The sequence below is a fragment of the Oceanicola sp. D3 genome, assembly GCF_006351965.1.
Lineage (GTDB): Bacteria > Pseudomonadota > Alphaproteobacteria > Rhodobacterales > Rhodobacteraceae > Vannielia.
In genome coordinates this window covers 3,338,314-3,556,134 of record NZ_CP040932.1, presented here as the reverse complement: position 1 = coordinate 3,556,134, position 217,821 = coordinate 3,338,314, and the positions used below count along the sequence as shown (strand labels likewise).

Here is a 217,821-nt window from a genome sequence, read left to right as displayed (position 1 = left end):
CAAACGGCTTGCCGCGCGGCGAGGCATAGAGCACCGGCCATTCGGCCCGGTCGGGCGGGGTGCCCAATGCGGCCTCCTCCAGCGCCTCGCCCACCACATCGGCGCGCAGCACCATGCCCGCGCCGCCGCCTGCGGGCGTGTCATCGACATTGCGGTGGCGGCCCTTGCCGTAGTCGCGCAGCCGCAGGGTTTCGAGCGCCCATTTGCCCTCTTCCAGCGCCCGCCCGGTGAGTGACTGGCCAAGCACGCCGGGGAAGGCCTCGGGGAAGAGGGTTATGACCTTTGCGGTCCATGAAGTGGCAAGGCGCGGGCCGGGGCCCATCAGGTCTCGCGGGGTGCGCGAGGCCGAAATGGAGAGGCGCCCGTGCGACTTTGCGCCATGGCTCTTGGGGCTGTCACTCATTCGACGATCCTGCCTGTGGTCGGGCGTTCGGCGTGAGGGCCGAGCGCAGTGGCGAAGCGCATCGAGGCGGCAATGTCGGGGGTGAGGCTAGTCATCGGCCCGGCTCGCCTCTTCAACGCGGCGCGTGGTGTCATCCACCAGCGCATCAAGCTCGCGGCTGAGCCGGGGCGGGAAGGCGAGGCGGGCCAGCGCGGTGGCCCCGAGGCCAAGCGCGAGCCACGGCCAGACGGGAAGCATGGCGGCAAAGCCGGTGAGCGGGCGCAGGCCCCAACCGAAGGCCAGCAGCACCAGCGCCAGCGCGGCGACCACGGCCAGCGAGGCGGCGGCGAGCAGCGGCTGCGGCGGGATGCGCTCCATGGCGAAGTTGAACACGGCAAAGATCGCCCCGAAGCCCGCCACGGCCCACCAGCCCGCGCCATAAAGCCCCGCCGCCACAGGCGCGATGTAGAGCACGGCGATGGCAAGCCAGAAGAGCCGCAAGCGCATCGGTCAGCTCTCCTCGGGCGGGTCGGCGACGATGCGGCCTGCTGCCAGATCAACGGTTGGCACGGCCTCGCGGGTGAAGGGGATGAGAAAGCTGTCACTGCTGCCAACGCGGCGAATTTCCAGCAGGTCGCCCGCGCCATGATCATGCACCGCCTGCACCTGGCCCAGCTTCTCGCCACCAGCATCGGTGACGGTGAGGCCGATCAGGTCGGAATGGTAAAACTCGTCATCGGGCAGGGCCGGCAACACGGTGCGGGGCACGTAAAGCCGCGTGCCCTTCAGCGCGTCGGCCTGCTCCTTGGTGGTGATGCCGGTCAGCCGCGCGCCGAGGGCCCCCTTGAGCGGGCGGGTGAGGGTGACCGTAAAGCTGCGGGCCCCGTCTTCGGTGGCAAGGGGGCCGTATTCGGCAATGTCGGTGGGCTCGGCGCAAAAGCTCTTCAGCCGCACCTCTCCCTGCACCCCGAAGGCCCCGCCGATCGCGCCGACGCAGATCATCTCTTCACTCATTTGCCATCTCCCACACAGATGTGGCCGCCATAGGTGCCGCCCGCCGCGTCGCAGGCATCGACGGCCAGTTGCCAATGGGCCGCATAGCCAAAGGCGAAGGCGGCGGCGGGGATGAGGAGTTTGCGCAAAAGCCAGAACATGGGGCGGTTGTTAGTGGATTTGCCGGGGGCGGGGCAATGGGGAAGCGGCGCGACAAGGGTCGGCAGGCAGCTCATCGGGCCGATGACCCTCTTCGCAGGTGCCGGCGCTAGCGGCCAAGCAGCGCCTCCTTGGCCTGTTTCAGCGCCTCCTTGTCGAGGTCGGAGCGGTTGAGCTCCAGCAGGGCCTCCAACACCTCCGGGTCGCGGCGCTGGTTCATGTGGCGCGGGGGCTTCAGCTTGGCGCGGCGGGCCTCTGGCAGGCCGATGAGATCCAGCAGCGGGGTGGCCGGGCCAAATTCTGCCTCGGCAAGCTCTTCCAGCCGCGCGGTTTTGACCGGGCTTTGCACCGCCGCGCGGGTGGCCTCGATCACCGGGGCAAAATCGGCAGCCATTGGGTTGGCCGCGCTGAAGGTCTCAAAATCCAGCTCCATCCGCGAGCTCTTCACGTGCTCGGCCCATGCGCTTTGCAGCCAAGGTCCGGCGTCGCGCAGGGAGAAGAAAAAGCAGAGCTCTGTCTGTGGCCCGAACCGCTCGATGATGCATTGCTCCAGAACCTCGGCAATCTCCGGCACCGCGGCGTAGCTGGGCAGCCCGGTGCGGCCCGCCATATGGCCCGATAGCTCTTCGGACGAGAGAAGCAGATCGCGTTTGCGGCCAAGGTCGAGCCCGGCGAGGTAGTCAGAAAAGCGCCGCCGCAGCTTTTCCAGCGAGAACGGGTCTCGCCATGTGGAAAATCCGCGGGTGGCAAAAAGAACGGGCTCCAGCTGTTGCCGGAGCCCGAGGGCCATGACTGGCCAGAGATGTTTGGCATTGGCGCGCAGAAACGCTTGGGCAGAGGTCGTCCCGGTCTTGTGAAAGCCCATGTGGACGAGTGCCCGCACCGGGCGATCCCGCGCGTCAGCCACGCCGGGTTACTCGGCGGTTTCTTCGGCAGCAGCCTCCTCGGCGGGCTCTTCAGCCGGGGCGTTGGCGGCTTCGGCGGCGGCAGCAGCCTTGGCGGCCTTCTCCTCGGCGCGCTCTTCGGCCTTCTTGCCCGGCTTGGCCTTGTTGGGGTTGTTGCGCTCGGTCTTCTCGCGCACGCCGGCGGCTTCGAGCATCCGTGCGATCCGGTCGGTGGGCTGGGCGCCCTGATCGAGCCAGTACTGCACGCGCTCCATGTTCATTTTCACGCGGTCTTCGCTGTCTTTGGGGAGCAGCGGGTTGTAGGTGCCGAGCTTCTCCTTGAAGCGGCCGTCGCGGGGCATCCGGCTGTCGGCAGCGACGATGGAGTAGAACGGGCGCTTCTTGGAGCCGCCGCGTGCAAGACGAATTTTCATGGCCATTGTGAGTTTCTCCTTTGGAATGGCGGGGTGCGTGGTGGGCAGATTGCCCACCCTACAGTTGATGAGGGCGGGGGCGCCCTACGATTGGTGTGCCTCGTGGTGGTGGATGACTTCCTGAATGATGAAGTTCAGGAATTTCTTGGCGAATTCCGGGTCGAGGTCGGCCCGTTTCGCAAGGTCTTCGAGCCGCGCGATCTGCACCGCTTCGCGGGCGGGATCGGACGGGGGAAGGTCGTGTTCGGCCTTCAGCACGCCCACGGCCTGGGTGTGCTTGAAGCGCTCGCCGAGGGTGTAGACAAGGATGGCATCGAGCCGGTCGATGCTTTCGCGGTGGCCCTTGAGCAGTTGAGCGGCGCGGGTGGCGTCGTCCTGAGTGGTGGTCGCGTCAGTCAACGGTGCCTCCCTTTGGTTTGAAGATCGGGTCGATATGGTGCTCGATTTCCAGCGCGATCCCGTCGCCCAACTGGGTGGTGCGCAGGGTTTCGAGGCTGGGGTGACGATAGACGGCGGCCTCATCGTTGCCGATGCTCGGGGCCTCCTTGTCCTTGGTGCAGCCCAGCCGCTCGGCCAGCTTGATCGAGCTGAGGTCATAGGGGTCGAGGTAGCTCACCGCGCCCTCCCAGCCCTGATCGTGGTAGAAATAGCGCCGCGCCCGGTCGGTTGCCTCCAGCGCAAAGCCCTTGCCGGCCTTCTCGGGCCAGATGATCCAGGCAATCTCGCGCTCGGGCCAGCCTGCAGGGGCCCAGCCGCCGGCCATGCCAACGGTTTCGCCCGTCTCCTTGAGGTGGATCATCCACATGCCGAAGCCCCGGATCTGCCAGTGGCCGATCTCGGCGGCATAGAGCATCCAGCTTTCATAGGGGTTAAGCGGCCCGCCCATGAAGCGACTGCGGTAGGAGGCGAAGGTGGCCTTGAAGTTCGGGTAATCCTCGGGCGCGGGAGGCTCAAGGCGCAGGCGCTTGGTCTCCAGCGTGGGAATCGTCACCGGGCGCGGGCCGGGCACGGTCAGCGGGTTTTCCAGCGGGTTGCCGGTGAAGATTTCGGGGGGCTGGCTCATGCGGCTGCCTCCCGCTTCGGGTGACGCCAGATCACGCAGGGCGCATCGAAGAACTCCACCTCACGCTCGGGCGCGGCGCCCAGCCGTTCGGCCAAGGCGGCGGAGCGGGTGTTGCCCTGCCGGATGTAAGAGATCGGGCCGTCGATGCCGAAGTGCTCGGCGCCATAGGCGAGTGCCGCCTGCGTCGCCTCAAAGGCCAGCCCCCGGCCCTCGAAACCATCGTGCAGCCACCAGCCGATTTCGGGCTCGTGCCAGCCGTCGTTGAACAGGAAGCCGGTGCGCCCGGCGGCCTCGCCGGTGGCGCGGTCCTCGATCATCCACTGGCCGTAGCCGCGCAGCGCCCAATGGCCGATGGAGGCCAACAGTACGCCCCAGGCCGCGCGGCGCGGGTAGGGGCCGCCGACCCATTTGGAGCGCTCAGATTCGCCAAAGGCGACAGCAGCGGGAAAGTCGCGCTCTTCCGGCGCGCGCAGGATGCAGCGCTCGGTTTCGATCACCGGGATGTTCAGGGCGGACATGCGGCTCATGCGTAGGCCTCCATGCCGCCCTCGGCGGTGTCTGCGGGGCCGGGGTGGCGCCAGATGTGCACGGTGCCGTGGCGTTCGTGCACAAAGTCGCCGTCAGGCCGCGCACCCATCCGCTCGGCCACGCGGGCGGAGGCTGCGTTGCCCGGCTTCACAAGGCTGATCGCCGTTTGCCAGCCCAGCACGTCGTAGGCGTAGGCGCGGGCGGCGAGCGCGGCCTCGGTGGCATAGCCCTTGCCCTCGTGGCCTTCAAACAGATCCCAGCCGATCTCCGGCTCGGGCCAGCCCTCGGGGGCGAAGAGGCCGACGAGGCCTGCCGTCTTGTCGCCCCCCTTGACGTCAACGATCCAGCGCCCGAAGCCTGCCAGCGTCCAATGGCCGATTTCCATCGCCAGCATCCGCCAGCTGCCCTCGCGGTTCAGCGGGCCGCCGACAAACTTCGACCGCTCCGAGGCATAGAACGCCGCGAAAGGCTCGAAGTCGCCCATCTCGGGCGCGCGCAGCACGAGGCGCTCGGTTTCCAGCGTCGGGATCATTGGTCCGGCCTCTTGTGGCGCCAGATGAACAGATCGGGGTTGGGCGAGGGGATGCGGTCGGCGTTCATCCGCTGCGCCAGCGCGTTGGAGCGGCTGTTGAAGCTGTCGACGTAGCTGACCATCGAGGGCAGACCGAGCAGGCAAAAGCCGATTTCGCGCGCCGCTTCGGCGGCTTCGCGGGCCAGCCCCTTGCCTTCGTAGGCTTCGGTGAAAAACCAGCCAAGCTCCGGCTCCTCGTCGCCCGGCTCAAAGCCGATCTGGACGAAACCGGCGCAGGCGCCCTCGTGCATCACCGCCCAAAGCCCGTGGCCGCGCAGCAGCCAGCAGCCGACCATGGCGGCATATTCGCGGAACGCGCTCTCACGGTCCTGCGCACCGCCCATGCCCGCGCCGCGCACCGGGTCGCAGGCGATCTCGGCGAAGACATCGAAGTCTGCCAGCGTGGCCGGGCGCAGGCGGGTGCGGGCGGTGTCGGCCACCGGCAGCAGGGCAGAGACCTGCGCGGCCAGCTTTGCGGCGGCCCCGGGAATGGGGCGTTCATGCGGGGCGCGGTTCATATCGGGCATCTCAGGCGTGCTCCGGGCGGGGGTGGCGATACACCACCGTGTCTTCGGGCGTTTCGCCATCGGGGCGCGCGGCCTGCCCGTCTTCCGCCGCGCCGAGACGGCGGGCGAGCGCGATGGAGCGGTCATTCTCCGGGTCGATGTAGCTGACGACGGTTGCCGCGGGCAGGTTGGCCCAGGCCCAGGCCAGCAGGGCCTGCGCCGCTTCGAAGGCGTAGCCCTTGCCTTCAAACTCGGGCCAGACGCACCAGCCAAGCTCCGGCTCGGGGAACTGCTCGGGCTTGGTGAGGCCGATCTGGCCGATGAAGGCGTTGCTCTCGCGCAGCTCAATCGCAAGGCTGCCGTGCCCCAGCAGCGTCCAGCTTCCCACCTCGGAAGAGAGCCAATACCACATTTCCTTGCGGCAAATCGGGCCGCCCATGTAGCGCGCCCAATCGGTCGCAAACAGCGCGGCCATCGGCTCGAAATCCTCGATCCGGTGGGGGCGCAGGCGCAGCCGCTCGGTGGTTATGGTGGGGGCGGAGGGCATGGTTACTTCTTCTTGCCAAACCCGCTGAGGCCGGGGGGCAGGGCCCCGCCGCCAAGGCCGGGCAGGCCGCCGCCGGGCATGCCGCCGAGGCCCTTGGGCATCGCACCGCCCATCTGCTTTTGCGCCGCCGCAAGATCGGCCTCGCTCGGGCCGCCCTTGCCGAACATGCCCTTCATGGCCTGTTTCAGCATGCCGCCCTTGCCCATCTTCTTCATCATGTCGGCCATCTGCCGGTGCATCTTCAGCAGCTTGTTCAGCTCGCTGACTTCCTGCCCGGCGCCCTTGGCGATCCGCTTCTTGCGCGAGGCCTGAAGCAGCGCCGGGTTGGCCCGCTCGCGCTTGGTCATCGACTGGATCAGCGCGATCTGGCGGCGGAAGATGGTGTCGTCAAACCCGCTCTCTTCCACCTGCTTGGCCATTTTGCCCATGCCGGGCATCATCTTCATCATGCCTTCCATGCCGCCCATCTTGAGCATCTGCTCGAGCTGCATCTTCAGGTCGTTCATGTTGAACTGACCCTTCTGGAAGCGCTTCATCATCCGCTCGGCCTGCTCGGCCTCGATGGTCTCCTGCGCCTTCTCGACGAGGGCCACGATGTCGCCCATGCCGAGGATGCGGCCGGCGATCTGCTCGGGGCGGAACTCTTCCAGCGCCTCCATCTTCTCGCCAAGGCCGACGAACTTGATCGGCTTGCCGGTGACAGCCCGCATCGACAGCGCCGCACCGCCGCGGCCGTCGCCGTCCATCCGGGTGAGGACCACGCCGGATATGCCGATCTTGCCGTCGAACTCCTCGGCCACCTCAACGGCGACCTGACCGGTGAGACCATCGACCACCAGAAGCGTCTCGCGCGGGGAGACGGCGTTGCGCACGTCCTCAACCTCGCCCATCAGCTTTTCGTCGATCTGAAGGCGACCGGCGGTGTCGAGCATATACACGTCATAGCCGCCCATCGTCGCCTGCTGCTGGGCGCGCTTGGCGATCTGCACGGCACTCTGGCCCTCGACGATCGGCAGGGTATCCACGCCGATCTGGCGGCCCAGAACCTCAAGCTGTTGCATGGCGGCGGGGCGGTAGATGTCGAGCGAGGCCATCAGCACCCGCTTGTTCTGCTTTTCCTTCAGCCGCTTGGCGATCTTGGCGGTGGTGGTGGTTTTACCGCCGCCCTGCAAGCCGACCATCAGGATTGGGGCAGGGGCGTTATCCACCTTCAGCTCACCCGGTTCGCCCTCGCCTTCGAGCACATGGACCAGCTCGTCATGGACGATCTTCACCACCTGCTGGCCGGGGGTGACCGATTTGGTCACGGCCTGCCCGGTGGCCTTGTCCTGCACCGCCTTCACGAAGTCCCGGGCCACGGGCAGCGAAACGTCCGCCTCCAGAAGCGCCACACGCACCTCGCGCAGCGCGGTCTTCACGTCATCCTCAGAAAGCGCGCCCTGCTTGGTCAGCCGGTCGAAGACGCCAGAGAGACGTTCGGACAGATTTTCAAACATGCTCTCGGCCCTCCTTAGGCCTTTTCGGGATGTGCCTTCCCCAGATGGGGCGGGCGGCTCATATCGCAAGCCCGAATGCAGTTGCGCCCCCGTGGGCGAAACTCGCTGACGGGGGGCGATCCTGAACCGGGGCAGGACCGGAAGTTGTGCCACTTCCGAAGGTTTGCAGGGCGTTTAAGGCGGCCCGCCCTGTGAGTCAAGCAGAGGCGGCTCTGGGGCGTCCTCGCCAAGAAGCCAGTGCAGCACCGCGCGGGCGGGCTCTTTGGCGGTGTCTTCATTGGTGAAGGTGCTGAACAGCGGCACCGGCTCGGCCTCGGTCAGCAGCACCGGGCGGTAGGCCACGTCAAGGACGCGGCGGCGCTTGCCGGTCTGCGGATCGTCCTGCCGCATGTGACGCTCGGCGCGCTCTACCGCGACCCCGGTAATCTGTGAAAGCCGGATGGTGTCATGGCGAGCGCGCAGCACGGCCCGGTGGCGAAAGGTGATGCTGTCGGCCCGCCGGTCAAAGGTGATTTCGGTGGTATGGGTGGCGACCGCGAGGATATAGGCCCAGGCGAGCGCGAAGAGCACCATCAGCGCCCCGCCAACCGACAGGACGATGGGCATCCCGCTGGAGGGCGCGGTTGCGATCACGATGAAGCCGACGAGGAACACCACCACGACGATGGCAAAGATCACCACCGGCCCCCGGCCCGCGCCCTGTTGCAGCACCAGCCTGTCCGGCGTGTCCGAGAGCACCTTCATGGCTATACCCCCAACCAGCAATTCACCGTGCCCGCCAGCCGCTCGGCGCGGCGGCGTCCGCTTGCGGTGGTCAGCGTCACCGGCTGGCCTTGGCTCAGCACCCGCACCCGCCAACGCGTGCCGCCCCGCCCGGTGCGCCGCGCCACTTTTTCGGCCACCGCGCGGGAGAGGCCGGGCACCTCATGGCGCTTCAGCACGCGCTCCCAGCGGCCCCGGCGGATGTGCAGCAGGGTGCCATCGGCGCGGTTGATCACATAGTCCACCGGGCTCAGTAGCATCAGCACTGCCAGCGCCAACAGCGCGAGCCCGACCGGCAGGGCAAACCAGCCGCCATTCTCGCCGCGCTCTTCCATGATGTCGGCCAGCCCGAAGCCGCCGAGAAGCAGGGCGAGCGTCAGCAATAACAGCCCGATCCACAGCGAGGAGGAGCGCAGCACGAGCCTGTCTGCCGTCCGCTCCGTGACCTTCACGGGGTGCTGGTTGGGGAGGTGGGGAGCCACTGCTCCAGTTTGGTCTTCAGTTTGCGGGCCGGGCCGGGGGCGCCGAAGCCGCAAACCGTGACCGGGCCGTCAGCGGTGATGAGCAAGGTGCGGTAGATGGTGAACTCGGGGCCATCCGGCGAGCTGGAGGGCAGGGTGATGTGATCGCATGTCACCCGTTCGACCTGCCCGAAGCTGGCCGAGCGGCACACACGCCCCAAGGCGTTGCGCTCCTCGATGCGCCCCGCGCGGCGGTCGATCACCGTGACCGGGCCGGGGCGCAGGCCCCAGAGCAGCGGCAGCGCGGCAAGAATGCCGGACACACCAAGCAGCGGCGTCAGCGTGGGGGTGCGCAGGAGCAGGCCGGCCACCACCAGCCCGGCCCCGGCCAGTGCCAGCCACACCGCCCAAGGCTGGGGCGGCGGATGGCTGCGCAGCGTGAGCCGGGGGCCCGTGCCGTTTGCCGTGATGCTTTCGCTGTGGTCCTCTCCCATATTCCGTATTGAGGCCCGCCGTTGGCCCGGCGTCAAGCCGGGGCGGTGCCTTCGCTGGGTGAGCGGTGCAGAAAGTTTTGCCAAATGCGACGGAATTGGCCGCAGGCTCCGTATCGCTCATGGCTATCCTAAAGGGCGCGATGCAGCAGCTTGGCAGGAATTGGCTTGAGCGGTTGTGAAAAGAGCAGAGGCTTCTTGCGGTAGCAGCGGAACGTGGTAAACTATACTGAACGGTTCAGAATAGCTATCGCCCTTGCATGGGCGCACAGAAAACAGGAAGGTTGTGGCTCATGTTGGATGGTGAACATATTTCTGCCGGAGGGCGACGGATGAACAGCCTGGATGCCTGGGATGAGGTGCGCACAGCTTACCACGTGGCCCGTGTTGGCACGGTGTCCGGCGCGGCCGACGCGCTGGGCGTGCACCACGCGACGGTGATACGCCACATCGACGCGCTGGAGCAGCGGCTGGGCACCAAACTGTTCCAGCGGCACGCGCGTGGCTACACCGCCACCGAAGCCGGGCTGGACCTGTTGCAGGTCGCCAAGGCCACCGATGACCAGTTTTCGCAGCTTGCGGGCCGGATCAAGGGCCGGGGCGAAGAGGTGACAGGCGAACTTATCGTCACCTCCATCCCCGCGCTTTCGCCCTCGCTGACGGCCACGCTGGCCCGCTACAGCCGCGCCAATCCGCAGGTGGTGATGCGCTTCATGACAGACGAGCGGCTGTTTCGGCTGGAGTATGGCGAGGCGCATGTGGCCATTCGCGCAGGCAAACGGCCCGATCAGCCCGACAACGTGGTGCAAAAATTCTTCGATATGTCGCACGCGCTCTATGCAACCCGCGAATATGTAGAAGAGATGGGCCAGTTGGACGAGGCCGACATGACCCGCCATCGCTTTGTCTCAGAGGATGACCGCGAAAGCCGCGCACCCTTCTATCGCTGGCTGCACGAGATGGTGCCCGACCGTTGCATCAGCTACCGCGCCTCGGCGCAGCGCTCGGTGGTCGACGCGATCCGCGCCGGGGCTGGCATCGGGTTTCTGCCCTCCGCCGTGGGCGACCGCTCGCCGGACCTCGTGCAGATGATGGCCCCGCGTGAAGCGTGGACGGCCACCGTTTGGCTGGTGACCCATGTGGACCTGCACCGCACCGCCAAGGTGCAGTCGATCCTGACGCATTTGAAAGACGATTTCGATCCGGGCAGCTTCTGACAGAGGCTGCTCATCGGCCCGTGCGGCCCTCTTCGCAGCTGCGATGACGGGGCCGCGGGGCCGCGAAGAGCTGCCCCGGCGGGCTATTCCTCGCCGCCGAGCCCCAGCTCCGCGCCAAGAAACCGCTCGAAGGCATCAAGGTTTACCGGCTCGAACTGGCCAAACCCCTGCATCCACACGCTCGAGCCCTTCAGCGCATCGGGCTCCAGCTTGCACCACTTAACCCGCCCGCGTTTTTCCTGACTGATCAGGCCCGCGCCAGCGAGGATGGTGAGGTGCTTGGAGATCGCCGCTAGGCTCATCTCGAAGGGCTCAGCCACATCCGTGACGGCCATGTCGTCCTCAAGCAGCATCGTCAGGATCGCCCGCCGGGTCGGGTCGGCGAGGGCGGCGAAGACGGTGTCGAGCGAGGGGCGCGGGCGCGGGGTCATGGCGCAGCGGTAGGGCGGAGCCCGGCTATCGTCAACCGTTTGGTTGAATATACGAAACCGCTCCCAAACCGCTGGGCCGCTCAAAAATACCCCTGCGACAGGCTGGCACTCTCAAATAAAATCAATACCTTAACCCGAAATCCAGCCAATTGACTCTGCCGCCCCTGCTCCCTAGTTTCCGCGCAACTGTCGATGGGGGCACAGCATGGCCGGCTCGGACGACGAGCAGAAGCTGCGGGAGCTTGACGAAAAGCTTCTGGCACACAGGGCCAAATACGCGCCGCCCCCGCCGAAAGACGATCACTACCACGCCGCCTCGCAGGGCTGGCGCATGGTGATCGAGCTGGTCGCCGGTCTGGGGATCGGCTTTGGCATCGGGTACGGGCTCGACGTTCTGTTCGGAACGCTGCCTGTTTTCCTGCTGCTGTTCACATTGCTGGGCTTTGCCGCCGGTGTTCGCGTGATGATGCGCACGGCAGCAGAGTTTCAAAACGCTCCGCCAAGCGGGGCAGAGGACGAGAAGAGGGACTGACATGGCGACAGAAGCCCACGGCGCAGAGGACGGCCTCGCGTTCCACCCGATGGACCAGTTCATGGTCAAGCCGCTCTTCGGAGACGGCCCGGTGGCGTGGTATACCCCGACGAACGTGACGTTCTGGATGGCCCTCACCGTTCTTGCCGTGATCCTGCTGCTCGTCATCGGCACCCGCCGCCGTGCGGTGATCCCGTCGCGCAGCCAGTCGGTCGCCGAAATGGCCTATGGCCTCGTGCACAAGATGATCGAGGATGTCTGCGGCAAGGACGGGCTCAAGTACTTCCCCTACATCATGACGCTGTTCATGTTCATCCTGCTGGCGAACGTGCTGGGCCTGCTGCCCGGTGCCTTCACCACCACCTCGCACCTTGCGGTTACCGTGGTTCTGGCGCTCTTCGTCTTCATTTCGGTCACCGTGATCGGCTTCGTGAAGAACGGCGCGCATTTCCTCGAGCTGTTCTGGGTCTCCTCGGCCCCGTTGGCGCTGCGCCCGATCCTCGCGCTGATCGAGGTCATCAGCTACTTCGTGCGCCCGGTCAGCCACTCCATCCGTCTGATGGGCAACATGATGGCCGGTCACGCCGTGATCAAAGTTTTCGCAGCCTTCGCGCCGCTGGTCCTGTTTTCTGCCGTCGGCATCGCGGTTACGCCGCTGTCGATCCTGGCGATCACCGCGATCTACGCGCTCGAGCTGCTCGTGGCCTTCATCCAGGCCTATGTCTTCACCATCCTGACCTGCGTGTACCTGAAAGACGCGCTGCACCCGGCCCACTAAGGCCGGCGGTCAGACAACCAAGTTTCTAGCCAATTCCAACGTAAGGAGAATTCGACATGGAAGGCGATATCGTTCAAATGGGTGCTTTCATCGGTGCAGGCCTGGCCTCTGTGGGCATGGGCGGCGCTGCTATCGGTGTGGGCAATGTTGTGGGCAACTTCCTCAGCGGCGCTCTGCGCAACCCCTCCGCCGCTGGCGGCCAGACGGCCACCATGTTCATCGGCATCGCATTTGCGGAAGCCCTGGGGATCTTCTCGTTCCTCGTCGCGCTTCTGCTGATGTTCGCCGTCTGAGGCAAAACTTCTGATCCTTACGGCCGGGGGGCAGCGATCCGCGTCCCCCGGTGTCCCTTTAAGGTTTCCGGAGAGAGCCCATGGCAACTGAAAACTCTGTAGCCGAGCACGTCAGCCCCGCCGATCTTGAGGCGGCTGGCCGCTGTGTCGGGCCCGATGGCGGTGCCATCGGCATGCCGCAGCTGTGCTTCGACTGGTTCCCCAACCAGATCTTCTGGCTCCTCGTCACGCTTGTCGCGATCTACTTCGTGTTGAGCCGCATCGCCCTGCCGCGCATCGCCGCGGTTCTGGCCGAGCGCTCCGGCACGATCACCAATGACATCGCGGCGGCCGAAGAATTCAAGATGAAGGCCGGTGAGGCCGAGAAAGCCTATGAGAAGGCGCTGGCCGATGCCCGCGCCGAGGCACAGGCGATTGCTGCCGAGGCCAAGGCCGACGTCCAGAAAGACGTGGACGCTGCCATTGCCAAGGCCGATGCCGAGATTGCGGCCCGGACTGCCGAAGCGGAGAAGGCGATTGCCGAAATCCGTGAAAGCGCGCTGGCCAATGTCGAGGAAGTGGCCAAGGATACGGCTGGCGAAATCGTCTCGGCCCTCGGTGGCAAGGCTGACGCATCTGCCGTCAACGCCGCGGTGGAAGCCCGGCTGAAAGGAGCCTCGTGATGATGATCCGCTACTGGCTCACCACCGCTGCCATCACCTTCGCGGCCTCGCCCGCGCTGGCCGCGTCTGGCCCGTTCTTCTCGCTGCGCAACTCCAACTTCGTTGTGCTCATCGCCTTCCTGCTGTTCATCGGCGTGCTCCTGTTCTTCAAGGTGCCCTCGATGATCGCCGGGCTGCTCGACAAGCGCGCCGACACGATCCGCGCCGAGCTCGATGAAGCCCGCGCCCTGCGCGAAGAGGCCCAGACCGTTCTGGCCGGCTTCGAGCGCAAGCAGGCCGAGGTGGCCGAACAGGCCGAGCGCATCGTTGCCCATGCCAAGGAAGAGGCCAAGCTGGCCGCCGAGCAGGCCAAGGTCGATCTGGAGAAATCCATCGCCCGCCGTCTGGCCGGGGCCGACGAGCAGATCGCCTCTGCCGAAGCCGCCGCCGTGCGCTCCGTGCGTGACCGCGCCGTGCAGGTGGCCGTGGCCGCCGCTGGCGATGTGATCGCCAAGCAGATGGGCGCCGCCGAGGCGAACAAGCTGATCGACAGCGCCATCGAAGAGGCCGGTGCCAAGCTGCACTGACCCTCCGGAAAACCCATTGCAGCGGCCGTCCTTCGGGGCGGCCGTTTGCTTTTTTGCGGAACCTTACAGGGCTGTGCGCGGGTTGAGGTGGGAGAGGACACCGCAGGAGAGCCGCATGACCTACACCCGCTTCGCCGCCATGATCGCCACCTCCACGGTGGTGATGTTTGGCCTGATGTACCTCAACACCTATGCGCTCGGGCACGTCTTCTTTTCCGAAACGCGGCTCTACATGGCGCTGCTCATGGGCGCGGTCATGGCGGTGATCATGATGGGGTTCATGTGGGCAATGTATGAGGGCCGGATGGTGAAGCTGGGCATCTTCGCCGGTGCGGCGGTGGCTATCGCACTCTCGCTCTGGCTTGTCCGCAGCCAGGCCACGGTGGGCGGGCTCAGCTACATGCGCGCGATGATCCCGCACCATTCGATTGCGGTGATGACCTCGGGGCGCGCCGACATCGAGGATGCACGGGTGCGCAAGCTGGCCGATGGAATCATCGCCGCGCAGCGCCGCGAGATTGCAGAGATGCGCTGGCTCGTCGCCGAGCTGGAAGCGGGCCGTGTGGTGGAAAGCGCTTACGCAGACCCGCCCCCCGTGGCCGGCAGCGCGGAGGACGCACTAAACACCCTGCGCCTCTCCACGCTTTACCCCGCACCCCTCACCGCCGCCGAGGCTGCCCGACTTGTGGATGGCCCGACCGGCGGCTGCAACTTTCGCCAGACCAAGGCCGATGCGCCGATTCTCTGGACAAATGCCAAAGGAGATACCGCCGCTATGCTTCTCAATGGCACCTACCTCAGCCTGTCAGGCGGCGAGGGGCGTTTTGCGGATGGCAGGATTGCGGCCGAGGTCACGCCGCTTGATGACGAAGCGGCAGGGCTGCGCTCCGACGCGGCGCTTGTGTTTTCCATCGCCCAAGGTCCGACGCGCGGTTACCGCGGCTTCTGGTCCTGCGCCCAATGATCGGGCAACGACAGTCACGTTTCCTTAGGCCGGGGCAATTTAGGTTGCAGGCGCGCACCGGGGGCATAGGTTAAGGCCATGACCGACATGACTGAAATGAGTGAGATGAGCGACGCTCAAATCCTGCCTCATGCCTCCCGCCCCTATAGCCGGGTGGAGCTGGCGGTGGACGCATGGGTGCATATCGCGGCGCTGGCGCTGGCGATTGGGGCCGTGCCGGTGCTCATTACCCTCACGGCGGTGTGGCGCGGCGATGCGATGGGCATTCTCGGCGTGTCGATCTACGGGGCAACCCTGATCGCAATGCTCACCTGCTCGCTGCTCTACAACCACCTGCCGCGCCCGGAATGGCGGCGCACCCTGCTGCGCTTTGACCAGTCGGCGATCTATCTCAAGATCGCGGGCACCTACACGCCCTTCGCGCTGCTGGCCGGGGCGGGGCAGGGGCTGTTGGTTTTTGTCTGGTCACTGGCGGTTGTGGGCACCGTGGCCAATTTCGCCCTGCCTCGCCGCCCTACCGCGGTGGGCGTGGCGCTGTGCCTCGGCATGGGCTGGGCGGTGCTGATCGGCGGGCAGGATCTGCTGGCCGTCACCTCCACCCCCGTCATCGTGCTGATGGCGGTGGGCGGCGGGCTCTACTCGGCGGGCACGCTGTTTTTGATGTTGGGGCGGATGCGCTTTCATAACGCGATCTGGCACCTCTTCGTCGCCATCGCCTCCATCGTCTTCTTCGTCGCGGTCTTCATGCACGCCGCGCAATCGGCCGTGTGACTGGTGCTCAATCGCGCGCCCCTGCGGGTGCATTCCCCTTGTTGATTGGCACTGCTTTGCCCGCGTGGCACCTTAGCCCGCAGGTTGAGGCCGTGAGAGTGAGCGGGGGATGAGGGTTTTCTGGCGCGTGGCGCGGCATGCGCTGATCTGGCCGCTCGTGGCGGCGTGTCTCTACCTCACCGCAGCGGCCCTCGGTGCGCTTGTGCCGGGGCCCGTGGCCAAGGTCGCGCCGGGCGAGGGGCCGCCGGTGGAGGTCGGGCTGATCGCCGGGCCGATCCACTATGATTTCATCCTGCCCGCCACGCCCGAAACCCGCGCCGCCCTCGGCTTCGCGGCAGAGGGGGGCGTGCCCGTCGAGGCGCACGGCGTGCAGCATGTGCTGGTCGGCTGGGGCTCTGCCGGGTTTTACACCACGGCGGGCAGCTACGGCGACATTGCCGCCTCCACCGTGCTGCGGGCGGCCACGGGCGATGCCTCGGTTTTGCGCGTCGAGGTCTACGGGGCGCTGCCCGAAGGGTTCGACTATCCGCGCCTCCGCCTCACCGCAGGCCAATACACCGCGCTCCTCGCCCTCATCGCCAACACCCGCAGCGGCCCGGCGGTGCGCGGCGCGGGCTTCAGCGACACCGACGCCTTCTTCGAAGCAAACGGAGGCTTCCACCTCTTCCGCACCTGCAACACATGGATCACCGAGGCCCTGCGCGCCGCCGGCCACCCCGCAGGCATCTGGACGCCCACGCCCTATGCCGTGACTCTCTCGCTCTGGTGGCACGCCCCGTAGGGTGGGCAATCTGCCCACCACGCCGCCACCGCGATGCGCTCGCTCCTGTCAGCAACCGGCTGGCCCCCGCCGCCGCCCCGTGGCATGTAATCCGCAACGCATTCGGGAGGCCCACACCATGGCATTCGGCAAAGGCTGCCACCTTCACCTGATCGACGGCTCGGCCTTCATCTTCCGCGCCTATCACGCGCTGCCGCCGCTCACCCGCAAATCCGACGGGCTGCCCATCGGTGCGGTCGCGGGCTTCTGCAACATGCTGCACAAGTATATCGAGGCCAACACCGGGCCCGATGCCCCCACCCATGCTGCCGTGATCTTCGACTATTCCGGCAAGAGCTTTCGCAACGAGATCTACGACAAGTACAAGGCCAACCGCCCGCCCGCGCCGGAAGACCTTGTGCCGCAGTTCCCGCTCACCCGCGAGGCCACCCGCGCCTTCAACGTCGCCTGCGAAGAGATCGAGGGCTACGAGGCCGATGACATCATCGCCACCCTCTCCTGTCAGGCCCGCGAGGCAGGCGGGCGCGTGACGATCATCAGCTCCGACAAAGACCTGATGCAGCTGGTCGGCGGCGGGGTGGAAATGCTCGACGCGATGAAAAACAAACGCATCGACGTGGACGGGGTGATCGAGAAGTTCGGCGTGAAGCCCGAGCGCGTGGTCGACGTGCAAGCGCTGGCCGGCGATTCCACCGACAACGTGCCCGGTGCGCCCGGCATCGGCATCAAAACCGCCGCGCTGCTCATCAACGAGTATGGCGACCTCGACACGCTGCTGGAGCGTGCCGGCGAGATCAAGCAGCCCAAGCGCCGCGAGAGCCTGCAAGACAACGCCGAGCTCATCCGCATCTCTCAGCGCCTCGTCCAGCTCGACTGCAACACCCCGCTGGATTTCACCCTCGATGACCTTGAGGTGAAAGACCCGGACCCGGAAGCGCTGCTCGCCTTCCTCGCAGAGATGGAGTTTCGCACGCTGGCCAAGCGCGTGGCCGAGCAGTTTGGCACAGAGGCCCCGGTGATCGGCGACACGCCCGGCACCTCCGGCGGCTCTGACGGCGCCGAAGCCTCCGACATGCCGGACCCGACGGCGAGCGAGATCCCCTTTGATCACGCCAAATACGAGCATGTCTCCACCCGCGAGCAGCTTGACGACTGGCTCATGCGCGTGGCCAGCGCGGGCCATGTGGCGGTGGATACCGAAACCACCGGCCTCAACGAGATGACAGCCGATCTGGTGGGCATATCGCTCTCCGTCCCCCCCGGCGAGGCCTGCTATATTCCGCTGGCCCACGTGAAGGGCAGCGGCGATGACCTTTTCGCCGATGAAACCCCCGCCGAGGGCCAATTGCCGCTGAACGAGGCGCTCGATGCCCTCAAGCCGATGCTGGAAGATCCGGCGATCCTGAAGATCGGCCAGAACATCAAGTATGACGCCAAGATCTTCACCCGCTACGGCGTGAAGGTGGCCCCCTTCGATGACACCATGCTGCTCAGCTACGCCATGCACGGCGGCTTGCACGGCCACGGGATGGATGCGCTCTCCGAGCGCTACCTCGGCCACAACCCTATCCCGATCAAGGAGCTGATCGGCACTGGCAAATCCGCGATCACCTTCGACAAGGTGCCACTGGAAGAGGCGGTGAAATACGCCGCCGAGGATGCCGACATCACCCTGCGCCTCTGGCAGGTCTTCAAGCCTCGCCTGCACCGCGCCAAGGTGACGACGGTGTATGAAACGCTGGAACGTCCGCTGGTGCCGGTGCTGGCCGAAATGGAAATGCACGGCGTAAAGGTGGACCGCGACACGCTCTCCCGCATGTCCAACGCCTTCGCCCAGAAGATGGCCGGGCTGGAGGCCGAGATTCACGAACTCGCCGGAGAAAGCTTCAACGTCGGCTCCCCCGCCCAGCTTGGCGATATCCTCTTCGAGAAGATGGGGCTGGAAGGCGGCAAAAAGGGCAAGACCGGCAAATACAGCACCCCGGCGGATGTGCTGGAAGACCTGGCGACTGAGCATGACCTGCCCGCGCGGGTGCTCGACTGGCGGCAACTCTCCAAGCTCAAAAGCACCTACACAGACGCGCTGCAAACCCACATCAATGCCGAGACGGGCCGGGTACACACCAGCTACGCCATCACCGGCGCCAACACCGGGCGGCTGGCCTCGACCGACCCGAACCTGCAAAACATCCCCGTGCGCAGTGAAGAGGGCCGCCGCATCCGCGAGGCCTTCGTGGCCGAGAAGGGCAACAAGCTGGTCAGCCTCGATTATTCCCAGATCGAGCTGCGCATCCTAGCCCATATCGCCAACATCGAAGAGCTGAAGCAGGCCTTCCGCGAGGGGCAGGACATTCACGCGCTCACCGCGTCCGAAATGTTCAACGTCCCGCTCGATGAGATGACGCCCGACATCCGCCGCCAGGCCAAGGCGATCAACTTCGGCGTCATTTACGGGATCTCCGGCTTCGGCCTTGCCCGCAACCTGCGCATCCCCCGCGCCGAGGCGCAGGCCTTCATCGACCGCTACTTCGAGCGCTTCCCCGGCATCCGCGCCTATATGGACAGCACGATTGCCTTCGCCAAGGAGCACGGCCACGTGCAAACCCTCTTTGGTCGCAAGATCCACACGCCGGAGATCAACGCCAAGGGCCCCGGCGCGGGCTTTGCCAAACGCGCGGCGATCAACGCGCCCATTCAGGGCACCGCCGCCGATGTGATCCGCCGCGCGATGGTGCGGATGCCCGAGGCAATTGAGGGGCTGCCCGCCAAGATGCTGCTGCAAGTCCACGACGAACTCATCTTCGAAGTCGAAGAGGCGGCCATCGACGACACCATCGCCGTGGTGAAAAAGGTCATGGAAGGCGCCGCCGCCCCGGCGGTGCACCTCGACGTGCCGCTGGAGGTGGATGCCGGGCAGGGCGACAGCTGGGCCGAAGCGCATTGAGCCGGACGAATGGTGGGCAGATTGCCCACCCTACGAGCGCCGGGTAGGGTGGGCAATCTGCCCACCACGCTGAAAGCCAATGCTCCTCGCGCTCAACAAACCGATGAACCTGCTCTCGCAATTCACCGACGAGGGCAAATGGCAGGGGCTTTCCGGCCTCGGGCTGCCCAAGGGCGTCTACCCCGCAGGCCGCCTCGACCGTGACAGCGAAGGGCTGCTCCTGCTCACCGATGACGGCAAGCTACAGGCCCGCATCTCCTCGCCCAAATTCAAGATGGCCAAGACCTATTGGGTGCTGGTCGAAGGCACGCCCAACGCCGCCGCCCTCGAAGCCCTCAAGATGGGCGTCACCCTCAAGGATGGCCCCACCAAACGCGCCGAGGTGGCGGTGATCGCGCCGCCCGAAGGCCTATGGGAGCGCGACCCACCCGTGCGCATTCGCAAGGCCCCCGACACATGGCTTGCACTCACCATCCGCGAAGGCCGCAACCGTCAGGTGCGCCGGATGACAGCCGCCGTGGGCCACCCGACCCTCCGTCTCATCCGCGCCCAGATCGGCCCCTGGGCGCTTGACGGCCTCGCCCCCGGCGCATGGCGCAAACTGGATGACACCCCACCCGAACCACGCCGCAAGACCCTGCGCCTCAAGCGCTAACAGGCCCCCTCGCGCCGCTCGTCAAACCCGCCGCGGTGCCGTTCCATCCGGTAAAAATCCTGCAAGCTCTTGCCCGGCTCGATGCGGAAGCGCTCGCCCGTCTCCATGCCCTTCACCCGGTCCACCCGAAACATCCGAAAATCATCGCGCAGCTCGCACCAGCCGATCAGCGTCCACGTCCTGCCCCAGAAAATCAGGCTCAAGGGCCGCACCACCCGCGCCGTCTGTGCCCCCTCGGCATCGCCGTAATCCAGCACCAGCCTGTCACGCGCATCCACCGCCCGCTCAATCGCGTCCAGCCGCCGCCGCGTGTCGTCATCCATCAGGTAGGGCATTGAAAACGCGTGTATCTGCAAGCCCGCCGCCTTGTCGCGCTCGGCCTCGGGCAGCACCGCGGAGATCTTAACCAGCGCCTCCTCGGCGGCCTCGGCCATCTCCAGCCCGCCCCAGGCCCGGATCAGACGCGCCCCCGCCACCAGCGCAACAATCTCACTGCGGTTGAACATCAGCGGCGGCAGGTCAAACCCGGCGCGCATCAGATAGCCCACGCCCGCCTCGCCCTCGATCGGCACGCCCGAGCCGACGAGATCGGCGATGTCGCGGTAAATCGTGCGCTCGCTCACCTCCAGCCGCTCGGCCAACATCCGCGCCGTCACCAGCCGCCCCCCTCGGAGCAGCTGGACGATCTGAAACAGGCGATCTGCGCGGCGCATCACTCAATCCTTGGTCTCGAACAACCCGATGGAATTTCCATCCGGATCAACCGTATAGGCAAACCGCCCGAAAGGAATGGGTATAATCCCCGGCAGCACCCGCCCCCCGGCCTCCAACACACGCTCCAGCGCCGTCTCAAGCGCGGGAACGGCCAGATGCACGGTCACGCCGTTGCCATCGCCCGCTGGTTTGCCGGGGTAAAGATGCCCCGCCGTGCCATCCATCGGCGATTTCACCGGCAGCATGGCAATCGGGTTCGCCCCGCTCTCATCCTTGGCGAGCGGATTGCCCAGCACCTTGCCGTAATACTCAATGGCAGCATCCAGATCGCGCACCGGGATCTCGCACCAAACAAGCGCATCCTTCGGCAGGGCCTTCACATCGGCGGGGTTGGTCATTGTCTCGGTCATCACGGGCATCCTCAGACAGGTTTCGATGCCCCATCATCGCACCCCCCTCCTGACACCTACCTGTCAGGAGCCACCAGCCGCTCGCAAGTTTCGCGCAACCTGCTCATTTTCTTGCTGAAAATATCTCAAGACCAAAAGCAATGCGCCGCAAGGCGCTCAATTGAACACGCGTTCAGGGCAGTTCGGCGGCGGGGATGATGCGAAAGAACTTACCGCCCGACCAAAGCCCAAACCACGCGTCCTCCACGCAGCCAACCTCCACCAGCCGGTAAAAGCTCTTGCGGTCGATCAGCGCCTCCAGCCCGGCGCGCACATGCACATAGGGCGATGGCTCGCCGGTGTCAGGGTCGCGCTCCACCCGAATCGGGTCCTCCGGCCCGGCTTCGGTGAAATCGCCCACGTTGGTCTCAAACCGCAGCACCTGCGCCTTGCCCTCGCCATGGGGGGTGAAATCCACCGCGACAAATGGTGCGTCATCCACGGTGATCCCGACCTTCTCCACCGGGGTCACGAGAAAGTAATCCGCGCCTTCCTTCTTCAGGATGGTCGAGAACAGCCGCACCAGCTCGGGCCGGCCAATCGGCGTTCCGAGGTAAAACCACGTGCCATCGCGGGCAATCCGCATGTCGAGATCGCCGCAAAACTCGGGGTTCCACAGGTGAACCGGCGGCAGCTTGCCGGTTTTGGCGGCGCTGCGGGCCGCGGTTTCGATGCTTTGGGCGTCTGGTTTCACAATATCTTGTCTGGCCTTCGATTTCGCCATTGGTCTCACATGCGATAGATGGCTTACTAGGCCATAACCTAGCCGACCAAGGAGAAATGTCATGTCCGACGACGCGGGCCTCGTGCCAGAAATCGAGGCGCTGGCCGAAAAGCTGGGCCAGGCGCGGGCCTCCATCTCCCGCCGGTTCATCGGCCAGGAGAAGGTGGTAGACCTCGTGTTGTCGGCGCTTGTCTGCGGCGGCCACGGCCTGCTGATCGGCCTGCCCGGCCTCGGCAAAACCCGGCTGGTCGATACGCTTTCCACCGTGATGGGGCTGAACGGCAGCCGCATCCAGTTCACCCCCGATCTGATGCCCGCCGATATTCTCGGCTCCGAGGTGCTGGAAACCGCCGAGGACGGCTCCCGCGCCTTCCGCTTCATCGAGGGCCCGATTTTCTGCCAGCTGCTGATGGCCGATGAGATCAACCGTGCTAGCCCGCGCACCCAATCCGCCCTGCTGCAAGCGATGCAGGAAAAGGAGGTCACTGTCGGCGGCCAGCACCGGGTGCTGGAAAAGCCCTTCCACGTGCTCGCCACGCAAAACCCGATCGAGCAGGAGGGCACCTATCCGCTGCCCGAGGCCCAGCTTGACCGGTTCCTCGTGCAGATCGACGTCGAATACCCCGACCGCGACACCGAGCGTGACATCATCCTTGCCACCACTGGCGCCGAAGAGGCAGCGAGCCACCAGATATTCTCTGCCGAAGAGTTGATCGCGGCGCAGGGCCTGCTGCGGCGCATGCCGGTGGGCGACTCCGTGGTCGAGCTGATCCTCGACCTTGTCCGCGCCTGCCGCCCCGAAGACCCGACCGCGCCCGAACAGGTGCAGCGCTCGGTCAGCTGGGGCCCCGGCCCGCGTGCGGCACAGGCGCTGATGATGACGGTGCGCGCCCGCGCCCTGCTGGAAGGCCGCCTCGTGCCCTCCGCCGAGGATGTGCTGGCGATGGCCGCGCCGGTGCTGACGCACCGCATGGCGCTCTCCTTCGCCGCCCGTGCGCGGGGCGAAGAGCTTTCTGCCGTGATCCGCGCCGTTGCCCAAAGCGTCACCCGCGTGGAGGCCGCCGCTTGAGCGACGCCGGTCCAGTTGCTCTTCACGCCGGCGTCGGGCGCGGGCTGCGCTCGAAGGCCGAGGGGCTCGCTGCCGCGCTGCCCCCACTTCTGGCAGATGCCGAGCATCTGGCCCAAACCGTGCTGCTGGGTGCCCACGGCCGCCGCCGCTCGGGCATGGGCGATGAGTTCTGGCAATACCGCCCGCTGGCGGTGGGCGACGAAGCCCGTAGCATCGACTGGCGCCGCTCCGCCAAGTCCGATCAGCACTTCGTCCGCGAAAAGGAGTGGCAGGCCGCGCAATCGGTCATGCTCTGGTGCGACGAGGCGATGTCGATGCGCTTTTCCGGCGAGCCGGGCAAACGCCCCTCAAAGGCAGGCCGCGCCCGGCTGCTGTCGTTGGCCATCGCCGTGCTGCTGGTGCGCGGCGGCGAGCGCGTGGGCCTCGCCCGCCTCGACCAGCCCGCCCGCTCCGGCCCGCTGCAATTGATCCGCATCGCCGATGCCCTTGGCGGCGCGATGGAGGCTGAAGAAAAGGCGCTGCCCGGCCCCGACTATGGCGCACCGCGCGGCGACACCCTGCCGCTGCACTCCCGCGCCGTCTTCCTCTCTGATTTCATGGGCGAGATCGACGCCGCCGAAGCCGCCCTGTCTCGCGCCGCCGACCGGGGCGTGCGCGGCGCGATGCTGATGATCCTCGATCCGGTGGAAGAAGAGTTTCCCTTCGACGGGCGCACCATCTTTGAAAGCATGGGCGGCTCCCTTGCGCATGAAACCCGCAAGGCCGGTGATTTGCGCGCCCGCTATCTCGACCGTCTCGCCGCCCGCAAGGACCGGCTGGAGGCACTCGCCCGCACGACCGGCTGGCAGTTTTCCACCCATCACACCGATACGCCCGCGCAATCTGCGCTGCTCTGGCTCTACGGTGCACTGGAGCATGGCCGCTGATGTTTGCCATCGGTCCCATAGGCTTTACCGCGCCGCTCCTGCTCTGGGCGCTGATCGTGCTGCCGCTGCTCTGGCTGCTGCTCCGCGCCGTGCCGCCCGCGCCGATCCGCCGCCGCTTTCCCGGCGTGGCGCTGCTGCTGGGGCTGGAGGACGAGGATAGCCAGACCGACCGCACGCCGTGGTGGCTGCTGCTGCTGCGGATGCTTGCGGTCGCCGCAATTATCATCGGCTTTGCTGGCCCGGTGCTGAACCCCGAAGAGCGCCGCGAGGGCACCGGCCCGCTGCTGATCGCGCTCGATGGCGGCTGGGCCGATGCCCGCGACTGGCCGGGGCGCATGGCCCGGATCGAGGGGCTGCTGGCCGATGCCGCGGCGACTGACCGGCCGGTGGCCGTGGTCTCGCTCACCGCGCTGCCTGCTCCGGGCGAGCTGCCGATGCTCGCCGCCGCCGCATGGGGCCCGCGCCTTGCCGGGCTGGAGCCGATGGCATGGACGCCCGAAAGCGGCGATGCGGTGGCGTGGGTGGAAAGCCTCGGCGAGGGGTTTGAGACCTATTGGCTCTCCGATGGCCTCGCCCACGAGGGCCGGGCCGATGTTCTCGCTGCCTTTGAAGACAAGGGCCCGGTGACGGTGTTTGAAAGCCCGCGCCGCCCCCTCGGCCTGCGCCCGGCCCGGTTTGAGGATGGGCAAGTGCGGCTGACCGTGTTGCGCCCGGACGAGACCGCCGCGCAAACCGCCACGGTGCTGGCCTATGGCCGCGATCCTTCGGGCACCGAGCGGGTGCTGGCCCGCGCCGAGGCGGCGTTTGAGGCGGAGGCCACCGAGGCCGAGGTGGCCCTCGTGCTGCCCGCCGAGCTGCGCAACCGGATCACCCGCTTTGAGCTTCAGGCCGCACGCGGGGCAGGGGCCGTGAGCCTCACCGATGACGGGCTGCGCCGCCGCGAGGTCGCCCTCATTGCGGGCCGCGAAGACCGCGAAGGGCTGGAGCTGCTCTCGCCACTGCACTACCTGCAACGTGCGCTGGAGCCGACGGCTGACCTCGTGGAAGGCACGCTGCCCGATATCCTCCTCGCCAACCCCGATGCCATCGTCTTTGCCGATGTCGCCGATCTGCCGCAGGCCGAAAAGGACGATCTGCTGGAGTGGGTCGAAGAGGGCGGCATGCTGCTACGCTTCGCCGGGCCGCAGCTTGCGGCCTCCGATCTCAGCCGCCGCGATGAAGACCCGCTGATGCCGGTGCGGCTGCGGGAAGGCGGGCGCTCGGTAGGCGGCGCGATGAGCTGGGGCGAGCCCAAGGCCCTGCGCCCCTTCCCCGAAAATTCGCCCTTCTATGGCCTCGGCCTGCCGGATGACGTCACGGTGACGGCGCAGGTCATGGCCCAGCCCGACCCGGACCTCGCCGACCGGGTGATTGCCGCGCTGGCCGATGGCACGCCACTGGTAACACGCAAGCGGATCGGTCAGGGCTCTGTGGTGCTGTTTCATGTGACGGCCAATGCCGAATGGTCCTCGCTGCCGCTCTCCGGCCTCTTCGTCCAGATGCTCGAACGGCTGGCGATCTCCACCCGGCCCGCAACCCCGGAGGCCAGCGAGCTGGAGGGCACCGTATGGACCCCGGAACGGGTGCTCGATGGCTTTGGCATGGTTCAGGATGCAGGCACGCTGGCGGGCGTTGACGGCGCAGACCTTGGCGCGGCGCTGGCCGGTGACGCGCCAATCGGCCCCGCGCTGCGCCCCGGGCTCTATGCGGGGGAAGACCGGTTGATCGCGCTCAACGTGCTGGGTGACACCGCCACGCTGGAGCCCGTCACATGGCCCGCCCGCATCCCCGTCGAGGGGCTGGCGGTGAGCCGGGAGACGGCGCTGAAAGGCTTCGTGCTCACGGCCGCCCTGGTGGCGCTGGCGCTCGATATCATCGCCTCGCTCTGGCTCGGCGGCCGCCTCTTCGCCCCCCGCGCCAAGGGCATTGCGCGGCGCTCTTCGGCGGCGGGCGCGCTGCTTATCGCTGCGCTCGTCGCAGCCACGCCCGATGGCGCGCAGGCCCAGACCGACGAGGCCGCCGAAATCTTTGCGCTGGACGCCACAACCGAGGTCGTGCTGGCCCATGTCATCACCGGCGATCCCCGGCTCGACGAGGTGGCCCACGCCGGGCTCACTGGCCTCTCTGACACGCTCTTCCGCCGCACCTCCATCGAACCCGCCGAACCCATAGCGGTGAACCTCGAAACCGATGAGCTGGCCTTCTTCCCCTTCCTCTACTGGCCGGTCAGCCCCAACCAGCCGATCCCCTCCGCCGAGGCCTATGCCAAGCTCAACCGCTACCTGCGCACCGGCGGGATGATCCTGTTTGACACCCGCGATGCCGATATCGGCGGCTTCGGCGCGGCCACGCCCGAGGGCCGCAAGCTGCAAGAGCTGGCCGCCCCGCTCGATGTGCCGCCGCTGGAGCCGATCCCGCAGGACCATGTGCTGACCCGCACCTTCTACCTGCTGCAGGATTTTCCCGGCCGCTGGGCCAGCCGCGATGTCTGGGTCGAGGCCGCCCCGCCCGATGCCGAGGTGGTGGAGGGCATGCCCTTCCGCAATCTCAATGACGGGGTGACGCCGGTGGTGATCGGCGGCAACGATTGGGCCGCGGCCTGGGCGGTGGAAAACAACGGCGCGGCGATGTTCCCCGTGGGGCGCGGCTACGCGGGCGAGCAGCAACGTGAAATCGCCTATCGCTTCGGGGTGAACCTGATCATGCATGTGCTCACCGGCAACTACAAATCCGACCAGGTCCACGTGCCGGCCCTGCTCGACAGGCTGGGCCAATGATGAACGCCGACAGCATCATCTTCGATCCGCACCTGCCATGGATCGCGCTCTATGCCGCAATCGCGCTGGCCGTGCTGTTCATCGCGCTCGCCATCTGGCGCGGGCTGGCGGGCTGGTGGCTGCGGGCGCTCGCCGCTGCGGCCCTTCTGGTGGCATTGGCCAACCCCTCGCTACAACAGGAAGAGCGCAACCCGCTTTCGGATATCGTGCTGGTAGTGGTGGATGAAAGCTCGTCGCAGGGCCTCTCGGACCGCGCCGAGCAGACCCAGGCCGCCCTGGGCCGGGTGCTGGCGCAGATCGCCGCGATGCCCAACACCGAGGCCCGCGTGGCCGTGGTGGGCGATGGCGAGGGCGACGAAGGCACGCGCGCCATGGCCGCCCTCTCAGAGGCGCTGGCCGAAGAGCCGCGCGCGCGGGTGGCCGGGGCCATCCTCATCTCTGACGGGCGGGTGCACGACATGGAGCGCACGCCCGATCTGCCCGCGCCCCTGCACCTGCTGATGACCGGTCACAGCACCGACTGGGATCGCCGCCTCGTGGTGCAGAACGCCCCCGCTTTCGGCATCCTCGGCGAGGAAATCACCCTGACCCTGATGATCGAAGACCAGGGCGATCTGCCTTCGGGGGCGGGGCGCGGCGCCACCGTGCCGCTCTCCATCGCCGTGGATGGCGAGGAGCCGCGCACCTACGATGTGCCGGTGGGCGAGGAGCTGACGCTGCCCGTGACGCTCTCCCACGGTGGCAAGAACGTGATCCAGTTCATCACCCCGACGGCAGAGGGCGAGCTGACCGACCGCAACAACGCCGCCGTGGTGCAGATCAACGGCGTGCGTGATCGCCTGCGGGTGCTCTTGGTCAGCGGCGAGCCGCACCCCGGCGAGCGGACATGGCGCAACCTGCTGAAATCCGACAGCTCGGTCGACCTCGTGCATTTCACCATCCTCCGCCCGCCCGAGAAGCAGGACGGCGTGCCAGTGAGTGAGCTGTCGCTCATCGCCTTCCCCACCCGCGAGCTCTTCATCGAGAAGATCGACGAATTCGACCTGATCATCTTCGACCGCTACAAGCGACGCGGTATCCTGCCCACGCTATACCTCGACAACATCCGCGATTACGTCGAGCGGGGCGGCGCTGTGCTGGTGGCGGCGGGGCCGGATTTTGCCAGCGCCGACAGCATCTACCGCTCGCCGCTGGGCGACATCATGCCTGCCTCGCCCTCGGCCCGCGTGCTGGAAGAGGGCTACCTGCCCGAGGTGACCGAGCTGGGCGAGAAGCACCCGGTGACCGAGGGCCTCGAAGCGCTCTACCCCTCCGAGGAAGAGGGCGTGCCGGGCTGGGGCCGCTGGTTCCGCCTTGTCGATCTTATCCCAGCGCCCGGCGAGAACGGTGGACAGGTGGTGATGTCGGGGCTGGAAGAGCGCCCGTTGCTGGTGCTCCAACGCCACGGCGAGGGCCGGGTGGCGCTGATGGCCTCCGATCACGCATGGCTCTGGTCGCGCGGTTTCGAGGGCGGCGGCCCGCAGCTGGAGCTTCTGCGGCGGCTGGCGCATTGGATGATGAAAGAGCCGGATCTCGAAGAAGAGAGCCTGACAGCCGAAGCCGTAGGCCAGGAGATGACAATCACCCGCCGCACGCTCGGGGATGCGCCCTCCGAGGTGGAGGTGACGGCCCCCGATGGCACGGTGCATGTGGTGCCGCTTACAGAGGTGTCGCCCGGGCTCTATCAGGGCGTGTTCGAAGGCCCCGACCTTGGCCTCTACCGGCTCGCCGAGGGCGACAAGACAGCCGTGGTCGCGCTTGGCCCGTCAGCGCCCAAGGAATTTGAAGAGACAATCGCAACCGGCGCTGTTGTGGAACCGGCGGTCGACGCTCGGCGTGGTGGGGTAATGCCGTTGGAAGAGGGCACCCCGGCGATCCGCGAAGTGCGCGAAGGCCGGGTGGCCTCGGGCCGGGGCTGGATCGGGATAAACCCGCGCGGGGCCTATGTTACGGCAGATGTCACGGTGATTCCGCTGGTGAACCCGCTGCTGTTCCTCGTGCTGGCGGCGCTGCTGACACTTGGCGCATGGCTGGTGGAAGGGCGGCGCGGCGCGAAAGCGGCCTGAGGCTACAGCCCGCGCCCACTGGGTGGCGCCCACTGTGGTGTGGGGGCCAACCCACCACCCGCCTAACGCAGATCCACCTGATACCGCGCCCCATCCCAGCCTTCGGGGAGGGTGCTCGTTTCGATCCACACGCGAGTCACCCCTTGCGGAATCCTCACGCCACCGAGGCCGCGAGTGAAGGGCTGCTCATCCACATGCGGATGCGCCAACACGCGGGTGCCAAGCACCTTTCCGGTTTCATTCGTCACGCGCCAGCCGTTGGCATAATCTTCCCAGCCCGTATCGCCGTGGCTGAGCGTCACTTCAAAGCGCCAGGCCCTGCCCGATGGCGTGGCCGTGACCGCCTCAACAACGGCAGGGTCGGCATGGGCGGGAAGGGCGAAGAGGGTAAGAGCAATCCAGCGCATGTGGCGCAGCATGGCATAGATGACGCTGCAGCGCACTCACATGGCTGTTAGCGACCGGGCCAGTCAGTTGTCGGGCTGCATCAGCACTTCGCGCGACTGGCTCCAGAACTCCCGGCGCCAGATCACCACCGAAGTCACCACCGCGCCCAGCCCAAGCCCCCACGGCCCCACCAGCCAGCCAAGGGCCCCCAGCGCAAAGTAGATCGACCGCATCCCGCGATTGAAGCTCTTGGCGGCGGCGATGTTGATCTCGGCAGCCTTGGCGGCACGCGGGTAGGTGGAGGGATCATCCTGATCATTCGGAATCGCCCCCATCACCACCGAGGTGTAGCCAAACAGCCGGTGCGCCCAGACGAACTTGAGGAAGGCATTGGCGAGGAAAAACAGGATCAGCGTGATCTTAACCTCGAAGGCCAGCGTAGAGGTGGTGCCAAGCGAGAGGTCTTCGGCAAGGCCGGTCAGTTGCTCGGGATTGCCGATCACCGCCAGCCCGCCACCGATTGAGATCATGCAGGCGGAGGCAAAAAACGTGGTGCCCTGCCGCAGGCTGCCCAGAATGGTGGCGTCAAAGATGCGTGGCTGCCGGGTGATATGCTCGCGCAGCCAGTTGCGGCGGTACTCCTGCATCAAAACCGAAACCGAGGGCTTGCCCGCAGGCGGGTGCTCCACCACCCAGCCCAGCCCGGCCCAAAGCGTCAGAATGAGCGCGACGGCAACGCCATCGGTGCTGGTGAAAGGGGCAAGAAGCGGCATCAGATCCATGGCCGGACCCTATGTCGCGCCAGCGCCGGTTGCCAGATGGCAAAATTGGTTATATTTTCTGACCAATTCAGCAAGGGAGGGAGCCGCGCCCATGGAAATGCCCCAGCCAGATCCGCAAATCCTCGCCCGTAAGGCCCGGATCGTCGCCCGCCTGCGCGCGGCCCTGCCCGGCGGCGTGATCGACGCGGAGGAGGAGGTGCGGGCCTATGAGTGCGACGCGCTCACCGCCTACAAGTGCCCGCCGCTTGCCGTGGTGCTGCCCTCCACCACCGAAGAGGTCTCCGCTGCGCTGAAGGTGTGCCACGAGGAAGGCGTGCCCGTGGTGCCGCGCGGCGCGGGCACTTCGCTGGCGGGTGGGGCGCTGCCCACGGCGGATTGCGTCATCCTCGGCGTCGCCCGCATGGCCGAGGTGCTCGAAAGCAACTACCCCGACCGCTACGTGCATGTGCAAACCGGGCGCACCAACCTGAGCGTCACAGGCGCGGTGGAGGCCGATGGCTTCTTCTATGCCCCCGACCCGTCGAGCCAACTCGCCTGCGCCATCGCGGGCAACATCGCCATGAACTCCGGCGGCGCGCATTGCCTCAAGTACGGCGTGACCACCAACAACCTGCTCGGCGTGACGATGGTGCTGGCCGATGGCACGATCACCAAGGTCGGTGGCCCGTGGATGGACGCGAACGGCCTCGACCTGCTCGGCCTCATCTGCGGCTCCGAAGGCCAGCTTGGCGTGGTCACTGAAGCCTGGCTGCGGATCCTGCCCAAGCCCGAGGGCGCGCGGCCCGTGCTGATCGGTTTCGACAGCTCCGAAGTGGCGGGCCAATGCGTGACCAACATCATCAAGGCGGGCGTGCTGCCCGTGGCCATCGAGTTTATGGACCGCCCCTGCATCCGCGCCACCGAGGCCTTCGCCGGGGCGGGCTACCCTGATTGCGAGGCGCTCCTGATCGTGGAGGTCGAAGGCTCGGAGGCCGAGATTGACGCGCAGCTGGCACTGATCTGCGGCATCGCTGAAGAGCTGAACCCGGTGGAATTGCGCCAAAGCGCAAGCGCCGACGAAAGCGCCCGCATCTGGCTGGGGCGCAAATCGGCCTTCGGCGCGATGGGCCAGATCAACGACTACATGTGCCTTGATGGCACCATCCCGGTCAGCGAACTGCCGCGCGTGCTGCGCCGCATTGGGGAGATGAGCGAGGAGTTCGGGCTGGAGGTCGCCAACGTCTTCCACGCCGGGGATGGCAACATGCACCCGCTGATCCTGTTCAACGCCAACGAGGAGGGGCAGCTGGAGCTCTGCGAGCAATTCGGTGCCGAGATCCTCAAGCTCTGCGTCGAGGTCGGCGGTTGCCTGACAGGCGAGCATGGCGTGGGCATCGAGAAGCGCGACCTGATGGAGGTGCAATATCGCCCCGATGATCTGGCCGCGCAGATGGACGTAAAAGACGTGTTCGATGCGGGCTGGATCCTGAACCCGGCCAAGGTGTTTCCGCTGACGGTCTCTGCGGGGCGGCGGCGCGCGCCGGAACAGGCGGCGTGAGCGCTGCTGGGTCGGGATTGGATATTTAGAGCAAGAAAATGAACAGGTTGAGCATCATGGAGCCGGCAAGCGAGGCGGAACTGGCAGAGGCGCTTGCAGGCGCGGGATCGCCAGTCTCGGTGCGCGGTGGCGGCACGCGCGGGATCGTGGCCGAGGGCGCGGCGCTGCGCTACGCGGGGCGCGGCATTTCGCTCTACGAGCCGGGCGCGCTGACGCTGGTGGCGCAGGCAGGCACGCCGGTGGCAGAGATCGAGGCGGCGCTGGCGGCGGAAGGGCAGCGGCTGGCCTTCGAGGTGCCCGACATGCGCGGGCTGCTCGGCACCGAGGGAGAGAGCACCATTGGCGGCGTCGTGGCGGCCAATGCCAGCGGCCCCCGGCGGGTTTCTGTGGGCGCGGCGCGGGATTTCCTGCTTGGGGTGCGTTTTGTCGATGGCGCGGGCCGCGTGGTGCAGAACGGCGGGCGGGTGATGAAGAATGTTACCGGCTACGATCTGGTGAAGCTGATGGCCGGAAGCCACGGCACGCTTGGGGTGTTGACGGAGGTGTCGCTGAAGGTGCTGCCGAAGCCCGAGGTGGCGGGCGTGCTTTCCATCGACGGGCTTTCGGTGGGCGATGCGGTGGCGGCGATGAGCGCCGCGCTGGGCACGCCATGGGAGGTGACGGCGGCCTGCCATACCGACCTCTCAGCCAATGACCGGCCCTCGACGCAGCTGCGGATCGAGGGAATGCAGGCGTCGGTCACCTACCGGCTCGACCGGCTGAAGGCGCATCTCGCCCCCTTCGGTGAGGTCGAGACCACCCTGAGCGACACCCATGACTGGCCCTGGTTCCGCGATGTGGAGCGCTTCGCGGGCGGGGAAGAGGATGTCTGGCGGCTGCATTGCAAGCCCTCCGACGCGCCCGGCCTCGCGGCGCGGCTGCCCGAGGGCGCGAAGGTGATGCTCGACTGGGGCGGCGGGCTCATCTGGGCCGCTGTCGCGCCGGGCACCGACCTGCGCGCTACGCTCGGCCCCTTTGACGGCCACGCGACGCGGGTGCGGGGGCAGGGGGGCAGCATCGCCCGCTTCCACCCCGAGCCGCCCGCGCTTGCCGCGCTCACCGCCGGGCTGCGGGCCAAGTTTGACCCGCGCGGCATTCTGAACAGGGGCCTGATGGCATGAAGACCGAATTCACCGAAGCCCAACTGGCTGATCCGGGCACCGCACGCGCCAATGAGATCCTGCGCGCCTGCGTCCACTGTGGCTTTTGCACCGCCACATGCCCGACCTATCAGGTGCTGGGCGATGAACTCGACAGCCCCCGTGGCCGGATCTACCTGATCAAGGACATGCTCGAAAACGAGCGCGTGCCCGACGAGAAAACCGTCAAGCACATCGACCGCTGCCTCTCCTGCCTCGCCTGCATGACGACATGCCCCTCCGGCGTGCATTACATGCACCTCGTCGACCACGCCCGCGCCTATATCGAAGAGCGCTACAAACGGCCTCTGGGTGACCGCGCCCTGCGCTGGATCCTCGCCCGCATCCTGCCCTACCCGGGGCGGTTCCGGCTGGCGCTGTTGGGAGCCAAGATCGGGCGGCCGTTTCGCGGGCTGATCCCCTCGGCTCGGTTGCGTGCGATGCTGGAGATGGCCCCCGCCGTCATCCCCCCGGTCAGCCGCAACGACGACCCGCAAAGCTTCGCCCCCACGGCCCCGCGCCGCAAGCGGGTGGCGCTGATGACCGGCTGTGCCCAGAAGGCGCTGAACACCGACATCAACGATGCCACCATCCGGTTGCTCACCCGGCTTGGTTGCGAGGTGGTGGTGGCCGAGGGCGCCGGTTGCTGCGGGGCGCTGACGCATCACATGGGCCGCGAGGCCGAAGCCCACGGAACGGCGGGTAAAAACATCCGGGCATGGGCGGCGGAGATGGAGGGGCAGGGGCTCGATGCCATCGTTATCAACACCTCCGGCTGCGGCACCACGGTCAAGGACTATGGCCACATGTTCGCGCAAACCGAGCTTGCCGATCAGGCCGCCCGGGTGGCCGGGATCGCCAAGGATATCTCCGAGGTGCTGGCCGACCTGATGCCCGAGGCCCCGGTGGAGGCGCGCAACCTCGCCAAATCCGAGATCGCCGGCACCGATGCCAAGGCGCAATCCGGCGAGGGCAGCGGCCCGATCCGCGTGGCCTATCACGCCGCCTGCTCGCTCCAGCACGGCCAGAAGATCAAGGACCACCCCAAGGCGCTGCTGAAGGCGGCGGGCTTCGAGGTGGTCGAACCGGCCGACAGCCACCTCTGCTGCGGTTCGGCGGGCACCTACAACCTGATGCAGCCGGAGATTTCGGGCCAGCTCAAGGCCCGCAAGGTGCGCACGCTGGAGGCCAAGGCCCCCGACATCATCGCCGCAGGCAACATCGGCTGCATGATGCAGATCGGCTCGGGCACCGCCACGCCCATCGTGCACACCGTCGAACTGCTGGATTGGGCCACCGGCGGGCCGAAGCCTCCGGCGCTTTGCCCCGATGTCAATTGACGAGGCTTTCCTGCAACGATCACGCGGCCAGCGCCAGAGCCGCCACAATATCGCCCAACCCCACCGCTAAGCAGGCCCCCGAACCAGACCGGGACCGCCATGCGCAACGCTTTCCTCTCTGCCCTCACCGGGCTCCTCGCCCTTGCCAGCCTCCCTGCCTCTGCGCAGGAAACCGGCCTGACGAGCCTTGCCACCAGTGACCAGGGGCGCGGCTGGGAAGCCGTCGGGCGGCTGGAAATGGGGCGCAAGAGCTTTTGCACCGGCGCGCTCATCGCGCCTGATCTGGTGCTGACGGCGGCGCATTGCCTTTACGAGATGGATACCGGCGCGCGGGTGGATGTGTCTGGCGTGGAGTTTCGCGCAGGCTGGCGCAACGGGCGGGCAGAGGCCTATCGCGGTGTGCGCCGGGCGGTGACCCATCCGGATTATGTGTATGAAGGGCGCGACCAGCTGGACCGGGTCGCGCTGGACGTTGCGCTGCTGCAGCTCGACAGGCCAATCCGCAACATCCGCGTCACCCCGTTTGACACCGCCGATGCGCCGGGCGCGGGCGATAGCGTCAGCGTTATCTCCTATGCGCAAGACCGGGCCGAAGCGCCCGCCTATGAAAGCGGCTGCGAGGTGATGGAACGGCGCGGCGGTGTGCTGATGTTCACCTGCTCGGTCGATTTCGGCTCTTCGGGCGCGCCAATCTTCACCATCGGCGCACGCGGGCCGCAGGTGGCCTCGGTGGTCTCGGCCAAGGCCACGATGCAGGGCCGCCCGGTGGCGCTGGGCACCGAGCTGGAGCCCGTGCTGAGCGTGCTGATGGAGCAGCTCTCCTCGGGCGGCGGCGCGTTGAACCCGGGCGGCACGGTGCGCTTTCTGGGCGGCGGAAACAGCGGCGAGCGGCGCGAGATTGGCGCCCGCTTCGTGAAGCCGTGATGCTGCGCCGCGCCCTCTTCGCCGCGCTGGCGCTGGCCCTCGCCACGCCTGCCTTCGCCGATAGCGCCCTGCGCCGCCTGTCGCTGCGCTCCGAGGGGCTGGGCTGGGAGGCCGTGGGCCGGCTCGACCTTGGCCGTGGCTCCTTCTGCTCTGGCGCGCTCATCGCCACCGATCTCGTGCTGACAGCGGCCCATTGCCTCTTCGACCGTGAAGGCAACCGGCTCGACCCGCGCCGCATCACTTTCCGCGCGGGCTACCGCGACGGGCAAGACGTGGCCGCCCGCCAGGGCGCGCGCGCCGTGGTGATGGCGGGCTACGCGCCGGTGAGTGATGATGTGATCGGCCAGCTGCGCACCGACGTTGCGCTGCTCCAACTCGATCGCCCAATTGCCGCCGCCAATGCCGCGCCCTATGCGCTCTCCGGCAACGTGCGCACCGGTGGCACCGTTTCGGTTGCCTCCTACGGGCAGGGCCGCGAAGAGGCGCTTTCGCTGCAACGCTCCTGCGGCGTGCTGGGCGAGCGGATCGGCGCGCTGGCCTTCTCCTGCGATGTCACCTTCGGCTCTTCCGGTGCGCCAGTGTTCGAGATGTCCTCGGGCCGTCCCGCGATTGTGTCGATCATTTCCAAGGGCGCGCGCGAAGATGGCAAGGTGCTGTCTCTCGGCATGCGCGTTGAGCCCGCCGTGCGCCAGCTGCGGGCCGATCTGCGGGCCGGGCGCGGCGTGTTCCCTCAAGCCGGGGGCGCACAGGCCAAACGGCTGCGCGTGGGGGCCTCCTCCAGTACCGGCGCGCGCTTCATCCGCCCCGGCAATGGCCCCAAGTTCGTAAAGCCCTGAGCCTGAAGCAACCGCAACGTACCGCGCCAGCACGCCGCCCGGCCTGCCCTGCACCTCGGCGACAAGCCGGATTGCAGGTTTCTCCGAATGCACGTTAGGGTGGTGTCCGGCGGTGTCGACAGCCCGCTGGTGTAAGTGGTGAACCAAGTTCGGGGTGGATGCTGGCGTGGCAGTGTACGTGACAGGGGTGCACGGAACGGAGGACGGCCCCGGAGACCGGGCGATTCTTGAAACCTCCGAAACCGAGATCGACCCGGATACCTCAGACCTGTTGGCGAGCCTTCGCGGGCCCGCCGAAGATGGCCTCAACACATTTCTGGTGCTCGACCCGGTGCGCCGCAAAGCGGTGACGGGCGTGTTTGACCTCGACGGCGCAGACGTGCCGCTGCAATCCCTCTTCGAGGGCCGGGCGGCGGAGGAGGCCGCTGAAACGGCGCCCTATCTCGCCGATCTAACCGTTGCCCCGGACGAGCCGCCCTCACGTTTTACCACTGGCTTCCTCAAGGCGCATTGGGGGCGGGACACGGGGCTTCTGATCCGGTCTCGCGGCAGCTTTGCAGAAGTGCGCCGTCATCTGCGACGCTTCACCAAGCTGCGCCGCGAGGCCGACGGCCGCTGGTTTTTCTTTCGGTTCTGGGATCCGCTCGTGGCCGGGCGATACTTCCGGACCATCTCCGAAAGCGAGCGCCGCGCCGAACAGTGGTTTGGCCGGGGGCTGATCGACAGTTTCATTGTTGAGGAGGAGGCTGGAAAGACGGCAACCTGCTTCCGCCCGGCGCAGCTGCCCGAACATGCGAACAGGCCGCTTGGGCCTGTGGTGTTGAAAGAGTGGGAGCTGCGCCCCTTCAGAACAAACGCCTTCGACCGTGACGTGGAGCGCATGGCGCGCAACCTCAAGGGCGACTTTGGCCCGGAGTTGAAGCACTACCCCGAAGGGGCCGTTGCGCGGCTGATCCGCCCGGTGCTGGAGCGCTTCACCGCCCTGGGCTTCCGGCGCAAGGAGCACCTGCATGTGATCGCGGCCTGGAGCCTGTTCTATGGCCCCGGCTTCATCGAGATGGACCGCGAAGGCGAACTGGCGCGGATTTGCGCTGCCGACGCGCCCGAGCGTGAGCGGTTTGCCGCGATGAAAGCCCGGATGGAGGGGTTTGGCGCCCCGGAGGAGGTGCAATGAGCCTGACGCCCAAGGATGTAACCGCGCGCTCCGAACACACCGGCCTTGCCAACGCAGGAGAGATCGGCTCGGAGTGCAAGATCTGCGCGTTGGCGGCGGGGGTGAAGTTTGCCTACGACGACCCGTGGAAAACCCCGATCACCGACCTGGAGGTGCGCCTGGCCGACATGTCGGGCGGGGTGCTGGTGGATGCGATGAAAACCGAGGCGCCCGCAAACCGGGGCGCGGCCGATGCGGCCCCCGGCACCGGCGCGTTGCGGCCAGACCTGGGCGGCGTGACCCATGGCGAAGTGCCCGCCAGCGCCGGGTTTCTGACCGCAACCACCAACCCGAGCCAGGATATCCCCACGGTGGCCGAGGAGGCATGGCAGCTTGAGCAGGATATCGTCCGCGAGCTGGAGGCCTTCGAAACCTCGATGAAGGCCACCTTCCGGCCCTATGTGGAGGAATGGGAGCGCGACGGGGTCATCGGGGCGGCGGTCGATTTCAACAAGGGCGTGCTGCGTGGCATCGGCAACTGGTGGGACGGGGAGAAGGATTTTTGGGGCACCGCATGGGGCGCGCTCAAATCCTCCGCCGCCGCCATTGGCGATTACATCGGGGAGGCGAATGACGAGGGGCTGCCATGGTGGCTGCCGGGCGCAGTACCCTTGAACGTGGGCGCGAAGATCGCCCGCGATACCGGCAGTGCCATCGTGGGCCTGTTCCAGAGCGACGGGGTGATGGACTACCTTGAGGAGCTGGGCGAGCTGATGCGCGCCTTCCTTGCGGGGGATATCGACCGGATCGCGACGAGCCTCGGGAAGCTGACGGGGCTGGAGGCCCTCGGCGGGGTGATCGGCGAGTTTGGCGCGATGATCCGCGAGGCCACCACCGACGGCATCGACTGGATCCGCGACATGATCGAGGTGCTGCGCCGCACGCCGGTGCTGAACCTCATGGTCAACACCGCGATGCGCTGCCTGCTGCTGATGACGCCCAATTTCTGGGCCGGGGTCATCGGCGAGGGGCTGGGGTTCATCGTCCCCGAGCTGCTGATCTGGCTGATCACCACGATCATCGCCGCCCTGAGCGCCGGAGCCGGCGCCGCCGCCCTCGCCTCCCGCTGCGCCAGCATCGCCTCCAAGATCCGCACCGCGATCTCCGGCGGGCAGCATGTGGCGAAGATCCTGGCCTTCCTGGACGGGATCCAGCCGATCTTCTCGAAGGTCGGTGCGCTTGCGAAGAAGCTGCGGCAGAGTATTGATGAGGTCGGCACGCGGATCATCCACGAAGGCCACGTGGTTGTTCGCAAGGCGCGGTACTGGGAACAAAGGTTGGACGAGTTGGCGTCTCAAGGGCACGGGCCGCAACGGCATGAGGGGGATGTGACGGATGTACAATTGTTACTCCGCAGCATGCTTGGCCATGATCCGATGACCGGTACCGTTGTGGACTATGACAAGTTCCTCAGGAAATACGGTGTCCCCTATAATCCGGCAGAGCATGGGCGGCCGCCTACTCTTTCGGGCGAAATGATCGACGTCCCCGGAAAGGGAACGCTCAAGGTCGAGATGAGCAAAAAGATCCTACACGCTACTGGAGATCACGCGACGAAGATCAACACGAAAGCCGATTACGTCAGGGCCTATGATGAGGTATTGAAACATCCTGATTTCAAGGCATTCTTGAAGAGTGCCGAAGCAGACGAACCGATTAGAGTTCCCGCCAAAGATATTTTTGGCTCAAACTTCCAGGCGCGCTTCAAAGGATATGACCTCAATGGAGACCCAACCGTGTTTGGGCCGGACACCCAGATTGTTGCGGTTTTTGAGAAAGGTCAAAATGGGACAGTAAAGCTTATCACACTATATCCTGACCCCTAAGGAGGACAGACCATGACCCTCTCACGTCACTTAAATAAATTACTGATGTACTTTAACGCCAATGTCTCAATATCCGATAGGCTGCCTAGGTTTGTGGAAAGCTTAAGCGAATTGGACAGGCAAGCACTCCAGCAAGAGTTCAAGACTGCACTTGAAAAGGACCTCCTTACAGAACGAGATTTTTACAAGGCGACATCATGCAGTCCGGCAAGCAAAGACTCCGCCCGCGCGTTTTTCGAAAGCGTCTATCGCTACGCCTTTGAAGGGGGCGAAGAAACGGATCTCTCGGACTATTGGCTCAAAATTGGTTATCGTAAAAACTGGGAATAAGGTCGCCCGCTGCGCCAGCATCGCCTGAAAATTCCGCGCCGCGATCACCGGCGGTCAGCATGTGGCGAAGATCCTGGCCTTCCTGGACGGGATCAAGCCGATCTTCGCGAAGATCGGTGCCCTTGCGAAGAAGCTGCGGCAGAGTATTGATGAAAAAGCCGAGCGGATCATGACCAAGAGCCACCGCGTCGAGCGATCAGCGCGGTATTGGCGAAAAAGGCTGGACGAGTTGGCGCAGGATGTTCCGGGCGCTCACGGCCCCCAGAGGCATGAAGGTGATGTTACCGATCAAGCCCTCCTTGACAGAATCTTGCACGGCATTGATCCAATGTCCGGGACGACGATTGATGCGGTAACGGGCAAAAAGCACCGCAAACCCAGAAAGGCGACGAAGATAAACACGCCCACCGACTACGTCAGGCTGTACGATCACATCGCCGGAGAACTGAGAGATGAACTTTTGGACAAAGCAAGGTTGGCGCGGTACGGCGGCGAAAAAATTTTCAAAATGGAATTTCCAATCAATGACGTATTCAAGGGTAATGTAAACCAAAGGATGCGAGGCTACGCTAAGGTCAGCAGAAGAAAACCTCAAGGCGTCGTGCCGCTGGATTTCGAAGGCGGCGCAATATTAGCGTTCTTTAGGTTTCGAGATGATGGAACGTTCGGTTTATACTCGATGTTTCCCGAGCCGAGGACTTAGATAATGATCAAAAAAAATTCAGTCCACGCATATAACCTGCGGTCGGCATTGAGCACATACCTTTGTGATCAAGAGTGGGACGCCGAGGAGTTGAGGTCTTTGTGCCGCGACCGCAAAGAGCTGGACGCTGCGATATTGGCGCAGTTGGAGTACGAGATGTTCACACCACGGGACGTCAATAAAATGACGGGCCTGGGCCAAGCGAGCCCGGGGAGTCTTGCTGCGTTCTTCAGTGCATTAAGGGCCTATCTGTTCTCCGGTGCCGCGGAGCCTGATCCCGACGACTATTTCGACTGAAGCCGGTGGGCAGTGGTCGTTGATCGCGTATCGCAATCATCCTTGCGCAAGGCACGGCCTGTAGATGGGTATCTTGCCTCTGACCCATGTGAGGCGATCAGACACGAAGCCCGCATCCCCCGTTGAAGAATCTGGATCGTAACGCCAACAGAAAGTTGTCTCATCTCCTTTGACCAACTTGATGTGGCGACTACAGCCGCCGCCTGTGGAATGACGAGGTGGGCACACGGATTATCCACGAAAGCCACGTGGTGGTGCGCAAGGCGCGGTACTGGGAAAAAAGGTTGGACGAGTTGGCGGCTCAAGGGCACGGGCCGCAACGGCATGAGGGGGATGTGACAGATGTACAATTGTTCTTCCGAAGCCTGCTTGGCCATGACCCGATGACCGGCACCGTTGTGGACTATGACAAGTTCCTCAGGAAATACGGTGTCCCCTATAATCCGGCAGAGCATGGGCGGCCGCCTACTCTTTCAGGCGAAATGATCGACGTCCCAGGAAAGGGAAAGCTCCGGGTCGAAATGAGCAATAAGATCCTACACGTCAGGGGCAAACACGCGACGAAGATCAACACAAAAGCCGATTACGTCAGGGCTTATGATGAAGTGGTAAAGCATCCAGATTACAAAGCATTCTTGAAAAATGGCGAAAAGAAAGACGAAATTAAAGTTCCCGCCAGAGAGATCTTTGGCACCAGCTTTCGGACACGCTTTAAAGGATATGATCTCAATGGAAATGCAACAATCTTTGGCCCAGACACCATGATTGCTGCAGTCTTCGAAAAGGATGCAAACGGGATGCCGAAACTCGTCACACTTTATCCCAACCCTTAAGGAAAACAGGACATGGCCCTCTCACGCCACTTTAGAACTTCACTAGCTCACTTCAATGCCAATGTGGATAGGCCCGATGAGCTACCTGAATATCTAGAAAGCCTAACAGAATTAAACAGACAAGAACTCAAGAATGAGTTCAAAAACGCGCTTGATAAAGACCTCCTCACAGAGAGAGAATTTTACGACGCGACAGCCTGCGATCCGGCCAGCAAAGACTCCGCCCGCGCGTTTTTCGAAAGCGTCTATCGCTACGCCTTTGAGGGTGGCGAGGAAACGGACCTTACGGACTATTGGAAGACACCGCCAAACTGGAGAAGCTACGATTAAAGTCGTCCGCTGCGCCAGCATCGCCTGAAAGATCCGCGCCGCGATTTCGGGCGGGCAGCATGTGGCGAAGATCCTGGCGTTTCTGGACGGGATCAAGCCGATCTTCTCGAAGGTCGGTGCCCTTGCGAAGAAGCTGCGGCAGAGTATTGATGAAACGGTCGAAGGGATCCTGACCACGAGCCACCGCGTCGAACGCTCCGCGCGGTATTGGCGGAAGAGGCTGGGGGAGTTAGCTCGGGATGTTCCGGGCGCTCATGGCCCCCAGAGGCATGAAGGAGCCGTTACCGATCAAGCCCTCCGGGACAGAGTTACGGACGGCATTGATCCGATGTCTGGAACGACGACTGATGCGGTCACGGGGAAGAAGCACGCAAAAGTCCGTGTGGCTACGAAGTTTAACACGGAAGCTGACTATGTGCGCGCCTACGATCATATCTTCACAGAGCGCTCCACTCAGCTCCACGACAGTGCGGCACGAGCGCGATATGGAGGAGAAAAATCCTTCGAGGTAGACTTCCCAATTTCGGACATCTTTGCTGATGGGGTAAATAGCCGGTTGAAAGGGTATAGAAGAATTGGACCAAGGTCATCCAAGAAGATTGAACTGGTAGATTTTGAGGGCGGGTATATAAGAGCGATTTTCAAGTTTCGAGAAGATGGTACGTTTGGCCTTTACACGATGTATGCAAATCCAAGGAAGCAGAAATGAACAAGATCGAACGCGCCAGCGCAAAAGCGTACATAAGAAAAATTTTCAACATATATATTGACGAGCAGAACTATGAACCGAGCACCTTGAAGCAGGATTTCGAGAATCAGGGCGCGTATCTTAAGCGCTGCCTGCAAGAGCAGATCGACAAGCCGTTGTTTACGGCTGAGGAGTTCACTAACACCTATGGACATGGAGATTTGACTGAGGACAGCCTCAAAGGGTTTATCCAGGCGTTGCTGGACTATGTTTTCAACAGCGGAGATTTCCCGGATCCTGATGATTTTTTCTACTAGCCAAAAGGCTGAATTCTCAGACATCTTCGAATTCTCGGCGTGTCGCAAGGAGCGCATAATATGTTTTTATCGAGCGAATTTAAAACTCCACTGATGTACTTCGATGCCAATCTGACGAAATTGGATGAGCTACCCGAGTATGTGGAGAACTTAAGCGAATTGGACAGGCAGGCACACCAGCAAGAGTTCAAGTCCGCTCTTGATAAAGACGTCCTTACGGAGCGAGATTTTTACAACGCAACGAAATGCGATCCGGCAAGCAAAGACTCCGCCCGAGCGTTCTTTGAGAGCGTCTATCGCTATGCCTTTGAAGGAGGCGAGGAAACGGACCTTACAGACTATTGGAAGACACCGCCGTATTGGCACATTCTGACTTGAACCGCCAAGAAACGGCGCGGGCAGCCCGAAGCAAAGGCAGTGCGCTGCGATAATCTGGCGCGCCTTCCTCGCGGGTGACATCGACTGGATCGCGACGAGCCTCGGGAAGCTGACGGGGCTGGAGGCCCTCGGCGGGGTGATCGGCGAGGGGCTGGGGTTCATCGTTCCCGAGCTGCTGATCTGGCTGATCACCACGATCATCGCCGCCCTGAGCGCCGGAGCCGGCGCCGCCGCCCTCGCCGCCCGCTGCGCCAGTATCGCCTCCAAGATCCGCGCCGCGATCTCCGGCGGGCAGCATGTGGCGAAGATCCTGGCGTTTCTGGACGGCATCAAGCCGATCTTCTCGAAGATCGGTGCGTTGGTGAAGAAGCTGCGGCAGAGTATTGATGAAACGGTCGAAGGGATCCTGAGCAAGGGCCACCGCGCCGAGCGATCAGCGCGGTACTGGCGGAAGAGGTTGGACGAGTTGGCGGGCCAGGGTCACGGGCCGCAAAAACATGAGGGTGACGTCACCGATATCCAGCTGTACGAACGTGTCTTTGAGGGAAAGGATCCTATGACTGGGACTGTTCGCAGAAACGAAAAAGGGAGAATCCTAGGGGTTGGCAAACACTCCACGAAGTTCAACACTCCTGCAGACTATGTGCGCGCCTACGAAGCGGTTCTTAAACATCCAGACTTTGCAAAATTCGCCTCATCCAATCGGCTCCGAGACGAAATCCCACTCTCCATGAAAAAAGTTTTTGGGCCGGATTTTCAGAACAGAATTCGTGGCTATTCCATCCTGTCTGGGAAGGTCGGTGAAAATCCGGTTATTGGCGAAACGGCATTTGGACCAGACACTGAGATTATTGCAAGGTTCCGCCGAGAGAACGGCCGAGTACTTCTAACGACACTATTCCCGAACCCATGAGACCTACATGAACGATTCCGAACCGCGTCCCTTATCACCTTCCACACGCACACTCCTCGGCTCATATCGGCCCGAAGTTGAAGAAGTGGAAGATCTTCCAGAAATATTGGCTTCGATGGGTTCGCGTTCAGTCGCCCTGGTGCAATCGGAACTCATCGGCTGGATTAAGAGTGGCGTTGTCACGAAGTCTGCATTGGAGCGTCTTACGGGTTGCGAAGTCGCAAGCGATGAGACTGCTCGGGGCTTCATAGAGGCATTCTGCGAATTCTTGAAAACCCCCGAGACCGACCCTCCGGATATTCACGAATTTTGATACTACCGGAGGCGAGCGCCATATGACCTTCTCACCTGACTTTTATACACTACTGATGCACTTTAATGCCAATCTGACGATATCGGATGAGCTACCCGATTATGTGGAAAGCTTAGGCGAACTGGACAGGCAAGCACTCCAGCAAGAGTTCAAGACTGCCCTTGAAAAGGACCTCCTTACAGAACGAGATTTTTACAAGACGACGTCATGCGATCCGGCAAGCAAAGAGTCCGCCCGAGCCTTCTTCGAAAGCGTCTATCGCTACGCTTTTGAGGGCGGTGAGGAAACGGACCTTACAGACTACTGGGAGACACCGCCAAACTGGAGAAGCTACGATTAAAGTCGTCCGCTGCGCCAGTATCGCCTGAGAATTCCGCGCCGCGATCACCGGCGGGCAGCATGTGGCGAAGATCCTGGCGTTTCTGGACGGGATCAAGCCGATCTTCTCGAAGATCGGTGCCTTGGCGAAGAAGCTGCGGCAGAGTATTGATGAAACCGCCGAGCGGATCATGACCAAGAGCCACCGCGTCGAACGCTCAGCGCGGTACTGGCGGAAGAGGCTGGACGAGTTGGCGCAGGATGTTCCGGGCGCTCACGGCCCCCAGAGGCATGAAGGAGATGTTACCGACCAAGCCCTCCTTGACAGAATCTTGCACGGCATTGATCCTATGTCCGGGACGAGGATTGATGCGGTCACGGGCAAAAAGCACACCCAAGTTCGTACAGCAACAAAGTTCAACGCGGCTGCGGACTTCGTTCGCGCGTACGATCATATTGTCACGAAACTGTCCACTAAGCTCCACGATAATGCGGCGATAGCAAGATATGAAGGTCTAGATGGGTTTCCGGTGGAGTTTCCCATTTCGGACTTATTTAGAACCGGGGTAAACACTCGGTTTAAAGGCTACGAAAGGATTGGCCCCAAGTTCTCCTCAGTTTCAAAAGCAATAGACTTCGAAGGTTGATATATATATGCGCGATATCTATGTTTCGAGCCGACGGCACTTTTGGTCTATATACGATGGATCCGAATTCGAAAGGTAAGTCATGAACAGAGCGGAGCGAGCGAGTGCGAAGGCAAATCTGAAGAGGCTATTCGATATATATATTGATGAACAAATTTATGAGCCATGGAGATTAAAGAATACTTGCGGGCAGCGGCGTGAGTATCTGAAACGTTGCCTGCAAGAGCAGATCGACGAGCCACTATTCTCGGCGGAGGAGTTCATGGAGACTTTTGGGCATGGCGAAGTGAATGATGCGCGCTTGAAGCAGTATATTCAGAAGTTGAACGACTACGTGTTTGAGGGCGGTGAGGAGCCTGACATCGACGAGTATTTTCTTTGATCACATGGCCGGGCTGACCTCATGTGGTCGCTTTGGGCGCTCCTGTTTCCCGGCACAAGGGTGCCTCATCCGTATGATGACGTCTGTCCAACGAGGTCGCTCATGAGGCCGCCGGACGCTCGGCGGAGGCCGTCGGACGCGCAGCGGAGGGCGTCGGCGGCACTCGGGTGATAGTTCGGCGCGACCGCCATGGGCGATCCTTGAAACCCTGCTGGCCCCTCCCCACATATCTCCTGCACGGGCGCCAGACGGGCCCGCGCATGACCCCGCGCCTGTCCGCTGCAGGAAGGCGCATGTGACTGAAAACGCTTATCTATCGCTCAATGGAGGATACCCATGCGTAACTACGACCTTTCCCCCCTCTACCGCGCCACCGTCGGCTTTGATCGCTTCGCCGACCTGATGGACCGCGCCCTCACCGCAGACGGCACCCAGCCGACCTACCCGCCCTACAACATCGAGAAAGTCGACGAGAACGACTACCGCATCTCGATCGCCGTGGCGGGCTTTTCGGAGGCTGAGCTGAACGTCGAAGTGAAGGAAGGCGCCCTGATCGTTTCGGCCAAGAAAGCCGATAATGACGAGGGCAAAACCTACTTGCACCGTGGTATCGCCACCCGCGCCTTCGAGCGCCGGTTTACCCTTGCCGACCACGTCAAGGTGACGGGCGCAACCCACGCCGATGGCATGCTGCATATCGACCTCGTGCGCGAAATCCCCGAGGCGCTGAAGCCCCGCCGCATTGAGATTGCCGGTGGGTCACAGAAGACCATCGAGGCGCAGAAAGAGACCGTCGAGGCCTAAGCCTTCGGTTCGTCTGAGAAGAGGGCGGCGCGCGGGGAAACTCGCGCGCCTTTTTCGTGTTGATGGTAAAGCCGGCGCTGTAAGGTTGCGGTCGCAGAGGTTGCGTTGCAGCTTTGCCGTGACATGACGCTGTATGACGGAGGCGCGGACGTGAGTGATCAGCAACCCGATGAGGCCGCCGTCATCTGCGGCTGCTTGCTCCGGCGCGAACGCCCCTTGGGGCAGGTCGTGCGTGACGCTGACGGGGACTGGCAGTTCCTGTGCGGAGTCGTGGCCCATGCGGGCGAAGATCCACCCGATGCCGGTGTTGTCGGGGTGCGCGAGGCGTTTCGGGAATTCGACGTGCCGAAGCCTGTGCAGGGTCTTTTGCCGGGCCAAACCGCGCAGCTTGGACCCGAAAGGGAAGGCTGGAGGATCCGCTGAGGTTTGCACCAGCGCCGAGTCAAGGTGACTGTGCGGCACCGCGGCCCTTGGATCCACGGCGAACTCACGGCGTGGAGTCTTCTGCTTCAAGTAGACTGATCAGATCCGAAAAACTCTCCGCGAGTGGCTCGGAACTCTCTTCGCCGGCCACACCGTCGAAGTATACGAGCTTGCCTTCCCCGTCATCGCGGAAGTCGAAGGCGATGTATTCGCCACCGCTGTTGCTGCCGATCACGAAGAGCCCCGGATGGTGTTCTTCCTCCAAGCCACTGCGTGCATAGTCTTCGACCGACTCAGCGCTATAGATGCAGAGCCAGAGGGGATCGACAGAGAGCGGGCCATCGCCTCCATTGGAGAGGCGCAGGAACCATAGGTAGTCGTTGGGCAAGGGGTACTTGCAGGTTTCAACCAGGCTCGCAATCGCGGTGCCGGATGCCCCGCCCGCCTTGCTCCAGTTGCGTCCCGCCAGCACGCCCTCAATACCGCGGCGGCTTGCTCTTCCAAGTCCCCAGCCACCGCCGCCACCCGGCTTTCTTCTCATTCGCCGCCGCCTCAACCCGGTCCCACCGGTCCTCCGCCGCATCCAGCGTCGGGTCCAGCGCGCGCTCGCGGAACTGCCGCCACATCGCCCGGATGAAGAGCAGCGCGATCCCCAGCAGCACGAAGAACGAGATGTTGAACCACGGGATCGAGTAATGCTCCGGCCCGTCGATCGGCTTGATGCCAATCGCGTTCGGGTAGATCGAGAAAAACCGGTTGCGCCAGCCGTAGTGGGTGATCAGCGCCCATTGCGGGCTGGCCTGCGTCGAGATGTACTCCGCCGCATCGGCCTGCAAATCCGAGCTGTCGAACTTGAAGTAGGGCGGCCAGATCCAGCCGGAATCCTCGTTGCGGTAGACCATCACGCCATAGCTGTCGCGCGGGATGAACCCGAGCAGAAAGCTCTTCTGCTTCACTGTCTGGATAAACCGCACATCGCGGGTGGCCATCTCCGTGGCCCCGCTGTCGGCCTGCGCATAGAACATCCGGTTGAAGCCCGAAAAATCCTGCCGGATCACCTCGGTGCCGGTAATTCTCACCACGTCATGCTGGGGCAGCACGTAAAGGAAGATCAGCGCGATCATGGTGATGAAAGCCCATTTGATCGCTCGCCACAAAATCCGCATGTTGCCCCTCAGTTGGCGTTGGTAAACCACAGGATCGTCACCACGACGATCACCGGGATGACATAGACCAGCAAGATCAGCTTCTTGCGCAGCCCCGAGTGATACTCGGCCATTCCCTTCTCGATATAGGCACTGCGCGCGGCATCGTCACCCCCGCTGGGGTGATCCTCTGCCCAGGCCTCTTCCAGCTTCTCGCGCCGCACCGAGCGCGAATAGATCGAGATGCAGAAGTAGATCACCGTCAAAACGATGAACCCCACCACAACAAGCCGTATCAACCCCATGCCTTACCTCCTGATCGCGCCCCACGGTCCGACGATGCGGATGCGCTCATCGCTCACCCTTTGCGCGGGCGGTGGGCTTGGCTCTTCCATCGCGTCTTCCCCGGTCCCGAAGAGTGCCGCCCGCGCCCCCTCCTTGTCCACCGCGTATTCGCGGGCGAGGAAATCGGCCACAAATTCCTTCTTGCTGTCCGGCCACGCCCGGTAGAGCGCATAAAACAGCTCCTTGTGGCAGATGAAGAGCTGGCGCACGTCAAGCCGCGAAAGCTCGGTGAGCAACTGGTTGATCAGGTCGCGGTCGGGGTGGTTGGTGGCGCGCAGCGTGTAAAAATAGGCCGGATGGCTCGATGTGATCTTCGGCCACTTCCCGCCCTGCTCGGCCCAACGCACCAGCTCGTTCAGCGCATGAAACTCCGGCGGCAGCGCCGAGCCCAGCACCTGCGCCAGCTTGCGCAAATCCCCCCGTGAGCGCGAAGGCACATCCTTGCCCAGCGTCGCCGCCACATCGACGAGGATGAAATCCATCTTCTGCTTCAGGATCGCCGTCGCATCGGTGCCCTTCGCCTTCACGATCGGCTCCACCAGCCCGTTCAACTCCAGAAACTTCGCAATCCCGGCCCGATCCTCAAGGTCGAAGACAAAGGGCGAGGGCACCTTGCCCAGTTTCTCCTTCTCGCCGCAGCAAATCACCGCCGGGTGCTCCACATTGCGGAAAATGTAGAGCCCGCCAAAATGCGCCGTCCAGAAGTTGCCCTGCGTGAAGCTCGGCGCCTTGAACGTCACCGGGTTTCGCGTCACATCGCCGGTCTGTTTGGCCAGCCCGATCATCTCGGCAATCAGCACATCATCCCACCACGCATCCGGCTTGGTCTTGAAGGTGCTGATCTTCTCACTCAGCGCCTCGGCCTGCTCCACATGCCCCGAGGTGGTATCGGCCCGCACGGTGATCTTCTTGATGTCGAACAGCCGCGCCGGGGTGTTCACCTCAAACACGGTGTTATCCAGCTCCCCCAGCACCGCATCACGCGAGGTGAGCGCAAAAAGCTGGCTCTCGTTCTCCTCGATGAACTGCCGCAGGATGCCGCGGCTCATGGAGAACTTGGCGTTGAGCAGAGGCGCGGTCTTCTGCGCCGTGGTCAGCAGAATGAACTGACGGTTCACCCCGTTGGGGTTGAGATAGAGCAGGTCATCGAACTCGAAGGCGATTTCCGGCGAGAAGCCGGAGATATCGACATGGAAGTCAGGCAACTCGGTGCGCTTGCCGGTGAGCTTGTGGAGCGCCCGGTTGTAACGGTCGATCAGGGCAGGGGAGGCCACCTCGATCAGATTGCCGAACATCAGGCCGCGGGAGATGAGGCGTTTCATTTTTCGATCAGGCCTTCCATTTGCTCCACGAGTTCACTCAGTTCCTTTAGTGCTTGTGGAGTAATCGCTTTCGGATATTCCTCTGGGCCATGAAGTACCTCATTCCTAACGTTCCGAAGGCGAAGCGCGGTGTCAAATTGCTTTTGTGAGATGACCTTGCTGTATTTCAAAAACGACAATGAGTTAGAAAACGGTTGCGCTCTATCTTCATTATCTAGCTTCCTGACTGACCGCTCAAGTCGAGTCCAGCTTGCTATGAACTTTCCTAGAACGTCCATCTCCATTTTCTCGTCGAGCTCGATTTCCACCAAAAATAGTTGGGAGAAAAGTGTCTTTGCCAGTTCAGCGTAAACCTCCACTTTTCTTCGCTCGATGGTGAGTCCATTGCCTTTGTGATAAAGTCGATTCCTCAATCCGTGAAACCATTCAATTTCTCCCAAGTCGAGTCCAGAGATCCTTTCTTGCGCATGCTCTTCAACGCCATCCAAGAGGGACGGGAAATTCGAGGTAATTTCCGACTTTAATTTTCTAGATAAGCTTAGTCCGTTAATTCGCTTTGGCAGCTCAATAAAGGTCTCCAGCATGAGTTCGACCGCATTGTCGATAGCTATCATTGCCAGACGTCGGTTGGCGTCGGAGTCCTCTGCCAGTAGCGCAACTCCATGACGCAAAATTTCAGCAGGTCCAGTCGCCCAAAGTGGCTCGGTTCGGTCTTCCCTCACCCCTTCCCCTCCAAATACCTCTTCTTCGCCTCCTCCTGCCGCCCGAAGTCGCGCACCATATTCGCAATCGCCACCTCGTCCGACTTGTCGGCGTAGCGGAACTCGCTATCCGCGTAGCGGTTCACCTCCTGAATCACCATCTCCATGGTGATCGGCTGGCGCAACTCGCTGACCATCCCCAGCTTCTCGTCATAGGGCTTGAACAGGAACAGCTCCGGCTCCTCCATCCATTCATCCGGCAGCTCAAAGTCCATCGCGCGCACCTTCACAGCGTCGGTGATGTTCTTGATCGCCCGGCCGGTAAACCGCTCATCCGCCTCCTGAATCGCCTTCAGATAGCGCCCCACCTTGGCAATCGTGTCCAGCTCGCCGATCTCGCCGCGCACCTTCTCATACACCACCAGCAACCCCTCCTCGTGGGGCTTGCTATGCCCCTCGAAGCTGGCCGACACCGCCTTCTTGATCTCTTGCGCGGCATAGGCCTCGTGATCGCCCAGCGGCAGGTCGTGGTTCTTGCCCATCAGCAGGTAGAGGATGTCGATGTAATCCTCCCGCGTCTGCGGCCCGTCGACGAGAAACCGCGCCCCGGCCCGCTGCCGCAATGCGTCATCCACGTTCTCCGGGTAGTTCGAGAACATGCCAAAGGTGCAATTGCCGCGCACCACCGTGTTGGCCCCCGCAAAAGCCTCCATCAGCACCGCCGTCACCTCCTGCTGGCCCGCAGAACTCTGCCGGTCGCCCCGCTTGCCCGCGATCTGGTCGATATCATCCACCGTGCCAAAGCCGATCACGCCCGGGTCCAGCACGTTGTTGATAAACGCCTTCGCGTTCTGCCCCGACTTGCCCTGATAGCTGTCGATATTGTCGATGCCGAAGTTCTGGTAGCGGAACGGATAGCCCGCCACACCGCAATATTCGCTCACCAACCCGGCCATCATCTGGATCAGCGTCGTCTTTCCCGTGCCCGGCGCACCATCGCCCATGAAGGTGAAGATGAAGCCGCCAAGCTCGACAAAGGGGTTCAGCTTGCGCTCGAAGTCATAGGCCATGATCATCTTCGCCAAGCGCATCGCCTGATACTTGGCGATATGGTTGCCCACCACCTCGTTGGGCTTCTTGAACTGCATCACCAGCGTGCTGCCTTTGGCCTTCCGCGCCGGGGTGAAGCCGGCAATCGTCAGGTCATCGGCCTCCACGCGATACTTCGCGCCGGTAAAGGCCTCCATCCGGGGGGCGGACTGACCCCGCAGCGCCACCTTCTCCATCAGTTGCTCGGCATAGGCCATCACCGTGGCCACCAGCTTTGGCTCCTCGTCGGCAAAGGTCGCCAGCTCCTGATCCAGCTCCCAGAGGCAGCCGTGCAGGGCGAGGGGGGCGTTGTCGGTCAGCACCTCTTCCACCGCGCCAATCTCCACGCTGGCCTCGCTGGCCGAGGGGGCGAGCAAAAAGCTCGTCGCATTGCCGAAGGAATACATCACCGCCAGCGCCTCGGCGGCCAGTAGCTCGCCAAACTCCGCCTTGCGGGTCTCGGGCAAGCGGCCCTCGAGGTTCTCCTTCTTCAGCTCCACCAGCCCGGTCGCCTCAGAAAGCGCCTCGCCCGTCGCCAGCGCAATCGCCACCGCCCGGCGCAGCCCGTGCAGCACCGTGGCCTGCGTGGGAGACACCAGCGGGTCACCATCATCCGCCGTCTCGATCCGCTCAACCAGCCGCACGCCCTCGGGCCGGGCCGTCGAGCGTGTCACCAGTCCCGGCGTCGTCGAGCGAAACCGCCGCCGCGTGCCGATGCCGGACGAGCGCTCGGGCGCTGCCGCCGCCTCCTTGGGCTTGGCAATCCGGGGCGTGTGGTCGATCCCTTCCAGCATCTCGGCCGCCGCCTCGTAATGCTTGCGGATCTCCTCTTCCCGAAGCTCCATCTCATTGGCTGAAAGGCTCATCGTTCAAATCCTTCTCAAAACCCGGCCCCATCTTCCTGCCGGAAATATCCCCGCCGGAGGCCCAAACTCTATCTGTAGGAAAACACCCGGCCCCCGGGGCTCACCACGAACTTCCGCACGCCGGAAAACCCCGGCGGGTTCTTCTCGGCGAGCACCTGATAGGGCCGCTCCGGCATGATGATCGACCGCTCCGTGCGCGTCGCCCCGGTGTCGGCCCCCCGGCCGGAAAACGGATCAAGCGTGAAGATCTCGCGCTCGACGGATGAGAACCACCCGGCCTTCTCCGTGCGCACCCGTTCGCTCACCAGCTCTTCCTCGGTCCAGGCCAGCGCCCAATCCTGCCCCTGCGGTGCCTTCGCCTCGGCCAGCACCTCGCAGAGCGGCCCCGATTGCACCGTGTAGGCGGAGGAATACATCGGCCCCACGTGGAAGCGCCGGATGCGCTTGGGGTGCAGATCGTCGAAGTCTTGATCAAACCCCTGCGCGATGGTCAGCAGCTTCAGGCCAGAGAAGCTCTGCGCCATCAAATGCGCCTGCGCGCTCGGCCAGCGCCGCTCGTCTTTGGGCAGGCTGGTGCGGCCCGAGTCCTCGCATTCCATCAGGTAGATCACCGGCAGGTTCACCTGGCTGTCGAAAATCGCCCAATGGATCAGAAAAACACGCCGCTCGCCCTCGCTGCGCTGCCACAGCGCCTCGGGGTCGTTGCGCGCCCAAAAGATATCACCCTCGGTCAGCGCCTCGTAGTAGAAGCGCTGCGCCATCGCGTATTGCAGCTTGGTCGGAATCGTCAGCTCGCCCACGATCTGGCGGATCATGTCGTCCTTCAGCTCCGCCGCCGAAGGCATGCCCCGCAGGTGCCGCTCGGCCTGCTGGGCATCCACCGCCATTGTCAGCATTTCCTGAAACACCGGAAAGCCGCTCTCGCTGCGGTCAAAATCCAGCTTGCCAAAAGGCGTGCCCTCGCGCCCCGTCAGCAGATACTTGTTGCCCAGCGCCGCAAAGGCATTGGCCAGCCCACGGATGTAACGCCCGAGGATCGTCACCTCAGGCTTCGTCAGGCTGCCCTCCACCTCCATCGCCGCCGCCACCTTGGCCAGATGGCCGGTGATCGCGTCGAACTTCGAAAAATACCGCCGCGTGGCGAATTCATCCGAAAGCTGCGCGTGGTCGGCGGTGAGGGCTTTCTTGGCGTCAGTCATTGTCGCCTGTCCAGATCGTTTCCGTTTTCGTCGACATTACAGATCCAACGTCTTTGGGCCGCTTTCTTGCCGTCGCGAAAGATGGATCGCTCCGTCCAGCCCTGTCCGAAAGTTGCACGTCGAAAGGCTCCCGGCGGTTTATCCAGAGGCGATACGGCGCTGGCAAACCACATGCTTCGATACAGCCAACGAGCGAAAGCTACCCACAAGAGAGTTCCGCCAATGAACACATAGTCGATCTGGGTGGTATCATTTTCAATTTCCGCTTCGACGTACAGACTTTGCCGATCCTCGATCAGGCCACTACCGACCGCAGCCAGAATGCCTATGCCGAGGCAGATGGTGATGATCTGTTGCGTGCGAAACCGCACCTACGCCCCGTAAATATTCTTGTCGTGCTTCTCCACGATCTTCTCGAAGCGGCGGGCAAAGCGTTCGTCGGCCTTGGCCTTCTGCTCCAGCACCTTGCGGGCAAAGACCATGTGATCTTCGTGCGCTTCCATCATGTCGGCCATCCGCTGGTTGGTGGCCGCGCCGATGCCCGCCATGGCGGCCTGCGCCTCCTGGTCGGTCTTCACCCCGATCTCGTTGATCCGGTGGGCCACGTCCTGCTGCTGGGCGGTCTTCAGCGACTTGGTGAGCGCATCATAGAGCACAACCCGCTGCTTGGTGTCTGTCTGCAGCTTGTTGATCAGCACCATCTGGGTCGCGGCCTGATTTTGCAGCGAGTCGACCCAGGTTTTGCCCTTCTCGATGTAGCGCTCCAGCGTCTGGCTCTTGGCCAGCTTCACCTGCTCCTGCTGCACCTGCTCGTTGTACTTGGCGTTCAGCTCGGCCAGCTCGGTTTCCAGTTTGGTGCGCTCGGCGGCGTCCTGTTCGACGCTGATCTTGTTTTCCAGCTCGATGATCTTCGGGTCCATCGCCGAAATCTCGGCCCTGAGCGCTTCCAGCTCACCCACCGTGGCCTCGCGCTCGTCCAGCGTGGTGGAAAGGTTGGCCTCCACCTTTTCCTTCTCGCCGTTCAGCACGATCAGCTGGTTTTCGAGCAGCTTCACGATCACGTCGGACTTGCTGATGAGATCCTGCAACTTGTCGTCGATGTTGGCGGTGCGGATGCGCTCCTGCCGCAGGCTCTCGGATTTGCCTTTGGAGAAGATGCCGACGAAGCTTTCCCAGCCGGTCTTGTCGCGGATTTCCGAGAAGTCCTCGGAGAACCCCGTCGTCACGTCATCGAGGCCCATGATGAGCTCGGCGATATTGGCGTTCATCAGCTCGGTGTGCTGGTGCACGTCTTCCAGCGTGGCGTTTTCGATGTCGAGCTGGATGTCCTGCCCCTCGGCCATTTTCTGGCGGGCACTCTCGATCCGGCTCGAAAGCTCCTGGATCTTGCCCTGGGTCTCGGCCACCTGGGCCTGGGATTTCTCGATCATCGCATCAAAATCAGCCATTTCGCGTCCTCAAATCATATGGTGCTGGGGCTTATGTGGGGGTTTTAACGCGTTTTGTTAAGCATCGTCACGCGCCAAATGCGGTCATTTCGGGGGCATTTGCAGGGCGATGGCCCAAGAATTCCGGAACATCTGCGCCGTTCTCCCGTTGGTTGCGTAACGCGTGAACACAAATGGGAGACAAATCCTTGCACCAGCTAGCCAGCCGCCTTGGCCTGCGCACCGATCCGACGATCTTTTTTGTCTCCGCAGGGCTGACCCTGCTTTTCGTGCTCGCGCTGGTCATCGCGCCCGATCCCATTGGCGATTTCTTCGCAGCGGGGCGGGCGTGGATCGTCACCAACCTCGGCTGGTTCTTCATCCTCGGCGTCAATGTCTGGCTGGGCTTCCTGATCTGGGCGGCCTGCTCGCGGCACGGGCACATCCGCCTAGGGCCAAAGGGCTCGCGGCCCGAGTATACCAACCTCAGCTGGTTCACGATGCTCTTTGCCGGCGGCATCGGCACCGTGCTGATGTTCTGGGGCGTGGCCGAGCCAATCTCCCATTTCGCCAATCCGCCGCTGCCGGGCGTTGCGCCCCACAGCGAGGAGGCGGCGCAGGATGCCATCTCCATCGCCATCTACCACCTCGGCCTGCACACATGGGCGATCTTCGCGCTGCCGGGCTTGGCCTTTGCCTATTTCATCAACCGTTACGAGCTTCCCGTGCGGGTGAGCTCCGTGTTCTACCCGCTGCTGCGCGAGGGCATTCACGGCCCCATCGGCAAGGCGATTGATATAGCCTCCATCCTCGGCACGCTCTTTGGCGTGGCCGTCTCCCTTGGCCTCGGCTCCAGCCAGATCGCGGCGGGCCTCGATGCGCTCACCGGCTCGGGCACCGGGCCGGGTGTGCAGGTCACGATCCTTGCCGTGCTCACCGTGGTCGCCGTTGGCTCCATCGTCGTCGGCCTCGACAAGGGCGTGAAGGTGCTCTCCAACCTCAACATCGGCATGGCCGTGGGGCTGATGATCTTCGTCCTCGTCTTCGGCTCCACGCTCTTCCTGCTGCGCGGCATCGTCGAAACCTTCGGCCTCTACTTCGAGAACCTGCCGCACCTGATGTTCTGGAACGACATGCTCGCCAACGAAAACCCCGACAACCCGCCATGGGGCTGGCAGGGCAGCTGGACGGTGTTCTACTGGGCCTGGACAGTCACCTGGTCGCCCTTCATCGGCCTCTTCGTGGCGCGCATCTCGCGCGGGCGCACCATCCGCGAGTTCGTCTTCGGCGTGCTGCTCGCGCCCTCGCTCTTCACCCTCGTCTGGTTCTCCATCTTCGGCTGGCAGGCGATGGAGTTTGACGGGCTGGGGCTGGCCGCACGGGCCTCGCTGGGCGAGGGCGCGGGCGAGATCAGCGCCGCCGTGGCCGAGTCGGTGCCGCTGGCCATGTTCGCCTTCTTCGAGCACTTCCCCTTCACCGAGTTCATTCAGGGCTTCGCCGTGGTGATCGTGGCGATCTTCTTTGCCACCTCGTCCGATAGCGCCTCGCTGGTGGTCGACATGCTCTGCACCGGCAAGCCCACCCCCGGCCCGGTCGGTCAGAGGGTGTTCTGGGGCGCCGCCGAGGGGCTGGTGGCCGCCATGCTCATCATCCTCGCCGGTGAGGCGGGGCTGACGGCGCTGCAACAGGTCATCACCGTGGTCGGCCTGCCGATTTTCGTGCTGGTCTGCATGATGATCCCATCGTTGATCCGGGGCTTCGCGGAGGAGGAGATCGACCACATCAACATCGGCACCCGCCCCGAGCTGGAGGCCTTTCACCCCGAAGATGACGTGGAGATCGACGCCCGCAGCACCGCCGGGCGCACGCCTGAGCGCCCCGCACCGGCCGAGTAGGAGATCGGGCGTTGTGGCGGCAGGTCGATCTGCCTAACCTGCCGCCATGCCAGCCGATCTCGACGCCCGACTTACCGATGCCATCCGCGCCCGCGAGGGTGAGCTGGTGGCGCTCTGCCGCGACCTCGTGCAAATCCCCACGCTCAACCCGCCCGGCCAGCACTACCGCGCCATTTGCTCCTACCTCGCCGAACGCCTCGGCAAGCAGGGCTTCGAGGTGGAGATGATCCGCGCCGAGGGCGCCCCCGCCGACAGCACAGAGTATCCGCGCTGGAACATGGTCGCCCGCCGCGAGGGCAAGCGGGCAGGGGAGTGCGTGCATTTCAACTCTCACCATGACGTTGTGGAGGTGGGCCGCGGCTGGACGGTCGACCCCTTTGGCGGCGAGGTGAAAGACGGCAAGCTCTATGGCCGTGGCTCCTGCGACATGAAAGGCGGTCTCGCTGCTTCCATCATCGCCGTCGAGGCCTTCCTCGAAACCTGCCCCGACTTCTCCGGCGCGGTCGAAATCTCCGCAACGGCGGATGAGGAATCCGGCGGCTACGGCGGCGTGGCCTACCTCGCCGAGCGCGGCTGGTTCAGCCCCGAGCGGGTGCAGCACGTCATCATCCCCGAGCCGCTGAACAAGGACCGCATCTGCCTTGGCCATCGCGGCGTCTGGTGGGCTGAGATCGAAACTTTCGGTCGCATCGCCCACGGCTCCATGCCCTTCCTCGGAGACTCCGCGGTGCGCCACATGGGCGCCGTGCTGGCGGAGATGGAGGCCACGCTCTTTCCGCTGCTCGCCACCAAGCACACCGAAATGCCGGTGGTGCCCGAAGGTGCCCGCGAAAGCACGCTCAACATCAACTCGATCCACGGCGGCGAGGCCGACCACCCGGCAGATTACACCGGCCTGCCCGCGCCCTGCGTGCCCGACAGCTGCCGCATCGTGATCGACAGGCGCTTCCTCATCGAGGAAGAGCTCGCCGAGGTAAAAGGCGAGGTCACGGCGCTGATGGAAAAGGTCAAAGCCGCGCGCCCCAGCTTTACCTACGAAATCCGCGATCTCTTCGAGGTGCAGCCCACCATGGCCCCCGAAGATGCCCCCATCGTGCGCACCACGGCGGCAGCGATCGAAAAGGTGCTCTCCCGCCAGCCCGATTACGTCGTCAGCCCCGGCACCTACGACCAAAAGCACATCGACCGCATCGGCAAGCTCTCCAACTGCATCGCCTACGGCCCCGGCATTCTCGACCTCGCCCACCAGCCCGACGAATGGGTCGGCGTGCAGGATATGGTCGACAGCGCCAGCGTCATGGCCCTCGTGCTGGCCGAGTTGCTTGCCCGCTAAACCGCCTATGCAGCCGCGCTTGGGCCGGTTAACCTCAAGGAAACCACCCAGGGAGGCTCCAGCCCCATGACCCTTCGCACAACCCTTCTCGCCGCCACGCTCCTCGCCACGCCCGCGCTGGCGCAAGACAGCATCACCCTCGGCATGGTGCTCGAGCCGCCAAACCTCGACCCGACAGGCGGCGCGGCGGCGGCCATCGACGAGGTGGTTTATGCCAACGTCTTCGAAGGCCTCACCCGCTTTGCCGCCGATGGCTCGGTGGTGCCCGCGCTGGCCAAAAGCTGGGAGGTCTCGGACGATGGCACCAGCTACACCTTCACCCTGCAGGAGGGCGTCACCTTCCACGACGGCACCGCCTTCAACGCCGATGATGTCGTGTTCTCGCTCAACCGCGCCCGCGCCGAAGACAGCACCAACGCCCAGAAGGCGCTGTTTGCCGGGATCGAAAGCGTCGAAGCGGTAAACCCGACCACCGTAACCGTAACCCTCAGCCAGCCCGATGGCGCCTTCCCCTTCAAGATGGCATGGGGCGATGCGGTGATGGTGGGCGAGGAAAGTGCCGCCGAGCTTGCCACCAAGCCCGTTGGCACCGGCCCCTTCACCTTTTCCGAATGGGTGCAGGGCGACCATGTGAGCCTGACGCGCAATGCCGACTACTGGGGCGAAGCCCCGGCGCTGGCCAGCGCCACCTTCAAGTTTATCTCTGACCCCAACGCCGCCTTCGCCGCCATGATGGCCGGCGATGTCGATGCCTTCCCCAACTTCCCCGCGCAGGAAACCCTGCCGCAATTCGAGGGCAACCCGCAGTTCAAGGTGATTATCGGCTCGACCGAAGGTGAGACCATTCTGGCGATGAACAACGCCCAGCCGCCGCTCGACAACGTGAAGGTCCGCAACGCCATCGCCCATGCGATCAACCGGCAAGACATCATCGACGGCGCGATGAACGGCTATGGCACCCCCATCGGCACCCACTTCGCCCCGCATAACCCGGACTATGTGGACCTGATGGAAATGTCGGAGTTTGACCCGGAGGCGTCCAAGGCGCTGCTGGCCGAAGCCGGGGCCGAGGGGCTGAAGCTGCGCCTCGCCCTGCCGCCCCCCGCCTACGCCCGCCGCGGTGGCGAGATCATCGCCGCCCAGTTGCGCAACGTGGGTATCGAAACCGAGATCACCAACATGGAATGGGCGCAATGGCTGGAGCAGGTGTTCAAGGGCCGTGATTTCGACCTGACCATTGTCAGCCATACCGAGCCGATGGACATCAACATCTACGCCCGCGACGACTACTATTTTCAGTATGCCGACCCGGACTTCAAAAGCATGATGACCCTGCTCGAAGGCACCACCGGCCCGGATGCGCGTTCGGAGATCCTGAAATCCGCGCAGACCAAGATCGCGGAAGATTTCGTCAACGGCTACCTCTTCCAGCTGCCCAAGACGGGTGTGGCCAATGCCAAGATCGAGGGTCTGTGGGAGAACGCCCCGACCCAGGCCAATGACCTCACCGGGGTGAGCTGGGCCGACTGACCGCCGCCGCGCCGGCGCTCCCCACCCGCCCACCCTCGCGCCGCCGCACCGGCGGTCAGTCGGCCCGGCGGGCCTGGTGCGGGCGGTGAGGGCGAAGTGGATATTTGCAGCAAGAAAATGGGGCGGGGAGTGGTGCCTCGCCGCTGGCTTTTACCGCCTACCTATCGGGCGGCTGCCAGTCAGAGGGCGGCACATCGCGGCGGGCGAGGCGCAGGGCGAGACCAAGGGTAACGCCCACTCCAATGGCCACCGTAAGGTCGGCCACCACCGTCAGCACGAGGGTCAGAACGAGCAGGAAAAGGTCTGAGCGCCGCTCTTTCAAATGGCCTGCCCAGCGATGCGGCTCGCTCATGTTCCATGCTGTCAGGATCAGCAGGGCGGCCAGCGCGGGCATCGCCATGTAGCCTGCCAGCGGGGCTGCCACGAGCATCACCACGAGGATGGTTGCCGCATGGACGATACCGGCCACCGGTGTCTTGCCACCCGCGCGGATGTTGGTGGCCGTGCGGGCAATTGCGCCGGTCGCGGGCAACCCGGTAAAGAGGGCCGCGCCGATGTTTGCCGCGCCCTGCGCCATGAGCTCGGCATTCGGGCGGTGCGCCCCCGCTATCATCCGGTCTGCGACCATGGCGGAGAGCAGGGACTCGACGCCTGCGAGGAAGGCGATCACGAAGGCGGAGGGCAAAAGCTCCGCCAGCCGGGCGGCGCTGATCTCGGGCAGGGTGGGGAGGGGCAGGGAACGGGGCAGCGCGCCGAAGCGGCTGGCGATGGTGTCCACATCCAGCCCGGCCAGTGCCACCACGGCGGAGGTGAGGGCGACAGCCACAACGAGGCCGGGAAAGCGTGGAAAGGCGCGGCGCAGGGCAACGATCAGCACGGCGGTGGCCAAGCCGACGGTGAGTGCTGCGCCGTTCAGGCTGCCCCGCGCGGCCCAGAGCGCTTCGAGCTTGGCAAAGAACTCGGCGGGCATCTCAGACACCCGCAGCCCCATCAGGTCAGCGAGCTGACTGGTGGCGATGATGATGGCAATGCCGATTGTGAAACCGTTGATCACCGGCTCCGGCACAAGGCTGATGAGCCGCCCCGCCTTCAGCAGGGCCGCCGCCACAAGTATCATCCCCGCCATCAGCGTGGCCAGCACCAGCCCGTCGTAGCCGTGCTCGGCGATCACCCCGAAGATCACCACGATGAAGGCCCCGGTCGGACCTCCAATCTGCACCCGGCTGCCGCCCAGTGCCGAAATGAGGAAGCCCGCGACAATGGCCGTGACGAGCCCCTTCGCCGGGTCTGCCCCCGAAGCAATGGCAATCGCCAGAGAGAGCGGCAAGGCGACCATGGCAACGGTGACGCCGGCCTGCAGGTCGGCGAGCAGTGTCTTGCGGTCGTATTCTCTGAGCGTTGTCAGTATCTTGGGCGTCATGGCCGTCAGCCGTAATTGGCATCCGCCGGGCAAATGGCCCGCGCGGTCTGTCCCCTGATGCCCCGTTGGACCCGGGGGGTCAAGCCAGCGATCAGCACTTCAGATGCGCCTCAAGGTCGTCCAGCCGGTCATGTCCCCAAAATAGCGCGCCGTCATCGACCACGTAGAAGGGGGAGCCGAAGGCGCCTTTCTCCACCGCCTCGTCGAGGTTGCGCCCATAGGTCTCCGCGCCCGCCAGCAGCCCCCTGTCGGCCAGCCCCGGATCGAAGCCCGCAGCCGTGAGCCGGGGCGACCTTGCCCCATATCCGTTCAGTCCTCGGCGAGGGGGGTGAGGCCGTGGTTTTGGCTGCGCAGTTCGGCTTCCAGCCGGGCCGCGTCCTGGGGTGTCAGGGCCGTGACGACGAGGGCCATATCTGCGGGCAGGCGATAGAGCCTGCGCCCGCCCTCCGCGCCTCTTTCCAGCAGCCGGGCGGAATGTGCGAGGGCCTCTTGGGCGAGATACTTGGACGGGAAGTCGGCCTCGATCTGCGTGGCGGTGCCATCGAGGCGAAAGCTGAGGCGATTGGGGTTCAGATGGATCTCATCCGGGGCAGGGCGGCCCAGCATATCGGCGAAATCGGTGAGCAGGCGGCGGTAGGTCTCTTCCGTCATTTCCACCTGCTCGCGTTGGACGGCAAGATTGGGCTCGTCCCCACCCTCGGCAGTCCGCAGCACCATGTCGCCAAGCCCCAAGATATTGGCCTCCGGTGGATCGTTCCGGATGGCCTCGGGCAACCGGGTGCTGGAGAGCACGCCGTAGCCGCGCAGCACCTCGCGCCGCGCGTCCAGCCAGGCCAGCGTGGCCGGGTTGGGCGAGGGGGGCGGCGCGGGGGCTGGCCTTGGCGGCGTGAGCGCGTCGGGCGCAGCGCTTCGGGCCCGGGCCAGTTCCTTGCGGGTGAGCCATGCCAGAACCGCCGCCAGCGCGAAGGCCAGAGCGGCCAGCGCATAGCCGCCACTGCCCCCGGATGTGGCGGCCAGATAAAGCCCGAGCGCCAGCAGCACGCAGGCTGCCAGCGCGTGGGTGGCGACCGAGGCCCAAGTCAGCCAAACCTGCGCGGACCTCATGCTTTCAGATGTGCCTCAAGGTCGTCCAACCGGTCATGTCCCCAAAATAGCGCACCGTCGTCGACCACGTAGAAAGGGGAGCCGAAGGCGCCTTTCTCCACCGCCTCGTCGAGGTTGCGCCCATAGGTCTCCGCGCCCGCCAGAAGCCCCCTGTCGGCAAGCCCCGGATCGAAGCCCGCAGCCGTGAGGCACGCCTGAATGACATCGTCCTGCGCAATGTCCTTCTCCTCGGCCCAGCAGGCCCGCAGCAGGCCGTGCGCCAGCGCCCCCACATCGCCGCCGCCCTCCGATTGCGCCGCGATCAGCGCGTAGCTCGACGGCGCGGCATTGGTCGGGAAATGCGCCGGGGTGAAGTTCATCGGCAGGCCGGTCTTGGCTGCCGCCCGCTTGAGCTCCTGCATCCGGTAGGCCTTGCGGTTGTCGTGCCGCTCACCCGGCGGAGTGCCGCCGGTGCGGGCAAAAAGCGCCATGATATCCACCGGCTTATAGGCAATGCTCGTCCCCGTCGCCCCGGCGATCTCCTCCAACCGCATCCCGGCAAGGTAGGTGAAGGGGGAAATCGTGGAGAAAAAGTAATCAATATGCGGCATTTGCACCTCCCTGCGCGCGGCTTTCTGGCCCTGACGGTAGGCCGGTGCTATGGGGTGTCAACATATCGATTCTGCCACGCGCGAGGGGACACGCGATGCCCAATCCGACCGAACCCAAACTGATGTCCGGCAATGCCAACCTGCCGCTTGCCACCTCGATCTGCCGGCGGATGTCGATGCATCGTGGCATGACGGTCGGGCTGGTCGATGCGCGGGTCGAGCGGTTCAACGATCAGGAAATCTTCGTCGAGGTCTATGAGAACGTCCGCGGCGAGGACATGTTTATCATCCAGTCCACCTCCAACCCGGCCAATGACAACCTGATGGAATTGCTCATCATGGCCGATGCGCTCAAGCGCTCCTCGGCGGCGCGGACGACGGCGGTGATCCCCTACTTCGGCTATGCCCGGCAAGACCGGCGCACCAAGGCCCGCACGCCGATTTCGGCCAAGCTGGTGGCCAACCTCATCCACGAGGCGGGCATTGAGCGGGTGCTGACGATGGATCTGCACGCCGCGCAGATTCAGGGCTTCTTCGATATCCCGGTCGATAACCTCTACGCCTCGCCGATCTTCGCGCTCGATATCAAGCACCACATGCGCGAAAAGCTCGCCGACGTCATGGTTGTCAGCCCCGACGTGGGCGGCGTGGCCCGGGCCCGCGAGCTGGCCCAGCGGATCGGCGCGCCGCTTTCCATCGTCGACAAGCGCCGTGAAAAGCCCGGCGAAGTTGCCGAGATGACGGTGATCGGCAACGTCAAAGACAAGGTCTGCGTGATCGTGGATGACATCTGCGATACCGCCGGCACCCTCTGCAAGGCCGCCGAAATCCTGATGGAAAACGGCGCCACCGAGGTGCACAGCTATATCTCCCACGGCGTCCTCTCCGGCCCGGCCGTGGAGCGGATCACCAATTCGGTGATGAAGAGCCTCGTGATCACCGACAGCATCGAACCCACCGAGGCGGTCAAGGCCTGCCCCAACATCCGCATCGTGCCCACCGCGCCAATGTTCGCCCAGGCGATCCTCAACATCTGGTCGGGCACATCGGTGTCGTCGCTGTTCGATCACAACACGCTGGTGCCAATCTACGAAGGCTTCTACGGCACCGACGTCTGAGGCCGAGGGCGGGGGAGACACCTCGCCTTCCGCCGCGCGCCGTAGGGTGGGTGCCAACCCACCGCTACCGCGCTCAATACATCTCCCAGTCGTCCTCGTGGCGCAATTCGCCGAGCGCCATCCAGCTTGCCCGCACCCGCGCCACCCGGGTGTCGCCCCACGTGCGAAAGACGATCTCGAAGCCTTCTTCGGTGATGTTCTCTGCCGAGATATCCGCGCGCTGGTTGGTCTTCTGATCCATGTCCCACATGGCAAGGTTCACCACCACGGTCGGCAGGCTGCGGAAGGTTTCTGCAAAGCTGATGGCCCGGCGCGATTGGCGCGGGCCGGTGCCCGTCCACATCTCGCCGCCGTCCTCGAAATCCGAGAACATCACAACAGAGCCCTCGTCGACCCCGACAAGGTGATTTCGCAAGCGTTTCATTCTGTCTGTCTAAACCCGTCTTCCCTGGTCCACCGATAAAAAAGGATTTGGGCGAAAATTGGAACCAAAACGTAAATGGCCCCGGCGATTTCTCGTCGGGGCCATGAAAATTCTGATGTGCCTGGGCTCAGGCGTTGGTGCGCACTGAAAGCCCAAGATCGTTGCCCAGTGCGGCAATATCGGCTGCCGCCTTGGCCAGAGAGTCCAGATCTTCGGGCGAAGCGTTGTCACGCGCGGCCGCGGCGTCCGAAAGAAACTCTTCCAGAGCTTCGGAGGTCATTTCTTCAGCCGGAACAGCGTGCTCGGCCAGAACGGTGGTGCCCTCTGCGGTGATCTCGGCAAAGCCGCCGATCACGGCAAACTTGCTTTCGGCACCATCCTCGGCGGTCACGGTCAGAAGGCCGGGCCGCAGGGTGGTGATCATCGGGCTGTGGTCGGGCATCGCCGTCAGGTCGCCTTCGGCACCCGGGATCTGCACCGCCTTCGCCGCCAGCGAGGCCAGACGGCGCTCGGGCGAAACCAGATCGAATTGCATGGTGTCGGCCATTGCAGGCTCCTGTCAGTTGAAATCGCCCCCCGCACCCTTCCGGGGCAGGGGGCGCAAGCTCTTAGGCGGCTTCCGCAGCCATCTTTTCGGCCTTGGCCTTCACTTCGTCGATGCCGCCAACCATGTAGAAGGCGCCTTCGGGCAGGTGGTCGTATTCGCCGGCCACAACTGCCTTGAACGAGCTGATGGTGTCTTCCAGCGGCACCTGAACGCCGTCAGAGCCGGTGAACACCTTGGCCACGTCGAACGGCTGGCTGAGGAAACGCTGGATCTTCCGGGCGCGGGCCACGGTCAGCTTGTCCTCTTCCGAGAGCTCGTCCATGCCGAGAATGGCGATGATGTCCTGCAGCGACTTGTAGCGCTGGAGGATACCCTGCACGTCACGGGCGACCTGGTAGTGCTCTTCACCCACGATCAGCGGGTCCATCAGGCGCGAGGTGGAGTCCAGCGGGTCCACGGCGGGGTAGATGCCAAGCTCCGAGATCGCACGGTTAAGCACGGTCGTCGCGTCGAGGTGGGCAAAGGTGGTTGCCGGGGCCGGGTCGGTAAGGTCATCCGCAGGCACGTAGACGGCCTGGATCGAGGTGATCGAACCGTTCTTCGTCGAGGTGATCCGCTCCTGCATGGCGCCCATGTCGGTTGCCAGCGTCGGCTGATAGCCCACAGCAGAGGGGATACGACCCAGAAGCGCCGACATCTCGGAACCGGCCTGGGTGAAGCGGAAGATGTTGTCCACGAAGAACAGCACGTCGGTGCCGGTCGCGTCGCGGAACTGCTCGGCGAGGGTCAGGCCGGTCAGCGCGATACGGGCACGGGCTCCGGGAGGCTCGTTCATCTGGCCGAAGCACAGGGCAATCTTCGATTCCGGCAGGTTGTCGGGGTTGAGAACGCCGGATTCGATCATCTCGTGGTAAAGGTCGTTGCCCTCACGGGTCCGCTCACCCACACCAGCGAACACGGAGAGGCCCGAGTGCACCTTGGCGATGTTGTTGATGAGTTCCTGAATGAGAACCGTCTTGCCCACGCCGGCACCGCCGAACAGGCCAATCTTGCCGCCCTTGGCGTAGGGGGCCAGCAGGTCGATCACCTTGATGCCGGTCACCAGCACTTCGGCTTCGGTCGACTGGTCGGCGAAGTCGGGGGCAGGGGCGTGGATCGGGCGGAATTCGTCAGCTTCCACCGGGCCCTTTTCGTCAACCGGCTCGCCGATCACGTTGAGGATACGCCCCAGCGTGGCGGTGCCCACGGGCACCTGAATTGCGGCGCCGGTGTCGGTCACTTCCTGGCCCCTCACGAGGCCCTCGGTGGCGTCCATCGCGATGGTGCGCACGGTGTTTTCGCCAAGGTGCTGGGCCACTTCGAGCACCAGCTTCTTGCCGTTGTTCTCGGTGGTCAGCGCGTTCAGAATCGCCGGCAGATCATCGTCAAACTGCACGTCAACGACAGCGCCGATGACCTGAGCCACTTTGCCTTTTGCGTTAGCCATTTTCGTTTCCTCTTCGTCAGAGCGCCTCGGCGCCCGAAATAATCTCGATCAGCTCGTTGGTGATCACGGCCTGGCGGGAGCGGTTGAACTGGATCGTCAGCTTGTCGATCATGTCGCCCGCGTTGCGCGTGGCGTTGTCCATCGCGCTCATCCGGGCCCCCTGTTCCGATGCCCCGTTTTCCAGCAGCGCAGTAAAGATCTGCGTTGCCACGGCGCGCGGGAGGAGATCGGCCAGAATGGCCTCTTCCTCGGGCTCGTAATCATAGGTCGTCCCAGCTTCCTCGGCAGCTTCCTCGCTTGCCCCGAAGGCGGCGGGGATGATCTGCAAGGCGGTCGGCACCTGGCTGATGACGCTCTGGAAGACCGAATAGAAGATCGTCGCCACGTCAAACTCACCCGCATCGAAGCGGGTCAGCACGTCACGGGCAATCCCCTGCGCATCGCCATAGCCCAGCGACTTCACGCCGCTGAGGTCCACATGGCCCACCGACAGATCGGCAAAGTCACGCTTGAGCTGCTCGCGGCCCTTCTTGCCGACGGTGAGGATCTTCACCTCTTTGCCGTCTTTGAGAAGCTGCTGCGCATGGGTGCGCGCAAGTTTGACAATCGAGCTGTTGAAACCGCCGCAAAGGCCCCGCTCGGCGGTCATGACCACCAGCAGATGCACCTTGTCGTCGCCGGTTCCGGCCAGCAGGCGCGGCGCAGAATCCGAACCCGCCGATGCGCCGGCAAGCCCCGCCATCACGGCATTCATCCGCTCGGCATAGGGCCGTCCGGCCTCGGCAGCTTCCTGTGCCCGCCGCAGTTTTGCGGCGGCCACCATCTGCATGGCCTTGGTGATCTTCCGAGTGCTTTTGACACTCTCGATCCGGTTTTTAAGATCCTTTAGGCTCGGCATGAGCTATCTCCCCGGCCAGCCTCAAGCGAAATCTTTGGCGAATTCGTCCAGAGCCGCCTTGATCTTGTCCTCAAGCTCACCCTTCACCTTGCGGTCGTTGTCGGTGATGTCCTTGAGAAGATCTTCGTGCTTGCCACGCAGGTGCGCCAGCAGCCCGGCCTCGAAGCGACCCACCTCGGAGACGTCAACCTTGTCGAGGTAGCCGTTGGTGCCTGCATAGATGACGCAGACGATCTCGGCATTGGTCAGCGGACTGTACTGAGGCTGCTTCATCAGCTCGGTCAGGCGCGCACCACGGGCCAGCAGGCGCTGGGTGGCGGCGTCAAGGTCGGAGCCGAACTGAGCAAAGGCGGCCATCTCGCGGTACTGCGCGAGCGACAGCTTCACCGGGCCAGCAACCGAAGACATCGCCTTGGTCTGCGCGGACGAACCCACACGAGACACCGAGAGGCCGGTGTTCACGGCGGGGCGGATGCCCTGGTAGAACAGCTCGGTCTCAAGGAAGATCTGGCCGTCGGTGATCGAGATCACGTTGGTCGGAATAAAGGCCGAAACGTCGCCGCCCTGGGTCTCGATGATCGGCAGAGCGGTCAGCGAACCAGCGCCGTGGTCTTCGTTCAGCTTGGCCGAACGCTCCAGCAGACGGGAGTGAAGGTAGAACACGTCACCGGGGTAGGCTTCACGGCCGGGCGGACGACGCAGCAGCAGCGACATCTGGCGGTAGGAGACGGCCTGCTTGGAAAGGTCATCGTAGATGATCAGCGCGTGGCGGCCGTTGTCGCGGAAGAACTCGGCAATCGAGGTCGCGGTGTAGGGAGCCAGGTACTGCATCGGCGCCGGGTCAGAGGCGGTCGCGGCCACAACAGTGGTGTATTCGATCGCGCCGGTCTCTTCGAGCTTCTTCACCAGCTGCGCCACGGTCGAGCGCTTCTGGCCGACAGCCACGTAAACGCAGTAGAGCTTCTTGCTCTCGTCGTCGCCCGCAGCATCGTTGTAGGACTTCTGGTTCAGGATCGCGTCAAGCGCCACGGCGGTCTTGCCGGTCTGACGGTCGCCAATGACAAGCTCACGCTGGCCACGGCCGATCGGGATCATGGCGTCAACCGACTTGAGGCCGGTTGCCATCGGTTCATGCACCGACTTACGCGGGATGATGCCGGGGGCCTTCACGTCCGCGATGCGGCGCTCGGAAGCTTCGATGGCGCCCTTGCCGTCAACCGGAGCACCCAGCGCGTCAACCACGCGGCCCAGCATGGCGTCGCCAACCGGCACGTCCACGATGGCGTTGGTCCGCTTGACGGTGTCGCCTTCTTTGATGTCGCGGTCAGAGCCGAAGATCACGACACCGACGTTGTCGCTTTCAAGGTTCAGAGCCATGCCCCGGATCGCGCCGGGGAATTCGACCATTTCACCGGCCTGGATGTTGTCGAGGCCGTGCACACGGGCAATACCGTCACCGACGGAGAGCACGCGGCCGACTTCGGCAACTTCGGCCTCCTGGCCAAAATTCTTGATCTGGTCCTTGAGGATTGCGGAAATTTCCGCAGCTTGGAGAGCCATTAGCCGACCTCTTTCATTGCGTTCTGGAGGGAAGACAGCTTCGAACGGATCGAGCTGTCGATCATCTGCGAGCCGAGCTTCACGACGAGGCCGCCAATCAGGGCTTCATCGACGTGCATGTCGAGTTTCACATCTTTGCCGACCTTCTTGGCGAGGGTATCGGCGAGAGTCTTCTGTTGTGCGTCAGTGAGCGCCTTGGCCGAGGTGACCTCTGCGGTCACTTCGCCGTTTTCCTCGGCGATCATCGCCTTGAGCGATTTCACCAGCTGGGGCAGGGCGAAGAGACGGCGGTTTTGCGCCATCAGCCCGAGCGTCGAGGTGGTCAGATCGGCGAGCCCCATCTTCTTGGCCACCGCCGTCACGCCAGCTTCCTGTTCGGAGCGGGAGTAGACCGGGTTGGAGATCAGCTCGCGAAACGCATCGCTGTCATCCAGAGCGGCGCCGAGCGTATCGGCGTCGGAGCTCAGTTCATTGAGTTTCTTGTCGCTCTTGGCGAGGTCGAAGAGCGCTGATGCGTAGCGCGCGGCGATGCTTGCGGATATCGAAGCCGTCTCGGACACGTCCACCCCTCGTTGTCATTAAGGCCCGCTTATGTGGGCTCTGGGCATAGATCGGGCATTGCCGTTCCCGGCGCCCCCCGAAGTCGAGGGGTATCTAGCAGACGGTTTCTAGGGTCGCAACTGCTTTAACCGGTGATATTTTTGCCGCAAAATTGAGCATTTTCAGTAGGTTGTGTGGCCTGCGACAGTTTGGTGTCATTTGGCCGCCGCTGTATCAAGGGAATCTCTAGGCGAGCGGATGTCCGCCGCCGCCGGCTTGCAGCCGAGTGAAATATCCTTGCCAGACAGGTGCTTGCCCGCTGCATCCCGCGCCCATCGCCCGGCCGAGGCGCCCCTCGAAGGCCTCGCCCCGTCACCGGTCGTCCCTGCCGCTTGGTTAACGGCAATCACCAAATAACCGCGCCAGGCCGACCGTCGCCCAGGTCGATGGCGGTCGAAAACGGCGCATTGTTCGGCACCGTCGCGATTGGCTTGGCCGCGTCCGCAGCCGTCTCCGCCGCCCGCCATTCGATCTGCTCGGCTCACAGCCTGCGCTCTGCGCAAGGCAATGGACTCGCCTCAATCTCTTCGCAGGTGCAAACACACTCGTTAACGGCACGGGCGGCCGCGGCGGGCGCAGGCGGGAGCGGGCTTCCGGCAGTTTTTGCGGTCCGGGCGCGGCTCAATGGCGTTAACTTTCGTTATTCTGCGCTGCGGCGCATACGCGTAGGTATGGGTTGTGCATAAGATGTGCATCACCTGTGCCTCTGCGCTTTTGCACATGAGGTGCCGGTAACGCACCGCACGCTATCGCGGTGCGCGGGGTCAGGCCGGTTTGGCACCCGCCGGTTCAAGCACCTCCAGCGGCTTGCGCTGCCGCCTCGGGCGCGCCTCCCCGCCGGGCGCATAAACCCGCTTGCTGGCTTCAAGAATAAAGACGCCCCCGGCCAGGTAGCTGGAGACCTTTCTTCCGGTTTTTTCCCAGAAATTCGAGGACTTGACCCAAAAGCGCCGGTGGCTCGGCGGGCTGAACAGCGCGGCCAGATGGCGCTCGGGCACAAAGCCGTTCGCCCGCAACTGCGCCTCCAACTGCCCCAGCGAATAGGGCCGGCCAAAGCCAAAGGGCGTCACATCGCGCCGCGCCCAGAGCCCGGCCCGGTTCGGCACGATAAACATCGCCCGCCCCCCGGGGCCCAGAACCCTATGAATTTCCTCAAGAAGTTTGCCCGGATTGTCGGTTGTTTCCAGCCCGTGAAGGCAGATGAGCTTGTCCACCTGTCCGGTCGTGACGGGCCAGAGCGTCTCTTCCACCAGCACCGAATGGTTGGCCCCACCCGCCGGCCAATGCGCCACCCCCTGCGCCCCCGGCATCAACGCCATCACCCTGCGCGCCTCGGCAAGGTAGGGCCGAAGCAGCGGCGTGGCAAAACCATAGCCCACAACGCTCTGCGCCTTCGCCTCAGGCCAGAGCGCGGTGACCTGATCGCGGATTGCCCGCTGGGCCACGCGCCCTAACTGGGTGCGATAGTAGAAGTTTCTCAGGTCGAGAACGTCCAGATGCATCGGTTGCCGGTGGTCCGCTCTTGGGTCAATCTGGCAAGACCATACCAGCGCCCCAAGGAAACGCCATGCCCCTCGAAGTCCTCACGGTCCCCTGCCTCGCCGACAACTACGCCTATGTGGTCAAAGGGCCAGATGGTGTTTGCCTCATCGACGCGCCCGAGGCCGGGCCGATCATTGATGCGCTGGAGGAAAAAGGCTGGAAACCCGGGGTGTTGATGATCACCCACCATCACCACGACCATGTTGGCGGGGTCGAGGAACTGCGCGAGAAATATGGCCTCAAGGTCATGGGCCCCAAAGCGGAGGAGGGCAAGCTGCCACCGCTCGACATGGGGCTGACCGAAGGGATGAACGGCGGCGGGGGCGAAGGCTATACTGTGCCGATCGACGTGCCCGGCCACACGCTGGGCCATATGGCCTTCCATTTTCCGAACGCGGGCGCGCTCTTCACCGCAGATAGCCTGATGGCGCTCGGCTGTGGGCGGGTGTTTGAGGGGACGATGGAGCAGATGCACGACTCGCTCCAGAAGCTCGCCGCCCTGCCGCCGGAAACAATGGTCTATTCCGGGCATGAATATACCACGGGCAACGCCAAATTCGCTCTCACCATCGACCCGGACAACACGGCGCTTCACGAACGGGTTAAGAAAGTGGCAGCCCAGCGGGAGGCCGGTGAACCGACGGCACAGGTTTCTCTGGCAGAAGAGTTGGCGACAAACCCGTTTCTGCGCACCTCCGATGCAGGCATTCGTGCCACACTGGCCATGAAAGACGCGTCTGATGCGGAGGTTTTTGCCGAAATCCGGCGGCGGAAGGATGCTTTTTGAGACGGTCGCCCTATAGTGCCGCCAGCGGCTCCGAGGGGCCGCTCAAACCGCCCGTGCAACCCGATCACATTTTGTGCAAATTCGGGTCTCGGGCAAAAAACTTCTCAGAAAAGACTTGAAGGTTCGGGTTTTCCACCGAACTTTAATCATATGAGGCCACGGTCAGGGACGGGCCTGAACCATCCTAGGCCACCAGGGAAAGGAGCACGCCACGTGCCATCGTTTTCGAACACCCTAGAGCAAGCAATTCACGCAGCTCTCGCGCTGGCAAATGCCCGCCGCCATGAGCTCGCCACGCTGGAGCATCTCCTGCTGGCGCTGATCGACGAGCCTGACGCCGCCAAGGTGATGCAGGCCTGCTCTGTCGATCTGGACGAACTTCGCAGCACTCTTAACGACTTCATTGATGAAGACCTGTCGACTCTCGTAACCGAGATCGAAGGCTCCGAAGCCGTGCCCACCGCCGCCTTCCAGCGGGTGATCCAGCGCGCCGCGATCCACGTGCAAAGCTCGGGCCGCACCGAGGTGACCGGTGCCAACGTGCTCGTCGCCATCTTTGCTGAGCGCGAGAGCAACGCCGCCTTCTTCCTGCAAGAGCAGGACATGACCCGCTATGACGCGGTCAACTTCATCGCCCATGGCGTCGCCAAAGATCCGGCCTTCGGGGAAACCCGCTCGGTTTCCGGCGCGACCGACATGGAAGGAGAGGCCGCCGCCGAAACGGTGAATGCCGAGCCTGAAGAGAAAGAGAGCGCGCTTTCCAAGTATTGCGTCGATCTGAACGCCAAGGCGAAGGATGGCGACGTCGATCCGCTGATCGGGCGCGAGCACGAGGTGGAGCGTTGCATTCAGGTGCTTTGCCGCCGCCGCAAGAATAACCCTCTGCTGGTGGGCGATCCGGGCGTGGGCAAAACCGCCATCGCCGAGGGCCTCGCGCGCAAGATCGTGCAGGGTGAAACGCCTGAGGTTCTCTCGCAATCCACTATCTACTCGCTCGACATGGGCGCGCTGCTCGCAGGCACCCGCTATCGCGGCGACTTCGAAGAGCGGCTGAAGGCCGTGGTGACCGACCTTGAAAAGCACCCCGACGCGGTGCTCTTCATCGACGAGATCCACACTGTCATCGGCGCCGGGGCAACCTCCGGCGGGGCGATGGATGCCTCCAACCTGCTGAAGCCCGCGCTTCAGGGCGGCAAGCTGCGCTGCATGGGCTCCACCACCTACAAGGAGTTCCGCCAGCACTTCGAGAAGGACCGCGCGCTCAGCCGCCGGTTCCAGAAGATCGACGTCAGCGAACCCACGGTTGAAGATAGCGTGAAAATCCTTAAGGGCCTCAAGCCTTACTTCGAGGAGCATCACGACATTAAATACACCGCCGACGCGATCAAATCGGCTGTCGAGCTTTCGGCCCGTTACATCAACGACCGCAAGCTGCCCGACAAGGCCATCGACGTGATCGACGAGGCTGGCGCGGCGCAGCATCTGGTGGCGGAATCCAAGCGCCGCAAGACCATCGGCGCCAAGGAGATCGAGGCCGTCGTGGCCAAGATCGCCCGCATCCCGCCGAAGAACGTCTCCAAGGATGACGCGACCGTGCTGAAAGATCTGGAGGCCTCGCTCAAGCGCGTCGTCTTCGGGCAGGACAATGCGATCACCGCGCTCTCCTCGGCAATCAAGCTGGCCCGTGCTGGCTTGCGTGAGCCTGAAAAGCCCATCGGCAACTACCTCTTCGCTGGCCCGACCGGCGTTGGTAAAACCGAGGTGGCCAAACAGCTCGCCAGCCAGCTCGGCGTGGAGCTGATGCGCTTCGACATGTCAGAATACATGGAGAAACACGCGGTTTCGCGGCTCATCGGGGCCCCTCCGGGCTACGTCGGCTTCGATCAGGGCGGCATGCTCACCGATGGCGTGGATCAAAACCCGCACTGCGTGCTCCTGCTCGACGAGATCGAAAAGGCGCACCCGGATGTTTACAACATCCTCCTGCAGGTGATGGACCACGGCAAGCTGACCGACCACAACGGCCGGACGACCGACTTCCGCAATGTGATCCTGATCATGACCTCCAACGCGGGTGCCGCCGAACAGGCCAAGGAAGCCATCGGCTTCGGGCGTGACCGGCGCACCGGCGAAGATGAAGCCGCCATCGAGCGCACATTCACGCCGGAGTTCCGCAACCGTCTGGACGCGGTGATCAGCTTCGCGCCGCTCGGCAAGGACACGATCCTTTCCGTGGTCGAGAAGTTCGTGCTCCAGCTTGAGGCCCAGCTGATGGACCGTGACGTGACCATAGAGCTGACGCCGAAAGCCGCTGAATGGCTCGCCGACAAAGGCTATGATGACAAGATGGGTGCCCGCCCGTTGGGCCGGGTGATCCAGGAGCACATCAAGAAGCCGCTCGCCGAAGAGCTTCTCTTCGGGCGGCTCACCAAGGGCGGGATCGTCAAGGTGGGTGTCAAGAATGGCGAGATCGACCTGCGGATGGAAGAACCGGCCAAGGCCCGCATCGGGTCGCGCAAGAAGCCACCGCTGCTCACGGCGGAATGACGAGCCGGATACGAGACATCAAGGAGCGCCCCCGGGCGCTCCTTTTGCGCATCGGCGCCGGGGCACTGGCCTTGATGCCCGCTCCCCTTCTCGCAGATCCGCCGCTGCTGGGGCTTCCGGTTGACTGCGCGCTTGGCCACAGCTGTTACATCCAACAATATTTCGATCGTGACCCCGATAAGGGCGAGGTGCAGGATCATGGCTGCGGTGCGCTTGCCAATGATGGCCATGGTGGCACCGATTTTGCCGTGGCCTCGCTGGAGCAGGTGGCCGCCGGTGTCACCGTCGTCGCCGCCGCGCCCGGCACCGTGATCGGCACACGTGACGGCATGCCGGACATCTCCATTCAGGATCCGAACGCCCCCGACCTTGAGGGCCGGGACTGTGGCAATGGCGTTGCCATCGACCACGGCGATGGTTGGGCCACCCAATATTGCCACCTTCGGGAAGGTTCGATTGTGGTTGAGCAGGGTCAGCGCGTTGCCATGGGCACGCCACTCGGGCTCATCGGCATGTCGGGCCGCGCCTCCTTCCCGCATGTGCATCTCACAGTGCGCAATGGCGACCAGAAGGTAGACCCTTTTGCGCCGGAGTCCGGCCCTGCCGCCTCTTGCGCCATGGCCGGAACGGATGAGGAAGCAGCCTCCCGCGCCACGCCGGGCGGGCGCGAGGGGCTTTGGCTTGAGCCGCCCGCCTATGTGCCGGGCGGGCTGATCGCGGTGGGCTTTGCAAGCAAGGTTCCGGCAATCGCAGAGGTGCGCGCGGGCCTACGCACCGCCCCCGTTACTTCACCCAAAACGCCGGCCTTGGTCGTTTGGGGCTATGCCTTTGCCGGGCAGGCCGGTGACGAGATCGAGATTGTGTTTGAAGGTCCGGAGGGGGAGATCGGGCGGCATTTGGATGTGCTAAAAAAGGCCCAACCCTTCGTGCTCCGCGCCTATGGCAAGCGCACCCCGGCGTCCGGCTGGCCTTGGGGGGTGTATCGCGGCACGGTGATTCACCGCCGCGGCGCGCAGGAACTCGGGCGGCGGTATATCGAGACCGAAGTCAATTAACCGGTTTTATATCAATGGCTTGAAGGGTTATCGCAGGAAGCCGATGGCATAGGTCGTCGCCATTTGGTGATGCGCGAGATATTCATCGAGCTTTTCCTGCACCGGCTGCCCGCCGGGGGCAGTGCCCGTCTCCAGTGCGCCAAGGCCACCCGAGATAAACACGCAATCCAGCCCTTCGCCCATTGCACCCTTCACATCGGTCAGCACCCCGTCACCAATGCACAGGATCGGCCCGGCAGGGTCGCCGCCGACCTCTGCCAGCCTCGCGCGGGCGAGGTCATAGATCGGCGGATGCGGCTTGCCGAAGTAAAGGCTCTCGCCCCCCATCTCGGTATAAAGCTTGGCCAGCGCGCCCGCACACCACTCGCGGCTCTCGCCCCGGTCAACCACGATATCGGGGTTGGCACAGAGCAGCTTCATGCCCTTCTGCTTGGCATAAAGGAACTGCCCCCGCATCTCCTCGGGGTCGGCAAACGGATCAAACGGGCCAGTGCAGACAATGCCCTCGGCCTCTTCCAGCGCCACCTGCTCAATGGCGACCGGGTCTTTCACAATGTGCAGGGGTTCAAAGAAGGTCTGGTCGAAGGGTTGCCCAATGAACCACACCTTGCTGCCCACGGCCCCACGGAACATCGCCGCGCGCGCGGAGTCGCCCGAGGTGGCGATCACATCCCATGCGTCATCGGGAACGCTCCATTGGCCAAGCTGCTTTTGCACCTCGGCGCGGGCGCGGGGGGCGTTGGTCAGCAACACCACCTTTTTCCCGGCGGCGCGAAATTGCTGAAGCGCAGCAACGGCTTCGGGGAAGGCGGTCACACCATTGTGGACACAGCCCCAGAGATCAACGAAGGCCGCGTCATATTGGTGCGCGACCTCCGCAAGGTTCTCGATGACCCGGCTCACGCCTCAGACCTTGAGCGCAGGGATGATCTGCTTTTTGCGGCTCATCACGCCGGGCAGCACCACGGTGTCACCCGAAACAGTCGCGCCAAAGCTCTTTTCGGCCACGGTCTTCACCAGATCGTTCGGCACCAGCAGCGTGGCCTCTTCGGCCAGAATGTCGATTACGAAGAGCAGCACCTGATCCACGCCATCTTCGGCGGCCACGGTCTTCATGCTCTCCATCAGCGAGTCCTTGCGGTCCAGCACGATCTTGGGCGCGGTGGTTTCCAGCACCGACACGCGGAACTTGGTGCCCTCGACCGGGTATTCCTTGCTGTCCATCCGCAGCAGCTCGGCATCCGAAAATGCCGATACATCGCTCTTGGCTTCAAACATCTCCGAGGCATAGGCGCTGAGGTCGATGCCCAGATCGGCGGCCAGTTCCTCGGCCAGCGCCTTGTCCTGCTCGGTCGTGGTGGGCGAGCGGAACTCCAGCGTGTCGGACAGGATGCACGACAGCATCAGCCCCTTGATCCCCTCGGGCATCTTGGCGGCATTCTCGCCCATCAGGTTGTGCATGATGGTCGCGGTGCAGGCCAGCGGCTTGATGGTGATGTCGATCGGCCCCTTTGTCTCGATCCCGCCGGTCAGCTTGTGGTGGTCGATGATCTGCAGAATGTCGGCGTCGTTGATCGCATCGGGCAGCTCGGCGGGGTTGTTGGTGTCAACGATCACCACCTGCTCACCCTCGCTCACCCCGTCGATGATCGCGGGCTGCTCGAAACCCCAGCGTTTCAGCACGAAAGCGGCCTCGGTGTTGGGCTCGCCCAGCAGCACGGCCTCGGCGGGCTGGCCGCGATGCTCGCTCATGTACCACGCCCAGATAAGCGGGGAGCCGGTGCTGTCGGTGTCGGGGGATTTATGGCCAAAAACCTTGATCGTCATATCATGCCTGCGTGTCTTGAGGAGGAGTCGCGGGCCTTATAGGCGGGGTAGGGGGCGTTGTCACCCGCCGCCATCGCGACGCCTTAGCGCAGCACCGGGTAGAGCGAGGCCACCAGCAGCACGGCCATGGTGATGTTGAACGCGCGCAGCCGGGCCGGGGAGGTGAGAAACCGGCGGATCTGCTGGCCAAGCGCCGTCCAGAGGCTGATAGAGGGGAAGGCGACCAGCGCGAAGGCGAATATGACGGCTGCCACGGCGGGCAGGCTATGGTCGGGCGCGTAAAGCGACAGGCCAGAGAGCGCCATTGTCCAGGCCTTCGGGTTCACCCATTGGAAGCCCGCCGCCTGTAGCAGTGTGAGCGGGCGGCCCTCGGCGCTGGCCTCTCGCGGCGCGCCTGCGTTGGCGATCTTCCATGCCAGCCAGAGCATATATCCCACCGCCACAACCTTCAGCACCAGCCCGGCCTGCGGAAGCACCTCGAAAACCGCCGAAAGCCCGAGGCCCACGGCGGAAAACAGCACCAGCATCCCCACCACGATTCCCAACATATGCGGGAGCGAGCGGCGGTAGCCGAAGTTGGCGCCCGAGGCGAGCAACATCATGTTGTTCGGCCCCGGCGTGGCGGTGCTGACGAAGGCAAAGCCGATGAGGGCAAGGAGGAGTGAATCTGTCATGGCGCAAGTATTGGCCGGGTTGCGCGGTGAGTGCTTGCGTTCTTGCGGCTAGCTGGCGCAAAATGCGCAATAAATGACGAAGATTGACGATATAAGCCGCCGAATATTGCGCGAACTCAGCCGTGATGGCCGCGTGAGCAACACCGAGCTGGCCGAGCGCGTGGGGCTGTCGCCCTCCGCCTGCTTGCGCCGGGTGCAGGAGTTGGAGCGCTCTGGTGTTATCCGTGGCTATCGCGCGGTGCTCGACCCGCAGGCGATGGGGCAGGGATTTGTGGCCATGCTGGGTGTGGGCTTGTCGGTGCACACCAAGAAGAGCCAAGAGGATTTCGAGAAGGCCATGGCGCGCGCCCCGCAGGTGCGGGAGTGTCACAACATCACCGGGGTGATCGAATACTTGCTGCGGGTGGAGGTGGAGGATATTGCCGCTTTCAAGCTCTTTCACACCGAGATTCTCGGGGCTTTGCCGCAGGTAAACTCGATCACCACCTATGTCGTCATGGGCTCTCCCAAGGACGAGCGCGGCTAGCACGAATTTTCCACAAAGCTTCGGTTGACTCCCCCTCGGCTCCTCCTTACATCGGCTACGTTATCACTCTCCCTAGGTGAGTGCTAACAGCAAGATTAACCTCGAACGAAGGAGCGTTCAGAGATGGCATTTACCCCGCTTCATGACCGTGTTGTCGTCCGCCGCGTCGAATCCGACGAAAAGACCGCCGGCGGCCTCATCATCCCCGATAGCGCCAAGGAAAAGCCCGCAGAAGGCGAAGTGATTTCCGTTGGTGCTGGCGCACGTGATGATGCCGGCTCGCGCATCGCCCCCGATGTGAAGGCCGGCGACCGTGTGCTGTTCGGCAAGTGGTCCGGCACCGAAGTTCAGATCGACGGCGAAGAGCTGCTGATCATGAAAGAGTCCGACATCATGGGCGTGATCGCCTAAGTCACCCGAATTTCACCAACGTCCTCAGAGACATAGGAGAATTGTAAAATGGCAAAAGACGTCAAGTTTGATACCGACGCCCGCAACCGCATGCTGAAGGGTGTCAACATCCTTGCCGATGCGGTCAAAGTCACCCTCGGCCCCAAAGGCCGTAACGTTGTGCTCGACAAGAGCTTCGGCGCGCCCCGCATCACCAAAGACGGTGTTTCGGTTGCCAAAGAGATCGAGCTCGAAGACAAGTTCGAGAACATGGGCGCTCAGATGGTGAAGGAAGTTGCTTCCCGCACCAACGACGAGGCCGGTGACGGCACCACCACTGCCACCGTGCTGGCTCAGGCCATCATCAAAGAGGGCATGAAGTCGGTTGCCGCTGGCATGAACCCGATGGACCTCAAGCGCGGCATCGACCTCGCGACCTCCAAAGTGGTTCAGGCCATCAAGGACGCCGCCCGCGAAGTGAACGACTCCGCCGAAGTGGCTCAGGTTGGCACCATCTCCGCCAACGGCGAAGCCGAGATCGGCCAGCAGATCGCTGACGCGATGCAGAAGGTCGGCAACGAGGGTGTCATCACCGTCGAAGAGAACAAGGGCCTCGAGACCGAGACTGAAGTTGTCGAAGGTATGCAGTTCGACCGTGGCTACCTCAGCCCCTACTTCGTCACCAACCCCGACAAGATGATCGCGGAGCTGGAAGACTGCATGATCCTGCTTCACGAGAAAAAGCTGACCTCGCTTCAGCCGCTCGTGCCGCTGCTCGAGCAGGTGATCCAGAGCCAGAAGCCGCTCCTCATCATCGCTGAAGACGTTGAAGGCGAGGCGCTGGCCACTCTCGTGGTCAACAAGCTGCGTGGCGGCCTGAAGATCGCTGCCGTCAAGGCACCGGGCTTCGGCGATCGCCGCAAGGCCATGCTGCAGGACATCGGCATTCTGACCGGCGGTCAGGTGATCTCCGAAGACCTCGGCATGAAGCTCGAGAATGTCACTATGGACATGCTCGGCACCGCCAAGACCGTGACCATCACCAAGGACGAAACCACCATCGTGGACGGCCATGGCGAGAAGTCCGAAATCGAGGCACGCGTTTCCCAGATCCGTCAGCAGATCGAAGAGACCACCTCCGACTACGACCGTGAGAAGCTGCAAGAGCGCGTGGCCAAGCTGGCCGGCGGTGTTGCCGTTATCCGCGTCGGCGGCATGACCGAAGTGGAAGTGAAAGAGCGCAAGGACCGTGTCGATGACGCGCTCAACGCGACTCGCGCTGCCGTTCAGGAAGGCGTTGTCGTCGGTGGCGGCGTGGCCCTGATCCAGGGTGCCAAGGCGCTTGACGGTGTGACTGGTGCAAACTCCGACCAGAACGCCGGTGTGGCCATCGTGCGCAAGGCGCTCGAAGCTCCGCTGCGTCAGATCGCCGAGAACGCCGGTGTCGACGGTTCCGTCGTCGCGGGCAAGATCCGCGAAAGCGACGACAAGGCCTTCGGCTTCAACGCTCAGACCGAAGAATATGGCGACATGTTCAAATTCGGCGTGATCGACCCCGCCAAGGTGGTCCGCACCGCGCTGGAAGATGCTTCTTCCGTGGCCGGCCTGCTCATCACCACCGAGGCGATGGTTGCCGACAAGCCCTCCAAAGAGGGTGCCGGCGGCGGTGCCCCCGACATGGGCGGTATGGGCGGCATGGGCGGCATGATGTAAGCCAGCCCGGCTTTCGAATACGGGAAAGGGCCACCTTCGGGTGGCCCTTTTTCTTTGCGCATCTGCAGGCTACTGAGCCCCATGCGCCTCGCCCTCCTGATCGCCCTCACCATGGCCGCTTTTGCTGCCAACTCTTTGCTCAACCGCGCGGCGGTTGATAGCGGCCGGATTGACCCGCTGGGCTTTGCCCTGCTGCGCGTGGCCTCGGGTGCCGCCATGCTTTGGCTGGTGCTTGCGCTTCGAGGCAAGGGCAGGGGGCTTTCGCTCCGTTCTGTCCCATGGGCCGGGGCGCTCTCGCTCGCGGCCTATATGCTCGGCTTTTCGCTGGCCTATCTCACCCTTGGGGCCGGGCTCGGGGCGCTTATCCTCTTCGGCGTGGTGCAGATCACCATGTTTTCCGTGGCGGCCCTGCGTGGAGCGCCTCTCGGGCCGCAGCGCCTTGCCGGGGCGGGGCTTGCCTTTGCCGGACTGGCTTGGCTGCTCTGGCCCGGTGGCAGCCTGTCGGTTGACCTCACCGGGGCGGCTTTGATGGTTGCCGCAGGCGTTGGTTGGGGCGTTTACACCCTTGCGGGGAAGGGCGCTGCCGATCCGCTCTCAGCGACGGCTGCCAACTTCCTGTGGTGCCTGCCGCTTATGGTGCTGGCCTTGATTTTTGCACTGCCCGGCTGGCCTGCGCCGGGTGGCGTGGTGCTGGCAGTTATCGCCGGCGCCGTGACATCGGGGCTTGGTTATGCGCTCTGGTACGCGCTGCTGCCTCGGGTCGAAACCACCACCGCCGCCGTTGTTCAGCTCTCGGTGCCGGTCATCGCGCTCGCTGCCGGGGCCCTGCTGCTGGGCGAGGCGCTGAGCCTCGCGCTCATGCTCGCCAGTGCCGTTGTGCTTGGTGGCATCGCTCTGGTCGTCACCGCGCCAGCGGCTCCAGCGGGTCGTAGCCAAAGTCGCGGTTGAAGGCCACGTCACCCAGGCTTCCGGGCTTGTGGGGCAGCGTGGCCAGTTCTTCGGCCGTCACCCAGCACCGTCTGGTCACCACCTTCTCAGGGTCTTCCCAATCGTCACGCAGCTCACCGGCCAAGACCTTGCAGCGAAAGAAGATTTCGACCTGATGAAAGCCCGTGGCCTCCTCGTGATACTCATTCACCAGGCAGGGCGGGCCTACGCTCACGGTTAGTCCGGTTTCTTCATGCACCTCGCGGGCGAGGTTGTTGGGCAGCGAGCTGTGCATTTCGGCACCGCCGCCGGGTGCGCACCAAAGCGGGTTCTTCGGGTCGGCCCAGGCGTTGACGATAAGCAGGCGGTCGTCCTGAACGATGATGGCGCGGGTCGCGAGGCGGATTGGCATGGCCGCAACGTGACGTTGCGGCGCGGTGGTGGCAAGGGGTCAGGACAGTGCCTATCTGAGTGCGATGCGCCTGATCCTTGCCCTCGCTCTCGCCCTTACCGCCGCTCCAGCTGCCGCGAAAGACTGTGTTGTCTTGCTCCATGGCCTCGCCCGCGGCACCGGCTCGATGGCACCACTTGAACTGGCGCTCACCGAGGCGGGTTATAATGTGGTCAACAAGGGCTACCCCTCCACCCGTCAGCCGGTGGAGGAACTGGTTGCAGCCGTTCCGGCAGCCTATGCCGCCTGCGAAGGCGCGCGGGTGCACTTTGTCACCCACTCCATGGGCGGCATCCTGCTGCGTCTCTGGCTGGAAGAGGCCCGCCCCGAACGGCTTGGCCATGTGGTGATGATGGGCCCGCCCAACGAGGGCAGCGAGCTGGTCGACACACTCTCCGACTGGGCGCTGTTTTCCGCCATCAACGGCCCGGCAGGCGATCAGCTTGGCACTGATGCGGCCAGCCTGCCCAATACGCTCGGCCCGGCGTGGTTTGGCCCCGGCATTATCGCGGGCACCCTCAGCTTCAACCCGGTCTATTCGTCGATCATTCCCGGCCCGGATGACAGCAAGGTTGCAGTCAAGCACACCCATGTGGAGGGCGAGGCCGATCACATCGCGCTTCCCGTCACCCATACCTTCATGATGACCAACCCGGTCGTCATGGCGCAGGTGCTGACCTTCCTTGATCGCGGAGCTTTCGACCCCTCGCTGGGCTATGCTGACGCCGTGGCGATGGGGTTGAAAGAAATCAGCGAGTAGCCGGCTTTACCCGGTTTACGTGCCCCATTTTGCGTCCGGGGCGGGCTTCGGCCTTGCCATAAAGGTGCAACGCGGCGTGAGGCTCTTTGGCGATCTCCGGCACCCGCAGGATGTCGTCACCAATGAGGTTTTCCATCTCCACGTCCGAGTGCCGCTTGCCATCGCCCAGCGGCCATCCGGCCACGGCGCGAATGTGCTGCTCGAACTGGTCCACCGCGCAGCCGTTCTGCGTCCAATGGCCGGAATTGTGCACGCGCGGGGCGATCTCGTTCACGATCAGCTTGCCCGGCGTCACGAAGAGCTCCACCCCCATGACGCCCACGTAATCCAGCGCATTAAGGATCTTGCCCGCCAGCAGCGCGGCATCCAGCGCCAGCCGGGGCGGCAGCTTGGCCGGAACCGTGGTGGTGGCCAGAATGCCGGATTTGTGGACGTTTTCGCCAAGGTCGAAGCACACGACCTCGCCCGTCAGGCCCCGCGCGGCGATTACTGAAACCTCTAGCGAGAAGTCGACAAAGCCTTCCAGAACTGCCTCGGCGCCTTCCATCGCGGCCCATGCCGTCGGCGCATCTTCCGCCGACTTCAGCCGCGCCTGCCCTTTGCCATCATAGCCGAGCCGCCGGGTCTTTAGGATCGAGGGCGCGCCGATTGTCGCCACCGCCTCGGCCATTTCGGCATCGGAAGCCACGGGCGCGAAGGGGGCCGTTTCCAGCCCCAGCCCGCGCAGAAATTCCTTCTCCGTCAGCCGGTCTTGGCTGACCCGCAGCGCCTCGCGCCCGGGGCGGATCGGGCGGATCGCCTCCAGCACATCAAGCGCGGCGGTGGGGATGTTTTCGAACTCGTAGGTGATGACATCGACGCTTTCGGCAAACTGCTTCAGCGCCGCCTCGTCGTCATAGCCCGCCTGTGTCACCTGCGCTGCCACGTCGCCTGCCGGGGCCGCACCCGGCTCGAAGATATGTGCCTTGTAGCCAAGCCTTGCCGCGGCGACCGAGAGCATGCGCCCCAACTGCCCGCCGCCCAAAATGCCAATGGTCGATCCCGGTGCCAGCGGCTCACTCATCGCGCGGCTCCTCGGGGATAGACGCCGAGAGGGCATCGCGCCATGTGTCCAGACGCTCAGCCAGCGCTTCATCTGAGACGGCCAGAATGCCTGCCGCCATCAGCCCCGCGTTCACCGCGCCCGCCTCGCCAATCGCCATGGTCGCAACCGGAAAGCCGCGCGGCATCTGCACGATCGAATAGAGGCTGTCGACACCGCTCAGGGCCCGCGTCTGCACCGGAACGCCCACCACGGGCACCCGCGTTTTGCTGGCCATCATGCCGGGCAGATGCGCCGCGCCGCCCGCGCCCGCGATAATGACCTTCAGGCCACGCGCGGCAGCTTCCTTGCCGTAGGTCCAGAGCCTGTCGGGTGTGCGGTGGGCCGAAACGATCTTTGCCTCATAGGCCACCCCGAGCTCGTCCAGCACATCGGCGGCATGCTTCATCGTCGGCCAGTCGGACTGGCTGCCCATGATGATGCCAACTACTGGATTTGCCATGCTTCAAGGCTCCTCTTCCGGCTAAAGAGCGGCCTTTATAGCCGCGCCGCAGGCTTACGCAATGATGTCGGGGTAAAGCTCGTCTTCGATCCGCGAAATCTCATCCTTCAGCGCCAGTTTCTTCTTCTTCAGTCGCTGCAGGGTGAAGGTATCTCCCGTACCTTTGAGTTGAATCGCCTTGATCGCCTCGTCGAGCTCACGATGCTCGCGCTTGAGCACCTCCAGCTTTACGCGGAGCACCTCTTCATGGCTCATTTCGCCGGGAGCGTTCATCGGGCTGGATCTTCAAATTGGTGGCAAGTGCGCCGATCATATGCATTTTCCGGCTTCGCTCAATGGCCAGCCCTTGCCCGAAGCGGCTTCAATCCCCATATTTCCTCTGTGGTCGCCAGCATGGGGCCGCTTTCCGCATCGTCGCTTGAGCAAAAGGGCAGTGCCAGATGAGCAAACTCACACTCGGGTCTCACCCGTTTCTCCTCGGTTTCGAGCAGCTTGAAAGGCTGGTTGAACGCACGGCAAAGACCGGCAACGAGGGCTACCCTCCCTTCAATATCGAGCAATCGGGCGAAAACGCCTATCGGATCACCCTCGCGGTGGCAGGTTTTTCGGAACAGGATCTGTCGATCACGGTTGAGGATTCACAGCTTGTCATTCGCGGCCGTCAGGCGGACGACGATGACGGGCGGGTGTTTTTGCACCGTGGCATCGCCGCCCGGCAGTTTCAGCGCAGTTTCGTGCTGGCCGAAGGCGTGGAGGTGGCTGGCGCGAAGCTGGAAAACGGGCTTTTGCACGTGGATCTCAACCGCGCCGCGCCCGAAACGGTGGTTCAGACGATCAAGATAGATCGCGGCTGACCGGGCTGGTCCGAGGGACGGACAACCTGCAAAGGAGACGTGTGATGGACACGAAGTTTGCTGAACAAATCATGGAAGATGGCGAGCGGCCCATCGTTTACGTGCGCAAGGTCGAGGTGAAAGATCTGCCCGACGAGGTGCGCGACCAGGCGCAGGCTGCGGGCGACATCTACGCCGTGCATAACGATGAGGGCGAGCGTTTGGCGCTGGTTCAGGGCCGCGAATTGGCCTTTGTTCTGGCCCGCCAGCACGACATGGCCCCCGTGCCGGTGCACTGAGCCGTCAGGGCGCCCAAATCCCATATTGATCGCGCATCAGCTCTGCGCATTTGAGGTTGGCTGTGGGTTTATCGGCCCCCCCTATCGAACTGCGCCGCAGGGCAAACGCACCATCGAACGGCATGACAAAGCCCCCGTGCCATAGGCCGGGGGCTTCATCGGGTTTACTGTCGATCAGACTGCGGCGACGAGGCCCATCTGTTCGAGCTTCAGCAGCACCTGATGGGCGCAGTTGTCCACATCGGTGCCCTCTGTCTCGACCCGCAACTCGGGGTTTTCGGGCACATCGTAGGGATCGGAGATGCCGGTGAACTCCTTGATCTTGCCCTCGCGTGCCAGCTTGTAGAGGCCTTTGCGGTCGCGCCGCTCGCACTCTTCGATGCTGGTCGCCACGTGGATTTCGACGAAGGCACCATAGGCTTCCACATCCTCACGCACGGCCCGGCGGGTGGTGGCATAGGGCGCGATGGGCGCACAGATGGCGATGCCGCCGTTCTTGGTGATCTCGCTGGCCACGTAGCCGATGCGGCGGATGTTTAGGTCGCGGTGCTCCTTGGAGAAGCCCAACTCGGAGCTGAGATTTTTGCGCACGATGTCACCATCGAGCAGCGTCACCGGGCGGCCGCCCATTTCCATCAGCTTCACCATAAGCGCGTTGGCGATGGTGCTCTTGCCCGAGCCGGAGAAGCCGGTGAAGAACACGGTGAAGCCCTGCTTGGCCCGCGGCGGGCGGGTGCGGCGCAGCTCCTTGACCACCTCGGGGAACGAGAACCACTCAGGGATTTCGAGGCCCTCGGCCAGACGGCGGCGCAGCTCGGTGCCGGAGATGTTGAGGATGGTCACCTTGTCCTTGTCGGTGATCTCGTCCATCGGCTCGTATTGCGCGCGCTCCTGCACCCAGACCATGTGCTTGAAGTCGACCATTTCGATGCCGATCTCGCTCTGGTGCTCGCGGAACAGCTCCTGCGCGTCATAGGGGCCGTAAAAATCTTCGCCAGCCGAGTTCTTGCCGGGTCCGGCGTGGTCGCGGCCCACGATGAAGTGGGTGCAGCCGTGGTTGGCGCGGATCAGCCCGTGCCAGACGGCCTCACGCGGGCCAGCCATGCGCATGGCGAGGTTCAGCAGGCTCATGGTGGTGGTGGCGCCCGGGTATTTGTCGAGCACGGCCTCGTAGCAGCGCACACGGGTGAAGTGATCGACGTCGCCCGGCTTGGTCATGCCGACGACCGGGTGGATCAGCAGGTTGGCCTGGGCTTCCTTGGCAGCGCGGAAGGTCAGCTCTTGGTGGGCGCGGTGCAGGGGGTTGCGCGTTTGGAACGCCACAACGCGGCGCCAGCCGAGCTTGCGGAAGTAGGCGCGCAGCTCGTTGGGGCTGTCGCGGCGACCGCGGAAATCATAGTGGATCGGCTGTTGCAGGCCGGTGACGGGGCCGCCGAGATAGATCTTGCCAGCCTGGTTGTGCAGGTAGTTCACCGCCGGGTGGGCGGAGTCATCGGCGCCAAACACCTTCTCGGCTTCGCGGGCTTTGTTGGGCTCCCACTTGTCGGTCACGGTCATGGTGGCGAGGATCACGCCCTCTTGGTCGCGCAGGGCGATGTCTTGGCCGAGTTCGATGGTGTCAGCGAAGGCTTCGCTCACGTCCAGCGTGATCGGCATCGGCCACAGGGAGCCATCTGCGAGACGCATGTTTTCGACGACGCCGTTGTAATCTTCTTCGGAGAGGAAGCCTTTGAGCGGGTTGAAGCCGCCGTTCATCAGCAGTTCAAGGTCGCAGATCTGGCGCGGGGTGAGGTCATGCGAGGTCAGCTCGGCGGCTTCGACCTTCAGCTTCTGGGCGGATTCGTAAGAGACGTAGAGCTCCGGAATCGGGGCGAGGTTGTTCTGCATCAGGGTGCTCCTGTATTTCAGTGGTATCAGGTCGCTCACCGAACCCGTGAGTTCGGCGTGGAGAGCGGTGTATTCAGCGAATTTTCGAGAGAGGAACGCATCAATCAGGCGTTCTTTCTTGGCCTGCCCGGCTTTGGTGAGGGCATAGGCAAAGCGTTGGCGACGATCGGGGCCGGCGCGTTCTTCCATTGTGATGAGGCCTGCGGCGGCGGTGGCGCGCAGTTGGGTGTTGAGCTTTCCGAGAGAGACCTTGAGCGCCTCGGCAATACTGCGCTGGCTGGCGTCCGGTGCCCGTTCGAGCTGACGCAGCAGCAAGAACAGCTGGTCCTCGTTGGGGAGTTGGGGCTTATCCGTATGCGCGGTCATGGCGGAGGCAGGCGACTCAAAGTGTGTTCAACGATGAACACATGTCACTCTTTCTCCGTTCACGAAAGGCCCAAGTTGTCGCACGGACAGGTTGTTGCCGAATTGCTGCGCTGCTGCGGAGGAGCGCCTTGCCCATCGCTTGAGGGCATCTTGCGTGAGCGGGGTAAAATCCGGGTTAACAGGGCGACAACAACTTGGCAGCCCGCCTAGAGAAAAGGGCGCTGCCCGTTTCCGGACTGCGCCCTTGTTTGATGCGTCTCTGAAAAGCGTCAGGTGCTTGCAGGCTCGTTTGCTGCTTGCGGGTCAGGCTCGGCGGCCTCGCCCTGTTCGGCCAGCCAACGCTCTGCGTCCAGTGCGGCCATGCAGCCCATGCCAGCGGAGGTCACGGCTTGGCGATACTTGTGATCGGTCAGGTCGCCAGCGGCGAAGATGCCGGGCACCGAGGTCTCCGTGCTGCCGGGCGTGACCTTGACGTAGCCGCCGTTGTGCAGCTCCAGCTTGCCCTTCACCAGCTCTGTCGCGGGCGCATGGCCGATGGCCACGAACACACCCTTGGCCGGGATCTCGGTGATCTCGCCGGTTTTGGTGTGCCGCACGCGGATGCCCTCCACGCCCAGCGGGTTATCCTCGCCGACAACTTCCTCAAGCTCATGGAACCACAGAGTTTCGATCTTGGGGTTCTTCAGCAGCCGGTCTTGCAAGATCTTTTCGGCGCGCAGCTCGTCGCGGCGGTGGATCAGCGTGACCTTGCTGGCAAAGTTGGTCAGGAAGAGCGCTTCTTCCACGGCGGTGTTGCCGCCGCCGATCACCACGATCTCCTGTCCGCGATAGAAGAAGCCGTCACAGGTGGCGCAGGCGGAAACGCCAAAGCCTTTGAACTTCTCCTCGCTCTCCAGCCCCAGCCACTTGGCGCGTGCGCCGGTGGCAAGAATGACCGAGTCGGCGGTGTAGATGTTGCCTGAGTCGCCCTTGGCCACGAAGGGGCGGCTCTCGGTATCAAGCTCAACGATGATGTCACCGATGATCTCGCAGCCCATCGCCTTGGCGTGGGCTTCCATCCGCACCATCAGGTCGGGGCCTTGAACCTCGGTATCGCCGGGCCAGTTTTCGACCTCGGTGGTGGTGGTCAACTGCCCGCCGGGCTCAATGCCCTGCACCAGGATCGGCGAAAGCATCGCGCGGGAGGCATAGACCCCCGCCGTGTAGCCCGCCGGGCCGGAGCCGATGATCAGGGTTTTGGTGTGGCGCGTCTCGCTCATCGCGGCCCCCTTGCTGGTGTGGAATCGAATGCCTCAGGGCATATAGGCCTCAGCGGGGCGGAGAGAAAGGGCAGGCGCGCTCTGCAAGGACAGCTGTTCTGTTTCTTGCGCAAACATGAAACATTCTTGCGTGTTCTCCCGCCTCAGCATACAAAACCGCAAATCGGGGGGGAAGATGGCCACATCGAAACTTGATGAGATCGACCGGAACATCCTCGCTCAGCTTCAGGCCGACGGGAGAATGACCAATGTTGCCCTCGCCGAGAAGGTGGGCATCTCGGCTCCGCCCTGCCTGCGCCGTGTTCGTGCGTTGGAAGAAGCGGGTTACATCAAGGGCTACCATGCCGATGTCGACAGCCGGGAGCTGGGCTTTGAGGTGCAGGTGTTTGCGATGGTTGGCCTTAACAGCCAGGCCGAGGCCGATCTGGCCGCCTTTGAGCAGCGCTGCCGCGACTGGCCGCTGGTGCGGGAGTGCCACATGCTCAACGGGGAGATCGACTTTATCCTGAAGTGCGTCGCCCCCGATCTTTCCAGCTTCCAGAGCTTTCTGACCGGGCAGCTGCTGACCGCGCCGAATGTGGCCAGCGTGAAGACCTCGCTGGTGATCCGCTGCGCCAAGGATGACCCGGGTGTGCCGTTTGACGTACTCGAAGAGCGGCTGGCCAAAACCGCCTGACCCCTGAAACGGCAACGGCCCCGCCGGGAGGGCGAGGCCGAATGCTTGATGGTGTGCGGGCGGCTGGTCAGGCGGCGCGCAGGTTTTCCACTTCAAAAGCGGTGAGGCGCGGCACCCGCATTTGTCCGAAGTCGTCGAACTGCTGAATGTGGGGGAACAGCGCGAGGAAAAGCGCGGCCATCTCACGGTCATGCATGGCTTCTGACTTCAGCCCCGGATGGAAGCTCTCCACCTCCACACCATTGGCATAGAAGGTTTGCTGGCCGTCGAAGCAAAGCTGCCAGACCTTTTGCGGCGACATCGGAGAAATCTCGATGACGTTGACACCATCAATGAAGGCATGGGCAGGCGCGAAGGCTTCTTCGGTGCCGACCATGTGCACACAGGCTGAGCTACGGTAGAGCAGGCGCGCCCTTGGGCCGAGCATCAGATCTGGCGCGGGGCGGCCGAGGCCGAAGGTATCGGTGGCCACGCGCACCATCTTCTGAGGCTCTCGCCCCGGTGCCCGTGCGGCCAGTTCGCCGCTTTCGGGAAACACCATCATCGAGCCGACCCAAAGCAATTTTTGCGGGCCATCCGAGGTTTCCACGAAGGTGCCGGGCAAGAGGTCTTCCACGGCCGTGAGGCCATCGACCGTGGAAATCAGCGCTCCCCGGCCAAGCGCCGAGAATGCATCTTCAAATAGTGGGGTGGCCGGAGCCACCCGCTGAAACTCGTCTACATCACCGTTGGAAGCGAGATAGGAAACCTCGAAGCGGCGGGTGAGAGGCATCACCCGCCGAGGTTTCGAGCGAGCGTCCGGTTGAGACGCCCAGGAGGTTTGCCCCGAGATTTCTCTCTGAGGGCGCGTTGCGTCCGTCGCGAGGCCAGCGACGGGATGGCGAGGGTACACCATGCGATAGCACCTTTCGGTTCGATCACATCTGCCTGGCCCCCACCAAAGAGCGCAGAAGGATTTGTCTTGAGGAGGAAAGTGGCGACAAAAGGCGCGTACTGTCAAAGAAAGGGAGCGATTTGGCGCGGAGCGTGGGCCAATCGGGCGAGATCGGCGCAACTGTTTCGGCTCCGTGGCGCGGCTTGCCATATTCTGATTCCATCGCGGATGGCACGCGCCCAGAATCAGGCAGCCCGCCGGGGGAGGACCGGCGGGCTGTCTTTTTGCCGGGGGGGAAACTGCCCGGCGAGGGAAACTCGTTAAACGGCGATCAGGCCGTAAGAAGATTGAGCCGGCTCATCCGCGCCTCGCGGCGGGCGATCATCTGGGCGCGGCGTGTGCCACGTTCCCAAGGCATCTGCACCTTCAGCGCCTCGGCTGACATGGTCGATTGCTTGATCCAACGCATCTTCATCTGTCTTCAACTCCTGCTCGTCTTGTCGCTCTGTGCCTGTGGGCTTGTTGCCCGTTTGAGAACAATCTCACTCGCAACTGGGGCGTTGTTTGGGCGGCATTGGAGAATTTTCAGAAAGTTTTAGGCGCCTGGAGAATGAAATCTGGCAGGGCGTGCCGGGTGCGCTCTGCCTTTGCAAAATTGGGGTCTGGCGAGGTGAGGAAACAGTGGCGCGGCGCGGCGGGCATTGTTTCGGGTCGCTATTGTGGCGAGCGCTTGGCGGGGGCTGCCCCAATCATGCCCCGATCAAAGGCGGATCGCGGAAATGAGTCGCCCGTAGTCGGCCTCTCCCCGGTGGGTCGTGCGGCGGTAGGAGTAGAATCGCCCCGGGTCAGAATAGGTGCAGTGCCCTGTCCATTCTGCCGCGCCAACGCCCGCTTCGCGCAGCATGTGCAGGCCGAAGCCGGGCAGGTCGAATTGCATCCGGTCGCCTTGGCCCCCGGCAAAGAAGCGGGAGAACTCCGGGCTTTCTGCCATGAAGTCTTCGAAGAACTCGGGGCCAACCTCATAGGCGCGTTGGCTGATGGAAGGGCCTATGACGGCGGCGATGTTTTCGCGCTTTGCTCCAAGTGCTTCCATGGCCTCGACGGTGGCCGAGAGCACCCCGGAGAGCGCCCCGCGCCAGCCTGCGTGCGCTGCGCCGACCACGCCTGCCTCGGCATCGCAAAACAGCACAGGCTGGCAATCGGCGGTGAGGATGGCGATGGCGAGGCCGGGGGTGGCGGTAACGAGGGCATCGGCCTTCGGCTTGTCTCCCGAGAGCGGCTCGGTGACCGTGACCACATCGGGCGAATGCACCTGATGGACGGTCAGCAGGCTGTCGGGCGGTACATCCATTGCCCCGGCCACGCGAGACCGGTTGAGTTCAACGGCATCGGAGAGGTCAGAAGAGCCGCCCCCGCAGTTGAGCCCTTCGAACACGCCCGAGGAGGCCCCGCCCTTACGGGTGAAGAAGCCATGGGCCACGGGCGCGAGGGCTGGGGCGGTGATGATTTCGAGGGTCATTTGCTCAGAACCCCGGCGGCGTCGCCGTGCTGGTGGGATGAAGTGCGAGACACTTGAAGAGCCTCCCCATTTCATCGGGGTGGGTCAAGCGGCGATGCGCGGCGATGTGGGAGGTTAGCGCTTCGCCGGTCAAGCGGGCCGCCAAAGACTGCGCGCGCTGGGTGATGCCAAGCCGTTCAAGGAACACGCCTTGCGGTGTGAGCGGCGCGGCTTCGGCAGGGCCACGGGCGGCGGCGAGCGCCCCGAAGTCGACATGGGCCGTCAGGTCGGCCTCGCCGGGTGTGGCCAGCGCGGAGATTGGCTGGTGGGCCTTGAGGGCTTGCAGCGTGTCGCCGCGCGAGAGGGGCGCGCCGTAGTCGATGACAAGCGCGGCCCCGGCGCGGTGATGGGCGAGGCGCTGGCCGATCTGGTTGACGATCGCGGTGGCGGGCGCGCAGGTTTCGACGATCTCGCCGGGGGCGGTGTCGGCCTCGCGGAAGGCAAGCTCTGGGGCTACAGCCGGGCGGGTGGTGAAGCTGAGCGCGCCGTCTTGCAGGCCGATGCAGCGCTCGGCCCAGCCCGCCTCGGTACGGATGAACTGGCGGATAGGGAGCGCGTCGAAAAACTCGTTGGCAACGAGAAAGAGCGGGCCTTCGGGAAGGGCGTCGACTGACGGGGCCCATTGCGGGGTGTAGGCCTCAAGCCGTTCCGCTTGGGCTTGGCGCAGCTGGGGCGAGGCCTCTACCAGCACAAGCTGTGCGGCCTCGGCGAAGCCCGGCACCCGGCTGGCAGCCCTCAGCGCGTCGGCCATCAAGGTGCCCCGGCCCGGCCCCAGCTCGGCCAGCACGAAGGCGCCGGGGGCGCCGTGATCTGTCCAGACCTGCGCGAGCCAGAGACCGATAAGCTCGCCGAACATCTGGGAAATTTCCGGCGCTGTGATGAAGTCACCCGCCGCGCCGAGAGGGTCGCGGGTGGTGTAGTAGCCGTGCTCGGGATCGGTCAGGCAGGCCTGCATGAAGGCGTCCACCCCGATTGGCCCGTCGGCCTCTATCCGGGCGGCCAGCTTTGCGGCGAGCGGCGTCATGCCGGGGCAGTGCGCCTCTGGCGGAGAAGCGCGTAGAGGATGAGGCCGAGCCCCAGCGCCACCATCGGCAGGCTGAGTTGCTGGCCCTTGGTGATGCCCCATTCGCCCAGCCGCATCACGTAGCCTGCCGGGTTGTCAGGCGTCATGAATTGCTCATCCGCCAGCCGGTAGAACTCGACGATGAAGCGCGAAACGCCATAGCCAAGGAAGAAGACGCCCACCGTCAGCCCCGGTATCTTGAAGGAGCCGCGCAGCGCCATGATCAGCAGGATCAGCCCAAGCAGCAGCCCTTCCAGCCCGGCCTCATAAAGCTGCGAAGGATGCCGCGCGACTTCGGTGCCGTAGTAGAACCATTCGCCCGCCACCTCGCAGCCCTGCCGGATCGGATCATGGCACATGGAGGGGAACTTTACGCCCCAAGCCACATCGGTTGGCCGCCCGTAGAGCTCGGCGTTGATGAAGTTGGCGACGCGCCCAAAGAACAGCCCGGGCGGCACGCAGACGGCGAGCAGATCGGCGATGTTCATCTTGGGGATCGCATGACGGGCGCAGAAGATCCAGACCCCGATGACCACGCCCAAGAGCCCGCCGTGAAAGGCCATGCCGCCATCCCAGAGCCGAATGATCTGGTCGGGGTTTTCCCAATAGAACATGGGCTTGTAGAACAGCACGTAGCCCATGCGCCCGCCAAGGATGATGCCCAGCACGATCCATGTGACCATGTCGTCACCCTTGTCGCGGCTAAGCGGGGCGGTGTTGCCGGGCCAGAGGGTTGCGCGGGTGCCGAGGGCAATGCCCATGCGCCAGCCCGCCAGAATACCGGCGATATAGGCCAGTGCGTACCAGCGGAGCGAGAAGGACAAGCCGAAAAGCTCAAGCGTGAAGATCGCCGGGTCGATCTCGGGGAAAGGGATAAGCGCCTGCATGGGCGCAATTGGCCGCGCCGGGCGGGCAGTGTCAACCTTGCTAATCGGCCCAAGGCCCCCCATATGAGGGGCACCTGCGACCCAGCCCTAAGAGGAGGCCCCATGCAGACCCGTAACAAGATTTTCGACGACCTTTCGCAACTGATGACGAATGCCATGGGTGTGGCCCAGGGCGCGAAGGATGAAGCGGAGACGGCGCTGCGCGGCTGGATGGACCGGTGGCTGGTGGATCGGGACTTTGTGACCCGCGAAGAATTTGATGCCGTGCGTGCCATGGCGCAGAAGGCCCGTGAGGAGAACGAGGCGCTCAAGGCCCGGCTCGACGCGCTGGAAGCGGCTTCGAAGTAGCACCGGCCTCAACTTCGATGATGAACGGCGCCTCTCGGGGCGCCGTTTTTGTTTGCCCGACCCGCGTTCCGCAGGGGCACCTCCCTGCATTTCGTGTCTGCTCAAGAGTTGTCCACAACTTATTGCCGTATGCCGCAAGATTTGGCTTTACACAGGCGAGTGATCCCGCGCACGATATCTAGTAAGGGCGGTGGGGAGCCCCACCGGACCTAGAGCAGGCAACAAGTTCTGGCAGCCGCAGAGCTAGCAGAACGAACCATAGAAGGGGCCGGGCATGTCACTTTCCGAAACTTACTTGGAATCCGAGGATCTTCACCCGATCGACATCGTCGAGACGCTGGCGGAGCACAACGCCTGGGATTTTGACCGCATCGCCGACGATCAGATCGCCATGGCGGTGGAAGGCCAGTGGCGCACCTACTCGATCACCCTCGCTTGGTCTGGCTATGATGAAACCCTTCGCCTGATCTGCACCTTCGAGATGGAGCCGCCGGAAGATAAGCACGGTGCCCTTTACGAAGTGCTTAACAGCGTGAACGACATGTGCTGGGCCGGGGCCTTCACCTTCTGGGCCGAGCAGAAGCTGATGGTCTATCGCTACGGCCTCGTCATGGGTGGCGGGCAGATGGCGCACCCCGAGCAGATCGACAAGCTGATCGGCGCGGCGGTGAGCGCGGCCGAGCGTTTCTACCCGGCGATGCAGCTTGTGGTCTGGGGCGACCGGCCCGCGAAAGACGCCATGCAGGTGGCGATTGCGGAGGCCTACGGGCGCGCCTAAGGTCTGGCCCCTGAAAGGGGGCTATTCCATGGACATGAAAGAGATTGCGGCCCGGGGCCTTGTGCTTTTGGGCTGCGGCAAGATGGGCGGGGCGATGCTGGCCGGGTGGCTGGCCGAGGGGCTCTCGCCCGAGGCCGTGACGGTGCTGGACCCGGCACCTTCGGACTGGCTCAAATCGCTCAAGGGCGTGAAACTCAACACGGATTTGCCGGAAAGCCCGGCGGTGGCGATCATCGCGGTGAAGCCGCAGATGATGGGCGATGCGCTGCCTGCGCTCAAGGCCTTGGGCGGGGAGACGGTGTTTGTTTCCATCGCCGCGGGCACGCCGATTGCCGCCTTCGAGGCGGCGCTGGGCGATGTGCCGGTGGTGCGGGCGATGCCCAATACCCCTGCCGCCGTGGGGCGCGGCATTTCGGCGGTGATCGGCAATGCCGCGGTGAGCGCCGAACAGCTTGACATGGCCTGCGACCTGCTGAGCGCGGTAGGCGAGGTGGTGCGGCTGGAGAACGAAGACCAGATCGACGCCGTCACCGGCGTCAGCGGCTCGGGGCCGGCCTATGTGTTTCACATGATCGAGGCGCTGGCGTCTGCGGGCGAAGCTCAGGGGCTTGCGCCGGAGATGGCGATGAAACTGGCCCGCGCGACGGTATGCGGGGCAGGGGAGTTGGCCTATCAGGATGCGGCGAGCGCCGAGCAGTTGCGGGTCAATGTGACCTCGCCCAATGGGACCACGCAGGCCGGGCTCGAGGTGCTGATGGGAGAGCTGCCAGACCTCATGCAGCGCACAGTGGAGGCCGCGACGAAACGGGCCAAGGAGTTGAGATCGTGAGTGAAATTTCTTTCGACGACTTCATGAAGGTGGATATCCGGGTGGGGCGCGTGGTGAAGGCGGAGCCCTTTCCCGAGGCGCGCAAACCGGCGATCAAGCTCTGGGTGGACTATGGCGATGAGATCGGGGTGAAGAAATCTTCGGCCCAGATCACCGTGCATTACGAGCCCGGGGCATTGGTGGGCAAACAGGTGCTGGGGGTGGTGAACTTTCCGCCCCGGCAGATTGGCCCCTTCATGTCGGAGGCGCTGGTGCTGGGGATTCCGGATGCCGAGGGCGAGGTGGTGCTGCTTGGGCCGGACAAGGATGTGCCGATTGGCGGGCGGATGTTCTAGCGGCCCATCGCGGTGCGCCAATGGCGGCGGCAGAGGCTGAGGTAGGTTTCGTTGCCGCCGATCTGCACCTGATCGCCATCGCGCAAAACCTCGCCATCGGCCCCCATGCGCACAACCATCGTCGCCTTTCTGCCGCAGTGGCAGATGGTGCGCACCTCGCGCATCTCATCAGCCAGCGCGAGCAGGGCGGCGGAGCCGGGGAAGAGCTTGCCCATGAAATCCACGCGCAGCCCGTAGCACATGACGGGCACGCCGAGATCATCCACCACGCGGGCCAGCTGCCAAACCTGCTCGGTCGTCAGAAACTGCGCTTCATCGACGAAGATGCAGGCGCAGGGGCCGCTGGCGAGGCGGGCGTCTATCTTGGCGTAGAGATCTTCATCGGAGGTGAAGGTATCGGCCGTCGCTTCCAGCCCGATCCGGCTGCCGATGGTGCCCGTGCCGGAGCGGTCATCGAAGGCCACATTTAGCAGATAGGTCTGCATCCCGCGCTCGATGTAGTTGTGGGAGGCCTGAAGCAGGATGGTGCTCTTGCCGGCGTTCATGGTGGAGTAATGGAAATACAGCTTTGCCATGCGCTTCGTTTACCATTGGCATTTGACGGGGTCAGTGGCGGAAAGATCACAGCCACATCCCATGCACAACCCATGCACATCCCATACCTACGAGAATTCACCGCGCGGCCCCTCGAATCGGAATTAACCATTTGCCGCGAAACTGGCGGGCAAAGGAGATGCCCGATGCCGATTGATCCGATCAAGATGACCAAGACCGAGCGCCAGAACTTCTTTTATGGTGTCGATGCCCTGAGGATGATCGAGCACGACATCCACGACCACCTCTGGGACATCCGCGGCTGCCCGCCCGATTGGCACGAGATCTGGCAGGATGAAGACCGGCGCGACCCGAAGCGGACGCGGGTGACGATTGCGCTGGATGCCGATGTGGTGAAGTTCTTCAAGGCGCTGGGGCAAGGCTACCAGCCCCGTATCAACCGGGTGCTGCGCGCCTTCATGCACATGCGGCTGGCCAAGGTGATCGAGGGGCCGGACGTGAACGACTACATCCTGCGGCCCGAGAAGGTGGTGGCGTTCAAGACCCGCCGGCGGGTGCGGTATGGGGACAGTGAGGAGGGGGTGTGAAGCGAGTGCCGCCCGGCCCGCCAAACCGCGCACCCCGCCCATTTTCTTGCTTCAAATATCTCCCGCCGGAGGCACACCAAATAGATAGTGTGCGCCGCAGGCGCTCATTTGGATCGTGTCACGCCTCTTGCAGCGAGCGCACTGCCATTTCGCCTTCGCCGCGCGACTTCATCGCCAGCGCCGCGGCGTGGCTTGCGGCGAGGGTGGTGAAGTAGGGGATGCGGTCGGAGAGGCAGACGGCGCGCATGCTGCGGCTGTCTTCGACGGATTGTGCGCCTTCGGTGGAGTTCATCACAAGGCAGATTTCGCCGTTCTTCATTGCGTCGACCACGTGGGGGCGGCCTTCGTAGGCCTTGTTCACCACCTCTGCCTCCAGACCGTGTTCGGCAAGGAAACTGGCGGTGCCGCGGGTGGCGATGAGGGGGAAGCCGAGGTCGTGCAGGGTTTGCGCGGTTTCGATCAGCGTGTCGGTCTTGTCGTCTTCCTTGATCGACAGGAACACCTTGCCCGCCCCCGGTTGGGGCAGGATGGTGCCTGCGCCGAGCTGGGCCTTGAGGAAGGCGCGGGGGAAGGAGCGATCCCAGCCCATCACTTCGCCGGTGGAGCGCATCTCTGGCCCCAGCAGGGTGTCGACGCCGGGGAAGCGGCCGAAGGGCAGCACCGCCTCTTTGACCGAGAACCACGGCGTGCGGAAGTCGGCGAGGGAGAGCGGATCTCCCATCGGGATGGGGGTGCTGTCATCGACCGGTTTGTGCGGCGCGGCGAGTGGGAAATCGGCCAGTTTCTCGCCGGCCATGAGGCGGGCGGCGATGGAGGCGATGGCGCTGTCGGTGGCCTTGGCCACGAAGGGCACGGTGCGCGAGGCGCGGGGGTTAACCTCGATGAGGTAGATCTCGTTTTCGCCCTGCGCGTTGGCCTTGACCGCAAACTGCACGTTCATCAGCCCGACGACGTGCAGCGCCACGGCGAGTGCCTTGGTTTGCTCGATCAGCCGGTCGACGACCTCGGCGCTCAGGGTGTGGGGCGGGAGCGAGCAGGCGGAGTCGCCCGAGTGCACCCCGGCCTCTTCAATGTGCTGCATGATGCCCGCGACATGGACGTTTTCGCCGTCGCAGAGCGCATCCACGTCCACCTCGGTGGCGCCGGAAAGGTAATTGTCGAGCAGGACGGGGCTGTCACCCGACACGACGACGGCCTCCTTGATGTAGCGCTCGAGCTGGGCCTGATCGCGAACGATCTCCATGGCGCGGCCCCCCAGCACGTAGGAGGGGCGGATCACCAGCGGGAAGCCGATGTCGGCGGCGATGGAGAGGGCCTCGGCGTCGGAATGTGCGATGCCGTTCTTGGGCTGTTTCAGCCCGAGGCGCTCGACAAGCTGTTGAAAGCGCTCGCGGTCTTCGGCCAGGTCGATTGCGTCGGGCGTGGTGCCGAGGATCGGGATGCCCTCTGCCTCCAGCGCGTTGGCCAGTTTCAGCGGGGTCTGGCCGCCGAATTGGACGATGACGCCATGCAGTGTGCCCTTTTCCTGCTCGACGCGGAGGATTTCCATCACGTGTTCGAAGGTGAGCGGCTCGAAGTAGAGCCTGTCGGAAGTGTCGTAGTCGGTGCTCACCGTCTCCGGGTTGCAGTTGACCATGATGGTTTCATAGCCCTGCCCGGTGAGGGCGAAGCAGGCGTGACAGCAGCAATAGTCAAACTCGATGCCTTGGCCGATGCGGTTGGGCCCGCCGCCGAGGATCACTACCTTCTTGGCATCCGAGGGCCGCGCCTCGCATTCCACCTCGCCCATCGCCGGGTGCTCGTAGGTGGAATACATGTAGGGCGTTTGCGCCTCGAACTCTGCGGCGCAGGTGTCGATCCGCTTGAAGCTGGCGACAACCCCGAGGTTGAGCCGTGCGCGGCGGATGTTGGCCTCGTCGCGGCCTGTCAGCTTGGCGAGGCGGGCATCGGTGAAGCCCATCATCTTGACGTGGCGCAGCCCGGCCTCATCCAAAGGCAGCCCGTCGCGGCGCAGCTTTTCTTCGGCTTCGACGATCTCGCGGATGCGGGCGAGGAACCACGGGTCAAACGCAGTGGCGGCCTGAATATCATCATCCGAGAGGCCGTGGCGCATGGCCTGGGCGATCACCCGGATACGGTCTGGCGTTTTCTCTGAGAGCGCCTTGGTCACGGCGGCGGCGTCGGGTGCGCCGGGGATGTCGATCTCGTCAAAGCCGGTGAGGCCGGTTTCCATCGAGGCGAGCGCCTTTTGCATCGACTCGTGGATGGTGCGGCCAATGCTCATCGCTTCGCCAACGGATTTCATCGCCGTGGTGAGATCGGGCTTGGCGCCGGGGAATTTTTCGAAGGCGAAGCGGGGGATCTTGGTGACGACGTAGTCGATGGTCGGCTCGAAGGAGGCCGGCGTCACCTTGGTGATGTCGTTGTCGAGCTCGTCCAGCGTGTAGCCCACGGCCAGCTTGGCGGCGATCTTGGCGATGGGGAAGCCGGTGGCCTTGGAGGCCAGCGCGGAGGAGCGGGAGACCCGGGGGTTCATCTCGATCACGACCATGCGGCCATCTTCGGGGTTCACCGCCCATTGCACATTCGACCCGCCGGTTTCGACGCCGATCTCGCGCAGCACGGCGATCGAGCCGTTGCGCATGATCTGGTATTCCTTGTCGGTCAGGGTGAGGGCGGGGGCGACGGTGATAGAATCGCCCGTGTGCACGCCCATCGGGTCGACGTTTTCGATGGAGCAGATGATGATGGCGTTGTCGGCCTTGTCGCGGACCACCTCCATCTCGAACTCTTTCCAGCCGAGCAGCGACTCGTCGACGAGGATCTGGCCGACGGGGGAGGCATCCATGCCGGTGCGGCAGTAGTGGATGTAGTCTTCGCGGTTGTAGGCCACGCCGCCGCCGGTGCCGCCCAGCGTGTAGGCGGGGCGGATGATGGCGGGCAGGCCGATGTGCTCCAGCTCGGCGAGGGCCATTTGCACCCCGGCCTCAAGGTCACGGCTGTTGCCCTCGCGCTCCGGCGCGGTGATGATGGTGGCCTTGGGATTTTCCAGCCCGATCCTATCCATCGCTTCGCGGAAGAGGGCGCGATCTTCTGCCATTTCAATGGCTTCGCGCTTGGCGCCGATCATTTCGACGCCGAATTTGTCGAGCACGCCCATCTCTTCGAGCTTGAGCGAGGTGTTCAGCCCGGTCTGGCCGCCCATGGTGGGCAGCAGCGCGTCGGGGCGCTCTTTTTCGATGATCTTGGCGACGACCTCGGGGGTGATTGGCTCGATGTAGGTGGCATCGGCCAACTCCGGGTCGGTCATGATGGTGGCCGGGTTAGAGTTGACCAGGATCACCCGGTAGCCCTCTTCGCGCAGCGCCTTGCAGGCCTGTGCGCCGGAGTAGTCGAACTCGCAGGCCTGCCCGATAACGATGGGGCCTGCACCGATAATCATGATGGATTTGATGTCGGTTCTCTTCGGCATGGTCATCCCCGGGTCGGTGCAAATTGTCGTGGGTTATAGGGATGGCGCGGGCAGGGGCAAGGGGGTGTGGCGCGGTTGGTGAAGATTGTCGCGCGGCGCAGGGGCGGCGGCGCGCCCACCCGCCCACCCCGCGCCGCCGCCCCTGCGCCGGGTTGGACCCTTGGCGCGGTATTCTGGTGGTCGGCGTGGGGCAGGGTGGGGGATGGATGTTTGGAGCAAGAAAATGCAGCGGGGTGGGCGCTTGGCATAGTGTAGGTTGGCAAATGCTTGGCGGGCTGCGCGCTTTTGCGAAGAGCCTCAGCCGGGCCGTGGTTACTGCGCGGCGTGGAGCATTTGCGCGGCGTCTTGGCGGTAGAGGTAGTTGCGGGTGACGGGCACGGCGTGTTGATCGCGGGCCAGTTGGTAGTGGAACACGGCTTGCGGGCCTTCGACAAAGGCGGCCTCGCAGCCGCAGAGGTAGAAGCGCCACATGCGGATGAAACGCTCGTCGTAATGCCTGCGCACCCAGTCGAGCGAGGATTCGAAGCGGTCGCGCCACGCGTGGAGGGTGGGGCCGTAGTGGCCGCGCCAGACTTCAAGGTCGGTGGTGGCCAGCCGGGCATTTTCGATGGCGGGGGACAGCTCTGACTGGGCGGGGATGTAGCCACCGGGGAAGATGTATTTTGCCAGCCATGGGGAGGTGGCGTGGGGTTTGGCGAGGTTGCCGATGGTGTGGATCAGCGCCACGCCGTCCGGCGCGAGCAGATCGTGCAGGCGGTTGAAGTAGGTGGGGAGCTGCGGCAGGCCGACATGCTCCAGCATGCCGATGGAGACCACCCTGTCGAATTTCTCATCCAGCTTGCGATAGTCGATCAGGCGAAACTCGACTTGCTCGGCCAGCCCGGCCTTTTCGGCGCGGGCCTGCGCGGTGGCGAGTTGATTCTGTGACAGGGTGACGCCCGTAACCCTTGCCCCGTAGTCCCGCGCCAGCGTGAGCGCCATGCCGCCCCAGCCGCAGCCGATATCGAGCACGTGCATGCCCGGTTCGAGCAGCAGCTTGCCCGCGATGTGGGCCTTTTTGGCGGCCTGGGCCTCGTCCAACGACAGGCCGGGGCGGGCGAAATAGGCGCAGGAATATTGCATGTCTTCGCCCAGCATCCGGGCGTAGAGCTCATCTGATATATCGTAGTGGTGTTGCACGTTGCGGCTGGAGCGGGCGAGGCCGTTGCGGGTGGCCAGCGCCGGGGTGGCGCTGCGCAGCGCTTCGGCGGCGCGGAACCATCGCGGCATGTTGCCCCGGTGCAGGTTGCGCACCATCAGGGCGAGAAAGCTGTAGCAGTCGTCATCCACGAGGGTCAGGCGGCCGTCCATGTAGCCTTCGCCGATGCCCAGCCGGGGCCTGAGCGCGATGTCACGCAGGATGCTTTCGTCGGTCAGCCGCCCCTCGACTTCGATCTTTCCGCCCGGCCCGTAGCGGCTGGTGCTGCCGTCGGGCCAGTGCAAGGTTAGCCGGCCATCCACGATCATGCCCCGCAGGAGCCTGTCGATCATCGTTTTCCACATCGGAATTTACCCCCGCTGTAGTTTGTGCGCACTTCCCCTAATTGGTTAACGCCAGAAGAATTGGCTCGGTTTCACCCTGCGTCAAGTTTCCGGATGGCCAGCCCGGGTTGACTTCCGCGCATCAAGGCGGTGTATCGGCGCGAACCGATACGTGTGACCGGAAGGGACCGAACCATGCATGCCTACCGCAGCCATACCTGCGCCGAGCTCACCAAGCAGAACGTGGGCGACACCGTGCGTCTTGCCGGCTGGGTGCATCGGGTGCGAGATCACGGCGGGGTGCTTTTTATCGACCTGCGTGACCATTACGGCGTGACCCAGGTGATTGCCGATGGCGACAGCCCGGTGTTTGCCGAGTTGGAAAAGGTGCGCTCCGAGTGGTGCATCCGGATTGATGGCAGCGTGAAGGCGCGCGACGAAAGCCTTGTGAACCCCAAGCTGCCGACCGGCGAGATCGAGGTGTATATCCGCGATCTGGAGGTGCTGGGCTCGGCGGGCGAGCTGCCTCTGCAGGTGTTCGGTGATCAGGAATACCCCGAGGAGACGCGGCTGAAGTATCGCTACCTCGACCTGCGCCGGGAAGCGATGCAGGAGAATATGGTGCTGCGCTCAGACGTGGTGGCGAGCGTGCGCAAGCGGATGTGGGACAAGGGCTTTCGGGAATACCAGACGCCGATTATCACCGCGTCTTCGCCCGAGGGTGCGCGAGACTTTCTGGTGCCGTCGCGGCTGCATCCCGGCAAGTTTTATGCGCTGCCGCAGGCGCCGCAGCTTTTCAAGCAGCTGATCATGGTCAGCGGCTTTGACAAGTATTTCCAGATCGCACCCTGCTTCCGCGATGAAGACCCGCGTGCTGACCGCTCGCCGACCGACTTCTACCAGCTTGACCTCGAAATGAGCTTTGTTGAGCAGCAGGATGTGTTTGACACCGTTTCGCCGGTGATTGCCGGGGTGTTCGAGGAGTTCGGCGGGGGCCGGAAGGTGGATGCGCCGGAGAGCTGGCCGCAGATTCCTTACAAGGAAGCCGCGTTGAAGTATGGCACCGACAAGCCGGACCTGCGCAACCCGATCGAGATGCAGGTGGTGAGCGAGCACTTCCGTGGCTCGGGCTTTGCGATCTTTGCCAAGCTGCTGGAGCAGGACGGCACCGAGATTCGCGCGATCCCGGCACCGGGGGGCGGCAGCCGGAAGTTTTGCGACCGGATGAACGCCTTTGCGCAGAAGGAAGGGCTGCCCGGGATGGGCTATATCTTCTGGCGCGATCAGGGCGAGGGCATGGAAGCCGCCGGCCCCCTGGCCAAGAACATCGGCCCCGAGCGCACCGAGGCGATCCGTGAGCAGCTGGGCCTTGGCGTGGGTGATGCGGCCTTCTTCCTCGGCGGCAAGCCCAAGCAGTTTGAGGGCGTGGCGGGCAAGGCGCGCACCGTGATTGGCGATGAGCTGGGGCTGACCGAGAAGGACCGGTTTGCCTTTGCATGGATCGTGGATTTCCCGATCTACGAGAAGGATGCCGAGAGCGGCGAGATCGACTTTGAGCACAACCCCTTCTCCATGCCGCAGGGCGGGATGGAGGCGCTGGAGGGTGATCCGCTTGCCGTTAAGGGCTATCAGTATGACCTTGCCTGCAACGGTTATGAGCTGGTTTCCGGCGCGATCCGGAACCACAAGCCGGAGGTGATGCTGAAGGCCTTCGAGATCGCTGGCTATGGTGAGGAAGAGGTGAAGGCGCGGTTTGGCGGGCTGTATACCGCCTTTGGTTACGGCGCCCCGCCCCACGGCGGCTGCGCGGCGGGCATCGACCGGATCGTGATGCTGCTGGCCGACGAGGAGAACCTGCGCGAGGTTGTCATGTTCCCGATGAACCAACGCGCGGAAGACCTGATGATGGACGCGCCGAGCGAGCCGACCAACGAGCAGCTGCGCGAGTTGGGGCTGCGGGTGGTCAAGGAGGAGTGAGCCGGTGGTGCCGGGACGGGTGATCCTGATCCATGGCGCCTCCAGCGCGGGCAAGTCGACATTGGCGCGGGCGGTGCGAGAGGCATTGCCCGCGCCTTTTGTTCATCTGACCGTCGATCAACTCATCGACAGCGGGGCGCTGCCCGGCGGCGCGGACTGGCGCGAAGTTCGGGCGCGGGTGTTTGACGGATGGCACCGGGCTGTGGCCGCTATGGGTGCGGCGGGTGTGGACGTGGTTTGGGACCATATCATCGAGACGCCTGAGTGGCATGAGGCGCTGCGTGACTTGCTGGCGGCGCGGGATGTGTTTTTTGTCGGCCTGCATTGCGACTTGGCCGAGTTGGCGCGCCGGGAAGCGGCGCGGGGCAACAGGGCACCGGGCGATGCTGCGCGGGATGCGGCCACGGTGCATGTGGGCAAGCGATACGACCTTGAATTGCGCAGCGAGGACGGGGTGGCGGTGAACGTGGCCCGGGTGGTGGAGGCATGGCGCGGACGGCGCGGGGCTTCGGCCTTCTTCGGGTGAGCGGGGGTGGTGGGCAGATTGCCCACCCTACGGATGACGCGGCTCTGCGTCATAAAACTGTTACGTCACTCTGATCGGCGTGCTACGATCCGGGCATGCAGCGGGTTTTGCTCTTCACCCTTCTGGCTTTCATGCCCATGGCCGCTTCTGCCGGCAGCCCCACCTCAGATGTGTTCTGCGACGATCGCGCGCGCATTGTCGAAAAGCTCGAAACCCGCTTTGGCGCGACCTTGGCCGGGCGGGGGCTGCGGGGGCCGGAGACTTTTGTGGAATTCTGGGTGGCCGAGCGGTCGGGTGACTGGACGATGGTGCAGAATTACACCGACGGGCGGGCCTGCATTGTGGCGATGGGCGAGAGCTGGGAGCGCTTCGGGCCGGTCGACCCGGCCTGACAATGGCTCGGTTGCCGCTTATTGCCGCTGCCTGAGCCGCAGCACCTCTTCTGCCATGTCATCGGCCAGCGCGGCGAGGTCTTCTGCCGTGGAGCCGCGCAGGGTTTCGACCGCCAGCCCGAACATGTTGGACTGAAAGCGGCGCGCAAGCCTGCGGCTGTCGGCCCCGGCGGGCAGTTCTCCGCAGGTGCGGGCCTGCTCGAAAAGCTCGAAGAAGAGATCTTGCACGTCGAGCAGGTAGCGGCGCGCGTCTTCTCCGGCTTCTGAGGGGTCTTCGGCCAGTTCAAGCACGGTTTTGGTTAGCAAACAGCCGCCCGGGCGCTCACTTTTGGGCCGTCCGGTGGTGCGGGCGTGGGCGGCGAGTGCCTCCAACGGGGAGGCGGCGGCCTCGGCGCGGGCGGCGAGGGTGGCCTCGCTGCGCGCCTTGTAGCGCCGGAGCGTTTCGCGAAAGAGCGCTTCTTTGCTGGTGAAGGCCGCGTAGATCGAGCCGGGCTTCATGGCCAGTGCGGCTTCCAGATCTTTCAGCGAGGTCGCGTGGAAGCCCTTGCGCCAGAACAAAGTCAGGGCGGCATCGAGGGCTTTTTCACGGTCGTAGGGCGCGGCGCGGGTCATGTGCAGAATATAGCGGTGGTGGGGCGGCTTGTCTGCCGGCCTCACGATTGAGTGATTGCTCAAAGGGCGGTGTTGAGTGATCGCTCAAATGCGCCATGTTCTCCGGCAAGGGCCACGTGGCCCGTAACGCCAACCACAGGAGCACTTGATGACCGATTTCACCCTGCACGATGAAACCACCGCCCCCGAAGAGAGCCTGCCGCTGATCGAAAAATCGAAGAAAGCCTTTGGCCGCCTGCCCGGGCTGCACAAGGTGATGGCCGAGGCCCCGGCGCTGATGGAAGGCTATCAGGTGCTGCATGGGCTGTTTCAAAACAACACCAGCTTCGACAAGGACGAGATCACCGTGGTCTGGCAGACGATCAACGTGGAGCATGCCTGCCACTACTGCGTGCCCGCGCACACCGGGATTGCCAAGGCGATGAAGGTGGATGACGCGATCAGCGACGCGCTGCGCGATGAAACCCCGCTGCCGACGGAGCGGCTGGAGGCGCTGCGGACCTTCACGCTTGAGATGGTGCGCCAGCGCGGCGAGGTGAGCGATGCGCAGGTGCAGACCTTCCTCGATGCAGGCTACACGAGGCGGCAGGTGCTGGAGATCGTGCTGGGCATCGCGCAGAAGGTGATGTCGAACTACACCAACCACCTTGCCGATACGCCGGTGGACGCACCGATGCAGCAGTTTGCATGGGAGAAGAAGGGCGCGAAGGCGGCCTGACCTTTTACAGGGGCCGGCGTTCGCCCCCCTCCACGGGAACGGTTGCGGCGCGGCCGGGTTGTTCTTGCAAACGGAGGACCGACCCATGAAGAAACTCTTCAAATACTGGGCCGTTTGGAAGCTTGCGCAGAAGCTTTTGCGCAAGCGCCGCCGGGCCTGACACCAAGAGCGCCCCGGAGCCGCAAGCTCCGGGGCGATTTGGCGCAGAGGTGCCCGTATATTCATGCGTGATATTGAATGTGTTTTCGGCTAGGCTCTCCCCACACGGGGGCTGAGGAGAGACAGCATGGCACGGGTTGCGGTTTGGATTTTCGCGGGGACACTGGCCTTGGGCACGGCTGGCCTGGCGCTGGCGCAGATGCATGGCGGCGGGATGCACGGACATGGCCACGGGGCGGATGGCATGGGGCATGACGAGGTCAACATGCCGGGGCTGCGGGGCGAGGATGCCACCGAGGCGGAGAGCGCGGAGCTGGCGGTGATGTTTCGCAACTTCGACACGTTCTCGCGCGAGGTAGAGCTGCTGCCGGACGGGATCCGCACCGTCACCCGGTCTTCCGACACGGAGGTGATGGACGCGCTGGTGAGCCACGTCGTCGGCATGATCGACCGGGTGGGTCAGGGCCGCGACCCGAAAATATTCATCCAGTCGCCGACGCTCGACATCTTTTTCGCGCGGACAGGCGCGATCGAGAGCGACGTTGAGGTGACGGAGGAGGGCATCGTGGTGACGCAAACCTCCACCGACCCGGAGGTGGTGGAGGCCTTGCATGTTCATGCAGGAGAAGTCAGCCGGATGGCCGAGAGCGGCATGCAGGCCGTGCACGAGATGATGATGGAGCGCTGAAGCAAGACGCTCGCATTTGGCGAGGCGGTGGTCAGATCGCCCAGCCTATTCCTCCAGCGCGTCTTCCTTTTTCTCTTCGATCAACCCGGCTTCCTTTTCCTTTCGGGCCTCGAAACGCTCGCCATAGCCCTTGATCTCGCTTTCGGGGATCACCTCTCGGGCGCGCTCAAAGATCTCGTTTTCTTCCTCGTCGATGTGGTGCTCGTAGTCGTGCTTCAGGGTTTTGAAGCGGGTGATCCAGCCGGGGGAGGACATATCCATTTCGTTGAGTTCTTCCATGATGTCGTCGAGCTCCTGATGCTCGTGCACGGAATGGCGGGCGTGCTCTTGGCCCCAGGTCTGGGTGATCAGCTTGGAGTAGAAGGTTTCTTCTTCGGCGGCGGCATGGGCCTTAACGTCGTGATAAAACTCCTGCCACGCGGCGCGGCGAGCTTCGCTGTCGCCCGAGGTGTCGGCGAGGGTGTTGAGCAGGGTGCGGTGGCGGTCATGGTCGGCTTTGATGGCGTCGTAGATGTCTGGCATCGGCGTGGCTCCGGGTGATGTGAAGAGATTGCCTGAGCAACGCGCGCGGGGGGTGGCGGGTTCCGGCCAAGGGGCCGGGGCCGCGCGAAAGCGTGAGGGCCGAAGGGGGTGCGAAGCGGGCTGGCATGGCCTATCTTCGACGGAAGCGGGGGCGCTTTGCGTATTACCCTTTGCACATTGCCCGAACGATGGAGCCTGCCTTGAGTTTCAGCCCGGAGATTGCCGCGATCCGCTTTGGCTACGGGCTGTCGCCGCGCCTCAGCCCGCCTGAGAGCCCGGCGGCGATGATTGCGGCCCTAAACGGCCCTGACGACATGGCGGCGGCCTTTCCGATTGCCTCGATGGCCGAGCAATACGAGCGCTTTCAGCTGTTGTGGGAGCTGAATCAGGCAAAGAGTGCGGGCGACCCGACGGCGCAGAAAAAGATCATGGCATGGCGCCGTGAGGACCGGAACGCGCAGTCGGCGATGCTTGCGGCGACCTTTGCGCGGGCGGTGGAGGCCCCGGATGCGCTGCGCGAGCGGCTGACGCGGTTTTGGGCCGATCATTTTACCGTAAAGGGCAAGGGGAATGCGCGGCGCCAGGTGCAGCATTTCGTGCAGGATGCGATCCGCCCCAACGTGACGGCGCCCTTTGCGCAGATGCTGCGGGCCGCTGTGACCCATCCGTTGATGCTGCTCTACCTCGATCAGGACGATTCTGTTGGCCCCGGATCGGTTTTTGCGGTCCGTCAGGCGAAGAAGGGCAAGCCGCGCGGGCTGAACGAAAACCTCGCGCGGGAAGTGCTGGAATTGCACACGCTGGGCGTGGGCGGCAGCTACACGCAGCGCGATGTGCGGGAGTTTGCGGAGTTGCTGGCCGGGCTGCGGGTGGATATGCGCCGGGGCATGGCCTTTCGGCCCAATCGCGGCGAGCCGGGCGCGGAGGAGGTGCTGGGCGAGCGCTATGGGGCCAAGCGGCCCAAGCTGGAGGATGTGCACGCGGCGCTGGACGACATTGCCACGCACCCCGATACGGCGGCGCATATCGCGCGCAAACTGGCGGTGCATTTCGTTTCTGACACGCCGCCGGAGGGGCTGGTGGAGGCGCTGCGGGTGCGCTTCATCGAGACCGGGGGTGATTTGGGCGCGGTGACGGCGGCGATGCTGGAGCACCCCGATGCCTGGGGGCCGCTGGCCAAGACCAAGCAACCTTTCGACTTTTTGGCCTCGGCGGTGCGGGCGCTGGGCGTGGAGGGGCGGCAGGTGGCGGGGCTCAACCCCAAGAGAGTGCGCGACTATCTCGTTCGCCCGATGCAGCTGATGGGCCAGCCTTGGGAAAACCCAAACGGGCCGGATGGCTGGGCGGAGGATGGTGCGCATTGGCTGACGCCACAGGGGCTGGCGGTGCGGATCAACTGGGCGATGTCTGTGCGGAAGGTGGAGGGGCTGGCGCTGCCTGACCCGCGCGCGTTTGTGAAAACGGCGCTGGGCAGCCAAGCCAGTGCGCGGCTGGAGTTTGCTGCCAAGGCGGCGGAGCGGGAAGCCGAGGGGGTGGGGATTATCCTTGCCTCACCGGACTTTCAACGGAGGTGAAGCGATGAGCAGGCTGCTGCTGACACGGCGCAACTTTTTGGCCACTGCGGGCTGCTCGGCGGCGGCCTCGCCGCTGCTGACCTCGATGGCCTTCGCCGCCGCCCCTTGGGAAAACCGGCTGGTGGTGCTGGTGCTGCGCGGCGCGATGGATGGGCTTGATGTGGTGCGCCCGGTGGGTGATGCGCATTTTGCCGGCGCGCGGCCCAGCTTGGCGGCGGGCGATGGGCTGCCGCTTGACGGGTTTTTCACCCTGCATCCGGCGCTCGCCCCGTTGCATCCGCTGTGGGAGGCGGGCGAGCTGGGCTTTGCCCATGCCGTCTCGACCCCGTATCGCGACAAGCGCAGCCATTTTGACGGGCAGGATTTGCTGGAGGCGGGCACTGGCTTTGACGTGGCCACCGGGGCTGCGCGTGACGGCTGGCTGAACCGCATGCTGCAGGCGGTGCCGGGCGTTGAGGCGGACACGGCCTATGCCATTGGGCGCGAAGATCTGCTGTTGCTCTCGGGCGCGGCCCCCGCTGCCAACTGGTCGCCCGGCACCCGGCTGGAGCTTTCGCCGCAGGCGCGGCGGTTGATCGAGATGGTCTATGAAGAGCACCCGACCTATCGCGCCGCGGTGCTGGAGGCGTTGGCCCTGTCAGAAGATATCGCCGCGGCGGAAGCTGCGGGCGACGATGACGACGGCGGCGAAATGGCGGCCATGATGGAGGCCACTGGCGCGAAGGGCGCGCATATGCAGATGGCCGAGTTTGCGGTGCAGCGCCTGCGGGCGGACACCCGGATTGCCGCTTTCTCGCTGGGCGGATGGGACACGCATCATGCGCAGGCCCGCAACCTGCCAAAGGCGCTTGAGCAACTCTCGGATGTGATTTCGCTGATGCGTGCAGGGCTCGGGCCGCTCTGGGGCAAGACCGGCATCATCGCGATGACGGAGTTTGGCCGCACCGTGCGTGAGAATGGCACAGGCGGCACCGACCATGGCACCGGCGGGCTGATGCTGATGGCGGGCGGGGCGATGAAGGGTGGCAAGGTTTATGGCCGCTGGCCCGGGTTGGCGGAGGCAGATCTGTATGCCCGCCGGGATCTGATGCCCACTGAAGACGTGCGCGCCTATGCGGCGCGGGCGATGCAGGGCCTCTTCGGGATGCCGGATGATGTGCTTTCAGGGCAGGTCTTTCCGGGGCTCGATTTCAGCGGTGCGCCGGGTATCGTGCTTTGAGCGTGAGCGTGAGCGTGGGCGGGGGCTCAGACCCCGCCGGAGAGCTCGATTGTGTTGATCTCTTCGGCCGCATCGGCGGTGACGGTCTTGGTGCCCGTGGCCAGGGTGGCGGCCACGGCAAAGCCGAGTGACACCACGCCGGCCATGAGCACGACCCAGTCGATGGTGGCGTTGCCCTCGTCTTCCGACCAGAATGCATTTGCGATGCGTTTCATAGGCTTGCTCCTTCGCGCCACATTGGGCCGCCTTCTGCCGCTCTACCCGCAAAGCTGACGGCGAAATGCGGCAGCGGGATGGAGAGCGCGGGCCATTTTGCGGGTTTTCCTCTCTCACATGGGCCGATAGGACAGCATCAAGGTTGACATGAGGTAAACGGATGGGGGACGCGGGGCCATTGGGCGAAGAGCTGACGGGCTGGGTGCCACCGGAGCCGCCCGCGATGGCTGCGCTGGAGGGGCGCTGGGCGAGGCTCGAACGTCTTAGCGCCGACACCCATGCCGCCACGCTCTTTCGTGCCTTCTCGGGCCATGATGCGCTCTGGGATTACATGCCGGTTGGCCCGTTTCACTCGGCGGCGCAGTATCACCGTTGGGCACGGGAGGCAGAGGCGGGCCTCGACCCGCTGCATTTTGCCATTCAGAACCGCGATACCGGGCAATGGGGCGGCACCTGCGCGTTGCTGCGGATTACGCCGGAGGCGGGCTCCATCGAACTGGGCTACATTGCGCTTTCGCCCGAGCTGCAACGCACCCGCGCGGCGACAGAGGCGTTTTGCCTGCTGATCGAATGGGCCTTCGAGGCGGGGTATCGGCGGTTTGAATGGAAGTGCAACGCGCTAAACATGCCCTCGCGCCGCGCCGCCGAGCGGCTGGGCCTGAGCTATGAGGGCGTTTTTCGGCAGGCGCAGGTGGTGAAGGGGCGCAACCGTGACACCGCGTGGTTTGCCGCGATCGACAAGGAATGGCCCGCTTTGCGGGAAGCTCACCGCGCATGGTTGCGGCCCGAGAATTTTGACGCGGCGGGCCGCCAGATGGAGCGGTTGGGTGACCTGACACGGCTCGTGCGCGCCGCCTCAGACCCGGCGCTCCAGCCCGGCTGACAGACGCTGCGGCTTGCCGTTTCACCCAAAGGCCGCCACGCCCTGCGCGAGCGGAGGCATCCGAAACCTGAGCCGCGCGTAGCAGCCCGCAGGCGCAGCGGTTCTACAAGGCGACCGTGCCCTCCAGCCGGTGGGCGACAAGCTTGGAAATGGCTGCCGCCTCGCTGCCGCCGCCCTCGCCGGCGGCGCGGGCATCTGCCAGCCCGGCTGCGGCCTCGGCCAGCGGCGCATCGGAGGCGCATTGGGCCACGGAGCCAAGAAACTGGGCGACGTAATCGAGCATCCCCGGATCATCTTCGCCGGTGGAGAGCACATCGGCCACATGGGCGAGGTCATCGCGCAGGGCCAGTGGATCGGGCGAAATCACATCGGCGGAAACCGCACGTGGGCCCATCGGCTGCTCCTCTTCAGGGAGCCGTGCGAGAATGGCTTGCTGGAAGGCGGCAAGGCTGGTGATGGGCTTCTGGATAAAGCCATCTGCCCCGGCCTCCATGGCAATATCTTCGCTCACCGGGTCGCCCGAGGTGGCGAGGAGCACCGGCACGCGGGTGTCGGACTGGTGCAGATCGCGGATGAGCTCCAGCCCCGAGCCATCGGGCAGGCCGAGATCGACGATCACCGCCGTTGGCCGATAGACCTTCAGGTGCCTGTGGGCAGAGGCCAGCGTATCGGCCCGCCGGATCCGGGCGCCGGAGCGCAGACACAGCAGGCGCACCGCCTCGGAGGCAAAGCGGCTGTCTTCCACAACCAGCACGGTGGCGCCAAGCAAGGGCCGCTCGCGGGTGGGCTTTTGCGGAGCGATCGAGAATTGCGAGATATCATCTGTCATGGGAGCCTCCCTCAAGGCGTTACCTCCCGAGCAGACAGCAACAACCCTAAGAAGTGGTAAACGCGCCAGCACGATTGCGACAAAGGCGCGTCTTGTCGCGCGATTTGGCGGGCGGCATAACCGGCACAGATCTGCGAGGGAGAGATGAACATGATCGGACGGCTGAACCACGTTGCCATCGCGGTGCCCGACCTTGAGGCCGCTGCCGCGCAGTATCGCGGCACGCTGGGTGCTGATGTGGGCGCGCCGCAAGATGAGCCCGACCATGGCGTGACGGTTGTTTTCATCACCTTGCCGAACACGAAGATCGAGCTGCTCTACCCGCTGGGCGAGGGCAGCCCGATTGCCGGTTTTCTGGAAAAGAACCCGGCAGGGGGCATCCACCACATCTGCTACGAGGTGGATGATATCCTCGCCGCGCGGGACAAGCTGAAGGCCGAAGGCGCCCGGGTGCTGGGCAGCGGCGAGCCGAAGATTGGGGCGCATGGCAAGCCGGTGCTGTTTTTGCACCCCAAGGATTTTAACGGCTGTCTGGTGGAACTGGAGCAGGTCTGATGAGCATTACCGCCGCCCTTGTCGTACTGGCCATCACTTGGTTCATGGTGCTGTTTCTGGTGTTGCCGGTGCGGATGAAGAGCCAGCAGGAGGCGGGCGATGTGGTGCCGGGCACTCATGCCGGCGCGCCTGCGGATTTTCGGCTGGGCAAGCGGCTGAAGATCACCACGCTCATCGCGGTGCCGGTGGCCGGGCTGATCTGCGCGGTGATCATCTCCGGCGTGATTACCATCTCCGATTTCGACCTGCTGGAGCGGTTCGGGCCGAAGGGGCCGATCGTGGAGGGGCAGTAGGCCCGTCAGGTTCGGGCGCCCGAAACGTCGCTCTGGAAGAGCGCCCGAAACGTCGCCCCACCCGCGCCGCTTCGGGCGCCCTGCGCGGTGTCGCTGGCGACACGTCTGGCGCAGAGGGCGGTCTGAGGGCCAGCCGCCAAACTCCCGCAGTTTCTTATAGCAAGAGAACGGGGCCGGGCCGGTTTAGCGGATCGGTCCGCTCGGCTGGGGCGTGAGTGCGGCAAGGTTCGGCTCCAGCCGGTGGAACATGTGGGTGAAGGTGGCCACGCCGAGGATGGGAATGAAGAGGTTGATCAGCGGAAAACTGAGCGGAATTGCCATCAGCGTGCCTGCGAACCAGATCTTGCCGAAGTGGCGGCGGCGCGACTCGTTGGCCGCCTTGCGCCCGATCCGGCGCATCGCCACCATCTGGTAATACTCCCGCCCCAGCAGCAGCCCGTTGATCGCCCAGAACAGGAGCGGAATCAGCGGCCCGGCAAAGATGTAGAGGATCAGCATCAGCACGTTGACGACGATTAGGATGCCGAAGAAGCCGAGGCTGTCGCGCAGGGCTTCTGTCCAGGGGAAGCGCGGCACATCGGGCAGCTCGGGGTAGTGCCTGTCTTCCACCGCTGCCGCCACATCTTCTAGGAACAGGCCGGTGAAGGCCGAGGCCACGGGCACCATTAGGAAGATCGACATCAGCGCCATCAGGGCAATCGAGGCCCAGGAGAGCAGATCGTCGATCCAGGTCACCTCGCGGCCGAAGATGGTGAAGCTGTCGGGTGTGACCCAATCGAGAAACATCAGGAACACGCCGTAGACCCCGAAGAGGAGCAGCAGCGTCAGCCCCAGCCCCATCGCCAGCACCTTGAGGAAGCGACCGTCGAACATCTGGTTCACGGCTTTGCCGAAGTCGGAGAAGATCATTCGGAGACCCAGGCGGTGATGTTTGTCAGGTCGGGGCGGGGGCGCTCGGGGGGGGCGGCGGTTTCGGTGCCGATGTGGATGAAGCCTGCCACCGTCTCGTGCAACGCGAGGCCGAGGCCCTTGGTGACGAACTCGCGGTCATGGCTGCCCCAGCCGGAAAGCCAGTTGGCGCCCCAGCCCGAGGCCAGCGCGGCGTTGAGCATGGCGAGGCATACCGCCCCGGCGGAGTAGAGCTGCTCGACCATCGGAATTTTCTCGCTTTGCACCGGCGAAGAGACCACCACCACGGCGAGGCCGGGCTGCTTGAGCTGGGTCTGAAACTTTTCGACCTTCTCTGCTTCGATCTCCAGCGCCGCGCCGCGTTCGCCCGCCAGCGTGGCCAGCCGATCCAGCGCCGCGCCTTCGAGCACGATGAAGCGCCATGGCTCCAGCTTGCCGTGATCGGGCGTGCGGGCGGCGGCTTGCAGGATTGGCCCCAGCTCTTCGCGGGTCGGCACCGGGGTGGTCAGCGTCTTGGCGGGCCGGGAGCGGCGGGTGAGGAGGAAGTCGAGGGCGGCGGGGTTTTTCTCGGGCATGGGCACTCCTTGGCGGTTGGCCCTTATGTCGGGTGTTTTGCGCCGGGGTTCAATGGGTTCACTCCCACCACGGGTCGATGGCGGCGATGTCTTCATCGCTCCAGCCGAAGTGGTGGGCGAATTCGTGCACCGTGACATGGGCGATCAGCTCGTCGAGCGACTGGCCGGGCCTGTCACGCCACTCGGCGAGGATGGGCTGGCGGAAGAGCCAGACGGTATCGGGGAACGGGTCGGGGTAGCTGGCGGATTTTTCGGGGAGAGGGGTGCCCTCGTAGAGGCCGGTCAGGTCGCGCGGGTCACGCATGCCGAAGTCGGCCATCATCTCGGGCGTGGGCCATTCGGCGACGCGGATCACCACCGCGCGCGCCGCCGGCAGGAGCGGCGGGGGGAAGGCCTCTACCGTCTCATGGGCGATGCGGAGGAAATGAGTGTTGTCGCGGGACATGGAGGCCGCCGGCAGGCGTCAGGCCCCAGTAACCCGCCAGATCACATCGCCCACGTCATCGGCCATCAGCAGCGACTTTCCATCCGCGCCGAGGCAGACGCCGACGGGGCGGCCGTAGGCGAGCTTTTCATCCTCGGAGAGGAAGCCCGAGAGAATGTCGCGCGGGGGCTCGGTTTCGCTGGGCTTGCCGTTTTCGAAGGGCACAAACAGCAGCTTGTAGCCCGAGAGCTTGGAGCGGTTCCACGAGCCGTGCTGGCCGATCACCATACCTTCGCCAAAGCCGGGCAGGGTGCCTTCGGGCATCCAGCAGAGGCCGAGCGAGGCGGTGTGGCCGCCGAGAGCGTAATCGGGGCAGATCGAGGCGGCGACGGCGGCGGCGTCTTGCGGCACGCGGTCATCAACGATGCGATCCCAGTAGGAGTAGGGCCAGCCGTAAAAGCCGCCGTCGACCACGGTGGTGAGGTAATCGGGCGGGGTTTCGTCGCCCAGCCCGTCGCGCTCGTTGACCACGGTCCAGAGGGCCCCGGTGGAGGGCTCGAAAGCCACGCCGACCGGGTTGCGCAGGCCCGAGGCGAAGATGCGGGCCTCTTCGGTGGCCACGTCCAGCTCCCAGATCGCGGCGCGGCCTTCTTCGGTTTCCATCCCCTCGTCAGCGATGTTGGTGAGCGAACCGACGCCGGCGTAGATCTTGGTGCCGTCGGGGGAGACGATGAGGGAGCGGGTCCAGTGGCCGCCGGGCTTGAACTCCACCAGCTTGCGGGCGGCGCTCTCGTCCAGCCGGGTCGTGCCGGGCGGGAAGGGGAAGGCGACGATGCCATCGGTGTTGCCGAGGTAGAAGGTGTCGCCCACCACCGCCATGCCGAAGGGCTGGCTCTGGTTCTCGACGAAGATCTCGCGGTGCTCGGCGACGCCGTCACCGTCGGCATCACGCCAGAGGGTGACACGGTTGGCGCTGTTGCCCATCGCCTTGATCGCCTTCATCGTCGCATGCGCGGCGCGGTCCAGCAGGGTTTTGGGGGGCGTCTCGATCTGGGAGGCCTCGGCGACGAGCACGTCACCCGAGGGCAGCACCTCGATCCAGCGCGGATGATCCAGCCCCTCGGCGAAGGCGTTGACCTTGAGGCCGGGGGCGCAGGTGGGCAGGCGGCCATCCTTCCAGCCTTCGGCGGCGGGCATCTTGAGGGTCATGATGCCCTGTTTCTTCGCCTCGGGGATCTCCGGCGTGCCGCCCATCGCCTGGGTGGTGGGGGCACCGATGCGGCGCAGGGCTGCGACCGTTCCGCCGACGAGGGCCGTTGCCTTTGCGAGTATGTCCATGATGCTTCCTCTGCGCCGTTTGCGGGAGTGGTAGCGCTAAACGCGGGGCGGCGACAGCCCTCGCGGGTGTTACCCGGGTTGATTTGCCGTTGCCTCAGCGCATAGCCTCTTTGTGGCGCGTCAGCCGCATTTCGGTGTCTGTGACCGCCCATGCGGCGCATCAGGCTATCCGGGCGGTTAAGATCATCTCGAGAAACCGAAAAACAGGTTCACATGACCCGAAATAGCACTGTCTACGCCTTCATCCCTGCACGGTCGGGCTCGGTCGGCTTACCGAACAAGAATATCATGCGCATCAACGGGCATCCGTTGTTGGCCTATGCGATTGCCTTCGGGAAGGCGCTGGGTATCGATCGGGTGATCCTGTCGACCGACTCCGAAGAGTACGCCGAGATCGGCCGGTATTATGGCGCTGACTGCCCTTATCTGAGAGGGGCGGAGGCGAGTTCGGGGGCGGCGATGGAAGAAGACATCCTCGCCGACATGGAGGCCAACCTGCCGCGTTTCGGCATCGAGATGCCGGACATCTGGTTGCGGCTAAAGCCGACGAACCCGTTCCGGAAGGTGAAGGACGTGCAGCGCGCCATCGAAATTCTCGAGGAGAGACCGGAGGTGGATTCGGTGCGCCACGTCAACGCGTCGGAGACGCGGCTTTGCACGATCAACAATGACGGATTTCTGGAGCCGCTTTTGGACGGTTGGCCTGAAGACCGTTCGGTCATTCGGCGCACGGAGTTTCCGACGGCCTACCAGGTGTTCAACCTTGACGTTCTGCGCCATGAAAATCTGGCCAAGTACGGTTCGGCCTACATGGGCAAGCGCGCGCTACCGATCATCGGGGAGGCGATCACCGGGATCGACATCAACAACAAGGATGACTTCGACGTGGTGAAAGCGTTGATAGAGATGCAGCCGCGGCCCGAGGTCGTCGCCCGCCACCTCGTGGAGCCCGAGCAGCCCGTCTATCCGGGCTGATCCGAGGGCCAGAGCGGTAGGCCGGTATCGACGGACAGGGCGCGGTCGGTGGGGAAGACCGGGGCGCCGAGCTTTCGGAGCCGGGCGAATATCTCTTGGTCTGCATCCACGTGGATGCGCTTATAGTTCATCGAAGTATAGGAGGCTCCGCCAGACCGGAACGAAACGCCCGCCACGGCGACGCGGGTTGCGCCCGCGGCCAGTGCCAACAAGATCGCGCGAAGGCCCATCGAGGGCTCGTAGGTGCGGTGCAGCAAGATGCGGCCCGGATTGAGGACGCTGTTGTAGATCGTGCTGATGTCGAGGCGGTGCAAAATGGTCAGCTCGTCATAGGTGTAGCCGATTTCGGACAGCAGGCTGAGCTGGACCTCGCAGCCGGGGTCTGCGCGGCGCGGGAAGAGGACGAGGTGGCCGGTTTTTCGGCCCGCAAGACGTTTGAGCTTGTCGGCACTGGTGGCCTGACCGTCTCCCATCGTTGATCGCATGCAGGTGATGTGGGGGGCCTCCACGCCGAGCGGCTCGAGCGAAAGTTGCGCCGCGTTTGCGGTGACGATGGTGCGCCCTTCAAGAAACTCGCTCGGCACGACGGGGTCCGGTGCCGAGGCAAAGGCCAGCACATCACCGTGCATCGAAGGAAGCTGGGGCTTTCCGCGCAGGGCAGCGCGAATGCTTCGACCGAAATTTATCACTGACCCGGTTTCTCTGGCATGTGTTTGGAGCGGTTTACCTCAGGTCGCTCAGCGCTGCCAGAGCGCCGGCCGCAAATACCCGGACGCGCCGGCGACTGATGCCGCCTTGCCTTACCCCTTTGGCGATTGGTAAACAAACCTGACCACTCCGGGGAGCCAATCAATGACCGTGATCACCTGCATCGACGACCTCAAGCGCATCCACAAGCGGCGCGCGCCGAAGATGTTTTATGACTACTGCGAAAGCGGGAGCTGGACGGAGCAGACCTTTCGGGAGAACGTTAGCGATTTTGACAAGATCCGCCTGCGCCAGCGGGTGGCGGTGGATATGTCGGGGCGTTCGACGGCGAGCCAGATGATCGGGCGGGATGTGGCGCTGCCCACGGCGCTGGCACCGGTTGGCATTTGCGGGATGCAGCATGCGGATGGCGAGATTCTGGCGGCGAAGGCGGCGGAGAAGTTTGGGGTGCCGTTCACGCTGAGCACCATGTCGATCTGCTCGATCGAGGATGTGGCAGAGAACACCTCGGCGCCCTTCTGGTTTCAGCTTTACACCCAGAAGGACACCGACTTCACCGACAACCTCGTGCGCCGCGCCAAGGAAGCCAAGTGCGATGCGCTGGTGATTACGCTGGATTTGCAGATCCTCGGGCAGCGGCACAAGGACTTGAAGAACGGCCTCACCGCGCCGCCCAAGCTGAGCGTGCCGGTGATGCTGGACCTCGCCACCAAGTGGCGCTGGGGGCTGAAGATGCTGCAGACCCAGCGGCGCGAGTTTCGCAATATCGTGGGCCATGCGAAGGGCGTGGGCAACACCCGCTCCCTGCATGACTGGACGGCGAAGAACTTTGACCAGACGCTGGACTGGGACAAGGTGAAGCGGTTGATGGACCAGTGGGGCGGCAAGGTGATTTTGAAAGGCATCCTCGATGGCGACGATGCCGAGGAGGCTGCGAAGCTGGGGGCCGATGCGATTGTGGTGAGCAACCACGGCGGGCGGCAGCTGGATGGGGCCTTGAGCAGCATCCGGATGTTGCCGGAAATCGTGGAGCGCGTGGGGAGCAAGACGGAGGTTTGGCTGGATAGCGGTATTCGCTCGGGACAGGACATTTTGAAGGCGCTGGCGCTGGGGGCGAAGGGCACGATGATCGGGCGCTCTTACGTGTATGGGCTTGGCGCGATGGGGCAGGAAGGCGTGGAGAAGGCGCTGGAGGTGCTTCAGAAGGAGATGGATATCTCGATGGCGCTTTGCGGCAAGCAGAACCCCGGCCAGTTTGGGCGTGACATGCTGCTGGTGCCGGAGGATTTTGGCGGGCGCTGGCAGGCCTGAGCGGGGCCGCTCAGCGGGCCGCGGCTGTTGCCTCGGCGGTCTTCGCCGCAGTGCGCAGCGGGATCAGCAACAGCGGGGCGAGCGCCAGCAGCAGCGCCACGGCGAGAAAGGCGGCCCGCAGGCCTGCGGCTTCGGACAGAGCGCCGAGGAAGGGCGGGCCGATGAAGAAGCCCGAGTAGCCGATGACGGCGGCGCGGGAGATCACCGCCGGGCGTTGCTCTGGCGCAGAAAGTCGGCCCACGAGGGCAAAGACCATCGGACATATGACCGAGAGGCCAAGGCCGAGGACGCCGAAGCCGAGGTAGGCCACGGGCGGTGTTGGGGCGAGCGCCGCCAGCGCCGCGCCAGAGGCCGAAACGAGCGCGGCCAGCGTGGTGAGCCGGGCCTCGGACACGCGGGCGGTTGCGAATTGCCCGCCCAGCCGCCCGACACACATGGTGAAGCCGAGCATGGCCGGGCCAATGGCTCCTTCAGCCGCGCCGCCACCGAGCGTGCGCTCGATATGCAGGGCCGACCACGCCTCGGTGGCCTGTTCGCAGAGGAAACCGATGAGCACGATCGCCCCGCCCCAATAGGCCACGGGCGGCAGGCTGATGCGGCGTGGCGGCTCGGGGGCACCGGGCGCGCGGGGCGGCAACTCGCGCTGGCGGGCCGCGGCGGCGAGCAGCAGGGCGAGCGCTCCGAGCAGTCCAAAGGTTGTTTGCGGGGCGGTGCCGGCATCTCGGAGCAGCCCGGCGAACAGCGCGGAGGAGCCGTAGGCAAAGGAAAAGGTGGCGTGGTTGAGGTTCATCAGCGAGCGCCCGGTTTTAGCCTCGATGGCAGAGAGGCGGGCGTTCATCACCACGTCGAGCAGCCCGGCGCTGCTCCCCGCCAGCAACATGGCGGCGGTGAAGAGCACGAGCGAGGTTGTCCACATCGGGAGCTGGAAGGCGAGGCCGATCCAGAGGCAGGCCACGGCCATCGCCATGCGCCCGAGCCGTGCATCAAAGCGCGGGGCGAACCACATCGCCGAGATCGAGCCGATGGCGGAGACCAGCAGCACGAGGCCCCATGTGCCATCATCCGCGCCGATGCTGTCCTTGAGCTGGGGGGTGTAAGACGCAAAGGCGCCCCAGAAGATGCCCTCGGCTGCGAAGGCGGGCAGGGTGCGGCGCGACAGGGTTATGGCGTGCAGGATCGACATGGGCGCAATCGCAATCACGGCATGCAGGCCAAAGCAACTGTCAAAGTGGGTTGAAAGGCGCGTCAGCCGGCTGCCCTATCGAAGCCTCCGGTCGTTGGTGAAACGACGCAAGGCCCAGAGAAGGACACCTGAGAGCGGCAGGGCGATGAGCGCCGCTGCCAGCCCGGGGGCGGGCAGGGTGAAGGCGGTGTAGAAGACGGCGGCGCAATCCAGCGAGGCGAGGAAGAGGCCAAAGCCGGCAAGGGAGGTGGCGAGGCCCCAGAGTGCCAGCTCTGCCCGGCCTGGCCCTGCGAACAACATGGCAATCGCCCGCACCGCGAGGGGCAGGGCGAAGACAAGAAAAAGAGCCACCATCAGGTCATCCTCGCCGCCTGTGCTCATCAGCTGATTGCAGTAGAACGGCTCCCCTTCGGCGGGGCCCGGCACGAATCCCTTGGCCCTGCCCGGCCACCATAGGCCAATCCAGGTGATCCAGCCGCAGCAGGCGAGGTAGGCGAGGTTGAGAAAGGGGCGCATGGCGGAGTCGTAACCCGGGTGAAACCTGTGCAAAACCCCTTGCCAAATGGCCCCTCGGCCTCTAATGGAGCGCCTTCACGCGGGCATACAGCCTTGGAGGATGTCCGCACCAACCTAGGAGAATTGCACATGGCTGGTCAGATTCCTGATCTCAATGCCGAAGCACGGACGGGGACAGGCAAGGGCGCCGCTCGTCAGGCACGGCGCGCGGGCATGGTGCCCGGTATCGTTTATGGTGGTGGCGAAGACCCGCTGCCGATCAACCTTCCGTTCAACAAGCTGTTCACCCAGCTGAAGGCCGGTCGCTTCATGTCGACCCTGTTCAACATGAAGGTCGAGGGCCATGACGACGTGCGCGTTATCTGCCGGAACGTGCAGCGCGACGTGGTCAAAGACCTGCCGACCCACGTGGATTTCATGCGGCTGAAGCGCACCTCGCGCGTCAACCTCTTCATCCCCGTTGCCTTCGAAAACGAAGAAGCGGCCCCCGGCCTGAAGCAGGGCGGCGTGCTCAACGCGGTGCGTCCCGAGGTCGAGCTGGTTGTGACCGCCGGTGACATCCCCGAGCAGTTGGTCGTGGACCTGACCGGCCTCGAGATTGGCGACACCGTGACCATTTCGAGCATCAACCTGCCCGAAGGCGCGAAGCCCACCATCGACCGCGATTTCGTGATCGCCAACATCTCCGCCCCCTCCGGCCTGCGTGCCGCTGACGACGAGGACGAGGATGTGGCCGCCGATGAGGTGCCGACCGCTGGTGAAGAAGAGGCCGCCGCCGAGGAGTGATCTCCCGCGACGGATCGAATTGAAGAGGGCGTCCCACCGGGCGCCCTTTTTGCTTCGGGATCACGAGGGCCAAGAACAATAGGCCATTGTGTTGATCCCTCCACTGTGAAATTTTCTTTCCGTTTCAGGAAACCGGGGGCGAGCGATGAGCGATGGGGTGCAGCGGTCTGCTGTTTTGCAAGACCACGCGGTGTTTCAGGCCGGAAGCCATGACTTCCAGTCCGATATCGAGATGCTCGCGGCCAGCGAGCTTGTGGGCACCATTCTCGAAACGGTCATGCTGGCCACCAACATGCGATTTGCCGCGGTGGCCCGTGTCACCGCTGACCGCTGGGTCGCCTGCCGGACGGTGGATGAGGTCAACTTCGGCCTTGTTGCCGGAGACGAGATCGAGATCCAGTCAACCTTCTGCCAGTCGGTGCGGCAAACCACCGAGAAGGTGGTGTTCAACGATGTGGCGACGGATGAGATTTACCGCAACCACCCCATTGCGCTGAAGTTCGGCATCGCCAGCTACGCTTCCATTCCGATCCTGCGCAGCGACGGTGCGTTCTTTGGCACCCTCTGTGCCATCGACACGGTGCCGCGCAACATCAAGCACCCGCGTGCGGTGGCCATGCTTGAAATGTTCGCCGACCTGATCGGCCGCAGCCTTGAAACCGAGGAGCGGCTGGAGGCGCATGAGGAGCTTGTGGAGCATGAGCGCAAGCTGACCCGTATTCAGGAAGAGTTCGTGGCGGTGCTGGGCCATGACCTGCGAAACCCGGTGGCGGCCTTCGATGCAGGCCTGCGCCAGCTTGGGCACGAGCCGCTGAGTGACCGGGGCAACACGCTGATCTCGCTCATGCGCTCTTCGGTGCGGCGCATGAACGACTTGATCGAGAACATCATGCTCCACGCTAAAAGCCGTCTGGGCGGCGGCATAAGGGTTAGCGCGGAGCCTGATGCGCCGCTGGCGGAAGCGATCACGGGCGTCGTCGAAGAAATACGCGCCGCCACGCCCGAGCAGGAAATCCGGCTTGATCTTGCCTTTGGTCAGCCGGTGAGTTGCGATGCCGCGCGGGTGGCGCAGGCTGTTTCCAACCTGCTGTCCAACGCGGCGCGCCACAGCCTGCCCGACACACCCTTGGAGGTGCGCGGTGCCATCGAGAATAACGTGATCCACATTGCCGTATCCAACCACGGCGAAGAGGTGCCGGAAGAGGTGCGCGATCGGTTGTTCAAGCCGTTCGAGAGAGGGACGGATGAACGCAGCGAGGGGCTGGGGCTCGGCCTTCACATCGCCGCCTCCATCGCCACGGCCCACGGCGGGCGCATCGCGGTGGACTGCACGGGTGGGGTGACAAGCTTTACCCTGTCGCTCCCGGTCCTCCCGCCCGAGGCCTGACGGCCCCGCCAGCGGCTCACCCCGGCAGCGTTACCGTGATCGGCTTTCCGCGCGTGGCGACGACCGTGTGCTCATATTGCACACAGGCGGCGCGAGGGTTGGCCAGCAGGCTCCAGCCATCGCCACCGTCCTCGGCCCAGAGGCCGCCACGGGAGAGGAAGGGCTCGACCGTGAGCACGAGGCCGTCGGTGATGGGGCGACGGTCGCGGCTGGGCCAGGTGGGGATCTCTTCGGGGTATTCGTGCAGCGCGCGTCCGGTGCCGTGGCTGGCGAGGTTGCGGATAAGGGTGTAGCCGCGCTTGCTGGCAAACTGGCCGATGGCATTGCCGATGGCGCCGATGGGCCGCCCGGCGCGCACCTGCGCCACGCCGATCTGGCAGGCCTTGCGGCCATCGGTGCAGAGCCGCTTGAGCGAGGCGGGCACATCGCCCACACGAAAGCTGGCGCCGGTATCGGCGACAAACCCATCTTTGGAGGCGGAAACGTCGATGTTGACGAGGGTGCCGGCGCGGATCACCTGCGAACCCGGAATGCCGTGGGCGATGACGTCGCCCATGCTGATGCAGGTCGCACCGGGGAAGCCATAGGTGCCCTGTGGGGCCGAGACGGCGCCTTCACGCTCCAGAATCTCGGCACCGAGTGCATCGAGCTCGGCGGTTGTCATCCCCGGTTCCAGCGCGCGGCCCATGGCTTGGAGGGTTTCGGCCACGATCCGGCCGATCTCGCGCAAGCCCTCGAGCTCGTCTTCATGGGTAATGGTCATGGGCACTCCTTTGCGGCCAACCTAGCGAGGTCTGGCGGGCAGCGATAGGGTGGGGCGAGAGGGAGGGCTTGCCATGGCCGAAAATGTCACGCTCCACGGCTATCACTCCAGCGTCTACATGCGGGCGGCGCGGATGGCGCTGGCGTTGAAGGGGGTGCCCTACGCGGAGGTTGAGGTGAACCCGTTTGACGAGGCCGGGCGCGCCGGGCTGATGGCGCTGAACCCCTTCGGGCGGGTGCCCGTGCTGGCGCATGGGGGCTTCACGCTTTACGAGACGGCGGCCATCACCGGCTACGTGGACCGCGCCTTTGACGGCCCGGCCTTGATGCCGGAGGGCGCGCAGCCAGCGGCGCGGGCGGCGCAGGTGATCGGGATCGTCGATGCCTATGCCTATGTGCCTTTGGTGCGGCAGGTGTTTTCGCACGGCGTATTCCGCCCCGCTGAGGGCCACCAGGGCAGCGCCGAGGTGGTGGCCGAGGGGCTGCGCGTGGCGCCGCGCGTGCTGGGCGCGCTGGAGGCGATTGCGGCGGAGGGGCTGGTGCTGGGCGAGGGCCTGACCCGCGCCGATTGCCACCTTGCGCCGATGGTGGATGCCTTTTGCCGCCATGAGGCTGGGGCGGCGATGCTCGGTGACTTTCCGGCGCTCTCTGGCTGGTGGGCGCGGGTGAAGGAAGAGCCGGTGGTGGTGGCGAGCGATCCAGGGCTGCCGGGTTGAGAACGGGTGGTGGGCAAATTGCCCACCCTACGGGTTGCGCCGCGGGCGGTGGCGCGGCATTGATCCCGCAAAAGGAGCGACGCGATGCAGCTTTGGGTCGGGCTCGGTAATCCGGGCGAAAAATATGCCGGCAACCGGCACAATATCGGCTTCATGGCGCTGGAGCGGATCGCGTCTGACCACGGCTTCGCGCCGTGGCGGGCGAAGTTTCAGGCCGAGTTGAGCGAGGGGCGGTTTGGCTCCGAGAAGATCGTGCTGCTGAAGCCGATGACCTTCATGAACCTTTCGGGCCAGTCGGTGGGCGAGGCGATGCGCTTCTTCAAGCTCGACGCGCCGGATGTGACGGTGTTTCACGACGAAATCGACCTCGCGCCGGGCAAGTTGCGCTGCAAGGCGGGGGGCGGCCATGCAGGCCATAACGGGCTGCGCTCGATCCACGAGCATATCGGCCCGCATTATGACCGCGTGCGCATGGGCGTGGGCCATCCGGGCCGCAAGGAGGCTGTGCCCGGCTGGGTGCTGCGCGACTTTCCCAAGCATGATGCCGAGTGGCTGGACGACATGCTGCGCGGGGTGTCGGACGGGGCGGGCGAGCTGGCCGCGGGCGATACCGGGCGCTTCATGAACGCGGTGGCGCGGCGCTTGCAGCCTGCGAAGCCGGAGAAAAAGCCCAAAGCCGCGCCAGAGGCCCAAAAGCCGGCGGATAAGGCTGCCGAGCAGGACGCAGGCGCGCAGGAGGCCCCGGCAAAGAGCCCCCTGCAACGCCTTGTCGACAAGTTCCGCTGATCAGGCGGCCTGCTTCACGTAGAGCGACTTGGCGTTGACGAATTCCTTCATCCCGAAGCCGCCATGCTCGCGCCCGTATCCGCTGTCTTTCACGCCGCCGAAGGGCATGTTGGGCAGGGCCAGCGAGTAGCCGTTGATCGAGACCATGCCAGTGTCGAAGTGCTTGGTGGCCAGATCGCGGGCATAGGCTTCATCGCGGCTGAAGATGCCGCCGCCTAGGCCATAGCGGCTGTCGTTGGCCAGTTCCATCGCGTGCGCGTCGTCGCGCGCCTTGATGATCGCCGCAGCGGGGCCAAAGAGCTCGTCGTCATAGGCAGGTTGGCCGGGGGCGACGTCTACCAGCACGGTGGGGTGATACCATGCGCCCTTGCCATCGGGGATCTCGCCGCCGGTGAGCAGCTTTGCGCCGTTGTTCACGCTTTGCATCACCTGGTCATGCAGCTTGTCGCGCAGATCATCGCGGGCGAGCGGGCCGAGGGTGGTTTCCTTGTCCATCGGGTCGCCCGGTGGGACGGCCGCCATTTGCCGGGTGAAGTTGTCGACAAAGGCGTCGTAGTTCTTTTCGGTCACGATGAAGCGCTTGGCGGCCACGCAGGTTTGGCCGTTGTTGTAGAGGCGGCCCATGACGCAGGTTTTGACCGCGAGGTCGAGGTCGGCATCGTCCAGCACGAGGAAGGCGTCGTTGGAGCCTAGCTCGAGCACGGTTTTCTTGAGGTGCTCGGCGGCCTTTGCAGCCACCACGCGCCCCGCGCCATCCGAGCCAGTGAGGGTGACGCCGCGCACCTTGTCATGGGCGATGATCTCGTCGGAGGTGTCGTGGCTGATGATCAGCACGGTGAAGAGATGCTCGGGCAGCCCGGCCCGCTCCATCACGTCGCGCAGGAAGAGGCCAGAGCCGGTGCAGTTGGCGGCGTGTTTCAGCAGAACGCCGTTGCCTGCCATCAGGTTGGCGATGGCATAGCGCACCGCTTGGTAGGCAGGAAAGTTCCAGGGCTGGATGCCGTAGATCACGCCGGTCGGGGCATAGGTGATAACGCCGGTGCCACCGTCGATCTCGCGCTCTTCGTCGGCAAGCTCCTTTGGCCCCTGTGCCGCCGTCCAGTCACAAATGGCGGCGCAAAGGTCGATCTCCTGCCCGGAGGCGGTGATCGGCTTGCCGGTTTCCAGCGTCATCAGGCGGGCGAACTCGTCGCGGCTTTTGCGCAGTTCTTCGCCAATGGCGGCGATCACCGCCGCGCGCTCAGGCAAGCTTTTCAGCTTCCATGCGTCGAAAGCGGTATGGCAATGATCCACGGCGGCAAAGGCCTCTTCGCGGCTCATGTGCTTGTAGGTTTCGATCTCGTCGCCGTTGGCCGGGTTGATGGTTGTGATGCTGTCGCTCATGTCGGCTCCTGTCGTTTGCGGTTGCAGGGCCAACGCGGCGGGGGACGAAAAAGTGCCATCACGGGGTGGCGAGCGGGCTAGTCTATCCGGAAGGTCTTGCTGCGCGAGATCGCACCGGCGCTGAGGGTCAGGCGGCTGGGCGCGATGCCGAGGGCATGGGCGAGGAGCTTGGTGACGGCCGCGTTTGCCTGGCCGCCCTCGGGTGTGGCTGTGGTGGTGACTTTCAGGCCCCCGGCGTCCTCGATAACGGCATCGGCGCGGGCGTTGGGTGTGACCTTCAGGGCCAGCGTTGCGCCCGGCGTGGCGAGGTGGGCGAGGCTGCCCTTTTGCACTCTCGGTTTGGCCATGGCACTGATTGGCACGGGGCAACGCGGAGGGCGAGATGGCGACAGGATTTTTTTGGGATGAGCGGTGTTTCTGGCACCATGGGGGCGATTATGCGCTGACGCTTCCGGTGGGCGGCTATGTGCAGCCCGGTGCAGGCGGCTTGCCGGACGGGCCAGAGACCAAGCGGCGGCTGAAAAACCTGATGAGCGTCAGCGGGATCGACCGGGAACTGGCAATGCGCGGCGCGGCGGAGGCCACGCGGGATGAGCTGCTGCGGGTGCATCCGGCGAGCTATCTGGAGGCGTTCAAGGAGATGTCGGACGCGGGCGGTGGCGAGCTGGGGCTGCGCACGCCGTTCGGGCGGGGCGGCTACGAGGTGGCGGCGCTGTCGGCCGGGCTGGCGGTGGAGGCGGTGCGGGCGGTGTGCGCGGGCGAGTTGGAGAATGCATATTCACTCAGCCGCCCGCCGGGGCACCATTGCCTGCCCGATTGGGCCAACGGCTTTTGCCTGATGGCCAACATCGCCATCGCCGTGGAGGCCGCGCTGGCCGAGGGCCGGGTGGGCCGGGTCGCCGTGCTGGATTGGGACGTGCACCACGGCAACGGCACCGAGGCCTGCTTTTGGGAGCGCGGCGAGGTGCTGACCGTGTCGATCCACCAAGAGCGGAACTATCCGCTGGATACCGGCGGCGCCGAGGCCAGGGGCGCGGGCAAGGGGGAGGGGGCAAACCTGAACATCCCGTTGCCACCCGGCGTGGGCCATGCAGGCTATCTGGCGGCGATGGAGCGGCTGGCATTGCCCGCGATCCGCGCCCACAAACCAGACCTCATCATCGTGGCTTGTGGCTATGACGCGGGCGCGATGGACCCGCTGGGGCGGATGCTGTGCACCGCCGATACCTTCGGCGCGATGACCGCGCAGGTGAAGGCGCTGGCGGGTGAGCTTTGCGGCGGGCGGCTGGTGATGGTGCATGAGGGCGGCTACTCGGAGGCCCATGTGCCGTTTTGCGGCCATCGGGTGCTGGAGGCGCTTTCGGGCGCGTCGGTGCATGTGCCGGACCCGTTGAAGGCCACGCTGGAGGCGCGCCAGTCTGGAGCGGCCTTTGATGCCTTCGTGGAGGGCCTGCTGGCCGAGCAGGCGGAGGCTGCCGGGCTTTGAAGGGGGCGGGACGGTGGGTTTTGCCCGTCCTGCATGGGTTTGTCGCCGTGGCCCTGACGGCGTTGACCTTTGTGGGCGGGCTGGCCTGGCTGGGGGCGCTGGCGTTTCGGCGGCGGCGGTGGCTGGCCTTCGGGGGGCTCTACCTCCTGCTGTCGGGGGCGCTTTGGCTGGCCGCACCTTTGGCCGGGCGCGAGGGCGTGCCGTGCTGGGGTGAGCCGCTCAGGGCCAAGGGGATTTATTGCGCGATGAACCGCAGCTTCGTGACGCCGGAGTTGCGGGCGCTGCTGGAGGATCTGGCTGCCGACATGGACGCGGCGCACCCTGGCACGGTGACGGTGATGCTCGACGGGGGCTTTCCGGAAAGCGGGCTGCCGCTGTTGCCCCATCTCAGCCATGACGACGGTGAGAAGGCCGACCTCGCTTTTTGGTATCGTGACGCGGCGGGCTACGTGCCCGGTCGCACCCGTTCGCCGCTGGGCTACTTCGCCTTCGAGGAGGGGCCAAGCCATTGCCCGCGCCGCTGGCCGAGCCTGCGGTGGAATATGCGCTGGCTTCAGCCACTGTGGCGCGACATGGCGCTGGATGACGCGCGGATGCGCTTTGCGCTTGGCTGGCTGAAACGGGATGCGCGGGTGGGCAAGGTGTTTGTCGAGCCGCACCTTGCGGCCCGCTACGGGGTGGCGGGCGGAAAGATGCGGTTTCAGGGCTGCCGCTCGGCGCGGCATGATGACCATATCCACCTGCAACTCTGAAAACCCTTGCCCGGCTGCTCAACGCGTTGAATGATAACGCATGGAGCAGCCCCTCAACCCGTCAGACCCTCCCTTCGCCTCGCCCGAAGTGGCGGATGCCTTTGCGGAATTTCCTGAGGCGGTGCGCGGGCCGCTTCTGCGGCTTCGGGCGCTGATCTTCGAGGTGGCCGAGGCCACGCCGGGGGTGGGGGCGCTGGAGGAGGGCCTGAAATGGGGTCAGCCGAGCTATGCCACTGCCGAGACGGGCGCGGGCTCGCCGGTGCGGCTGGGTTGCCCCAAGAGCGGCGGCGGATTCGGCATTTATGTCCACTGCGCCACGCGGATCATCCCGGACTTCGAAGCGCTCTACCCGGACTTCCGGTTTGATGGCACGCGGGGCGTAGTCTTCGAGGAGGGGGACGAGCCGTCACCGGACGCGCTGGGCATGCTGATTGCCTCGGCGCTGACCTATCATTTGCGCAAGAAGCACAACGGCGGCTGAGCGGGGCCGGTTGTGTGGCGGGTTGGCGGGACAGATCCCGCCCTATGGGTCAGGCGGAGTGGGCACCGTCTGCGAGGCTTTTGACAAAAGCGGTGACCTCGGCGGGCGACTTGCCATCGGCAATCTCCGCGACGATGGCGGAACCGACAACGGCACCATCGGCCACGGAGGCGATGCTTTGCGCGCCTTCGGGCGTTTTGATGCCAAAGCCGACGATGATCGGCAGATCGGTTTGCGCCTTGATCCGGGCCACCTCGGGCGCGACATCGGCGGCGCTCGCCTCTGCGGAGCCGGTGATGCCGGTGATCGAGACGTAATAGACAAAGCCGGAGGTGTTTTGCAGCACCTTGGGCAGTCGCTTGTCATCGGTGGTGGGCGTGGCGAGGCGGATGAAGTTGAGGCCTGCCTTCTGCGCCGGGATGCAGAGCTCGTCATCTTCCTCGGGGGGAAGGTCGACCACGATGAGCCCGTCGATGCCGGCCTCCTTCGCCTCGGCGAGGAAGGTATCGACGCCGCGGCTGTAGATCGGGTTGTAGTAGCCCATCAGCACGATGGGGGTGGTGTTGTTCTCGGCGCGGAAGGCGCGGGCGAGCTCAAGTGTGCGATCCATCGTCATGCCCGCCTCAAGCGCGCGCTGCCCGGCCAGCTGGATGGTTGGGCCATCGGCCATGGGATCGGTGAAGGGCGCGCCGAGTTCGATGATGTCGACACCGGCGGCGGGGAGGCTGCGCACGATCTCCAGCGAGGTTTCGTAATCGGGATCGCCCGCCATGACATAGGCGACGAAGGCCTTTTTGCCCTCGGCGGTAAGGCGGGCGAACGTGTCGTCGATGCGGGTCATGGCTTGGCTCCGGTAGTGGTCCGGGGAGATTTGCCGGAATGGGGCGCGGGAGGCAAGGCCATACGCAGCAAACTGTGGGGGCGCTGCCCCCACACCCCCGGAGATATTTGCGGCCTTATGTATCAAACGCACCAAGCGTGCGGGCGAGGGGTCGTGAAATGACTCCACATTCCCCGCACTCTGGTAAAGACTTCGCCTCATGCGAAAGGTGCTTTCATTCTTGGTCAAGCGGGTCTTCTCGTGGCCCGTCCTTATCATCATCGGCCTTAACCTCGAAAACTGGGCGACCGCGCGCGGACTTTCCGATTTGGTTCCAGAGGGCTGGACAGTGATTTCCTCCTTTCTGGCCCTCCTTTACGACATCGCGCTAAACTCGCTGGTTCTAAACATATCCTTGATCGCGCTCGGCGCAATTCTGTACGAGTGGATAGCGCTAACTTTCTCAAAGTTTGATCGCCCTGGGTCGAAGGCATACCTTTGGAAAACCAAGACCGGGGCAGAACATGTCGCAAAAATCATCAGGAAGGATGGCTTTTTCCGAAGATACGGCGACCCAGATGGCGCAACCGAAGATATCAACGCTCGGCTGGCGTTTTACGGGCTGCCAGAAGTGCCGCCCCGCCCTACGCAGAGTGAGAAGCTGAATGACATTTGGGCGAGGTATCTGATGATCGTGTCAGAGGGTGACTTCGAGATGGCCAAACAGTTCATACACGGGATGCAGGACTACGCTAAATCCGTAGATCAACCACCCCTACCACCGACAGAGAATGCAGAAGAAATGCCGCCGAAAACTTCCCCCGACTGAGCTTGTTCCGAATGTTAACCTCCTTGTCGCCTATCGCCTCCGCCAGTTGGGCGTAAGTCACCCCCTTGCGCTTCAACTCGGCTTTCAGGAGGTTCGCCGCCTTGGCCTCCCACTCTGTCTGCGTCGGCATGTACCACCTATAGGTTAAAGGTATTGTTTTTATTACCTATGCCCTTGTAAGCGATACGTCAACGCACCATATCTGTTACATACGTAATGGATATGATGACAATGGCCCAACACTTCCTTCTCTCTGCAGCTTCACGCACCCTCAGCCTTCGCTCCATCTACAGGGCGGGCGAGGATGCGGCTTACCAGACGTTCTGCGAAATGCGCTGGCCTGAGACCAATGGCGAGGCAGTTTGCCCCCAGTGTGGCCATGATGAAGCCTACAAGATCACCACCCGCCGCAAGTTCAAGTGCAAGGCTTGCTCGCACCAGTTCAGCGTTACTTCCGGCACCATCTTTGCCAGCCGCAAGATGGACTTTGTGGATCTGCTGGCCGCGATCTGCATCATCGTGAACGCCTCCAAGGGCGTGTCTATGGTGCAGCTTTCCCGTGATCTGGACTGCCAGTATAAGACCGCTTTCGTTCTCTCCCACAAGCTGCGCGAGGCGATGGCCTCCGAAGTGCAGACCGGCGAAGTTCTGGAAGGCCACGTTGAGATTGATGGGGCCTACTTCGGCGGTCACATCCGCCCGGAGAACGCCAAGGCAGACCGCAAGGACCGCCGCCTCAAGCGCCACCAGACCGGCAAGCGCCGCGTTGTCGTGGCCATGCGCGAGCGTGAAGGTCGCACCCTGCCTTTCGTGACCATGGGCGAAGCTGAGGGCGTTGCACTGGCGAACGAGAACGTCAGCCGCACCGCCACCATGTCTGCCGATGAGGCTTCCCATTGGGACGATCTGCACAACGGCTGGCACGTTGACCGCGTGAACCATTCCGAAATCTACAGCGACCACGGCAAACACACCAACATGGTGGAAAGCTACTTCTCCCGCCTGCGCCGCATGGTCGTGGGTCAGCACCACCACGTCAGCCCGCAATACCTCTACCAGTATGCAAACCACGCCGCATGGCTTGAGGACAACCGCCGCACCGACAACGGAACGCTGGCGCATATCATGGTCAGCAACGCGATGGGCTCGCCGGTCAGCCGGTCGTGGAAGGGCTACTGGCAGCGGGCGGCGTGACACCAGATCGTGGGGCCGGCTCCTGCCTCGACGCTAAACGCGGGGGGTGTGGATAAGATATGGTGGAAAAAGAAAAGGGTCGGTGCTATACCGACCCCAAGACCTAGTGGCAGAATGGTTATGCGTCCGCGTTGCAACCGGGAAGACGCTGGTTCGATTCCAGCCTAGGTCTCACTCTTTTAATTGGCTCCGCTTCGGCGGGGCCTTTTTCTTGGGGGGGTTTATCGCACGTGCAGCATAGAGATTCAAGTAAATTTTTCAGCGACTTAGCGGCGATGGAAAAGAATCTGGAATCAACGGCTTAGCGCTTTGCGCTGCCCCGCGTATCCGGTCCTCCCTCCGGTAACACAAGATGTAGTGTCAGATATGGGCTGATTCGCCATTGATGCCAATGATTCCTTGTGAGGCGTTCCGTCGCGGCAAGATTACTCCCATCCGCCGCATACACCCATACACCCGCATGTAAGCCCCGTGAGCGCCTATCTCGGGGTGTTGCTGGTGCAGCAGGCTAGCGATCACCTTGAAGTCTGTGTGACCGTCTCTCATGGCGGCTAGGACAAACTGGCGCATCCCCGACCTACCGGGGAAGACGCGGTGCTGTGACCGCTTCTCGGCGGCTGGCTCAATCCCCCGCAGCTTCATCAGCGCTAGGATGTGCTCTTTCCCCTCGTGCTGGCCGTTGATGGCCTCGCGGTAGAGCTGCTGTAGGGCGTTGTTGATGGTCTTGTCTTGCATGGCCCAAGGGTGATTCACAAAGGGCCGGAAAGCACCTAGAATGTTGGTGCGCTTGATACATAAGGCCGGATATTTGCAGCAAGAAAATGGATCAGGCGCAGATTTGCACCGCGCGGGCGAGATCGGCGGTGAAGCGGGCTTCGGCCTCTTGGCGGGCCTGGGCCTCGGGGAGGCGCAGGAGGTAGCTCGGGTGGCTGGTGAGCAACACGGGGGTGCCTTCTGGCGTGTGTTCGATCGTGCCGCGCCGCCGGGTGATGTTGCGGGATGAGCCGGTGAGGGCGAGGGCAGGCGTGGCCCCCATGGCGAGGATCAGGCGGGGTTTGACCCAATCGCGCTCCAGGTCGAGCCACCATTTGCAATGTTCGATCTCATCCGCATCGGGGCGCTGGTGGAGGCGGCGCTTGCCGCGCGGGGTGAATTTGAAGTGTTTGACCGCGTTGGTGACGTAGGTTTGCCGCCGGTCGAGCCCGGCCTTGGCGGCGCAGCTATCGAAGAGTTGCCCGGCGGGGCCGGTGAAGGGCTTGCCGGAGAGGTCTTCGGCGTCGCCCGGCTGCTCGCCCACGACCATGAGGCGAGCGGTAAGTGGCCCCTCGCCGGGGACGCCTTGGGTGGCGCGGCAGCCGATGGGGCAGCGGGTGCAGGCGTCGAGGTGCTGTTTGATCGTGTCGGGGGTGATGCCCTCGGGCATCGGCGCTCGGGTGGCGACGGCCTTGGCGGCGAAGGCGGGCGGGATGCTTGGCATCTTGGCCTGCATCTCGGCGGCGCGGGCGGGGGCGGTACGGATCAGCTCGGGGATGAGGCGAGCCTCGGGGAGGTTCTTCCAATACTTCTTGGGCATCTCCGAGCGCATTGCCTCGGGCATCAGCCGCGCCGGGTTGAAGATGTTGGCATAGTAGGTGCGCCAGAGGTCGTGGCTGGCGTCCTCGGGGGGGCGGGTGTGTTCGGCGGTTTCTTCGAAGGAGAGCGCGCCTGCGATGAAGCGGGCGGTGAGGGTGGGCGTGGCGATGACCCAATCCATATCGCCGAAGCGCTTGGCGAAGAAGGGCGCGGCGGCCTCGGTGATTGGGTTGTCGGGCTCGAACCATGCGGCGAAGGCGCGGCGGTTGGCCCCTTTTGGCGTGACCTCGTTGAAGCGGACGAAGGCATGCATCTTGTGGATGTCGCGGCCCACCTCCTTGCGCTGGTGCAGGAGTTTGCGCAGCGTGTCGTCGGCGCGGTCGCCCCAGCGGATCTCGCCCCGGCCAAGGCGGAGGACGAGGGCGTAGGCACGGGCGAAGCGCTGAGGGTCGCGGTGGTAGAGGCTGCTTTCGATATCGAAAAGGGCTTGTTTCGAAAGGCGAATTTCGACCGGCGCGGCGCGCGGGGCATCGGTGCTGGCGAAGAGATCTTGCGCGTCGTCTTGCGTCCAGCGGACGTGTTCAGCGGGCACGCCCTCTGCCGCGAGGCGGCGCGCCTCGCTGCGCCATGCGGCGATGGAACCGATTTTGGGGAGCCGCACAGTGAGCATCAGAAAAGCGAGAGTTGCTCGGGCGGGGGGGCGAAGCGGGCGCGCAGGTTTGCCTCATCCGTCAGGCCGCGCGGCGACCAGCCGGGGCAGGTGATGAAGGGTTTGGCGTTCTTTAGGTTGCAGCCGATCTTCAGCAAGTCGTCATACCGGAGGGTGCGGTGGCGGCGGGCGGCAAGGATGCGTTTGACGGAAGTGGTGCCGAGGCCGGGGGTGCGCAGGAGGGCTTCGCGGGGGGCGGTGTTGATATCCACCGGGAAGGCCTCACGATGGGCGAGGGCCCAGGCGAGCTTTGGGTCGATCTCAAGGTCGAGCATGCCGGACTTGGGCGCGATTTCACCCGCGTCGAAGCCGTAGAAGCGCATCAGCCAGTCGGCCTGATAGAGCCGGTGCTCGCGTTGCAGCGGCGGGCGGATGAGCGGCAACACCTTGGAGGCGTCGGGGATGGGGGAGAAGGCGGAGTAGTAGACGCGGGAAAGTTTGTAAGAGGCGTAGAGGTTGGAGGAGTTGGCGAGGATGTCGCTATCCTTTGCGGCATCGGCGCCGACAATCATCTGCGTGCTTTGGCCCGCCGGAGCGAAGCGGCCCTTGCGGCCCTTGTAGGTGGGCTCCTTGGCGGCCTCCCGGCGGGCGCGGACCCCGGCCATGGCGGTGCGGATTTGCTGGGCGGACTTCTCGGGTGCGAGGGAGGTGAGGGCCTTTTCGGTGGGCAGCTCGACGTTGATCGAGAGCCGGTCGGCCCATTTGCCCGCCTCGTCGAGCAGCTCGGGAGAAGCGTCGGGAATCGTTTTCAGGTGGATGTAGCCACGGAAGTTTTCCTGCTGGCGGAGGGTCCGGGCGATGCGGACCATATCGGCCATTGTGTCATCCGGCGACTTGATGATGCCGGAGGAGAGGAACAGGCCCTCGATATAGTTGCGGCGGTAGAACTCGACGGTGAGGCTCACCACCTCTTCCACCGAAAAGCGCGCCCGTTCCACCCGGCTGCTCACGCGGTTCACGCAATAGGCGCAATCGTAGATGCAGAAGTTCGTCATCAGGATCTTCAGGAGCGAAATGCAACGGCCATCGGGTGCGTAGGCATGGCAGATGCCCGCACCGCCGGAGGAGCCGAGGCCCTTACCGTCTTTCGAGTTGCGCTTCTGCCCGCCGGAAGAGGCGCAGGAGGCGTCATACTTGGCGGCGTCAGCGAGAATCGCGAGCTTGTCTTGGAGGGTGCGTTTTGCCATGTGTTCCTGATATGTTCCTTTCCCGGAACATGCCAGTCACATGGTTGGGAGGGCAATGCACTATGACATGGCAGGGGGTTGGGAAACGGCGTGGCGAGGGGGTAATGTACAGGCAATGCGTCGCCCGCTCAGCTCATATCACCCTTGGCTCCACGCGGCCCGGGTTCATCAACGGCAGGCCGCGCGTTGGTTTCGCTGGCACGCCGGGCCCGAGCGGTTTGCCCGCGAGCTTGCCGCCCCTCTTCCGCACCGTCATTACCGCCACCAATCGAAGCTGCGACGAACGTTCGGCCGGGATGCACAGGAGATGGCGTGGCAGGACGGCAAGGTTGCAAACCACGCCATCGCCATTCCGCTTATCGACGGCGTGCTGATCCGCCCGGGCGAGACCTTTTCGTTCTGGCGGCTGGTCGGGCGGCCCACGGCGGCGCGGGGCTTCGTGGAAGGGATGGAACTGAGCGGCGGACGGGCGCGGGGCGGTGTGGGCGGCGGGCTGTGCCAGATCGGCAACTTGCTGCACTGGATCGCCCTTCATTCGCCCCTTCAGGTGACACAGCGCGCGCCGCACAGCTTTGACCCCTTCCCCGACCAGGGGCGGGTCATCCCCTATGGCACCGGGGCCGCGTTGTTTTACAACTACATCGACCTGTGGCTCTTCAACCCGACCGAGCAAGTGCTACAAATGCGGCTCTGGATGGACGACAGGTTGATCCACGGTGAGTTGCGCGGTGAGCAACCCGAACCCAACCGCTACCATGTGTTCGAGCGGAACGCCGGGTTCGAGCAGCGCGGGGGTGACTGGCTGCGGCACAACGAGATCTGGCGCGAGATTCGCGAGAAGGGGCAGGCGGGCAGGCTGCTGGCCCGCGAACGGCTTTACGGCAACCGGGTGCGGGTAATGTACGACCCGACAGCAGAGGCTTCGTAAGGCGTGGCGCGGCGACCCGCTCGCCGTGTCAAGCGGCGGAGCCTTCGGCCATCACCATCCAGCGGATGCCGAAGCGGTCGGTGAGGGTGCCGAAGAGGGGTGTCCAGAACATGGGTGCGAGCGGCATGCGCACCTCGCCGCCCTCTGAGAGTGCCTCGAAGGCGGCGCGGGTGGCGGCCTCGTCGGGGAGGGTCGCGGCCATGGAGCAGCCGGCCATGGGCGTGAACTCGCCCATCAGGTCGTCGGAGCCGTAAACGAGGCTGTCGCCGATCTTCATGGAGCCGTGCATCACCGCATCATCGGGCACGCCGGGCATGTGCGCCTTATCCTCTTCAGGAAGGCTGGAGAAACTCATCAATTCGGGCGCGGGCGTGTTGAAGACCTTGGCGTATGTTTCAAAGGCCTCGCGGCAGGTGCCCTTGAAGAAGAGGTAAGGGGTGGCTTCCATGCTACGTCTCCTCATGAGTGTTGATATCAACATAAGCGGCGAGCCCGGCTGCCGTCAACCGACCTTAGGCAGAGTTCAGCCGGTGGGTGTGGCGGAGTCGGAGGGCGGGGTGCAGCGCGCGGCGAAGGCGTCCAGCTCGCGGCCTATCCGTGTGTCGCCGCTCTGGCTGCGCAGATGCTCGAAAAACGGGGCGTAGGCCTGTGCGTCGCGGCGGGCGTGGGTGCAGAAATAGCTGTCGATGATGCCGGTATCGCAAAGCCCGCCGCTCTCGCAGAAGCTGACTTGCGAATAGAAGCTGTCGAGCACCAGAAGCGGCTCGCGGATAGGCTCTTCGGCCCCAGTGCGAAAGACCGATGCGGCGAGCATTGCGGCATAGTTGCGGGGGGTGAGCGACTGCTTGCGCAGCATGGCGACAAGCTCGGGCTGCCCGGCCCAGAAATCATAGAGCGCTTGGCGCGACCCGAGCAGGGGCTCTTCGGTATAGGCGTTGATGTAGGTGATGGCGCGGGCGCGGTTTTCAGCCTTCAGGGCTTGGTCCTGATCGTAGAAAAACTTGGCCATCCCCGCCACGGCAACCACCAGCGTGAAGAGATGCGCCAGCGTGTCGATATCCATCTCAGGCTTGAAGAAGCGCCGGATGCGCGAGCGGCGAGCGGGGGCCTCCCCAGCCGTGGCAGCGGGGCCGGGCTCAGCGGGGCTGGACATCGCAGCGCTCCGGGTAGAACGCCAGCAGCCCGGCGCTTTGCGGAATTTCGAGCCCGGCAAGACAGGTGAAATCCTGCGCCGAGAGGGCGACCACGGCATCGGGCGCCTCGGCGGCGTCGAAGAGGGAGATATCGGGCGTGGTGAACTGTGCCGTGTCGGCGGGTGCCGCGGGCGGGGCCTCGCCGCAGTCGGCCAGCGTCACAAAGGCGGTTTGACCCTCAGCAGGCGCATAGGCCTCGGCGTTTTGTTGCAGGCAGGCGAGCTGGGCGCTGGTGACGAGGAAGAAGAAGGCCTCGTCCTGCGCCACGGCAGAGGCGGGCGCGGCGGCCAGAAGGGCAATGCATGTGGGGCGGAAAAGGCGATGCATGAAGTTCGTCTGATTGGCTTTGACTGATGGTGCTCTGACCGTTCTAAGCGCCATGGTCTCAGGTGCAAGCGCCAAGCGGGCATTGCCCTTCAGCCCTGCGCGTCCTAGAAGGCGGCTCGGATCACGGGAGACAATGAAATGGGCTTCAAAACCGGCATCGTGGGGCTGCCCAACGTGGGCAAGTCGACGCTGTTCAATGCGCTGACCCGCACGGCAGCGGCGCAGGCGGCGAACTTTCCGTTCTGCACGATCGAGCCCAACGTGGGCGAGGTGGCGGTGCCGGACGACCGGCTGGAAAAGCTGGCGGCAATTGCAAGCTCCAAGCAGATCATCCCCACGCGGATGACTTTTGTCGACATCGCCGGGCTGGTGAAGGGCGCGAGCAAGGGCGAGGGGCTGGGCAACCAGTTTCTGGCCAACATCCGCGAGTGCGACGCCGTGGCTCACGTGCTCCGCTGCTTCGAAGATGGCGACGTGACCCATGTGGAGGGCCGGGTGGACCCGGTGGCAGATGCCGAGACCATCGAGACCGAGCTGATGCTGGCCGACCTTGAAAGCATCGAAAAGCGCCGGGCGGGCTTGGTGCGCAAGTTGAAGGGCAACGACAAGGAAGCCGCCCAGCAGGATCGCTTGCTGGCCGCCGCACAAGCGGCTCTGGAAGACGGCAAACCGGCCCGCACGGTGGATGTGGATGCCGAGGACGCACGGGCATGGCAATTGCTGCAACTGCTGACCTCCAAGCCGATCCTATTCGTGTGCAACGTGGCCGAAGATGAGGCCGCGACTGGTAATGAGCACTCTGCCGCCGTCGAGAAGATGGCCGCCGAGCAGGGCGCCGGTGCGGTGGTGATTTCGGCCAAGATCGAAGAAGAGATCAGCCAGCTCGATGCTGAAGAGGCCGAGATGTTTCTGGAAGAGCTCGGGCTGAAGGAAGCCGGGCTCGACCGGCTCATTCGGGCCGGATACGAGCTGTTGCACCTGCAAACCTACTTTACTGTCGGTCCCAAAGAGGCCCGCGCCTGGACCATCCCGTCAGGCACCTCCGCGCCGCAAGCGGCAGGGGTGATTCACGGGGATTTCGAGAAGGGCTTCATCCGCGCCGAGACCATCGCCTACGAGGACTACATCGCAGGCAATGGCGAGCAGGGGGCCAAGGAGGCGGGCAAGATGCGCGCCGAGGGCAAGGGATATGTTGTGCAGGACGGCGATGTGCTGCACTTCCTGCATTCGGGCTGAGGCAGCCGGGTTTGCCGCCCTCGCAGGTGCGGCTTCCTGAAGAGTATGAGTTTGTAAGGAATTGATATGAAAAGTTTTGCTATCATCGCTGTCGTTGCACTTCTGCTTGCAGGCTGCACCACGGACGCCCTAATCAGCACCGCCTACCCGGACCGCGAGCGCTTTCGGTTTCGCAATTCGGACGGCGATGCGCTGACCTATCTTTGCGCACCCGGCGCGGATGCAAAGGCGCGGGCCACCAAGGCGCACCGCTACACCGACGCCCAGCTTACAGCCGTGGCGAAATGGGCGGCGGGCCACATCGTGAACGGCACCGCTACTAGTCGCCAGATCTCGGCCCGTATCAATGCCGTGGCCGAAAAAACGGTGGAAGAGACCGAGCGCCGCTATAAGTGCCTGATGATCGACGCTAGCTAAAAGGCGCCGCAACTCGGGCCGGAACGAGGCAGCCGGAAGGGGGCCGGTGATGCTGGATCTGAAATGGCTGGATTGGAGCCGCAAGGTGAAGCGGGGCGTACTTCGCCAGCTTGCTTCTGTGGGGCTAGAGCCGCCAGCGCTGAAAATTCTTCGCCATGACGAGCCCGTGGGCAGCTATGATGTGACGCTGCGCCGGGCCGGTGCGGGGTTTGAGCTTGCCCTGCCGTCGCAGCGCCCGCCGGTGCATCCGCGCAAGCGTGCCTTGAGCCACAGTGCCGCCTATCTGTGCTGGATGATGGCCGCGCCCGAGGGGGTGGCCCAGATCAGCGGCAACACCTCTGATGGGCATGAGCCTTCTGTGGCCCAGTTCAGTTTTTCCTCCTGCGGCCAGACGGTTCCGGTGCCGGATTACTTCTTCTTTCGCAGCCGGGGGCATGACGCGATGCACGAGGCGGCCGCGCAGGTGGCATTGCCTTGGGCGGATCGCGGGGCAGAGGTGGTTTGGCGGGGCCGTGCGAATGGGCTGGGGCCGCTGCTGACCGATTGCGCGGCGGGTCAGCCGGGGGTCAACCAACGCCTAGCGATGGCGCTGCGGTGCCGGGGTGGGGAGATCGACTTTCGCTTTATCGACGAGCCCGAGCGGGGCGAGGCGGCGGCGCTGCGGGCGCAGGGGCTGTTGGGCGAGCGGCTGGCGTCGGAAAGCTGGGGGCAGCGCAAGTATGCCATTGATATTGATGGCATTACCAACACTTGGGACAACCTCTTTCATCGCCTTCTCCTCGGCTGCTGCGTGCTCAAGGTCGACAGCCCCTTTGGCTTTCGCCAGTGGTATTATGACCGGCTGGAGGCGGGGCGGCATTTTGTGCCGGTGCGCGCCGATCTGGCCGATCTGGAAGAAAAGCTGGAGTGGCTGCGCAGCCATGATGCAGAGGCCCACGAGATTGCTCAGGAAGGTCAGGCACTTGCGCGGGAAATGACATGGGAGCGCGAGCGCGCCCGTGCGGCGGAGATCCTTGCTGCGGGGTAGGGGCGGGGGCGAGAAAGGGGCTTTCGCCGCAGCGGTGTTTCGCGCCACAGTCGCCCAAGGCAGACACCCGCGAAGGAGCCCCAGCGATGCCCGATCCGTTCTTCCAGCCCGTCTCCGGCTTTGAGCTGCCGCGCTTTGCGGGCATTCCGACCTTCATGCGGCTGCCCCATGTTCCGCTGGAAGATCAAAGGCTTGCGGAGGTTGAAGTTGGGCTGATCGGGGTGCCTTGGGATTCGGGCACCACCAACCGCCCCGGCCCGCGCCACGGGCCGCGCGCGCTGCGGGATGCCTCGACCATGATCCGGGCGGAAAACGGGGCAACGGGGGTGCGCCCCTTCGAGCTGGTCAACTGCGCCGATCTGGGGGACGTGGCCCCCAACCCAGCCGATATCGCCGACACGCTGGACCGGATAACTTCGTTTTATGCCAAGGTGTTGGACGCCGGGATCATGCCGCTCACGGCAGGCGGAGACCACCTGACATCGCTGCCCGTGCTGCGCGCCGTGGCGGCGGAAAACCCGGTGGGGATGGTGCATTTTGACAGCCACACAGACCTCTACCACTCCTACTTCGGCGGCACGATGTACACCCACGGCACCCCCTTCCGGCGGGCGGTGGAGGAGGGGCTGCTGGAGCCCGAGCGGGTGGTGCAGATCGGCATACGTGGCACCGCTTATGACAATGAAGACAAGGACTTCGCCAAGTCGGTGGGCATCCGGCTGATCCCGATCGAGGAGTTCCACGCGCGGGGCGTGGATGACGTGATGGCCGAGGCCCGCGAGATCGTGGGCGAGGGGCCGACATATGTGAGCTATGACATTGATTTCGTTGACCCGGCCTTCGCCCCGGGCACTGGAACGCCGGAGGTGGGCGGGCCGAACAGCTACCAGGCCCTGCAGGTGGTGCGGGCGCTGCGGGGGCTGAATATCGTGGGGGCGGACATGGTGGAAGTGTCGCCGCCCTTCGACGTGGGCGGGGCGACGAGCTACCTTGGCGTGTCGGTGATGTTCGAGCTTTTGTGCGTGATGGCGGAGGCCGTGGCGGGCGGGACGGAAGGTTGAGATTTGGTGAAAAGGTGATGGATTTCAGGCGTTTACCGTAAAGAGGCAACAGGAACAACCTATGCACAAGTGATGCACAGCCCATGCATACGAAGTTTCGGGCGGGTTGGTTAAGTTAACGGGGCGTTTTGCGCAACAGCCGGGCGAGCCCGGCGCAGCCTCACAGCAGCGACACGCCAAGCCAGAACAACAACGCCAGAGCACCTACCACCAGAGCTATCGCGGAGAAGTTGCCCCAATACCGGGCCTGCCGCCAGCTTGCGGCAATTTCGTCCTGCTCGGCCTTCGATGGTGCCACCCCCTCAACCTGTGCCCGCTCCAACCGCCGCGCGAGGCGGTGCAGGATGCGGGAGCGTTGGGTGATGACGGCGCCAAGCCCGGCGGTCACATGCACGACTGTTGGCACCAGGGTGGTGGCCACCATGAGATAGAGCGCCACCCCCTCGGAGGGCCGGGCCCGCACCCCGGCCCAATAGGCCCGCCAGTCGAAGGGCAGGCTGGCCGGATGCAGCCAGCCCCAGAGGTCGAGCAGAGAGGTGGTGGCGAGGAGCAGCGCGGAAAGGCAGAGAGCGGCAAGCCCGAGGTCGACAACGAGGTGCAGCAGGATCATCGCTGCATCCGGGCGGGGCCGCGGCGGGCCCACATCGGGGTGCGGCAGGAGACGGGCGAGGAAGTGACGGGTGATGGCAAGAGAGGCGAAATCGGCCAGGGCGTTCAGCAGGGGAAACAGGATGTAGAACAGCGCGATGAGCGCGGCGAATTCAGTCTCTCCAGTAACGGCACTGGCAACGGCAATGGCAAAGGCAACGGCAAAGGCACCGGCAAAGGTAAAGGCACCGGCAAAGGTAAAGGCACCGGCAAAGGTAAAGGCACCGGCAAAGGCAACGGTAAAGGCAACGGCACCGGCAAAGGTAAAGGCACCGGCAAAGGCAACGGCATCGGCAACGGCAACGGCAACGGCAAAGGCAAAGGCAACGGCAAAGGCACCGGCTAAAAAATCGACCGTCACCCGGCCCGCCTTCGATAGAAAACCGGGCCGGGTGACGGAACTGTCAAGTCGCTTGAAGAGCCGGTCAACGACCCACTCCGAAAAGCGCTGGCTATTGGCGAAAATCCACCCAGAGCAGGCCAGTCCCGCAATCAGAAGCGCGGCGCGGCCGAGCCTGCTCCGGACGTGCGGATCATCTGCGAAGAGTGTCACCCCCGCAGGACTGTGCAGATTGAACAGCACCCAGCCAGCCAGCACGGCGATGATCGGGTAGAGGACCGCGAAGTGCAGGCAGCGATCGAACGCCCGCCAGCCCAGAGCATCGCGGCCATAAACCCGGTTGGCCATCCCCAGCACCCGCGCCACGGCCCGGAAGTAGGCCGGCGCACCCCCTTGCTGGAACCGGTCGATCAGGTGAGGCCAGGAGGCGGGCTCGTCCAGTTGCTCGATGATCGAGCGATGTCCGCTTCGCTGGCGGGCGAGGGCGAAATAGCCCATCACCATGCCGCCGATCAGCGCAAGAAATCCGGCGAGGGCAAATATCCCCTGGTGATCGTTCGACCAGGCCTTCAGCCCCTCCCAACCTTCCATACTCGCGATGCCCCTACACACGTTCCAGCCGCACCAGACTGGGGAAATGCGGAAAATCGGTCAACAAGTGATTGCCCCCGCCACACCAACCCGATAAACCCGCCGGCGGAGACGTGGCCGAGTGGTCGAAGGCGCTCCCCTGCTAAGGGAGTAGGCGGGAAACCGTCTCGAGGGTTCGAATCCCTTCGTCTCCGCCATTTTCTATTCTTTTCGATCTATATTCAGGTGTTTGGGCGGTCGCCTCGGCGCCCCCCACCATTCGTCCCACCAACATTTCGGCTCTTGGATCGATCACGCAGATCTCGGGTGCTGTAACATTTGGTGAGTCATGGGATCGATGGAACTGCCCGCAAGGCGGCGTGGCGAGCGCTATAAATGCGGATAGAACGCTCGCCTTGGTCTATCCAACTGGGCCGGGCAGTTGCTCGTCGACGCAACCCACTATGCCCCTCGACAACGCCAACATGTTTTTCAACGTCAGTCAGGTCGCTGAGGCCTGGCGACGGGTGGTCTTCGGGCGCGCCAGCATCGGGGCGAGCCGGATGGCCAGCAAGGTGAAGGCGGCCGTCCACAGGAGCGCGGAGAGCGCGGGGCCACCTTGGAGCCAACCGGCCGCGATCCGGGAGAAACCGGCGAGGAGGGTCAGGGCGAAGGCGGCGGCTAGGGCCGGCCCGGCGATGAGCGGGCGTCCGGTGTGGCCCATGGTGGCGCGCATCATCACCGCGACCGTCATGCCTCCGATTGCACCGATGCCGAGCAGGTGGGTTGCGGTGGCCTCGGTGGCGAGGCCCAGTGCTGCGGCGGAGGTTGCGGCGAGCCCGAGAGGCACGAAGAGATAGGCAAGGTGCAGCATCAGCAGGAGCGGCGAGCGCCAGGTGGCCTGGGGGCGCCAGCGGGCCAGGCGCAAAAGGTGCAGGAGGGCGGCGATAGCGCAAAGGATGGCCGTCGTCCGGCTCGCGGGGGCCGCGACCCAGCTTGCGAGGGCGAGTGCGCCCAATGCGAGGGCTGCGCCGTCGAAGCGATTGAAGGGCACCGGCAGGGCTGTGTTCCCCCGTTGCACCAGCCAGTTGCGGGTGAAGCTGGGCACGATGCGCCCGCCGATCAGCAGAATGAGGAAGACCAGCAGGGCGATGCCCGCGCGGTGGCCGTGCCATGCGGTGCCGGTGAGGGCCGCCTCGGCATGGTAGGCGAGGTTGGCCAGCCAGAGCAGGCTGACCGGCACAAGGACCTTCAGGTTGCGCCAGTTCCTTCCGGCCACGACCTCCCGGGCGATCATCGCGGCCACGGCGAGAAGGAAGGCCTGATCCACTAGCGCTGTGACGAGAGGGCCGGGGCCTGCGAACCCGGCCACCACGAGCCGCCCGGCAACCCAAAGCGCCAGCAACGCCGCCAGCGGCCAGCCGCGCGTCGGCAAGCGCCCGGTCCAGTTGGGGACGGCGGTGAAGAGGAAGCCCGCCACCACTGCCGCAGCATAGCCGTAGATCATCTCGTGGATGTGCCAGTCTGTGGGGTGAAGCGTGCTGGCAAGGGTCACGTGCCCTTCCCACACCAGCCACCACAGCGGGATGACCCCTAGGCCGAACAGCGTGGCCGCAAGGAAGAACGGCCGGAACCCGTAGGAAAACAGCGCGGGGCCGTGGAATGATTTGTCACGCACCATAGCAGGACTCCCGGATCGAAAGGGGACGGGCGGCACCCCAAGGCGCCGCCCGATGGTCGAGTTCGAAGGAAACTGGGACTACTCGACCTGGGCGAAGAGATCGGCCATCCGGCCTTTCGCCTTGCCCTTGTGCTTCACCGTCGAGGCCTCATCGAGGTTGACGGCCTCGCCAACCTGCACCAGCGCAATCATGCCCATGGCGTAGTGCGGCGTGCACTTGATGCCATAAAGCCCCTCGGCCTCCACGGTCAGCTCGAATTCCGCGTTGTTCTTGGTCTTGAAGGCCTCCACCCCCTCCGGGAGCATCCCCTCGATGCTCTCCACGTTGTGGCCCTTGTCGGTGGGGATGAACTTCACCACGTCGCCGGGCGCGGCCTTCACATAGGCGGGCTCGAAGACCATCGCGCCAACCTCGCCCTTGTTGAGCATCTTCACCTCGTGGGTCTCGGCCCAGCCCGCGCTCGCGGCGAGGGTCAGGGCTCCGGCAAGCATCATCTTGGCAAACATCGGACTATCCTTTCATGCGTATCCGCTTGTTTCGGTTGAGCGGGTTTTGCACTAAGGCTCCGGGGTAAACGTTGCTCTGAAACAAACTCTGCGAGCGAAAGTGCCGAAACTTGACGAAAGCCTTCTGAACGGCCTGCCGCCCTTCTCGCTGCTGGAGCGTTCGCAGATCCGCGAGATCCTCGATGCCGCCGTGTCGCGTCGCTACGAGGAGGGCCGCGAGATCTTCCGCGAGGGCGAGCACGCCGACCGGTTCTACCTCCTGCTCGATGGCTACCTGCGCGTGGTGCGCACCACGCCGGGTGGCGATCAGATCATCGTGCTGCACATCTCGCCGGGCCAGCTCTTCGGGATTGCCCCGGCCCTGCAACGAGAGACCTATCCGGCCACCTCCATTGCTGCCGCCGAAAGCATCGCGCTGTCATGGCCGGTGCGGCTGTGGTCCGATTTCACCGCCCGTTACCCCGGCTTTGCTTCCGAGAGTTACAAGACCCTCGGCCAGCGCCTTGGTCAGATTCAGGAAACACTGACAGAGATGGCCACCCAGGCCGTCGAGAAGCGCGTCGCCTGCGCCCTGCTGCGGATGGTCACCCAGAGCGGGCGCAAGGTGCCCGAAGGCATCGAGATCGCCTTTCCCGTCACCCGTCAGAACATCTCCGAGATGACAGGCACCACGCTGCACACGGTGAGCCGGTTGCTGTCGGCCTGGCAGAAGGACGGCATCGTGGAATCGACCCGCAAGCACATTACGGTCACCGATCCGCACGCCCTCGTGGTGCTGAGCGGCGCCCAGTCCTGAAGCCGGGGCCGGCCCGCGCTTCCAGTTCGGCCCGAAAGGCGTCTTCGTCCAGATCGTATTCCAGGCAGGCGTCGGGTATGGCGTGAAACGGGGCTATCGGGCAGCCCGGGCAAAGCATCCGGCGTTCGAGAAAGACCGTGGCCATTTCAGGCCAGGCGTTGAACAGCTCCGAGAGCGGCAGGTCCGGATCGTCGAAATCGGGGCGGCGGCGCATGGCGTGTCCTTTCCCGCCCCAGCCTGCCCCCGGCTTTCGCTCGCTTCTTTGCGCTTGCGCAACATCCGGCCCGCCGGTGGCCCTTAGAAAAGTCGCATCCGAAACAAAACTTCCGGAACGCGACATGTCAGAAATACTTACCAAATCGCGCGCCCGAAACGTGTTCTACGGGGGATCCATATTCTTCGTGGTCGTGTTCGTGGCCATGACGGTGCAGAGCCACCGGCACATCGTGCAAACCTCCACCGCCGGCATGGAGCTGAGCGAGGAGGTGCGCCACGGCAAGCATGTGTGGGAGCGCCACTCCTGCATCAACTGCCACACGCTGCACGGCGAGGGCGCCTATTTTGCCCCGGAGCTCGGCAACGTGATGACCCGCTGGGGCGCGCTGGATGATCCCGAGCTGGCCTACGAGATCCTCGACGGCTGGATGAAGGCCCAGCCCTCCGGCATCGAGGGCCGCCGCCAGATGCCCTTCTTCGAGATCACCGAGGAGGAGATGCGTGCCCTCGCCGAATTCCTCCGCTGGGCCGATCAGACCGACACCCAGAACTGGCCGCCGAACGACGCGGGCTAAGGGAGAGACATCATGAAATACCAATCGCAAAAGGTGGCCTACGCCTATTTCGTCACCGCCATGGCGCTCTTCGGCATCCAGGTTCTGGGCGGGCTGCTGCTGGGCTGGATCTACGTTTCGCCCAACACGCTGTCGGAGCTGCTGCCCTTCAACATCGTCCGGATGATCCACACCAACGCGCTCATTGTCTGGCTGCTGCTGGGCTTCTTCGGCGCGGCCTATTACCTCGTGCCCGAGGAGAGCGAGCGCGAGATTTTCTCGGTCAAGCTCGCCTACATCCAACTGGCGATCCTCGTGGTCGGCACGCTGGGCGCCGTCGGCTCCTACCTCGTGGGCATCCACGGCGGGCGGGAGTTTCTGGAGCAGCCGCTCTGGGTCAAGTTCGGCATCCTCGTGGCCGCCGTGATCTTCCTCGTGAACGTCTCGCTCACCTTCCTCGCGGGCCGCAAGACGGCGATCACCAACATCCTGATGATGGGCCTGTGGCTGCTCTGCCTGCTCTGGGTCTTTGCCTTCATCAACCCCGACAACCTCAGCCTCGACAAGATGTACTGGTGGTTCGTCGTCCACCTCTGGGTCGAGGCGACATGGGAGCTGGTGATGGCCGCGATCCTGGGCTTCCTGATGCTCAAGCTCACCGGGGTCGACCGCGAGGTGATCGAGAAATGGCTTTATGTCATCGTCGCCACCGCGCTCTTCTCCGGCATCCTCGGCACCGGCCACCACTTCTACTGGATCGGCACGCCGGGCTACTGGCAATGGGTCGGCTCGATCTTCTCGACCTTCGAAGTGGTGCCCTTCTTCGCCATGATGTCCTTCGCCTTCATCATGGTCTGGAAGGGGCGCAAGAACCACCCGAACAAGGCCGCGCTGCTCTGGTCGCTCGGCTCGTCCACCGTCGCCTTCTTCGGTGCCGGCGTCTGGGGCTTCCTGCACACGCTGCACGGGGTGAACTTCTACACCCACGGCACCCAGATCACTGCCGCCCACGGGCACCTGGCCTTCTACGGCGCCTATGTGGCCCTGAACCTGGCGATGTTCAGCTACGCCATGCCGGTGCTGCGGAACCGCGCGCCCTACAACCAGGTGCTCAACATGGCGTCCTTCTGGCTGATGACCGGGGGAATGAGCTTCATGACCTTCACGCTCACCTTCGCCGGCACGATCCAGACGCACATGCAGCGAATCTTGGGTGAGTATTTCATGGACGTGCAGGACCAGCTCGGCCTCTTCTACCTCATGCGCTTCGGCTCCGGGGTGGCAGTGGTGCTGGGGGCGTTGCTGTTCATCTACTCCATGCTCGTGGTGCGCCGCGAGGTCGTCAAACCCGGCCCCATGGCCGTTCCGGGAGAATGATCCGGTGAAAGACCTGAACACAGCCGACCTGCCGTTCTATCACGCGCAAGCAGACGAATGCGCGGTGTTCGAAACGGCCCATGAAAACGGTCTGCCCCTTCTTCTGAAGGGGCCCACCGGCTGCGGCAAGACCCGCTTCGTCGAGCATATGGCGGCCCGGCTTGGCCTGCCGCTCCACACCGTCGCCTGCCACGACGACCTCTCGGCCGCCGACTTGATCGGGCGCTACCTGCTGAAGGGGGGCGAGACCGTCTGGGTCGACGGGCCGCTGACACGGGCGGTGCGCGAGGGCGGCATCTGCTACCTCGACGAGGTGGTGGAAGCCCGGAAAGACGTGACCGTGGTGCTCCACCCGCTCACCGACGACCGCCGCCGCCTGGTGATCGACCGCACCGGCGAGGAGCTGGCCGCACCAAAGAGCTTCATGCTCGTGGCCAGCTACAACCCCGGCTACCAGAACGTGCTGAAGAAGCTGAAGCCTTCGACCCGCCAGCGCTTCGTCTCCATCGGCTTCGAGTTCCCGTCGCCCGAGGTGGAAGTGCCGGTGGTGATGCGCGAAAGCGGGCTCGACGAGGCCCGCGCCACGGCGCTGGTGCGGCTCGGCGGCAAGATCCGCGCGCTTTCGGGGATGGATCTGGAGGAGGGGGTTTCCACCCGGCTGCTGATCTATGCCGCGACGATGATCGCAGGCGGCATGGCGGTGGAGCGGGCGCTGGAGGCCGCGGTGATCGCGCCGCTCAGCGACGAGCCCGACACCCAGCAGGCGCTGCGCGACCTCGCCGCCGTGATCTACGGGTGAGCGCCATGATGCACCTGCTCGACCTGATGGAACCGGAGGAAACTGTCGGCAACCTCTGGCACGACATGGCCTCGCGCTGGGGCGCCGCTGCGGAGGCCGGGGAGGCGGTGACGCTGGAGCAGGTGCGCCCCTCCGTCGCCGCGCTGTTCCGGGCGCTGGGCGGCGGGGCAGGGGTGGAAATCGCCCCGGCCCCGCTCACCGCCTCCGCCCATCGCACCGGGCGGCTGCGGCGGCTCGGCACGCCGCGCGAGCAGGTGAATGTCGCCGATTTCGACGGCGACCGCCTGCGCCTGCCCCCGGTGATCGACAGCTTCCCAACCCGCGCCCTCAACCGCGCCTGCTACCTCTGGCTCGCCGCGCTGGCCTCCAGGGTCGATATTCCCGCCGCCGCTGCCGATCCACTCGCCGCCGACAGGCAGGAGATTGCCGCGCTGGCCGCCGCTTCGGATCGGGCCTATACGGCCTGCCCCGGCCTGCGCCCCGCTTATGAGGCGCTCTGCCGCCATCTGGTTGAAACCCGCCAGCGCAGCGGCTTGCCGCGCTGCGAGGCGGGCGTGGAGCGGCTGGTGCTCGACCAGCTTACAGGGCGGTCCGAGGCAGAGGAATGCCTCTCCTGTCCCGCCCCGCGCGGCTACCGCAGCTATGCGCCGGTTGCCGTCTGGTTCCGGCTCCGCCCGCGGACCGGCGGCGGCAAGGCCCCCGCCGAAGCCGCCGAGGCGCCCGCCCCCGCCATGGCCCTTGCCACCCGCAAGGACGCCCGCCGCGAAGACCGCGACCAGGCCAACCGGCGCGACAGCTTCATCGTCCACCGCTTCGAGTCGATCCTGTCCTGGGCCGAGAGCCTCAACCTCAACCGCATGGTCGATGACGACGATCAGGACAATGCCGCCAAGGCCGCCGAAGACCAGGATCACCTGACGCTGAGCCAGAACCTCAAGCGCGCCGCCACCCGGCTGCGTCTCTCGCTTGACCTCTCGCCGCAGGACGCCGAGCACGAGCGGCTGGCGGGCACCTTCACCTACCCGGAATGGAACCGCCGCACCGGCGATTACATGCCCGATCACACCCGCGTGCTGGAAGCAGAGGCAAAGCCGCAGGCCAGTTACGCGCCGGATGCAAAACTGGTGGCCCGCGTCAAACGGCAGTTCGCGCCGCTGCACCCGCGCCGCGTCGTTCTGCCCCGCCAGATCGACGGCGACGAGCTGGACCTCGACGCCGTGGTGACCTCGCGCACCGACATCGCCTGCGGCCACGAGGGCAGCGACCGCGTGTGGCAGGCCAACCGGCCCATGGCCCGCGATCTTTCGGTGGCGGTGCTAATGGACTGCTCCCGCTCCACCGAGGCCGCCATCGGCGACACCTCTGTGATCGAAGTGGCGCGCCAGGCGGTTGCGGCGCTGGCCGAAGGGATCGACACGGCGGGCGACAGGCTGGGCATCTGGGGCTTCTCTTCGCTGCGGCGCGACCGGGTGTTCCTGCACCGCGCCAAGCGCTTTGCCGAGCCGATGGCGCCGGCCGTGACCGCCCGCATCGGCGGGTTGCGCCCCGGGCATTACACCCGCCTTGGCGCTGCCATCCGCCATGTTTCGGCCCAGCTTGCCGAGGAGGGCGCAACCCGCCGCCTGCTGCTGGTGCTGACTGACGGAAAGCCCAACGACCTTGACCACTACGAGGGCCAGCACGGCATCGAAGACAGCCGCATGGCCGTGCGCGAGGCCCGCGCGGCGGGGCAGGCGGTGCATGGCGTCATCGTGGACGAAGACGGGCAGGACTGGTTCGCCCGCATCTTCGGACGCGGCGGCTTCACCCTGCTACCGCAGCCCTCGCGCCTGCCGCGCGCCTTGCCCGAAATCTACCAGACCCTGACCATGGAGAGCTGACATGAAACGCCTTCTCGCCCTAACCGCCACGCTTCCCGCCCCGCTCGCGGCGGCCTCGTTCGAGCGTCCGATCCCGCAGCCCCAGACCGAGACGGCGGAGTTCTGGTTTCTCGTGGGCTCCGTCGCGCTTGTGCTGTCGCTGGTGGCGGTGCAATGGCTGGTGAGCCGGCGATGAGCCTCCCGCGCCGCCCATCCTTGAAGCTTCTGGCCGGGATCTATCCCTTCGCGGCGGGGGCCATGGGGGTCAACCTGTTCTTCGCCGCGCTCATCGGCTCATGGCTGGGCCTGCCGGTGCTGACGCCCTGGCAGGCCGCTGCTGGAGGGCTTGTCATCGGCCTGCCCGCGACATGGGCCTTCGCCTGCCATATCCTGCGGCTGATGGAAAAGGCGGAGGGGGAATGACCGGGTGGGGAGAATACGCGCTGGCGCTGGCGGTGTTCATCGCCAGCCACTTCCTGCCCTGCCTCGGCGGGCGGCGCGGCGTGGCTCTGGACCCGGCGCAGCCCGGGTTCGCCGTAAATTCCCGACACCCGCTGTTTCTCGCCCTCGTGTTCTGGGCCGGGGCGCATCTCTTTCCCAATGGTGACCTTGCCATGGCACTTTTCTTCGGCAGTTTCACGCTAATGGCGCTCCTCGCCATCCCCGCGTTCGACGCCAGCGCCCGCTAGGCTCCAAAGCCGGGCCGTTCTTTGACAACACCGCCCTGCTTTCTCTGCGCCCGCTGACGCGCGGGGAGGGGCGGCGGCGGAAACGGTCGGCCATGGCCCTCCGTCTCGCGGCGGGGCCTCAGCCTTCGCGTACCAGGCGAAAGCCGAGGTGATCGGGGGGCAGGCCCACGGCGCAGCCGCCGACGCTGGCATCGCGGACGAAGTCGATTACCGCCGCCCGGTGCCGTCCTCCGGCGATACGGACGCCGCAGTAGGGCTCGGAGGCCTCGATGCTGCCGTCCGCGGCGAGCCGGCCCGTGGCCATGCATCCGTCTGTCCACTCCCAGACGTTGCCGCCAAGGTCGGCCAGCCCGAGGCTGTTCTCGCCAAAGCCGCCCAGAGGCCGCAAGGCCGGGCTGGAGCTGCCGCGCAGCAGCACACCGCGCTCGTATTGCGAAAGCATCCGCGTGCCCGGGTCCAACTCGCCCTCGTCAGGTGCCGCATCGCCCTGCCGCTCGGCAGCGGCGCGCTGCCACTCTGCCTCGCTGGGCAGCCGCCAGGTCTCGCCTGTCTGGCGCGAGAGCCAGGCGGCATAGGCGGTGGCGTCGGCCCAGTTCACCATCGTTTGGGCATAGCGGCCCGCGCCGGTGCCCACGTCTTCGCAGGCCCCATCGGCCACGCAGGCGAGATACTCGGCGCGGGACACCTGAAACTTCATGATCTCGAACCCGGGCACCTCCACTTGCCGCACGCCCGGCGTGCTGGCCTTGCCCGCGCGGCTGAAGTTGCCGAGCGGACGAAAGGCGATCTGGCCGGGTGCGATGCTCACGGTCTCGGGCCGCGTCACGCCGTCGGGCTCTGGGCCCGGCACCGTGATGGCCAGCGCTCCAAGCGCAGCCGCCATGACGACACCCGCAAGGATGAAGCTCTTTCGCATGATCGTTTTCCTCGAAACCAAAACGGGTGGCCGGAGCGTTCCGGCCACCCAGCGCCTTCCCCGCAGGGTGGCCGCCTTATGGCAGCGCGGTCTTGCCTTCGTAGGCGGCGTTGTATTCGACCGGGGCCTGAACCTGCTCCATCAGGTCATTGTTCCAGTCGCCCTCCACCACCACGTGCGCGGTTGCGCCAAGGTTCACCGCCTCAATGAGGTTGTGGTTCACGTAGGCGTAGACGCCGGGCTGGAGGAACTCGTAGAGCGCCGCCCCGGCGGAGCCGCCACGGATGAACCAGGTTTCAAGGTCGCGTTCCGGCGGGTTGTTGAACTTGCCGGTCTCCCACACAAGGTCGCCATGCCCACCAATCAGGTGCGGGCGGGTGTCGCGGTTGGCTTGGCTGTGGATGAAGAGCACCTTCTCGCCTTGCGCCGCATGGAGCGCATTGTCGCCCGTGAGCGCCCCTACCTTGCCGTTGAACACGACGTGGCTGGGGATCAGGCCATTCATCACTTCGAGCGTGTCGGGATAGCTTTCGCCGACGTCCTCGTAGCGCTTGTAGTCGCCATTCTCATCCTTGGGGATGTAGAAGTCGTTCTCGCCGATGTAGAAGACGCGGTCGTAGCGGACTGGCCTGCCCTCGTGATCCTTCAGCCCGTCGCGCGGCAGCACCATGATGGCGCCCGACATGCCGCTGACGACGTGCCAGGGGATCATCGGGCCGCCCGGGGCGCAGTGGTAGACGAACACGCCGGGGCGGGTGGCCTTCCAGCGCAGCACGGTCTTCTCGCCCGGGTTGACCAGGGTCAGCGAGCCGCCGCCCAGGGCCCCCGTGGCGGAGTGGAAGTCGATGTTGTGCTGCATCAGGTTCTCGGGCGAGTTGTAGAGCGTCAGTTCGACGTAATCGCCCTCGTGCACCACCATCAGCGGGCCGGGGACCGAGCCGTTGAAGGTCATCGCCTGAAGGTAGGCGCCGCTATCGACCTCGACCTCTTTCTCGACGATCTGCATCTCGAACTCCACGATGCGCGGCTCGCCGGGGGCCACCTGCTCGTGCTCGTGCACGAAAGGCGGGCGGATCAGCTTGCGCTTGATGCGCTGCAGGTTCGACAGGTCGACCGGGGCGGCCATGGAGGTATCCATGATCTCCTCGGCCTTGGCGTGTCTGGTCAGCATGGGAATGGACGCCAGCACGGCGGCCCCCATTAGCGCGGCACGTCTCGTCAGCATCTCGGTTCTCCTTCTGCAACGGATTGCTGTTGCTTCGGAGTCTATGAGAACCGGCGGCGCCAAACGTTGCTGGAACGCAAACTTCCGGGCGGTCGCGCACTGGCCTGCTGCGACACCAAGGATAGGCGGTGGGGCAGTGTCATGTGGTTTGGCCAAGAGGGGGGTGGGCAGCCGCGGGGGATTCACCCCTCTGGTAGCGCTCTCCGCCACTCTGGCGTGGCATCGAGCATGGCGTTATCCGCCCTTTCTTGGAACTCCCGAGTGGCAGGGACCGTCCGCGATACCATCGTGGCTCATCACCGGTGCCACTGCCGAGAGCGGCCCTTCAGGCAGCGTATGAGGAAATCACATGCTCCGCCGTTTCGCCCGACGTGGGAGGAAAGCGTTGAGTGGGTTTCGTCAGGTGATTGATCTTTTTGGAGTCATAGAAACTCTTTCATGTCTCCATCCTGATGACTCTCGGTGCCGGGAAAAATGGGGTGCGCAAATCTGCCGTTATGCCGTGGTGAGGCCGAGCAGATGGTTGGAGTTGCTGCCTTTACCGGCGAGGTCTCGCTGCGCAACGTTGAGCACCTCTCTAGGTGTTCAGTCCCCGGAGAAGGCGATTTGCACTTTTACCGCGCCCCTGCGGTCTCCGGCGGTGTTGAAGGCTTCCACCGCTTGTTCCAGCGGAAAGGTGCCGGTGATGATTGGTGCCACCTTGATCCGCCCGTTACCGATGAGGGCCACAGCCTCGGCGAACTCGCCGGCGAAGCGCTGGGTGCCGTGATAGGCGATTTCCTTGCCGACCAGCATGTTCAGCGGGATCGGCACATCGCCCGACACGCCCACCTGCACCAGTCGCCCGCGCGGGCGCAGGCAGGTGATGGCGCTCTTGATCGCGGGGGCGGCGGCGGAGCACTCGAAGGCCACGTCGAAGCTGCCCTTGTTCTCGGCATAGGGCTCCAGCGCGTCGGCCTCGGTCGCCACGTTGATGGTGTGGGTCGCACCCATCTGCGTGGCCACGCCGAGGGTGAAATCCTGCAGGTCGGTCACCACCACCTCCGCCGCGCCCGCCTCGGCGGCGGCGGCGGCGCAGAGCGCCCCGATCGGGCCTGCGCCGGTGACCAGCACGCGCTTGCCCGCGAGGTCGCCCGCCTGGTTGCGGGCATGCAGGCACACCGCCAGCGGCTCGGCGCAGGCGGCCTCTGCCAGGCTCACGCCGCCGGCCACCTTCACGCATTGCACGGCATCCACCACCATCCGGTCGCGGAACAGGCCCTGCTCATGCGGCATCCGCATGGCCGAACCATTGAAGCGCATGGAGAGACAGTGGATCGGCAGGCCCTCTTGGCAGAAGCTGCAGGTGCCGCAGGTGCGGCTTGGGTTGATCGCCACCCGGTCGCCCTCAGCCACGCCGCTCACCCCTGCGCCCACCGCCACCACAGTGCCCGAGGCCTCATGGCCAAGTATAATCGGCTCGCGCACCCGGATCGGGCCAAAGCCGCCGTCCTGGTAGTAATGCAGGTCCGACCCGCAGATGCCGCCCGCGGCCAGCGCCAGAAGCACCTCTCCGGGGCCGGGCTCGGCCACGGGGGCGGTTTCGATCCGAATGTCGTTCTGGCCGTAGAGGCGGCAAACGCGGGCGTCCATGGGCAGGCTCCTAAGGTGTGAGGACCGAGGGCAACCAGGTGGCGAGCGGCGGGATGTAGGTGACCGCCAGCAGCACGAGGATGTTGGTCAAAAGGAAGGGGAAGATGGCCACCACCACCGGCGCCAGAGGCAACCGGGCGATGTTGGCGCAGACGAAGAGGCACACGCCGACGGGCGGCGTGGTGAGGCCGATCATCAGGTTCAGCACGGCGACGGTGGCAAAGTGGATCGGGTCGATGCCGACGGCGTTGGAGAGCGCCAGAAGGGGCACGAAGAGGATGATCAGCGCGGCGATGGTCTCGAGGAACATGCCGACGAAGAGCAGCAGCAGGTTGATCAGCAGCAGCACGAGGAACTTGTTGTCTGTGACCGAGAGCACGCCATCGGCAATCGCCTGCGGGATGCGCTCGGAGACGAGGATCCAGCCGAAGACATTGGCAAAGCCGACGAGCGCGAGGATGCCGGCAGCGGCCACGGCGCTGTCGATCACTATGCCGGGCACGTGCTTCAGCGGCAGTTCACGGTAGATGAAAGCGCCCACGAGGAAGGCATAGACCGAGGCGACCACGGCGGTTTCGGTCGGCGTGGCGAGGCCTGAGAGCAGGCCGTAGATGATCAGGAAGGTCATCGCCAGCGCCCAGATCGCCCCGCCAAAGCTGCGCGCCACCTCGCCAAAGCCCTGCCACGGTTGGTGCGGAAAGTTCTTGCGGCGCGAGATGATGTAGCAGGTCACCATCATCGCAAGGCCCATCAGGATGCCGGGGATGGCTCCGGCGAGGAACATCTTGCCCACCGAGATGCCCGAGAGCGCGCCGACGATGATCATTGGCACCGAGGGCGGGATGATCGGGCCGACTGTGGAGGAGGCGGCGGTGACGGCAGCCGAGAAGTCGGCCGGGTAGCCTGCCTTCTTCATGCCGGGGATCATCACGCCACCAATAGACGCGGCGTCGGCTACGGCTGTGCCGGTGATCCCGCCGAAGAGCATGGAGGCGGCGATATTGGTCAGGCCCAGCCCACCGCGTATCCAGCCCACCAGCGCATTGGCGAACCTGATGATCCGCTCTGTTATCCCGCCGCGGTTCATCAGGTTGCCGGCGAGGATGAAGCCGGGGATCGAGAGCAGCACGAACACGTCCATGCCCGCATACATCTTCTGCGGCATGACCACCGGCGGGATGCCGGCGTACGCGAGGTAGGCGAGCGACGAGAGGCCCAGCGTGATCGCAACGGGCACGCCCAGCGCGAGGCCGAGCACGAAAACGGTGAGGAGAATGGTCACGTCCATGAGGTCATTCCTCCTCGGTGGGTTTCACGGGGGTGCCGTCCTCGGCGCCCGAGAGCATGGCGATGCAGCGCAGCAGGGCAAAGAGGGCGAGGCCTGCGAGCAGGATGAAGACGGTGAGATGCGCCCAGGTCATGCGGATGCCCAGCGCCGGGGCGGTCTGCATCTTGCCGATGGTCACGTATTTCCAAGCATGGGGCAGCAGGTAGAGCGCGAGCGCGGCGGTGGCGGCGGCAGCCAGCAGGCGCAGGATCCAGGGCAACTTGCCCGGCAGTGACTCGCTGATCACGTCGACGTTCACCAGATCGCCGGTGCGCAGGCTGAGGCCCGCACCGAAGGCGACGAGATAGAGCAGGGCAAAGCGGGTAAGTTCCTCTGTCCAGACGGGCGACTGCCCGGTGGTGCGCCCCACGACCTGCACCAGCACGGTGCCGATCAGCACCGCAAAAGCCACACCCGCGCCGATGCGGGCGACGAGCGTGAGGATGCGGACGAGGGTTTCAGCAAGGCGCATGGCGGCAGTCTCCGGTCAGATGAAAGGCGGCCGGCGCGGGGGAGAGCCACGCCGGCCGTTGGCCCGAAGGCTGGGTTACTCGGCGAACAGCCCTTCGACGATCGGGCGGATCTCGTCGCTGACGTTGCTCAGCACGGCGTCTTTGGCAGCGGCGGCAAAGGCGGCACCGTCAACCTCAACGAAGGTCATGCCATTGGCCTCAAGGTAGGCGCGATCATCGGCGAGGCTCTTCTCGAACAGGTCACGCTCATAGGCCTGGGCAATTGCAGCCGCTTCCATGACTGCCTTTCGGTCGTCCTCGGAGAGCTTCTGCCATGTACTTTCGGCCATGGCCATGATCGCCCAGGAGCGGACATGCTCGGTGAGGTTCACGTGGCTCTGCACCTCGTTGAAACTGGCCGAGCGGATCAGGGCGAGCGGGTTCTCCTGCGCTTCGATGGTGCCGTTCTGCAGCGAGGTGAACACCTCGGAGAATGCCATCGGGCCGGGGGCCGCGCCAAGCGAGGACCATACGTCTATGAAGAGCGGCACGTTGGGCACGCGCATCTTGAGGCCGTTCAGGTCGGCCGGGGTCTCGATCGGGCGGTTCGAGGTGAGGTTGCGCGGGCCACGGGCGAAGTACGCAATCGGGTGAACCTGTGCCTTCTCGATAATCTCGGCGTTGATCTGCTCGCCGATCTCGCCAGAAGCGACCTCATCCATGTGCTCGATGGACTTGTAGGCGTAGGGAATGGCCAGGAGCGCGGCCATCGGGGCCCAGTTCTGCAGGCTCTCGCCGGTGATCGCCATATCCACGGTGCCAAGCTGCATGCCGTTGATCAGGTCGATTTCCTTGCCGAGGCTCTCGTTCGGAAAGACCTCGACCACGATGCGCCCGTCGGTGCGGGCGGCCAGCTCTTCGGCGAACTTCACCGAGGCGAGATGCCAGGGGTTTTCCTCGTTGGCGAGGTGGCCCAGCTTCAGGGTCATCTCCTGCGCGAAGGCGGGCACGGCGGTCAGCGCGGCCATGGCCACGGCGAGAACCGGCTTTTTCCAGTTGAATGTCATGTGTCTTTTCCTCCTTGGATGGGTGCATTGACCGGCTCGGGGATTTCCCCCTCCGGCACGTCGAAAAACTCTGGCCGCGCCGCATGGATCTGCGGCAGGTCGGTGAGGACCTCGCGCAGATGGGTGCGGACGGCGGCATTGGCGGCGCTCATGTCTCCCTGCTCGATGGCATCCACGATGGCGCGGTGCTGGCTCACCAGCTTTTCCACCGGAAAATGGCCGAGCGACAGAAAGCGCACCCGGTCCATCTGCGATTTCAGCCCCTCGATCAGCCGCCACGCGCCGCGCTTTCCGGCGGCATCGGCGAGGGTGCGGTGAAACTGCTCGTCGAGCCCGATGAACTCTTGCGGGCTGCTGGAGGCCACCGCTTCCTGTGCCTCGAGCTGGGCGCGCAGCTCGGCGATCAGCGCCGGGTCGGGGCGCCGGGCGAGGATCTTGGCAATGTCGGCCTCGATCGCCTCGCGCAGAAAGCGCGCGTTCAGCACGTCGGAATAGGTGATCCGGGTCACGATGGTGCCGCGCTGAGGCAGCACCGCCAGCAGACCCTCGCCGGCGAGACGGATAAAGGCCTCGCGCACTGGTTGGCGGCTGACGTCCCAACTCCGGGCGATCTCGGTCTCGGAGATACGGTCGCCGGGGGAAAGGCGGTTGCGGATGATGGCGTCGCGCAGATGCGCATAGATCTGCGGCGTGATCGGCGATGCCGGATCCAGCGCAGCGGATGTGATGCGGTTCTCCGTCATGATTCGCTCTCCTCCCGGCGCATGCCTACCATACTTCCATACTTCCATACTAGTCAGGTTCGCGGCGGTCTGATACCTTGCCCCCGACAGACGACTCGGGAGGCTTCTCACATGAAACAGACCTGGCGGTGGTTCGGCCCCCGTGACCTGGTATCCATCGACGACACGCTGCAGGCGGGGGTGCAGGGCATCGTCTCGGCGCTGCACCATGTGCCCACCGGCGCCGTGTGGACGCCCGAGGAGATCGCCAAGCGGCAGCGCGAGATCGGCACCATGACCGACGGCGCGCCCTCCGGCCTCGGCTGGGACGTGGTCGAGAGCCTGCCGGTCTCAGAAGACATCAAGAAGCAGCAGGGCGACTGGAGCAGCCACATCGCCAACTACATCACCAGCCTCGAGCACCTCGCCGGGGCAGGGATCGAGGTGATCTGCTACAACTTCATGCCGGTGCTGGACTGGACCCGCACCGACCTTGCATGGCGGATGCCGAACGGCGCCACCTGCATGCGCTTCGACCTCACCGATTTTGCCGCCTTCGACTTGCACATCCTCGCCCGCCCCGGCGCGGCGGAGGATTATGACGAGGCCCTGCGCGACGCCGCCGCCCGGCGGTTTGCCGAGATGTCCGAGGACCGCAAGGCGCAACTCGCCAAGAACGTCGTCTTCGGCCTGCCCGGCGCAGCGGAGAGCTTCTCTCTCGAAGACGTGCGCGACCACCTCGCCCAATATGCCGCGATGAGTGAAGACACCCTGCGCAAGCACCTGCTCGACTTCCTTGCCGAGGTGGTGCCCACCGCCGAGCGCCTTGGCCTGCGGATGTGCTGCCACCCCGACGACCCGCCGGTGCCGCTGCTGGGCCTGCCCCGGATCATGTCGACGGAATACCACTACCAAAAGCTGGTCGAGGGCGTCGACAGCCCCGCCAACGGCATCACTCTCTGCTCCGGCTCGCTCGGTGCCCGGCCCGACAACGACCTGCCGGGCATGATGGAGCGGCTGGGCGACCGGGTGCATTTCCTGCACCTCCGCAACGTGACGCGCGAGACCGGCGATATCCGCGGCGACTTCCACGAGGCCGAGCACCTCGGCGGCGATACCGACATGGTGGCCTTGATCGAGGCGGCACTGAATGAGGAGGCGAAGCGCAAGGCCGCCGGACGTGCTGACTGGTCCATTCCCTTCCGCCCCGATCATGGGCAGGACATTCTCGATGACCTGAAGCGCAGCGCGCAACCCGGCTATCCTTCTATCGGGCGGCTCAAGGGCCTGGCCGAGCTGCGCGGGATCATCGCCGCGCTCGAACCCCGGATCACCGCATGAGGCTGACAACACTGGAGGGGCTGCCCGACACCGTCGCGCGGCCCGGCTATGTGCCCGCCGATCATGGCGTGGGCATCGTCCACCTCGGGCTCGGGGCCTTTCACAAGGCGCACCAGGCCGCCGCGACCGATACCGCGCTGGCCGCCTCGGGCGGTGACTGGCGCATCTGTGGTGTAAGCCTGCGCAGCCCCGAACCCGCCACGCAACTCGGCCCCCAGAACGGGCTCTTCACCCTGATCGAGCGCAGCGCCGAGGGCAGCCGCGCCCGGGTGATCGGCTCGGTCGCCGGGGCGCTCTGCCTCGGGCCTGATCGCGCCGAGGTGCTGGCCGCGCTGACCTCGCCGCACACCCGCATCGTCAGCATGACCGTCACCGAAAAGGGCTATGGCATCGACCGCACCACCGGCGGCGTTGACCCGTCTCACCCCGCCATTGCACACGACCTTGCCGCACCCGAGGCCCCTATCGGCGTCGCTGGCCTCTTGGTCTGGGCGCTTCAAGCCCGCCGTGCCGCGGGCCACCCGCCTTTCACCGTGCTCTGCTGCGACAACCTCCCCGAGAACGGCCCGCTCCTGCGCGGCCTGTTGGTGGATTTCGCCCGCCGCACCGCGCCCGAGGTGGCCGATTTCATCGCTGCGGAAGTGGCCTTTCCCTCCACCATGGTCGACCGCATCACGCCCGCTGCCACGCCCGAAACCCTCGCCGACGCCGAGGCGATGACAGGTCAGCGCGACGAGGCGGCGGTAGAGACCGAGGCCTTCACCCAATGGGTGATCGAGGACAGCTTTCCAACCGGCCGCCCGGCTTGGGAGGCGGCGGGCGCGATGTTCGTGGCCGACGTGAAGCCCTACGAGGAGATGAAGCTGCGGATGCTGAACGGCGCGCATTCGATGCTGGCCTATACCGGATTCCTCAGCGGCCATCGCCACGTCTCTGACGTGATGCAGGACGCCTCCCTCGCAGCGCTGGTGCGCCGCCACCTCGCCGCCGCCGCCGCCACGCTCCCAGAGCTTCCCGGCGTCGACTTCGCCGCCTATGCCGAAGCGCTCTGCACCCGGTTCTCCAACCCGCACTTGCGGCACCAGACCTACCAGATCGCCATGGACGGCACCGAGAAGCTACCGCAACGGATCCTTGCCCCTGCCGAGGTCGCCGTTTCGAAAGGCCATTCCGTGGAGCCATTCGCCTTCGCCATCGCCGCCTGGATGCGTTACGCAATGGGGAAGACCGATGCGGGAGAGGCCTTCGAACTGAGAGACCCGCGAGAGGCCGAGTTGCGGCGGTTCGCCAATGACACGGATGATACAGCGACAACCGTATCTAATCTGATGGAGATGCCGGGCCTCTTCCCCAAGTCACTTATTGCCAATCCCCGCCTTCACCGATCCGTCACTGCGAAGTTAGATGCCATGCGTCAAAGTGGAATGGCAGGGGCAATCAGGACTGAAGCCGGTGCGCAGGCGCAGTGAGCGCACGGAGCGGTTAGGGCGGCGCCGTGCTAAACCGCTACACTGCCCTCGGCATACCTGTCACCGTGCCCTCTTTGGCGAAAAGGCGTTGTTTTGCTGAGTTTTTGGAAATTATCCGCTGTATTCAAACGGTAGCATCCGTGTTGTCGTTTGCGGTGCTGAGCTGACCTTTGGCCGGGACGGGAATGCCATTGGGCGGCGTGACGAGACGTCTTCCGCCGCGTTCGTAAACACGACGGGAGAGGCGAGATTGGGGGTGTGGCGCTGGCTCTTATCGACTCAGGCGGCGTGGAGCAGGCCCTTGGTGTAGCCTAGGGCGAAGGCGAAGAACCGGGTGCGGTCGGGGTCGAGCTCGCTCAGCGGCACGTGGTCGGGGCAGAGGATGCCGCTGTAGCCCGCATCGCGGTAGGCGCGCACGCAGGCAGCCATATCCACGTCGCCCTCGTCGGGGAAGCACTCGTGAAAATCGAGGTGCCCGCCTCGGATATTGCGGAAATGCACCATGAAGATATGCCCGCCCGGCCCGAACTCGCGGATCGCGCGGATAACGTAGTCGGTGCCCTCGGTCGACATCTCGGCAATCGTGCCTTGGCAGAAGTTCAGGCCGAGCGCGGGCGAGCCATTGGCCAGATCGAGGAACCGCCGCATCCCCTCGATAGAGCCGAGGTTGTGGTGAACGCCGTTCAGCCCGCCCACCGGATAGGCCGGGTCATGCGGGTGCGCGGCAAGCTTCACGCCCGCCTCCTCCGCCGTGGGGACCAGCGCGTTCACCAGATAGCTCAGCGCCTGCCAGCCCTGCGCCTCGGTCACGCCGGGCACCTCCTGGGCAGACTTTTGCCCCGCCGTGCCCTTGCCGTCTGCGGTGTCTTCGTCGGGCAGCACCACGCCGCGATAGGAAAAACGGCTGTCTTTCTCGGGGGAGTAATCCTCCAGCCGGAAGGCTGAGCATTTGATGCCTCCGCGCCCCGTGACCATGCCGGTGCGGGTGATGCCGACCATCTGCACGTTGAACTTGAGGCAGGGGATGCCCGCCGCGCCGGCCGCGCGGATGTTGGCGCGCAGCTCCTCGGCCAGCGCTTCGGCGCGTTCGGGGGCGTAGAGGGAATCCAGCAGCAGGGAGCCGACGTCGAGCGCCATCACTTCCACCCGCAGCCCCTCTGCCGCCACGCGGGCGGTGAAGGCGCGGATCTTCTCTGCGTCCCAGCGACCGTCCGGGCCCATCACCTCGTCGAGCGGGCGGGCGTCGATGACCACTCTTTCGCAGCCCAGTTGGCGCGACAGGCGCAGGCGCTCGGAGGTCGGGAAGCTGATCTGTTCACCGATATACATCGCTCAGCCCTTCCACTGGACGCGCTTGAAGGGGAGCACCTCGATGTCGGCCCAGATGCCTTCGGTGGCGTAGACCTCGCTGGCCAGATAGGCATCGAGCGCGGCGCGGTCGGGGAAGTCGCACAGCACGACCGAGCCGGCCATCTCGCCCTCGTCCGACAGGATCGCGCCACCGTCGAGGATGCGGCCCTCGGCCTTCATTGCGTGGATGCGTTCAAGATGCGCGTCACGGTTGGCCAGCCGTTTGGCCAGCACGTCGCTGCCATCGCGGCAGATCAGGGCAAATTGCATCAGTCGCGGCCCTCCACGGTGGGGGGCTCCATGTGATAGCCGCGCCCCTCGTAATCGAAGTCATGCAGCTTGTTGACCGGCTCGGACTTGTCGACCGGGCTGGCGTAATAGGCGCGGATCTCTTTGATCTTGGTGATGTCGTCGTTGAAGATATACCACTCGTCGCCGCGCAGGGCCTCGCCGATGCCGGTTTTCCAGTGGGTCCATTCGATCACCGCCTCGCGGCCATCGGCGGCGCAGAGCACCTTTTCGATGGTCCACTTGCTGCCCATCTTCTCGACGCACATCACCCAGCCATCGGCCACCGCCTCGGCCCCGCGCCAGGGCGCGCCGGGCAGGCCGGGGGGGAAGTAATGGGTGCCGTCGGGGGTGAAGCAGTCGATCAGCCCCTGACGGTCGGCCTTGTTGCACATGTCGAAGTAATGGCGGATCAGCGCCTCGGCTTTCTCTGCGGGGGTGGTCACAGCGTGTTTCCTTCGGCTTTCCATGTTTCGAATTCGGCCAGCGTTTCGGCGTTGGGCGGGTAGGTGCCCCAGAGCGGCGCGCCGCTGTCGATCTTGGTGAAGAGGAACTTTTCGCGCAGCTCCTGCTCGTAGCTGTCGCGGGCCACCTCATCGGCGATGGCGCGGGGGATGACGATCACGCCGTCGCTGTCGCCCACGATGATATCGCCCGGATAGACGGCCACATCAGCGCAGCCGATCACCTCCTGCATGGCGATGGCGCGGTGGTAGGCGGGGCGCGTGGTGGCGGTGTTGGAGCGGCAATAGGCCGGGAAGTTCATCTGCGAGATTTCCGTGCCATCGCGGAACGCGCCATCGGTGATCGCGGCGGCCACGCCTTTGCGCATCATCCGGGTCATCAGCATGTTGCCGGCGCTGGCCGCGCGCGGGTCGTTGCGGCTGTCGATCACCAGAACCTGACCGGCCTCGATGGCCTCGACGGCCTCCCACTGGATGTTGTCCTCGCCGCGCTTGGACAGATCGCCGAGATCCCAATCCTTGTCCTCCCGGGAGGGGACGAAGCGCAGGGTGAAGGCCTCGCCTGCGAACCGCTCGATCTCGCGCGACAGGGGCATCACGTCCACGAGGAAGGGCTGGCGGAAGTTGCGCTTGAACAGCTGGGTGGAGAGGGTTGCCGTGCTGGTCTTGCGCAGCAGGTCGAGCGTATCGGGGGCGAGTGGGTTCGTCACTTAGGGTCTCCGGTCTGGTCGTGTCAGGGCAGGGGAGCGCGGGCTGCGTCCACTGTGAAGAGGCTGCCCGCGAGGGGCGCAAGGTCGAGCTGTGCCGAGGACAGCGAAAGCCGCGCAGTGCCGATCCGCAGGGTGCCGGCGGCGTCGATATGGAGGGCGCTGGCGGTGGGCACGGGCAGGGGGAGATGCACGGGCGCGGCAGTGCCTGCCAGCATGTCCAGCCCCCAGGCATCGTGCCGCGCCAGCCAGACCCTGCCGCCGGGGGCGAGCGCGAAATCGGCCAGGCCTGCCGGGTCCAGCGGCACGATCAGCCGTTCGGTGCCGGTGGAAGGGTCAAGCGCGGCGAGGCCGTCATCGGTGGCAAAGACCAAGGTGCCATCTCGCGTTTTCAGCCCGCTGCCGGGGCGGCGGCGCGCGTGTAGCGGCGTGCAGCGCCCGTCGGTGTCGAGCTTGAGGATGCGAGGGCCGGCGGCGGCGTAGAGCGTGCCATCGACGGCCACCAATCCGTCAACCTCGGCCAGTTCGGGCGCATCGGCAAGCCGGGTTGCAGCATGGGTGCCGTCTTCGCCGGGTTGAGACAGGTCCACCCGCCAAAGGGTGCTTCCGGCGATGGCGAGGACCACATCGCCCGCGCCGGGGTGGCAGGCCGCCCGCAGGGGGGCGGAAAAGCTGGAAAGCGGCGCGCCGTCCGTGGCGTTCAGCAGCGCTGCGCCGGGCCCGTCGCAGGCCAGCGGGGTGCCGCCGGGCCCATCGAACAGCTGCACGGTGGCGAAGGTCGACAGGCCGGACAGGGGGGCGAGCCATTCGGGCAGGTCCGGCCCGCGGTAGTTGCCCGGAGCGCTCTCGGCAAGGGCGCCAGATATCTCACGCGCGGCCGATTGCAGTTCGATGGCGATGTCCTGGCGGCGGCTGTCGGCCATCCGGTGGGCGGGGGCGGACACGCTGAGCGCGGCAATCGCCACCCCGTCCGGCGCGAGGATCGGCACGGCGACGCATTTTGCGCCGGGCACGATCTCTTCGTTGTCGAGCGCGAAGCCGCGCATCCGCACCGCCGCCAGATCGGCGCGCAGCGCTGCTGCGCCACGGTGGGTGTGCTCCGTCAGCGGCTCGTAGGTGAGGTCATCCAGCAGCGCGGCCAGCACCGCCTCGGGCTGCCACGCCAGCAGGGCCTTGCCGAGCGAGGTGCAATAGAGGGGTTTGCGCGCGCCGATGGTGCCCGCGACAGCAACGCCGAGGCCCTCCTTGCGGGCGATGGTTTGCTGCGCGGTGCCCGCCAGCACGCCAAGGCTCACCGCTTCGCCGTATTTCTCGGCGAGGCGTTTCATCGCGGCGGCGGAGATGGAGATCAGGTCGGAGTTTTGCGCAACGGCGCCCGCAAGCTCGGTGAACTTTGGACCCAGCTCATAGGCATGGTCGCGCGGGTCGACCTGCACGAACTCGCGGGTCGTGAGGGCGGCAAGGATGCGGTAGAGCGTTGGCTTGGCATAGCCCGTGGCCTCGGCGATTTCCTTGATCCGGGGGCGCCCATCAGATGCGCCGACGCATTCGAGGATGTTGAGCGCCTTGGACAACAGCCCGGTGCCGGGAATCTCCCCGGTCTTGCTGGCACTGTCTGCCGCAGGGTCCTTGGTTGATTTGCTCATCCCATCCTCCTTTTGGTATTTTCCATATCGTGATAATTAACGGCCATCAACCCACATCTGATCTCATGATTTGATATTTGCGGTTGACGGCGAGCCGATATCTTTCACATTGTGGCGCCACACGCGGGCTAAAACTGCGATTCCCTCGAGGATATCCGGCATATGGTCCGCATGGTGATAATTTTGGCGATGGAGAGGGAGGAGCCTTTCGTCGCCCGGCGTTCCCTCGCCAACCCCAAAAGATGTCTCAGGGAGGACACATGACAGTTCAACTCCGTGGCCGCAGCGCCCGCACTCTCTCCGGTTTGGCGCTTGCCGCCGGTCTCGCCGCCTTCGGCACAGCCGCAGCCGCACAGGACGCCACCCTGCGCGTGGGCACCGTGCTGCCCGATGGCAACCCGGTGGTCGAAGGCTTCAACAAGTTCGCCGAACTGGTGGACGAAAGCACCGATGGTGGCGTGGAGATCAAGGTTTATCCCAACAGCCAGCTTGGCGGCACGCAGGACGTGATGGACCAAGCGTTGGCCGGGGCCAATGTTGCTGCCTTCACCGATGCCGGGCGGCTGGCCGAATACACGCCGATCTTTGCCGCCATTGGCGCGCCCTTCGTTTTTGAAAGCTACGAAGAGGCTGATACCTTTGTGACTTCGGAGGCCTTTGCCGGATGGGCCGAGCAGCTGCGCGAAGACAGCGGCTACGTGATCCTGTCGTTCAACTGGTATCAGGGGCCGCGCTACCTTGTGACCAAGAAACCGATCGAAAGCCGCGCCGACATGGACGGCGTGCGCATCCGCACCCCCGGCGCGCCCGCATGGATCGCCGCCGCCCGCTCGCTGGGTGGCACGCCGACCCCGCTGGATTGGGCCGAGGTCTACTCGGCGCTGCAACTGGGCTCCATCGACGCGGCAGAAGCCGGCCCGGCAGCCGTGGAATCGATGAAGTTCAACGAGGTGGCCAGCCATTACACCAAGACCGGCCATATCCAGCTGATCACCGGCCTCGTGGTGGGCGAAGACTGGTGGGAAACCCTGACCGAAGAGCAGCAGACCGCTGTGCGCGAGAGCGCCGTCGAGGCGGGGCGCCACATGTCGCAGCTGAACATCGAGGCGGATGAGAAGGCGCTGGAGTGGCTTGCCAATAACGGCATGACCGTTTCCGAGATCGACATTGCCGAGTTCGTCGAAGCGGCGAAGGGCGAGTACGAGGGCCTTGGCATCTCGGAGGCCTACAAGACCGTCCGCGAGACCGTCGAAGCCGAGTAAGCGCAACGGCAGACCAACCGGCGGGCGGCTTCCCTTGCAGGGGGCCGCCCGCTTGATGATCCGAACAAGAGCCGCGCCATAACGCGGATGGAATTGGGGAGGGCCGGGCAGATGATCGTCTACAGGGCATTGAAACAACTGGAGTTCTGGAGCGCGCTGATCTTGCTCGTGACCGTTCTCGGCCTGACCGGCTGGGCCAGTGTCACCCGGTTTTTGGGCGTGCCGAATATCTGGGTGCTGGAAGTGACGCAGGTGTGCTTTGCATGGGTGTGCTTTCTGGCCGCCGTGCTGGCCTTTCGAAAGAGCCAGCACTTTTCGGTGGAGTTCCTGACCTCCGCGCTGCCCGATGCCATCGGCCCCTGGCTTGGCCCGATCCGCTCGGCGGTGATGCTGGTGCTGCTCATCGCGCTGGGCTGGATTGCGCTCGATTACGTTGAGGTGGCGGGCCGCCGCCGACTGCCGCTGACAGGCATCCGCAACTCCTGGGTCGCCGCCGCGCTGCCCACCGCCTGCCTGCTGATGGCGCTGCATTGCATCGAGGCGCTGATCCTCGACATCCGCGCCATCCGCCGGGGCGAAGACCCTCGCGACCGGGAGCTTTGATCCATGCTCCTACTTGGCGTTGTCCTCTTCATCCTCGCGGTTGCGCTCGGCATGCCGATTGCCTTCTCGCTGCTGCTTGCCTCGATCCCGACCTTCCTGACCGGTGAGTTCATGCCGCCCTCCATCGCCGCGCAAAAGCTGGTGGGGGTGACGCAGATCTACACCCTGATGGCGGTGCCCTTCTTTGTGATGGCGGGCAACATCATGTCGGCCTCGGGCATCGCCGGGCGGTTGGTGACATTTTCCAACGTGCTGGTGGGCTGGATGGCCGGCGGGCTGGCGCAGGTCTCCATCGTGCTGTCGCTGCTGATGGGCGGCATCTCGGGCTCCGCGGTGGCGGATGCGGCGATGCAAAGCCGCCTGCTGGGCGAGCCGATGACGCGGGAAGGCTACTCCAAGGGCTTCGCCGCCGGTGTCATCGCCTATTCGGCCATCATCACCGCCACCATCCCGCCCTCCATCGGGCTGATCGTCTTCGGCTTCATCGCCAATGTCTCCATCGGCAAGCTGCTGCTGGCCGGCATCGTGCCCGGCATCATCCTCACGCTGGCGCTGATGGGCTACACCACCTTTGCCTCCCGCCGTGCGGGCTATGGCGCGGCGCGGGCCGAGCCGCCCAGCTTTCGTGAGGTGGTTTCGGCCTTCCGCGAGGCCTTCTGGGCGCTGATCTTTCCGGTGCTGCTGGTGGTGGGCTTTCGCTTCGGCTTCTTCACCGCGACCGAGGCCGGGGCCTTCGCGATCTTCTATGCGCTGTTCGTCGGCGTGGTGATCTACCGCGAGCTGAGCCTGACCAAGGTGATCGAGGTGATGCGGAATTCGCTGACGGATATCGGGATGATCATGCTCATCATCATCATGTCGGCGCCGCTGGGCCATGTGATCGTGCTGGCCGATGCGCCTTCGGCCATCGAGGGCCTGTTCGGCGCGATTGCCGCCAGCCCGACGGCCACGCTTCTGCTGGTTCTGCTGTTCCTGATCGTGGCAGGTACGATCATGGAGGCAACGGTGAACGTGCTGCTGCTGACGCCGCTGTTCCTGCCGATCCTCGTGGCGCAGGGGCATGACCCGATCCACTTTGGGGTGCTGATGATCACCATCCTGACCATGGGCGGCAACACGCCCCCCATCGGGGTGACCATGTACACCGTCTGCGGGATGCTGAAGTGTTCGATCATGGAATACACCCGCGAGAGCCTGCCCTTCCTGCTGGTCATGCTCTCGGTCTTCCTGCTGCTGGCGCTGGTGCCCGGGCTGGTGACATGGCTGCCCTCGACCCTGATGAACTGAAGGACGACATGCGTAAGAAACTGCTGATCACTGGCGCTTCGGGGATTGTGGGCACGGGCCTGCGCCCCTTCCTGCGCCCGCATTACGATTTGCTGCTGTTCTCGCGCTCACCCGCGGCCGAGGCGCGGGCGGGCGAGACGGTGCTGACCGGCGACATGGCCTGCGCGGCGGATGTGCAGGCCGCCGTGGCGCAGGTGGATGCGGTGCTGCATCTGGCCGCCGTGCACGGGCTGACCATCAGCTTCGAGGAAACGCTGGACGTGAACTATCGCGGCCTGACCTACCTGATGGAGGCCTGCGTGGCGAAGGGCCTGCGCGATGTGGTCTTTGCCAGCTCCAACCACGGCTGGGGGTTTCACCCGATCTCCGCCGCCCCGCTGGCCGAAACCGCGCCGCCCCGGCCCGATGGCTGGTATGGGATCAACAAGATCTGGGGTGAGGCGGTGATGGCCTATTACGCCGACGCCCATGGCATGCGCACCACCAGCCTACGCATTGGCAACACCGCCGAGACGGTGATGGATGACCGGCGGTTGCACATGTGGATCAGCTTTGCCGACCTCGCCGGGGTGACGTTGAAGGCGCTGGAACGGCAGGAGGCGGGCCACCGGGCGATCTATTCTACCGCCGACTGCCCCGAACCCTATTTCGACAATCACGGCATGGGGGATCTGGGCCACGCCCCGCAGGACCGGCCCGAGGACAACCTGCCCGAAGGTTTTGACCCAACACCGGGGCCAAGCAAGCTGATCGGCGGGGAGTTTGCAGAGGCCAACATCAAGCGGCGGGGCGGTTGAACCATGGCCCCTCGCACGATCCGCCCCGAGGTGACCGCCGTTACCGCCCCCGGTGCCCTGATCGGAGAGGGGCCGGTGTGGTCTGCCGGGCATGGCAAGCTGTTTTGGGTCGATGTGGAGGGGCGGCGCCTGCACGCCCATGACCCTGCCGAGGGCCGCAACGAAAGCTGGGCGATGCCGGAGCAGCCCGGATGCTGCGCGCCCTGCGCCGACGGGCGGCTGATGGTGGCGCTGGCCAGCGGGGTGCATCTCTTCGATCCGGCCAGTGGGACGCTGGACTATTACTGCGGCCCTGATCCCCTGCGCTATGGCCACCGCTTCTCGGAGGGCACGGTTGACCCGCTCGGCCGCTTCCTTGCCGGAACCTCGCCCTACACCGGCCCGCATGAAGGGGACCGGAGCGGCACGGTGCATGCGATCTCGCGGGGCGCATCCAAGCCGATCCTCGAGGGCTTCCACACGATCAACGGTATGGCGTTTTCACCCGATGGGCGCAGGGCCTATGCCTCTGACAGCTTTCCGGCGGTGCGGCGGATCTGGGTCTGGGACCATGACATGGACACCGGCGATTGGACGAACAAACGGCTGTTCTACGACAGCGCCGGGCGGGCCAGCCGCCCGGACGGGGCCGCCATTGATGGGGATGGCTGCTACTGGATGGCCGGGGTGAGCGGCTGGGAGCTGTTGCGGCTGACACCGGAGGGAGAAATCGACACGGTGGTTGAATTGCCGGTGGAGCGGCCTTCGAAACTGGCCTTTGCTGGCCCCGATCTGCGCACGATCTTCGTCACGTCGATCTCCATAGACCTCGACCGCTCCCGCCCCCAACCGCTTGCCGGTGCTCTCTTGCGGTTGGACCCCTCCGAGTTTCAAGGCGCGCCTGGTATGACCGTCGCATTGTGACGGCGCTGCCTTGGCCGAGTGGGTCTTGGTAGGGCTGCATCGTGAGGTCGAGCCTCATGCCCAAGGTCTTGGGGATCGGTTCGGATACCTGCCAAACAGTGGTGCAGTCATACCTGGATGACTTGGCAGGAATGTTGCGCGCAGTTTTCCAGAACAGGCGCTGAAAACCTTGCGCCGCTCACGATGACGTCGAAATCCCACAGGTGGCCGGTTTGGCAGGCGAGATCCAGGCCGGTCTTCGTGCTGTCCACTACCAGCACGGTTGTTCTGCCGCATCCGGAAATGGCCTTGCGCGCAGTGATCTCGTCCATGTTGTAATCCATCACCGAGCCGGAGGCGGACAGCCCGCCGCAGCTGAACACCGCGAAATCCACCCGGTATTGCGCAAAGAAGGCATGCGCGGCCATGCCGATCATGTCGAGATCGCGCATTCGGACCGACCCACCCGCCATCTCGACCGCGACATTGGGCGCGTTTTGCAGGGCGCAGACGGCGTGAATGTTGTTCGACGCCACGAACAGGTTTTTGTGTGACGCCAGAAACCTTGCGCATTGCTCCACCGTGGTGCCGGTGCCCAGGGCCACGCGGGCGCCGTCGGGGATGAGGTTTTTGACCGCCAGCGCGATGCGCTGCTTTTCCTGCCGCGCGATCCCCTCGCGCGGGAGATAGCCGATGTTCTCGCTTTGCTGGCGCAGCCGCACCTTGCCATTGCGGCGCTGGACTAGGGCGGCTTCGTCGAGGTCGCGCAGGTCAGCCCGGATCGTCTGAACCGACACGCCAAGGCGGTCCGAGAGTTCGGCAGCGGAAAGCGCCTCGTTCTCGGTTAGCAAGGCGATGATCAGGTCACGCCGTCCGGTCACATCCAGCCGCATGATGGTTTTCCTTCGAAAGCATCCGCATGTTGCTCGAAGGTTAGGGAGCCCCGATCAAACCGGCAATATAAATAAAAAAGTAATGCCGCTGTTACAAAACCGTAGAAGTTCACGGGAATAAGGCACCTGGAAAATACCTTTCGTTCGAAAGCTTCATCCTAGGAGAGCCCCATGAAGTCCTTCCTCACATCCTCCCTCTTCGCGCTCTTGGCCAGCACGGCCATGGCCGACAAGATCACGCTTTACACCTCGCAGCCGAACGCCGATGCGCAGCGCACTGTTGATGCCTTTATCGCCGCCAACCCCGGCACCGAGGTCGACTGGGTGCGCGATGGCACGACCAAGCTGATGGCCCGCCTGCGCGCCGAGATCGAGGCCGGCAACCCGCAGCCCGACGTGCTGCTGATCGCCGATACCGTGACGCTGGAAGGCATGGCGCAAGAGGGTCTGCTGACCGCCTATCAATCGCCCGAAGCCGCCAACTACGACGCGGCGCTTTATTCGCCCGAGGGTTTCTACCACTCGACGAAGCTGATCACCACGGGCATCGTCTACAACACGGGCGTCGAAGCTGCGCCGACCTCTTGGAATGCCCTGGCGGATGCATCGCTCAAGGGCCAGGTCGCCATGCCCTCGCCGCTCTATTCCGGCGCCGCGCTGATCCACCTTGCGACCCTGACCGGCGATGAAAGCCTAGGCTGGGACTACTACGAAGGGCTGGCCGCCAACGAGGCGCGCGCGCAGGGCGGCAATGGCGGCACCTTCAAGGCCGTGGCCTCGGGCGAGAAACCCTATGGCATGGTTGTCGATTTCCTGGCCATCCGGAACAAGGCCGAGGGATCGCCTGTCGACTTCGTCTTCCCCGAAGAGGGCGTGTCCTATGTGACCGAGCCGGTGGCGATCATGTCCAGCGCCAAGAACGTCGAGAGTGCGCAGAAGTTCGTCGATTTCCTGCTCAGCGACGCGGGTCAGGAGCTTGTGCTCGACATGGGTTATATCCCCGCGCGCGACGGCATGGGCGTGCCCGAAGGCTTTCCGGCGCGTGACGATATCAAGCTGATGGCCTTTGACCCGGCCGAGGCGCTGAAGAACGCCGAGGCCAACAAGGCGAAATTCTCAGAGCTCTTTGGCGCCGAGTAATGGGTGCCACCCTCAAAACAGGAGGCAGCCGGGCGGAATCCCGGCTGCTTTCGGCCATTCTGGTCGTGGCGATCTGCCTGACGCTTGCGCCGGTCGTGCGCCTGTTTGTCGAAGGCATCACCGACAAGGGCGCTCCGAGCCTCGCATTGATGCAAGAGGTGCTTGCGCAGCCCTCGACCCTGAGCGCGCTGAAGCATTCGCTGGTCACCGCCGGCTTTGGCACGGTGGTGTCGCTGGTGCTGGGGGCGGCCTTTGCCTTTCTCGTGGCGCTGACGGACCTGCGGGCCAAGGCGGCGCTGGTGTTCTGCCTGATGATCCCGATGATGATCCCGCCGCAGATCACGGCGCTGTCTTGGACCCAGATCATGGGGCCATCGTCGGTTTTGCTGAAGACGCTCGGCCTTGCGCCGCCGCTGGGCTCGCCCCAGCCGCTCTATTCGCCCGAGGGCATCATCCTTCTGCTGGGCATCCAGCACATGTCGATCATCTTTCTGACCCTGCGCGCAGGGCTGCGGTCGATCCCGCAGGACGTGGTCGAGGCCGCGCGGATCAGCGGCGCGAGGGGGCTGCGGACGTGGTGGCAGGTGGTCTTGCCCCTGACCTTGCCCAGCCTTGCGGCGGGCACGGCGATCACCTTTGTCACCGCGCTTGGCAATTTCGGCATTCCCGCCATGCTGGGCATTCCCGTCGGTTACGCGACGCTGCCGACGCTGGTTTATCAAAAGCTCGCCGGGATGGGGACGACCGTGCTGGCCGAGGTCTCTGTTCTGGCCATGCTGATCGGCGCCGTGGCCGTGGCGGGAATCCTGCTGCAACGTTTCTTTCAGGGCCGCCAGAAGCTGCACCTTGTCGGCAGCACCGCGCGCCCGCTGGCCCTGCCGTTGGGCGCGGCGCGGCTGCCGGTGGAAATCGCGCTGTGGGGCGTGGTCTGTGCGATCCTTGTCCTGCCGATGTTCGGCTTGCTCGCCACCTCGCTCGTGCCGGCCTACGGCGTGCCGCTGCGCCTTGATACGGTGACCTTTGAGCTGTGGCACGAGGTGCTGTTTCGCCAGCCGGTGACAGCGCGGGCCTTCGTCAATTCCTTCGGGCTGGCGGCGGGGGCCGCGCTGGCGCTGATGGTGATCTGCCTGCCGCTGGCCTGGCTGATGGAACGCCGCAAGACCCGCCTCGCGCGCCTGTTCGACAGCCTGCTGGACCTGCCTTATGCCCTGCCGGGGGTCGTCCTGTCGATCGCGATGATCCTTCTGCTGATCAAGCTGCCCTTCACCGACGCCACGCTTTACGGCACGATCTGGATCATCTTCCTGGCCTATATCGCGCGGTTCTTCGCGGTCATGTTCCGCCCGATCCAGGCCAGTCTGAAACAGCTCGACCCGGCGATGGACGAGGCGGCGCAATCGGTGGGAGCCTCGCTTTACCGGCGCCTGCGCGACGTGATCCTGCCGCTGTCTGCCCCTGCGGCGGCGGCGGGGGCAATCCTTGTGTTCCTGACCGCCTTCAACGAGCTCACGGTTTCGGCGCTCTTGTGGTCCTCGGGGACCGAAACGCTGGGCGTGGTGATCTTCAATCTCGATGACAGCGGCGAAACCGGCATGGCCAGCGCACTCGCCATGACCATCGTCTTCGTGGTCATGGCGCTGATGGCGCTGATCCAGCTCATGTCGCGCCGCTTTCCCAAAGGAGTTGTCCCATGGCAGACATAGACCTGTCCTCGGTCGGCAAGACATTCTCGGGCGCGCCGGCGCTGCAAGACATCACGACGCGCTTCGAGGATGGCGAGTTCATCGCCCTGCTCGGGCCGTCGGGCTGTGGCAAGACCACGCTTTTGCGGATCCTCGCCGGGTTCGAAGCTCCGAGCCGCGGGCGCCTGCAGATCGGCGCGCGCGAGATGGCCAATGCCGAGACCGGCGCCAACCTGCCCCCGGAAGAGCGCAACATTGGCTTCGTGTTCCAGTCCTACGCGCTCTGGCCGCACATGAGCGTGCGCCGGAACGTGTCCTACCCGCTGGAAATCCGCCGGTTCTCCAAGCCCGATATCGCCCGCCAGACCGATGCCGCGCTCGCCTCGACCGGGCTGGTCGACTACGCGGACCGGATGCCTTCGGATCTTTCGGGCGGGCAAAGGCAGCGCGTGGCCCTGGCGCGGTGCCTTGTCTCCGATCCCTGCGCCGTTCTGCTGGACGAGCCGCTGGCCAATCTCGACGTGGCGCTGCGGGCCGCGATGCAGGGGGTCTTCACCGATTTTCACAAGCGCACCCGCGCCACGATGGTCTATGTCACCCACGACCAGGCCGAGGCGATGGCGATGGCCGACCGGATCGCGGTGATGGACCGCGGCCGCATCCAGCAGTTCGACACGCCGCAAGCCTTGTATGAACGCCCCCGAAACCGCTTCGTCGCGGAATTCGTCGGCCGCGGCACCGTGGTGCCGGTGCAAGCCATCGAGAGGTCGGGGGATACCGTGCAGGCGCGGGTCCTGGGCGCGCAGGTCACGGTGCAATCGGGGGCGGGGGAGGCGCCGGTCAGCCATGTCTGCCTGCGGCCCGAGAACATCACCATTGAAGAGACAGGAGACCTGCGCAGCAAGGTCGCGCGGGTCACCTACATGGGCGGAAAATACCTGCTGGAAACGGTGACCGACTGCGGCGCGCGCCTGGTTGCAGAAACGCGCGCCCGGTTCGAAGTCGGCGCGCAACTGGGCCTGACCATCACAACGCCTTGGGCCTTTTCAGAGGATTGAATGCATAGCATACGACTACTTTCCGGCATCGGGGATAAAGGCCCCGCGTGCACGCAATTGACCGTGAATGATCGGGTCTGGCTGCTGGATTGCGGTTTCGGCCCCGAAGCCAATGCGCAGTTCGACCCGGTATGGCTTGAGGGGGCTGAGGCGGTCTTCATCACCCATGACCACATCGATCACATTGGCGGCGCTTCCCATGCGGTTGAGGCTGGGTTGCCGATCTACGCTACGGCGCAAACAGCCAAGGCCCTGCCGCCTGCGGCCAATGTTCATTTGTTGCCCGAGCAGGGCCAGACGACAATTGAGGGTGTCACCCTGACCACCGGGCGTAATGGCCATGCGATGGGTGGTGTCTGGTTTCACTTCGATCTCGGCGAGGGGCTCTTTTATTCTGGGGATTGGTCGGAAGAGTCCGGTTGGTTCGCTTTCGATATCCCGCCTCCTGCGGCGACAGCGATCCTGGATTGCTCCTATCATCTGGACGACGTGCCGCAATCGGATCGGTTCGAGGCGCTGAATGCGCTGTTGGACCGGGTTGAGGGGCAGGTGCTTTTGCCTGTGCCGCCCTCTGGCCGCGCAGGCGAAATGGCGCTGCATCTGGTGCGGCGCTACGGATGTGAAAGCGTGATGCTGGACCCGGAATGTCAAGCCACGCTTCGCGCCGCGCTGCACAGCGGTGCCGTCAGCCCAAATGCGCAGCAAATCGCCCCGCTTTTGGGCCGTGGACCGATGGAGCAGGCGCGTTTTCTGATATGTGACACGCCCAATGCCGACGGGGGCTCCGCTTGGGGTTATGTGCGGGCGTGGCACGAAAGCGGGCGTCTGGGACGTGACGCGCATGTGGTGTTCACCGGCCATATGACAGCCCATGCGCGTGGGATTTGCACCGTTCCGGGCGGGTATTTCCAGCGCTGGAACGTGCATCCACCGCTGCGTGATCAGGTGAAAATGCTAGAGCGACTCGGCGCTAAGCGCTTTGCCCCCGCATTCTGCGCGAAACCAGAAGACTACCTGATCGAAGATCTCGACGTTGAGGTGTTCTTTCATGACCGGGTGCGCCTATGACGGCCATACCGTTGCCGTCGTGCAGCTTTTGCCTGATCCGCCACGGCGAGACGACGGCGAACGCAGATGAGATCATCGCCGGGGTAACGGATGTGCCGCTTACTCAGGTGGGCTGCGATCAGGCGCGTGCGCTGGCAAACAGGCCTTGGCCAAAACCGATTGCGCTCTACGCCAGCCCGATGTCACGGGCCCAGCACACCGCACGCCTCGCCTTTCCGGGCCGAGAGTTTGAGTTGCACGATGGATTGCGCGAGCGCGACTGGGGTGTGTTCGAAGGGCAACCCTTGAGCCACCAGCCCATCAGAGAAGACACGCCGCTCAGGGGCGAAAGCTGGCCTGATATGCTGCTGCGCGTACAGACAACGATCATCGAAATCTGCGCGGCGTCAGAGGCGGTGCTGCCGGTCATGGTGTGTCACTCGGGCATAATCCGTGCTGCCCGTGTGCTGTGGACGACAGGCGATGTGGGCCAACGCCCTCCCAACGCAGTGCCGCTCTTGTTTGAAAAATCAGGCGATAAGATACTGGAGAAGACCACATGACCCAATCAGCACCGACCCCATGTGTGGTTTTCGATGTCGATGGCACCCTTGCAGAATTCGACGCGGAGCGGCTGGGCCATCTTGTGCATGGTATCGAGAAGCACTGGGATGAATTTCACCTTGCTATGGCAGATGCCGCATTGATTGCCCCGGTTGCAAAACTGTTGCGCCGGTTGAAGCAGAGCGGCGAGACTATTCTGATCTGCTCCGGGCGGCCTAAGGGCTGGGCCGAGCACACGATTGCATGGCTGCACAAACACGAGCTTCCCTTTGACGGCATATATCTACGCGCCGAAGATCAGGACGAAGCCACCGACCCGGAGGTGAAGCGCCGCGCGTTGAAAGAAATGCAAGCGGACGGATTCAAACCTTGGCTGGTTGTTGATGACCGGAGCTCCGTGGTCGAGGCGTGGCGCGGCGAAGGGTTGGTGTGCCTGCAATGCGCTCCGGGGGATTTCTGAACAGGGTCAGCGGGTGTTCTCCATCGGCCAGACACCTCCGACGCGCCAGATCATCGGCAGCGCTGCTAGAGAGAGCGCACAGGCGAGCCCGAAAAAGACACCGTAGCCGAGATGCTCTGCGATAAATCCGGCCGCGGTTCCAGCCGCCATTGAAATCGCGGCATCCATGCATTGAAACAGCGTGAAGTCGACCCCGCCTTGCCGTGGATCGGACCAGCTCATGAACTGACCGTAGAGGGCAACGAAGCCGAAGGCCATAACCGCCGCACTCGCCACCATTGCAGGGGGCGCCACCATGGCAGCGGGCAGCAGCGCATCATCGGCCGACAGCGCCACGACGGCAAGGACCGCCGACTGCAGCGCGACCGCGCCGACAAGCACGCGGCGCGCCCCGAACCGGCGCACGGCACCGCCGCCGAGCATCGCGCCCAGAAACCCCAGTGTCAGGCCGCCAACGCCGCTGAGGATGCCGAGCCGGGCAAGATCGTAGCCTGCATCAATGAAGAACGGGCCGAACATACCCATCGCGGTCTTCTGCGCCACGACGTAGAGCGCGGCGACCAACAGCCCCTGCCTGACTTCGGGGCGCCCCAGCGCGGCACGCAAGCTGGGCACATGTGGGCGCGGCACGGGTTTTGGGCGTCGGGCCAGCAACGCGAAGGGCAGGCAAAGCAGGGCGATGACAAGCGCCATGACCCATGTGCCGCTGAGCCAGTCTGCATGAGCCACCAGAATGAGAAACAGGCCGCCGCCGATGGCCGAGCCGAGATAGGCGCCGCCCACCTGCGCGGCGTTGCCCCAGCCGTAGCGCGTGTTCTTCAGCGCAGCGACGGCATAGCCGTCACAGGCAATATCGACGGTGGCGGTTGCGAAGGCCGCCACCATCAGGATCGCCAGAACGGGAAGCACCGGAAACGGGCCAACGAGCCCGACGACGATCAGCGCGGCGATCACCACCGCCGCCCCGGTCAGCACGATACTGGCGGACCGGTCGCGCCCGCCATCGGGCAGGCGAAACCGCTCCACGGGTGGCGCCCAGAGAAACTTCAGCGCCCAGGGGAGCACCAACAGCGAGACCAACCCGATCTGGTCCAGCGGAAGCTCCTGCGCCCGTAAGACACCGGGTAGCCCCGTCCATGTTACGCCCCCGATGACGCTTTGCGCCACGTAGACGCCACCGATGGCCCCGATGGCGCCCCAGGTGCTCCGTTGCTCGGGCATCAGAAACGGTAGGCGATGCTGGCGGTCGCAGTGCGGCCTTCGGTGCGGTAGCAATAGCCCGCGCTGCAGGTTTGATCGGTGTTGTCGAAGGCGTTCTTGACGTTCACCTGAAGGCCCAGCCCGTCAACGCCGACCTGCCCGAAATCGTAGGTCAGCGACAGGTCCGCATAGAATTGGTCGTCGTTTCGGAAGGTGTTGGTATCATCGCCCCAGCTTTCGCCCACATAGCGCAGACCGGCCCCGAGGCCCCAACCTTGGAGCAGGCCCGCCCTCGGCTCGTAGAACCCCCAGATTGAGGCGCTGTGCCTCGGCGTCGCCGAAAGCTGGTTGCCCTCGGTGCCCGAGGCGCCCGCTTCGATCTCCATGTCGAGATAGGTGTAGGAGGCCGTCATGCGCAGATCGTTCTTGAAGTTGAACTGACCCTCGATCTCGACCCCGCGCGAGTGCAGGTCATAGGGCACCTGCACTTGGTAGAGCCCGCCAAAGTCTGCCGGATCGACGGATTGATAAACTACGCCGTCTTCCTGCCGGATGTCGAACACCGAGGCAGAGATCAGGCTCTCGGTGCCGGGCAGCTGGTACTTGAGGCCGATCTCCTTTTGCAGGCCCCGCGTCGGATCGGCAGCGCGCCCGCTGTCCGGCGCGTCTGCCCCGTCGTAGACCAGACCGGTGGTGGGAACGAAGCTGCTCGACAGGTTGGCAAAGACCGTCAGGTCGCTGTTGACCGCGTAGCTGGCCCCGATCCGGCCCGAGAAGCCCTCGGCGGATGTCTCGGTGCCGCTCTGGGCGGCGTCGTATGTCGTGGTCTCGACCCAGTCGTAGCGCCCGCTGAGGTAGAAGCTCCAACCTCCGGTGCTGATCTGGTCATGCAGGTAGACGCCGTATTGTCTCATGTCCTGCCCGGCGGAATAGGGCTGGTCGATCGCATCTGCCGCAGCCGCCGACACGTAGTTTACGCCGCCGTAATAGGCATCATAGGAGGTATTGCTGTAATCCAGCCCCGTCACCAGCCTGTGGTTGAGCGCGCCGGTGGTAAAGGAGGCTTCCAAGCTCAGGTCGGCGACAAGATTCTTTGAGTTTTCAAGGTAATGGCCCCAGAAGCGGCCCAGATCGGCGCCCGCGTCATAGAGCCCGCTGAACTCTAGGTCCGCATCGACCTCCGAGTAGCGCAGCTTCTGATGCAGGGTCACATTGTCGGACAGCTCATGCGTGATCTCGTATCCGAGGCGCCATTGCTCGTTGACGAAATCGTTGTACTCGGGATCGCCGATATAGATGTCAAACGCCTCACCATAGGACGCGTTGTAGTAAGAGGCCGTGCCGCCCCGCGTCGACTTGGCGTATTCGGTGAGCAGCGTCACCGTTGTGCGCTCGGTCAGCTTGTAGGTCAGCGCCGGGGCGATCATGGTCAGGTTGTCCTGAAAGCCTTCAAGCGGTGTATCCGCATCGCGCACCACCCCGGTCATACGATAGCTCAGGCGGCCATCTCCGAGCGGCCCGGTGAGGTCGAAGCCCAGTTCCTTGTGGTCATCGGTGCCGAAGGTCAGCTGCACCTCGTTGTAGGCCTCCTCCTTGGGCCGTTTCGACACCACGTTGACGATGCCGCCCGAGCCGCTGACACCGTAGGTGGCGGACGATGGCCCCTTCAGGACCGCGAGTGCCTCAAGGCTGTAGGGATAGTTCTGATACCACGCCGAGGGTCCGTTCACCTGCCGCAGCCCGTCACGGAACAAACCGGTGGAATAGGCGGAGAAACCGCGCAGGTAGATCGCGTCATAGCGGCTGTCATAGCCGAAGTTGGTGGTGCTCGCGCCCGAGGTATAGCCAAGCGCATCCAGCAGCGTGCGTGGTCTCTGGTCCTCGATCTGGTCTTGCGTCACCGTGCTGATGTTCTGTGGGATGTCGCGGATCGGGGTATCGGTGCGCGTGGCCTGTCGACCGCTCTGGGGCACATATCCGTTCTGCACCAACGTATCATCGCTTTCCGCCTCGACATGGATCGTCCCGAGAAGAAAAACCTCGCTATTCTGCGCCAACGAGCGCGTGGCGAGAGCCGTGGTCGAAGCCGCCGCGACCCCAGTGATTAGGCCAATTCGAGAAACAAGCATAAGAGCCTCCAAAATGGTGGCCTTGGCTGCTTCATGGCTGAGGCGTTCTTGATGGCGTCTTGACTGTTTTTGTCAGGAAAGATCAATCCGGTTGGCTTGATTGGTCATCACTGACGCTGCGGGGCTGTATCTTTGGGGCAACAAATCAGAGGTGTGGGGGTGGGCTTTTCGGGGTGGCCACGCCGGGGCTGCTAGGCGTTTGTGGTGAAAGCGGATGCTCACCACCTCCTCGAAGTGTCCCGCTTGGCCTACGTGCTGGCCGCCTGTGGGGGAGGGTCAGGGCATGCTGCTTGCGATTCTCGGCGCGGCGAAATCGAGGAAGGCCCGGAGCTTCTGTGGGATCAGGGCGCGTGGCTCATAGAGCAGGTGGACCGGCCAGGGCTCTGGTTCGAAATCCTGAAGAAGGGGCACGAGCCGCCCCGCCTTGATTGCAGCGGCGGCCTGGTACGACAGGACGCGGGTGAAGCCCAGCCCGTCAACAGCGGCATCAATGGCGGCTTCAGCGGTATTCACGATCAGGCGCGAACGGACCGGAACGATGATCTCCTGTCGGCCGGATCCGAAGCGCCAGTTCCGCGGTGACATAAGGTTGTGGAAGGTGATGCCTTCCAGATTTGCCAAGTCGCCGGGCCGCTTTGGCGTTTCCCGTTTCTCGAGATAGGAGGGGCTGGCGCAGACGATCCGGCGCACCTCGCCCACCTTGCGGGCGATGCACGCGCTGTCCGCAAGCTCCCCGATGCGCACCGCCAGATCGAGGTGTTCCTCGTGGAGGTTCACCGGGCGGTCGGTCAGTTCAAGCCGCACGTCGATATCCTGAAAGGCCCTCAGGAAAGCAGTCACTGCGGGCAGGACGTGCGACCGGCCAAAGACGATGGGCGCGGTCATCGTCAGCGTTCCCCGCGGCGCGGTGAATTCGCCCGATGCGTTGCGTTCGGCTTCTGACACGTCTTCCAGGATCCTGCGACAGTCCGCGACGTAGGTTCTTCCGGTGTCGGTGAGCGTCAGCCCCCGGGGAGAGCGCAGCAAAAGTTCCGCACCAAGCTTACCCTCCAACTCGCTGATCCGACGACTGACCGTGGCGATGGGCATCCGCAGGGCACGTGCGCCGGCGGTCAGGCTGCCTTCGTCCACGACGCGCACAAAGATGGACATGGTCTCAAGACGGTCGGTCATGACTTTTCCAATTAATGGAAGCCTACCTCTCAATTATACCAGCTACTGCCACTTTGCGGAAGTAACTAAGTCCTGCTCACACGACAAGCAGAGGAGCTTTGACATGTCTCGTATCGTCTACCCCGATAACATCGCCACCGCGCCAGCGCCTTCGCAGCCATTGCTGCAAGCTGTCGAGAAACAGCTGGGCACGGTCCCCAACCTGTTCCGCCTTGTCAGCGTCAGCCCGGCCGCATTGGAAGGGTATCTTGGCCTGTCCGGTGCGCTCGGCAAAGGCCGCCTGCCGGCCGCCACCCGCGAACGCGTCGCGCTGGCCGTGGCGCAGATCAACGGCTGCAACTACTGTCTTTCTGCCCATACCTATTTGGGCAAGAACCTCGCCAAGCTCGACGAAGCCGAAATCGCGGCCAACCGGTCCGGCCGCTCGCTCGACGCCAAGGCAGACGCCGCCGTGCGGTTCGCCGTGAAGGTTGTCGACGCGCGTGGTCGCGTCGGGGCGGACGATCTGCGCGATATCCGCGATGCAGGTTACGACGACGGCCAGATCATCGAGATCGTGCAGCATGTGGCGTTGAATATCTGGACCAACTACCTGAACGAGCTCGCCCAGACCGAAATCGACTTTCCGATGGTCGATGCCCGCGAACGCGCAGCCTGATCTCTGTGAGGCGGCCGGGCCTTGCCCGGTCGCTTGCCTCTCAAGCCCTGAAACCAAGACTGAAAGGAGGCGCCGATGAGCCGTGCCCCGTTTCCTCCCTTCGCTGAAGACAGCGCCAGGCACAAGGTTCGCCTTGCCGAAGATGGCTGGAATTCTCGCGACCCGGCCAGTGTGGCGCTGGCCTATACGCCGGACAGCCGTTGGCGCAATCACGTTGAGTTCCCAAAGGGGCGCGCCGAGATCGAGGCTTTCCTGAACCGCAAATGGGCGGGCGAACTGGAGTGTCGCCTCATCAAGGAACTCTGGGCCTTCGCGGGTAACCGCATCGCGGTGCGCTATGCCTACGAATACTGCGATGACAGCGGGCAGTGGTTTCGGGCCTACGGCAACGAGAACTGGGAATTCGCCGACGACGGGCTGATGGCAGCCCGCCATGCGAGCATCAATGAACACCCGATCCGCGAGACTGACCGCAAGTTTCATTGGCCCCTCGGCCGCCGACCCGACGATCACCCTGGTCTGTCTGAACTTGGTCTTTGACCCATGGAGAACATCCAAATGAACCCGCATTTCCCCGCCGGTGCCGCACCGATCAAACTGTACCGCTATGCAAAGTCTGGCCACTGCCACCGGGTGGAGCTGATGATGTCGCTGCTTGGGGTGCCTTGCGACCCTGTCGATCTGGACTTGGCAGGTGGCGCACATAAAGCCCCCGAGTACCTTGAGATCAGCCCCTTTGGGCAGGTTCCCGCCATTGATGACAACGGCATTATCCTGTCGGATTCCAATGCCATCCTCGTTTATCTGGTGCGGAAATATCCCAATGGCCACACTTGGCTACCCGACGCTCCCGAAGCCGCGGCGGAAGTGCAGCGCTGGTTGTCTGTCGCTGCCGGTGAAATCGCCAGCGGGCCAGCGTTGGCGCGGCTGGTAAAGGTCTTTGGTGCCCCGCTGGATCATGAGGCCGCCAAGGCCAAGGCGCAAAGATTGTTCGCTGTGATGGAGCCTCTCTTGCAGAGCCGCGAATTTCTGGTCGGCTCAAGCGTCACCATCGCTGATATCGCCGGCTACAGCTACATCGCCCATGCCCCCGAAGGTGGCGTCAGCCTTGCGGCCTATCCCGCCATTCGCGCGTGGCTGGCGCGGATTGAGAGGTTGCCCGGCTTCGTGGGCATGGCCAGCTCGCCAATCCCCGAAGGCACTTGAAACGGAAAGGCGGTTTCCATGACCCGGCCTGAGCAAGTCTTCCATGCTGGCGAACGAGCGGTGCAGGATCGCGTTGGCCTCCCCGAGAAATGGCGCGCACGCGCTGCACGCGCCATTCGAGCGACGATGCCTGAGCAGCACCAGCGGTTCTTTGAAAGCCAGCCAATGCTGTTTCTCGGCCTGCGGGACATGCAGGGCCGGCCGTGGGCGACGGCCTGTATGCTGCCCGCGGCGGCGCAGGCGACGCCCACCCGACTGACAGCCCGCGCCCGTCCGGTTCTTGCTGAATCGATCGGCCTGGATCTGCGGCCGGGCGCTAACGCAGCCGTTCTCGGGCTCGAATTCGCAACCCGGCGGCGCAATCGAATGAATGGCGTCCTCTGCGACGTGGCAGAGGGCAGTTTGTCCATCGAGGTCGAACAGAGCTTCGGCAACTGCCCGAAATACATCCGGACGCGCGATATTCGCCTGCCTGCCGCTCCGCTGCCGCCCGCAGAAGGCGCGCGTGTTGCCCTCTGCGATGCGGACGCGCAGCGGATCATCTCTTCCGCAGACACGTTCTTCATCGCCACCCATGCGAAGGAGGGGGCGGACGTTTCTCATCGCGGTGGAATGCCCGGCCTCCTGCGCCAGAACGCGGACGGCTCGCTCTCCTTTCCGGACTATGCCGGCAACCGGTTTTACAACACGCTTGGCAATATCGACGTCAGCCGCCGCGCCGGGTTGTTCATTCCGGATTTCACGAGCGGCGAAGCCATCCTTTTGACGGGCGGGGCAGGGATCGACTGGTCCCCGACCCGTGCCGCGGAGTTCGAGCAGGCCGAGCGGGTCGTGGACATCCACCCCGAGGAGGTGTGGCATGTGCGGCATGCGTTGCCGGGCGGCGGCATCGCAAAAGGCTGAGAGACAGTGGATCACGGTCTGACGCGGCTGCCCGCCGTTCAAAATGTGAGGCTGCGTGTTTGTGATGGTTAGGCCACCTTTCCCCGGGCTGCTGTGAGAGGTTCGGGGCCTTGGGCAGACACCACCGGCCGGTTCGAGCCCTCCACACCATCCCACGGATCGCGGCAGGAAATGTCCTTCTCGGCCCGCGCAGGTTTGATGTGATGCCAATCATGGCGAGGTTTTTCAGCCTGCCGCAGCCCGGTTCCACCGCGAGCTTGGCCGTTCACAAAGCGCACCGTAAGATGCGCCTCATGGGGTATGTGACGTCGCTCTTTGCGCGCAAGGTGATCGCCGCGGCGGGCGGTGAGGTCGATGCTGCGGCGATGTTGGCCAGTGTCGGGATTGATCCTGACGCCTCTTGGGACCCCGGCAAGATGATCCCTGCCGAGCTCTACTATGACATGTTCGAAAGGATCGCCGAGCAGACCGATGTAACAGACTTGCCGGTGCGCACGGGTGCCTCCATGCGGCTCGACGAATACGGCGCCCTCGGGCTGGCCTTCAAGGCGGCGACGACGCTCGGGGCGTCCTATGCGCGGATCGAACGTTATGCGCGGCTGTGGACCAGTGTCGTCGAGTATGAACTGCGGCCGGCGCCCGGGGGAACGCTTTTCATCCTCCATCGGGCGGGCGAACGGCGGCTTGGGATGCGGCTGTCGAACGAAGCCACGCTGGCCAGCGCCGTTTCCATCGCCCGGCAGGTCTGCCCGGTGGCGCTGGCGCCGGTGGAAGTGCTCGTCCGGCACTCCGCCCCGCGTTCCATCGCCGCGCATGAGGCGTGGTTCGGCTGCCCGGTGCGCTTTGGCGCCCAGCTCGACGCGATCCTGTATTCGGACGAAACGCTGGCCCGGCCCAACATTCTCGGGGACGAGGGGATCTCGCAATACCTCACCAAGCATCTCGACGCGGAACTTTCCAAGATTACCCGCGCACCTGCACTTGTCACGCAGGCCAAGGCCGCAATCGCCCAAGCCCTCAGCGAAGGCGCGCCGAAGATGGCCGAGATCGCCAGCGGGCTGGGGCTCAGTGCGCGGTCTTTCCATCGGCGTCTTTCGGAGCATGGGATGAGCTTTCAGGGCCTTACCGAAGAAACCCGGCGCAACCTTGCTGAGGGGCTCCTGCGGGACGAGACCCATTCTTTGGCTGAAATCGCGTTTCTCACCGGATTTTCCGAACAGAGCGCCTTCACCCGGGCATTCAAGCGCTGGGTCGGCAAAACACCTGCGAGCTACCGCAAGGACATGCCCCGCCGCTGACAGGCGCATTGGCACCGTCGGTCAAAAGGCTGGCATCAGCGGTCAATACCGCCCGGCATCCCCGCGCATATCCCCTGGCTATCGAAACCAAAGCCAGGGAGATACCCGATGCAAGACCAACCAATCCTCGTTATCGGCGCAACCGGCAAGACCGGTCGCCGCGTTGCCAGCCGCCTCGAGGCGCGGGGCCTGCCCGTGCGCCGCGGCGCGCGCAGCTCTGTAACGCCTTTCGATTGGGAGGCCCCCGAGACCTGGGCGCCGGCCCTGCGTGGGGCTCGCGCGGCCTATGTCACCTACTTCCCCGACCTTGCCTTTCCCGGTGCGGTGGAGAAGCTCGAGTCTCTTTGCGAGACGGCGCGGGATGTGGGGGTCGAACACCTTGTGCTGCTTTCGGGCCGCGGCGAGCATCATGCGCGGCTGGGCGAAGAGGTGGTGCGCAATTCGGGCGTCGACTTCACCATCGTCCGGGCTGCGTGGTTTGCGCAGAACTTCTCCGAAGGCTACCTGCGCGACCCGGTCCTCGCTGGCGTCCTGCCGATGCCCGGCGGCGATATCGCCGAGCCAATCATCGACATCGACGACATTGCCGATGTCGCCGTTGCCGCGCTGACCGAAGAGGGCCACAGGGGGCAACTCTACGAAGTGACCGGCCCGCGGCTCATGACATTCGCGGAGATGGCGGCTGAGCTTTCGCGGGCCACCGGAAGCGAGATCCAGCATGTGCCGATCAGCTTCGAGGCGTTCCACGCGAATATCGCCCAGGCGGGCGGCGATTTTGTTGCCGATGTCTTCACCGCCATTGCGCGGGAGACGCTGGACGGGCGCAACGCTCACACCACGGATGGCGTGATGCGCGCGCTCGGCCGCAGCCCCCGTGATTTTGCGGATTTCGCACTCGGCGCCGCCCGGGGCGGTGCTTGGACAAGCGTCGCCTGACATCAGCCAACTACCTGACATCACCCAAAGAAAGGAACGCCACATGAAACCCACCCTCTTCGAGAAAGTTGCGTTGGGCCTCTCCGGCCTGACCGCGCTGAGCATCGGTGCCTTCATCCTGTTCGCGCCGCATGCCTTTTATGCCAGCTACGGCATCACGCTCGGCGAAGATGCCAGCCTGTTGAGTGAACTGCGTGCGCCCGGCGCTGGCCTTGCCGGGTTCGGCCTTTTGATGCTGCTCGGCATCTGGCGACACGCGGTTCTGCCCGTCGCCATGGCTGCGGCCCTAACCGTCTTCGTCGCCTTTCCGGTCGGGCGACTGGTCGGGCTTGCGGTGGACGGGATGCCCTCTGGCAGCGTCGTCGGCGCGCTCGTCATCGAGCTGTTGATCGCCGCGCTCTGCCTCGCGGCATTTCGCCAGCGCCTCTGGACGCCGGAACCTCGCCTCTCCGCTGCGCAGCGCGCGCACTGAACCTGCCACGGCGCCACGGGCCTTGCTGTCTGGCCGCCGCCCCATCTCAAGGAGCCTTTAATGTTACCGTTCTTCTTCACCTTCGCTCATCTCGCCGTCCTTGCTTATGCGCTGGTCGGTGGCGTCTTCCTCGCGTTCTCGGATTTCATCATGCGCGCCCTCGCCGCGACCAGCGGCCAAGGTGGCGCGGAGGCGATGCAGGCCATCAACCGAGAGGTATTTCGCTGGGTCTTCATGGCCCTCTTCCTCGGCCTCGCCCCCGCCTCGCTGGCGCTGATCGTCTATGCCGCTTTGGGCCTGACAGGCCCGGCTGCAACGCTGTTTGCGGCGGCGGGGCTTGTTTACCTTGTCGGCTGCTTTAGCGTCACGGTCGCCTTCAACGTACCAATGAACGAGGCGCTGGCCCGCATGGACCTCTCGCAAGAGGCGACCCGTGCCTACTGGACGGGCACCTATGTGCCGCGCTGGACGTTCTGGAATACGCTCCGAACAATCGCCTGCGGCCTTGCGGCGGCATTGTTGCTATTCGGGTTGATGACGCTATCACAGGCGCGGTTTGCGTAAGGGACAAGGACCAAGACATGCAAAGCCCGACCACAACGCCACGACCGACTTTGCACATCATCTGCGGACGGATCGCTGCCGGGAAGTCCACGCTGGCCGCCACCCTCGGGCGCCAGAGCGGAACGGTTGTGATCCGGGAGGATGAGTGGCTCTCGGGTCTCTATGGCGAGCAGATGAGCTCCATCCAGGATTATGTACGGTGCTCCGCGCTCCTGCGCAGTGTCCTTGGCCCGCATGTCGCTGCGCTTCTTGATGCCGGCCTGTCGGTGGTCCTCGATTTTCAAGCAAACACTGTTGAAGCACGGTCTTGGATGCGCGGCATTCTCGACAAAACGAACGCGGCGCATGTGCTCCACCTGCTCGATGTGCCCGAGGAGGTTTGTCTGGCGCGGCTCAGGGCTCGGAATACGGCGGGAGAGCATCCATTCGTTGCCACCGAGGCGCAGTTTCACCAGATTTCCCGCCACTTCGTGCTGCCGCGCCCGGAGGAAGGGTTCGAGGTGCAGGTTCACCGCATGGACGCAGCGCCCTGAGGCGAGACAAGTTCATGTCACGAGCCGACCGCGGTGAGATGGTCCGGTTCGTTACACGCTCCTGCCACCGTTCATGACACCCGGCAATTCGCGGCGCAGGAAGGCAGCGAGGGAGTCAACCTGTGGCGGGTTTCCCCTTCGCTCGTGCATCAGAAGGCTGATCTCCGGCAGGCCAGCTGTCCAATCCGGCAGGAGGCGGCTCAGACGGCCTGCTGCGATATCCTCAGAACATACATATGCCGGCTGGATGTGCGCTCTGTGGTCAACACCCTCGCGCCCTATGTGCTGACGCAGGCTCTGCTTCCGATCCTCCCCGCAGAGGGGCGTGTGGTGAACCTGTCGTCGGCGGCGCAAGCGCCTGTGGACGTGGCCGCGCTGCGGGGCGAGGTGGCGCTTGATCATATGGGGGCCTATGCGCAAAGCAAGCTGGCGATCACGATCTGGACTCAAGAGATGGCGCGCCAACATCCGGGCGGGCCGGTCTTTGTTGCCGTGAACCCCGGCTCGCTGCTCGCTTCGAAAATGGTGAAGGAGGGCTTTGGTGTGGCCGGTAACGACCTGCGGATCGGCGCAAACATTTTGCGCCGCGCCGCGTTGTCGGGCGCGTTTGCCGAGGCATCCGGCCAGTACTTCGACAATGACAGCGGGCGGTTTGCCAGCCCCCATGCGGCGGCGCAGGAGGCGCAGCACACCGCCGCTGTGATGCAGGCCATCGACGATCTTACCGCCCCCGGGTAACGCGGCACCTGTTGCGGCCCCAAAGGTCAGTGATGGGCCAGGGCTTGGGCCATGGCTGCGGAGGCCACGACGCCATCAATCAGCACCGTCCCGGTCTGCGCCGCGAGCGACTGACGCAGGCCGGACATTCCGGCGCACCCAAGAATGACAGCCCCGGCGCCAGCGGCTTTGGCATTGGCAATGGTTTCCGCCAGTCGGATTTCTACACCCGCTCCGCCCTGTTCGACCTCCAGCACCGGAAGGCCGGAGGCGAGGACGCCGACGCAGGCATCGTTATGGCCATAGGCGGCCACGTTCTGCGCAATCACCGGCACCGAAACCTCCAGTGTTGTCACGATCCCGAAGCGCGGGCTGTGCAGCGCAGCAAGCGACATGGCCGCCTGACCGATGCCGATCACCGGGCAATGCGCCGCGGCCCGCATCCGGCCCAGCCCGGTGTCGTCAAAACAACCTATAACGATTGCATCCACGCCTCTGGCCCGTGCTTCTGGCAGCATCGAAAGCAGCCCGTCTACAGCGGCCTCGCCATCCTCCGGCCCCTGAATGGCGGCCGGGCCTGTGTGGTTGGTCCAGCCCAGCACCTCTGCCCCCGGCGCGGCATCGCGCGCCACCGAGACCATGCTCTGCGTCATCGCCTCGGTGGCATTGGGGTTCAGGTAGAGCAGGCGCACGGTCAGACCTGCGCGCGGGCGAAGCTGGCCCAATCCTGCAGGATCTGCGTGGCTTCGGCGTCGAGGTGTTGTTCGGAGGGCATAAGGCGCTCGGTGACCGCATGGCCGCATTCATGGGTCAGACGGTCCACATCCACCGGGAAGCGCGCAGCCTCGGGCAGATCGGCGATGGCATCGCCGGCCTGCGCCATATCGGCGGCATAGTAGAGTGCGGTAATCCCGGCGATGTTCATCGCCGCCACGCAAAGCGCGCAAGGTTCGCAGCTGGAGTAAAGCTGGCAGCCGCGCAGATCGACCGTTTCGAGATTGCGGCAGGCGTCCCGGATGGCTTCGGTTTCCCCATGCGAGGTCGGATCGTGGTTCATCACCGAGCGGTTGATGCCCTCGCCGACGATCTTGCCGTCCTTGACGATGACCGCGCCGAAGGGCTCGGTGCCGGGGGTCTTCAACGCCTCGGCCGAGATCGCGATGGCGCGGCGCAGGAAGGTTTCATTGTACATCGGGGGTTCCTTCTTCGGCGGCGAAACAGGCGACGCGGCGATTGTGGACAGTGGCGCGGCGCTGCGGGCGCTCGGTTTTGCAGCGGTCAAAGGCCAGCGGGCAACGCGGGTGAAAGCTGCAGCCCGAGGGCGGCGAGACCGGCGAAGGCACCTCGCCCCCCATCGGGCTGCGGTCGCGCTTGGGCGCTTCGAGGTCGGGGATCGTGTCGAGCAGCAGCCGGGTGTAGGGATGCAGCGGATTGGCGAACAGATCGGCGGTTGGCTGGATCTCGACGATGCGGCCCAGGTACATCACCGCGATCACGTCGGCCATGTGGCGCACGACGCTCAGGTCGTGGCTGATGAAGAGATAGGTCAGCTCCATCTCTTTCTGCAGCCGTTTCATCAGGTTCAGCACCTGCGCCTGCACCGAGACATCCAGCGCCGAGGTCGGCTCATCGCAGACAAGGAACTCCGGCTCACCGGCCAGCGCCCGGGCGATGGAGATGCGTTGGCGCTGGCCGCCGGAAAACTCATGCGGGAACTTGAGACCATCTGCGGGGGCCAGCCCCACGGTGCGCAAGAGCTCGTCAACGCGGGCCGACACCTCGGCTTCGGGCGTGTCTGGCTTCAAGGTGCGCAGCGGTTCGGCGATGATCCGGGCGACGCGCCAGCGCGGGTTGAGGCTGGCAAAGGGGTCCTGGAAGATCATCTGCAGCCGGTCGCGGTCACCGTGAAACCGGATGCTGCCGCCCGAGGGGGCGTGCAGCCCGGTGACCAGCTTGGCGATGGTGCTCTTGCCGCAGCCGCTCTCGCCCACCAGCGCCAGCGTCTGGCCGCGCTGGATGATGAAATCGACGCCATCGACGGCGCGCAGGGTCTTGCGCGGCTTGCGCTCGATCAGCCGGTTGAGCCAGGGGGCCGAGACGTCGAAGCGGCGTTCGAGCGCGTCGACCTCGAGGATGGCATTGGGGCGGAGGGTCATGCGGCTTCTCCTTGGTCTACGGTTCCGGTCTGCGCCAGCCAGCAGGCGGCGCCGGTGGTCTCTTCCTGCGCGATCTTCGGCACCTCGGCGCGGCAGCGCGGCCCGGCATGGGCGCAGCGCGGGTTGAAGGCGCAGCCCTGCGGAATGGCATTGAGCCGCGGCATGGAGCCGGGGATCATCTGCAACTCCTCCACGTCCTTGCGCAGCGACGGGATCGAGCCCATCAGCCCGGTGGTATAAGGGTGGCGCGGGCGGCGCACGAGGTCATCGACGCTGCCGATCTCGGCCAACCGCCCGGCATACATCACCGCCACCCGGTCGGCGGTTTCGGCGATCACGCCCATGTCATGCGTCACCAGCATCACCGCCGTGCCCCGCTCGCGGCAGAGCCGTTTCAGCAGCGCGGTGATCTGCGCCTGGATCGAGACGTCGAGCGCGGTGGTCGGTTCATCCGCCACGATCAGCTCCGGCTCGGCGCAAAGCGCCAGCGCAATCACGATCCGCTGGCGCATCCCGCCCGAGAACTGGTGCGGGTAGCTGTCGATGCGCTCTTCCACGGCCGGGATGCCCACCTCGCGCATCAGCTCCTTGGCGCGTTCGCGGGCGGCGGATTTGTCGAGGTCGGTGTGCAGGCGGATGGTTTCGACCAGCTGATCGCCGACCCGGAACAGCGGATTGAGCGAGGTCAGCGGGTCCTGGAAGATCGCGCCGATGCGGCGGCCGCGGACGGATTGCATGGCGCGGTCGTCAAGGTCGTCGATCCGGTCGCCCGACAGATGGATCGTCCCGGCGGCGATGCGGCCCGGCGGCTCTAACAGACCCAGGATCGACATGCCGGTCATCGACTTGCCGGCCCCGGATTCACCAACCATGCCGAGGATCTCGCCGCGCCGGATTTGCAGCGAGATATCGTCGACTGCGGTCAGAACGCCCTTTCGTGTGGGAAATTCGACGCGCAGGTTCTGCACGTCGAGAACGACATCGCTCATGGCGTGGCCCTCTCGTAACTGGGGGTGAAGATTTCGGAGACCGGCGGATGGCCGGCGGTGCGGTCGGGGTACTTGGCGATCAGGCGATCGAATTGCGCCTGCGCGCGGGTGGCATCTGCGGCGGCATCAACGCCGGGGATCACCCCGTCAGCCATCACCTGCCGCCCGTCGATCCAGACATCGCGCACGTCGCGGCCAGAGGCGGAGGTCATCAGCGTCTGCACCGGGTCGGGGGTTTGCAGGGTCTGGCGCAGGTCGATCACCGCGATATCGGCCTTGGTGCCGGGGGCAAGGCGGCCCAGATCGGGCCGGTTCAGCGCGTCAGCCCCGCCCAGCGTGGCGGCGTCGAACATCTCTTCGGAGCGGATTGCCTCCATGCCGTCCGACACCCGCGCCATCATCATGCCGATCTGCATGTTGAGGATCATGTCGGCGGGATGCGTGTCGGTGCCCAGCCCGATGGTGATGCCCTTGGCGCGGGCCTTGGGAAAGCTCTTGAGCATCCCGCCATGGCGCGCGGCGACCAGCGGGCAATGCACCAGCGTGGCGCCAGCATTGGCGATCAGGTCGAATTCTGCGTCGGTCGCCTGCGTGCCATGCGGCAGCAGCCAGTTGCCGCGCAACGCGCCGATGCGGTGCAGCCATTCAATCGGCGCGCAGCCGTGCTGTTCACGCACCAGCCGCAGTTCCACCGACGACTGGCTGCAATGCTGACGCACCGGCGCGCCCATCTCCGAAGCGATCTCGGCGGTGCGGTTCAGCAGCGTCTCGGTGCAGGTCTCGATCCGGTCGGGGGCGAACATGGCGCGGATGCGGCCTTCGGCGGTGCCGTCGATGCGTTGGGCGAAATCGGCGGCCTCTGTCAGCCCGGCCAGCCCGCGCGCCTCGTCAAAGACCGCCCGGATATTGCCCGTCGCATCCGTCACCTGCCCGCCGGTGCGATAGGCCGGGCCAAGGTAGACTCGCAGCCCGAGGTCTTCGGCGGCGGTGGCGGCGGCGTCGAACTCTGCCACCGTCTCGCCCCATGCGCGGTAAAATAGCGAGGCGATGGGCAGCGCCGTGGTGATCCCGTTGCGGATCAGCTGGGCGAAGGCATGGCGCTTCTGAAAGGCCAGTTCCTCGGGGCGATACATCTCGTAAGGTCCGCGCGCGATGTAGCTTTCGGGCCAGACCCGCCCCTTTTTCCACGCCGGGCCGTTGTCGTAGCCAAGGATCGTGGTGTCGAGATCGGACAGCGCATCAAGGTCGACGAAACCGGGCGAGATCACCGCTTCGCCATAGTCGATCCGCCGCGCGACCTCGCCCTCGAAACCGGAGCCGACGTGCAGCACGTCGCAGCCTTCGATCACCACCACGCCATGCTCATGAACCACGTGGCGCCCGCCTTGATGACCGATGACCCAGCGGGCCGAAAGAAGCGTGCGACCCTCCATCACGGGGCCTCGATCACGCAGGCGCCGTCGCGGGCAATCACTTCGCCGCCCTTCAGCACCAGCTTGCGCGGCGCATGGGTGACGACGGCCTCGGCCAGGGTCTCGCCCTCGACCAGCAGGCAATCGGCGCGGCAGCCCGCGTCCAGTCCGTAGCCCTCGACCCCCATGATCGCGGCCCCGCCAAAGGTGCAGATTTCCAACGCCAGCTCCACCTCGTCATCGCGGCGCAGGTTGTTGCGCATGCCGATCTGCATCGCTTTTTCCAGCATGTCGGAGTTGCCGTAGGGCCCCCATGTGTCGCGGATGCCGTCGCAGCCCGCGCCGGTCAGGATGCCAAGCGCCTTCAACTCCTTGACCGCCGGGACGGGGGCAGAAGCGGGCGCGGTGGTCAGGATATGGATGCGGTTCTCGGCCAGTTTTTCCTGAAGCCCCGCCACGTAGGCGCGATCCACCGCGCCAAGGCAGAAGGCATGGGAAATCGACACCTTGCCCTGCATCCCCAGCGCCACGGTGCGGTCGATGATTTCCTCCATCGAGAACCAGCCAAGCGCGTCGCGTTCGTGCAGGTGAATGTCCACCGGCTTGCCGTGTTTCTCGGCCAGCGCAAAGACCGTATCGAGGTGCCCCTTGGGGTCATGCTCCATCCCGCAGGGGTCGATGCCGCCCACCAGATCAGCCCCCAGCGCCAGCGCCTCGCCCATCAGCTCGGCGGTGCCGGGGCGGGTCATCATGCCGGACTGCGGGAAGGCCACGATTTCAATATCGACCATGCCCGCCAGTTTCTCGCGCGTGCCCATGACGCCTTCGATCCCGGCCAGCCCGTGGTGGGTGTCCACGTCCACGTGGCTGCGGATGTGGGTGCAGCCATGCGACATGGCGAGGATGGCGTGACGCTCGCTTTGGACCTGCGGGTCAAGGCCCAGCGAAACCTTCACCTCGCGCTCGTTGTTGATCTTGTCGATCAGGCGCGGGCCGACCTCGTTGCGATACCAGGGCAGGCCGAGCAGGGATTTGTCCAGGTGCGTATGCGCCTCGACCAGCCCGGGGATCACGATGCGACCGCCGCCGTCGATCACCTCGGCGCCCTCAGGGGCCTGCGCCACGAAGACGCCGCCCTCGATATGCAGGTCGGTGGCCGGGCCGCCCATCGGGCGTACGTTCTTGATAGTCTTGGAAGTCACTGAATTCACCGCAGTTTGGGGTTGAGCGCATCGCGCAGCCAGTCGCCGATCATGTTGACCGAGAGCACGATCAGGCAGAGCTGGATCGACGGGAAGACCACGATCCACCAGAGGCCCGAGAACAGGTACTGGTTGCCGATCCGGATCAGCGTGCCGAGCGAGGGCTGATCCGGCGGCATGCCGACCCCGAGGAAGGACAGCGTCGCCTCCGACAGGATGGCCAGACCGAAATTCAGCGTCGCCGCCACCATGATCGGGGTCAGGCAGTTGGGCAGGATGTGGTGCAGCATCACCCGCCAGGATTTCACCCGGATCAGCTTGGCCGCCTGCACGTATTCCTTTTTCGCCTCAACCATCGCCGAGGCCCGTACCGTGCGGGCATATTGCACCCAGGAGGGCACTGCGATGGCGAAGATCAGGATGGGGGCCGCCAGCACATCCTTCAACCCGGTTGGCAGCGAGGCAGTGGCGATGGCGGTGATGAGAATGGCGATCAGGATGAAGGGCATCGACAGAAGCACATCGCCTACCCGCATGATCACATTGTCGACCCAGCCGCCGAAATAGCCCGCGATCAGGCCCAGCGACAGGCCCACCACCAGCGCCAGCATGACCGAGGCAAAGCCGATGATCAGCGAAATGCGCGAACCATAGAGCACCGCCGACAGGATATCGCGGCCCTGCGTGTCGGTGCCCAGCAGGTAGGGCCATTGGCCGCCGGCCTCCCAGATCGGCGGAATCTCGGAATTCCAGAGCTCCAGCGCCGCGAGGTCATAGGGGTTCTGCGGCGTGATCAGCGGTGCAAGAAAGGCGGTCAGCGCCACCAGCGCCAGCAGCGCCGCGGCAAAGATCGCCGAAGGATGCGCGCAGAAGGAAAACCACAGGTCGCTTTCGCGCAGGCGGGTCAACCGCGAGGGGCGTGCCGGGGCAGGCGGGGTGAGGGGAAGGGACTTTTCCATTTTGGGCTCCGGTTCAGCCATTGCCACGGGCAGAGTCGTCGCGCAGGCGCGGATCGACCCAGGCATAGGTGATGTCGACAAGGGTATTGAGGGCGACGAAGATGAAGGACACGATCAGCAAGTAGGCGGCCATCACCGGCAGGTCGACGAAGGTCACCGCCTGGATGAAGAGCATCCCCATGCCGGGCCATTGAAACACCGTCTCGGTCACAAGGGCAAAGGCGATCAGGTTGCCGATCTGCATGCCCGTCAGGGTGATCACCGGCATCAGGCAGTTGCGCAGCGCGTGGCGCCATTGCACGCGGGCGGTGGGCACGCCCCGGGCGCGGGCGAACTTGATGTAATCGGCGCGCAGGGTTTCCAACATCTCGGCCCGCACCAGCCGCATCACCAGCGTGACCTGGAAAGTCGAGAGCGAGATCGCCGGCAGCACCAGCGCCGCCCGCCCCGAGGGGGTGAGCAGCCCGGTCGACCACCAGCCAATGTCCACCGTCTCGCCGCGCCCGAAGGCGGGCAGCCAGCCGAGTGAAACCGAGAAGGCGAGGATGAGCAGGATGCCCACAACGAAACTTGGCAGGGACACCCCGATGATGGAGCCGAGTTGCAGCATATTGGCCACCCGGCTTTCTCGATAGACGGCGGTGATCACCCCGGCGGGGATACCCACCACCAGCGAGATTATGGTGGCCACCAGAACCAGCTCGAAGGTTGCCGGGAAGCGCTCCTTGATCAGCACCATCACGTCTTGCTGGTTGCGATAGGAAATCCCGAAATCACCTTGCACCGCGTTGGTGACGAAGCGGGTGTATTGGGTGACGAAGCCATCGTTCAGCCCCAGCCGCTCGCGCAGTTCGATACGGTCTTGCTGGGTGGCCTGTTCGTTCACCATCATTTCGACCGGATCGCCGAAGAAACGGAAGATCACGAAGGCCAGCAGCGCCACCGCCAGCATGACGAAGGCCGCGTTGGCGGTGCGTTTGAGAAGAAAGGCAATCATTCCGGTCTCCGATTTGGTGATACGGCGATCAAATGGGCCGGGCTGACCAAGGTGCGGCCAGCCCGGCCCGGTGCGTCAGGAGTCGCTGCCCATCCGGGCGAACCAGAGGCGCGGCTTGGCATCGGGGAAGAGCGGCATCTCGGCCACCTCCTCGGTCACCGCCCAGGCCATGGGCTGCTGGTGGAGAGGGACCATGATCATCTCGTCCTTCACCATTTGCAGGGCCTCGGTTTGCAGGGCGAGCCGCTTTTCAAGGTCCAGCTCGCTGCCAGCCGCATCAATCAGCGCGTCCAGCTCGGGGTAAGACCAGCCGCCCCAGTTGAAGACGCCGGCGTTGCCGTCTTTGGAGTGGAAGATTTGCAGCAGCGGGGAGTAGCTGTCGAGCAGCGGCAGCGTGGCCCAGCCCAGCGTATAGACATCGGTCTTGCCATTGGTCCGCTTGGGCGATTGCACCGCGCGGGGTGCCACGTCGAGCTTGGGCGAGAGGCCGATGCGCGACCACATGGAGGCGATGGCCTGGCAAAACTGCTCTTCGTTCACCAGCCCGTCGCTGAGGCAGTTGAACTCAAACTCCAGCCCCTCGGGCACGCCCGCCTCGGCCAGCAGCGCTTTGGACGCCTCGGGGTCATAGCCGGGCAGCGTGTCGAGCGCCTCGGTATAGCCCGGGATCGGCGGGGCGACGGTGGCACCGGCGGTGCGGGACTTGCCACGCATCACCTTCTGATGGATCAGGTCGAGGTCCATCGCCTTGTAGAGCGCCTCGCGCACCGCCTTTTCCTTGAACGGGTTCGGCTCGCCGGTGGTCAGCGTATCGCGGAAGGGGAAGCCGATCATCACTGTGCGCAGGTCGACGCCTTCCAGCACCTCAACATTCGGCGCGGCGGCAAGGCGCGGCAAATCCTGCACCGGGGCGTCATTGGTAAAGCTGATCTCGCCCGAGAGCAGCGCCGCCACGCGGGTTGCGGCCGAGTTTACCGGCGTCAGTTCGATCCGGTCGAGGTTGTGCTGCGGCTCGTCCCACCAATCGGGATTGACGACAAAGACGGTTTTGGCATCGGGCTGGCGGCTTTCGACGATGAAGGGGCCGGTGCCGTTGGCGTTGTAGGTGGCATAGCCCTCGGTGCCTGCGCCAACGTCGGTTGGCATCAGCGCGTCGTTTTCGGTCATCCACTCGGCGTCGAAGATGTGGATGTTGGTCAGGTCGTTGAGCAGCAGCGGGTAGGTGCCGTTCAGCGTGATGTCGACCGTGTATTCATCCACAACCTTGGAGCTGACGTAGGCAGGAAGGTTGCCTTTGAGCGGCGAGGTCTCGTGGCTCACGCGGGTGAGCGAGGCAACGACATCTTCGGCGGTGAAGGGGTTGCCGTTGTGAAAGGTCACGCCCTCGCGCAGCTTGAAGCGCCATGTGATCTGGTCGTCGAGGATCTCCCAGCTTTCTGCCAGCGCCGGCTCGATCTTCAGATCCTTGTTGTAGCGTACCAGCCCTTCATAAACGTGGTTGAGCACGTTGATGGTGAAGCTGTCACCAAAGGAATAGGGGTCGAGGGAGCCGATATCGCGGTTGGCGCCCCATTTCAGCACGTTCTCGGCCTGCGCACTGCCCGTTAAAGCAGCAACTGCCGCTGTTGCGAGCATGAGATGACGTAGTTTCATGATCTGGTCCTCTTTCAGCTGGATTGCATTTCGGAATCGGTAAAATTGGATACGATGTATATTGGCTGACACAGAGAATCCGTTTGAGCAAGCAGATTGTATCCGATTGACGTGCAAAATTGTATGCGATAGAGATTATGCGAATTTGATAGGCAGATCCGACCATGAGTGAGACCAAAACGACGCTGACGGACGCGGTGCATGACTTGCTGCGCAAGGCGATTATCGAACAGGCGCTGAAGCCGGGCATGCGGTTGCCCGAGGATACCGTGGGTGAGCAATTTGGCGTGTCACGCACCATTGTGCGCCATGCGCTGGTGCGGCTGGAGCACGAGGGGCTGGTGGTGACCCGCCGCAACCGCGGGGCCTTTGTGGCCGAGCCGTCGCGCGATGAGGCGCAGCATGTTTTTGAAGTGCGGCGCTGCCTGGAAAATGATGTGATTCGCCTGCTTTGTGAGCGTATGCCGCGCAGTGGCTATGAGCGGCTTGAGGCACATGTGCGGCAGGAAGAGGCGGTGAAGGGCAAGGATGGCCCGGTGTCGATTCGCCTCGCGGGCGAGTTTCATGTGCTGCTGGCCGAGCTCACCGGCAACCCGGTGCTGACCCGCTACGTCTCGGAAGTGGTGCTGCGCTGCTCGCTGATCATGTCGCTTTATGCGCGCAGCCACTCCTCTGATTGCGCTGTCGATGAGCATTCGCAGATCATTGCCGCGATCCGCGCCGGTGACGCTGCGCGCGCCATCGAGATCATGGAGCACCATCTCGGCGCTGTCGCGGGCCGGGCAGAGCTTTCTGCCGAGCCCGATAGTATCCAATCCATCCTCTCACACTACGGCAAGGAGCTGGCCCAATGACCCTGCAAGACGGCTACCACGCCTTTGATTTCGCCGATCTTTCGGCCCGCGAGGCCTATAAGGTGATGATCGGTACCATCGTGCCGCGCCCGATTGCATGGGTCACCACGATCTCGCCTGACGGGGTGGTCAACGCGGCGCCCTATTCCTTCTTCAACTGCCTCTCCGCCGATCCGCCGATCCTTGCGCTTGGGGTCGAGAACAAGCCGGACCGCAGCTTCAAGGATACAGGGTGGAACATCCGCATGACCGAGTGCTTCACCGTCAATATCGTTGACCGCGCGAATGTTGAGGCGATGTCGGTGACGGCCGCAGACTTCGCGCCGGAGGTGGACGAGCTGGAGATGGCCGGGCTGACGGCGATCCCGGGCGACAAGGTGAAATGCCCGCGCATCTCCGAAGCCCCGGTGGCCTTTGAGTGCGAACGCTATCTTGGCATTGCTGTCAGTTCGGCGCGCGAGATCATTCTGGGGCGGATTGTGCGCGCGCATATCCGCGAAGACATCATTGACCCGGCGACCTTCTATTCCGACCACGAAAAACTTGACGCGCTGGGGCGGATGGGCGGCAATGGCTATGCTGGCACCTTTGATTACTTCGATCTGCGCACGCCTTCGGCAGAAGAGGTGCTTGGCGCCGGGCAGAAGCAGGCGGTGGGCGGCACCAGCTGAGCCCTGAGGCGGTTGGCCCGCCAGAGCAGAAGATCGGGAGGGCTATTCGGCCTTGGCGTAGATCGCTTTGTGGCTTCAGAGGGCAAACTTTTCGCCCGCCCGTATCGCCGACAGGGCGCATCGGGGCGGGCGGCGTGTTAGAAATCCCAGTCTTCGTCTTCCGTGGCGACGGCCTTGCCGATCACGTAGCTTGATCCGGAGCCGGAAAAGAAATCGTGGTTCTCATCCGAGTTGGGGGAGAGGGCGGCCATGATCGCCGGGTTCACCTTGCAGGCCTCGTCGGGGAAGAGCGCTTCGAAACCGAGGTTCTGCAACGCCTTGTTGGCGTTGTAATGCAGGAAGTTCTTCACGTCTTCGGTTAGCCCCAGCCCGTCGTAGAGCTGTTCGGTATAGCGGGCTTCGATCTCGTAGAGGTCGAAGAGGAGGGAGAAGGCGAAGTCCTTCAGCTCGGCCCGCTCGGCCTCTGGCAGGCGCTCCAGCCCGCGCTGAAACTTGTAGCCGATGTAATAGCCGTGGATCGCCTCGTCGCGGATGATGAGGCGGATCAGGTCGGCGGTGTTGGTCAGCCGCGCGCGCGACGACCAGTGCATCGGCAGATAGAAGCCGGAGTAGAACAGGAAGCTCTCCAGAAAGACGCTGGCCACCTTGCGACGCAACGGCGAGGCGGTGGCGTCATACTCATCGAGGATGAGCCGGGATTTGGCTTGCAGGTGCTCGTTGTCGGCCGACCAGCGGAAGGCCTCGTCAACCTCGGCGGTCTGACAGAGCGTTGAAAAGACGGAGGAATAGCTGCGGGCGTGGACGGCCTCCATGAAGGCGATGTTGCTCAGCACCGCTTCCTCATGCGGTGTGATAGCATCGGCCATCAGGGTTGGGGCGCCGATGGAATTTTGGATGGTGTCGAGCAGGGTGAGCCCGGTGAACACCCGGATGGTCAGCTGCCGCTCGTCGTCGGTGAGCTGAGACCAGCTTTGGATATCGTTGGAGAGCGGCACCTTTTCGGGCAGCCAGAAATTGACGGTCAGGCGGTTCCAGACGTCGAGGTCCAGGTCGTCCTCCAGACGGTTCCAGTTGACGGCTCGGGGCACGGGGCGGGAATGGGGCAGGTCTTTCATGGCGTCGGTCCTTTGGCGGAGCGGGTGGTGGGCAGATTGCCCACCCTACGAGGGCGCGGTTACAGCGTGCAGGAGACGCAGCCCTCAACTTCGGTGCCTTCCAGCGCGGCCTGCCGGAGGCGGATGTAGTAGATCGTCTTGATGCCCTTCTTCCATGCGTAGATCTGGGCGCGGTTGATATCGCGCGTGGTGGCCTCGGCGGGGAAGAACAGCGTCAGCGACAGGCCCTGATCGACGTGCTGGGTGGCGGCGGCATAGGTATCTATTACCGCTTCGGGGCCAATCTCATAGGCATCGCGGTAAAACTCGAGGTTTTCGCCGGTCATGTAGGGCGCGGGGTAATAGACCCGGCCGATCTTGCCCTCCTTGCGGATCTCCACCTTGGCGGTGATCGGGTGGATCGAGGAGGTGGCGTAGTTGATGTAGCTGATCGAGCCGGTGGGGGGCACGGCCTGAAGGTTGCGGTTGTAGAGCCCGTGCTCCATCACATCGGCCTTCAACGCGGCCCAGTCCTTTTTGGTGGGCAGGGTGATGCCGAACTTTTTGAAGAGGGCCTTCACCGTGGCGCTCTCGGGTCGCCAGCTTTGTTGGGTGTATTTCTCGAAAAAGCCGCCGTCGGCATAGGTGGAAGCCTCGAAGCTTTTGAAACGGCGGCCCTTTTCCTGCGCCAGCGCACAGGAGGTGGCGAGCGCGTGGTAGAGCACGGCGGCAAAATAGACGGAGGTGAACTCCACCCCTTCGGGCGAGCCGTAGTGGATGCGCTCGCGGGCGAGGAAGCCGTGCAGGTTCATCTGCCCGAGCCCGATGGCATGGCCCTCGTCATTGCCCTTGCGGATGGAGGGCACCGAGTCGATGGCCGACATTTCGCTCACCGCGTTCAGCGCTCGGATCGCGGTGCCGACCGAGCTGCCAAGGTCGCCGCCGTCCATCGCGCGGGCAATGTTCATGCTGCCGAGGTTGCAGGAAATATCGGTGCCCATTTGGGCGTAGCTCAGGTCGTCGTTGAACGCCGACGCCTCGTTGACCTGAAGGATCTCGGAGCAGAGGTTTGACATGGCGATACGGCCCGCGATCGGGTTGGCGCGGTTCACCGTGTCCTCGAACATGATGTAGGGGTAGCCGCTTTCAAACTGGATCTCGGCGAGGGTCTGGAAGAAGGCGCGGGCGTTGATCTTTTTCTTCCGGATCTTCGGGTTGTCGACCATCTCGTCATAGTTTTCGGTGACGGAAATCTCGGAGAAGGCGCAGCCATAGACGCGCTCAACGTCATGGGGCGAGAAGAGATACATATCCTCGTTGCGCTTGGCGAGCTCAAACGTCACATCGGGGATGACCACGCCAAGGCTCAGCGTCTTGATGCGGATCTTCTCGTCGGCGTTCTCGCGTTTGGTGTCGAGAAAGCGCAGGATGTCGGGGTGGTGGGCGTTGAGATAGACGGCCCCCGCCCCCTGCCGCGCGCCAAGCTGGTTGGCGTAGCTGAAGGAATCCTCCAGCAGCTTCATGACCGGGATCACGCCGGAGGACTGGTTTTCGATCCCCTTGATCGGGGCGCCGTGCTCGCGGATGTTGGTGAGCATCAGGGCCACGCCGCCGCCGCGTTTGGAGAGTTGCAGCGCCGAATTGATGCCGCGCCCGATGCTTTCCATGTTGTCTTCTAGCCGCAGCAGGAAGCAGGAAACGAACTCGCCCCGTGCCTTCTTGCCCGCGTTCAGAAAAGTGGGCGTGGCGGGCTGGAAGCGGCCCGAGAGGATCTCTTCCATCAGTTGCATCGCCAGGGCCTCGTCGCCGCGCGCCAATGCGAGGGCGTTCATCACCACACGGTCCTCGTAGCGCTCAAGGTAGCGCTGCCCGTCCCGCGTTTTGAGCGTGTAGGAGGTGTAATACTTGAAGGCACCGAGGAAGGTGGGAAAGCGGAATTTCTTGCCATAAGCCGCATCCCAGATCGCCCGCTGGAAGTTGCGCGAATACTGGTCCAGCACTTCCGGTTCGTAATAGCCCTCGTCCACGAGGTAGCCGAGCTTCTCATCGAGCGAATGGAAGAACACAGTGTTCTGGTTAACGTGCTGCAAAAAATACTGCCGCGCCGCCATCCGGTCGGCCTCGAACTGGATGTTTCCTTGCGCGTCGTAGAGGTTCAGCAACGCGTTCAGCGCGTGGTAGTCCAGATCGGCGGTTACGCTTGCGTCAAGCATGGTGTTTCCTCTTGCTCGGCCCAGAAACGGGCCAGCCCGTCACGGATGCGGGCGGTGTCTTCGGGGGTTCCGGCCAGCTCGAAGCGGTAGAGCAGCGGGACGTTGCATTTGGCGGCGATGATCTTGCCCGCAAGGGCAAAGCTGGCGCCGAAGTTGCGGTTGCCACCGGCGATGACGCCGCGCAGCAGGCGGCGTGCGCCGGCGTCGTTCAGTAGCCGGATCACCGGCTTTGGCACCGCGCCGCGGCCCTGCCCATCTGCGAAGGTCGGGCAGATCAGCACGAAGGGGCCGTCGATCGCGGGGAGCGGGTCAGCGGGCCGTTGCGGCAGGCGGGTGGCGGGCAGGTCCAAGCGTTCAATCAGCCGATGCGTGTTGTTCGACCGGCTCGAATAGTAGACCAGCCCGCTCATGGCTCAGGACAGCCGACCGATCATGTCGGGGCGAAAGCCTGCCCAGTGATCCTCGCCGGCGATCACAACGGGGGCTTGGCGATAGCCCAGCCCGGTGACGTGCTCCATAGCGCCTGCGTCTTCTGTCAGGTCGACGACCTCGTAAGGCAGGCCGCGCGCGTCGAGCGCACGGGTGGTTGCGCTGCATTGCACGCAGGAAGGCTTGGAATAAACGGTGATTGTCATTGCTCTGTCCCCATAGTTGTTTTGTCAGACAGGGGAGAAGGAACATGAAGCGGATGGCCCTTACAGGCTCCGTTCACGCGCCCGGGCCCTCCGCCCGCACTCGTCGTCGTGTTGCCTTGGCAGGTCTCCTGGCTTTGCGGCTCAACCGCCTTGGCCCCCTTCCCGATGCGTGGATGCATCAGTGGTTACGGGCCTCGGCTTGCCGCTTACAGTTGCGGGGGCAGCGCCGGTCTTTCACCGGCTTCCCTTTTCACCTGTGACGTGAATCACGGGCACCAAAGCAACATCATATAGATGCTTATCGCGATGAGCTGTCAACATGTAGATCGGCGCCGCCGGGTGAAAATTCTGCACCGCGCTTGCTGCACCACGTGGCCCGGCGGCGGATCGGGCCGCCGGGCCTTGCCAATCAGGCAGTTTCGCCAAGGGCCTTGATGTGGGCGGGGAGCCGGGTGTTGGTGCCATACATGAAGTGATTTTCCATGCGCTCGGAGTAGCGGCTGGCCTCGGTGGTGCGCCCGACCGCTTCCGAAACTTCGCGGATCAGCATCGGGTTGGCCCCGCAGCAGACGCCGAGATAGTTGATGCCCAGCGCGTAGGCGTCACGCGCGAAGGCCCCGATCTCGTAGCGATTGCAAAACATCGGGTCGAGCGCGGTCGGGAAGGTGCGGCCATGGGGGGCAGGGCAGGTGCAATCGCCGGTGTCGCTGAGGTTGAAGAAGGTCGGTTCATCCGCGCGCGTGCGATAGGGGATCGGCAGGGCACCGACATGGCAGGACACCGCCGCACGCACCTTGCGCAGCCACGGCATCATGGTTTGCGGCCCGCGAAAGCAGTTGAGGCCAACAACATCTGCGCCGCCCTGTTCCAACTGCTGACAGGTTTCCACAATGCCGGTGCCGTCCATCATCTCGCTGGCCGCCATGGGGGCGAGGGTCAGAACGACCGGGAGGCCGGAGGCGCGGGCCACCTCAAGCGCGCAAAGCGCCTCGCCCGCGTAGTAGAAGGTTTCGCCAATGATGATATCGGCCCCTTCATCGACGGCCCAGCCGACCATTTCTTCAAACATCGCCCGCACCTCGGCCTGTTTTGCCCTGTCGTCCGGCGACCAGATGTTGGTGTTCGAGATATTGCCTGCCATCAGGTTGCCCGGCTTTGCATCGGCAACCTCGCGGGCGATCTTCAGCGAGGCGCGGTTGAGCGGCTCCAGCAGGTCTTCCTTGCCGATCACCCGCATCTTCTCGCGGTGGCCGTTGTAGGTGAACGCCTCGACGATATCGCTGCCCGACCGCTGAAAATCGACATGCAGGTTGCGCAGCGCATCGGGGTGTTCCAGCGCCACCTCGGGCACAAACTCGCCCGCCGTGAGATAGCCCCGGCGCTCCAGTTCGAAGAGGAAGCCCTCGGCGCAGATGAGGGGGCCAGCGTTGAGCCGGGTTTTCAGTTGGTTCTCATTCATGGATCCGTCCTTTCTCGTTGATCCGTCCATGACCATGGTTTTTGAAAGCCGAGCCTCGCGGGCTGCGTGCAACGCGCAGCTTGCTGCAATGGTCCTCGGTCAGGCCGCAGGATTGGGTGCGGCCGTGTTCACAAAGGTCAGAGGGCGATGCGCCAGATGCGCCGGGCACCAGCCCCGCCGCGCCGCCTGCGTGGCGGAAGCGAAAGGGGCAGGGGGGCGGGCGATGTGAGCGACTGCTTCAACAGGGCGCAAAATTCGGCCACGGCGGGTGACAGGCTGATGTAGGGCGCGGCCATGGCGTGGGCATGAAGCGCCGCACGCCGATAGTTGGCATCGCCGGGCAGGCTGGCGATCCATTGCATGTAGCCCAGTTGCGCCATCTGGCGCGCTTCCTGCGCTGGCACCCGGCCTATGTCGAGTTGGGATATCGTTCGTTCCAGTAGCATCGCGCCCTCCGCGCAAATTGGCGGGGGCAAAGCGACAACGGCGATGTCTCAGGGCGTTCGTGGGCCATCTGTGTCTCTCCGTCCCAAGGCACCCCGCCCGGGTTTAGGTGACTGAGGCGCGCGACGCGCACCCGAGATGGCAGGTCTCCTGACTTGCGGGTCTGCGCTTCCCCGAACCTTCCCGCGCCTTTCGGCACAGTGGTGTTCATCGGGGTCGCTCGCCGCTCACAGTTGCGGGGGCAGTCGTGGAATTGGGCAAGTTGCCCGCACCACGTTCCCTTTTCAGCCGGACCAATTTGGCCGGGCACCATCACGGGTTTTGTTGCAGGAAATTTTGGCGGTGTCCAACGCGAATTGCAGCTATGGGCAAGGGCGCGCCGGGGCGTTAGCGGCGGCGATGGAGCGACCCTGAGAGAGCGGGCGGCCTTGATCTTCGATCAGGTGTTGATGAGCGCCGGGGGCGAAACCCCTTTGGCCAGTGTTGCTGGCCGATGCGGGTCAGTCGTTGGCGCTGGGCGCGCGTGGCTTGGCCCGCCGTTCGGCCCCCATCTCGCCACGGGTTGCCGCCCAGATGGCCGGAAGCCCCGCAACGGCCTTGGCGAGTGCCGCGCGATCCTCGGTCTTTGCGGCGGTCTCAACCTCGACCAATGAGGCACGCAGGCCGACGGCCCCGAGGGTCGCGGCGCTTCCGGCGACCCGGTGGGCGCGCCTTGCTGTCTCTGGCAAATCCTTTTCTGCGCTGTCGTCGAGATAGGCGAGCAACGCCTCGACCTCTGCGCCGAACCGTTCAAGCAGCTTGCCCAAAGCGTCCACCCCCACGGTATCGCGAAGGTCGTCCAGATAGTTGGCCGCAACGGGCGCAGGCTCCGGCGCCCGCTTGGGCGCGGCATCAGCGGCGTGGTCGGCCAGAACACGTGTGAGGGCGGCGCGGCTGAGCGGCTTCGTCACGATGTCGTCCATCCCGTCGGCGAGGAAGGCTTCCTGCTCGGAGGCCATTGCATTGGCGGTGAGCGCGATGATGGGGGTGCGGGCGTTGGCACCGCTGCCCGCGCGGATGGCTTTCGTGGCCTCGCGCCCGTCCATCACCGGCATGGAGATATCCATCAGGATCAGGTCAAACCGGGTGGTCTCGGCCAGTTCCACAGCTTCTCGCCCGTTGTTGGCCTCGCTGACGGTATGGCCTGCGCCTTCAAGCATTTCGCGCGCCACAACCCGGTTGATCTCGTTGTCTTCCACCAGCAGCAGGTTGCGGGGCGCGGCCTTTTTTATCCGGCGCAAGGTCACGGCCTTGGCATCCGGCGCGTCGATCGGCTCGATCGGGAAGGTCACGCGGAAGGTGCTGCCAACGCCTTCCTCGCTCTCCACCTCGATGCGGCCGCCGAGTGCATTGACGAAACGTTGGGCGATGCCGAGGCCAAGGCCGGTGCCGCCGACTTCGCGGTCATAAGAGCTGTCTCCGGTCAGGAAATCGTCGAAGATATGGGCCTGCAACTCCTTGTCCATGCCGATGCCATTGTCGCTGACGGTGATCTGAAGCTCGGGGCCCTCAAGGCGCTCGGCCTCCACCGTCACCCGCCCGCCCCGGGTGAACTTCACCGCGTTGCCGATGATGTTCATCAGGATGTGCTGAATGCGGTCGCGGTCGGCGTTGATCCAGTCAACCTGCGGCCCGGTCCAGCCCCATTCCAGCGTGGTCTCCTGCGCCAGCGCGGCGCCGCTCTGGTTGTCGATGATATCCTGCAGCAGGGTGGAAATATTCATCGACACGGGCCGCAAGAGCAGCTTGCCGGCGTCATACTTCGTGATGTCGAGCACATCCGAGATGTGGCTCATCAGCAGCTTGCCAGAGGTGTCCATGTTCTTGATGTAGCGTGCCTGCTTCGCGCTCAGCCGGGTGTCGCGCAGCAGCTCGAGGTTGCCGAGGAGGCCATTGAGCGGGGTGCGGATTTCGTGGCTCATGGTGGCCAGAAAGTCGGTTTTGGCCTTCTCGCCGGCCAGTGCCCTGTCACGCGTTTCCACCAGTTCGGCCTCGGCCTTCACCCGGTGGGAGATGTCACGCAGGAAGGAAATGAAGATTTCGCCCTGATCGGTTTCGGCGGATTGGATGGCAAACTCGACCGGGAAGGTATCGCCGGACTTGCGCTTGGCCTCCAGCTTGATGCGCCCCTTTCCGACCACGCGCTTTTCGCCACGGTCTTGCATTCTCTGCATCCCGGCGTCATGCGCCGCGCGATAGCTGTCGGGCACGATGAGGTCGCCCAGATTGGCACCAACCGCCTCTGAGGCGGCATAGCCGAAGATCTGCTCCGCGGCGGCGTTGAAATCGAGCACGGTGCCGGAGCGGTCGGCGACGATCACCGCGTCGAGCGCGGTGGAGGTGATCACATTCATGCGCCGGAAGGATTCCAGCGCTTCACGGCGGCGGCGGATGTTTTGCAGGTTGAGCCGGTTGAGGTAGGCCGCAAAGCCCAGCAGCGCCAAGACCAGCAGGCTCACACCCACCGCGAGCTGCATCAAAGTTGCCGAAATCGCGTCACGCCTGCGGTCGGATTCTTCGGCGAAGTAGTTGAGGCCGGAGTTGGCCAGCGCCCGCACATGGGGGCGCACGTCTGCGGCCCGGCCCAAGAGCGCCTGCACCCCTGTTTTCAGATCGGCGTCGGGGGCATCTATCAGCGGCACGGTGCGATCAAGGAAGGTGCGCACGATGCGCAGATTGCGGGCAAACTCGGGCTCGTCGCGCAGCGCGGCGTAGATCGAGGATTGCTCAAGCGTGCTGATCCGGCTGTAGAAGATATCGAATTCACGGCGCAGGAGCGCCAGATCCTCTTCTGTACCGCCTTGCAGGGCGGCGAGGTGCATGTGGTATTCGAGAAACTCCACCTCTGCCTGCGACAACGTCCATTGCACGTTGTCGGAGCTGGCCGAGTTGAGCAGCCGCAGGTCGCGCACCACGTTGACGGAAAGATAGACCAGTGCGGCAAGGCAAAGCGCCCCCGCGATAACGGAGGCGAAGAGGCGCAGGCGGGCGGTGCGGTGGCGCTTTGGTGCCATTGTGGCTCCTCGAAAGGGGTCCACACCCCGGCCAGAGGGGCAGGGGCGTGAAACGGGTGCCTTCAGGCTATTGCACGGCTTCGATCCGGTCGAGTTGCCAAATGCTGCGCGAATAGATCACCTCGGTTCGGTAATCGTCACTGCTGTCGTAGGGGTAGACAATCCAGAGCGGGCCCTTGTCACGCACCGACATTTCGTCGTTGTCCATGCGGTAAGCAACAATGGGCCCGCCCTCGATCGCATCCGTGAGTGGGATTTCGACAGAGTAATCGTTGATGGCGGTGGCGCGCAGGGTCTCGCCCTCGATGCCGAGCCGCTCGACGAGCAGGCTCAGCGGCACACCCTCGAAGGTTTTGGTGCCTTCGGTCCAGATGGTCGTGGTTTCGATGGTCGTCGCGCCGAGCGCTTCGAGCATTGCAAGATCGAACTGCGCGGTGCCTTCTTCGGTGTTGGTCGTGGCCAGGGCGCCGGACACCGTCAGGATCACCTCTCCCTCAGGGGCGGGCAGATTCTCGGCGCAGAGCGGCAGGGCGGTGAGCGCGGTCAACGCGATCGACTGGAGAATGGTGCGCAGCATTGTGAGTTCCTTCGTTTCCGGAGGCAGCAATTACACTATGCTCATTGCGCGCCCAACTGGGCAGTGGGATAGCGACCTATCCTTTGGGATAGGGGGCGCGTCAGACGCCTGTCGTTGCGGGCCAACATGAGCGCGGCGCGTGAGGGCAACGCGCCAAGTGAGCAGCGGCGGTGGCCTTGGCGTGCCCGGCTTCCGCCGCAGAGGTAGGCCGCCATGCCTTGCGGGGTGGCCTTTTCGAGCAGCGGGGGCACGGGGGGTGTTCCGTTGAGGCGGGCCGTCAGGCGCTGGTTGGTCTTGTGGCCTGCTTGCCTATCTGACCGAAGAGTTTGCGCGGCCGAAAGCGCCATGCCTTTCGGATGCCAAATTCAATCTGTATGAGCGAACCCATCCAAGAGCGCACAACCGGTGCGCAAGCCGAGGAGAGGCCGATGCGCGTCCTGATTGCCGATGACCACGACCTGCTGCGTGACACGCTGGTCATGTTTCTGGAGTCGCAGGGCGACCTGAAGACAGAGACCGCCGCAGACCTTCCCGAAGCGCACAAGTTGATCGAAGCGGCAGAGGCCCCGTATGACCTTGTGCTGCTCGATCTCAACATGCCGGGCATGAACGGGCTCGACGGGCTGAAGGCGACCATGGCGATGCAAGGCGGGCAGCGGGTGGCGCTGCTCTCGGGCGAGGCCACCAAGGAAATCGCCGAAAAGGCGCTGGAGGCGGGGGCGGCGGGCTTTGTGCCCAAGACCCTGCCGGCCAAGTCGATGATCAACGCCGTCAAGTTCATGGCGATGGGAGAGCAATACGCCCCCATCGACTTCATGACCGCCGCCGACGACGCCTCGACGCATCCGATGGCCGAAAAGCTCACCCCGCGCGAGATGCAGGTGCTGAAGGGGCTGACCGAGGGCAAATCCAACAAGGAAATCGCCCGCGACCTCGACATCACCGAACCCACGATCAAGCTGCATATGAAAACGCTCTACAGAAAGTTGGGGGCCTCCAACCGCACGCAGGCGGCGCTGATGGCGCGGGAGGCGGGGCTGTTTTGACGGGCGCGGCAGGGCATGCCGAAGGGGCAATGAGGCCGGAGGGCCGCAAGCCTGTGCGCGCCCTGCTGACCGGCCTCGCGCTTGCCGCCCTTGGTGCCACCCCGGCCTCTGCCTGCCTGCCCTCCGATTGGGTCCGCCATGATGGCCCGGTGTTCAGGGACAAGCTCTTTTTCGGGCTCTACGAGGCGGCGAGCGATCCGCATGTCTTTGCCACCGATGATGGCCGGTTGGCGATGATCTATAGCGGCGACGACGAGGACCACAGCTCGATCAAGCTCGCCTTCGGCACCGATTGGGACAGTTGGGAGGAGTGGGGCGTGCTGCTCGGCCCCTCGCAACAACCCGGCGCCATCGCCGAGAAGGAGACGGCCTTCTACCATCGCGCCTCTGCGACGGATCACAGGATCTACTTCATCGGCTACGAAGACGGTGCAACCTATCGCTCCGATATCTACCTTGCCCGGGCCGAAGCCCTGACCGGCCCGTGGACGATTTTGCCCGAGCCCGTCCTGCGGCGCGGCGAGACGGACGGGCACGATGTTTATCTCATCACCTCCCCCTCGGTTGTCGAATGGGAGGGCGGGCTCGTCATGGCCTATCTCGGCTGGAACGGCTTGCAGAACGTCACGGCCGTCTGGAGCTTTGCCGCCACCTCCTCGCCAGACGGCGTGGCATGGGAGGGCGTGCGGCAGGCCGACGTCCCGATTGGCATGGAAGGGCAGATCACCGCCCGGCCCGATGGCGGTTTCGTCGCCGTCGCAACACGCGAGGCGGCGGAGGGGCGGGAGGGCATTTTTGCCGCCTGCGCTGACACCCCGCTGGGGCCCTGGACAGAGATGCCGGAGGCGCTGTTGACCCTTGCGGGGGACGCCTGGGAGGTGGATGAAATCATCGCGCCTTCCACCACCTATGACCCCGAAACAGGCGATCCCTACCTGTTTTACACCTCGGCAGAACATTCAAAGGGGTGGCGCGTCATGCTGGCCCGCCCGGCAGAGTAACCCGCTCGGCGCAACGGCCAGCTTTTCTCACCGGACCGCGCGCGTGGCTGGCGTTGCTGTGTGCAGGCCGAGGCTTGCCCTGTCGTGGTTCCATCTGCCACAGCCGCTCCGAAACTGCATTTTTGCACTGCCGCATTTGCGTTTCTGCGCAACGGAATCCGGGGGTGTGTGCGTTAGACCCGCAAAGATGTCCCTCTGATCCACAGGCTGATCCTCAATGTCCCTCCCCGCCGTGCTTGTCGCCGCCCTTCTTGTGATCGGGCTTGCCCCGATTTCGCCCGCCCTTGCGCAACCTGTTCCCGGCGGGGCGCGCGGCCCCGCAGAGGTTGGGGTGGTGGAGCTGGAGCTTTCGACGGTTCCGTTTTCCGTCACCCTGCCGGGCCGCGCAGTGGCCGCCGCGCAAACCGATATTCGCCCGCGGGTGGGGGGCATGGTGAAGGAGATCGTCTATCGGCCCGGCCAGCGGGTGAAGGCGGGGGATGTGCTTTATCGGTTGGAGCCGGACACCTTCGAGGCCGCCTATGCGGCCGCGCAGGCCGAATTGGCCGGGGCGAAGGCCGGGGTGAGCACGGCGCAGGCAACGGTGGATCGCTATGCCCGGCTGGAGGGCACGGGCGTGACCACCTCCGATTTGCAAACCGCGCAATCCGCTCTGGCGCAGGCCGAGGCCGCGCTGGCCAGTGCCGAGGCCGCCGTGCAAACCGCGCGGCTGGATCTGGACCGGGTGGAAATTCGCAGCCCGATTGACGGGTTTGCGGATGTCAGCACGGTTTCGGTGGGCGCCATCGTGACCGCCAACCAGACCGATGCGCTCACCACCGTGACGGCGATGGACCCGATCAACGTGGATGTTTCGGAGAGCTCAGCCCGGATCTTGCGGGTGCGCTCGCAGATCGACAGTGGCGCATTGCAGCGCGGCGAGCGGCTGGAGGCGGTGCTTACGCTGGAAAACGGCGAAACCTACGCCAGCCCCGGCACGCTCGTTACCCCCGGGCAGCAGGTGTCGACCACCACGGGCAGTGTCGATCTGCGTTTTGAGTTCGGCAACCCAAACAGGATGATCCTGCCCGGCCAGTTCCTGCGGGTGGCGGTTGTGGTTGGTCAGCAAAAGGCCGTGCTGGTTCCGCAGCGCGGCACCGAGCGACAGGCCGATGGCACGCTGACGGCCTTCATCCTGCGTGACGGCAAGGCACATCAGGTGACGCTCACCTATTCGGGCACCCATGAGAATGCATGGATCACCACAGAGGGGGTGGCTGCCGGGGATTTGCTGATCGTCGACGGGCTGAACAACCTCACAGACGGCGCGGAGGTGGTGCCGGTGCCGGTCACGATCAACGCGCAGGGCGTGGTGGAGGATGTTACCGACGATGCCGCCGATGAGGTTGACACCACCGATGAGGCCGATACCGCCGATGAGGCCGGCGCGACCGAAGCCACCGGCACGGAAGACTGACCCATGGCGCAGTTTTTCATCCACCGCCCCATCTTTGCTTGGGTCTTGGCCATCGTGACGATGCTGGCCGGGGTCTTTGCCTTTACCCAACTGCCGGTCTCGCAATATCCCGACATTGCCCCAACCACGATCCGGGTGAGCGCCAGCTACCCGGGGGCCACGGCCTCGGCGGTGGAAAACTCGGTGACATCGGTGATCGAGGATTCCATGACCGGGCTCGACGGCGTGCTTTACATGGAAAGCACATCGCGCGAGGGCTCCTCTTCGATTTCGCTGACCTTCGATGAAAGCATCGACCCGGTGGATGCGCAGAACAACGTGCAATCCAAGGTCAGCCAGGTTGAAGGGCGGTTGCCCGATGCGGTGCAATCCTCGGGCGTGAGCGTTTCGCGCTCCACCTCCTCGATCCTGATGGTCGGGGCCATCGTCTCGGCTGATGGGCGGTATTCGACCATCGAGTTGGGCGATATTCTCGACAATCAGATCTCCGGCCCGGTGCAGCGCACCGAGGGCGTGGGCGGGATCAACATTTTTGGCTCGGGCTATGCGCTGCGGGTCTGGCTCGATCCGCTTTCGCTTTATGAATACCAGCTCACGCCCGCCGATGTGACCTCTGCCATTCAAGCGCAAAACAACACGGTTTCGGTGGGCTCGCTGGGCGATATGCCGGTGGTCACCGGACAGCAGTTTACCGCAACCATCACCGCGCAGAGCCAGCTGACCAGCGTGGAGGATTTCGAGAACATTCTGCTGAAATCCGAAGAGGGCGGTGCACAGGTGTTGCTTGGCAACGTGGCGAAGATCGAGATCGGGCAAGAGAGCTACGGCGGCGACTCCCGGTTTGACGGGGCGAATGCGGCGGGCTTCGGGATCAACCTTGCCACCGGGGCCAACGCGGTGGACACCGCAGAAGCGGTGCGCGCCACGCTGGATGAGCTGGCCGCCTCGCTGCCCGAGGGGCTGACGGTGGAATACGCCTATGACACCTCGCCCTTCGTCGAGCTGTCGATCGAGAAGGTCTATCACACGCTGATCGAGGCGGTGGTGCTGGTGTTCTTTGTCATCCTGATCTTCCTGCAAAACTGGCGGGCAACGCTCATTCCGATCATCGCGGTGCCGGTGGTGCTGGCGGGCACCTTCGCGGTGCTGGCGGCGCTGGGCTATTCGATCAACACGCTGACGATGTTTGCGATGGTGCTGGCAATCGGCCTGCTGGTGGATGATGCGATTGTGGTGGTCGAAAACGTCGAGCGGGTGATGGAGGATGACGGGCTGGAGCCCTTGCCCGCCACCGAGAAGGGCATGGGCCAGATCACCGGCGCCGTTGTCGGCATTGCGCTTGTGCTCTCGGCGGTGTTCCTGCCGATGGCCTTTTTCGGTGGCTCGACCGGGGTAATCTACCGGCAGTTCTCGGTCACCATCATCTCGGCCATGGTGCTTTCGGCGCTGGTGGCGCTCATTCTCACCCCGGCGCTCACGGCTTCGATGCTGCGCCGCAGTGGCCATGAGGTGCCCTTTGCTCCGGCGCGGGCCTTCAACAGGGGCTTTGCGCGGCTGACCTCGGGCTACGCCGGATCGGTTGGGCGGATTGCGCGCAAGCCGCTGATCGCCGTGGGGCTGATTGCCGCGCTCGTGCTCGGTGCAGCGGCCACCTACTCGCGGTTGCCGTCCTCCTTCCTTCCGACGGAGGACCAAGGCGTGCTGATGGCGATGATCAACCTCACCGAGGGCACCACCTCGGCGCAGACGGCGCAGGTGGTGGATGAGATCGAGGCCTATTTGCAGGCCGAAGAATCCGAGGCGGTGGAGAGCACCTTTGCCACGCTCGGCTTTGGCTTTTCCGGCTCGGGGCAGAATGCGGCGATGGTGTTCATCAAGCTGCGCGACTTTGAAGAGCGCACGGATGACAGCCTGTCGGCGGCTTCCGTGGCCGCCCGGGCAACGGCGCAGTTTGGCAACCTGCGGGCCGGGCGGGTGATGTTCATGCAGCCCCCGGCGATTCCGGGCCTTGGCAACACCTCCGGGTTTTCGATGTATCTCGTGGATTACGCCAACAATGGCACCGAGGCCCTGCGTGCCGCCGCCTCGCAGCTGGAAACCGCCGCCGAGGCCGATCCGCGCTTTGCCAGCACCCGCGCCAGCGGGATCGAGAGCGAGGCGGTGCTGCGCATCGACATCGACCAGCAGAAGGCCGAGAGCTTTGGCGTCAGCGTGACCAGCGTCAACGCCATCCTCTCGACCATCTTCGCCGGGTCCAACGTGAATGACTTCGACATGAACGGCTCGCTGCGCCCGGTGATCGTGCAGGCCGCCGCCGAATACCGGATGCAGCCGGAAGACATCGAAGCCTGGTATGCGATCAACAGCAGCGGCGAGATGGTCAGCTTTGCCGCCTTCATGGAAACCCGCTGGATCTCCTCCACGCCCTCACTGGCGCGGATCGACGGGGTCAATGCGATTTCGGTGTCGGGCAGCCCGGCGCAGGGCGTGTCGTCGGGCGATGCGATGGAGGCGATCACCGAGTTGGCCGGTGAGCTGGACGGCGGCTATGGCGTGGCTTGGACCGGGCTATCGTTTCAGGAGCAGCAATCAGGCAGTCAGGCCCCCTATCTTTATGCGCTTTCGGCGCTGGTCGTGTTCCTGTCGCTCGCGGCGCTTTATGAGAGCTGGTCGATCCCCTTCGCGGTGATGCTTTCGGTGCCGGTGGGCGTGGCGGGGGCCTTCGCCTTCGCGCTGCTCTTCGGGCAATCCAACGATGTGTATTTCAAGGTCGGGATCCTGACGACCATCGGGCTTGCGGCAAAGAATGCCATCCTGATCGTCGAGTTCGCCCGGGATCTGGAGGCGCAGGGCCGCTCTGCCATCGAGGCGGCGATCGAGGCGGCAAGGATGCGGCTGCGGCCGATCCTGATGACCTCCTTCGCCTTCATGATGGGGGTGTTGCCGCTGGCGCTCGCCACCGGCGCGGGGGCACAGGCGCAAAACGCCATTGGCATCGCGGTGCTGGGTGGCATGGCGGCGGCCACCTTCATCGGCATCTTCATCGTTCCGGCCTGTTTTGTGCTGGTGCGCAAGCTCTCGCGCAAGCCGGTCGCCGGGACGGCGCAGGACTGAGGGCAGGGGGGTGAGCGCGCTGTGAGCGGCGTCAGTCCGGCTGCGGCGGCAGTGCCATGGCCGGGCCGATGGCCTTGCGGGCGAGGCGCAGAAAGGCCTCGCGCTCGCCAGCGTCGAGCTCTGCCAGAAGCTCCTCTTGCAGGGCGGTCACGATGGGCAGGATCTCTTCAAAGGCGGCGCGGCCTGCCTCGGTGGCCCGAACCTCGCGCGCGCGTCGGTCTCGTGGGCTGACCTGCCGGGAGACATAGCCCTTCTGCTCCAGCCGGTCGATCACCCCGCCGATGGTGGCGCGGTCGTAGGCGATGGCCGCGGCCACCCCGGCCTGATCAATCCCCGGATAACTCAGGATCGCATCCAGCGCCGCAAACTGCACGGGCGTAACATCAAACCCGGCCTCCTGAATGCGGGTGGAGAACACATGGGTGGACATCTGGTTGAGCCGCCGGATCAGGTGTCCGGCCATGACGAGCGCTTTCATTCCGCCTCCCTCGCGGTGCCGTTGACCGGCAATTAATACGTATACATATTTTTCTTGACCGTAAATGATAAGTGTAGTTATTAATTGCCCATCAGCAGGCCGGAGGAGGGCAAGTGATGCAGTATTACCTCAATGGATTTCGTGGCGGAGACCCCGACCTGCGCAATGCCGCGCCCAACCGGCGGGCGCGGGGGGGCTTTGCGCCGCTGCCCGACAAGGTTGATGTGCTGATCGCCGGATGCGGGCCTGCCGGCCTTTGCCTTGCCGCC

Annotated in this window: 238 protein-coding genes, 2 tRNA genes, 1 pseudogene and 2 riboswitches (2 of these 243 cut by a window edge); of the genes and pseudogenes, 122 read left to right on the top strand and 119 right to left on the bottom strand. The window is 64.5% G+C overall.

The window, feature by feature from the left end; translation table 11 throughout:
- From trmD to FHY55_RS17725, 16 genes are all read right to left on the bottom strand, one after another.
- On the bottom strand, positions 1-403 hold the 5' portion of the coding sequence (gene trmD, locus FHY55_RS17795; RefSeq protein WP_140015465.1) for a tRNA (guanosine(37)-N1)-methyltransferase TrmD. It extends 401 nt beyond the left edge of the window; the window shows 403 of its 804 coding nt (coding positions 1-403); the start codon lies at positions 401-403; its stop codon lies beyond the left edge, outside the window.
- Positions 404-490: 87 nt separating this feature from the next.
- On the bottom strand, positions 491-889 hold the full coding sequence (locus FHY55_RS17790) for a hypothetical protein (RefSeq protein WP_140015464.1): 399 nt from the start codon (positions 887-889) through the stop codon (positions 491-493).
- Between the two features lie 3 nt (positions 890-892).
- Complete coding sequence (gene rimM / locus FHY55_RS17785) at positions 893-1,396, bottom strand: ribosome maturation factor RimM (RefSeq protein WP_140015463.1); 504 nt, start codon at positions 1,394-1,396, stop codon at positions 893-895.
- Positions 1,393-1,536: a hypothetical protein gene (locus FHY55_RS20605; protein ID WP_168223053.1), complete on the bottom strand. Its 144-nt coding sequence runs from the start codon at positions 1,534-1,536 to the stop codon at positions 1,393-1,395. The genes rimM and FHY55_RS20605 overlap by 4 nt, the downstream gene beginning before the upstream one ends.
- Positions 1,537-1,643: 107 nt before the next feature.
- The gene (locus FHY55_RS17780) at positions 1,644-2,324 is read right to left on the bottom strand and encodes a hypothetical protein (RefSeq protein ID WP_140015462.1); all 681 of its coding nucleotides are present in this window, start codon (positions 2,322-2,324) and stop codon (positions 1,644-1,646) included.
- Positions 2,325-2,447: 123 nt separating this feature from the next.
- The gene (rpsP, locus tag FHY55_RS17775) at positions 2,448-2,858 is read right to left on the bottom strand and encodes a 30S ribosomal protein S16 (RefSeq protein WP_140015461.1); all 411 of its coding nucleotides are present in this window, start codon (positions 2,856-2,858) and stop codon (positions 2,448-2,450) included.
- 78 nt (positions 2,859-2,936) lie between these two features.
- A complete protein-coding gene (locus FHY55_RS17770) occupies positions 2,937-3,251 on the bottom strand; it encodes a chorismate mutase (protein ID WP_140015460.1) in 315 nt (104 codons plus the stop codon).
- The gene (locus tag FHY55_RS17765) at positions 3,244-3,915 is read right to left on the bottom strand and encodes a GNAT family N-acetyltransferase (RefSeq protein WP_140015459.1); all 672 of its coding nucleotides are present in this window, start codon (positions 3,913-3,915) and stop codon (positions 3,244-3,246) included. The genes FHY55_RS17770 and FHY55_RS17765 overlap by 8 nt, the downstream gene beginning before the upstream one ends.
- Positions 3,912-4,442: a GNAT family N-acetyltransferase gene (locus tag FHY55_RS17760; RefSeq protein ID WP_254695361.1), complete on the bottom strand. Its 531-nt coding sequence runs from the start codon at positions 4,440-4,442 to the stop codon at positions 3,912-3,914. The genes FHY55_RS17765 and FHY55_RS17760 overlap by 4 nt, the downstream gene beginning before the upstream one ends.
- Positions 4,439-4,975, bottom strand: coding sequence for a GNAT family N-acetyltransferase (locus FHY55_RS17755; protein WP_140015458.1), 537 nt, complete (start codon positions 4,973-4,975; stop codon positions 4,439-4,441). Before FHY55_RS17755 ends, FHY55_RS17760 begins: the two co-directional genes overlap by 4 nt.
- Positions 4,972-5,541, bottom strand: a complete 570-nt coding sequence (locus tag FHY55_RS17750) for a GNAT family N-acetyltransferase (RefSeq protein WP_168223051.1) — start codon at positions 5,539-5,541, stop codon at positions 4,972-4,974. The genes FHY55_RS17755 and FHY55_RS17750 overlap by 4 nt, the downstream gene beginning before the upstream one ends.
- A 1-nt stretch (position 5,542) precedes the next feature.
- Positions 5,543-6,067: a GNAT family N-acetyltransferase gene (locus FHY55_RS17745; RefSeq protein WP_140015456.1), complete on the bottom strand. Its 525-nt coding sequence runs from the start codon at positions 6,065-6,067 to the stop codon at positions 5,543-5,545.
- Positions 6,068-6,069: 2 nt separating this feature from the next.
- A complete protein-coding gene (ffh, locus tag FHY55_RS17740; RefSeq protein ID WP_140015455.1) occupies positions 6,070-7,563 on the bottom strand; it encodes a signal recognition particle protein in 1,494 nt (497 codons plus the stop codon).
- 174 nt (positions 7,564-7,737) lie between these two features.
- Entirely contained in the window at positions 7,738-8,307 is a 570-nt protein-coding gene (locus FHY55_RS17735) for a hypothetical protein (RefSeq protein ID WP_140015454.1), read from the bottom strand.
- Positions 8,308-8,309: 2 nt separating this feature from the next.
- Positions 8,310-8,777 carry a hypothetical protein gene (locus tag FHY55_RS17730; RefSeq protein WP_140015453.1) on the bottom strand — a complete coding sequence of 156 codons (468 nt, stop codon included), beginning with the start codon at positions 8,775-8,777 and terminating at the stop codon, positions 8,310-8,312.
- On the bottom strand, positions 8,774-9,280 hold the full coding sequence (locus FHY55_RS17725; RefSeq protein ID WP_140015452.1) for a DUF4175 domain-containing protein: 507 nt from the start codon (positions 9,278-9,280) through the stop codon (positions 8,774-8,776). The genes FHY55_RS17730 and FHY55_RS17725 overlap by 4 nt, the downstream gene beginning before the upstream one ends.
- A 338-nt stretch (positions 9,281-9,618) precedes the next feature.
- Between FHY55_RS17725 and FHY55_RS17720 the strand changes: the two genes are divergently transcribed.
- Complete coding sequence (locus FHY55_RS17720; RefSeq protein WP_140016179.1) at positions 9,619-10,494, top strand: LysR family transcriptional regulator; 876 nt, start codon at positions 9,619-9,621, stop codon at positions 10,492-10,494.
- Between the two features lie 83 nt (positions 10,495-10,577).
- Here the strand turns inward: FHY55_RS17720 and FHY55_RS17715 are convergent, their stop codons facing one another.
- Positions 10,578-10,925 (bottom strand): metalloregulator ArsR/SmtB family transcription factor, encoded by a 348-nt coding sequence (locus FHY55_RS17715; protein WP_140015451.1) that lies wholly within the window; start codon positions 10,923-10,925, stop codon positions 10,578-10,580.
- A 205-nt stretch (positions 10,926-11,130) separates the two neighbouring features.
- On the opposite strand from FHY55_RS17715, the gene FHY55_RS17710 reads away from it, so the two are divergent.
- The 10 genes from FHY55_RS17710 (at position 11,131) to FHY55_RS17665 (ending at position 19,871) form a co-directional block, all read left to right on the top strand.
- Complete coding sequence (locus FHY55_RS17710; RefSeq protein ID WP_140015450.1) at positions 11,131-11,457, top strand: AtpZ/AtpI family protein; 327 nt, start codon at positions 11,131-11,133, stop codon at positions 11,455-11,457.
- A gap of 1 nt (position 11,458) precedes the next feature.
- Positions 11,459-12,235 (top strand): F0F1 ATP synthase subunit A, encoded by a 777-nt coding sequence (locus tag FHY55_RS17705; protein WP_140015449.1) that lies wholly within the window; start codon positions 11,459-11,461, stop codon positions 12,233-12,235.
- A 56-nt stretch (positions 12,236-12,291) separates the two neighbouring features.
- Entirely contained in the window at positions 12,292-12,528 is a 237-nt protein-coding gene (locus FHY55_RS17700) for a F0F1 ATP synthase subunit C (RefSeq protein WP_140015448.1), read from the top strand.
- 80 nt (positions 12,529-12,608) lie between these two features.
- Entirely contained in the window at positions 12,609-13,190 is a 582-nt protein-coding gene (locus FHY55_RS17695) for a F0F1 ATP synthase subunit B' (RefSeq protein WP_140015447.1), read from the top strand.
- Positions 13,190-13,756, top strand: coding sequence for a F0F1 ATP synthase subunit B (locus FHY55_RS17690; RefSeq protein ID WP_254695360.1), 567 nt, complete (start codon positions 13,190-13,192; stop codon positions 13,754-13,756). Before FHY55_RS17695 ends, FHY55_RS17690 begins: the two co-directional genes overlap by 1 nt.
- Positions 13,757-13,871: 115 nt before the next feature.
- Entirely contained in the window at positions 13,872-14,720 is an 849-nt protein-coding gene (locus FHY55_RS17685; protein WP_140015446.1) for a DUF305 domain-containing protein, read from the top strand.
- A 78-nt stretch (positions 14,721-14,798) separates the two neighbouring features.
- Complete coding sequence (locus FHY55_RS17680; RefSeq protein WP_140015445.1) at positions 14,799-15,491, top strand: hemolysin III family protein; 693 nt, start codon at positions 14,799-14,801, stop codon at positions 15,489-15,491.
- Positions 15,492-15,600: 109 nt separating this feature from the next.
- Positions 15,601-16,272, top strand: coding sequence for a DUF2459 domain-containing protein (locus tag FHY55_RS17675; protein ID WP_140015444.1), 672 nt, complete (start codon positions 15,601-15,603; stop codon positions 16,270-16,272).
- A gap of 118 nt (positions 16,273-16,390) precedes the next feature.
- The gene (polA, locus tag FHY55_RS17670) at positions 16,391-19,216 is read left to right on the top strand and encodes a DNA polymerase I (protein ID WP_140015443.1); all 2,826 of its coding nucleotides are present in this window, start codon (positions 16,391-16,393) and stop codon (positions 19,214-19,216) included.
- A 79-nt stretch (positions 19,217-19,295) separates the two neighbouring features.
- Entirely contained in the window at positions 19,296-19,871 is a 576-nt protein-coding gene (locus FHY55_RS17665; RefSeq protein ID WP_140015442.1) for a pseudouridine synthase, read from the top strand.
- Here FHY55_RS17665 and FHY55_RS17660 read toward each other — a convergent pair.
- From FHY55_RS17660 to FHY55_RS17650, 3 genes are all read right to left on the bottom strand, one after another.
- The gene (locus FHY55_RS17660; protein WP_140015441.1) at positions 19,868-20,584 is read right to left on the bottom strand and encodes a YafY family protein; all 717 of its coding nucleotides are present in this window, start codon (positions 20,582-20,584) and stop codon (positions 19,868-19,870) included. The genes FHY55_RS17665 and FHY55_RS17660 overlap by 4 nt on opposite strands.
- Positions 20,585-20,587: 3 nt before the next feature.
- Complete coding sequence (locus FHY55_RS17655; RefSeq protein ID WP_254695359.1) at positions 20,588-20,995, bottom strand: VOC family protein; 408 nt, start codon at positions 20,993-20,995, stop codon at positions 20,588-20,590.
- Positions 20,996-21,167: 172 nt separating this feature from the next.
- Positions 21,168-21,758, bottom strand: coding sequence for a DUF1285 domain-containing protein (locus FHY55_RS17650; protein ID WP_140015440.1), 591 nt, complete (start codon positions 21,756-21,758; stop codon positions 21,168-21,170).
- 61 nt (positions 21,759-21,819) lie between these two features.
- Between FHY55_RS17650 and FHY55_RS17645 the strand changes: the two genes are divergently transcribed.
- The 4 genes from FHY55_RS17645 to FHY55_RS17630 are packed head-to-tail and all read left to right on the top strand — an operon-like array spanning position 21,820 to position 28,674.
- Positions 21,820-22,827 (top strand): MoxR family ATPase, encoded by a 1,008-nt coding sequence (locus FHY55_RS17645; RefSeq protein ID WP_140015439.1) that lies wholly within the window; start codon positions 21,820-21,822, stop codon positions 22,825-22,827.
- Complete coding sequence (locus FHY55_RS17640) at positions 22,824-23,753, top strand: DUF58 domain-containing protein (RefSeq protein WP_254695358.1); 930 nt, start codon at positions 22,824-22,826, stop codon at positions 23,751-23,753. The genes FHY55_RS17645 and FHY55_RS17640 overlap by 4 nt, the downstream gene beginning before the upstream one ends.
- Entirely contained in the window at positions 23,753-26,569 is a 2,817-nt protein-coding gene (locus FHY55_RS17635; protein WP_140015438.1) for a DUF4159 domain-containing protein, read from the top strand. Before FHY55_RS17640 ends, FHY55_RS17635 begins: the two co-directional genes overlap by 1 nt.
- A complete protein-coding gene (locus FHY55_RS17630) occupies positions 26,569-28,674 on the top strand; it encodes a hypothetical protein (RefSeq protein ID WP_140016175.1) in 2,106 nt (701 codons plus the stop codon). The genes FHY55_RS17635 and FHY55_RS17630 overlap by 1 nt, the downstream gene beginning before the upstream one ends.
- 62 nt (positions 28,675-28,736) lie before the next feature.
- On the opposite strand, the gene FHY55_RS17625 is transcribed toward FHY55_RS17630, so the two are convergent.
- Both FHY55_RS17625 and FHY55_RS17620 read right to left on the bottom strand, forming a co-directional pair.
- Entirely contained in the window at positions 28,737-29,117 is a 381-nt protein-coding gene (locus tag FHY55_RS17625; protein ID WP_371706938.1) for a hypothetical protein, read from the bottom strand.
- A gap of 27 nt (positions 29,118-29,144) precedes the next feature.
- Positions 29,145-29,843, bottom strand: a complete 699-nt coding sequence (locus FHY55_RS17620) for a DUF599 domain-containing protein (protein WP_140015437.1) — start codon at positions 29,841-29,843, stop codon at positions 29,145-29,147.
- A gap of 91 nt (positions 29,844-29,934) precedes the next feature.
- Between FHY55_RS17620 and FHY55_RS17615 the strand changes: the two genes are divergently transcribed.
- From FHY55_RS17615 to FHY55_RS17515, 21 genes are all read left to right on the top strand, one after another.
- Positions 29,935-31,380 (top strand): FAD-linked oxidase C-terminal domain-containing protein, encoded by a 1,446-nt coding sequence (locus FHY55_RS17615; RefSeq protein WP_140015436.1) that lies wholly within the window; start codon positions 29,935-29,937, stop codon positions 31,378-31,380.
- 56 nt (positions 31,381-31,436) lie between these two features.
- Positions 31,437-32,540, top strand: a complete 1,104-nt coding sequence (locus FHY55_RS17610; protein WP_140016173.1) for an FAD-binding protein — start codon at positions 31,437-31,439, stop codon at positions 32,538-32,540.
- Positions 32,537-33,898: a glycolate oxidase subunit GlcF gene (glcF, locus tag FHY55_RS17605; protein WP_140015435.1), complete on the top strand. Its 1,362-nt coding sequence runs from the start codon at positions 32,537-32,539 to the stop codon at positions 33,896-33,898. The genes FHY55_RS17610 and glcF overlap by 4 nt, the downstream gene beginning before the upstream one ends.
- Positions 33,899-33,997: 99 nt before the next feature.
- Entirely contained in the window at positions 33,998-34,822 is an 825-nt protein-coding gene (locus FHY55_RS17600) for a serine protease (RefSeq protein ID WP_140015434.1), read from the top strand.
- The gene (locus FHY55_RS17595; RefSeq protein ID WP_140015433.1) at positions 34,822-35,658 is read left to right on the top strand and encodes a serine protease; all 837 of its coding nucleotides are present in this window, start codon (positions 34,822-34,824) and stop codon (positions 35,656-35,658) included. Before FHY55_RS17600 ends, FHY55_RS17595 begins: the two co-directional genes overlap by 1 nt.
- A gap of 166 nt (positions 35,659-35,824) precedes the next feature.
- Entirely contained in the window at positions 35,825-36,832 is a 1,008-nt protein-coding gene (locus FHY55_RS17590) for a DUF4123 domain-containing protein (protein WP_168223050.1), read from the top strand.
- The gene (locus FHY55_RS17585; RefSeq protein WP_140015431.1) at positions 36,829-38,697 is read left to right on the top strand and encodes a hypothetical protein; all 1,869 of its coding nucleotides are present in this window, start codon (positions 36,829-36,831) and stop codon (positions 38,695-38,697) included. Before FHY55_RS17590 ends, FHY55_RS17585 begins: the two co-directional genes overlap by 4 nt.
- A 12-nt stretch (positions 38,698-38,709) precedes the next feature.
- Positions 38,710-39,027, top strand: coding sequence for a hypothetical protein (locus FHY55_RS17580; protein ID WP_140015430.1), 318 nt, complete (start codon positions 38,710-38,712; stop codon positions 39,025-39,027).
- Positions 39,028-39,088: 61 nt separating this feature from the next.
- Complete coding sequence (locus FHY55_RS17575) at positions 39,089-39,730, top strand: GDP-mannose 4,6-dehydratase (protein ID WP_140015429.1); 642 nt, start codon at positions 39,089-39,091, stop codon at positions 39,728-39,730.
- 3 nt (positions 39,731-39,733) lie between these two features.
- Complete coding sequence (locus tag FHY55_RS17570) at positions 39,734-40,027, top strand: hypothetical protein (protein ID WP_140015428.1); 294 nt, start codon at positions 39,734-39,736, stop codon at positions 40,025-40,027.
- Between the two features lie 218 nt (positions 40,028-40,245).
- Positions 40,246-40,860 carry a hypothetical protein gene (locus FHY55_RS17565; RefSeq protein WP_140015427.1) on the top strand — a complete coding sequence of 205 codons (615 nt, stop codon included), beginning with the start codon at positions 40,246-40,248 and terminating at the stop codon, positions 40,858-40,860.
- Positions 40,861-40,872: 12 nt separating this feature from the next.
- Positions 40,873-41,190, top strand: coding sequence for a hypothetical protein (locus tag FHY55_RS17560; RefSeq protein WP_140015426.1), 318 nt, complete (start codon positions 40,873-40,875; stop codon positions 41,188-41,190).
- A gap of 61 nt (positions 41,191-41,251) precedes the next feature.
- The gene (locus FHY55_RS17555; protein WP_140015425.1) at positions 41,252-41,899 is read left to right on the top strand and encodes a hypothetical protein; all 648 of its coding nucleotides are present in this window, start codon (positions 41,252-41,254) and stop codon (positions 41,897-41,899) included.
- A complete protein-coding gene (locus FHY55_RS17550) occupies positions 41,896-42,195 on the top strand; it encodes a hypothetical protein (RefSeq protein WP_140015424.1) in 300 nt (99 codons plus the stop codon). Before FHY55_RS17555 ends, FHY55_RS17550 begins: the two co-directional genes overlap by 4 nt.
- A gap of 60 nt (positions 42,196-42,255) precedes the next feature.
- A complete protein-coding gene (locus tag FHY55_RS17545; protein WP_140015423.1) occupies positions 42,256-42,573 on the top strand; it encodes a hypothetical protein in 318 nt (105 codons plus the stop codon).
- A 136-nt stretch (positions 42,574-42,709) separates the two neighbouring features.
- Complete coding sequence (locus FHY55_RS17540; RefSeq protein WP_140015422.1) at positions 42,710-43,486, top strand: hypothetical protein; 777 nt, start codon at positions 42,710-42,712, stop codon at positions 43,484-43,486.
- Between the two features lie 7 nt (positions 43,487-43,493).
- A complete protein-coding gene (locus FHY55_RS17535) occupies positions 43,494-43,799 on the top strand; it encodes a hypothetical protein (protein WP_140015421.1) in 306 nt (101 codons plus the stop codon).
- Positions 43,800-43,821: 22 nt separating this feature from the next.
- The gene (locus FHY55_RS17530; RefSeq protein WP_140015420.1) at positions 43,822-44,139 is read left to right on the top strand and encodes a hypothetical protein; all 318 of its coding nucleotides are present in this window, start codon (positions 43,822-43,824) and stop codon (positions 44,137-44,139) included.
- A gap of 61 nt (positions 44,140-44,200) precedes the next feature.
- A complete protein-coding gene (locus tag FHY55_RS17525) occupies positions 44,201-44,764 on the top strand; it encodes a GDP-mannose 4,6-dehydratase (RefSeq protein WP_140015419.1) in 564 nt (187 codons plus the stop codon).
- A gap of 718 nt (positions 44,765-45,482) precedes the next feature.
- A complete protein-coding gene (locus tag FHY55_RS17520; RefSeq protein WP_140015418.1) occupies positions 45,483-45,950 on the top strand; it encodes an Hsp20 family protein in 468 nt (155 codons plus the stop codon).
- 123 nt (positions 45,951-46,073) lie between these two features.
- Positions 46,074-46,373: a hypothetical protein gene (locus FHY55_RS17515; protein ID WP_210410507.1), complete on the top strand. Its 300-nt coding sequence runs from the start codon at positions 46,074-46,076 to the stop codon at positions 46,371-46,373.
- Positions 46,374-46,437: 64 nt separating this feature from the next.
- Here the strand turns inward: FHY55_RS17515 and FHY55_RS17510 are convergent, their stop codons facing one another.
- The 9 genes from FHY55_RS17510 to FHY55_RS17470 all read right to left on the bottom strand — a co-directional run bounded on the left by FHY55_RS17510 (position 46,438) and on the right by FHY55_RS17470 (position 54,488).
- Complete coding sequence (locus FHY55_RS17510) at positions 46,438-46,845, bottom strand: SMI1/KNR4 family protein (RefSeq protein ID WP_168223049.1); 408 nt, start codon at positions 46,843-46,845, stop codon at positions 46,438-46,440.
- A gap of 4 nt (positions 46,846-46,849) precedes the next feature.
- A complete protein-coding gene (locus FHY55_RS17505; protein ID WP_140015415.1) occupies positions 46,850-47,539 on the bottom strand; it encodes a DUF1523 family protein in 690 nt (229 codons plus the stop codon).
- Between the two features lie 8 nt (positions 47,540-47,547).
- A complete protein-coding gene (locus FHY55_RS17500) occupies positions 47,548-47,823 on the bottom strand; it encodes a hypothetical protein (protein WP_140015414.1) in 276 nt (91 codons plus the stop codon).
- Positions 47,824-47,826: 3 nt separating this feature from the next.
- Complete coding sequence (locus tag FHY55_RS17495; protein ID WP_140015413.1) at positions 47,827-49,185, bottom strand: DUF6638 family protein; 1,359 nt, start codon at positions 49,183-49,185, stop codon at positions 47,827-47,829.
- Complete coding sequence (locus FHY55_RS17490) at positions 49,182-49,799, bottom strand: hypothetical protein (RefSeq protein WP_168223048.1); 618 nt, start codon at positions 49,797-49,799, stop codon at positions 49,182-49,184. The genes FHY55_RS17495 and FHY55_RS17490 overlap by 4 nt, the downstream gene beginning before the upstream one ends.
- A 104-nt stretch (positions 49,800-49,903) precedes the next feature.
- Positions 49,904-51,841, bottom strand: a complete 1,938-nt coding sequence (locus FHY55_RS17485; RefSeq protein WP_140015411.1) for an ATP-binding protein — start codon at positions 51,839-51,841, stop codon at positions 49,904-49,906.
- A 68-nt stretch (positions 51,842-51,909) separates the two neighbouring features.
- Positions 51,910-53,040, bottom strand: coding sequence for a hypothetical protein (locus FHY55_RS17480; RefSeq protein WP_140015410.1), 1,131 nt, complete (start codon positions 53,038-53,040; stop codon positions 51,910-51,912).
- Positions 53,037-53,411, bottom strand: a complete 375-nt coding sequence (locus FHY55_RS17475) for a hypothetical protein (protein WP_140015409.1) — start codon at positions 53,409-53,411, stop codon at positions 53,037-53,039. Before FHY55_RS17475 ends, FHY55_RS17480 begins: the two co-directional genes overlap by 4 nt.
- Positions 53,412-54,488: a hypothetical protein gene (locus tag FHY55_RS17470; protein WP_140015408.1), complete on the bottom strand. Its 1,077-nt coding sequence runs from the start codon at positions 54,486-54,488 to the stop codon at positions 53,412-53,414.
- Positions 54,489-54,676: 188 nt separating this feature from the next.
- Between FHY55_RS17470 and FHY55_RS17465 the strand changes: the two genes are divergently transcribed.
- From FHY55_RS17465 to FHY55_RS17455, 3 genes are all read left to right on the top strand, one after another.
- Entirely contained in the window at positions 54,677-56,362 is a 1,686-nt protein-coding gene (locus FHY55_RS17465; protein WP_210410506.1) for a BCCT family transporter, read from the top strand.
- Positions 56,363-56,408: 46 nt separating this feature from the next.
- On the top strand, positions 56,409-57,695 hold the full coding sequence (locus FHY55_RS17460; protein WP_140015406.1) for an acetylornithine deacetylase/succinyl-diaminopimelate desuccinylase family protein: 1,287 nt from the start codon (positions 56,409-56,411) through the stop codon (positions 57,693-57,695).
- 66 nt (positions 57,696-57,761) lie between these two features.
- Positions 57,762-59,225, top strand: a complete 1,464-nt coding sequence (locus FHY55_RS17455) for an ABC transporter substrate-binding protein (RefSeq protein ID WP_140015405.1) — start codon at positions 57,762-57,764, stop codon at positions 59,223-59,225.
- 157 nt (positions 59,226-59,382) lie between these two features.
- On the opposite strand, the gene FHY55_RS17450 is transcribed toward FHY55_RS17455, so the two are convergent.
- The 4 genes and pseudogenes from FHY55_RS17450 to FHY55_RS17435 form a co-directional block, all read right to left on the bottom strand.
- Positions 59,383-60,645, bottom strand: a complete 1,263-nt coding sequence (locus FHY55_RS17450; protein ID WP_140015404.1) for a SulP family inorganic anion transporter — start codon at positions 60,643-60,645, stop codon at positions 59,383-59,385.
- A gap of 91 nt (positions 60,646-60,736) precedes the next feature.
- Positions 60,737-60,928 (bottom strand): annotated as a pseudogene (locus tag FHY55_RS17445) (DsbA family protein); the annotation flags it as partial.
- 26 nt (positions 60,929-60,954) lie between these two features.
- Complete coding sequence (locus FHY55_RS17440; protein ID WP_140015402.1) at positions 60,955-61,749, bottom strand: hypothetical protein; 795 nt, start codon at positions 61,747-61,749, stop codon at positions 60,955-60,957.
- Positions 61,746-62,339 (bottom strand): 2-hydroxychromene-2-carboxylate isomerase, encoded by a 594-nt coding sequence (locus tag FHY55_RS17435; RefSeq protein ID WP_140015401.1) that lies wholly within the window; start codon positions 62,337-62,339, stop codon positions 61,746-61,748. Before FHY55_RS17435 ends, FHY55_RS17440 begins: the two co-directional genes overlap by 4 nt.
- 95 nt (positions 62,340-62,434) lie before the next feature.
- Between FHY55_RS17435 and FHY55_RS17430 the strand changes: the two genes are divergently transcribed.
- Positions 62,435-63,457: a ribose-phosphate pyrophosphokinase gene (locus FHY55_RS17430; RefSeq protein WP_140015400.1), complete on the top strand. Its 1,023-nt coding sequence runs from the start codon at positions 62,435-62,437 to the stop codon at positions 63,455-63,457.
- Positions 63,458-63,530: 73 nt separating this feature from the next.
- Here FHY55_RS17430 and FHY55_RS17425 read toward each other — a convergent pair whose 3' ends face one another.
- The 7 genes from FHY55_RS17425 to FHY55_RS17395 form a co-directional block, all read right to left on the bottom strand.
- Positions 63,531-63,881, bottom strand: coding sequence for an H-type lectin domain-containing protein (locus FHY55_RS17425; RefSeq protein WP_140015399.1), 351 nt, complete (start codon positions 63,879-63,881; stop codon positions 63,531-63,533).
- 127 nt (positions 63,882-64,008) lie between these two features.
- Positions 64,009-64,428 (bottom strand): F0F1 ATP synthase subunit epsilon, encoded by a 420-nt coding sequence (locus tag FHY55_RS17420; RefSeq protein WP_140015398.1) that lies wholly within the window; start codon positions 64,426-64,428, stop codon positions 64,009-64,011.
- Between the two features lie 61 nt (positions 64,429-64,489).
- Entirely contained in the window at positions 64,490-65,914 is a 1,425-nt protein-coding gene (atpD, locus tag FHY55_RS17415) for a F0F1 ATP synthase subunit beta (protein ID WP_140015397.1), read from the bottom strand.
- A 16-nt stretch (positions 65,915-65,930) separates the two neighbouring features.
- Positions 65,931-66,812 carry a F0F1 ATP synthase subunit gamma gene (locus FHY55_RS17410; protein ID WP_140015396.1) on the bottom strand — a complete coding sequence of 294 codons (882 nt, stop codon included), beginning with the start codon at positions 66,810-66,812 and terminating at the stop codon, positions 65,931-65,933.
- Positions 66,813-66,833: 21 nt separating this feature from the next.
- Positions 66,834-68,372: a F0F1 ATP synthase subunit alpha gene (gene atpA / locus FHY55_RS17405; protein ID WP_140015395.1), complete on the bottom strand. Its 1,539-nt coding sequence runs from the start codon at positions 68,370-68,372 to the stop codon at positions 66,834-66,836.
- Positions 68,372-68,938: a F0F1 ATP synthase subunit delta gene (locus FHY55_RS17400; RefSeq protein ID WP_140015394.1), complete on the bottom strand. Its 567-nt coding sequence runs from the start codon at positions 68,936-68,938 to the stop codon at positions 68,372-68,374. Before FHY55_RS17400 ends, atpA begins: the two co-directional genes overlap by 1 nt.
- A 798-nt stretch (positions 68,939-69,736) precedes the next feature.
- The gene (locus tag FHY55_RS17395) at positions 69,737-70,474 is read right to left on the bottom strand and encodes a methyltransferase domain-containing protein (RefSeq protein ID WP_140015393.1); all 738 of its coding nucleotides are present in this window, start codon (positions 70,472-70,474) and stop codon (positions 69,737-69,739) included.
- Positions 70,475-70,539: 65 nt separating this feature from the next.
- Here FHY55_RS17395 and gloB point away from each other — a divergent pair, with 65 nt between their 5' ends.
- The 3 genes from gloB (at position 70,540) to FHY55_RS17380 (ending at position 74,903) form a co-directional block, all read left to right on the top strand.
- Positions 70,540-71,301, top strand: coding sequence for a hydroxyacylglutathione hydrolase (gene gloB, locus FHY55_RS17390; protein WP_140015392.1), 762 nt, complete (start codon positions 70,540-70,542; stop codon positions 71,299-71,301).
- Between the two features lie 213 nt (positions 71,302-71,514).
- Positions 71,515-73,848 (top strand): ATP-dependent Clp protease ATP-binding subunit ClpA, encoded by a 2,334-nt coding sequence (gene clpA / locus FHY55_RS17385; protein WP_140015391.1) that lies wholly within the window; start codon positions 71,515-71,517, stop codon positions 73,846-73,848.
- Between the two features lie 74 nt (positions 73,849-73,922).
- A complete protein-coding gene (locus FHY55_RS17380) occupies positions 73,923-74,903 on the top strand; it encodes a M23 family metallopeptidase (protein ID WP_168223047.1) in 981 nt (326 codons plus the stop codon).
- 27 nt (positions 74,904-74,930) lie between these two features.
- Here FHY55_RS17380 and FHY55_RS17375 read toward each other — a convergent pair whose 3' ends face one another.
- The 3 genes from FHY55_RS17375 to FHY55_RS17365 all read right to left on the bottom strand — a co-directional run bounded on the left by FHY55_RS17375 (position 74,931) and on the right by FHY55_RS17365 (position 77,404).
- A complete protein-coding gene (locus FHY55_RS17375) occupies positions 74,931-75,806 on the bottom strand; it encodes a TIGR01459 family HAD-type hydrolase (RefSeq protein ID WP_140015389.1) in 876 nt (291 codons plus the stop codon).
- Positions 75,807-75,809: 3 nt separating this feature from the next.
- Entirely contained in the window at positions 75,810-76,730 is a 921-nt protein-coding gene (locus FHY55_RS17370) for a manganese-dependent inorganic pyrophosphatase (RefSeq protein ID WP_140015388.1), read from the bottom strand.
- A gap of 83 nt (positions 76,731-76,813) precedes the next feature.
- Positions 76,814-77,404: a LysE family translocator gene (locus tag FHY55_RS17365; RefSeq protein WP_140015387.1), complete on the bottom strand. Its 591-nt coding sequence runs from the start codon at positions 77,402-77,404 to the stop codon at positions 76,814-76,816.
- 73 nt (positions 77,405-77,477) lie between these two features.
- Here FHY55_RS17365 and FHY55_RS17360 point away from each other — a divergent pair, with 73 nt between their 5' ends.
- The 4 genes from FHY55_RS17360 (at position 77,478) to FHY55_RS17345 (ending at position 80,981) form a co-directional block, all read left to right on the top strand.
- The gene (locus FHY55_RS17360; protein ID WP_140015386.1) at positions 77,478-77,930 is read left to right on the top strand and encodes an Lrp/AsnC family transcriptional regulator; all 453 of its coding nucleotides are present in this window, start codon (positions 77,478-77,480) and stop codon (positions 77,928-77,930) included.
- Between the two features lie 123 nt (positions 77,931-78,053).
- A complete protein-coding gene (locus FHY55_RS17355) occupies positions 78,054-78,341 on the top strand; it encodes a co-chaperone GroES (RefSeq protein ID WP_140015385.1) in 288 nt (95 codons plus the stop codon).
- A gap of 48 nt (positions 78,342-78,389) precedes the next feature.
- Positions 78,390-80,033 (top strand): chaperonin GroEL, encoded by a 1,644-nt coding sequence (gene groL, locus FHY55_RS17350; RefSeq protein ID WP_140015384.1) that lies wholly within the window; start codon positions 78,390-78,392, stop codon positions 80,031-80,033.
- 81 nt (positions 80,034-80,114) lie between these two features.
- A complete protein-coding gene (locus FHY55_RS17345) occupies positions 80,115-80,981 on the top strand; it encodes a DMT family transporter (protein WP_140015383.1) in 867 nt (288 codons plus the stop codon).
- On the opposite strand, the gene FHY55_RS17340 is transcribed toward FHY55_RS17345, so the two are convergent.
- On the bottom strand, positions 80,935-81,372 hold the full coding sequence (locus FHY55_RS17340; RefSeq protein ID WP_140015382.1) for an NUDIX domain-containing protein: 438 nt from the start codon (positions 81,370-81,372) through the stop codon (positions 80,935-80,937). The genes FHY55_RS17345 and FHY55_RS17340 overlap by 47 nt on opposite strands.
- Positions 81,373-81,400: 28 nt before the next feature.
- Here FHY55_RS17340 and FHY55_RS17335 point away from each other — a divergent pair, with 28 nt between their 5' ends.
- Positions 81,401-82,171: a triacylglycerol lipase gene (locus FHY55_RS17335; protein ID WP_254695357.1), complete on the top strand. Its 771-nt coding sequence runs from the start codon at positions 81,401-81,403 to the stop codon at positions 82,169-82,171.
- On the opposite strand, the gene FHY55_RS17330 is transcribed toward FHY55_RS17335, so the two are convergent.
- From FHY55_RS17330 to FHY55_RS17320, 3 genes are read right to left on the bottom strand one after another with little or no spacing between them, the layout of a single operon-like run.
- Positions 82,161-83,234, bottom strand: a complete 1,074-nt coding sequence (locus FHY55_RS17330) for a 5-(carboxyamino)imidazole ribonucleotide synthase (protein ID WP_140015381.1) — start codon at positions 83,232-83,234, stop codon at positions 82,161-82,163. The genes FHY55_RS17335 and FHY55_RS17330 overlap by 11 nt on opposite strands.
- A complete protein-coding gene (gene purE / locus FHY55_RS17325; RefSeq protein WP_140015380.1) occupies positions 83,227-83,715 on the bottom strand; it encodes a 5-(carboxyamino)imidazole ribonucleotide mutase in 489 nt (162 codons plus the stop codon). Before purE ends, FHY55_RS17330 begins: the two co-directional genes overlap by 8 nt.
- A gap of 54 nt (positions 83,716-83,769) precedes the next feature.
- On the bottom strand, positions 83,770-83,988 hold the full coding sequence (locus tag FHY55_RS17320) for a YdcH family protein (RefSeq protein WP_140015379.1): 219 nt from the start codon (positions 83,986-83,988) through the stop codon (positions 83,770-83,772).
- Between the two features lie 167 nt (positions 83,989-84,155).
- On the opposite strand from FHY55_RS17320, the gene FHY55_RS17315 reads away from it, so the two are divergent.
- Together FHY55_RS17315 and FHY55_RS17310 are read left to right on the top strand one after the other, a co-directional pair.
- Positions 84,156-84,569 (top strand): Hsp20 family protein, encoded by a 414-nt coding sequence (locus FHY55_RS17315; RefSeq protein ID WP_140015378.1) that lies wholly within the window; start codon positions 84,156-84,158, stop codon positions 84,567-84,569.
- A gap of 44 nt (positions 84,570-84,613) precedes the next feature.
- A complete protein-coding gene (locus tag FHY55_RS17310) occupies positions 84,614-84,847 on the top strand; it encodes a DUF1150 family protein (RefSeq protein WP_140015377.1) in 234 nt (77 codons plus the stop codon).
- A 174-nt stretch (positions 84,848-85,021) separates the two neighbouring features.
- Here FHY55_RS17310 and FHY55_RS17305 read toward each other — a convergent pair whose 3' ends face one another.
- Positions 85,022-87,100: a bifunctional sulfate adenylyltransferase/adenylylsulfate kinase gene (locus tag FHY55_RS17305; protein ID WP_140015376.1), complete on the bottom strand. Its 2,079-nt coding sequence runs from the start codon at positions 87,098-87,100 to the stop codon at positions 85,022-85,024.
- 269 nt (positions 87,101-87,369) lie between these two features.
- The gene (gene trxB / locus FHY55_RS17300; protein ID WP_140015375.1) at positions 87,370-88,359 is read right to left on the bottom strand and encodes a thioredoxin-disulfide reductase; all 990 of its coding nucleotides are present in this window, start codon (positions 88,357-88,359) and stop codon (positions 87,370-87,372) included.
- A 175-nt stretch (positions 88,360-88,534) separates the two neighbouring features.
- Here trxB and FHY55_RS17295 point away from each other — a divergent pair, with 175 nt between their 5' ends.
- Positions 88,535-89,035 (top strand): Lrp/AsnC family transcriptional regulator, encoded by a 501-nt coding sequence (locus FHY55_RS17295; protein ID WP_140015374.1) that lies wholly within the window; start codon positions 88,535-88,537, stop codon positions 89,033-89,035.
- Between the two features lie 67 nt (positions 89,036-89,102).
- Here FHY55_RS17295 and FHY55_RS17290 read toward each other — a convergent pair whose 3' ends face one another.
- From FHY55_RS17290 to lgt, 5 genes are all read right to left on the bottom strand, one after another.
- The gene (locus FHY55_RS17290; RefSeq protein WP_168223046.1) at positions 89,103-89,807 is read right to left on the bottom strand and encodes a Hint domain-containing protein; all 705 of its coding nucleotides are present in this window, start codon (positions 89,805-89,807) and stop codon (positions 89,103-89,105) included.
- 433 nt (positions 89,808-90,240) lie between these two features.
- On the bottom strand, positions 90,241-90,384 hold the full coding sequence (locus FHY55_RS20600) for a hypothetical protein (RefSeq protein WP_168223045.1): 144 nt from the start codon (positions 90,382-90,384) through the stop codon (positions 90,241-90,243).
- A gap of 285 nt (positions 90,385-90,669) precedes the next feature.
- Positions 90,670-91,428, bottom strand: coding sequence for a peptidoglycan editing factor PgeF (gene pgeF / locus FHY55_RS17285; RefSeq protein ID WP_140015372.1), 759 nt, complete (start codon positions 91,426-91,428; stop codon positions 90,670-90,672).
- 4 nt (positions 91,429-91,432) lie between these two features.
- Positions 91,433-92,491 (bottom strand): class I SAM-dependent methyltransferase, encoded by a 1,059-nt coding sequence (locus FHY55_RS17280; RefSeq protein ID WP_140015371.1) that lies wholly within the window; start codon positions 92,489-92,491, stop codon positions 91,433-91,435.
- On the bottom strand, positions 92,488-93,417 hold the full coding sequence (gene lgt, locus FHY55_RS17275) for a prolipoprotein diacylglyceryl transferase (protein WP_140015370.1): 930 nt from the start codon (positions 93,415-93,417) through the stop codon (positions 92,488-92,490). Before lgt ends, FHY55_RS17280 begins: the two co-directional genes overlap by 4 nt.
- A gap of 102 nt (positions 93,418-93,519) precedes the next feature.
- Here lgt and FHY55_RS17270 point away from each other — a divergent pair, with 102 nt between their 5' ends.
- The 4 genes from FHY55_RS17270 (at position 93,520) to FHY55_RS17255 (ending at position 95,707) form a co-directional block, all read left to right on the top strand.
- Positions 93,520-93,765, top strand: coding sequence for an accessory factor UbiK family protein (locus FHY55_RS17270; RefSeq protein ID WP_140015369.1), 246 nt, complete (start codon positions 93,520-93,522; stop codon positions 93,763-93,765).
- A 274-nt stretch (positions 93,766-94,039) separates the two neighbouring features.
- Positions 94,040-94,543, top strand: coding sequence for a YbjN domain-containing protein (locus FHY55_RS17265; protein ID WP_140015368.1), 504 nt, complete (start codon positions 94,040-94,042; stop codon positions 94,541-94,543).
- 28 nt (positions 94,544-94,571) lie between these two features.
- On the top strand, positions 94,572-95,372 hold the full coding sequence (gene proC / locus FHY55_RS17260) for a pyrroline-5-carboxylate reductase (RefSeq protein ID WP_140015367.1): 801 nt from the start codon (positions 94,572-94,574) through the stop codon (positions 95,370-95,372).
- The gene (locus FHY55_RS17255) at positions 95,369-95,707 is read left to right on the top strand and encodes a tRNA-binding protein (RefSeq protein WP_140015366.1); all 339 of its coding nucleotides are present in this window, start codon (positions 95,369-95,371) and stop codon (positions 95,705-95,707) included. The genes proC and FHY55_RS17255 overlap by 4 nt, the downstream gene beginning before the upstream one ends.
- Here the strand turns inward: FHY55_RS17255 and FHY55_RS17250 are convergent.
- Positions 95,704-96,282: a thymidine kinase gene (locus tag FHY55_RS17250; RefSeq protein WP_140015365.1), complete on the bottom strand. Its 579-nt coding sequence runs from the start codon at positions 96,280-96,282 to the stop codon at positions 95,704-95,706. The genes FHY55_RS17255 and FHY55_RS17250 overlap by 4 nt on opposite strands.
- Positions 96,283-96,447: 165 nt before the next feature.
- Here FHY55_RS17250 and FHY55_RS17245 point away from each other — a divergent pair, with 165 nt between their 5' ends.
- Complete coding sequence (locus tag FHY55_RS17245) at positions 96,448-96,849, top strand: BrnA antitoxin family protein (RefSeq protein WP_210410505.1); 402 nt, start codon at positions 96,448-96,450, stop codon at positions 96,847-96,849.
- Between the two features lie 118 nt (positions 96,850-96,967).
- On the opposite strand, the gene carB is transcribed toward FHY55_RS17245, so the two are convergent.
- Positions 96,968-100,321: a carbamoyl-phosphate synthase large subunit gene (gene carB, locus FHY55_RS17240; protein ID WP_140015364.1), complete on the bottom strand. Its 3,354-nt coding sequence runs from the start codon at positions 100,319-100,321 to the stop codon at positions 96,968-96,970.
- A gap of 312 nt (positions 100,322-100,633) precedes the next feature.
- On the bottom strand, positions 100,634-101,863 hold the full coding sequence (locus FHY55_RS17235; protein ID WP_140015363.1) for a cyclopropane-fatty-acyl-phospholipid synthase family protein: 1,230 nt from the start codon (positions 101,861-101,863) through the stop codon (positions 100,634-100,636).
- Positions 101,864-102,037: 174 nt separating this feature from the next.
- Between FHY55_RS17235 and aspS the strand changes: the two genes are divergently transcribed.
- From aspS to FHY55_RS17220, 3 genes are all read left to right on the top strand, one after another.
- Positions 102,038-103,819: an aspartate--tRNA ligase gene (gene aspS, locus FHY55_RS17230; RefSeq protein WP_140015362.1), complete on the top strand. Its 1,782-nt coding sequence runs from the start codon at positions 102,038-102,040 to the stop codon at positions 103,817-103,819.
- A 4-nt stretch (positions 103,820-103,823) separates the two neighbouring features.
- Positions 103,824-104,345, top strand: a complete 522-nt coding sequence (locus FHY55_RS17225) for a chloramphenicol phosphotransferase CPT family protein (RefSeq protein ID WP_254695356.1) — start codon at positions 103,824-103,826, stop codon at positions 104,343-104,345.
- Between the two features lie 95 nt (positions 104,346-104,440).
- Positions 104,441-104,737: a hypothetical protein gene (locus FHY55_RS17220; RefSeq protein ID WP_254695355.1), complete on the top strand. Its 297-nt coding sequence runs from the start codon at positions 104,441-104,443 to the stop codon at positions 104,735-104,737.
- An 18-nt stretch (positions 104,738-104,755) separates the two neighbouring features.
- On the opposite strand, the gene FHY55_RS17215 is transcribed toward FHY55_RS17220, so the two are convergent.
- Entirely contained in the window at positions 104,756-105,394 is a 639-nt protein-coding gene (locus FHY55_RS17215; RefSeq protein ID WP_254695354.1) for a TetR/AcrR family transcriptional regulator, read from the bottom strand.
- A 103-nt stretch (positions 105,395-105,497) separates the two neighbouring features.
- On the opposite strand from FHY55_RS17215, the gene FHY55_RS17210 reads away from it, so the two are divergent.
- Both FHY55_RS17210 and FHY55_RS17205 read left to right on the top strand, forming a co-directional pair.
- The gene (locus FHY55_RS17210; protein ID WP_140015360.1) at positions 105,498-106,067 is read left to right on the top strand and encodes a carboxymuconolactone decarboxylase family protein; all 570 of its coding nucleotides are present in this window, start codon (positions 105,498-105,500) and stop codon (positions 106,065-106,067) included.
- Between the two features lie 286 nt (positions 106,068-106,353).
- A complete protein-coding gene (locus FHY55_RS17205) occupies positions 106,354-106,914 on the top strand; it encodes a hypothetical protein (RefSeq protein ID WP_254695353.1) in 561 nt (186 codons plus the stop codon).
- Positions 106,915-106,959: 45 nt separating this feature from the next.
- Here the strand turns inward: FHY55_RS17205 and FHY55_RS17200 are convergent, their stop codons facing one another.
- The gene (locus FHY55_RS17200; RefSeq protein WP_140015359.1) at positions 106,960-107,436 is read right to left on the bottom strand and encodes a hemerythrin domain-containing protein; all 477 of its coding nucleotides are present in this window, start codon (positions 107,434-107,436) and stop codon (positions 106,960-106,962) included.
- A gap of 200 nt (positions 107,437-107,636) precedes the next feature.
- On the opposite strand from FHY55_RS17200, the gene FHY55_RS17195 reads away from it, so the two are divergent.
- Positions 107,637-109,010 (top strand): DUF1800 family protein, encoded by a 1,374-nt coding sequence (locus tag FHY55_RS17195; protein ID WP_254695352.1) that lies wholly within the window; start codon positions 107,637-107,639, stop codon positions 109,008-109,010.
- A 4-nt stretch (positions 109,011-109,014) separates the two neighbouring features.
- Positions 109,015-110,229, top strand: a complete 1,215-nt coding sequence (locus FHY55_RS17190; protein WP_140015357.1) for a DUF1501 domain-containing protein — start codon at positions 109,015-109,017, stop codon at positions 110,227-110,229.
- Positions 110,230-110,255: 26 nt separating this feature from the next.
- Here FHY55_RS17190 and FHY55_RS17185 read toward each other — a convergent pair whose 3' ends face one another.
- Positions 110,256-110,444: a hypothetical protein gene (locus FHY55_RS17185; RefSeq protein WP_140015356.1), complete on the bottom strand. Its 189-nt coding sequence runs from the start codon at positions 110,442-110,444 to the stop codon at positions 110,256-110,258.
- Between the two features lie 161 nt (positions 110,445-110,605).
- Here FHY55_RS17185 and FHY55_RS17180 point away from each other — a divergent pair, with 161 nt between their 5' ends.
- On the top strand, positions 110,606-111,328 hold the full coding sequence (locus tag FHY55_RS17180; RefSeq protein WP_140015355.1) for a GNAT family N-acetyltransferase: 723 nt from the start codon (positions 110,606-110,608) through the stop codon (positions 111,326-111,328).
- A 103-nt stretch (positions 111,329-111,431) separates the two neighbouring features.
- On the opposite strand, the gene FHY55_RS17175 is transcribed toward FHY55_RS17180, so the two are convergent.
- Complete coding sequence (locus FHY55_RS17175) at positions 111,432-112,157, bottom strand: response regulator (RefSeq protein ID WP_140015354.1); 726 nt, start codon at positions 112,155-112,157, stop codon at positions 111,432-111,434.
- A gap of 150 nt (positions 112,158-112,307) precedes the next feature.
- Between FHY55_RS17175 and mce the strand changes: the two genes are divergently transcribed.
- Together mce and FHY55_RS17165 are read left to right on the top strand one after the other, a co-directional pair.
- Complete coding sequence (gene mce / locus FHY55_RS17170; protein WP_140015353.1) at positions 112,308-112,712, top strand: methylmalonyl-CoA epimerase; 405 nt, start codon at positions 112,308-112,310, stop codon at positions 112,710-112,712.
- On the top strand, positions 112,712-113,005 hold the full coding sequence (locus tag FHY55_RS17165; protein ID WP_140015352.1) for a DUF1467 family protein: 294 nt from the start codon (positions 112,712-112,714) through the stop codon (positions 113,003-113,005). The genes mce and FHY55_RS17165 overlap by 1 nt, the downstream gene beginning before the upstream one ends.
- A gap of 183 nt (positions 113,006-113,188) precedes the next feature.
- Here the strand turns inward: FHY55_RS17165 and FHY55_RS17160 are convergent, their stop codons facing one another.
- From FHY55_RS17160 to FHY55_RS17145, 4 genes are read right to left on the bottom strand one after another with little or no spacing between them, the layout of a single operon-like run.
- Positions 113,189-113,914 carry an EI24 domain-containing protein gene (locus tag FHY55_RS17160; RefSeq protein ID WP_140015351.1) on the bottom strand — a complete coding sequence of 242 codons (726 nt, stop codon included), beginning with the start codon at positions 113,912-113,914 and terminating at the stop codon, positions 113,189-113,191.
- Positions 113,911-114,489 (bottom strand): nitroreductase, encoded by a 579-nt coding sequence (locus tag FHY55_RS17155; protein ID WP_140015350.1) that lies wholly within the window; start codon positions 114,487-114,489, stop codon positions 113,911-113,913. The genes FHY55_RS17160 and FHY55_RS17155 overlap by 4 nt, the downstream gene beginning before the upstream one ends.
- A gap of 58 nt (positions 114,490-114,547) precedes the next feature.
- Complete coding sequence (locus FHY55_RS17150; RefSeq protein ID WP_140015349.1) at positions 114,548-114,934, bottom strand: metallopeptidase family protein; 387 nt, start codon at positions 114,932-114,934, stop codon at positions 114,548-114,550.
- Between the two features lie 18 nt (positions 114,935-114,952).
- On the bottom strand, positions 114,953-116,251 hold the full coding sequence (locus FHY55_RS17145) for a sorbosone dehydrogenase family protein (protein ID WP_140015348.1): 1,299 nt from the start codon (positions 116,249-116,251) through the stop codon (positions 114,953-114,955).
- 213 nt (positions 116,252-116,464) lie between these two features.
- On the opposite strand from FHY55_RS17145, the gene FHY55_RS17140 reads away from it, so the two are divergent.
- The gene (locus FHY55_RS17140) at positions 116,465-117,226 is read left to right on the top strand and encodes a cytidylyltransferase domain-containing protein (RefSeq protein ID WP_168223044.1); all 762 of its coding nucleotides are present in this window, start codon (positions 116,465-116,467) and stop codon (positions 117,224-117,226) included.
- Here the strand turns inward: FHY55_RS17140 and FHY55_RS17135 are convergent.
- Positions 117,214-117,855, bottom strand: coding sequence for a hypothetical protein (locus FHY55_RS17135; RefSeq protein WP_140015346.1), 642 nt, complete (start codon positions 117,853-117,855; stop codon positions 117,214-117,216). The two genes, FHY55_RS17140 and FHY55_RS17135, sit on opposite strands and share 13 nt — an antisense overlap.
- Before the next feature lie 223 nt (positions 117,856-118,078).
- On the opposite strand from FHY55_RS17135, the gene FHY55_RS17130 reads away from it, so the two are divergent.
- Positions 118,079-119,245, top strand: a complete 1,167-nt coding sequence (locus tag FHY55_RS17130; protein WP_210410504.1) for an alpha-hydroxy acid oxidase — start codon at positions 118,079-118,081, stop codon at positions 119,243-119,245.
- A gap of 10 nt (positions 119,246-119,255) precedes the next feature.
- On the opposite strand, the gene FHY55_RS17125 is transcribed toward FHY55_RS17130, so the two are convergent.
- On the bottom strand, positions 119,256-120,428 hold the full coding sequence (locus FHY55_RS17125) for an MFS transporter (RefSeq protein ID WP_140015344.1): 1,173 nt from the start codon (positions 120,426-120,428) through the stop codon (positions 119,256-119,258).
- 75 nt (positions 120,429-120,503) lie between these two features.
- Positions 120,504-120,944: a hypothetical protein gene (locus tag FHY55_RS17120; protein WP_140015343.1), complete on the bottom strand. Its 441-nt coding sequence runs from the start codon at positions 120,942-120,944 to the stop codon at positions 120,504-120,506.
- A 129-nt stretch (positions 120,945-121,073) separates the two neighbouring features.
- Here FHY55_RS17120 and FHY55_RS17115 point away from each other — a divergent pair, with 129 nt between their 5' ends.
- Positions 121,074-121,730, top strand: a complete 657-nt coding sequence (locus FHY55_RS17115; RefSeq protein ID WP_140015342.1) for a 50S ribosomal protein L25/general stress protein Ctc — start codon at positions 121,074-121,076, stop codon at positions 121,728-121,730.
- Positions 121,731-121,875: 145 nt separating this feature from the next.
- Positions 121,876-123,117, top strand: a complete 1,242-nt coding sequence (locus FHY55_RS17110) for a GAF domain-containing sensor histidine kinase (RefSeq protein WP_140015341.1) — start codon at positions 121,876-121,878, stop codon at positions 123,115-123,117.
- A gap of 16 nt (positions 123,118-123,133) precedes the next feature.
- Here the strand turns inward: FHY55_RS17110 and map are convergent, their stop codons facing one another.
- Complete coding sequence (gene map, locus FHY55_RS17105) at positions 123,134-123,880, bottom strand: type I methionyl aminopeptidase (protein WP_140015340.1); 747 nt, start codon at positions 123,878-123,880, stop codon at positions 123,134-123,136.
- 73 nt (positions 123,881-123,953) lie between these two features.
- Here map and FHY55_RS17100 point away from each other — a divergent pair, with 73 nt between their 5' ends.
- The gene (locus FHY55_RS17100) at positions 123,954-124,595 is read left to right on the top strand and encodes a glutathione S-transferase family protein (RefSeq protein ID WP_140015339.1); all 642 of its coding nucleotides are present in this window, start codon (positions 123,954-123,956) and stop codon (positions 124,593-124,595) included.
- An 84-nt stretch (positions 124,596-124,679) separates the two neighbouring features.
- On the top strand, positions 124,680-125,381 hold the full coding sequence (pth, locus tag FHY55_RS17095; protein WP_140015338.1) for an aminoacyl-tRNA hydrolase: 702 nt from the start codon (positions 124,680-124,682) through the stop codon (positions 125,379-125,381).
- Here the strand turns inward: pth and FHY55_RS17090 are convergent, their stop codons facing one another.
- The gene (locus tag FHY55_RS17090; protein WP_140015337.1) at positions 125,382-126,764 is read right to left on the bottom strand and encodes an NAD-dependent succinate-semialdehyde dehydrogenase; all 1,383 of its coding nucleotides are present in this window, start codon (positions 126,762-126,764) and stop codon (positions 125,382-125,384) included.
- A gap of 77 nt (positions 126,765-126,841) precedes the next feature.
- Positions 126,842-127,111, bottom strand: a complete 270-nt coding sequence (locus FHY55_RS17085; RefSeq protein ID WP_140015336.1) for a DUF167 domain-containing protein — start codon at positions 127,109-127,111, stop codon at positions 126,842-126,844.
- A gap of 35 nt (positions 127,112-127,146) precedes the next feature.
- Between FHY55_RS17085 and FHY55_RS17080 the strand changes: the two genes are divergently transcribed.
- From FHY55_RS17080 to FHY55_RS17070, 3 genes are read left to right on the top strand one after another with little or no spacing between them, the layout of a single operon-like run.
- Entirely contained in the window at positions 127,147-128,250 is a 1,104-nt protein-coding gene (locus tag FHY55_RS17080; RefSeq protein ID WP_140015335.1) for a class II histone deacetylase, read from the top strand.
- A gap of 20 nt (positions 128,251-128,270) precedes the next feature.
- Positions 128,271-129,002 (top strand): hypothetical protein, encoded by a 732-nt coding sequence (locus FHY55_RS17075; RefSeq protein ID WP_140015334.1) that lies wholly within the window; start codon positions 128,271-128,273, stop codon positions 129,000-129,002.
- A gap of 40 nt (positions 129,003-129,042) precedes the next feature.
- On the top strand, positions 129,043-129,483 hold the full coding sequence (locus FHY55_RS17070; protein ID WP_140015333.1) for a DUF1801 domain-containing protein: 441 nt from the start codon (positions 129,043-129,045) through the stop codon (positions 129,481-129,483).
- Positions 129,484-129,532: 49 nt separating this feature from the next.
- Here FHY55_RS17070 and trpA read toward each other — a convergent pair whose 3' ends face one another.
- Positions 129,533-130,324: a tryptophan synthase subunit alpha gene (gene trpA, locus FHY55_RS17065; RefSeq protein ID WP_140015332.1), complete on the bottom strand. Its 792-nt coding sequence runs from the start codon at positions 130,322-130,324 to the stop codon at positions 129,533-129,535.
- Between the two features lie 199 nt (positions 130,325-130,523).
- Between trpA and FHY55_RS20595 the strand changes: the two genes are divergently transcribed.
- Positions 130,524-131,132: a hypothetical protein gene (locus FHY55_RS20595; RefSeq protein WP_168223043.1), complete on the top strand. Its 609-nt coding sequence runs from the start codon at positions 130,524-130,526 to the stop codon at positions 131,130-131,132.
- Here the strand turns inward: FHY55_RS20595 and FHY55_RS20805 are convergent.
- Positions 131,056-131,262: a DUF6471 domain-containing protein gene (locus tag FHY55_RS20805; RefSeq protein WP_140015331.1), complete on the bottom strand. Its 207-nt coding sequence runs from the start codon at positions 131,260-131,262 to the stop codon at positions 131,056-131,058. The two genes, FHY55_RS20595 and FHY55_RS20805, sit on opposite strands and share 77 nt — an antisense overlap.
- A gap of 101 nt (positions 131,263-131,363) precedes the next feature.
- On the opposite strand from FHY55_RS20805, the gene FHY55_RS17055 reads away from it, so the two are divergent.
- Both FHY55_RS17055 and FHY55_RS17050 read left to right on the top strand, forming a co-directional pair.
- Positions 131,364-132,326, top strand: coding sequence for an IS1595 family transposase (locus tag FHY55_RS17055; RefSeq protein ID WP_140016167.1), 963 nt, complete (start codon positions 131,364-131,366; stop codon positions 132,324-132,326).
- A gap of 100 nt (positions 132,327-132,426) precedes the next feature.
- A tRNA-Ala gene (locus tag FHY55_RS17050) sits at positions 132,427-132,498 on the top strand.
- 188 nt (positions 132,499-132,686) lie between these two features.
- Here the strand turns inward: FHY55_RS17050 and FHY55_RS17045 are convergent.
- The 3 genes from FHY55_RS17045 to FHY55_RS17035 form a co-directional block, all read right to left on the bottom strand.
- Positions 132,687-133,061, bottom strand: a complete 375-nt coding sequence (locus FHY55_RS17045; RefSeq protein WP_140015330.1) for a hypothetical protein — start codon at positions 133,059-133,061, stop codon at positions 132,687-132,689.
- Between the two features lie 91 nt (positions 133,062-133,152).
- Positions 133,153-134,568: a UdgX family uracil-DNA binding protein gene (locus tag FHY55_RS17040; RefSeq protein ID WP_140015329.1), complete on the bottom strand. Its 1,416-nt coding sequence runs from the start codon at positions 134,566-134,568 to the stop codon at positions 133,153-133,155.
- A complete protein-coding gene (locus tag FHY55_RS17035) occupies positions 134,568-135,794 on the bottom strand; it encodes a putative DNA modification/repair radical SAM protein (protein WP_140015328.1) in 1,227 nt (408 codons plus the stop codon). The genes FHY55_RS17040 and FHY55_RS17035 overlap by 1 nt, the downstream gene beginning before the upstream one ends.
- 307 nt (positions 135,795-136,101) lie before the next feature.
- Between FHY55_RS17035 and FHY55_RS17030 the strand changes: the two genes are divergently transcribed.
- Positions 136,102-136,722 (top strand): VanW family protein, encoded by a 621-nt coding sequence (locus tag FHY55_RS17030; protein ID WP_210410503.1) that lies wholly within the window; start codon positions 136,102-136,104, stop codon positions 136,720-136,722.
- Between the two features lie 28 nt (positions 136,723-136,750).
- Here FHY55_RS17030 and FHY55_RS17025 read toward each other — a convergent pair whose 3' ends face one another.
- The 3 genes from FHY55_RS17025 to FHY55_RS17015 all read right to left on the bottom strand — a co-directional run bounded on the left by FHY55_RS17025 (position 136,751) and on the right by FHY55_RS17015 (position 138,242).
- Positions 136,751-137,170 carry a VOC family protein gene (locus FHY55_RS17025; RefSeq protein ID WP_140015326.1) on the bottom strand — a complete coding sequence of 140 codons (420 nt, stop codon included), beginning with the start codon at positions 137,168-137,170 and terminating at the stop codon, positions 136,751-136,753.
- A gap of 75 nt (positions 137,171-137,245) precedes the next feature.
- Positions 137,246-137,875 carry a hypothetical protein gene (locus FHY55_RS17020; RefSeq protein ID WP_140015325.1) on the bottom strand — a complete coding sequence of 210 codons (630 nt, stop codon included), beginning with the start codon at positions 137,873-137,875 and terminating at the stop codon, positions 137,246-137,248.
- Positions 137,859-138,242 carry a hypothetical protein gene (locus FHY55_RS17015; protein WP_140015324.1) on the bottom strand — a complete coding sequence of 128 codons (384 nt, stop codon included), beginning with the start codon at positions 138,240-138,242 and terminating at the stop codon, positions 137,859-137,861. The genes FHY55_RS17020 and FHY55_RS17015 overlap by 17 nt, the downstream gene beginning before the upstream one ends.
- A gap of 138 nt (positions 138,243-138,380) precedes the next feature.
- On the opposite strand from FHY55_RS17015, the gene ychF reads away from it, so the two are divergent.
- From ychF to speB, 4 genes are all read left to right on the top strand, one after another.
- Complete coding sequence (gene ychF, locus FHY55_RS17010; protein ID WP_140015323.1) at positions 138,381-139,478, top strand: redox-regulated ATPase YchF; 1,098 nt, start codon at positions 138,381-138,383, stop codon at positions 139,476-139,478.
- A gap of 66 nt (positions 139,479-139,544) precedes the next feature.
- Entirely contained in the window at positions 139,545-139,895 is a 351-nt protein-coding gene (locus tag FHY55_RS17005; RefSeq protein ID WP_140015322.1) for a hypothetical protein, read from the top strand.
- A gap of 49 nt (positions 139,896-139,944) precedes the next feature.
- Positions 139,945-140,922, top strand: a complete 978-nt coding sequence (locus FHY55_RS17000) for a glycosyl transferase family 90 (protein ID WP_140015321.1) — start codon at positions 139,945-139,947, stop codon at positions 140,920-140,922.
- A gap of 86 nt (positions 140,923-141,008) precedes the next feature.
- Complete coding sequence (speB, locus tag FHY55_RS16995) at positions 141,009-141,983, top strand: agmatinase (RefSeq protein WP_140015320.1); 975 nt, start codon at positions 141,009-141,011, stop codon at positions 141,981-141,983.
- Positions 141,984-142,143: 160 nt separating this feature from the next.
- Here speB and FHY55_RS16990 read toward each other — a convergent pair whose 3' ends face one another.
- Positions 142,144-143,562 carry a hypothetical protein gene (locus FHY55_RS16990; RefSeq protein ID WP_140015319.1) on the bottom strand — a complete coding sequence of 473 codons (1,419 nt, stop codon included), beginning with the start codon at positions 143,560-143,562 and terminating at the stop codon, positions 142,144-142,146.
- Between the two features lie 107 nt (positions 143,563-143,669).
- Here FHY55_RS16990 and FHY55_RS16985 point away from each other — a divergent pair.
- Positions 143,670-143,759, top strand: a tRNA-Ser gene (locus tag FHY55_RS16985).
- A 284-nt stretch (positions 143,760-144,043) separates the two neighbouring features.
- On the opposite strand, the gene FHY55_RS16980 is transcribed toward FHY55_RS16985, so the two are convergent.
- Together FHY55_RS16980 and FHY55_RS16975 are read right to left on the bottom strand one after the other, a co-directional pair.
- On the bottom strand, positions 144,044-145,222 hold the full coding sequence (locus tag FHY55_RS16980) for an NnrS family protein (protein ID WP_140015318.1): 1,179 nt from the start codon (positions 145,220-145,222) through the stop codon (positions 144,044-144,046).
- Between the two features lie 78 nt (positions 145,223-145,300).
- Entirely contained in the window at positions 145,301-145,729 is a 429-nt protein-coding gene (locus tag FHY55_RS16975; protein WP_140015317.1) for a pseudoazurin, read from the bottom strand.
- 100 nt (positions 145,730-145,829) lie between these two features.
- On the opposite strand from FHY55_RS16975, the gene FHY55_RS16970 reads away from it, so the two are divergent.
- Positions 145,830-146,525, top strand: a complete 696-nt coding sequence (locus tag FHY55_RS16970; RefSeq protein ID WP_140015316.1) for a Crp/Fnr family transcriptional regulator — start codon at positions 145,830-145,832, stop codon at positions 146,523-146,525.
- Here the strand turns inward: FHY55_RS16970 and FHY55_RS16965 are convergent.
- Positions 146,479-146,739, bottom strand: coding sequence for a DUF1858 domain-containing protein (locus FHY55_RS16965; RefSeq protein ID WP_140015315.1), 261 nt, complete (start codon positions 146,737-146,739; stop codon positions 146,479-146,481). The two genes, FHY55_RS16970 and FHY55_RS16965, sit on opposite strands and share 47 nt — an antisense overlap.
- A gap of 124 nt (positions 146,740-146,863) precedes the next feature.
- On the opposite strand from FHY55_RS16965, the gene FHY55_RS16960 reads away from it, so the two are divergent.
- The 7 genes from FHY55_RS16960 to FHY55_RS16935 are packed head-to-tail and all read left to right on the top strand — an operon-like array spanning position 146,864 to position 152,019.
- A complete protein-coding gene (locus FHY55_RS16960; RefSeq protein WP_140015314.1) occupies positions 146,864-147,316 on the top strand; it encodes a cytochrome c in 453 nt (150 codons plus the stop codon).
- 12 nt (positions 147,317-147,328) lie between these two features.
- Positions 147,329-148,672: a cbb3-type cytochrome c oxidase subunit I gene (locus FHY55_RS16955; protein WP_140015313.1), complete on the top strand. Its 1,344-nt coding sequence runs from the start codon at positions 147,329-147,331 to the stop codon at positions 148,670-148,672.
- A gap of 4 nt (positions 148,673-148,676) precedes the next feature.
- Positions 148,677-149,471, top strand: coding sequence for a CbbQ/NirQ/NorQ/GpvN family protein (locus FHY55_RS16950; RefSeq protein ID WP_140015312.1), 795 nt, complete (start codon positions 148,677-148,679; stop codon positions 149,469-149,471).
- Between the two features lie 5 nt (positions 149,472-149,476).
- Positions 149,477-151,351 (top strand): nitric oxide reductase activation protein NorD, encoded by a 1,875-nt coding sequence (locus FHY55_RS16945; protein ID WP_140015311.1) that lies wholly within the window; start codon positions 149,477-149,479, stop codon positions 151,349-151,351.
- A gap of 1 nt (position 151,352) precedes the next feature.
- Positions 151,353-151,526, top strand: a complete 174-nt coding sequence (locus tag FHY55_RS20590; RefSeq protein WP_168223042.1) for a hypothetical protein — start codon at positions 151,353-151,355, stop codon at positions 151,524-151,526.
- Positions 151,523-151,753, top strand: a complete 231-nt coding sequence (locus FHY55_RS16940; RefSeq protein ID WP_140015310.1) for an NnrT protein — start codon at positions 151,523-151,525, stop codon at positions 151,751-151,753. The genes FHY55_RS20590 and FHY55_RS16940 overlap by 4 nt, the downstream gene beginning before the upstream one ends.
- Complete coding sequence (locus FHY55_RS16935; RefSeq protein WP_140015309.1) at positions 151,750-152,019, top strand: NnrU family protein; 270 nt, start codon at positions 151,750-151,752, stop codon at positions 152,017-152,019. Before FHY55_RS16940 ends, FHY55_RS16935 begins: the two co-directional genes overlap by 4 nt.
- A gap of 118 nt (positions 152,020-152,137) precedes the next feature.
- Here the strand turns inward: FHY55_RS16935 and FHY55_RS16930 are convergent, their stop codons facing one another.
- From FHY55_RS16930 to FHY55_RS16900, 7 genes are all read right to left on the bottom strand, one after another.
- Entirely contained in the window at positions 152,138-152,935 is a 798-nt protein-coding gene (locus tag FHY55_RS16930) for an SUMF1/EgtB/PvdO family nonheme iron enzyme (protein WP_140015308.1), read from the bottom strand.
- Between the two features lie 76 nt (positions 152,936-153,011).
- Positions 153,012-154,160, bottom strand: a complete 1,149-nt coding sequence (gene nirK / locus FHY55_RS16925; RefSeq protein ID WP_140015307.1) for a copper-containing nitrite reductase — start codon at positions 154,158-154,160, stop codon at positions 153,012-153,014.
- Positions 154,161-154,745: 585 nt separating this feature from the next.
- Positions 154,746-155,792 (bottom strand): L-idonate 5-dehydrogenase, encoded by a 1,047-nt coding sequence (locus FHY55_RS16920; RefSeq protein ID WP_140015306.1) that lies wholly within the window; start codon positions 155,790-155,792, stop codon positions 154,746-154,748.
- Between the two features lie 10 nt (positions 155,793-155,802).
- On the bottom strand, positions 155,803-157,080 hold the full coding sequence (locus FHY55_RS16915) for a TRAP transporter large permease (protein ID WP_140015305.1): 1,278 nt from the start codon (positions 157,078-157,080) through the stop codon (positions 155,803-155,805).
- Positions 157,081-157,084: 4 nt separating this feature from the next.
- Positions 157,085-157,591: a TRAP transporter small permease gene (locus FHY55_RS16910; protein WP_140015304.1), complete on the bottom strand. Its 507-nt coding sequence runs from the start codon at positions 157,589-157,591 to the stop codon at positions 157,085-157,087.
- Between the two features lie 75 nt (positions 157,592-157,666).
- Complete coding sequence (locus FHY55_RS16905; RefSeq protein ID WP_140015303.1) at positions 157,667-158,638, bottom strand: TRAP transporter substrate-binding protein; 972 nt, start codon at positions 158,636-158,638, stop codon at positions 157,667-157,669.
- Complete coding sequence (locus FHY55_RS16900) at positions 158,635-159,381, bottom strand: GntR family transcriptional regulator (protein WP_140015302.1); 747 nt, start codon at positions 159,379-159,381, stop codon at positions 158,635-158,637. Before FHY55_RS16900 ends, FHY55_RS16905 begins: the two co-directional genes overlap by 4 nt.
- Before the next feature lie 111 nt (positions 159,382-159,492).
- Between FHY55_RS16900 and uxuA the strand changes: the two genes are divergently transcribed.
- Both uxuA and FHY55_RS16890 read left to right on the top strand, forming a co-directional pair.
- Positions 159,493-160,701: a mannonate dehydratase gene (gene uxuA / locus FHY55_RS16895; protein ID WP_140015301.1), complete on the top strand. Its 1,209-nt coding sequence runs from the start codon at positions 159,493-159,495 to the stop codon at positions 160,699-160,701.
- Positions 160,698-162,170: a mannitol dehydrogenase family protein gene (locus tag FHY55_RS16890; protein WP_140015300.1), complete on the top strand. Its 1,473-nt coding sequence runs from the start codon at positions 160,698-160,700 to the stop codon at positions 162,168-162,170. Before uxuA ends, FHY55_RS16890 begins: the two co-directional genes overlap by 4 nt.
- Positions 162,171-162,449: 279 nt before the next feature.
- On the opposite strand, the gene FHY55_RS16885 is transcribed toward FHY55_RS16890, so the two are convergent.
- Genes FHY55_RS16885 through FHY55_RS16865 form a run of 5 tightly spaced genes read right to left on the bottom strand, consistent with a single transcriptional unit; the run spans position 162,450 to position 166,625 of the window.
- A complete protein-coding gene (locus tag FHY55_RS16885; RefSeq protein ID WP_140015299.1) occupies positions 162,450-163,499 on the bottom strand; it encodes a mannonate dehydratase in 1,050 nt (349 codons plus the stop codon).
- A gap of 3 nt (positions 163,500-163,502) precedes the next feature.
- The gene (locus FHY55_RS16880; RefSeq protein ID WP_140015298.1) at positions 163,503-163,790 is read right to left on the bottom strand and encodes a YciI family protein; all 288 of its coding nucleotides are present in this window, start codon (positions 163,788-163,790) and stop codon (positions 163,503-163,505) included.
- Positions 163,790-164,254 (bottom strand): nuclear transport factor 2 family protein, encoded by a 465-nt coding sequence (locus FHY55_RS16875; RefSeq protein ID WP_210410502.1) that lies wholly within the window; start codon positions 164,252-164,254, stop codon positions 163,790-163,792. The genes FHY55_RS16880 and FHY55_RS16875 overlap by 1 nt, the downstream gene beginning before the upstream one ends.
- Entirely contained in the window at positions 164,251-164,982 is a 732-nt protein-coding gene (locus FHY55_RS16870; RefSeq protein ID WP_140015296.1) for a ribonuclease activity regulator RraA, read from the bottom strand. Before FHY55_RS16870 ends, FHY55_RS16875 begins: the two co-directional genes overlap by 4 nt.
- Before the next feature lie 23 nt (positions 164,983-165,005).
- Positions 165,006-166,625, bottom strand: coding sequence for an IclR family transcriptional regulator C-terminal domain-containing protein (locus tag FHY55_RS16865; RefSeq protein WP_140015295.1), 1,620 nt, complete (start codon positions 166,623-166,625; stop codon positions 165,006-165,008).
- A 260-nt stretch (positions 166,626-166,885) separates the two neighbouring features.
- On the opposite strand from FHY55_RS16865, the gene FHY55_RS16860 reads away from it, so the two are divergent.
- From FHY55_RS16860 to FHY55_RS16840, 5 genes are all read left to right on the top strand, one after another.
- Positions 166,886-167,887, top strand: a complete 1,002-nt coding sequence (locus tag FHY55_RS16860; RefSeq protein ID WP_140015294.1) for a C4-dicarboxylate TRAP transporter substrate-binding protein — start codon at positions 166,886-166,888, stop codon at positions 167,885-167,887.
- Between the two features lie 87 nt (positions 167,888-167,974).
- The gene (locus tag FHY55_RS16855) at positions 167,975-168,490 is read left to right on the top strand and encodes a TRAP transporter small permease (protein ID WP_140015293.1); all 516 of its coding nucleotides are present in this window, start codon (positions 167,975-167,977) and stop codon (positions 168,488-168,490) included.
- Positions 168,491-168,493: 3 nt separating this feature from the next.
- Positions 168,494-169,777 carry a TRAP transporter large permease gene (locus tag FHY55_RS16850; protein WP_140015292.1) on the top strand — a complete coding sequence of 428 codons (1,284 nt, stop codon included), beginning with the start codon at positions 168,494-168,496 and terminating at the stop codon, positions 169,775-169,777.
- The gene (locus tag FHY55_RS16845) at positions 169,750-170,574 is read left to right on the top strand and encodes an NAD(P)-dependent oxidoreductase (RefSeq protein ID WP_140015291.1); all 825 of its coding nucleotides are present in this window, start codon (positions 169,750-169,752) and stop codon (positions 170,572-170,574) included. Before FHY55_RS16850 ends, FHY55_RS16845 begins: the two co-directional genes overlap by 28 nt.
- 3 nt (positions 170,575-170,577) lie before the next feature.
- Positions 170,578-171,477, top strand: a complete 900-nt coding sequence (locus FHY55_RS16840) for an SMP-30/gluconolactonase/LRE family protein (RefSeq protein ID WP_140015290.1) — start codon at positions 170,578-170,580, stop codon at positions 171,475-171,477.
- Between the two features lie 107 nt (positions 171,478-171,584).
- On the opposite strand, the gene FHY55_RS16835 is transcribed toward FHY55_RS16840, so the two are convergent.
- Entirely contained in the window at positions 171,585-172,349 is a 765-nt protein-coding gene (locus tag FHY55_RS16835) for a DeoR/GlpR family DNA-binding transcription regulator (RefSeq protein WP_371706936.1), read from the bottom strand.
- Positions 172,350-172,520: 171 nt separating this feature from the next.
- Between FHY55_RS16835 and FHY55_RS16830 the strand changes: the two genes are divergently transcribed.
- Genes FHY55_RS16830 through FHY55_RS16805 form a run of 6 tightly spaced genes read left to right on the top strand, consistent with a single transcriptional unit; the run spans position 172,521 to position 178,300 of the window.
- Positions 172,521-173,489: an ABC transporter substrate-binding protein gene (locus FHY55_RS16830; RefSeq protein ID WP_140015288.1), complete on the top strand. Its 969-nt coding sequence runs from the start codon at positions 172,521-172,523 to the stop codon at positions 173,487-173,489.
- Complete coding sequence (locus FHY55_RS16825; RefSeq protein WP_140015287.1) at positions 173,489-175,192, top strand: iron ABC transporter permease; 1,704 nt, start codon at positions 173,489-173,491, stop codon at positions 175,190-175,192. Before FHY55_RS16830 ends, FHY55_RS16825 begins: the two co-directional genes overlap by 1 nt.
- Positions 175,180-176,229 (top strand): ABC transporter ATP-binding protein, encoded by a 1,050-nt coding sequence (locus FHY55_RS16820; protein ID WP_140015286.1) that lies wholly within the window; start codon positions 175,180-175,182, stop codon positions 176,227-176,229. The genes FHY55_RS16825 and FHY55_RS16820 overlap by 13 nt, the downstream gene beginning before the upstream one ends.
- Positions 176,230-177,297: an MBL fold metallo-hydrolase gene (locus tag FHY55_RS16815; RefSeq protein ID WP_168223041.1), complete on the top strand. Its 1,068-nt coding sequence runs from the start codon at positions 176,230-176,232 to the stop codon at positions 177,295-177,297. It begins immediately after the preceding gene.
- Positions 177,294-177,839: a histidine phosphatase family protein gene (locus FHY55_RS16810; RefSeq protein ID WP_140015284.1), complete on the top strand. Its 546-nt coding sequence runs from the start codon at positions 177,294-177,296 to the stop codon at positions 177,837-177,839. The genes FHY55_RS16815 and FHY55_RS16810 overlap by 4 nt, the downstream gene beginning before the upstream one ends.
- Positions 177,836-178,300, top strand: coding sequence for an HAD family acid phosphatase (locus tag FHY55_RS16805; RefSeq protein ID WP_140015283.1), 465 nt, complete (start codon positions 177,836-177,838; stop codon positions 178,298-178,300). The genes FHY55_RS16810 and FHY55_RS16805 overlap by 4 nt, the downstream gene beginning before the upstream one ends.
- 6 nt (positions 178,301-178,306) lie before the next feature.
- Here the strand turns inward: FHY55_RS16805 and FHY55_RS16800 are convergent, their stop codons facing one another.
- The 3 genes from FHY55_RS16800 to FHY55_RS16790 form a co-directional block, all read right to left on the bottom strand.
- A complete protein-coding gene (locus FHY55_RS16800) occupies positions 178,307-179,521 on the bottom strand; it encodes an MFS transporter (RefSeq protein ID WP_140015282.1) in 1,215 nt (404 codons plus the stop codon).
- Positions 179,521-181,557: a TonB-dependent siderophore receptor gene (locus FHY55_RS16795; protein ID WP_254695351.1), complete on the bottom strand. Its 2,037-nt coding sequence runs from the start codon at positions 181,555-181,557 to the stop codon at positions 179,521-179,523. Before FHY55_RS16795 ends, FHY55_RS16800 begins: the two co-directional genes overlap by 1 nt.
- Before the next feature lie 348 nt (positions 181,558-181,905).
- Entirely contained in the window at positions 181,906-182,802 is an 897-nt protein-coding gene (locus FHY55_RS16790) for a LysR family transcriptional regulator (protein WP_140015280.1), read from the bottom strand.
- 103 nt (positions 182,803-182,905) lie between these two features.
- Between FHY55_RS16790 and FHY55_RS16785 the strand changes: the two genes are divergently transcribed.
- The 10 genes from FHY55_RS16785 to FHY55_RS16740 all read left to right on the top strand — a co-directional run bounded on the left by FHY55_RS16785 (position 182,906) and on the right by FHY55_RS16740 (position 190,110).
- Positions 182,906-183,460, top strand: a complete 555-nt coding sequence (locus FHY55_RS16785) for a carboxymuconolactone decarboxylase family protein (protein ID WP_140015279.1) — start codon at positions 182,906-182,908, stop codon at positions 183,458-183,460.
- A 75-nt stretch (positions 183,461-183,535) separates the two neighbouring features.
- Complete coding sequence (locus FHY55_RS16780) at positions 183,536-184,000, top strand: DUF1348 family protein (RefSeq protein ID WP_140015278.1); 465 nt, start codon at positions 183,536-183,538, stop codon at positions 183,998-184,000.
- 18 nt (positions 184,001-184,018) lie between these two features.
- On the top strand, positions 184,019-184,666 hold the full coding sequence (locus FHY55_RS16775) for a glutathione S-transferase family protein (protein WP_140015277.1): 648 nt from the start codon (positions 184,019-184,021) through the stop codon (positions 184,664-184,666).
- Between the two features lie 18 nt (positions 184,667-184,684).
- The gene (locus FHY55_RS16770) at positions 184,685-185,569 is read left to right on the top strand and encodes a pyridoxamine 5'-phosphate oxidase family protein (protein WP_140015276.1); all 885 of its coding nucleotides are present in this window, start codon (positions 184,685-184,687) and stop codon (positions 185,567-185,569) included.
- A gap of 293 nt (positions 185,570-185,862) precedes the next feature.
- Positions 185,863-186,867, top strand: a complete 1,005-nt coding sequence (locus FHY55_RS16765; protein WP_140015275.1) for an AraC family transcriptional regulator — start codon at positions 185,863-185,865, stop codon at positions 186,865-186,867.
- 108 nt (positions 186,868-186,975) lie between these two features.
- Positions 186,976-187,803, top strand: a complete 828-nt coding sequence (locus FHY55_RS16760; RefSeq protein ID WP_140015274.1) for an NAD(P)H-binding protein — start codon at positions 186,976-186,978, stop codon at positions 187,801-187,803.
- Between the two features lie 43 nt (positions 187,804-187,846).
- On the top strand, positions 187,847-188,275 hold the full coding sequence (locus FHY55_RS16755) for a DUF4345 domain-containing protein (RefSeq protein ID WP_140015273.1): 429 nt from the start codon (positions 187,847-187,849) through the stop codon (positions 188,273-188,275).
- Between the two features lie 60 nt (positions 188,276-188,335).
- On the top strand, positions 188,336-188,839 hold the full coding sequence (locus FHY55_RS16750) for a DUF1772 domain-containing protein (RefSeq protein WP_140015272.1): 504 nt from the start codon (positions 188,336-188,338) through the stop codon (positions 188,837-188,839).
- A gap of 17 nt (positions 188,840-188,856) precedes the next feature.
- The gene (locus tag FHY55_RS16745; RefSeq protein WP_140015271.1) at positions 188,857-189,372 is read left to right on the top strand and encodes an ATP-binding protein; all 516 of its coding nucleotides are present in this window, start codon (positions 188,857-188,859) and stop codon (positions 189,370-189,372) included.
- A gap of 258 nt (positions 189,373-189,630) precedes the next feature.
- On the top strand, positions 189,631-190,110 hold the full coding sequence (locus tag FHY55_RS16740; RefSeq protein ID WP_371706935.1) for a hypothetical protein: 480 nt from the start codon (positions 189,631-189,633) through the stop codon (positions 190,108-190,110).
- A 26-nt stretch (positions 190,111-190,136) separates the two neighbouring features.
- Here the strand turns inward: FHY55_RS16740 and FHY55_RS16735 are convergent, their stop codons facing one another.
- From FHY55_RS16735 to FHY55_RS16695, 9 genes are all read right to left on the bottom strand, one after another.
- A complete protein-coding gene (locus tag FHY55_RS16735; RefSeq protein WP_140015270.1) occupies positions 190,137-190,781 on the bottom strand; it encodes an aspartate/glutamate racemase family protein in 645 nt (214 codons plus the stop codon).
- A gap of 2 nt (positions 190,782-190,783) precedes the next feature.
- Positions 190,784-191,281, bottom strand: coding sequence for a nucleoside deaminase (locus tag FHY55_RS16730; RefSeq protein ID WP_140015269.1), 498 nt, complete (start codon positions 191,279-191,281; stop codon positions 190,784-190,786).
- The gene (locus tag FHY55_RS16725; protein ID WP_140015268.1) at positions 191,271-192,245 is read right to left on the bottom strand and encodes an ABC transporter ATP-binding protein; all 975 of its coding nucleotides are present in this window, start codon (positions 192,243-192,245) and stop codon (positions 191,271-191,273) included. Before FHY55_RS16725 ends, FHY55_RS16730 begins: the two co-directional genes overlap by 11 nt.
- Positions 192,242-193,234 carry an ABC transporter ATP-binding protein gene (locus tag FHY55_RS16720; protein ID WP_140015267.1) on the bottom strand — a complete coding sequence of 331 codons (993 nt, stop codon included), beginning with the start codon at positions 193,232-193,234 and terminating at the stop codon, positions 192,242-192,244. Before FHY55_RS16720 ends, FHY55_RS16725 begins: the two co-directional genes overlap by 4 nt.
- Positions 193,231-194,667: a chlorohydrolase family protein gene (locus FHY55_RS16715; RefSeq protein ID WP_140015266.1), complete on the bottom strand. Its 1,437-nt coding sequence runs from the start codon at positions 194,665-194,667 to the stop codon at positions 193,231-193,233. The genes FHY55_RS16720 and FHY55_RS16715 overlap by 4 nt, the downstream gene beginning before the upstream one ends.
- A complete protein-coding gene (locus FHY55_RS16710; protein ID WP_140015265.1) occupies positions 194,667-195,848 on the bottom strand; it encodes an amidohydrolase family protein in 1,182 nt (393 codons plus the stop codon). The genes FHY55_RS16715 and FHY55_RS16710 overlap by 1 nt, the downstream gene beginning before the upstream one ends.
- 5 nt (positions 195,849-195,853) lie before the next feature.
- Complete coding sequence (locus FHY55_RS16705; RefSeq protein ID WP_140015264.1) at positions 195,854-196,807, bottom strand: ABC transporter permease; 954 nt, start codon at positions 196,805-196,807, stop codon at positions 195,854-195,856.
- Positions 196,808-196,820: 13 nt separating this feature from the next.
- Positions 196,821-197,804: an ABC transporter permease gene (locus FHY55_RS16700; protein WP_140015263.1), complete on the bottom strand. Its 984-nt coding sequence runs from the start codon at positions 197,802-197,804 to the stop codon at positions 196,821-196,823.
- A 75-nt stretch (positions 197,805-197,879) separates the two neighbouring features.
- The gene (locus tag FHY55_RS16695; RefSeq protein WP_140015262.1) at positions 197,880-199,457 is read right to left on the bottom strand and encodes an ABC transporter substrate-binding protein; all 1,578 of its coding nucleotides are present in this window, start codon (positions 199,455-199,457) and stop codon (positions 197,880-197,882) included.
- A 164-nt stretch (positions 199,458-199,621) separates the two neighbouring features.
- On the opposite strand from FHY55_RS16695, the gene FHY55_RS16690 reads away from it, so the two are divergent.
- Together FHY55_RS16690 and FHY55_RS16685 are read left to right on the top strand one after the other, a co-directional pair.
- The gene (locus FHY55_RS16690; protein WP_140015261.1) at positions 199,622-200,311 is read left to right on the top strand and encodes a GntR family transcriptional regulator; all 690 of its coding nucleotides are present in this window, start codon (positions 199,622-199,624) and stop codon (positions 200,309-200,311) included.
- The gene (locus FHY55_RS16685) at positions 200,308-200,982 is read left to right on the top strand and encodes a flavin reductase family protein (RefSeq protein WP_140015260.1); all 675 of its coding nucleotides are present in this window, start codon (positions 200,308-200,310) and stop codon (positions 200,980-200,982) included. Before FHY55_RS16690 ends, FHY55_RS16685 begins: the two co-directional genes overlap by 4 nt.
- Positions 200,983-201,119: 137 nt before the next feature.
- Here FHY55_RS16685 and nrdF read toward each other — a convergent pair whose 3' ends face one another.
- The 8 genes from nrdF to FHY55_RS16645 form a co-directional block, all read right to left on the bottom strand.
- Positions 201,120-202,097: a class 1b ribonucleoside-diphosphate reductase subunit beta gene (nrdF, locus tag FHY55_RS16680; RefSeq protein ID WP_140015259.1), complete on the bottom strand. Its 978-nt coding sequence runs from the start codon at positions 202,095-202,097 to the stop codon at positions 201,120-201,122.
- A gap of 59 nt (positions 202,098-202,156) precedes the next feature.
- On the bottom strand, positions 202,157-204,289 hold the full coding sequence (nrdE, locus tag FHY55_RS16675; protein ID WP_140015258.1) for a class 1b ribonucleoside-diphosphate reductase subunit alpha: 2,133 nt from the start codon (positions 204,287-204,289) through the stop codon (positions 202,157-202,159).
- Positions 204,271-204,699 carry a class Ib ribonucleoside-diphosphate reductase assembly flavoprotein NrdI gene (nrdI, locus tag FHY55_RS16670; protein WP_140015257.1) on the bottom strand — a complete coding sequence of 143 codons (429 nt, stop codon included), beginning with the start codon at positions 204,697-204,699 and terminating at the stop codon, positions 204,271-204,273. Before nrdI ends, nrdE begins: the two co-directional genes overlap by 19 nt.
- A 3-nt stretch (positions 204,700-204,702) precedes the next feature.
- Positions 204,703-204,924 (bottom strand): glutaredoxin-like protein NrdH, encoded by a 222-nt coding sequence (gene nrdH / locus FHY55_RS16665; protein ID WP_140015256.1) that lies wholly within the window; start codon positions 204,922-204,924, stop codon positions 204,703-204,705.
- Positions 204,925-205,024: 100 nt separating this feature from the next.
- Positions 205,025-205,219: riboswitch (cobalamin riboswitch) on the bottom strand.
- Positions 205,220-205,333: 114 nt separating this feature from the next.
- Positions 205,334-206,383, bottom strand: a complete 1,050-nt coding sequence (locus tag FHY55_RS16660) for a homocysteine S-methyltransferase family protein (RefSeq protein WP_140015255.1) — start codon at positions 206,381-206,383, stop codon at positions 205,334-205,336.
- Between the two features lie 137 nt (positions 206,384-206,520).
- A complete protein-coding gene (locus FHY55_RS16655; RefSeq protein ID WP_140015254.1) occupies positions 206,521-206,829 on the bottom strand; it encodes a hypothetical protein in 309 nt (102 codons plus the stop codon).
- A gap of 120 nt (positions 206,830-206,949) precedes the next feature.
- Positions 206,950-207,156, bottom strand: a riboswitch (cobalamin riboswitch).
- A gap of 171 nt (positions 207,157-207,327) precedes the next feature.
- Positions 207,328-209,880, bottom strand: coding sequence for an ATP-binding protein (locus tag FHY55_RS16650; protein ID WP_140015253.1), 2,553 nt, complete (start codon positions 209,878-209,880; stop codon positions 207,328-207,330).
- Between the two features lie 67 nt (positions 209,881-209,947).
- The gene (locus FHY55_RS16645) at positions 209,948-210,457 is read right to left on the bottom strand and encodes a molybdopterin-dependent oxidoreductase (RefSeq protein ID WP_140015252.1); all 510 of its coding nucleotides are present in this window, start codon (positions 210,455-210,457) and stop codon (positions 209,948-209,950) included.
- A gap of 428 nt (positions 210,458-210,885) precedes the next feature.
- Here FHY55_RS16645 and FHY55_RS16640 point away from each other — a divergent pair, with 428 nt between their 5' ends.
- The 4 genes from FHY55_RS16640 (at position 210,886) to FHY55_RS16625 (ending at position 217,074) form a co-directional block, all read left to right on the top strand.
- Positions 210,886-211,503, top strand: a complete 618-nt coding sequence (locus FHY55_RS16640; RefSeq protein ID WP_140015251.1) for a response regulator transcription factor — start codon at positions 210,886-210,888, stop codon at positions 211,501-211,503.
- Between the two features lie 29 nt (positions 211,504-211,532).
- Entirely contained in the window at positions 211,533-212,504 is a 972-nt protein-coding gene (locus FHY55_RS16635; protein WP_140015250.1) for a hypothetical protein, read from the top strand.
- 217 nt (positions 212,505-212,721) lie between these two features.
- Positions 212,722-213,960 carry an efflux RND transporter periplasmic adaptor subunit gene (locus tag FHY55_RS16630; RefSeq protein WP_140015249.1) on the top strand — a complete coding sequence of 413 codons (1,239 nt, stop codon included), beginning with the start codon at positions 212,722-212,724 and terminating at the stop codon, positions 213,958-213,960.
- Between the two features lie 3 nt (positions 213,961-213,963).
- Positions 213,964-217,074: an efflux RND transporter permease subunit gene (locus FHY55_RS16625; RefSeq protein WP_140015248.1), complete on the top strand. Its 3,111-nt coding sequence runs from the start codon at positions 213,964-213,966 to the stop codon at positions 217,072-217,074.
- 31 nt (positions 217,075-217,105) lie between these two features.
- Here FHY55_RS16625 and FHY55_RS16620 read toward each other — a convergent pair whose 3' ends face one another.
- The gene (locus tag FHY55_RS16620; protein WP_140015247.1) at positions 217,106-217,552 is read right to left on the bottom strand and encodes a MarR family winged helix-turn-helix transcriptional regulator; all 447 of its coding nucleotides are present in this window, start codon (positions 217,550-217,552) and stop codon (positions 217,106-217,108) included.
- A 116-nt stretch (positions 217,553-217,668) separates the two neighbouring features.
- On the opposite strand from FHY55_RS16620, the gene FHY55_RS16615 reads away from it, so the two are divergent.
- On the top strand, positions 217,669-217,821 hold the start of the coding sequence (locus FHY55_RS16615) for an FAD-dependent monooxygenase (RefSeq protein ID WP_140015246.1). The gene runs 1,740 nt beyond the window's last position; only the first 153 of its 1,893 coding nucleotides appear in the window; its start codon is at positions 217,669-217,671; its stop codon lies beyond the right edge, outside the window.

Bases quoted from the DNA above. Each gene is read 5' to 3' on its own strand.
- FHY55_RS17790 (WP_140015464.1), bottom strand. From the start codon at position 889: ATGCGCTTGCGGCTCTTCTGGCTTGCCATCGCCGTGCTCTACATCGCG.
- rimM (WP_140015463.1), bottom strand. From the start codon at position 1,396: ATGAGTGAAGAGATGATCTGCGTCGGCGCGATCGGCGGGGCCTTCGGG.
- FHY55_RS20605 (WP_168223053.1), bottom strand. From the start codon at position 1,536: ATGTTCTGGCTTTTGCGCAAACTCCTCATCCCCGCCGCCGCCTTCGCC.
- FHY55_RS17780 (WP_140015462.1), bottom strand. From the start codon at position 2,324: ATGGCCCTCGGGCTCCGGCAACAGCTGGAGCCCGTTCTTTTTGCCACC.
- rpsP (WP_140015461.1), bottom strand. From the start codon at position 2,858: ATGGCCATGAAAATTCGTCTTGCACGCGGCGGCTCCAAGAAGCGCCCG.
- FHY55_RS17765 (WP_140015459.1), bottom strand. From the start codon at position 3,915: ATGAGCCAGCCCCCCGAAATCTTCACCGGCAACCCGCTGGAAAACCCG.
- FHY55_RS17760 (WP_254695361.1), bottom strand. From the start codon at position 4,442: ATGAGCCGCATGTCCGCCCTGAACATCCCGGTGATCGAAACCGAGCGC.
- FHY55_RS17755 (WP_140015458.1), bottom strand. From the start codon at position 4,975: ATGATCCCGACGCTGGAAACCGAGCGCCTCGTGCTGCGCGCGCCCGAG.
- FHY55_RS17750 (WP_168223051.1), bottom strand. From the start codon at position 5,541: ATGCCCGATATGAACCGCGCCCCGCATGAACGCCCCATTCCCGGGGCC.
- FHY55_RS17745 (WP_140015456.1), bottom strand. From the start codon at position 6,067: ATGCCCTCCGCCCCCACCATAACCACCGAGCGGCTGCGCCTGCGCCCC.
- ffh (WP_140015455.1), bottom strand. From the start codon at position 7,563: ATGTTTGAAAATCTGTCCGAACGTCTCTCTGGCGTCTTCGACCGGCTG.
- FHY55_RS17735 (WP_140015454.1), bottom strand. From the start codon at position 8,307: ATGAAGGTGCTCTCGGACACGCCGGACAGGCTGGTGCTGCAACAGGGC.
- FHY55_RS17725 (WP_140015452.1), bottom strand. From the start codon at position 9,280: ATGGGAGAGGACCACAGCGAAAGCATCACGGCAAACGGCACGGGCCCC.
- FHY55_RS17715 (WP_140015451.1), bottom strand. From the start codon at position 10,925: ATGACCCCGCGCCCGCGCCCCTCGCTCGACACCGTCTTCGCCGCCCTC.
- FHY55_RS17710 (WP_140015450.1), top strand. From the start codon at position 11,131: ATGGCCGGCTCGGACGACGAGCAGAAGCTGCGGGAGCTTGACGAAAAG.
- FHY55_RS17705 (WP_140015449.1), top strand. From the start codon at position 11,459: ATGGCGACAGAAGCCCACGGCGCAGAGGACGGCCTCGCGTTCCACCCG.
- FHY55_RS17700 (WP_140015448.1), top strand. From the start codon at position 12,292: ATGGAAGGCGATATCGTTCAAATGGGTGCTTTCATCGGTGCAGGCCTG.
- FHY55_RS17695 (WP_140015447.1), top strand. From the start codon at position 12,609: ATGGCAACTGAAAACTCTGTAGCCGAGCACGTCAGCCCCGCCGATCTT.
- FHY55_RS17690 (WP_254695360.1), top strand. From the start codon at position 13,190: ATGATGATCCGCTACTGGCTCACCACCGCTGCCATCACCTTCGCGGCC.
- FHY55_RS17685 (WP_140015446.1), top strand. From the start codon at position 13,872: ATGACCTACACCCGCTTCGCCGCCATGATCGCCACCTCCACGGTGGTG.
- FHY55_RS17680 (WP_140015445.1), top strand. From the start codon at position 14,799: ATGACCGACATGACTGAAATGAGTGAGATGAGCGACGCTCAAATCCTG.
- FHY55_RS17675 (WP_140015444.1), top strand. From the start codon at position 15,601: ATGAGGGTTTTCTGGCGCGTGGCGCGGCATGCGCTGATCTGGCCGCTC.
- polA (WP_140015443.1), top strand. From the start codon at position 16,391: ATGGCATTCGGCAAAGGCTGCCACCTTCACCTGATCGACGGCTCGGCC.
- FHY55_RS17665 (WP_140015442.1), top strand. From the start codon at position 19,296: ATGCTCCTCGCGCTCAACAAACCGATGAACCTGCTCTCGCAATTCACC.
- FHY55_RS17660 (WP_140015441.1), bottom strand. From the start codon at position 20,584: ATGCGCCGCGCAGATCGCCTGTTTCAGATCGTCCAGCTGCTCCGAGGG.
- FHY55_RS17655 (WP_254695359.1), bottom strand. From the start codon at position 20,995: ATGACCGAGACAATGACCAACCCCGCCGATGTGAAGGCCCTGCCGAAG.
- FHY55_RS17650 (WP_140015440.1), bottom strand. From the start codon at position 21,758: ATGGCGAAATCGAAGGCCAGACAAGATATTGTGAAACCAGACGCCCAA.
- FHY55_RS17645 (WP_140015439.1), top strand. From the start codon at position 21,820: ATGTCCGACGACGCGGGCCTCGTGCCAGAAATCGAGGCGCTGGCCGAA.
- FHY55_RS17635 (WP_140015438.1), top strand. From the start codon at position 23,753: ATGTTTGCCATCGGTCCCATAGGCTTTACCGCGCCGCTCCTGCTCTGG.
- FHY55_RS17630 (WP_140016175.1), top strand. From the start codon at position 26,569: ATGAACGCCGACAGCATCATCTTCGATCCGCACCTGCCATGGATCGCG.
- FHY55_RS17620 (WP_140015437.1), bottom strand. From the start codon at position 29,843: ATGGATCTGATGCCGCTTCTTGCCCCTTTCACCAGCACCGATGGCGTT.
- FHY55_RS17615 (WP_140015436.1), top strand. From the start codon at position 29,935: ATGGAAATGCCCCAGCCAGATCCGCAAATCCTCGCCCGTAAGGCCCGG.
- FHY55_RS17610 (WP_140016173.1), top strand. From the start codon at position 31,437: ATGGAGCCGGCAAGCGAGGCGGAACTGGCAGAGGCGCTTGCAGGCGCG.
- glcF (WP_140015435.1), top strand. From the start codon at position 32,537: ATGAAGACCGAATTCACCGAAGCCCAACTGGCTGATCCGGGCACCGCA.
- FHY55_RS17600 (WP_140015434.1), top strand. From the start codon at position 33,998: ATGCGCAACGCTTTCCTCTCTGCCCTCACCGGGCTCCTCGCCCTTGCC.
- FHY55_RS17595 (WP_140015433.1), top strand. From the start codon at position 34,822: ATGCTGCGCCGCGCCCTCTTCGCCGCGCTGGCGCTGGCCCTCGCCACG.
- FHY55_RS17585 (WP_140015431.1), top strand. From the start codon at position 36,829: ATGAGCCTGACGCCCAAGGATGTAACCGCGCGCTCCGAACACACCGGC.
- FHY55_RS17580 (WP_140015430.1), top strand. From the start codon at position 38,710: ATGACCCTCTCACGTCACTTAAATAAATTACTGATGTACTTTAACGCC.
- FHY55_RS17570 (WP_140015428.1), top strand. From the start codon at position 39,734: ATGATCAAAAAAAATTCAGTCCACGCATATAACCTGCGGTCGGCATTG.
- FHY55_RS17560 (WP_140015426.1), top strand. From the start codon at position 40,873: ATGGCCCTCTCACGCCACTTTAGAACTTCACTAGCTCACTTCAATGCC.
- FHY55_RS17550 (WP_140015424.1), top strand. From the start codon at position 41,896: ATGAACAAGATCGAACGCGCCAGCGCAAAAGCGTACATAAGAAAAATT.
- FHY55_RS17545 (WP_140015423.1), top strand. From the start codon at position 42,256: ATGTTTTTATCGAGCGAATTTAAAACTCCACTGATGTACTTCGATGCC.
- FHY55_RS17535 (WP_140015421.1), top strand. From the start codon at position 43,494: ATGAACGATTCCGAACCGCGTCCCTTATCACCTTCCACACGCACACTC.
- FHY55_RS17530 (WP_140015420.1), top strand. From the start codon at position 43,822: ATGACCTTCTCACCTGACTTTTATACACTACTGATGCACTTTAATGCC.
- FHY55_RS17520 (WP_140015418.1), top strand. From the start codon at position 45,483: ATGCGTAACTACGACCTTTCCCCCCTCTACCGCGCCACCGTCGGCTTT.
- FHY55_RS17515 (WP_210410507.1), top strand. From the start codon at position 46,074: ATGACGCTGTATGACGGAGGCGCGGACGTGAGTGATCAGCAACCCGAT.
- FHY55_RS17505 (WP_140015415.1), bottom strand. From the start codon at position 47,539: ATGCGGATTTTGTGGCGAGCGATCAAATGGGCTTTCATCACCATGATC.
- FHY55_RS17500 (WP_140015414.1), bottom strand. From the start codon at position 47,823: ATGGGGTTGATACGGCTTGTTGTGGTGGGGTTCATCGTTTTGACGGTG.
- FHY55_RS17495 (WP_140015413.1), bottom strand. From the start codon at position 49,185: ATGAAACGCCTCATCTCCCGCGGCCTGATGTTCGGCAATCTGATCGAG.
- FHY55_RS17490 (WP_168223048.1), bottom strand. From the start codon at position 49,799: ATGATAGCTATCGACAATGCGGTCGAACTCATGCTGGAGACCTTTATT.
- FHY55_RS17485 (WP_140015411.1), bottom strand. From the start codon at position 51,841: ATGAGCCTTTCAGCCAATGAGATGGAGCTTCGGGAAGAGGAGATCCGC.
- FHY55_RS17480 (WP_140015410.1), bottom strand. From the start codon at position 53,040: ATGACTGACGCCAAGAAAGCCCTCACCGCCGACCACGCGCAGCTTTCG.
- FHY55_RS17470 (WP_140015408.1), bottom strand. From the start codon at position 54,488: ATGGCTGATTTTGATGCGATGATCGAGAAATCCCAGGCCCAGGTGGCC.
- FHY55_RS17460 (WP_140015406.1), top strand. From the start codon at position 56,409: ATGCCAGCCGATCTCGACGCCCGACTTACCGATGCCATCCGCGCCCGC.
- FHY55_RS17455 (WP_140015405.1), top strand. From the start codon at position 57,762: ATGACCCTTCGCACAACCCTTCTCGCCGCCACGCTCCTCGCCACGCCC.
- FHY55_RS17450 (WP_140015404.1), bottom strand. From the start codon at position 60,645: ATGACGCCCAAGATACTGACAACGCTCAGAGAATACGACCGCAAGACA.
- FHY55_RS17440 (WP_140015402.1), bottom strand. From the start codon at position 61,749: ATGAGGTCCGCGCAGGTTTGGCTGACTTGGGCCTCGGTCGCCACCCAC.
- FHY55_RS17435 (WP_140015401.1), bottom strand. From the start codon at position 62,339: ATGCCGCATATTGATTACTTTTTCTCCACGATTTCCCCCTTCACCTAC.
- FHY55_RS17430 (WP_140015400.1), top strand. From the start codon at position 62,435: ATGCCCAATCCGACCGAACCCAAACTGATGTCCGGCAATGCCAACCTG.
- FHY55_RS17425 (WP_140015399.1), bottom strand. From the start codon at position 63,881: ATGAAACGCTTGCGAAATCACCTTGTCGGGGTCGACGAGGGCTCTGTT.
- FHY55_RS17420 (WP_140015398.1), bottom strand. From the start codon at position 64,428: ATGGCCGACACCATGCAATTCGATCTGGTTTCGCCCGAGCGCCGTCTG.
- atpD (WP_140015397.1), bottom strand. From the start codon at position 65,914: ATGGCTAACGCAAAAGGCAAAGTGGCTCAGGTCATCGGCGCTGTCGTT.
- FHY55_RS17410 (WP_140015396.1), bottom strand. From the start codon at position 66,812: ATGCCGAGCCTAAAGGATCTTAAAAACCGGATCGAGAGTGTCAAAAGC.
- atpA (WP_140015395.1), bottom strand. From the start codon at position 68,372: ATGGCTCTCCAAGCTGCGGAAATTTCCGCAATCCTCAAGGACCAGATC.
- FHY55_RS17395 (WP_140015393.1), bottom strand. From the start codon at position 70,474: ATGCATCTGGACGTTCTCGACCTGAGAAACTTCTACTATCGCACCCAG.
- gloB (WP_140015392.1), top strand. From the start codon at position 70,540: ATGCCCCTCGAAGTCCTCACGGTCCCCTGCCTCGCCGACAACTACGCC.
- FHY55_RS17380 (WP_168223047.1), top strand. From the start codon at position 73,923: ATGCCCGCTCCCCTTCTCGCAGATCCGCCGCTGCTGGGGCTTCCGGTT.
- FHY55_RS17370 (WP_140015388.1), bottom strand. From the start codon at position 76,730: ATGACGATCAAGGTTTTTGGCCATAAATCCCCCGACACCGACAGCACC.
- FHY55_RS17365 (WP_140015387.1), bottom strand. From the start codon at position 77,404: ATGACAGATTCACTCCTCCTTGCCCTCATCGGCTTTGCCTTCGTCAGC.
- FHY55_RS17360 (WP_140015386.1), top strand. From the start codon at position 77,478: ATGACGAAGATTGACGATATAAGCCGCCGAATATTGCGCGAACTCAGC.
- FHY55_RS17355 (WP_140015385.1), top strand. From the start codon at position 78,054: ATGGCATTTACCCCGCTTCATGACCGTGTTGTCGTCCGCCGCGTCGAA.
- groL (WP_140015384.1), top strand. From the start codon at position 78,390: ATGGCAAAAGACGTCAAGTTTGATACCGACGCCCGCAACCGCATGCTG.
- FHY55_RS17345 (WP_140015383.1), top strand. From the start codon at position 80,115: ATGCGCCTCGCCCTCCTGATCGCCCTCACCATGGCCGCTTTTGCTGCC.
- FHY55_RS17340 (WP_140015382.1), bottom strand. From the start codon at position 81,372: ATGCCAATCCGCCTCGCGACCCGCGCCATCATCGTTCAGGACGACCGC.
- FHY55_RS17330 (WP_140015381.1), bottom strand. From the start codon at position 83,234: ATGAGTGAGCCGCTGGCACCGGGATCGACCATTGGCATTTTGGGCGGC.
- purE (WP_140015380.1), bottom strand. From the start codon at position 83,715: ATGGCAAATCCAGTAGTTGGCATCATCATGGGCAGCCAGTCCGACTGG.
- FHY55_RS17320 (WP_140015379.1), bottom strand. From the start codon at position 83,988: ATGAACGCTCCCGGCGAAATGAGCCATGAAGAGGTGCTCCGCGTAAAG.
- FHY55_RS17315 (WP_140015378.1), top strand. From the start codon at position 84,156: ATGAGCAAACTCACACTCGGGTCTCACCCGTTTCTCCTCGGTTTCGAG.
- FHY55_RS17310 (WP_140015377.1), top strand. From the start codon at position 84,614: ATGGACACGAAGTTTGCTGAACAAATCATGGAAGATGGCGAGCGGCCC.
- FHY55_RS17305 (WP_140015376.1), bottom strand. From the start codon at position 87,100: ATGACCGCGCATACGGATAAGCCCCAACTCCCCAACGAGGACCAGCTG.
- trxB (WP_140015375.1), bottom strand. From the start codon at position 88,359: ATGAGCGAGACGCGCCACACCAAAACCCTGATCATCGGCTCCGGCCCG.
- FHY55_RS17295 (WP_140015374.1), top strand. From the start codon at position 88,535: ATGGCCACATCGAAACTTGATGAGATCGACCGGAACATCCTCGCTCAG.
- FHY55_RS17290 (WP_168223046.1), bottom strand. From the start codon at position 89,807: ATGCCTCTCACCCGCCGCTTCGAGGTTTCCTATCTCGCTTCCAACGGT.
- FHY55_RS20600 (WP_168223045.1), bottom strand. From the start codon at position 90,384: ATGAAGATGCGTTGGATCAAGCAATCGACCATGTCAGCCGAGGCGCTG.
- pgeF (WP_140015372.1), bottom strand. From the start codon at position 91,428: ATGACCCTCGAAATCATCACCGCCCCAGCCCTCGCGCCCGTGGCCCAT.
- FHY55_RS17280 (WP_140015371.1), bottom strand. From the start codon at position 92,491: ATGACGCCGCTCGCCGCAAAGCTGGCCGCCCGGATAGAGGCCGACGGG.
- lgt (WP_140015370.1), bottom strand. From the start codon at position 93,417: ATGCAGGCGCTTATCCCTTTCCCCGAGATCGACCCGGCGATCTTCACG.
- FHY55_RS17270 (WP_140015369.1), top strand. From the start codon at position 93,520: ATGCAGACCCGTAACAAGATTTTCGACGACCTTTCGCAACTGATGACG.
- FHY55_RS17265 (WP_140015368.1), top strand. From the start codon at position 94,040: ATGTCACTTTCCGAAACTTACTTGGAATCCGAGGATCTTCACCCGATC.
- proC (WP_140015367.1), top strand. From the start codon at position 94,572: ATGGACATGAAAGAGATTGCGGCCCGGGGCCTTGTGCTTTTGGGCTGC.
- FHY55_RS17250 (WP_140015365.1), bottom strand. From the start codon at position 96,282: ATGGCAAAGCTGTATTTCCATTACTCCACCATGAACGCCGGCAAGAGC.
- FHY55_RS17245 (WP_210410505.1), top strand. From the start codon at position 96,448: ATGCCGATTGATCCGATCAAGATGACCAAGACCGAGCGCCAGAACTTC.
- carB (WP_140015364.1), bottom strand. From the start codon at position 100,321: ATGCCGAAGAGAACCGACATCAAATCCATCATGATTATCGGTGCAGGC.
- FHY55_RS17235 (WP_140015363.1), bottom strand. From the start codon at position 101,863: ATGTGGAAAACGATGATCGACAGGCTCCTGCGGGGCATGATCGTGGAT.
- aspS (WP_140015362.1), top strand. From the start codon at position 102,038: ATGCATGCCTACCGCAGCCATACCTGCGCCGAGCTCACCAAGCAGAAC.
- FHY55_RS17220 (WP_254695355.1), top strand. From the start codon at position 104,441: ATGCAGCGGGTTTTGCTCTTCACCCTTCTGGCTTTCATGCCCATGGCC.
- FHY55_RS17210 (WP_140015360.1), top strand. From the start codon at position 105,498: ATGACCGATTTCACCCTGCACGATGAAACCACCGCCCCCGAAGAGAGC.
- FHY55_RS17205 (WP_254695353.1), top strand. From the start codon at position 106,354: ATGGCACGGGTTGCGGTTTGGATTTTCGCGGGGACACTGGCCTTGGGC.
- FHY55_RS17200 (WP_140015359.1), bottom strand. From the start codon at position 107,436: ATGCCAGACATCTACGACGCCATCAAAGCCGACCATGACCGCCACCGC.
- FHY55_RS17190 (WP_140015357.1), top strand. From the start codon at position 109,015: ATGAGCAGGCTGCTGCTGACACGGCGCAACTTTTTGGCCACTGCGGGC.
- FHY55_RS17185 (WP_140015356.1), bottom strand. From the start codon at position 110,444: ATGAAACGCATCGCAAATGCATTCTGGTCGGAAGACGAGGGCAACGCC.
- FHY55_RS17180 (WP_140015355.1), top strand. From the start codon at position 110,606: ATGGGGGACGCGGGGCCATTGGGCGAAGAGCTGACGGGCTGGGTGCCA.
- FHY55_RS17175 (WP_140015354.1), bottom strand. From the start codon at position 112,157: ATGACAGATGATATCTCGCAATTCTCGATCGCTCCGCAAAAGCCCACC.
- mce (WP_140015353.1), top strand. From the start codon at position 112,308: ATGATCGGACGGCTGAACCACGTTGCCATCGCGGTGCCCGACCTTGAG.
- FHY55_RS17165 (WP_140015352.1), top strand. From the start codon at position 112,712: ATGAGCATTACCGCCGCCCTTGTCGTACTGGCCATCACTTGGTTCATG.
- FHY55_RS17160 (WP_140015351.1), bottom strand. From the start codon at position 113,914: ATGATCTTCTCCGACTTCGGCAAAGCCGTGAACCAGATGTTCGACGGT.
- FHY55_RS17155 (WP_140015350.1), bottom strand. From the start codon at position 114,489: ATGCCCGAGAAAAACCCCGCCGCCCTCGACTTCCTCCTCACCCGCCGC.
- FHY55_RS17150 (WP_140015349.1), bottom strand. From the start codon at position 114,934: ATGTCCCGCGACAACACTCATTTCCTCCGCATCGCCCATGAGACGGTA.
- FHY55_RS17145 (WP_140015348.1), bottom strand. From the start codon at position 116,251: ATGGACATACTCGCAAAGGCAACGGCCCTCGTCGGCGGAACGGTCGCA.
- FHY55_RS17140 (WP_168223044.1), top strand. From the start codon at position 116,465: ATGACCCGAAATAGCACTGTCTACGCCTTCATCCCTGCACGGTCGGGC.
- FHY55_RS17135 (WP_140015346.1), bottom strand. From the start codon at position 117,855: ATGCACGGTGATGTGCTGGCCTTTGCCTCGGCACCGGACCCCGTCGTG.
- FHY55_RS17130 (WP_210410504.1), top strand. From the start codon at position 118,079: ATGACCGTGATCACCTGCATCGACGACCTCAAGCGCATCCACAAGCGG.
- FHY55_RS17125 (WP_140015344.1), bottom strand. From the start codon at position 120,428: ATGTCGATCCTGCACGCCATAACCCTGTCGCGCCGCACCCTGCCCGCC.
- FHY55_RS17120 (WP_140015343.1), bottom strand. From the start codon at position 120,944: ATGCGCCCCTTTCTCAACCTCGCCTACCTCGCCTGCTGCGGCTGGATC.
- FHY55_RS17115 (WP_140015342.1), top strand. From the start codon at position 121,074: ATGGCTGGTCAGATTCCTGATCTCAATGCCGAAGCACGGACGGGGACA.
- FHY55_RS17110 (WP_140015341.1), top strand. From the start codon at position 121,876: ATGAGCGATGGGGTGCAGCGGTCTGCTGTTTTGCAAGACCACGCGGTG.
- map (WP_140015340.1), bottom strand. From the start codon at position 123,880: ATGACCATTACCCATGAAGACGAGCTCGAGGGCTTGCGCGAGATCGGC.
- FHY55_RS17100 (WP_140015339.1), top strand. From the start codon at position 123,954: ATGGCCGAAAATGTCACGCTCCACGGCTATCACTCCAGCGTCTACATG.
- pth (WP_140015338.1), top strand. From the start codon at position 124,680: ATGCAGCTTTGGGTCGGGCTCGGTAATCCGGGCGAAAAATATGCCGGC.
- FHY55_RS17090 (WP_140015337.1), bottom strand. From the start codon at position 126,764: ATGAGCGACAGCATCACAACCATCAACCCGGCCAACGGCGACGAGATC.
- FHY55_RS17085 (WP_140015336.1), bottom strand. From the start codon at position 127,111: ATGGCCAAACCGAGAGTGCAAAAGGGCAGCCTCGCCCACCTCGCCACG.
- FHY55_RS17080 (WP_140015335.1), top strand. From the start codon at position 127,147: ATGGCGACAGGATTTTTTTGGGATGAGCGGTGTTTCTGGCACCATGGG.
- FHY55_RS17070 (WP_140015333.1), top strand. From the start codon at position 129,043: ATGGAGCAGCCCCTCAACCCGTCAGACCCTCCCTTCGCCTCGCCCGAA.
- trpA (WP_140015332.1), bottom strand. From the start codon at position 130,324: ATGACCCGCATCGACGACACGTTCGCCCGCCTTACCGCCGAGGGCAAA.
- FHY55_RS20595 (WP_168223043.1), top strand. From the start codon at position 130,524: ATGCGAAAGGTGCTTTCATTCTTGGTCAAGCGGGTCTTCTCGTGGCCC.
- FHY55_RS20805 (WP_140015331.1), bottom strand. From the start codon at position 131,262: ATGCCGACGCAGACAGAGTGGGAGGCCAAGGCGGCGAACCTCCTGAAA.
- FHY55_RS17055 (WP_140016167.1), top strand. From the start codon at position 131,364: ATGGCCCAACACTTCCTTCTCTCTGCAGCTTCACGCACCCTCAGCCTT.
- FHY55_RS17045 (WP_140015330.1), bottom strand. From the start codon at position 133,061: ATGCAAGACAAGACCATCAACAACGCCCTACAGCAGCTCTACCGCGAG.
- FHY55_RS17040 (WP_140015329.1), bottom strand. From the start codon at position 134,568: ATGCTCACTGTGCGGCTCCCCAAAATCGGTTCCATCGCCGCATGGCGC.
- FHY55_RS17035 (WP_140015328.1), bottom strand. From the start codon at position 135,794: ATGGCAAAACGCACCCTCCAAGACAAGCTCGCGATTCTCGCTGACGCC.
- FHY55_RS17030 (WP_210410503.1), top strand. From the start codon at position 136,102: ATGGCGTGGCAGGACGGCAAGGTTGCAAACCACGCCATCGCCATTCCG.
- FHY55_RS17025 (WP_140015326.1), bottom strand. From the start codon at position 137,170: ATGGAAGCCACCCCTTACCTCTTCTTCAAGGGCACCTGCCGCGAGGCC.
- FHY55_RS17020 (WP_140015325.1), bottom strand. From the start codon at position 137,875: ATGTCCAGCCCCGCTGAGCCCGGCCCCGCTGCCACGGCTGGGGAGGCC.
- FHY55_RS17015 (WP_140015324.1), bottom strand. From the start codon at position 138,242: ATGCATCGCCTTTTCCGCCCCACATGCATTGCCCTTCTGGCCGCCGCG.
- ychF (WP_140015323.1), top strand. From the start codon at position 138,381: ATGGGCTTCAAAACCGGCATCGTGGGGCTGCCCAACGTGGGCAAGTCG.
- FHY55_RS17005 (WP_140015322.1), top strand. From the start codon at position 139,545: ATGAAAAGTTTTGCTATCATCGCTGTCGTTGCACTTCTGCTTGCAGGC.
- FHY55_RS17000 (WP_140015321.1), top strand. From the start codon at position 139,945: ATGCTGGATCTGAAATGGCTGGATTGGAGCCGCAAGGTGAAGCGGGGC.
- speB (WP_140015320.1), top strand. From the start codon at position 141,009: ATGCCCGATCCGTTCTTCCAGCCCGTCTCCGGCTTTGAGCTGCCGCGC.
- FHY55_RS16990 (WP_140015319.1), bottom strand. From the start codon at position 143,562: ATGGAAGGTTGGGAGGGGCTGAAGGCCTGGTCGAACGATCACCAGGGG.
- FHY55_RS16980 (WP_140015318.1), bottom strand. From the start codon at position 145,222: ATGGTGCGTGACAAATCATTCCACGGCCCCGCGCTGTTTTCCTACGGG.
- FHY55_RS16975 (WP_140015317.1), bottom strand. From the start codon at position 145,729: ATGTTTGCCAAGATGATGCTTGCCGGAGCCCTGACCCTCGCCGCGAGC.
- FHY55_RS16965 (WP_140015315.1), bottom strand. From the start codon at position 146,739: ATGCGCCGCCGCCCCGATTTCGACGATCCGGACCTGCCGCTCTCGGAG.
- FHY55_RS16960 (WP_140015314.1), top strand. From the start codon at position 146,864: ATGTCAGAAATACTTACCAAATCGCGCGCCCGAAACGTGTTCTACGGG.
- FHY55_RS16955 (WP_140015313.1), top strand. From the start codon at position 147,329: ATGAAATACCAATCGCAAAAGGTGGCCTACGCCTATTTCGTCACCGCC.
- FHY55_RS16945 (WP_140015311.1), top strand. From the start codon at position 149,477: ATGATGCACCTGCTCGACCTGATGGAACCGGAGGAAACTGTCGGCAAC.
- FHY55_RS20590 (WP_168223042.1), top strand. From the start codon at position 151,353: ATGAAACGCCTTCTCGCCCTAACCGCCACGCTTCCCGCCCCGCTCGCG.
- FHY55_RS16940 (WP_140015310.1), top strand. From the start codon at position 151,523: ATGAGCCTCCCGCGCCGCCCATCCTTGAAGCTTCTGGCCGGGATCTAT.
- FHY55_RS16935 (WP_140015309.1), top strand. From the start codon at position 151,750: ATGACCGGGTGGGGAGAATACGCGCTGGCGCTGGCGGTGTTCATCGCC.
- FHY55_RS16930 (WP_140015308.1), bottom strand. From the start codon at position 152,935: ATGCGAAAGAGCTTCATCCTTGCGGGTGTCGTCATGGCGGCTGCGCTT.
- nirK (WP_140015307.1), bottom strand. From the start codon at position 154,160: ATGCTGACGAGACGTGCCGCGCTAATGGGGGCCGCCGTGCTGGCGTCC.
- FHY55_RS16920 (WP_140015306.1), bottom strand. From the start codon at position 155,792: ATGGACGCCCGCGTTTGCCGCCTCTACGGCCAGAACGACATTCGGATC.
- FHY55_RS16915 (WP_140015305.1), bottom strand. From the start codon at position 157,080: ATGGACGTGACCATTCTCCTCACCGTTTTCGTGCTCGGCCTCGCGCTG.
- FHY55_RS16910 (WP_140015304.1), bottom strand. From the start codon at position 157,591: ATGCGCCTTGCTGAAACCCTCGTCCGCATCCTCACGCTCGTCGCCCGC.
- FHY55_RS16905 (WP_140015303.1), bottom strand. From the start codon at position 158,638: ATGACATTCAACTGGAAAAAGCCGGTTCTCGCCGTGGCCATGGCCGCG.
- FHY55_RS16900 (WP_140015302.1), bottom strand. From the start codon at position 159,381: ATGACGGAGAACCGCATCACATCCGCTGCGCTGGATCCGGCATCGCCG.
- uxuA (WP_140015301.1), top strand. From the start codon at position 159,493: ATGAAACAGACCTGGCGGTGGTTCGGCCCCCGTGACCTGGTATCCATC.
- FHY55_RS16890 (WP_140015300.1), top strand. From the start codon at position 160,698: ATGAGGCTGACAACACTGGAGGGGCTGCCCGACACCGTCGCGCGGCCC.
- FHY55_RS16885 (WP_140015299.1), bottom strand. From the start codon at position 163,499: ATGTATATCGGTGAACAGATCAGCTTCCCGACCTCCGAGCGCCTGCGC.
- FHY55_RS16880 (WP_140015298.1), bottom strand. From the start codon at position 163,790: ATGCAATTTGCCCTGATCTGCCGCGATGGCAGCGACGTGCTGGCCAAA.
- FHY55_RS16865 (WP_140015295.1), bottom strand. From the start codon at position 166,625: ATGAGCAAATCAACCAAGGACCCTGCGGCAGACAGTGCCAGCAAGACC.
- FHY55_RS16860 (WP_140015294.1), top strand. From the start codon at position 166,886: ATGACAGTTCAACTCCGTGGCCGCAGCGCCCGCACTCTCTCCGGTTTG.
- FHY55_RS16855 (WP_140015293.1), top strand. From the start codon at position 167,975: ATGGAATTGGGGAGGGCCGGGCAGATGATCGTCTACAGGGCATTGAAA.
- FHY55_RS16850 (WP_140015292.1), top strand. From the start codon at position 168,494: ATGCTCCTACTTGGCGTTGTCCTCTTCATCCTCGCGGTTGCGCTCGGC.
- FHY55_RS16845 (WP_140015291.1), top strand. From the start codon at position 169,750: ATGGCTGCCCTCGACCCTGATGAACTGAAGGACGACATGCGTAAGAAA.
- FHY55_RS16840 (WP_140015290.1), top strand. From the start codon at position 170,578: ATGGCCCCTCGCACGATCCGCCCCGAGGTGACCGCCGTTACCGCCCCC.
- FHY55_RS16835 (WP_371706936.1), bottom strand. From the start codon at position 172,349: ATGCGGCTGGATGTGACCGGACGGCGTGACCTGATCATCGCCTTGCTA.
- FHY55_RS16830 (WP_140015288.1), top strand. From the start codon at position 172,521: ATGAAGTCCTTCCTCACATCCTCCCTCTTCGCGCTCTTGGCCAGCACG.
- FHY55_RS16825 (WP_140015287.1), top strand. From the start codon at position 173,489: ATGGGTGCCACCCTCAAAACAGGAGGCAGCCGGGCGGAATCCCGGCTG.
- FHY55_RS16820 (WP_140015286.1), top strand. From the start codon at position 175,180: ATGGCAGACATAGACCTGTCCTCGGTCGGCAAGACATTCTCGGGCGCG.
- FHY55_RS16815 (WP_168223041.1), top strand. From the start codon at position 176,230: ATGCATAGCATACGACTACTTTCCGGCATCGGGGATAAAGGCCCCGCG.
- FHY55_RS16810 (WP_140015284.1), top strand. From the start codon at position 177,294: ATGACGGCCATACCGTTGCCGTCGTGCAGCTTTTGCCTGATCCGCCAC.
- FHY55_RS16805 (WP_140015283.1), top strand. From the start codon at position 177,836: ATGACCCAATCAGCACCGACCCCATGTGTGGTTTTCGATGTCGATGGC.
- FHY55_RS16800 (WP_140015282.1), bottom strand. From the start codon at position 179,521: ATGCCCGAGCAACGGAGCACCTGGGGCGCCATCGGGGCCATCGGTGGC.
- FHY55_RS16790 (WP_140015280.1), bottom strand. From the start codon at position 182,802: ATGACCGACCGTCTTGAGACCATGTCCATCTTTGTGCGCGTCGTGGAC.
- FHY55_RS16785 (WP_140015279.1), top strand. From the start codon at position 182,906: ATGTCTCGTATCGTCTACCCCGATAACATCGCCACCGCGCCAGCGCCT.
- FHY55_RS16780 (WP_140015278.1), top strand. From the start codon at position 183,536: ATGAGCCGTGCCCCGTTTCCTCCCTTCGCTGAAGACAGCGCCAGGCAC.
- FHY55_RS16775 (WP_140015277.1), top strand. From the start codon at position 184,019: ATGAACCCGCATTTCCCCGCCGGTGCCGCACCGATCAAACTGTACCGC.
- FHY55_RS16770 (WP_140015276.1), top strand. From the start codon at position 184,685: ATGACCCGGCCTGAGCAAGTCTTCCATGCTGGCGAACGAGCGGTGCAG.
- FHY55_RS16765 (WP_140015275.1), top strand. From the start codon at position 185,863: ATGGGGTATGTGACGTCGCTCTTTGCGCGCAAGGTGATCGCCGCGGCG.
- FHY55_RS16760 (WP_140015274.1), top strand. From the start codon at position 186,976: ATGCAAGACCAACCAATCCTCGTTATCGGCGCAACCGGCAAGACCGGT.
- FHY55_RS16755 (WP_140015273.1), top strand. From the start codon at position 187,847: ATGAAACCCACCCTCTTCGAGAAAGTTGCGTTGGGCCTCTCCGGCCTG.
- FHY55_RS16750 (WP_140015272.1), top strand. From the start codon at position 188,336: ATGTTACCGTTCTTCTTCACCTTCGCTCATCTCGCCGTCCTTGCTTAT.
- FHY55_RS16745 (WP_140015271.1), top strand. From the start codon at position 188,857: ATGCAAAGCCCGACCACAACGCCACGACCGACTTTGCACATCATCTGC.
- FHY55_RS16730 (WP_140015269.1), bottom strand. From the start codon at position 191,281: ATGTACAATGAAACCTTCCTGCGCCGCGCCATCGCGATCTCGGCCGAG.
- FHY55_RS16725 (WP_140015268.1), bottom strand. From the start codon at position 192,245: ATGACCCTCCGCCCCAATGCCATCCTCGAGGTCGACGCGCTCGAACGC.
- FHY55_RS16720 (WP_140015267.1), bottom strand. From the start codon at position 193,234: ATGAGCGATGTCGTTCTCGACGTGCAGAACCTGCGCGTCGAATTTCCC.
- FHY55_RS16715 (WP_140015266.1), bottom strand. From the start codon at position 194,667: ATGGAGGGTCGCACGCTTCTTTCGGCCCGCTGGGTCATCGGTCATCAA.
- FHY55_RS16705 (WP_140015264.1), bottom strand. From the start codon at position 196,807: ATGGAAAAGTCCCTTCCCCTCACCCCGCCTGCCCCGGCACGCCCCTCG.
- FHY55_RS16700 (WP_140015263.1), bottom strand. From the start codon at position 197,804: ATGATTGCCTTTCTTCTCAAACGCACCGCCAACGCGGCCTTCGTCATG.
- FHY55_RS16695 (WP_140015262.1), bottom strand. From the start codon at position 199,457: ATGAAACTACGTCATCTCATGCTCGCAACAGCGGCAGTTGCTGCTTTA.
- FHY55_RS16690 (WP_140015261.1), top strand. From the start codon at position 199,622: ATGAGTGAGACCAAAACGACGCTGACGGACGCGGTGCATGACTTGCTG.
- FHY55_RS16685 (WP_140015260.1), top strand. From the start codon at position 200,308: ATGACCCTGCAAGACGGCTACCACGCCTTTGATTTCGCCGATCTTTCG.
- nrdF (WP_140015259.1), bottom strand. From the start codon at position 202,097: ATGAAAGACCTGCCCCATTCCCGCCCCGTGCCCCGAGCCGTCAACTGG.
- nrdE (WP_140015258.1), bottom strand. From the start codon at position 204,289: ATGCTTGACGCAAGCGTAACCGCCGATCTGGACTACCACGCGCTGAAC.
- nrdI (WP_140015257.1), bottom strand. From the start codon at position 204,699: ATGAGCGGGCTGGTCTACTATTCGAGCCGGTCGAACAACACGCATCGG.
- nrdH (WP_140015256.1), bottom strand. From the start codon at position 204,924: ATGACAATCACCGTTTATTCCAAGCCTTCCTGCGTGCAATGCAGCGCA.
- FHY55_RS16660 (WP_140015255.1), bottom strand. From the start codon at position 206,383: ATGAATGAGAACCAACTGAAAACCCGGCTCAACGCTGGCCCCCTCATC.
- FHY55_RS16655 (WP_140015254.1), bottom strand. From the start codon at position 206,829: ATGCTACTGGAACGAACGATATCCCAACTCGACATAGGCCGGGTGCCA.
- FHY55_RS16650 (WP_140015253.1), bottom strand. From the start codon at position 209,880: ATGGCACCAAAGCGCCACCGCACCGCCCGCCTGCGCCTCTTCGCCTCC.
- FHY55_RS16645 (WP_140015252.1), bottom strand. From the start codon at position 210,457: ATGCTGCGCACCATTCTCCAGTCGATCGCGTTGACCGCGCTCACCGCC.
- FHY55_RS16640 (WP_140015251.1), top strand. From the start codon at position 210,886: ATGCGCGTCCTGATTGCCGATGACCACGACCTGCTGCGTGACACGCTG.
- FHY55_RS16635 (WP_140015250.1), top strand. From the start codon at position 211,533: ATGAGGCCGGAGGGCCGCAAGCCTGTGCGCGCCCTGCTGACCGGCCTC.
- FHY55_RS16630 (WP_140015249.1), top strand. From the start codon at position 212,722: ATGTCCCTCCCCGCCGTGCTTGTCGCCGCCCTTCTTGTGATCGGGCTT.
- FHY55_RS16625 (WP_140015248.1), top strand. From the start codon at position 213,964: ATGGCGCAGTTTTTCATCCACCGCCCCATCTTTGCTTGGGTCTTGGCC.
- FHY55_RS16620 (WP_140015247.1), bottom strand. From the start codon at position 217,552: ATGAAAGCGCTCGTCATGGCCGGACACCTGATCCGGCGGCTCAACCAG.